170 protein-coding genes and 3 tRNA genes are annotated in these 168420 nt (G+C 68.8%); 83 read left to right on the forward strand and 90 right to left on the reverse strand.

What is annotated here, in order from left to right; translation table 11 throughout:
• Positions 1–630: 630 nt before the first annotated feature.
• A complete protein-coding gene (locus ACWGIC_RS07135) occupies positions 631–852 on the reverse strand; it encodes an RNA-binding S4 domain-containing protein (protein ID WP_452074995.1) in 222 nt (73 codons plus the stop codon).
• Positions 853–865: 13 nt separating this feature from the next.
• Positions 866–1615: a trypsin-like serine peptidase gene (locus tag ACWGIC_RS07140; RefSeq protein ID WP_452074996.1), complete on the reverse strand. Its 750-nt coding sequence runs from the start codon at positions 1613–1615 to the stop codon at positions 866–868.
• 66 nt (positions 1616–1681) lie between these two features.
• On the opposite strand from ACWGIC_RS07140, the gene ACWGIC_RS07145 reads away from it, so the two are divergent.
• Both ACWGIC_RS07145 and ACWGIC_RS07150 read left to right on the forward strand, forming a co-directional pair.
• Positions 1682–2518: an SDR family NAD(P)-dependent oxidoreductase gene (locus ACWGIC_RS07145; protein WP_452074997.1), complete on the forward strand. Its 837-nt coding sequence runs from the start codon at positions 1682–1684 to the stop codon at positions 2516–2518.
• A 121-nt stretch (positions 2519–2639) separates the two neighbouring features.
• On the forward strand, positions 2640–3296 hold the full coding sequence (locus tag ACWGIC_RS07150) for a hypothetical protein (RefSeq protein WP_452074998.1): 657 nt from the start codon (positions 2640–2642) through the stop codon (positions 3294–3296).
• Positions 3297–3340: 44 nt separating this feature from the next.
• On the opposite strand, the gene ACWGIC_RS07155 is transcribed toward ACWGIC_RS07150, so the two are convergent.
• The gene (locus ACWGIC_RS07155) at positions 3341–3997 is read right to left on the reverse strand and encodes a response regulator (RefSeq protein ID WP_452074999.1); all 657 of its coding nucleotides are present in this window, start codon (positions 3995–3997) and stop codon (positions 3341–3343) included.
• Entirely contained in the window at positions 3994–5583 is a 1590-nt protein-coding gene (locus ACWGIC_RS07160) for a sensor histidine kinase (RefSeq protein WP_452075144.1), read from the reverse strand. The genes ACWGIC_RS07155 and ACWGIC_RS07160 overlap by 4 nt, the downstream gene beginning before the upstream one ends.
• A gap of 184 nt (positions 5584–5767) precedes the next feature.
• Here ACWGIC_RS07160 and ACWGIC_RS07165 point away from each other — a divergent pair, with 184 nt between their 5' ends.
• The 4 genes from ACWGIC_RS07165 (at position 5768) to ACWGIC_RS07180 (ending at position 9411) form a co-directional block, all read left to right on the forward strand.
• Positions 5768–6571: an ABC transporter ATP-binding protein gene (locus tag ACWGIC_RS07165; protein ID WP_452075000.1), complete on the forward strand. Its 804-nt coding sequence runs from the start codon at positions 5768–5770 to the stop codon at positions 6569–6571.
• On the forward strand, positions 6561–7439 hold the full coding sequence (locus ACWGIC_RS07170) for an ABC transporter permease (protein ID WP_182893716.1): 879 nt from the start codon (positions 6561–6563) through the stop codon (positions 7437–7439). Before ACWGIC_RS07165 ends, ACWGIC_RS07170 begins: the two co-directional genes overlap by 11 nt.
• A 1-nt stretch (position 7440) precedes the next feature.
• Complete coding sequence (locus ACWGIC_RS07175; protein WP_452075001.1) at positions 7441–8496, forward strand: ABC transporter substrate-binding protein; 1056 nt, start codon at positions 7441–7443, stop codon at positions 8494–8496.
• Positions 8497–8697: 201 nt separating this feature from the next.
• Entirely contained in the window at positions 8698–9411 is a 714-nt protein-coding gene (locus tag ACWGIC_RS07180) for a G1 family glutamic endopeptidase (protein ID WP_452075002.1), read from the forward strand.
• Between the two features lie 49 nt (positions 9412–9460).
• Here ACWGIC_RS07180 and ACWGIC_RS07185 read toward each other — a convergent pair whose 3' ends face one another.
• The 3 genes from ACWGIC_RS07185 to ACWGIC_RS07195 all read right to left on the reverse strand — a co-directional run bounded on the left by ACWGIC_RS07185 (position 9461) and on the right by ACWGIC_RS07195 (position 13334).
• Positions 9461–9781 (reverse strand): antibiotic biosynthesis monooxygenase family protein, encoded by a 321-nt coding sequence (locus ACWGIC_RS07185; protein ID WP_452075003.1) that lies wholly within the window; start codon positions 9779–9781, stop codon positions 9461–9463.
• Between the two features lie 44 nt (positions 9782–9825).
• A complete protein-coding gene (locus ACWGIC_RS07190) occupies positions 9826–10386 on the reverse strand; it encodes a hypothetical protein (RefSeq protein WP_452075145.1) in 561 nt (186 codons plus the stop codon).
• A 140-nt stretch (positions 10387–10526) separates the two neighbouring features.
• The gene (locus tag ACWGIC_RS07195; protein ID WP_452075146.1) at positions 10527–13334 is read right to left on the reverse strand and encodes an ATP-binding protein; all 2808 of its coding nucleotides are present in this window, start codon (positions 13332–13334) and stop codon (positions 10527–10529) included.
• A gap of 358 nt (positions 13335–13692) precedes the next feature.
• Between ACWGIC_RS07195 and ACWGIC_RS07200 the strand changes: the two genes are divergently transcribed.
• On the forward strand, positions 13693–14790 hold the full coding sequence (locus tag ACWGIC_RS07200) for a S1 family peptidase (RefSeq protein WP_452075004.1): 1098 nt from the start codon (positions 13693–13695) through the stop codon (positions 14788–14790).
• A 125-nt stretch (positions 14791–14915) separates the two neighbouring features.
• On the opposite strand, the gene ACWGIC_RS07205 is transcribed toward ACWGIC_RS07200, so the two are convergent.
• Both ACWGIC_RS07205 and ACWGIC_RS07210 read right to left on the reverse strand, forming a co-directional pair.
• Positions 14916–15323 carry an SsgA family sporulation/cell division regulator gene (locus ACWGIC_RS07205; protein ID WP_452075005.1) on the reverse strand — a complete coding sequence of 136 codons (408 nt, stop codon included), beginning with the start codon at positions 15321–15323 and terminating at the stop codon, positions 14916–14918.
• A gap of 166 nt (positions 15324–15489) precedes the next feature.
• On the reverse strand, positions 15490–15960 hold the full coding sequence (locus tag ACWGIC_RS07210) for an Lrp/AsnC family transcriptional regulator (RefSeq protein WP_452075006.1): 471 nt from the start codon (positions 15958–15960) through the stop codon (positions 15490–15492).
• 204 nt (positions 15961–16164) lie between these two features.
• On the opposite strand from ACWGIC_RS07210, the gene ACWGIC_RS07215 reads away from it, so the two are divergent.
• Positions 16165–17163, forward strand: coding sequence for a beta-ketoacyl-ACP synthase III (locus tag ACWGIC_RS07215; RefSeq protein WP_452075007.1), 999 nt, complete (start codon positions 16165–16167; stop codon positions 17161–17163).
• Positions 17164–17195: 32 nt separating this feature from the next.
• Here the strand turns inward: ACWGIC_RS07215 and ACWGIC_RS07220 are convergent, their stop codons facing one another.
• Positions 17196–17798: an FAD-dependent monooxygenase gene (locus ACWGIC_RS07220; RefSeq protein ID WP_452075008.1), complete on the reverse strand. Its 603-nt coding sequence runs from the start codon at positions 17796–17798 to the stop codon at positions 17196–17198.
• 6 nt (positions 17799–17804) lie between these two features.
• Positions 17805–18389, reverse strand: coding sequence for an FAD-dependent oxidoreductase (locus tag ACWGIC_RS07225; protein WP_452075009.1), 585 nt, complete (start codon positions 18387–18389; stop codon positions 17805–17807).
• A 74-nt stretch (positions 18390–18463) separates the two neighbouring features.
• Here ACWGIC_RS07225 and ACWGIC_RS07230 point away from each other — a divergent pair, with 74 nt between their 5' ends.
• Complete coding sequence (locus ACWGIC_RS07230) at positions 18464–18919, forward strand: MarR family winged helix-turn-helix transcriptional regulator (RefSeq protein ID WP_452075010.1); 456 nt, start codon at positions 18464–18466, stop codon at positions 18917–18919.
• Here the strand turns inward: ACWGIC_RS07230 and ACWGIC_RS07235 are convergent.
• Positions 18916–20388, reverse strand: coding sequence for an adenylate/guanylate cyclase domain-containing protein (locus ACWGIC_RS07235; protein WP_452075147.1), 1473 nt, complete (start codon positions 20386–20388; stop codon positions 18916–18918). The genes ACWGIC_RS07230 and ACWGIC_RS07235 overlap by 4 nt on opposite strands.
• Before the next feature lie 89 nt (positions 20389–20477).
• On the opposite strand from ACWGIC_RS07235, the gene ACWGIC_RS07240 reads away from it, so the two are divergent.
• A complete protein-coding gene (locus ACWGIC_RS07240; RefSeq protein WP_452075011.1) occupies positions 20478–20966 on the forward strand; it encodes an FBP domain-containing protein in 489 nt (162 codons plus the stop codon).
• 5 nt (positions 20967–20971) lie between these two features.
• Entirely contained in the window at positions 20972–21406 is a 435-nt protein-coding gene (locus ACWGIC_RS07245; protein ID WP_452075012.1) for an AAA family ATPase, read from the forward strand.
• A 1-nt stretch (position 21407) separates the two neighbouring features.
• Here ACWGIC_RS07245 and ACWGIC_RS07250 read toward each other — a convergent pair whose 3' ends face one another.
• On the reverse strand, positions 21408–22220 hold the full coding sequence (locus ACWGIC_RS07250; RefSeq protein WP_452075013.1) for a class I SAM-dependent methyltransferase: 813 nt from the start codon (positions 22218–22220) through the stop codon (positions 21408–21410).
• 81 nt (positions 22221–22301) lie between these two features.
• Positions 22302–23000, reverse strand: a complete 699-nt coding sequence (locus ACWGIC_RS07255; RefSeq protein WP_452075014.1) for a FadR/GntR family transcriptional regulator — start codon at positions 22998–23000, stop codon at positions 22302–22304.
• Positions 23001–23084: 84 nt separating this feature from the next.
• On the opposite strand from ACWGIC_RS07255, the gene ACWGIC_RS07260 reads away from it, so the two are divergent.
• A complete protein-coding gene (locus ACWGIC_RS07260; RefSeq protein ID WP_452075015.1) occupies positions 23085–23429 on the forward strand; it encodes a VOC family protein in 345 nt (114 codons plus the stop codon).
• Between the two features lie 483 nt (positions 23430–23912).
• On the forward strand, positions 23913–24674 hold the full coding sequence (locus ACWGIC_RS07265) for a sulfite exporter TauE/SafE family protein (protein WP_452075016.1): 762 nt from the start codon (positions 23913–23915) through the stop codon (positions 24672–24674).
• Here the strand turns inward: ACWGIC_RS07265 and hisC are convergent.
• Complete coding sequence (gene hisC, locus ACWGIC_RS07270; protein WP_452075017.1) at positions 24667–25725, reverse strand: histidinol-phosphate transaminase; 1059 nt, start codon at positions 25723–25725, stop codon at positions 24667–24669. The genes ACWGIC_RS07265 and hisC overlap by 8 nt on opposite strands.
• Positions 25726–25829: 104 nt before the next feature.
• On the opposite strand from hisC, the gene ACWGIC_RS07275 reads away from it, so the two are divergent.
• The 7 genes from ACWGIC_RS07275 to ACWGIC_RS07305 all read left to right on the forward strand — a co-directional run bounded on the left by ACWGIC_RS07275 (position 25830) and on the right by ACWGIC_RS07305 (position 32062).
• Positions 25830–26462, forward strand: coding sequence for a dienelactone hydrolase family protein (locus ACWGIC_RS07275; RefSeq protein WP_452075018.1), 633 nt, complete (start codon positions 25830–25832; stop codon positions 26460–26462).
• Between the two features lie 85 nt (positions 26463–26547).
• Positions 26548–27438, forward strand: a complete 891-nt coding sequence (locus ACWGIC_RS07280) for a quinone oxidoreductase family protein (RefSeq protein ID WP_452075019.1) — start codon at positions 26548–26550, stop codon at positions 27436–27438.
• An 11-nt stretch (positions 27439–27449) separates the two neighbouring features.
• Positions 27450–28058, forward strand: a complete 609-nt coding sequence (locus tag ACWGIC_RS07285; RefSeq protein ID WP_452075020.1) for a TetR/AcrR family transcriptional regulator — start codon at positions 27450–27452, stop codon at positions 28056–28058.
• Positions 28055–30034, forward strand: coding sequence for an acetoacetate--CoA ligase (locus ACWGIC_RS07290; RefSeq protein WP_452075021.1), 1980 nt, complete (start codon positions 28055–28057; stop codon positions 30032–30034). The genes ACWGIC_RS07285 and ACWGIC_RS07290 overlap by 4 nt, the downstream gene beginning before the upstream one ends.
• Positions 30035–30080: 46 nt before the next feature.
• Positions 30081–31790: a phosphatidylglycerol lysyltransferase domain-containing protein gene (locus ACWGIC_RS07295; RefSeq protein ID WP_452075148.1), complete on the forward strand. Its 1710-nt coding sequence runs from the start codon at positions 30081–30083 to the stop codon at positions 31788–31790.
• Between the two features lie 66 nt (positions 31791–31856).
• Positions 31857–31946: transfer RNA gene (locus ACWGIC_RS07300), tRNA-Ser, on the forward strand.
• Between the two features lie 42 nt (positions 31947–31988).
• A tRNA-Arg gene (locus ACWGIC_RS07305) sits at positions 31989–32062 on the forward strand.
• Positions 32063–32268: 206 nt separating this feature from the next.
• On the opposite strand, the gene ACWGIC_RS07310 is transcribed toward ACWGIC_RS07305, so the two are convergent.
• Complete coding sequence (locus ACWGIC_RS07310; protein WP_452075022.1) at positions 32269–32673, reverse strand: PIN domain-containing protein; 405 nt, start codon at positions 32671–32673, stop codon at positions 32269–32271.
• Positions 32673–32873, reverse strand: a complete 201-nt coding sequence (locus ACWGIC_RS07315; protein WP_452075023.1) for a hypothetical protein — start codon at positions 32871–32873, stop codon at positions 32673–32675. The genes ACWGIC_RS07310 and ACWGIC_RS07315 overlap by 1 nt, the downstream gene beginning before the upstream one ends.
• Before the next feature lie 884 nt (positions 32874–33757).
• Between ACWGIC_RS07315 and ACWGIC_RS07320 the strand changes: the two genes are divergently transcribed.
• Both ACWGIC_RS07320 and ACWGIC_RS07325 read left to right on the forward strand, forming a co-directional pair.
• Positions 33758–34294: a Panacea domain-containing protein gene (locus tag ACWGIC_RS07320; protein WP_452075024.1), complete on the forward strand. Its 537-nt coding sequence runs from the start codon at positions 33758–33760 to the stop codon at positions 34292–34294.
• Positions 34291–34665 carry a type II toxin-antitoxin system death-on-curing family toxin gene (locus ACWGIC_RS07325; protein WP_452075025.1) on the forward strand — a complete coding sequence of 125 codons (375 nt, stop codon included), beginning with the start codon at positions 34291–34293 and terminating at the stop codon, positions 34663–34665. The genes ACWGIC_RS07320 and ACWGIC_RS07325 overlap by 4 nt, the downstream gene beginning before the upstream one ends.
• Positions 34666–35069: 404 nt before the next feature.
• On the opposite strand, the gene ACWGIC_RS07330 is transcribed toward ACWGIC_RS07325, so the two are convergent.
• From ACWGIC_RS07330 to ACWGIC_RS07425, 20 genes are all read right to left on the reverse strand, one after another.
• A complete protein-coding gene (locus ACWGIC_RS07330; RefSeq protein ID WP_452075026.1) occupies positions 35070–35237 on the reverse strand; it encodes a hypothetical protein in 168 nt (55 codons plus the stop codon).
• 60 nt (positions 35238–35297) lie between these two features.
• Positions 35298–36104 carry a thiopeptide-type bacteriocin biosynthesis protein gene (locus ACWGIC_RS07335; protein WP_452075027.1) on the reverse strand — a complete coding sequence of 269 codons (807 nt, stop codon included), beginning with the start codon at positions 36102–36104 and terminating at the stop codon, positions 35298–35300.
• Complete coding sequence (locus tag ACWGIC_RS07340) at positions 36097–38319, reverse strand: hypothetical protein (protein WP_452075028.1); 2223 nt, start codon at positions 38317–38319, stop codon at positions 36097–36099. Before ACWGIC_RS07340 ends, ACWGIC_RS07335 begins: the two co-directional genes overlap by 8 nt.
• A 5-nt stretch (positions 38320–38324) precedes the next feature.
• Complete coding sequence (locus tag ACWGIC_RS07345; RefSeq protein WP_452075029.1) at positions 38325–39809, reverse strand: SagB/ThcOx family dehydrogenase; 1485 nt, start codon at positions 39807–39809, stop codon at positions 38325–38327.
• Positions 39806–42130, reverse strand: coding sequence for a TOMM precursor leader peptide-binding protein (locus ACWGIC_RS07350; RefSeq protein WP_452075030.1), 2325 nt, complete (start codon positions 42128–42130; stop codon positions 39806–39808). Before ACWGIC_RS07350 ends, ACWGIC_RS07345 begins: the two co-directional genes overlap by 4 nt.
• An 11-nt stretch (positions 42131–42141) precedes the next feature.
• A complete protein-coding gene (locus ACWGIC_RS07355; RefSeq protein WP_452075031.1) occupies positions 42142–43857 on the reverse strand; it encodes an ATP-binding cassette domain-containing protein in 1716 nt (571 codons plus the stop codon).
• On the reverse strand, positions 43854–45977 hold the full coding sequence (locus ACWGIC_RS07360) for an ATP-binding cassette domain-containing protein (RefSeq protein WP_452075032.1): 2124 nt from the start codon (positions 45975–45977) through the stop codon (positions 43854–43856). The genes ACWGIC_RS07355 and ACWGIC_RS07360 overlap by 4 nt, the downstream gene beginning before the upstream one ends.
• Positions 45974–47215 (reverse strand): cytochrome P450, encoded by a 1242-nt coding sequence (locus tag ACWGIC_RS07365; RefSeq protein WP_452075033.1) that lies wholly within the window; start codon positions 47213–47215, stop codon positions 45974–45976. Before ACWGIC_RS07365 ends, ACWGIC_RS07360 begins: the two co-directional genes overlap by 4 nt.
• 121 nt (positions 47216–47336) lie before the next feature.
• Positions 47337–47480: a thiocillin family RiPP gene (locus ACWGIC_RS07370; RefSeq protein ID WP_452075034.1), complete on the reverse strand. Its 144-nt coding sequence runs from the start codon at positions 47478–47480 to the stop codon at positions 47337–47339.
• Between the two features lie 50 nt (positions 47481–47530).
• Positions 47531–47680: a hypothetical protein gene (locus tag ACWGIC_RS07375; RefSeq protein WP_452075035.1), complete on the reverse strand. Its 150-nt coding sequence runs from the start codon at positions 47678–47680 to the stop codon at positions 47531–47533.
• Between the two features lie 22 nt (positions 47681–47702).
• Entirely contained in the window at positions 47703–47852 is a 150-nt protein-coding gene (locus tag ACWGIC_RS07380; RefSeq protein WP_009085976.1) for a thiocillin family RiPP, read from the reverse strand.
• A gap of 13 nt (positions 47853–47865) precedes the next feature.
• Positions 47866–48024: a RiPP peptide gene (locus ACWGIC_RS07385; protein ID WP_143271399.1), complete on the reverse strand. Its 159-nt coding sequence runs from the start codon at positions 48022–48024 to the stop codon at positions 47866–47868.
• Positions 48025–48073: 49 nt separating this feature from the next.
• Positions 48074–48217: a thiocillin family RiPP gene (locus tag ACWGIC_RS07390; RefSeq protein ID WP_452075036.1), complete on the reverse strand. Its 144-nt coding sequence runs from the start codon at positions 48215–48217 to the stop codon at positions 48074–48076.
• A gap of 497 nt (positions 48218–48714) precedes the next feature.
• Entirely contained in the window at positions 48715–49854 is a 1140-nt protein-coding gene (locus ACWGIC_RS07395) for an amidohydrolase (RefSeq protein WP_452075037.1), read from the reverse strand.
• Complete coding sequence (locus ACWGIC_RS07400; protein WP_452075038.1) at positions 49845–50453, reverse strand: response regulator; 609 nt, start codon at positions 50451–50453, stop codon at positions 49845–49847. The genes ACWGIC_RS07395 and ACWGIC_RS07400 overlap by 10 nt, the downstream gene beginning before the upstream one ends.
• The gene (locus tag ACWGIC_RS07405; RefSeq protein WP_452075039.1) at positions 50450–51571 is read right to left on the reverse strand and encodes a sensor histidine kinase; all 1122 of its coding nucleotides are present in this window, start codon (positions 51569–51571) and stop codon (positions 50450–50452) included. The genes ACWGIC_RS07400 and ACWGIC_RS07405 overlap by 4 nt, the downstream gene beginning before the upstream one ends.
• Positions 51572–51583: 12 nt before the next feature.
• Positions 51584–52441 (reverse strand): ABC transporter permease, encoded by an 858-nt coding sequence (locus ACWGIC_RS07410; RefSeq protein ID WP_452075040.1) that lies wholly within the window; start codon positions 52439–52441, stop codon positions 51584–51586.
• A complete protein-coding gene (locus ACWGIC_RS07415) occupies positions 52441–53358 on the reverse strand; it encodes an ABC transporter ATP-binding protein (protein ID WP_452075041.1) in 918 nt (305 codons plus the stop codon). Before ACWGIC_RS07415 ends, ACWGIC_RS07410 begins: the two co-directional genes overlap by 1 nt.
• Positions 53359–53477: 119 nt before the next feature.
• On the reverse strand, positions 53478–54311 hold the full coding sequence (locus tag ACWGIC_RS07420) for a hypothetical protein (protein WP_452075042.1): 834 nt from the start codon (positions 54309–54311) through the stop codon (positions 53478–53480).
• Positions 54308–55027 carry a hypothetical protein gene (locus ACWGIC_RS07425; RefSeq protein WP_452075043.1) on the reverse strand — a complete coding sequence of 240 codons (720 nt, stop codon included), beginning with the start codon at positions 55025–55027 and terminating at the stop codon, positions 54308–54310. The genes ACWGIC_RS07420 and ACWGIC_RS07425 overlap by 4 nt, the downstream gene beginning before the upstream one ends.
• A 181-nt stretch (positions 55028–55208) precedes the next feature.
• Between ACWGIC_RS07425 and ACWGIC_RS07430 the strand changes: the two genes are divergently transcribed.
• The 4 genes from ACWGIC_RS07430 to ppk2 all read left to right on the forward strand — a co-directional run bounded on the left by ACWGIC_RS07430 (position 55209) and on the right by ppk2 (position 59041).
• Positions 55209–55814 (forward strand): RNA polymerase sigma factor, encoded by a 606-nt coding sequence (locus ACWGIC_RS07430; RefSeq protein WP_452075044.1) that lies wholly within the window; start codon positions 55209–55211, stop codon positions 55812–55814.
• A complete protein-coding gene (locus ACWGIC_RS07435) occupies positions 55814–56545 on the forward strand; it encodes a hypothetical protein (RefSeq protein WP_452075045.1) in 732 nt (243 codons plus the stop codon). The genes ACWGIC_RS07430 and ACWGIC_RS07435 overlap by 1 nt, the downstream gene beginning before the upstream one ends.
• 111 nt (positions 56546–56656) lie before the next feature.
• Positions 56657–58105, forward strand: a complete 1449-nt coding sequence (locus tag ACWGIC_RS07440; RefSeq protein ID WP_452075046.1) for a hypothetical protein — start codon at positions 56657–56659, stop codon at positions 58103–58105.
• 45 nt (positions 58106–58150) lie between these two features.
• A complete protein-coding gene (ppk2, locus tag ACWGIC_RS07445; protein ID WP_452075047.1) occupies positions 58151–59041 on the forward strand; it encodes a polyphosphate kinase 2 in 891 nt (296 codons plus the stop codon).
• A gap of 6 nt (positions 59042–59047) precedes the next feature.
• Here the strand turns inward: ppk2 and ACWGIC_RS07450 are convergent, their stop codons facing one another.
• From ACWGIC_RS07450 to ACWGIC_RS07470, 5 genes are all read right to left on the reverse strand, one after another.
• Complete coding sequence (locus ACWGIC_RS07450; protein WP_452075048.1) at positions 59048–59827, reverse strand: class II aldolase/adducin family protein; 780 nt, start codon at positions 59825–59827, stop codon at positions 59048–59050.
• Positions 59828–59885: 58 nt separating this feature from the next.
• The gene (locus ACWGIC_RS07455) at positions 59886–60422 is read right to left on the reverse strand and encodes a helix-turn-helix domain-containing protein (RefSeq protein ID WP_452075049.1); all 537 of its coding nucleotides are present in this window, start codon (positions 60420–60422) and stop codon (positions 59886–59888) included.
• An 18-nt stretch (positions 60423–60440) separates the two neighbouring features.
• Positions 60441–60806 carry a glyoxalase gene (locus ACWGIC_RS07460; protein WP_452075050.1) on the reverse strand — a complete coding sequence of 122 codons (366 nt, stop codon included), beginning with the start codon at positions 60804–60806 and terminating at the stop codon, positions 60441–60443.
• 10 nt (positions 60807–60816) lie between these two features.
• On the reverse strand, positions 60817–61707 hold the full coding sequence (locus tag ACWGIC_RS07465; protein WP_452075051.1) for a hypothetical protein: 891 nt from the start codon (positions 61705–61707) through the stop codon (positions 60817–60819).
• A gap of 72 nt (positions 61708–61779) precedes the next feature.
• Positions 61780–62817, reverse strand: a complete 1038-nt coding sequence (locus ACWGIC_RS07470; RefSeq protein WP_452075052.1) for a tetratricopeptide repeat protein — start codon at positions 62815–62817, stop codon at positions 61780–61782.
• A 241-nt stretch (positions 62818–63058) separates the two neighbouring features.
• Here ACWGIC_RS07470 and ACWGIC_RS07475 point away from each other — a divergent pair, with 241 nt between their 5' ends.
• The 3 genes from ACWGIC_RS07475 to ACWGIC_RS07485 all read left to right on the forward strand — a co-directional run bounded on the left by ACWGIC_RS07475 (position 63059) and on the right by ACWGIC_RS07485 (position 68419).
• Positions 63059–63712 (forward strand): HNH endonuclease family protein, encoded by a 654-nt coding sequence (locus ACWGIC_RS07475; RefSeq protein ID WP_452075053.1) that lies wholly within the window; start codon positions 63059–63061, stop codon positions 63710–63712.
• A 253-nt stretch (positions 63713–63965) separates the two neighbouring features.
• Positions 63966–64619 (forward strand): alpha/beta fold hydrolase, encoded by a 654-nt coding sequence (locus ACWGIC_RS07480; RefSeq protein WP_452075054.1) that lies wholly within the window; start codon positions 63966–63968, stop codon positions 64617–64619.
• A gap of 86 nt (positions 64620–64705) precedes the next feature.
• Positions 64706–68419: a S8 family peptidase gene (locus ACWGIC_RS07485; protein ID WP_452075055.1), complete on the forward strand. Its 3714-nt coding sequence runs from the start codon at positions 64706–64708 to the stop codon at positions 68417–68419.
• 28 nt (positions 68420–68447) lie between these two features.
• On the opposite strand, the gene ACWGIC_RS07490 is transcribed toward ACWGIC_RS07485, so the two are convergent.
• Complete coding sequence (locus ACWGIC_RS07490) at positions 68448–69461, reverse strand: helix-turn-helix domain-containing protein (protein WP_452075056.1); 1014 nt, start codon at positions 69459–69461, stop codon at positions 68448–68450.
• A gap of 125 nt (positions 69462–69586) precedes the next feature.
• Between ACWGIC_RS07490 and ACWGIC_RS07495 the strand changes: the two genes are divergently transcribed.
• Positions 69587–70123, forward strand: coding sequence for a hypothetical protein (locus tag ACWGIC_RS07495; protein WP_452075057.1), 537 nt, complete (start codon positions 69587–69589; stop codon positions 70121–70123).
• Here the strand turns inward: ACWGIC_RS07495 and ACWGIC_RS07500 are convergent.
• The 3 genes from ACWGIC_RS07500 to ACWGIC_RS07510 all read right to left on the reverse strand — a co-directional run bounded on the left by ACWGIC_RS07500 (position 70069) and on the right by ACWGIC_RS07510 (position 71742).
• The gene (locus tag ACWGIC_RS07500) at positions 70069–70488 is read right to left on the reverse strand and encodes an ATP-binding protein (protein WP_452075058.1); all 420 of its coding nucleotides are present in this window, start codon (positions 70486–70488) and stop codon (positions 70069–70071) included. The genes ACWGIC_RS07495 and ACWGIC_RS07500 overlap by 55 nt on opposite strands.
• A gap of 64 nt (positions 70489–70552) precedes the next feature.
• Complete coding sequence (locus ACWGIC_RS07505) at positions 70553–71329, reverse strand: SigB/SigF/SigG family RNA polymerase sigma factor (protein ID WP_452075059.1); 777 nt, start codon at positions 71327–71329, stop codon at positions 70553–70555.
• Positions 71326–71742: an ATP-binding protein gene (locus ACWGIC_RS07510; protein ID WP_182893754.1), complete on the reverse strand. Its 417-nt coding sequence runs from the start codon at positions 71740–71742 to the stop codon at positions 71326–71328. The genes ACWGIC_RS07505 and ACWGIC_RS07510 overlap by 4 nt, the downstream gene beginning before the upstream one ends.
• A gap of 151 nt (positions 71743–71893) precedes the next feature.
• Here ACWGIC_RS07510 and ACWGIC_RS07515 point away from each other — a divergent pair, with 151 nt between their 5' ends.
• The 3 genes from ACWGIC_RS07515 to ACWGIC_RS07525 all read left to right on the forward strand — a co-directional run bounded on the left by ACWGIC_RS07515 (position 71894) and on the right by ACWGIC_RS07525 (position 73617).
• A complete protein-coding gene (locus ACWGIC_RS07515) occupies positions 71894–72199 on the forward strand; it encodes a WhiB family transcriptional regulator (protein WP_116200661.1) in 306 nt (101 codons plus the stop codon).
• A 220-nt stretch (positions 72200–72419) separates the two neighbouring features.
• Positions 72420–72773 (forward strand): STAS domain-containing protein, encoded by a 354-nt coding sequence (locus ACWGIC_RS07520; protein WP_009086015.1) that lies wholly within the window; start codon positions 72420–72422, stop codon positions 72771–72773.
• A gap of 58 nt (positions 72774–72831) precedes the next feature.
• Complete coding sequence (locus ACWGIC_RS07525) at positions 72832–73617, forward strand: metal-dependent hydrolase (RefSeq protein WP_452075149.1); 786 nt, start codon at positions 72832–72834, stop codon at positions 73615–73617.
• Positions 73618–73882: 265 nt separating this feature from the next.
• On the opposite strand, the gene ACWGIC_RS07530 is transcribed toward ACWGIC_RS07525, so the two are convergent.
• Positions 73883–74647: a nuclear transport factor 2 family protein gene (locus tag ACWGIC_RS07530; protein WP_452075060.1), complete on the reverse strand. Its 765-nt coding sequence runs from the start codon at positions 74645–74647 to the stop codon at positions 73883–73885.
• A gap of 184 nt (positions 74648–74831) precedes the next feature.
• On the opposite strand from ACWGIC_RS07530, the gene ACWGIC_RS07535 reads away from it, so the two are divergent.
• On the forward strand, positions 74832–75377 hold the full coding sequence (locus ACWGIC_RS07535; protein ID WP_452075061.1) for a TetR/AcrR family transcriptional regulator: 546 nt from the start codon (positions 74832–74834) through the stop codon (positions 75375–75377).
• Here ACWGIC_RS07535 and ACWGIC_RS07540 read toward each other — a convergent pair.
• Entirely contained in the window at positions 75374–76591 is a 1218-nt protein-coding gene (locus ACWGIC_RS07540) for an MFS transporter (protein ID WP_452075062.1), read from the reverse strand. The genes ACWGIC_RS07535 and ACWGIC_RS07540 overlap by 4 nt on opposite strands.
• Before the next feature lie 119 nt (positions 76592–76710).
• Between ACWGIC_RS07540 and ACWGIC_RS07545 the strand changes: the two genes are divergently transcribed.
• The gene (locus ACWGIC_RS07545; protein ID WP_452075063.1) at positions 76711–77052 is read left to right on the forward strand and encodes a hypothetical protein; all 342 of its coding nucleotides are present in this window, start codon (positions 76711–76713) and stop codon (positions 77050–77052) included.
• A gap of 2 nt (positions 77053–77054) precedes the next feature.
• Here ACWGIC_RS07545 and ACWGIC_RS07550 read toward each other — a convergent pair whose 3' ends face one another.
• Both ACWGIC_RS07550 and ACWGIC_RS07555 read right to left on the reverse strand, forming a co-directional pair.
• On the reverse strand, positions 77055–78650 hold the full coding sequence (locus tag ACWGIC_RS07550) for an ABC transporter permease (RefSeq protein ID WP_452075064.1): 1596 nt from the start codon (positions 78648–78650) through the stop codon (positions 77055–77057).
• Positions 78647–79546: an ATP-binding cassette domain-containing protein gene (locus ACWGIC_RS07555; protein WP_452075065.1), complete on the reverse strand. Its 900-nt coding sequence runs from the start codon at positions 79544–79546 to the stop codon at positions 78647–78649. The genes ACWGIC_RS07550 and ACWGIC_RS07555 overlap by 4 nt, the downstream gene beginning before the upstream one ends.
• Positions 79547–79640: 94 nt before the next feature.
• On the opposite strand from ACWGIC_RS07555, the gene ACWGIC_RS07560 reads away from it, so the two are divergent.
• On the forward strand, positions 79641–80126 hold the full coding sequence (locus tag ACWGIC_RS07560; protein ID WP_452075066.1) for a GbsR/MarR family transcriptional regulator: 486 nt from the start codon (positions 79641–79643) through the stop codon (positions 80124–80126).
• On the opposite strand, the gene ACWGIC_RS07565 is transcribed toward ACWGIC_RS07560, so the two are convergent.
• Positions 80123–80686 (reverse strand): TetR/AcrR family transcriptional regulator, encoded by a 564-nt coding sequence (locus tag ACWGIC_RS07565; RefSeq protein ID WP_452075067.1) that lies wholly within the window; start codon positions 80684–80686, stop codon positions 80123–80125. The genes ACWGIC_RS07560 and ACWGIC_RS07565 overlap by 4 nt on opposite strands.
• Positions 80687–80774: 88 nt before the next feature.
• On the opposite strand from ACWGIC_RS07565, the gene ACWGIC_RS07570 reads away from it, so the two are divergent.
• From ACWGIC_RS07570 to ACWGIC_RS07595, 6 genes are all read left to right on the forward strand, one after another.
• On the forward strand, positions 80775–81404 hold the full coding sequence (locus ACWGIC_RS07570; RefSeq protein WP_452075068.1) for an NAD(P)-dependent oxidoreductase: 630 nt from the start codon (positions 80775–80777) through the stop codon (positions 81402–81404).
• Positions 81405–81664: 260 nt separating this feature from the next.
• On the forward strand, positions 81665–82414 hold the full coding sequence (locus ACWGIC_RS07575; protein WP_452075069.1) for an SGNH/GDSL hydrolase family protein: 750 nt from the start codon (positions 81665–81667) through the stop codon (positions 82412–82414).
• Positions 82415–82513: 99 nt separating this feature from the next.
• Complete coding sequence (locus ACWGIC_RS07580) at positions 82514–82654, forward strand: hypothetical protein (protein WP_452075070.1); 141 nt, start codon at positions 82514–82516, stop codon at positions 82652–82654.
• Between the two features lie 2108 nt (positions 82655–84762).
• Positions 84763–85368 carry an RNA polymerase sigma factor gene (locus tag ACWGIC_RS07585; protein WP_452075071.1) on the forward strand — a complete coding sequence of 202 codons (606 nt, stop codon included), beginning with the start codon at positions 84763–84765 and terminating at the stop codon, positions 85366–85368.
• On the forward strand, positions 85365–85850 hold the full coding sequence (locus ACWGIC_RS07590; protein ID WP_452075072.1) for a carboxypeptidase regulatory-like domain-containing protein: 486 nt from the start codon (positions 85365–85367) through the stop codon (positions 85848–85850). The genes ACWGIC_RS07585 and ACWGIC_RS07590 overlap by 4 nt, the downstream gene beginning before the upstream one ends.
• Before the next feature lie 53 nt (positions 85851–85903).
• Positions 85904–88492, forward strand: a complete 2589-nt coding sequence (locus ACWGIC_RS07595; RefSeq protein ID WP_452075073.1) for a CHAT domain-containing protein — start codon at positions 85904–85906, stop codon at positions 88490–88492.
• Positions 88493–88775: 283 nt separating this feature from the next.
• Here ACWGIC_RS07595 and ACWGIC_RS07600 read toward each other — a convergent pair whose 3' ends face one another.
• Both ACWGIC_RS07600 and ACWGIC_RS07605 read right to left on the reverse strand, forming a co-directional pair.
• Positions 88776–89534 carry a polysaccharide deacetylase family protein gene (locus ACWGIC_RS07600; protein WP_452075074.1) on the reverse strand — a complete coding sequence of 253 codons (759 nt, stop codon included), beginning with the start codon at positions 89532–89534 and terminating at the stop codon, positions 88776–88778.
• A gap of 84 nt (positions 89535–89618) precedes the next feature.
• Positions 89619–90062: an SRPBCC family protein gene (locus ACWGIC_RS07605; protein WP_452075075.1), complete on the reverse strand. Its 444-nt coding sequence runs from the start codon at positions 90060–90062 to the stop codon at positions 89619–89621.
• A gap of 74 nt (positions 90063–90136) precedes the next feature.
• On the opposite strand from ACWGIC_RS07605, the gene ACWGIC_RS07610 reads away from it, so the two are divergent.
• On the forward strand, positions 90137–92095 hold the full coding sequence (locus ACWGIC_RS07610; protein WP_452075076.1) for an FUSC family protein: 1959 nt from the start codon (positions 90137–90139) through the stop codon (positions 92093–92095).
• 133 nt (positions 92096–92228) lie between these two features.
• Here ACWGIC_RS07610 and ACWGIC_RS07615 read toward each other — a convergent pair whose 3' ends face one another.
• From ACWGIC_RS07615 to ACWGIC_RS07630, 4 genes are all read right to left on the reverse strand, one after another.
• Entirely contained in the window at positions 92229–92486 is a 258-nt protein-coding gene (locus ACWGIC_RS07615) for an antitoxin (RefSeq protein WP_370932474.1), read from the reverse strand.
• A 65-nt stretch (positions 92487–92551) separates the two neighbouring features.
• Complete coding sequence (locus ACWGIC_RS07620) at positions 92552–93520, reverse strand: prephenate dehydrogenase (protein ID WP_452075077.1); 969 nt, start codon at positions 93518–93520, stop codon at positions 92552–92554.
• A gap of 29 nt (positions 93521–93549) precedes the next feature.
• The gene (locus ACWGIC_RS07625) at positions 93550–95556 is read right to left on the reverse strand and encodes an oxidoreductase (protein WP_452075078.1); all 2007 of its coding nucleotides are present in this window, start codon (positions 95554–95556) and stop codon (positions 93550–93552) included.
• A complete protein-coding gene (locus tag ACWGIC_RS07630; RefSeq protein WP_452075079.1) occupies positions 95556–96101 on the reverse strand; it encodes a PadR family transcriptional regulator in 546 nt (181 codons plus the stop codon). The genes ACWGIC_RS07625 and ACWGIC_RS07630 overlap by 1 nt, the downstream gene beginning before the upstream one ends.
• Positions 96102–96210: 109 nt before the next feature.
• On the opposite strand from ACWGIC_RS07630, the gene ACWGIC_RS07635 reads away from it, so the two are divergent.
• On the forward strand, positions 96211–97143 hold the full coding sequence (locus tag ACWGIC_RS07635; RefSeq protein ID WP_452075080.1) for a patatin-like phospholipase family protein: 933 nt from the start codon (positions 96211–96213) through the stop codon (positions 97141–97143).
• Here ACWGIC_RS07635 and ACWGIC_RS07640 read toward each other — a convergent pair.
• The 3 genes from ACWGIC_RS07640 to ACWGIC_RS07650 all read right to left on the reverse strand — a co-directional run bounded on the left by ACWGIC_RS07640 (position 97107) and on the right by ACWGIC_RS07650 (position 99032).
• Positions 97107–97589 (reverse strand): hypothetical protein, encoded by a 483-nt coding sequence (locus ACWGIC_RS07640; protein WP_452075081.1) that lies wholly within the window; start codon positions 97587–97589, stop codon positions 97107–97109. The two genes, ACWGIC_RS07635 and ACWGIC_RS07640, sit on opposite strands and share 37 nt — an antisense overlap.
• Positions 97590–97660: 71 nt before the next feature.
• Positions 97661–98509: an SAM-dependent methyltransferase gene (locus ACWGIC_RS07645; protein WP_452075082.1), complete on the reverse strand. Its 849-nt coding sequence runs from the start codon at positions 98507–98509 to the stop codon at positions 97661–97663.
• Between the two features lie 49 nt (positions 98510–98558).
• Complete coding sequence (locus ACWGIC_RS07650) at positions 98559–99032, reverse strand: MarR family winged helix-turn-helix transcriptional regulator (RefSeq protein ID WP_452075083.1); 474 nt, start codon at positions 99030–99032, stop codon at positions 98559–98561.
• Positions 99033–99195: 163 nt separating this feature from the next.
• On the opposite strand from ACWGIC_RS07650, the gene ACWGIC_RS07655 reads away from it, so the two are divergent.
• On the forward strand, positions 99196–100158 hold the full coding sequence (locus ACWGIC_RS07655; protein WP_452075084.1) for an alpha/beta hydrolase: 963 nt from the start codon (positions 99196–99198) through the stop codon (positions 100156–100158).
• 191 nt (positions 100159–100349) lie between these two features.
• The gene (locus ACWGIC_RS07660; protein ID WP_452075085.1) at positions 100350–101531 is read left to right on the forward strand and encodes an alpha/beta hydrolase; all 1182 of its coding nucleotides are present in this window, start codon (positions 100350–100352) and stop codon (positions 101529–101531) included.
• 3 nt (positions 101532–101534) lie between these two features.
• On the opposite strand, the gene ACWGIC_RS07665 is transcribed toward ACWGIC_RS07660, so the two are convergent.
• Together ACWGIC_RS07665 and ACWGIC_RS07670 are read right to left on the reverse strand one after the other, a co-directional pair.
• A complete protein-coding gene (locus ACWGIC_RS07665) occupies positions 101535–102413 on the reverse strand; it encodes a hypothetical protein (RefSeq protein ID WP_452075086.1) in 879 nt (292 codons plus the stop codon).
• A 119-nt stretch (positions 102414–102532) separates the two neighbouring features.
• Positions 102533–103111 (reverse strand): TetR/AcrR family transcriptional regulator, encoded by a 579-nt coding sequence (locus ACWGIC_RS07670; RefSeq protein WP_452075087.1) that lies wholly within the window; start codon positions 103109–103111, stop codon positions 102533–102535.
• A 90-nt stretch (positions 103112–103201) separates the two neighbouring features.
• Here ACWGIC_RS07670 and ACWGIC_RS07675 point away from each other — a divergent pair, with 90 nt between their 5' ends.
• Together ACWGIC_RS07675 and ACWGIC_RS07680 are read left to right on the forward strand one after the other, a co-directional pair.
• Positions 103202–103648, forward strand: a complete 447-nt coding sequence (locus ACWGIC_RS07675; RefSeq protein WP_452075088.1) for an anthrone oxygenase family protein — start codon at positions 103202–103204, stop codon at positions 103646–103648.
• Between the two features lie 176 nt (positions 103649–103824).
• Positions 103825–104355 (forward strand): DUF4383 domain-containing protein, encoded by a 531-nt coding sequence (locus ACWGIC_RS07680; protein ID WP_452075089.1) that lies wholly within the window; start codon positions 103825–103827, stop codon positions 104353–104355.
• Positions 104356–104419: 64 nt separating this feature from the next.
• On the opposite strand, the gene pcaB is transcribed toward ACWGIC_RS07680, so the two are convergent.
• Entirely contained in the window at positions 104420–105775 is a 1356-nt protein-coding gene (gene pcaB / locus ACWGIC_RS07685; protein WP_452075090.1) for a 3-carboxy-cis,cis-muconate cycloisomerase, read from the reverse strand.
• A 230-nt stretch (positions 105776–106005) separates the two neighbouring features.
• The gene (locus tag ACWGIC_RS07690; RefSeq protein WP_452075091.1) at positions 106006–106545 is read right to left on the reverse strand and encodes a DinB family protein; all 540 of its coding nucleotides are present in this window, start codon (positions 106543–106545) and stop codon (positions 106006–106008) included.
• A gap of 330 nt (positions 106546–106875) precedes the next feature.
• Here ACWGIC_RS07690 and ACWGIC_RS07695 point away from each other — a divergent pair, with 330 nt between their 5' ends.
• Together ACWGIC_RS07695 and ACWGIC_RS07700 are read left to right on the forward strand one after the other, a co-directional pair.
• Positions 106876–107973 carry a tryptophan dimethylallyltransferase family protein gene (locus ACWGIC_RS07695; RefSeq protein ID WP_452075092.1) on the forward strand — a complete coding sequence of 366 codons (1098 nt, stop codon included), beginning with the start codon at positions 106876–106878 and terminating at the stop codon, positions 107971–107973.
• 45 nt (positions 107974–108018) lie between these two features.
• The gene (locus ACWGIC_RS07700) at positions 108019–109392 is read left to right on the forward strand and encodes a tryptophanase (RefSeq protein WP_452075093.1); all 1374 of its coding nucleotides are present in this window, start codon (positions 108019–108021) and stop codon (positions 109390–109392) included.
• 220 nt (positions 109393–109612) lie between these two features.
• Here the strand turns inward: ACWGIC_RS07700 and ACWGIC_RS07705 are convergent, their stop codons facing one another.
• The 5 genes from ACWGIC_RS07705 to ACWGIC_RS07725 all read right to left on the reverse strand — a co-directional run bounded on the left by ACWGIC_RS07705 (position 109613) and on the right by ACWGIC_RS07725 (position 116148).
• Positions 109613–110200 (reverse strand): GTP-binding protein, encoded by a 588-nt coding sequence (locus ACWGIC_RS07705; RefSeq protein WP_452075094.1) that lies wholly within the window; start codon positions 110198–110200, stop codon positions 109613–109615.
• A complete protein-coding gene (locus tag ACWGIC_RS07710) occupies positions 110181–110546 on the reverse strand; it encodes a DUF742 domain-containing protein (protein ID WP_452075095.1) in 366 nt (121 codons plus the stop codon). The genes ACWGIC_RS07705 and ACWGIC_RS07710 overlap by 20 nt, the downstream gene beginning before the upstream one ends.
• Entirely contained in the window at positions 110543–110968 is a 426-nt protein-coding gene (locus ACWGIC_RS07715; protein WP_009071597.1) for a roadblock/LC7 domain-containing protein, read from the reverse strand. Before ACWGIC_RS07715 ends, ACWGIC_RS07710 begins: the two co-directional genes overlap by 4 nt.
• Before the next feature lie 42 nt (positions 110969–111010).
• The gene (locus tag ACWGIC_RS07720; RefSeq protein WP_452075096.1) at positions 111011–113377 is read right to left on the reverse strand and encodes a nitrate- and nitrite sensing domain-containing protein; all 2367 of its coding nucleotides are present in this window, start codon (positions 113375–113377) and stop codon (positions 111011–111013) included.
• Between the two features lie 386 nt (positions 113378–113763).
• A complete protein-coding gene (locus tag ACWGIC_RS07725) occupies positions 113764–116148 on the reverse strand; it encodes a class III lanthionine synthetase LanKC N-terminal domain-containing protein (RefSeq protein WP_452075097.1) in 2385 nt (794 codons plus the stop codon).
• A 318-nt stretch (positions 116149–116466) separates the two neighbouring features.
• Between ACWGIC_RS07725 and ACWGIC_RS07730 the strand changes: the two genes are divergently transcribed.
• From ACWGIC_RS07730 to ACWGIC_RS07745, 4 genes are all read left to right on the forward strand, one after another.
• Positions 116467–116832 (forward strand): hypothetical protein, encoded by a 366-nt coding sequence (locus ACWGIC_RS07730; protein ID WP_452075098.1) that lies wholly within the window; start codon positions 116467–116469, stop codon positions 116830–116832.
• Positions 116833–116854: 22 nt separating this feature from the next.
• Positions 116855–117217, forward strand: coding sequence for a hypothetical protein (locus tag ACWGIC_RS07735; protein ID WP_452075150.1), 363 nt, complete (start codon positions 116855–116857; stop codon positions 117215–117217).
• 157 nt (positions 117218–117374) lie between these two features.
• Positions 117375–118088: a S1 family peptidase gene (locus ACWGIC_RS07740; RefSeq protein ID WP_452075099.1), complete on the forward strand. Its 714-nt coding sequence runs from the start codon at positions 117375–117377 to the stop codon at positions 118086–118088.
• Positions 118089–118171: 83 nt separating this feature from the next.
• Positions 118172–118537, forward strand: coding sequence for a DUF427 domain-containing protein (locus ACWGIC_RS07745; RefSeq protein ID WP_452075100.1), 366 nt, complete (start codon positions 118172–118174; stop codon positions 118535–118537).
• A 33-nt stretch (positions 118538–118570) separates the two neighbouring features.
• Here ACWGIC_RS07745 and ACWGIC_RS07750 read toward each other — a convergent pair whose 3' ends face one another.
• Positions 118571–119617, reverse strand: coding sequence for a LysR family transcriptional regulator (locus tag ACWGIC_RS07750; protein WP_452075101.1), 1047 nt, complete (start codon positions 119615–119617; stop codon positions 118571–118573).
• A 184-nt stretch (positions 119618–119801) separates the two neighbouring features.
• Here ACWGIC_RS07750 and ACWGIC_RS07755 point away from each other — a divergent pair, with 184 nt between their 5' ends.
• A complete protein-coding gene (locus ACWGIC_RS07755; protein WP_452075102.1) occupies positions 119802–120335 on the forward strand; it encodes a hypothetical protein in 534 nt (177 codons plus the stop codon).
• A 550-nt stretch (positions 120336–120885) separates the two neighbouring features.
• On the opposite strand, the gene ACWGIC_RS07760 is transcribed toward ACWGIC_RS07755, so the two are convergent.
• The 4 genes from ACWGIC_RS07760 to ACWGIC_RS07775 form a co-directional block, all read right to left on the reverse strand.
• The gene (locus tag ACWGIC_RS07760) at positions 120886–122157 is read right to left on the reverse strand and encodes a hypothetical protein (protein ID WP_452075103.1); all 1272 of its coding nucleotides are present in this window, start codon (positions 122155–122157) and stop codon (positions 120886–120888) included.
• A gap of 1 nt (position 122158) precedes the next feature.
• Complete coding sequence (locus ACWGIC_RS07765; RefSeq protein ID WP_452075104.1) at positions 122159–122758, reverse strand: DUF3558 domain-containing protein; 600 nt, start codon at positions 122756–122758, stop codon at positions 122159–122161.
• Positions 122755–123165 (reverse strand): hypothetical protein, encoded by a 411-nt coding sequence (locus ACWGIC_RS07770; protein WP_452075105.1) that lies wholly within the window; start codon positions 123163–123165, stop codon positions 122755–122757. Before ACWGIC_RS07770 ends, ACWGIC_RS07765 begins: the two co-directional genes overlap by 4 nt.
• Before the next feature lie 163 nt (positions 123166–123328).
• The gene (locus ACWGIC_RS07775; RefSeq protein WP_452075106.1) at positions 123329–124222 is read right to left on the reverse strand and encodes a LysR family transcriptional regulator; all 894 of its coding nucleotides are present in this window, start codon (positions 124220–124222) and stop codon (positions 123329–123331) included.
• Between the two features lie 111 nt (positions 124223–124333).
• Here ACWGIC_RS07775 and ACWGIC_RS07780 point away from each other — a divergent pair, with 111 nt between their 5' ends.
• Positions 124334–125074, forward strand: a complete 741-nt coding sequence (locus tag ACWGIC_RS07780; protein WP_452075107.1) for an SDR family oxidoreductase — start codon at positions 124334–124336, stop codon at positions 125072–125074.
• Here the strand turns inward: ACWGIC_RS07780 and ACWGIC_RS07785 are convergent.
• Positions 125065–125658 (reverse strand): TetR/AcrR family transcriptional regulator, encoded by a 594-nt coding sequence (locus tag ACWGIC_RS07785; protein ID WP_452075108.1) that lies wholly within the window; start codon positions 125656–125658, stop codon positions 125065–125067. The two genes, ACWGIC_RS07780 and ACWGIC_RS07785, sit on opposite strands and share 10 nt — an antisense overlap.
• An 81-nt stretch (positions 125659–125739) precedes the next feature.
• Here ACWGIC_RS07785 and ACWGIC_RS07790 point away from each other — a divergent pair, with 81 nt between their 5' ends.
• Entirely contained in the window at positions 125740–126486 is a 747-nt protein-coding gene (locus ACWGIC_RS07790) for an alpha/beta fold hydrolase (RefSeq protein ID WP_452075109.1), read from the forward strand.
• 6 nt (positions 126487–126492) lie between these two features.
• Here the strand turns inward: ACWGIC_RS07790 and ACWGIC_RS07795 are convergent, their stop codons facing one another.
• Complete coding sequence (locus ACWGIC_RS07795; RefSeq protein WP_452075110.1) at positions 126493–127260, reverse strand: methyltransferase; 768 nt, start codon at positions 127258–127260, stop codon at positions 126493–126495.
• Between the two features lie 117 nt (positions 127261–127377).
• Here ACWGIC_RS07795 and ACWGIC_RS07800 point away from each other — a divergent pair, with 117 nt between their 5' ends.
• The 7 genes from ACWGIC_RS07800 (at position 127378) to ACWGIC_RS07830 (ending at position 135075) form a co-directional block, all read left to right on the forward strand.
• A complete protein-coding gene (locus tag ACWGIC_RS07800) occupies positions 127378–127749 on the forward strand; it encodes a YciI family protein (RefSeq protein ID WP_452075111.1) in 372 nt (123 codons plus the stop codon).
• Complete coding sequence (locus ACWGIC_RS07805; protein ID WP_452075112.1) at positions 127746–128945, forward strand: RNA polymerase sigma factor; 1200 nt, start codon at positions 127746–127748, stop codon at positions 128943–128945. The genes ACWGIC_RS07800 and ACWGIC_RS07805 overlap by 4 nt, the downstream gene beginning before the upstream one ends.
• 90 nt (positions 128946–129035) lie before the next feature.
• The gene (locus ACWGIC_RS07810) at positions 129036–130643 is read left to right on the forward strand and encodes a fatty acyl-AMP ligase (RefSeq protein WP_452075151.1); all 1608 of its coding nucleotides are present in this window, start codon (positions 129036–129038) and stop codon (positions 130641–130643) included.
• Entirely contained in the window at positions 130636–130893 is a 258-nt protein-coding gene (locus ACWGIC_RS07815; RefSeq protein ID WP_452075113.1) for an acyl carrier protein, read from the forward strand. Before ACWGIC_RS07810 ends, ACWGIC_RS07815 begins: the two co-directional genes overlap by 8 nt.
• Before the next feature lies 1 nt (position 130894).
• Positions 130895–131227, forward strand: a complete 333-nt coding sequence (locus ACWGIC_RS07820) for a hypothetical protein (protein WP_452075114.1) — start codon at positions 130895–130897, stop codon at positions 131225–131227.
• The gene (locus tag ACWGIC_RS07825) at positions 131227–134661 is read left to right on the forward strand and encodes a WXG100 family type VII secretion target (RefSeq protein ID WP_452075115.1); all 3435 of its coding nucleotides are present in this window, start codon (positions 131227–131229) and stop codon (positions 134659–134661) included. Before ACWGIC_RS07820 ends, ACWGIC_RS07825 begins: the two co-directional genes overlap by 1 nt.
• 9 nt (positions 134662–134670) lie before the next feature.
• Positions 134671–135075, forward strand: coding sequence for a hypothetical protein (locus tag ACWGIC_RS07830; RefSeq protein ID WP_452075116.1), 405 nt, complete (start codon positions 134671–134673; stop codon positions 135073–135075).
• A gap of 42 nt (positions 135076–135117) precedes the next feature.
• On the opposite strand, the gene ACWGIC_RS07835 is transcribed toward ACWGIC_RS07830, so the two are convergent.
• Positions 135118–136107, reverse strand: a complete 990-nt coding sequence (locus tag ACWGIC_RS07835) for an NADP-dependent oxidoreductase (protein ID WP_452075117.1) — start codon at positions 136105–136107, stop codon at positions 135118–135120.
• Positions 136108–136232: 125 nt separating this feature from the next.
• Here ACWGIC_RS07835 and ACWGIC_RS07840 point away from each other — a divergent pair, with 125 nt between their 5' ends.
• On the forward strand, positions 136233–137126 hold the full coding sequence (locus ACWGIC_RS07840; RefSeq protein ID WP_452075118.1) for a LysR family transcriptional regulator: 894 nt from the start codon (positions 136233–136235) through the stop codon (positions 137124–137126).
• Between the two features lie 18 nt (positions 137127–137144).
• Here the strand turns inward: ACWGIC_RS07840 and ACWGIC_RS07845 are convergent, their stop codons facing one another.
• Genes ACWGIC_RS07845 through ACWGIC_RS07880 form a run of 8 tightly spaced genes read right to left on the reverse strand, consistent with a single transcriptional unit; the run spans position 137145 to position 144762 of the window.
• The gene (locus ACWGIC_RS07845; RefSeq protein ID WP_452075119.1) at positions 137145–137870 is read right to left on the reverse strand and encodes a zinc finger Ran-binding domain-containing protein; all 726 of its coding nucleotides are present in this window, start codon (positions 137868–137870) and stop codon (positions 137145–137147) included.
• The gene (locus tag ACWGIC_RS07850) at positions 137854–138378 is read right to left on the reverse strand and encodes a hypothetical protein (RefSeq protein ID WP_452075120.1); all 525 of its coding nucleotides are present in this window, start codon (positions 138376–138378) and stop codon (positions 137854–137856) included. The genes ACWGIC_RS07845 and ACWGIC_RS07850 overlap by 17 nt, the downstream gene beginning before the upstream one ends.
• A complete protein-coding gene (locus tag ACWGIC_RS07855) occupies positions 138375–139076 on the reverse strand; it encodes a vWA domain-containing protein (protein ID WP_452075121.1) in 702 nt (233 codons plus the stop codon). Before ACWGIC_RS07855 ends, ACWGIC_RS07850 begins: the two co-directional genes overlap by 4 nt.
• On the reverse strand, positions 139073–140017 hold the full coding sequence (locus ACWGIC_RS07860) for a protein kinase domain-containing protein (protein ID WP_452075122.1): 945 nt from the start codon (positions 140015–140017) through the stop codon (positions 139073–139075). Before ACWGIC_RS07860 ends, ACWGIC_RS07855 begins: the two co-directional genes overlap by 4 nt.
• Entirely contained in the window at positions 140014–141033 is a 1020-nt protein-coding gene (locus ACWGIC_RS07865) for a serine/threonine protein phosphatase (RefSeq protein ID WP_452075123.1), read from the reverse strand. Before ACWGIC_RS07865 ends, ACWGIC_RS07860 begins: the two co-directional genes overlap by 4 nt.
• Before the next feature lie 3 nt (positions 141034–141036).
• Positions 141037–142017, reverse strand: a complete 981-nt coding sequence (locus tag ACWGIC_RS07870; protein WP_452075124.1) for a hypothetical protein — start codon at positions 142015–142017, stop codon at positions 141037–141039.
• Positions 142014–144143 carry a hypothetical protein gene (locus ACWGIC_RS07875; RefSeq protein ID WP_452075125.1) on the reverse strand — a complete coding sequence of 710 codons (2130 nt, stop codon included), beginning with the start codon at positions 144141–144143 and terminating at the stop codon, positions 142014–142016. Before ACWGIC_RS07875 ends, ACWGIC_RS07870 begins: the two co-directional genes overlap by 4 nt.
• A gap of 37 nt (positions 144144–144180) precedes the next feature.
• Positions 144181–144762, reverse strand: a complete 582-nt coding sequence (locus ACWGIC_RS07880; protein WP_452075126.1) for a toll/interleukin-1 receptor domain-containing protein — start codon at positions 144760–144762, stop codon at positions 144181–144183.
• Between the two features lie 335 nt (positions 144763–145097).
• Between ACWGIC_RS07880 and ACWGIC_RS07885 the strand changes: the two genes are divergently transcribed.
• The 5 genes from ACWGIC_RS07885 (at position 145098) to ACWGIC_RS07905 (ending at position 151688) form a co-directional block, all read left to right on the forward strand.
• Positions 145098–146414, forward strand: coding sequence for a helix-turn-helix domain-containing protein (locus ACWGIC_RS07885; protein WP_452075127.1), 1317 nt, complete (start codon positions 145098–145100; stop codon positions 146412–146414).
• Positions 146415–146721: 307 nt separating this feature from the next.
• Positions 146722–148323 (forward strand): carboxylesterase/lipase family protein, encoded by a 1602-nt coding sequence (locus ACWGIC_RS07890; protein ID WP_452075128.1) that lies wholly within the window; start codon positions 146722–146724, stop codon positions 148321–148323.
• A 222-nt stretch (positions 148324–148545) separates the two neighbouring features.
• Complete coding sequence (locus tag ACWGIC_RS07895) at positions 148546–149850, forward strand: GGDEF domain-containing protein (protein ID WP_452075129.1); 1305 nt, start codon at positions 148546–148548, stop codon at positions 149848–149850.
• Between the two features lie 69 nt (positions 149851–149919).
• Positions 149920–150852 (forward strand): patatin-like phospholipase family protein, encoded by a 933-nt coding sequence (locus ACWGIC_RS07900; protein WP_452075130.1) that lies wholly within the window; start codon positions 149920–149922, stop codon positions 150850–150852.
• Positions 150849–151688 carry an SDR family NAD(P)-dependent oxidoreductase gene (locus ACWGIC_RS07905; protein WP_452075131.1) on the forward strand — a complete coding sequence of 280 codons (840 nt, stop codon included), beginning with the start codon at positions 150849–150851 and terminating at the stop codon, positions 151686–151688. Before ACWGIC_RS07900 ends, ACWGIC_RS07905 begins: the two co-directional genes overlap by 4 nt.
• A 101-nt stretch (positions 151689–151789) precedes the next feature.
• Here ACWGIC_RS07905 and ACWGIC_RS07910 read toward each other — a convergent pair whose 3' ends face one another.
• Complete coding sequence (locus ACWGIC_RS07910) at positions 151790–151963, reverse strand: aromatic-ring hydroxylase C-terminal domain-containing protein (protein ID WP_452075152.1); 174 nt, start codon at positions 151961–151963, stop codon at positions 151790–151792.
• On the opposite strand from ACWGIC_RS07910, the gene ACWGIC_RS07915 reads away from it, so the two are divergent.
• From ACWGIC_RS07915 to ACWGIC_RS07935, 5 genes are all read left to right on the forward strand, one after another.
• Positions 151925–152080 (forward strand): hypothetical protein, encoded by a 156-nt coding sequence (locus ACWGIC_RS07915; RefSeq protein WP_452075155.1) that lies wholly within the window; start codon positions 151925–151927, stop codon positions 152078–152080. The genes ACWGIC_RS07910 and ACWGIC_RS07915 overlap by 39 nt on opposite strands.
• 183 nt (positions 152081–152263) lie before the next feature.
• The gene (locus tag ACWGIC_RS07920) at positions 152264–152653 is read left to right on the forward strand and encodes an STAS domain-containing protein (RefSeq protein ID WP_452075132.1); all 390 of its coding nucleotides are present in this window, start codon (positions 152264–152266) and stop codon (positions 152651–152653) included.
• Between the two features lie 103 nt (positions 152654–152756).
• Positions 152757–153845 carry a helix-turn-helix transcriptional regulator gene (locus ACWGIC_RS07925; RefSeq protein WP_452075133.1) on the forward strand — a complete coding sequence of 363 codons (1089 nt, stop codon included), beginning with the start codon at positions 152757–152759 and terminating at the stop codon, positions 153843–153845.
• Positions 153846–154311: 466 nt separating this feature from the next.
• Positions 154312–154545, forward strand: coding sequence for a hypothetical protein (locus ACWGIC_RS07930; RefSeq protein ID WP_452075134.1), 234 nt, complete (start codon positions 154312–154314; stop codon positions 154543–154545).
• 123 nt (positions 154546–154668) lie between these two features.
• The gene (locus ACWGIC_RS07935) at positions 154669–155532 is read left to right on the forward strand and encodes an SAM-dependent methyltransferase (protein WP_452075135.1); all 864 of its coding nucleotides are present in this window, start codon (positions 154669–154671) and stop codon (positions 155530–155532) included.
• 231 nt (positions 155533–155763) lie between these two features.
• Here ACWGIC_RS07935 and ACWGIC_RS07940 read toward each other — a convergent pair.
• From ACWGIC_RS07940 to ACWGIC_RS07955, 4 genes are all read right to left on the reverse strand, one after another.
• Positions 155764–155839, reverse strand: a tRNA-Lys gene (locus ACWGIC_RS07940).
• Between the two features lie 165 nt (positions 155840–156004).
• Positions 156005–156514, reverse strand: coding sequence for a hypothetical protein (locus tag ACWGIC_RS07945; protein ID WP_452075136.1), 510 nt, complete (start codon positions 156512–156514; stop codon positions 156005–156007).
• 113 nt (positions 156515–156627) lie between these two features.
• Positions 156628–157035 (reverse strand): acyl-CoA thioesterase, encoded by a 408-nt coding sequence (locus ACWGIC_RS07950; RefSeq protein ID WP_452075137.1) that lies wholly within the window; start codon positions 157033–157035, stop codon positions 156628–156630.
• Positions 157029–158309, reverse strand: coding sequence for a hydroxyacid-oxoacid transhydrogenase (locus ACWGIC_RS07955; protein WP_452075138.1), 1281 nt, complete (start codon positions 158307–158309; stop codon positions 157029–157031). Before ACWGIC_RS07955 ends, ACWGIC_RS07950 begins: the two co-directional genes overlap by 7 nt.
• Positions 158310–158433: 124 nt before the next feature.
• On the opposite strand from ACWGIC_RS07955, the gene ACWGIC_RS07960 reads away from it, so the two are divergent.
• The 8 genes from ACWGIC_RS07960 to ACWGIC_RS07995 all read left to right on the forward strand — a co-directional run bounded on the left by ACWGIC_RS07960 (position 158434) and on the right by ACWGIC_RS07995 (position 168312).
• Positions 158434–160077 (forward strand): thiamine pyrophosphate-binding protein, encoded by a 1644-nt coding sequence (locus ACWGIC_RS07960; protein WP_452075139.1) that lies wholly within the window; start codon positions 158434–158436, stop codon positions 160075–160077.
• 226 nt (positions 160078–160303) lie between these two features.
• Positions 160304–160648, forward strand: a complete 345-nt coding sequence (locus tag ACWGIC_RS07965; RefSeq protein ID WP_452075140.1) for a hypothetical protein — start codon at positions 160304–160306, stop codon at positions 160646–160648.
• 211 nt (positions 160649–160859) lie between these two features.
• Entirely contained in the window at positions 160860–161063 is a 204-nt protein-coding gene (locus ACWGIC_RS07970; RefSeq protein WP_009071749.1) for a cold-shock protein, read from the forward strand.
• 190 nt (positions 161064–161253) lie between these two features.
• Positions 161254–161475 (forward strand): heavy-metal-associated domain-containing protein, encoded by a 222-nt coding sequence (locus tag ACWGIC_RS07975; RefSeq protein ID WP_452075141.1) that lies wholly within the window; start codon positions 161254–161256, stop codon positions 161473–161475.
• A 143-nt stretch (positions 161476–161618) separates the two neighbouring features.
• Complete coding sequence (locus ACWGIC_RS07980; RefSeq protein ID WP_452075142.1) at positions 161619–162674, forward strand: ATP-NAD kinase family protein; 1056 nt, start codon at positions 161619–161621, stop codon at positions 162672–162674.
• A gap of 91 nt (positions 162675–162765) precedes the next feature.
• Positions 162766–164154 (forward strand): hypothetical protein, encoded by a 1389-nt coding sequence (locus ACWGIC_RS07985; RefSeq protein ID WP_452075143.1) that lies wholly within the window; start codon positions 162766–162768, stop codon positions 164152–164154.
• 29 nt (positions 164155–164183) lie between these two features.
• The gene (locus tag ACWGIC_RS07990) at positions 164184–165119 is read left to right on the forward strand and encodes a glutamate ABC transporter substrate-binding protein (RefSeq protein WP_452075153.1); all 936 of its coding nucleotides are present in this window, start codon (positions 164184–164186) and stop codon (positions 165117–165119) included.
• 733 nt (positions 165120–165852) lie between these two features.
• Complete coding sequence (locus ACWGIC_RS07995; RefSeq protein ID WP_452075154.1) at positions 165853–168312, forward strand: tetratricopeptide repeat protein; 2460 nt, start codon at positions 165853–165855, stop codon at positions 168310–168312.
• Positions 168313–168420: the final 108 nt, after the last annotated feature.

Genomic DNA, 168420 nt, shown 5'->3' on the forward strand with positions numbered 1-168420 from the left:
AGGCGGGAAAGATGCCTTGACAAGCACCCGCCGCCCGCGTTTTTGGCTTCGTATCGGGGTGCAGGGCCGGGTCTGGGCGCCTGGATTCGGCCGGGTGTGCGGGCGGCGGTGAGCAGGGGTGCGCGGGGAGTGGGTGCCTGGGTGGGTTTGGTTCGCGGCTGCCGGTGGGGTGTGCGGGCGGCGGTGAGTGGGTGGTGCGGGGAGTGGGCACCTGGGTGAGTGGGGTGCGCGGGCTGCGGGGAGTGGGCTGCGGCGAGCGCGTGGGGCGGGTGAGCGGGGCGCGCGGGTCGCGGTGAAGTAGGTGGGGACGGGTGTCCTGGGCGAGCGAGGTGCGTGGGCGGCGGTCTAGGGGGGTGCGGGGGCCGCGGTGAAGTGGGTGGGCGCGAGTGCCCTTGGTGAGCGGGGTGCGTTGGCGTCGCGTCGGTCGGGCGGGGCAAGCGCCCCAATGTGGCATTGGGTGCATGCGACGCACCGAACGCCGCATTGGGTGCGTCGCGGCAGCAGAGCGCACGAAGGTCGTGAGGGGAGCCCTTGCACGCGGAGCGTGCCCTCCGGAGTCCAGGTCCGCGAGGGGGCACCTTGAGGGAATCAGAGTCCGTAAAAGAGCCCTGACGCACTCTGTGCCAAGGGCTACTGCGTCAGGGAGACGCGGGCTTCCTCGCCGCCGACCGCGACGACGTCGCCGTCTGCCAGCTGGCGGCCTCGGCGGGTTTCGACCTCGCCGTTCACCGTGACTTCTTCCGCGTCGATCAGGTCTTTCGCGTGCGAGCCGTTGTCCGCGAGGTCGGCCAGTTTCAGGAATTGGCCCAGCCGGATCGGTTCTCCGGTGATCGGGACGTCGCGCGTGCTCATGGGCCGCATCATGTCACGGCGTCGTTGTCGCCCGGTTGTACAGCTCGGTGATCTGGTCGTCGAAATAGCTCGAGTACGACACGTCCTCGGTGTACCCGCCCCCCTCGTAGCCGCCGATCACGCCGACCACGGTGCCCGTTTTCGTGTCCGGCGAGGGATCCGCTACCAGCGGGCTGCCGCTCGTGCCGGTCGCGAAACCGGGGCAGTTGAGCCGCATCTGGTGTTCGTCCTGCTGTTCGGTGTGGGTTTCGCAGGTGGCTACCTCGTCCACGCCGTCCGGGTAGCCGGCGACGGTCACCGGGCGTGCGAAGGGACCGTTCGTGCCCAGCTGGTTGGCTCCGGTCACGGCTTCGAGGGGTTCGGGAGAGCCTTCCTGGCGCGCGGTCGCGAAACCGACATCGAGGTTCGGATCAGACGAATCGATCCATCCCTGCGCGACCAGTTCGTCCCCGACCTGCCAGTACCCGTACGGCGCGATGCCGTCGTGGAAACCCGGGGCGAAGGTGACGTTGGCCAGGTAGCCGCCGCCTTCGCCGTCGTGGATGCAGTGCGCGGCGGTGAGCAGTTCGTCCCCGCGCGGGCTGTGCACGACGCTCGCGGTGCAGTAATGCGAGCCGTCGACGAACAACGCGCCGATGGACGCCTGGATCGGCTTCGCCGGGGTCGACGAGGCGACCGCCGGTTCCGCTGCGTGCTCTGCGCACGCCACGATGGTCCCGCTCGCACTCATTAGTGCGAACAGCCCGATCACCGTGCGCCGCATGCCACCTCCTGTACTGGTTCTCGTCACTAGTATCAGAAGAAGCGGTGAGACCAGGGTGGGGAGACGATGAAGGACTTCTCGAACAAAGTCGCAGTGATCACCGGAGCGGGCTCGGGCATCGGCCGGGCGCTGGCACTCGAACTCGCGTTGCACGGCGCGCTCCTCGAACTGTCCGATGTCGACGCCGAAGGCCTCGACGGCACCGTGCGCGAAGCCCGCGAACGCGGTGCCAAGGTGCGCGGCCATTCCCTCGATGTCGCGGACCGGGCCGCGGTGCTTGCCCACGCCGAAGACGTGGTGCGGGAGCACGGCCGGGTCAACCTTGTCGTCAACAACGCCGGGGTGGCGCTCGGTGCGACCGTCGAGGACATGACGTTCGAGGACTTCGACTGGCTGATGGGCGTCAACCTCGGCGGTGTCGTGAACGGCACGAAGGCATTCCTGCCGCACCTGATCGACTCCGGCGACGGTCACGTCGTCAATATCTCCAGCGTGTTCGGATTCGTCGGAGTGCCTACGCAGAGTGCCTACAACGCGGCGAAGTTCGCCGTTCGCGGATTCACCGAGTCCCTGCGCGAAGAAATGCTCGCGGCGCGGCATCCGGTCGGCGTCAGCTGCGTGCACCCGGGCGGGATCAAGACCAACATCGTCCGCAACGCGCGCGGCGGAGCGGGCGGCGATCAAGCCGAGGCGGCGGCCGGATTCGAGAAAATCGCCCTTACCACACCGAAGAAAGCGGCCGAGACGATCCTGCGCGGCGTGCGGCGGCGGTCCGCGCGGATCCTCATCGGACCGGACGCGTACGTGATCGACGCGATCCCGCGCGTGCTCGGTTCGGCCTACCAGCGTCCGCTCGCGGTTTTGGCGCGCCAGGGGCTCAAACGCGTCGAGCGGAACGGATAACGCGCCGCGACTGTCCGCATTCTTGATCACTCGATGGAGTTGCATTTTCGCCGAACCTGGCGAAAATGCCGCAGAATGCTGCCAGTCCACTCGTGTGTCCGCACCCCGGAGGTAGCCCTCGATGCTGCGCCTTGCCGAGCGCCGATTGGCCGCGCCCGCTGACCGCGCCTCCGGGGAACTGGTCGACCGCACCGGCATCATCGCCGCGAGCCTGCCGCGCGAGCAGCGGCCGGCAGACGAGGCGGCCCCGGAGACCAGCTGCGAATCGACCCAGCAGATCCCGGTGATCGCCGGGTGCGCGCCCGCCGAGGAACGCCCGCGCGCGGTGGCGTCGCGGCGGCGGGCCCGGGTGTGGGTCGGCGCCGGGCTGGCGGTGGTCCTGGTCGGACTCGGCTGGCTCGCCGGGGGCTTCTTCACCGGGGTGCTCCCCGGCCAGCCCGCGGACGACGCCGTCGCGCAGGCCGAACAGCACACCCCGATCGCGGAGCAGCAGATCCCGGTCCGGGCGACGATCGCGCCGCCGGTGACGCAGACCGCGCCGCCGGTCACGGTGTACGTCCCGGTGCCCTCGCGGCAAACCCCGGTGCGGCGGCACAATCCGGTCCGCTCGACCACGCCGCGCGAGACGACTGCCCCGGCGGCCACCGAACAGGCCGATCCGCGGTCGGACCTCGAGACGTCCACTCCGAGCAAAGCTCCGGCACGGGCGGGAATCGACCCGTTCCTCGACTGGAAGCCGTGGCTGGACGCGGCGCAGCGGATGGCTACCGGGCACTGACCGCGGCTCGCCGGGGCAGCCGATCCCAGCTGTCGAGCTTCGGGTCAGCCGATCCAGGCGTATTCGTGTTCGGGCCGTCCGGTCGCGCCGTAGCGAAGCCGCATTTCCACTGCTCCGGACTCTGCCAGCGCAGTCAGATAGCGCTGCGCCGTAGCGCGGGCCATGCCGAGTTCGCGGGCCACTTCGGCGGCCGAGAGCGGCGTCGGCGAACCGCGCAACCGCTCTGACACCAGACGCGCCGTCGCACTGGACTGGCCCTTGGGCGTCGCTGCGCGGTCTTGGTCGTGCAGGGCGCGGAAGGCACGGTCCACCTCGTCCTGGGACAGCGGACGTTCGGTGGCGACCAGGCTGCGATACCGGGCGTACGACGTGAGCCGTTCCGACAATTGCCGCGTGGTGAACGGTTTGATCAGGTAGTTCAGCGCGCCCGCGCGGATCGCGGCGGAAATCGACGCGGCGTCGGTGGCGGCGGACAGCACGATGGTGTCCGTTTTCAGGTCTGGCAGCACGGAAAGTCCGGGCTCGTCTGGCAGGTAGACGTCCAGCAGCACCAGGTCCGGGGCCAGTTCCCGCACGCGGGCGCGGGCTTCGGCGGCGGTGTGCGCGACCCCGGCGACGGTGAATCCCGGTACCTCCGACACAAATCCCGCGTGCACGCCGGCGACGCGGAAATCGTCGTCCACGATCAGGGTGCGGATCATGCGTCGGTCTCCTCGGGTCGTTCCAGCAGGCCGGGAAGTTTGGCGACGAACAACGCGCCGGTCGTCGCGCCGCCGGGATCGGCGAGCCAGACGTCGCCGTCACGGGCCCGGGCGGCTTGGCGGGCCAAGGCCAGCCCGAGACCGTGACCTGGACTGAGCTTTGTGGACACTCCTTCGTCGAACAGCCTGTCCCGTAAAGCGGCATCGATTCCTGGACCACTGTCTACAACAGACACGTGCAAAGTGGAGCCATCGGCCAGCAAGCCGACCTCGACCCACGCTGGGCGGCGTGGACCCATGCGAGCGGCATGCAGGGCGTTGTCCACCAGGTTGCCGATTACGGTGCCCGCGGCGATCGGATCGGTTACTGCGGCGGGGACCCAAGCGTCGTCGGCGAGTCGCAGTTCCATGCCTTTTTCCTGGGCCTGCTCGGTTTTCGCGACCAGCAAGGCTTGCAGGTACGGGTCGGTGATCCGGTCGTCGAGCGGTTCCGCGCGCGAGGCTGTGGTTTCGGTGAGGGTTTGCAGGTATTCCTCGGCTTCGGCGTGGTGGCCCAGCTGCAGCAGGCCGGACAAGGTGTGCAGACGGTTCGCGAACTCGTGCCGTTGTGCGCGCAGGCCGTCGGACAGCGAGCGGATGCCGTCGAGTTCGCGGGTGAGAGTGTCGAGGTCGGTGCGGTCGCGGAAGGTCAGCACGGTGCCGAGGGAGCGTTCATCTCTTTGCACGGAACGGGAATTGATCACCAGGACTCGGTTTCCGGCTACTGCCAGGAGGTTGTCCACTGGTCGTCCTTCGGCGACGGCTTTGTGCACTCGCGGGGAAAGGTCCAGGTTCTCCAGCGGTGCGCCGACGGGGAGTGGGGTGCCGAGGAGGCGTTCGGCTTCGTCGTTGCGGACGGTCACCCGGCGTTCCGCGTCGACGGCCAGTACGCCTTCGCCGATGCCGTGCAGGACGGCTTCGTGCTCGTAGAGAAGTTCGGTGAGTTCGTGGGGTTCCAGGCCGTGGGTTACCCGGCGGAGGCGGCGGTTGAGCAGGGCGGACGCACCCGCGCCGAGTGCCAGTGCACCGCCGCCGAAGACGAGGGTCAGGGCCAGGAGGTTGTTGAAGTCGCCGGTCAGTTCGGTGATGTCGAAACCGACGCTCACCTCCCCGACGACTCGCGAGCCTTGCCAGATCGGGGTCTTGCTGCGCACCGACACGCCTAACGTGCCCAGCTGAACGGCACTGACGACGTCCTTGCCAGCGAGAGCTTCTTCCGCCGACGTGCTTACGCGCTTGCCGATCTCGTGCGGGGTCGGGTGCGCGAGCCGGATCGCGTGATCGTCGGTGATGACCACGAACAACACGTCGGTCGCCTTGGTGACTGCTTGCACGCGTTCTTCGAGCGGTCCGCCTCGTTGCCGGGCGGCCGCGCCCGCGACGACCACCGGGTCGGAGGCCACCGATTTCGCGATCGCCAACGCGCGCTCGCCGTACTGCTCGGACAGCGTCGTGCGCAGGAGCGAGCTGACCAGTGCGACGCCGAGGCCCACGACGAGGACCACCACGCCGATCTGCAACAGCAGCACCTGACGGGTGAACCGCATCCGCGGAAAGAGCGCCCACTTCGGCATGCCAGGGAACATACCCCCAGCTCAGCGCTGTGCGCTAAACGAGCAAAACGTGGAGAACGCGCAGAGCGCACGCAGAACGTCGACAAGCTTCTCCACCGCGAAACCCGCTCTTAACCTGCCTCGAGCGAGTCCCCACCGTGACGAAGGAGTCACCTCGATGGCCCCACTCATCGAACTGATCGGCGCCACCAAAAGGTTCCCGAGCGGATCAGGTTCTGTCCACACCGCTGTCCGCGAGCTGACCATGACCGTCGAACCGGGGGAGTTCGTCGCCGTGGTCGGGCCGACCGGATGCGGCAAATCCACCACGTTGTCCCTGGTCTCCGGGTTGCAGCCGCCGTCGGCGGGGCGGGTCGTCGTGCACGGCTCCGACGTGAAGTCGATTCCGGACGGCGTCGGCTACATGTTCCAGACCGACGCGGTGATGCCGTGGCGTTCGGTGCTGGACAACGTCGCGTCCGGGCCGCGGTTCCGCGGGGCGTCCAAAGAGGACGCACGGAAGAAGGCGGCCGACTGGATCGGGCGAGTTGGCCTGGCGGGGTTCGAGAAGTACTACCCGCACCAGCTTTCCGGCGGGATGCGCAAGCGGGTCGCGCTCGCGCAGACGCTGGTCACTGAACCGAAAATCCTGCTGATGGACGAGCCGTTCTCCGCGCTCGACGTCCAGACGCGCGCGCTGATGCAGGACGAACTGCTGCGCCTGTGGTCCGGCACCGGTGCCGCGGTCATCTTCGTGACGCACGACCTCGACGAGGCGATCGCGTTGGCGGACAAGGTGGTCGTGCTGACGACCAGTCCGGCGACGGTCAAGGACGTCTTCGAGATTCCGCTGGAGCGTCCGCGCAAGGTGGAAGACCTGCGGCTCACCGAGGAATTCCGCAAGATCTACTCCGACATCTGGGAATCGCTGCGCGGCGAGGTCGACAAGGCCCGCAAGAAGGGAGCGACCGGTGTCGCTTGAGACTCAGACCGCGCCGACGCCGGTCTTCGAAACCGAACAAGACATTCTCTCCCGCGCGAAGCGCTCCGCCGGACGGCACAAGCGCAACGTCTGGCTGCTGCGCCTGGCGATTCTCGTGGCCTGGCTCGGGTTGTGGGAAATCGCCGGACGGTTCTGGATCGACCCGTTCTTCTACTCGATGCCGTCGAAGATCTGGGAACGGCTCACCGAGTGGTTCACGACCGGAACCGACTTCGGGACCATCTGGTACCAGATCCTGGTGACGGTCGAGGAGGCCGTGATCGGCTTCGTGCTCGGTGCGGTCGCTGGCGTGATCTGCGGGGTCATTCTTGGCCGCAGCGCGTATCTCGCCGAAGTGCTCGCCCCGTTTATCAAGGCCGCCAACGCAATGCCGCGTATCGTGCTCGCCGCGCTGTTTGTGATCTGGTTTGGTCTCGGGCTGTCCTCGAAGGTCGCGACGGTGTTCGTGCTCGTGTTCTTCGCGGTGTTCTTCAACGCGTTCACCGGTGCTCGCGAGGTGGATCGCAACCTGATCGACAACGCCCGCATCCTCGGTGCGACGCGGTGGCAGGTGCTGCAGTCGATCGTGCTGCCCAGCGCGACGTCGTGGATCCTTTCGTCGCTGCACGTTGCTTTCGGGTTCGCGTTGATCGGCGCGGTCGTCGGCGAGTACACCGGTGCCAAGGCTGGCATGGGCTTCCTGATCGCCAACGCACAGGGCACGTTCGACACCGCCGGGGTCTACGCCGGGATGCTGGTCATCATGGTCGTGGCGTTGTTCGCGGAATGGCTGATCGGGTCGGCGGAGCGCAAACTGCTGCGCTGGCGTCCGCAGATGTCAGCCGACGACGGACGGCGGGACATCTGACATGCGGCTCAAAAGGACACTCGCGGTCGCGGCGGCCGCGCTCGTGACCGTGGCCGGGGTGAGCGCCTGCCGGGACTCCCGGGAGATCGACCTCGGCAACGGCGGGCGGCCGCACATCAAGATCATGGTCGGCGGACTGTCCAAAGTGATCTATCTGCCGGGGCAGCTCGCGAAACAGCTGGGCGAGTACCAGAAGCAGGGGCTGGACGTCGAACTGTTCGACCAGCCGTCCGGGGCCAACGCGGAAACCTCGCTGCTGGCTGGCGAAGTGCAGGGCGTGGTCGGGTTCTACGACCACACGATCGACCTGCAGGCCAAGGACCAATGCATCACGAGCGTGGTGCAGTTCGCGAACGTGCCCGGCGAAGCGGAAATGGTCGCGACTGCCAAAGCCGGTCACATCAAGTCCGGTGCGGACTTCCGCGGAAAGAACCTCGGCGTCACTTCGCTTGGCTCGTCGACGGACTTCCTCACCAAGGCGCTCGCCAGCCGCGGCGGTGTCGGCAGCAAGGACTACACGCCGGTGAAGGTCGGCGCGGGACAGACGTTTATCTCTGCCATGCAACAAGGTTCGATCGACGCCGGCATGACGACTGACCCGACCATCGCGCAGCTGACCAACACCGGACAGGCCAAGGTGCTCTACGACATGCGCACGCCGGAGGGCACGCGCGCGGCGTTGGGCGGGCTGTATCCGGCGAGTTCGCTGTACATGAGCTGCGAAATCGTGAAGCGCTATCCGGACGTCGTGCAGAAACTCACCAACGCGTATGTGAATTCGCTGCAGTGGCTTTCCACGCACAGTGCGGAAGAGGTGGCGGATCTGATGCCGCCGTCGTTCGCGGGCGGTGACAAGGCGTTGTACGTCAAGTCGCTCAAGGACAGTCTGCCGATGTTCACCAAGGACGGCCGGATGGACCCGTCCGGCGCGCAGAACGTGCTGAAGGTGCTGGGCGCGTCTTCCAGCAACGTGAAGCCCAAAAAGGACAGGATCGATCTGTCCAAGACCTACACCACCCAGTTCGTGGACGCCGCGCACGCCCGTACGGCTCGGTAGTCCACTTCGGAAGGAGTCCGTGCCGGCCCGCCGCCTCCCTGGCGGGCGGGCACGGACTTCCGTGTACACATAGGAAAAATCCGGACATTTGGTCAAGATTTCCCGAGATGTGAAGACCCTTCGAAAGTAGCTACCAATTCCGGCATTCCCAAATCAACACTGGTACGCGCAGGCACTCCCGTGTGACCAGATTGGATGCCCATGAGTTCACGATCTTTCCCGCGTCCCCTCGGATTGCTGGCGGTCGGCGCGTTCGCGGCCGCGACCCTCGTCGCCGGCGCGGGAGCCGGGCCCGTCACGTTCGGCAGCCATTTCCACGGGAACCACTACTCCGGCGGAAACTGGGGCGGTTACGTCAGTTTCGGGAGTTTCACCACCGCGACCGCCGGCTGGACCGAACCGTCGGCGACCTGCAATTCCAGCAACGACCTGTTCGCGCCGTGGGTGGGCATCGACGGCGACGGATCGTCCTCTGTGGAGCAGACCGGCGTCGCGACCGATTGTTCCAGCGGCAGCCCGAAATACCAGGCGTGGTACGAAATGTACCCGGCCGCCCCGGTGTACTACTCGGAGAGCGAAGCGCCGGTGAAGGCGGGCGACCACATCACCGCGACCGTTACGCGCAGCAACAACAGCTACAAACTCGACCTGAAGAACGACACGCAGGGCTGGACGAAAACGACCACGCAGTCGCTGAACGCGAAGCACTCGTCGGCCGAGGCGATCATCGAATCGCCGACCGATTCGTACCCGTCGATCAGCGGCGGCGTGAAGTTCGACGGGGTGAAGTTCGACGGCAAGAATCTCGCCGACACGAGCCCGCAGGGCCTCAACGCCGACGACGGCGGCAGCGCGACGTGGGTCCCCGGCGCGATCGGTTCGGACGGTCAGAGCTTCTCGATGAACCGGCAGTAGCGGGTCGTGAGGGGAACCCTGAGGGAATCAGATTCCCTCAGGGTTCCCTTCACGGACGTTCGAAGCGGTAGGCGCGTTCGACGCGGGAGACCTGGACGTCGAATTCCGTGTACCACTCGGCGCGGCCCTGGCGGCGGGTTTCGGTGTGCTCCAGGTTGGTGCGCCACGCGGCGATGGAGTCCTCGTCCTTCCAGTACGACACGGTGATGCCGAGCCCGGACTCGTCGCGGACGGAGTTCTGGCCGAGGCAGCCGGGCTGTTTGGCGGCGAGTTCGGACATGTAGGCGGCACGTTCGGCGTAGCCGCGGTCGCCGTCGGTGCGGCGGGACGTGAAGATCACCGCGTAGTAGGGCGGTTCGGGAAGCTCCATGGCCGGAGATATACCCCGCGGACGCCGGGCGGGGCCAGTGGGTTTCAGCCTTGCAGGCCGTTGACCGCCCAGGCGAACACCATCAGCGCGAGCAGCAGCGAGATCCCGGCCTGGACCATCATGGTCATTTTCGCCCAGATCCGCAGCGGCATGACGTCGGTCGGGCTGAACGCGGTGGCGTTCGTGAACGAGGTGTAGAGGTAGTCCAGATAGCGCGGTTCCCATTCGGCCTTGGCCATCGACGGGTCGCTCATCTGCGGGAACTGCAGGTCGGGGAAGTCGGCCCGGCCCGCCGCGCGACGTGCCGGGCCGCCGCGGTCGAACTCCCAGTACCAGAGCGAGAAGACGACGATGTTGGTCCAGTAGATGACCACGCCGCTGATCAGCACCTGCACCGCGTGCCCGCGCTGCGTGCCCTGTGCGATCCCGATCACCAGCTGCACCGCGGACGCGCCGTTGAGGACGCTGACCACGGCGAGCGCGGCGAGCGCGACCATGCGCTCGACGATGTTGAACTCGCTGAGCCGACCGGGGTTCAGCAACAGCAGCGCGACGATCAGCACGGCGGTCAGCGACGGCAGCAGCCACCACGGGTGCAGGACCATCTCGTCGGGGAGCGCGAGCTGCAGGGCGAGGGTCCCGACGACGACGGCCGCCGCGGGCCAGCGGGTCTCGCCTTTGGTCGCCCGCCGCCAGGCAGGCACTCGTTCGTCAGCCACCTGCACACGGTAGGACGCGGTGCCCGTTATTGCGCGATTTCAGCAGACGGCAGCTTCCTCGCGACGTCAGTGCGGCTTCGCGCCCCGAGCTTGCGAAGCACCTTCGCCACGTGTTGCTCCACCGTGCGTGGAGACAGGAACAGGCCGTCGGCGATCTGACGGTTCGTTCGGCCCATCGCGAGCATTTCGGCGACTTCGCGCTCTCGCGGTGACAGCTCGCGACCGTAGCCTCGACGGCCGCGTTGGGACGGTGCCCAGGCGCCGTGTTCGCGAAGCACGTGATGACAGCGGCCAGCGTCACGCGTGGCGCCTAGCTGTACGTACGCAGCTGCGGCCTCGCTGAGGGCAGCTGTCGCACCGCTTTGTCCAGCTTCGAGACGACAGCGTGCCGCTCGTTCGCGCATGCCTGCGGCGAGGTACGGCATCGGCAGTTCTGCGTACGCGTCGGCGGCCGTGTCGAAAAGCGTCGCGGCGACTAGATGCTTCGCGCGGGCGTTTGTCAGGACGGCGCGGCCGGCGTGCAGGGCTGCGCCGGCGAGAGGTGCGTCGCGGTCTTCGATGCCGCGCGCGAATTCTTCGACAAAAGCGTCGGCGTCGTGCCAACGGTCTGCGTGCGTGTACGCCTCCGCGGCGGCTGGGACGAGCGAGGCTGCCCAGACCCACACGCCTTTGCGGCGTGCGGCGTCGACAGCGATATCGGCGACTTCGCAGGCTGCGGTGACGTCGCCGGTCGACAGATGCACGCCGATCAACACCGAAGCCGCGCACAACACAACGGGGATTGGGCCTTCGCCGGGACGGAGCGCCGAGGCGTCGGCCAAGTGTCTTCGGGCCGCGGCGAACTCACCGCGCACCGCGGCCAGCCCGCCCAGCACCAGCGACGTTTCCATGACGATCGCGCCCAGCGCCGGGTGCCGGACGCGGACGTCTTCGGTCGCCTCGGCCAGGCCGTCCCACTTGCCGCGGAACCACGCGAGCCGCACCTCGGTGCCTTCGATCAGCCCCTTCGGGTACAGCGCGCCGGCTTCGGAAGCTCGGCGCAGCCCCTCGGCGACCAGCTGTTCTGTTCGGTCGAGGTGGCCGGACCACGACTGCGCGTCGGCGAGGTTGCACCACAGCCGGGCCAGTTGCACGCGTTCGGCGACGCTCGGCGCGGTGTCCGGCATCGCCTGGAATTCCTCCCACGCCGAACCGTCGCCGATGTGCGAGGCGGTCGCGATCCGGTCGCCGGTGAGCGCCAGCCGCAGTTCGGGATCAGTCAGTCCGGCGTGGACTTCCCGGGCGCGGCGCATCCACTGCTCGTGCCAGGACAGCGGGGTGAGCCCGTCGAACGGCAGCGCGAGCAGGTTGATCCCGCGCGCGACCAGTTCCGGCCGATCCGACAGTTCGGCGACGGCGCGTTCCACCGCCGCGCGGCCCTGCTCCAACCGTCCGGCGACGCGGACCAGCAGCATGCCCAGCGCGAGCCGGATCGTCCCGTGCACGGCTGGCGGCAGCGGTCGGTCTTCGAGCACCTTTTCCAGCGTCAGGTGGACATCCGGCCGGAAGACGCGCAGCGAGACGTCGCTGAGTTTCTTCGCCAACCGGCCGACCGCGTCCTCGTCGGCCTTCGCGACGATCGCCTGCAGCAAGTCGATCGCGCGTGCGGTGTCGCCGTGTGCGATCGCTTCGTCGGCCGCTTCTTCCGCGTACTGCCGCCATTCCTCGACGCGTCCGGCGGCGTGTGCGTGCGCGGCGAGCAACGAAAGCGGTTGATCTGGCAGGTGCATTGCCTTGGTGTGCAACAGCTTTCGCTCAGACGCGCTGAGACCATCGTACACCGCCTTGCGAGCGAACGGATGCCGGAAGCCGTAGCGGTTGTCGTCGACTTCGTCCAACAGCCCGCCGGGCAGCACGATCGCGTCCTCGGCCAATCCGGCCAGCTTGTTCAGCACCGCCGGTTCGGCGGGAAGGCCGAGCACCGCTGCGGCTTTTGCCAGCTGCATCGCGGATTTCGGCAGCGCGGACAGCTGCTTGGACACCGATTCCTGAAGCGCGGCAGGAACTTCCAGCCGGTCCAACGCCGAATCGGTCAGTTCGGAGCCACGCAGCGCACGAAGAGTTTCCTCGGCGACAAAGGGAATTCCCGCGGTGTACTCGTGCAGCTTCGCGGCGAACTCGGCGTTGATCCGCGGCACATCCAGGAGATCGCAAGCCATCGCCGCTATCGCCGCGGAGTCCAGCGGCCCGAGCGTGACCCGCGCGCTGTGTACCTCGGGAGCCGTGCGGACACTGGCGTTTCCAGTGCAGCAGGTGGCGACGACCCCGAGTTCCGGCGGCCAGTCGACAGCGAGAAACCGCAGCAGGTCACCGGTTCCCGGGTCGGCGCGATGCAGATCGTCGATGAGCAGGACGGTCGGGCCGCAGGCGATCAGCAGTTCCCGGAACGCGCGGAACACCCGATGCCGCTCGGCGCTGGCGTCCGGCAGCGGTTCCGGCGCGGGCGGCAGAACGCCGGCCAGTTCCGGCAGAAGCGGTTGCAGCGCACCGGCGACCGGGCTCAGCGGTCCGAGCCGGTCCCCGGCGGAGCGCAACGCGTCCAGCACCGGGCCGTAGAGAAAGGGCTCGGCCAGCTGGGGGCACGCGCCGCGCAGCACCCGGATCCGGGAAAACTCCGGCCGGACGGCGAGTTCGGCGAGCAGCCGGGTTTTGCCCATTCCGGGAGCGCCCTCGACCAGCACCGCGGCGGGCCGGTGTCCGAGAACTTCAGCGACGGCGGCGAGTTCGCGGTCGCGCCCGGCGAAAGCCGCCGGACGCGGACGCACGGAAACCAACGTCGGAACGGCCGGCCACATCACGACCTCCCCAGCGAGCATCTTGTCCGTTTCGCCCGGAGCTTAAGCAGTGCGCGGGGCGGGGTAAACCGACTCTCGGCGGGACCGCGGGCACGCTCCTCACACGTCTGCCTCCGTACGGTCACCAAATGGCAGAAGAAATCCCGGCGTGCGGTCACCAAGAGTGCGAAACCTGGCGGAGTTGCCCGGTTCAGCGGAACAACCCACGGACGCCCGCTTCGGCGGCCAACGCTCGGTAGTCGCGCAAGTCCCTACTTAAGGATTGCTCCGCTACCTATTCTCGCGCCCCCTTATTGCAGTGGCTCCGACCGCCGCCGCACCCTTCGAGGCCGGGGGGAACCGAACGCGAGGGAGAAGCATGAAAGCCATCAGATTCCTCGGTGCCGCAACCGCTGCCGCGGCGGTGACGGCGATCTTCGCCGGTGTCCCGGCCGCCAGCGCCGCCCCGCTCAACCCCGACATGGTCCCGGCGATGCAGCGCGACCTCGGCCTCACCCACAGCCAGGCGCTCGCCCGGCTCGCGAAGGAGGAGGCCGCGAACAAGGTCGGCGCGGCACTGGAGAGGTCTCTCGGCGAACGCTTCAGCGGTACGAGCTTCAACGCGGCGACTGGCAAGGCCGTGGTCTCGGTGACCGACGCGGCGCTCGTCGGCCAAGTGCGCGCGGCCGGCGCGGAGGCGCAGGTCGTCCGGTACAGCGCCCGCCAGCTCGACTCGACCGTGCAGGCGCTCAACGCCCACGAGCAGGCCGCGCCGAAGTCGGTCACCGGCTGGGGTATCGACACCGCGAGCAACCGGATCAGCCTGACTGTCCTCAAGGGACAGCGCGGAGCGGCGGAGCAGTTCGTCCGGCAGTCCGGTGTGGACACCGCGGCAGTGACCGTGACGGAAACCTCTTCGGTGCCCAAGGCGCACTACAACGTGCTCGGTGGCGACGCCTATTACATCGGCAGCTCGTCCCGCTGCTCCGTCGGATTCTCGGTGAACGGCGGATTCCTGACGGCAGGCCACTGCGCGGCGCTCACCGGCGGCGGTGCGCTGTCCGGCTACAACCGGGTCGCGATGGGGCAGTTCTCCACCTACCGGTTCCCCGGCGCGGACTACGCGGCCGCGCGGGTCAACAGCAACTGGACCCCGGTCGGCCAGATCAACAACGGCACCCGCGTCGCGGGTTCCACCGAGGCCGCCGTCGGTGCTTCGGTGTGCAAGGCCGGTTCGACCACCGGCTGGACCTGCGGCACGATCCGCGCCAAGAACCAGACCGTGCGCTACCAGGAAGGCACCGTGACCGGCATGGTGCTCACCAACGCCCGGTCCGACCACGGCGACTCCGGCGGTTCGTTCATCAGCGGAAACCAGGCACAGGGCATGGTTTCCGGCGGCGACACCGTCAACAGCTACTACTACCCGGTGAACGTCGCGCTGTCGGCGACCGGCACGACGCTCGTCCGCGGCTGATCTCTTGAGGGGAGTGCCCGCACGGACACTCCCCTCAAGAGTCCACATGCGACAAAGGCGGCTCGAGTGCCTCCAGCGCACTCGAACCGCCCTTGCCGCATTCGCCGCGGGATCGGCGGGTCTTCTCACACGTTGCTGATCTCCTCGATCAGCTTTTCGATGTCGAAGTGCTCGCTCTCGGCTCCGAGCGGCACCAGCTCGTAGGAAGATTCCAGGAACGCCTCGAGGTCGGCGCGCTCCAGCTCGAACGACGCGTAGCCGTCGGGCGATTCGATTTCCAGCGTCAGCAGGGCCTCGTCCTGCGACAGGTCCGGCCGGATCCGCACGTCGCCGATCCCGGTCGGCTCGTCCAGCCCGGACACGAGCAGGTCACGGGCGAATGTCCACTCGATCCACCGGCCGCGTTCGGTCCGGAACGCCACGGTGACCGCGTACGGCTCCGACACGTGGAAGGAGAGACGGGACAGCACCGGCGTAGTGCTCTCGTTCAGCAGTACGAACTGGGTCTGGTGTACGGCGTCGGTGGTGTGCACGGCTGCTCCTGTGAATCCTCCGGTCGTTCGCGCCTCGCGAACTGGTCGGCTGGGAGATGATCGACTCGGGGCCACATGACGGCGTTCGGCCGACGTTCACGCGATCGGTTGCATCAGGACGCGAACGCGTAACGCCGGACACAGAACCCTTGTGTTTCCGGCAGTCTCAGGAAAGCGGCAGCGTAAGGCCCACTTTGACCCGGTCCATCGCCACGCTCGTGGTGAAATGCCGGACGTTGGGGTTGTCGAAGAACATGCGCCGCGCGAAATTCTCGAACGCCGCCATGTCCGGGCAGGTGACCACGAGCACGAAGTCCGCGGTGCCGGTGACGTAGTAGCACTGCTGCACGCAGTCGTCGGCCAAGACCTGGGCGCGGAAGCCGTCCAGCACCGCCAGGTTCTCGCGCTCCATCTCGACCATGACGACGAACGTCATGTCCAGCCCGAGCGCGGCCGGGGACAGCACCGCGACCTCTTTCTCGATCACTCCGGCTTCGCGCAGCCGCTTGATCCGCCGCTGCACAGCCGCGGCGGACAGGCCGACTTTGGACCCGATGACCTCGGCGATCGTGCGGGCGTCGGTCTGCAGGCAGGAGAGGATGGCGAGGTCAAGCTGGTCCAGGTCGGGAGTGCGCACACTTCAGGCTAACCGGGCGGACCGACAAAAAGCCTCGGGTTTACCACGCGGCCAAACCACTGATCGCAATACCTCCTATTGAGCGAATGTGGAAGAGGTCTCTTAGTGACGTGGAACACAACTGACCGGTCTACCCAGGGGTAGGCCATACAAGGGGAGGCAACCGGCGACGTCCGCCAACAAGCCGGTCTGGGAGGTTCCGCCATGAGTGCTGTCCGGTCGCGCCATCGTGCCGCCGTCGTCGCCGGACTCGGCGGCGCGCTGCCCGAGCACGTGGTGACGAACGACGAGATCGCGGCCCGCCTGGACACCAGCGACGAGTGGATCCGCACCCGGACCGGGATCCGGGAGCGCCGCAGGGTCGCGCCCGGCCAGTCCACTGTGGATCTCGCTGAGGAGGCGGGCCGGGCGGCGCTCGGCCCGGACGGGCGCGCGGACGCCGTCGTGCTCGCCACCTCCACCGCCGACCAGCTGTGCCCGGCCACCGCGCCGCAGGTGGCGGCCCGGCTCGGCCTCGGCACGGCGCTGGCGTTCGACGTCAACGCGGTGTGCAGCGGGTTCATCTACGCGCTCGCGACCGCCGCCGGCTTCATCGCGGGCGGAATGGCCGAGCGGGTGCTGGTGATCGGCGCGGACGTCTTCACCTCGCTGGTCGACCCGGACGACCGCACCACGGTGCCGATCTTCGGCGACGGCGGCGGGGCGGTGCTGCTGCGCGCGGGCGAGCCCGGCGAACGCGGTGCGCTGGGCCCGTTCGACCTGCACAGCGAGGGTGAACTGGCCAAACTGCTGTGGGTCGAGGCAGGCGGTGCGGCGCAGCGAGTGGCGGAGAACCCGAAGGACCGGTTCATGGTCATGCAGGGCACGGCCGTGTTCCGGCAGGCGTGCGCGCGGATGGCGGAATCCTCGCGTGCGGTGCTGGAACAGGCCGGCTGGATGGTCGGCGACGTCGACCGGTTCGTCGGGCACCAGGCGAACATCCGCATCCTGCAGGCGACCGCGAAACAGCTCGGCATGCCCGCGGACACGGTGGTGTCGAACATCGACCGGGTCGGCAACACCAGCGCGGCGTCGATCCCGCTGGCGCTCGCGGACGCGGTCGCCGACGGGACGCTGACGCCGGGACACCGGGTGCTGCTTACCGCGTTCGGGGCCGGGCTGACCTGGGGATCGACGCTGCTGACCTGGCCTGAGCTGTCGTGAGTGCTAAGCACGGTTCTAACCGGGATTAGCACTCACGAGCTGTACTCCGGCAGCGCGATCGCCTCCGAGCGCGGTTTCCCGAACCGTCCGGCGGCCTTGCCCAACCGGCGCACCAACGGCGTGCTCGCCATCCGCAGCGCGGTGTGGATCGCGGTCCGATGCGTTCGCGACCGCGGCATCGTCACCTGCGGCGCACCCGGGAAAAGCCGCTGCGCCTCCGTGACCAGCGGCCGCATCCGGTGTTCGTACCGGGCGAACGCGGCCTGCGGGTCTTCGCTCGCCATGAGTTCTCCAGCGAGGATGTACGCGCCGGTGAGCGCGAGCGTCGTGCCCATCCCGCTGATCGGCGAAGCGCAGTAAGCGGCGTCGCCGAGCAGCGCGACCCGGCCTTGGTGCCAGGTCGGCAGTTTCGCCTGGCCGACGTCCTCCAGGTACAGCGAACCGTTGTCCATTTCGGCCAGCACGCGCGGTCCTTCCCAGCCGACGTCGGCGTACGTCTTGCGCAGCACGGACACCGTGTCGTCGGGCGTGAGCCGGTCGAGTCCGCGAACGTCGGACAGGAAGAACAGCCCGGCGCGCATCGTGCCCACGTTGTCCGGGCGCAGGAACAACATCCGGCCGCGGCCGCAGAACATCGTGCGTCACCAAGCGGTGTCGGTGGACACGCGCGGGATCGCTAGGTGTGCGGTGTAGAGCCCGAGTTCATGCGGACGCACGTCGGGCATCAGCATCGCGCGGGTGCGGGAACGCAGGCCTTCGGCGACAACCACAGCGTCGAAGCGCTGGGTTCGGCCGCTCTGGAAGTCGACGTCCACGCCGGCACCGTCGTCGTGCAGCGCGCGAATCTGGTCGCCGAATCGATACGTCGTCTCGCCGGCTGATTGCTCATAGAGCAGCCTCGACAGCTGGCCGCGCAGGATTTCGATCTCGGCGGTGCCGCCGCCGGAATCGCCCTCGCCCGCGCGGAACTCGGCGACGACGCGCCCGTGTTCGTCCACGAACTGCGTGCCGATCTCGCCGGTGTGCGCGGCGCGGACCGCCTCTTCGAGCCCCATCTTGCGCAGCACCTGGCGGCCGACGCCCCGGATGTCGACGTTCTGGCCCTCCTCGCGCAGCTGGTCGAACCGCTCGACGACGGTGACGTCCCAGCCGGAACGCGCGAGCCGGGACGCGAGCGCGGGGCCGGCGATGCTGGCTCCGGAGATGAGAAGACTGCGCCGGGTCATGAGGTCTCTCCTTGCCGTGGGGTAGATACATAGATAAACTATCCATTAGTTTCTCTACTGACAAGGAAGATCGCGTGGACGAAAACGAGGCAGCGCTCGAGCCCGTGAACGAGACGACCTTCGCGGTGCGCGACGTCATCGAGGCCAGCCGCGACCTGATGGCGCGGATGGCGAAGAGCGTCGAGATGAACGCGAACGACCTCACCGCGATCGCGATCCTCAACCACCACGGACCGATGGGTCCGGTGGAATTGGGCCGCCGCCTCGGGATCAGCGGCCCGTCGGCGACCACGCTCGTGGACCGGATGGAAGCGGCCGGTTACCTGGCGCGCGTCCGCAGCGACACCGATCGGCGCCGGGTGGCGGTCACGGTCACCGATCAGGCCCGCGCGGTCGCGGCGGCGGTGTGGCGGCCGGCGATCGAGAAGCTGGATGCGGTGTCGCGCACGCTCAGCGAGTCGGAAAACGCTGTGGTGCGGGACTTTCTGGTCCGGATCGCGGACGCGATGAACGAGGGACGGGAACTCTAGGTCGTCCAGGTCCGGGTCTCGCGGTGGCGGCCGCGGAGGTGGAGTTCGCCGTGCAGCCGCCAGTGTTCCCGTTCGCCGCCGAGCGCGGCTTTCACCGTCGTTTCGCTGGCGAGTACGCGCGACGGCGCGGATTTCGCGTGTTCGGTGAGCCGTGCGGCTTCGTTCACCGCGTCGCCGATCACGGTGTACTCCAGGCGGCTCGACGCGCCGAGCTGTCCGGCGAACACCTGCCCGGTCGCGACGCCGATGCCCAGGTCGAGCTCGCCTTCCGACATCACCGCGTCGCGGATCGCGCGGGCCGCGGCGAGCGCCATGGTCGGGCCGTCGGACAGCCGGGTCGGCGCGCCGAAAACGCACAGCGCGGCGTCGCCCTGGAACTTGTTGACCAGCCCGCCCCGAGCATCCACTGCGGACACGACGGCCGCGAAAAACCGGTTCAGCTTCTCGACCAATTCTTGCGGCGGAGTGCGCGACGCGAGCGCTGTCGAGTCCACCACGTCCACGAACAGCGCGGTGACCTCGCGGACGTCGCCGGAGAGCGAAGCGCCGTATTCGAGTGCGTGCCGGGCGACGTCCGTGCCGACGTGGCGGCCGAAGAGGTCGCGCATCCGGTCCTGTTCGCGCAAACCGGCGGCGAGGTCGTTGACCGACGTCTGCAGCATCCCGATCTCGCTGGAATCGTCCACGTCGACGTGCACGTCCTTGCGTCCGCGCGCGATTCCGTCCAGTGCGATCCGCAGCCGGTGCAGCGGCGCGGCGACCGCTCGGGACAGGAGCGCGGTGCCGATCGCGCCGGTCGTCAGCCCGGTCACGGACAGCACGATCAGGCTCGCCGTCGGGTTCCCATTGCGGCCGAGGTCGGGCGGCGTGGTCACCAGCAGCACGCCGATCAGCGGCACGCCGCTGGCCAGCACCCAGGTGACGACCAGCCGCGTCAGCACGGTGACCGGCAGCGAACCGCGCGGCGGCAGCACGTCGAGCGCCATCGTCATCACCGGCCGTGCGACCCATTCCGCGGCCAGATAGGTGAGCCCGACTGTCGTCAGCCCGCCGAGCCCGATGGTGAGCGCGATGCCCGCGGCGTCGCCGATCGAGCCGAGGACGCCGGCCAGAATGCCCAGCGCGAGCGCGCCGATCAGCCAGAGCGTGCCGCTCACCACGGCCATGTCGAACGGCAGCCGGAGCGCGCGTTTCGCCTCGTCCGCGGTCGGCGGGCGGCCGATGGTGAACCACACCACGGTGCGGCGTTGCAGGTAGGCGGTCCAGAGCGTGCCGACGACCAGCGCCAGCGCGACCACCCCGGCCGCGGTGACTCCGAGCACCCAGCCGCGGTCGTCGACGTCCTCCGGCAAACCCTGCAGGAGCAGCAGCAACGCGACGACCCCGGCACCGGCGACACTCGATCCGACGCCGAGCGCGGCGAAGCCCAGACTGGTGCGCAGAACCAGCCGGAACCTCCCCGCGATCATCGTGCGCACCAGCAGATCGTATGGGGTGGCGGTGCCGGGAGCGAAAAAAGCCGTCGCCGTCGCGGTGCGGCGATGGTTAGCGTGGCCGTATGCAACCGCTCGACCCCGCCGAAATCCGCGCCTCGTTCGTCAACTGTTCCCGCGGGGAAGCCAAGTCCGTCACGCTGCCCGCGGACATCCCGTGGGAGAAGCGCGACTTCCTCGGCTGGCGCGACGTGAAGGCTCCCGGCCGGGCGTATCTCGTCGTACCGCACGGCGACGAGGTGATCGGCTTGTCGCTGCGGGCCGCGGCACCGCCGAAATCGCGGCTGCGCAGCAACATGTGCGCGTTCTGCTCCACGACGCATCCGGTCGCGGACATCGCGCTGTTCACCGCCCGGCTGGCGGGAAAGCCCGGCCGCGACGGCAACACGGTGGGTACGTATTTGTGCTCCGACCTGGCGTGCAGCGCGTATCTGCGCGGCGAACTCAAGCCCGCGGTGCCGCAGCCCAAGGAGTCGCTCTCGGAGGAGCAGCGCGTGGAGCGGATGAGCGAGAAGATCGGCCGGTTCGTGGCGCGAGTGCTGGAAACCCGGTAACCGCCGTGCGGGTGTTGGTGACCGGGATGTCCGGAGCGGGCAAAAGCAGCCTGCTCGCGGAGCTTTCCCGGCGCGGGTACCGCACGGTCGACACCGATTACGGCGGCTACACCTCCGACGGGCTTTGGCGCGAAGACCGGATCGACGCGTTGTTGTCGGAACCGGGTCCGTTGTTCGTGTCCGGCACGGTGTCGAACCAGGTGCGGTTCTATCCGCGGTTCACCCAGATCGTGCTGCTGAGCGCGCCGCGCGAGGTGTTGATCGAGCGGCTGGCGACGCGAACCGGCAATCCGTACGGGAAGCATCCGGACGAACTGGCTGAGACGTTGCGGTTTCTGGACGAGGTGGAGCCGTTGTTGCGTTCCTCGGCGACGTTCGAGGTGGTGACGACTGTGCCGGTGACCGAGGTCGCCGACGCGGTGCTGCGCCGGGTTTCCTGATTCAGAAATCCCACTCCGCGATCCGGCCCATCTTGCGGAGCACCGGCAGCAGGGCCGAAGCGCGCAACGCCAGCCGCGACGCCGTCGGGATCTTCGCCAGTGCGTCGGCGTTCGCCCAGTCGGTCGCGTCCAAACAGGACACCAGGCGGAGGCCGTAGCGCTCCAGCTCGTGCGGATCGTCGATGCCCCAGTGCAAAGTCGCGCCCGCGCGGCGGACCACCGGGTTGATCATCTGCGCTTTGATGCCGAGCGAGCTGAAGAAATCGGTCACGATCCGGCCGGACGGGAACTTGCCGACGAGCCTGCGGACCAGTTCGGTGCCGGACTCCGCGGTGAGGTACATCGTGAGCCCCTCGGCCACGATCAGCGCCTCGCGGTCGCCGGGAACCCGGTCGAGCCAGTCGAAATCGGTGACTGACGAGCCGATCATCGTGTACCCGGGCCGCTCCGGGTAAATCCGGCTGCGGACGTCCACGACCTCCGGATAGTCCACATCGAACCAAGGGACCGTCGGCGGCGGGTCGAGCCGGTACGCGCGGGTGTCCATCCCGCAGCCGAGGTGCACGACGATCGCGTTGGGATGTTCAGCCAGCCACTTGGCCGCCATTTCGTCGATGGCGCGCGCCCGGATCGCGACGGAGACAGCAGCGTTCTCGTTCACGCCGAGCTTGCGGAAGTCGTAGTCGATCTTCTTGACCGCTTCGTCGGCGGCGGTGTCGCCGAGGATCGGATCGTCCCGGCGGGCGTCGAGCGCACGGGCGTACAGCGTGCCGAGGTTGGTCGCCTTCTCCTCGGTGAAGTGCACTTTCTCCACGATCCGGCCCCCTTGACGTCAAAGTTTTCACAAACTTATGAAGACTGTAGCGCTGATCGCCGGGGGCGGCATCCTCCTCGGTCAGGAAGAGGCGTAATCGTGGGCGTAGGTTTTCGCGTCCAGCAAGTGTTTGAGGGTGATCTCGCGGGCGGCTGCCGCGTCCGAACGGCTGATGGCGTCGAGAATCGCGCGATGCTCGGCCACCGCCTTGCGGATCTGCCCAGGCAGCCGCAACGCGGCCCGGCGTTCCTCGCCGACGAGCGCGAGCACCGAACGGAGCAGGTCGGCGACGTCGTCATTGCCCGCGTTGCCCGCGATCACCCGATGGAACTCGGCGTCAGTCGCGATGACGCGCAACATGTCCCCGGCCTCCGCGGCCGCTTCCATCTCCGCGACGTTGTCCGCCAGCCGCTGCACGACGCGCGGCGTGTGCTGCCGCGCGAGCCGCTCGGCAAGGGTCGGCTCGACGGTCGCGCGCAGATCGAACAGCTTCTCCACCAGCTGCTCGTGCTCGGAAAACCAGCTGCTCAGCGGACTTTCTCCGGTGCCGTGCTCGCGGACGTAGGTGCCGGAACCGGCGCGGATCTGGACGTAACCGATCGAATCCAGGACGCGCAATGCCTGCCGCAACGACCCGCGGCTGATGCCGAGCTGCTCGCACAGCGCGCGTTCCGCGGGCAGGCGCGAGCCCGGCGGAAGCTCGCCCGAGTCGATCATCGCGCGCAGATGGTCGACCGTGGCGCTCCAGACCTGGTCGGATTCGTGGGCCACGCCGCCCATCCTGGCAGGACGACGCGCGCCGCGGGAAATTGTCGGTGGCGGGTGTCACCATCGCGGTGCAGTGGTGCGGGGAAGGGAGGGGTCGTGCCCGCGAAGTTCAAAGATCTGGCACTTGACGCTCTGGATCATCAGGCGCTGGCCGACTGGTGGTGTTCGGCGATGGGGTATGTCCGACGGAGTCCGCCGGGCGAGCATCCGCGGGAATTTCCGGTGGCGATCGTCGATCCCGGTGGCGAGGGGCCGTTGATCTGGCTGAATCCGGTGCCGGAGCGGAAGACGGTGAAGAACCGGATGCATCTCGACGTGTGGGGAGATCCGGAGGAACTGATGGCGGCTGGGGCGAGGCTGGTGGCGGAGCGGGGAGAGGATCGGGAGTGGCGGGTGATGGCGGATCCGGAGGGGAATGAGTTTTGCGTGTTCGAGCGGTGAGGTGAGTTGCGCCCGCAACTCAGCCCGCCGGTGATGAGGTGAGCGGCGCCAGCGGCCCAGTCGCAGTCCGCCTGCTGGTGGCGGGTGGAGTGGGCCCCGCGAGTCCCGCCTGCCGGTGAAGAGTCCAGCGGTACCAGCCCCGGCTCGCCTGCTGGTGCTGAGTTGAGCCGTGCCCGCGGCCCGGCCCAGTCCGCTTGCCGGTTCTGAGTTGAGCGGTGCCCTCAGCATCAGCCCGGCTCGCCTGCTGGTGCTGAGTTGAGCCGCGCCCGCGGCCCGGCCCAGTCCGCCCGCCGGTTCTGAGTTGAGCGGTGCCCTCAGCACCAACCCCGGCCCGCCCGCCGGTCCTGAGCCGAACCGCGCCCGCACCCCGCCCCATCCCACCCGCCCCATCCCACTCGCCGCTGATGCCTTCGAGTGTCTGACCGGACACATCGCGTCGCCGTGCGGCGAGGGTCCTGCTTAGGGTCAGCGGGTGAGTGCTTTATGACCTGGTGGCATGCCGTCATCATCTTCATCGCCGGGGTGTGGGCCGGGACGATCAACACCGTGGTCGGGTCCGGGACGCTCGTGACGTTCCCGGTGCTGGTCGCGCTGGGGTATCCGCCGGTGACCGCTACGACGTCGAACGCGGTCGGGCTCGCGCCGGGCACGGTCAGCGGTGCGTACGGCTACCGGCACGAGCTGGCCGGGTATTGGCCGCAGGTGGTGCGGTTCTCGGTCGCCTCGTTCTTCGGGGCCATCGGCGGCACCATTCTCCTCCTGACGCTGCCCAAGGACGCCTTCGAGAAGATCGTTCCGGTGCTCGTCGGGCTGGCGGTCGTGCTCGTGATCGTTCAGCCCAAGGTGTCGAAGTGGGTGCAGAAACGCCGCGAGGCCAACGGGCGCGAGCACCACGCCGGGCCGTTGCTGTTCGGGCTGCTCTTCGTCATCGGCATCTACGGCGGCTACTTCACCGCCGCCCAAGGCGTCATGCTGATGGCTGTCATGGGCATGTTGCTGTCCGAACCGCTGCAACGGCTCAACGGCGTCAAAAACGTGCTGTCCGCGGTCGTGAACATCGTCGCGGGCACGATTTACGCGTTCGTCGCTCCGGTGAGCTGGCCGGTGATCGGGCTGCTCGCGGTCGGGTCCACGATCGGCGGGCAGCTCGGGGCCAGGATCGGCCGCAAGCTGCCGCCCACCGTGCTTCGCGGCGTGATCGTCGTGATCGGGCTCGCCGCGGTTGTGCAGCTGATCCTCAAATAGCCTGGAATTCCTTGGCCGCGGCCAGCATCAGGTCGTTCTCCTCCGGCGTCCCGATCGTCACCCGCGCGCCTTCGCCGGGGAACGGGCGCACGATGAGCTTGCGGTCCAGCATGTGTTCGGCGAAGGCCGCGGTGGCATCGCCGAGCGGGAACCACACGAAGTTCGCCTGGGTCGGCGGGATCTCGTAACCCATCTCCAGCAACGCGTCCCGCACGCGGGTGCGCTCGGAGATGATTTCCCGGCACCGGGCGAGCAGTTCGTCCTCCGCGTCGAGCGACGCGATCGCGGCCACCTGCGCGATGCTGTTCACCGAGAACGCCACGTACACCTGCTGCAGCGCCTGCGCGATCGGCTCCGGTGCCACTGCGTACCCGACGCGCAGCCCGGCGAGTCCGTACGCCTTGGAGAACGTCCGCAGCACCGCCACATTGCTGTGCGTCCGCGTGAATTCGACGCCGTCCGGGACCTCGGGGTCGGTGACGAATTCCTTGTACGCCTCGTCCAGCACCACGAGCACGTGCGGCGGCACCGCTTCGAGGAACCGCTCGATCTCGTCCCGGTGCAGCACGGTTCCGGTCGGGTTGTTGGGGTTGCAGACGAACACCAGCTTGGTGCGGTCGGTGATCCGCGCCAGCATCGCGTCGAGGTCCAGCCCGTGCTCCGGCGTCAGCGGAACCTTCACGCCCGTCGCGAGCGCCACCTGAACCACGATCGGGTAGGCCTCGAACGACCGCCAGCCGAACAGCACCTCGTCGCCGGGTCCGCACAGCGCCTGGATCATCTGCTGGCACAGGGAAACCGAACCGCAGCCGATCGCGAGCCGCTGCGCCGGCACGTCCAGCCGCCGCGAAAGCCGCTCGCGCAAAGCCTGGGAACCGTTGTCCGGGTACCGGTTCACTCCGGTTACCGCAGCCGTGATCGCCGCCTGGACGCTCGGCAGCGGACCGCCGGGCACCTCATTGCTCGCGAGCTTGACGGCCCCTTCGATCGTCCGGCCAGGGACGTACTTCGGCAACGAATCGAGGTCAGGGCGGGGGGCGAGGGACGGCATCGTCGGAACTCCTCGGTTTTCACGGGACGACGGGGCCACCGTATCTCGCCCCGGCCGATCCGGAAAGGTTCCCAATGTTCACCCAGAGGTGATTGCATGAGGCGATGACGTCGACGACCACCGTGGATTACCAGCGTACCGACGGCAGCACCCTCCGCCTCACCTTCGCCGAACCAGAAGGCGCGCTCCGCGGCGGCCTGGTGGTTCTCCACGAGGGCGACGGGGTCACCGACGGCGTTCTGCTGCTGGTCAAAAGCCTCGCCGGCGAAGGCTGGCTCACTGTCACGCCGCACATCGAGTCCGGTGAGCAGCTCACCCAGCGCGATCTGCTCGACGCCACCGACCGCACGCTCGAATGGCTCACCGGCCGCGGGGTCGAAGCCGACCTGCGCGGCGTCGTCGGCTTCGACCTCGGCGGCACGGCGGCGCTGGTCGTCGCCTCGCATCGCAAGCTGGGCGCGGCGGTGAGCGTCGGCGGCCAGGCGGTGGCGGAACTGCCGAAGCTGCTGGAAATCGCCGGCCGCGTGACCAGCCCGTGGCTCGGCATGTACGGCGACGCCGGGGACGAGGCGGGCGAGGCCGAGGTGGAGCAGCTGCGCGAGGCCGCGGCGTCGGCGAAAGTCGCGACGAACGTCGTGCACTATCCGGGTGCGAACCACCGCTTCGACGCCGACCCCGGCGCGGCGGAAGAGGCTTGGCATCGCACCCTCGACTGGTTCAACGCGCACCTCCGCTGATCTTCGGCAGCACCCTTGACGGGGTGCCGCATGGCCGAATAACGTTCCGATCCGGAACGGAATGTTATAGCGAGAGGAACCACCCGTGAAAGCGGTGCTTGTCGAACCACAGCAGCGGCTCGTCCTCGGCGAGGCACCGGACCCGGCTCCTGGGCCGGGACAGGCCGTCGTCGAGGTCGAGGCGGCCGGCGTGGGCTACTTCGACCTCATGAATCTGCGGAACGGCGCCAAGTCAGTGCCTGGCGTCGAGGTCGTCGGCCGGGTGCCGGACGGGCGGAGAGTGCTGGCGCTCATCCTTTCCGGCGGCTACGCCGAGCAGGTCGTGGCCGACACGGATCAGCTGTACCCCGTGCCCGAAAACCTCGATCCAACCGACGTGGTCGCCCTTGGGGTGAACGCGATGGTCGCGGAGAGAGCGGTGCATCGGGGCGCGGTGGCCCCTGGCGAACGAGTGCTGGTCCGCGGCGCGAGCGGCGGGATTGGCGTGCTCGCGGTTCAGCTTGCGCACGCGCGCGGTGCGGAAGTCACGGCGGTGACCTCTTCGGCGGAGTACGGCGAACGGCTGCGAACCCTTGGTGCGGCGAAAATCATCGACCGCACCCGAGAGCGTCCCGCGGAGACCTGCGACGTCATCATCGACACCGCGGCGGGCCCGCAGGTTCGCGAGTACCTGGAACTGTTGCGTCCCAACGGTCGCTATGTCCTTTGTGGAGGAACCGCAGGAGTTCCGGAACCGGCGGCCTTCGAGCCGCTGATGCGCGATTTCCACAAATCTCCGACGTTCTTCTCGTTCAGCCTCACCTCGGTGTCGCCGGAAGAACGCCGGGAGTCGTGGGACCGCGTCCTCGAACTGGTCGCCGCCGGACAGCTCTCCGCCGTGCGCGACCACACCTTCCCGCTCAGCGAGGCCTCAGCCGCCCTCCGGCACGTGGAGCACGGGAAATCGTTCGGTAAGGTCGTGCTGCTCAACGAATAGCGGGAGAATCCATGGCGCGCCAACGGGACGAGCGCATCGACCATGCCGTGCTGGCCGCGGTGTGCGAACTGGTCCGGGAATCCGGCTATTCGGCGCTGACCATGGAGGCTATCGCCCAGCGCGCGGGCACCACCAAACCCGCCATCCGCCGCCGGTGGAAAAGCCAGAAGCATGTGGTGGTCGCGGCGCTGGCGGAAGCGCGCGTCGGGGTCGTGGAGATCGACACCGGGTGCACCTGCTGCGATCTCATCGGCCACCTCGAAGCGCTCCGGACCGGACTGGCCGACCCGGTGTTCGGGCGCGTCCTCCCGGCGCTGACCGCCGATCTGGCGGACGACCCGGAACTGCGGGAAGACTTCCTGGCCACGTTCTGGTCCCCGCGCCGGGAGGCCTGCCTCGGCACTCTGCGCAAGGCTGAGGAACGCGGCGACCTGCGTCCCGGCCAGGACGCCGAGCTGCTGATCGACCTGTTCGCCGCGCCCGTCGTGTTCCGTACGCTGTTCGGCCACCAGGAGCTGACGTCCGCCTTCGTCGAGGACGTCGTCCGCGCGCTGCTGTCCGGAGTGGGCGCGGTCGAAAAAGGACTTTGCGAGCATCGCGGGGTTAGCATCGGCGGGTGACCGAGAACCCCGCTGCTCCCGAGGTGCTCTGGCGACCCGACCCGAACCGGGTCGCTGACACGAAGATCGAGGACTTCCGCCGATGGCTGCGCGAGCAGCGCGGCGTTGACCTGGCCGATTACGACGACCTGTGGCACTACTCGGTCGAGCACGTTCCGGAGTTCTGGACGGCGGTGGCGGAGTTCTTCGGCGTGCGCTGGCACGAGCAGCCGCGGGAGGTCCTGTCCGGCGCGATGCCGGACGCGAAATGGTTCGACGGCGGCACGCTCAACTACGCCGAACACGCACTGAGCCCGGACACTGGCGGCGCGGCGAAGGCCGACGACGAACTCGCCGTGATCTTCCACCGCGAGGACGGGCTCGCCGAGCAACTCACCTACGGCGACCTCCGTGCGCACGTCGCCGCCGCGCGAGCCGCGTTGCGCGCTTTCGGCGTCGGCAAAGGAGATCGAGTCGTCGCGCTCGCGCCGAACTGTCCGCAAACGCTCATCGCTTTCCTCGCCACCGCTAGCCTCGGCGCGATCTGGTCGTCGTGTTCCCCCGACTTCGGCATCCGAGCGATCACCGACCGATTCACGCAAATCGAGCCGAAGGTGCTCGTCACGGTGAACGGATACGCTTACAACGGACGAAAATTCGACATCCGCGACACTGTTCAGCAATTGCGCGAACAGATTCCGTCGTTGGAAGCCACCGTTTTGGTGAAATACCTCGGAGACGGCACTCTCGACGGCGTCATCGACTGGAACGCGATGCTCGCCGAACACGCGGGCGGCGAGCTGGCGTACGAGCCGGTGGAGTTCGCGCATCCGTTGTGGATCCTGTATTCCTCCGGCACGACCGGGCTCCCGAAGGGCATCGTGCAGGGCCACGGCGGCATCGTCGTCGAACATCTCAAAGCGCTGGGCCTGCAGAGCGGACTCGGGCCGGGCGACCGGTTCTTCTGGTTCACCACCACCGGCTGGATGATGTGGAACTTCATCTCCTCCAGCCTCCTCGTCGGAGCCACGGTCGTGCTGTACGACGGCAGTCCGGGCTATCCGGACCTGAACGCGCTGTGGCATCTGGCCGAACAGCACCGCGTCACCTACTTCGGCACGTCCGCACCGTTCATCCAGAGCTGTCTCAAAGCGGGCCTCGTCCCGGCCGAGCGCTACGACCTGAGCGCGCTGCGCGTGGTCGGCTCGACCGGATCGCCGTTGCCCGCGGAGGGTTTCCGCTGGATCGCCGACGCGATCGGCCGGGACGTGCAGATCTGCGCGGTCTCCGGCGGCACCGATCTGTGCGCGGGGATCGTCACCGCCGCTCCGGACGTGCCGGTGTGGCTCGGCGAACTGTCCTGCCGCGCCCTCGGCGTGGCCGCGGCGGCGTTCGACGACCACGGCGAACCGGTGGTCGAGGAGGTCGGCGAGCTGGTGATCACCGAGCCGATGCCGTCGATGCCGGTCTCGTTCTGGAACGACCCGGACGGTTCGCGGCTGCGCGAGGCGTACTTCGAGATGTATCCGGGTATCTGGAGGCATGGCGACTGGGTCAAGATCACCCGCCGCGGCTCGGCGGTGGTCTACGGCCGCAGCGATTCGACGCTCAACCGCGACGGCGTCCGGATGGGTACCGCCGAGTTCTACCGGATCGCGGAAGGCTTCGCGCAGGTCGCCGACTCGCTGGTCATCGACACGTCGGCGGCGGGCAACGACGACGGCCAGCTGCTGTGTTTTCTCGTACTCACCGGCGGTGCCACGCTCGAAGAAGTGGAGCCTGACCTGCGCAAAGAGCTGCGAAACGCGTTGTCGCCGCGACACGTACCCGATCGGTTCATCGTCGTTTCCGAGATTCCCCGTACGTTGAACGGTAAGAAGTGCGAAGTACCAGTGAAGCGGATCCTCTCCGGAGTCGCGCCGGAGAGGGCGGTGAGCAGGGACGCGCTGGCCAACCCGGCCGCGCTGGCCCCCTTTGTGGAGCTCGCCGCGGACTGAACGCGCAAGCGGGGGGAAGCATGGCAAGGCCGTGCGTGTTGCACGCGTGGTGACGGGGACGCGCGCGCAGCACACTTGGCAGGCGGCCGGCGTCACGTCGGTCGTCGCGATCACCTGGGTGACCAGGCTGGCCGGATTGCTGGCCATCGTGTCCACAGTCGTACCGGTGGGCCGCGACGTGCGCGGGCACGTGGCCAAATGGCTGGAGCTGCCGAGCGAAGCGACGACCGCGGCGGCCGCTGTGGCGCTGGTCACCGGTGTGTTGCTGATCATGCTCGCGGCCGGGCTGCGGCGGCGCAAACGCCGCGCCTGGCAGCTGGCGGTCGCCTTCGCCGCGCTGTTGGCGTTGTCACACCTCGGTTTGCGGCACGTGTTCGGCGCCGGAGTGGTGTCGATGGTGCTGCTCGCCGGGCTCATCGGCACACGGCGGTATTTCATCGCCCGCCCGGACCCGACCGTCGCTCGCTGGCGTGCGCTGCGGGTGCTGTTGCAGCTGGTGCTGGCCGGGTTCGTGCTCAACTTCGCGCTGCTGTCGGTCGCGCCCGCCCGGATGCTCGACCCGCTGAGCTTCGCCGACCGGCTTTCCCAATCCGCGCTCGCGCTCACCGGCGTCAGCGGGCCGGCGGTGTTCCACGAGATGTGGTTCGAGGACCTGTCCGCCTCGATCGGGCTGCTCTTCAGCATCACCGGCGTGCTGGTGTCGGCGTACTTCCTGCTGCGCTCGGCCGAACCCGCGCCGGAGCTGTCCGACGACGAACTGGCGCGGCTGCACGAGCTGCTGAAGCAGCACGGGGAGCGGGACTCGCTGGGCTACTTCGCGCTGCGCCGCGACAAGTTCGCGGTCTTCTCCAAGACCGGCAAGGCGGCCGTCACGTTCCGCGTGATCGCCGGGGTCGCGTTGACGTCGGCCGACCCGCTCGGCGACCACGAGGCCTGGCCGGGCGCGATCGAGGAGTACCTGGACATCTGCCAGCGCAACGCCTGGGTGCCCGCCGCGATGGGCGCGTCCGAACTGGGCGCGACGGTGTGGGCGAGGTTCGGGCTGGAGGTACTGGAAATCGGCGACGAGGCGGTCGTCGACACCGAGACGTTCACGCTGGAAGGCCGGGTCATGCGCGGCGTGCGGCAGGCCGCGTCGAGGACGAAGCGGGCCGGCTACAAGGTCCTGGTGCGCCGCGCCGAGGACCTGCGGACGGGCGAGCTGTCCGAACTGGTGCACCTGGCCGCCACCTGGCGCGGCACCGAGACCGAACGCGGATTCTCGATGGCGCTGGGCCGCATGGGCGACCCCGGCTCGGTGATCGTCACCGCGGAACAGGGCGGCAGGGTCCGAGGCGTGCTGCAGTTCGTGCCGTGGGGCGAGCGGGGCCTGTCGCTGGACGTGATGCGCCGGGACCGCACTGCCGACAACGGCGTGAACGAGCTGATGATCTCGGAACTGCTGCTGTACTCCCGCGAGCACGGCATCGACCACGTGTCGCTGAACTTCGCCGCCTTCCGCGCCCTGATGGAACAAGGACAGCGCATCGGCGCGGGCCCGGTCGCGCGGCTCTCGGCGAAGGTCCTGCACTTCTTCTCGCGCTGGATCCAGATCGAGAGCCTCTACCGGTTCAACGCCAAGTTCCAGCCCCGGTGGGTCCCGCGGTACCTCGTGTACCCGGGCGTCGGGTCCCTCCCGCGCGTCGGCATCGCGACCTTCGAAGCCGAAGGCCTCGGCGGCCGTTCTCCCTGGTTACGGCGGCTGCTGCAGCGTTGAGGGGGGTGCCTTCCGGAGGGGGTGGAGGGGTGTGTAACCTATCTGAGCAGTGGTCGTTGGGACCCAGGAGGCTTCGCCTAGTCTGGTCTATGGCGCCGCACTGCTAATGCGGTTGGGGGTAACCCCCCCTCCCGGGTTCAAATCCCGGAGCCTCCGCTGGTGCCTGTTTCGGCAGGTGCTAGGTTAATAACTGAACACGCGCCCGTAGCTCAGCTGGATAGAGCATCTGACTACGGATCAGAAGGTCAGGGGTTCGAATCCCTTCGGGCGCACTGTCTGGTCGAGACAGTATAGCAAGAAACCCGCTGGTGACAGCGGGTTTCTTGCTGTCTGCCCTCATCTGCTGGCGACAGCGGCAGGTCGGCTGGTTGCCGATTTATTGCCAGTTTTCCCGAGAGTCATTGACCGGAACGCTTCCTCGGACACCACGGTCCGAGCGGTACAACTCCCTCCTCTGTCAGAGGGGGCGTTTCACTGTTTATGGTTCGAGCAGTACAAGACCTTCGTACTCAACGAAGTCCGCGAAGTCCTTCACGTTCAGTGTTGCGAGCGGGATCTCGAACGCCAGACAGCACGCGGCGATCCAGGTGTCGTTCTGCGGGCGGGGACGTCCACGCCGTTGGGCGTAAGCCGAGATCTCGCCCCACACGCGTGCGACCTTCGGCGTACCCGGGAGGACCGGGAGCGGTTGCATCCACTGTTCCAGCCGTTCCCGGCGGGGGAGTGCCCACGCACGCAGATGCATCCACTTGTTCAGCTCAGCCAGCGTCACGAACGTGATCGCCGGGCGACAGCCCACAAGCTTGGCCGCGAGCCAAGGCGGAAGATCCCGCTTGAACAAGCCCGACGCGACATCGGTGTCGAGGACAACTTCAAGTGCCACTAGGCCAGGTTAGTCTTACGCTCCGCTGTCACCCAGGCCCGGAACTCGTGCAGCTCATCGGCGGACTCGAAGATGTCCTCTCGTGCCCAGTCCTCCACAGACCTGATGGGCTGGACGTCCTTGTCCGCGAACAGCGCATCCCGCAGGGCAGGGCCATCCAGCTCCTCGTGGGCTGGCTGCTCCGCATTGCTGGTTGTCATGGCCCACCTCCCTGCACTGTGCACCACTGTCTACCAGTAGACAGCGTACCTCGACCTGGGCAAATCCTGCGAGCGTGACCTGCGTGAAGTTCTCGTGTTCAGAGTTTCCTTACTTGTTCAAGGCGGCCCCTCCGGGGCCGCTGGGCACGGTGTTTGATCCGCGGGCAAGATCGACGGGGCGTGCGGGCTGGCGCCCGGTCCCCGCCGATCGCCCGCGGAAAACCAGCCCAGCGGCCACCCGCCGGAGGAGCCGCGAGCAGTCGCGCTGAAAAGAGATGTCCTCGCCGGACGGGCAGGTCTCCAGGATGGTCGAGCCGGGCGCATCGGTTGCGTCCGTGTGTGCCTCACGCCCATCCCGACGACCTCCCAAGGGCTATCAAGCCTGTCAAGGGGGCAGTTCCGCAGTACGCTCGCCGGCAGTGGGAAGGTGCCCCCTTGACAGGCTTAATTGGGCTGAAGCCAGGTCGACGGGATGGACGAAGAGGCCCTCGCTTGTAGGTTGATACCTACCAAGTGGGTATCACTTTGCGTGACAGTATTGCCTCCTGGTGCTCTCGGGGCTACCATCCATCTCCGATTCATCGGGTGCCAGGCGCGATGGTGGTAGCCCCGAGAGCACCAGGACCTTGAGATCTATTCATTTAGGCTGGTCAGGGCGCTGGGGCCGAGTTGGCCAGCGGGTGGATGCGTTGCTTAGCGTAAGCCTTGGATGTTTCTGAGCTGCTGGTCTGGCTCGAGAGGTCGCTCCAGTGATACTTGCAACAATCAGGTGAACGTATGTAATGCGTCGCAAAGCTGAGGCGTTATGTCAGTGGAAGGTGTCACACTTGACATCGGAGCTTGGCCGCGAGGCTGGCGCTCAGAGCTAGTAGGAGGTGAGCTGCATGACGCACGTCGAGGATGTTGTCCGATACATCCAGACTCGGTTGCCCGACGCTGGAACGATGGCCCTCTGCAAGCTCGCGTACTACACCCAGGCTTGGCATCTGACGTGGGAGGGTTCCGCTCTCTATCCCGAGCAGATCGAGGCATGGAAGGATGGTCCTGTCCCTCGTGCGGCTTGGCATGCACTCAGGGCGGGGCGTGAAGGCCGTGCTGAAGCTCTAACTCCAACAGAGCGCGAAACTGTGGACGCTGTGATCAGCTTCTACGGTGAAATGACTGGTTGGCAGCTGCGCGAGCTGTCGCACAGCGAGCGGCCTTGGCTGGAAGCTCGTGGCGACTTGCCGGAAGGCGAACCGTCAACCGCTCCGGTGACGCTGGCCAGCATGCGCAGGTACTACACCGTCAAGTCGATGACTGAGAAGGTGCCGACGCGACTGCGGTCCCAGCGGATGCCCTCTGTTGAAGATGTCCTGGCGGCGGCCGAGGCGGAGGAGCCGCGCTGGAAGGGCACTCTCACCAGGCTGGCTGGTCGTTGATCTACTGCCTCCCCATCGAGGCGGTAGTCAAAATCAACCGCGAGTTTACGGACGGCGCTATCCGCGATCGTGGGGCCTTGGAAAGTGCTTTAGCGCAGCCATTGCAAGGTGGCTTCGGCGTTGAAGAGTTCTACCCCACGATCGCGGAAAAGGCGGCTGCACTGCTATGTGGCGTTGCGAAGGCGCACGGCTTCGTGGACGGCAACAAGCGAACGGGTTGGATGTGTTGCGTCACCTTCCTTCGCCTGCACAGCATCACGTTGCGTGAGGAGGCGGATGACTACGCTGATGACTTCGTCGTACGGGTAGTGGACAGCAACCTTGAGGTGCAGGAAGTCGCCATGTGGTTGCTTGATCAGATTGGCGACTAGTCGCCTTGTCGCCAGTTTATTGCCAGTTTTCAAGGCTAAATGACGACGAATCAGGCGGGATGCCGACTGACTCACTGGGTGTTTGTTCGCAGGGTAGGAGTAACGATGCCTAACAGCGGCAAACGGTGGTCGAGGTCGACCCCAGACCAGAAGGCCCGGGGTTCGAATCCCTTCGGGCACACTGTCTGGTCGAGACAGTAAAAACAGGTCAGGGCCTCGTTCCACTCGTGGAGCGAGGCCCTGACCTGGTTCTCGCGTCAGCGCCGTATCGCACTCTCTCACCGCGGAGCCGTGCCCCGGTTCAGGCGGCCTGGATCGGCGCACGCCTGCCTTCCCCAGTCCTCTTTTCCTGCCGCCAGAATGGAAATACCCGCACACGCGCTTCCTGGCGCTTTACGACCGGACTACTTGTCTTTCTTCTTCGGCAGCTGCTCAGCCGCCTTCTTCCCGGCCGGACCGAGTTTGCCCAGTACCGTGCGCACGCCGTTGACCACTGCGTCCCCGACGGGGTTCGGGTGGTCGTCGTCCGGGTCGCCGATGCTGCTCGCCGCGCCGCTGGAACCTGAGTCCATGATCTTGCTCCCTGTCTGCGTCGTTATTTCCGATTGATGAGTTTGTTGGCGAATTACTCCCTATTTCATGCTACGCAATTGCCGCACCCACAACAACCGCGCGATTTGGGCCTCCTCTCCGGGGACCGCGCCGAGCCGGTTGTTCATGAGGTGGACGTGCTGGAAAGCGGCCCGGTAGGGCGAAACGCGGCGCGCCGAATCCTGGTACTCCGCCCAGAACCGTTCGGCGTAGCGGCGCAATGGGCGTCCGACGGAATCGGTTTCGAGTTCTCGCGCCACGGTTTCGGCGAGGCGGTTCGCTTGGCGTACGGCGGCCGGATCGTCGGGGTGCGCGGTCGCGGCGGCGGGACGCCAGGCGACGGTTCGGGCGCCGCGGCCCGACCAGTACCACGCGTACTGGTGCAGGAAGCTCACCTGCTGTTCCGCGGGCAAGCCTTCGGCGAGGACCGCGGTGTGGGCCGCGGCCAGTGCGATGCGGCGGGCCGGGGTGCGGGCGGGCAGCAGTTCCAGGGCTGTTTCGCTGCCGAGGTGCGCGACGCGTTCGGCGAACTCCACGCCGTCTGGGCCGCGGAACTTCGCCAATTCCGGTTCGTACCAGCGTTTCACGACTTCCGCGCCGTGTTCGGCGAAGCGCTGGTCCAGGTCTGCCTCGATTTCGGCACCGGCTTCGGGGCGAACATTGAGCCGGACGCGCAGCTGCAGGCCCGACATGTCCATGTACTGCAGGAAAAACCACCGCCGCAGTCCTTCGCGGTGCGCGGCGACGACGGGGTGCACGACCTCCCCGAGCAGCTTCGGAACAGACCGGAGATCGGGCACGTAAACCCGCCAATAGCGCCACTGCGGATGCAACACCGCGTCAATCATGGGTCACCACCGTGAGGAATTCCGTGACGCGCCCGTCTGCCGCGCCCGCGGCGGGCAGGGCTTCGGTGAATTCGAGTTCCTCCGCACCGGCCAGGCCTTTCAGCGCCGTCCACGCCGCGAGCGGGCAGGCGAAGCTGAGCCATTGCGGTTTGCCCAGCGGCACCCCGCCCGCGGCGAGCCCGCGGACGAACAGCTGCTCGGGCAACCCGTGCTCGGCACGGAACATCCGGCCGGCGCGGAGGAAGTCGAGGTCGGGCCCGTTTCCGAGCGGCGGGAGCGCCGAGGAGGGCAGCGTCCAGCGGGCCCGTCGCAGCACGAGCCGTCCGTCGGTTACGCGGTCCCGGAAGCCTGGTCCGGGCGTCGGTGTCCACGGGCCGAGCGACAGCCAGGGGTCCGACAGCAGTTGCAGCACGCGGGGCACCCCGCGCAACAGGTGCGCGGGCACCGCGCCGAGGTAGCTCAACGCCGAGGGGCGTCCGGCCGGGTCGAGGATTTCGAGCGTGCCGGTGGCCAGGTCGTGCCGCACACGGAAACCGTCGATCGGCACGCCGCCGTAGGCGCGTTCGGCTCCCCAGGCCAGGAACGGCGTCGCGCGCACGGCGGGGCGTTGCGTGTCCGTCCAGTCGGCGTGTGCGGTCAGCTGATAGACCGCCGCGTCGGGAAAACGCCGTTCGTGCAAGGCGGTCATCGCCGTTTCGACCTGGCCGGACAGACCCGGCACGCCCGCCCAGCGCGCGACCGCGCCGAGATAACCCGGGTGGACTTGGTTGACCACCAGCTCGTCGCCCGCGACCTGCCAGAACACCGAGTGCACGGGCCGTCCGATGCTCGCGCCGGACACCTCGCGCGCCTGCGGGTCGGGCACCGCGCACCGCGGAAGCCACCACATCGGGTCCAGGTCCCGCACCGCGCGGAACGCGAACTCGGCCAGGTCGGCGCTGCCGTCACGGTAGTGGTGCACGAAAAACCGGACCAGGTCGAAGTACCCTGCCCGCGGCCGCACCATGGACCGCAACACGCCTTCGAGACGGTTCAGCTCTCCAGGAACCCAAGCGGGCGGGGCGGTTTCCGGTTCGGGGCCGTGCGCGACGGTTTCGTGCACCAGGCCCAGGCCGTCCAGCCATCCGGCGCGGGCTGGGTCGCGTTCGGCCAGCGTCGTGCGCAGGCGGGCGCGCAGGGCGAGTACGGCGTCGGCGCGCTCGCGTCCGTTTTCCGTGCTGGCAACGACCTTTTCGGCTTCGGCCAGCGCGGGCTCGCCCCACGCCGTGAAGTGCCGCGGTTCGGTCAGCTCCCATGGCGGCACCAGCAACAGGAGACCCTGCTCCAACAGCCGGCGCAGCTCGCCGGTCGAGCAGCCCAGCAAAGCGGCCAGCTCTCGCAGGCGGCGCGGGCGCGCGTCGAACGGCACCGGTCCGGGCACCGCCGTGACCTCGTCCTCGCGGAAGTACACGCCACCGCGTTTGAGGTGGACCGGCAACGCGGCCAGCCACTCCCCGCCGGTCAGCCGACTGTCCACATTGGGCATGACGATCGGGTCGTCGGCCAGCGCCGTGTAGGCGAGCCGCGCGGCGACGCGCGAAGAACTCACCAGCGTGCGCTCCGGCCCGGGATCGGCCGCCCCGGCGAAGCCGCCGGCTCCGACCGTGGTCAACGCGCCGAACGGACTGGGTTTCAGCGTGGTCCGCACCAGGTACGACACCGCGCTGCGGCTCAGCCTGCCGCCGGGTTTGCCCAGCTCCGGCCGGTCGGTGAACGCCGTGACGAACTCCGGGCTGGCCAGTGCCAGCCCGGAAAGCACGTCCGGCGTTCGCAGCGCAGCCGACACCGCGTGGTGCGCCGCCGCCAGCTCGCCGGTCAGCGCCCGAGCTGCCTTTTCCAGCAGTTCGCGCTCCCGAACCAGCGCCTGGTGCCATTCGCCGAGCTGCTCAGCGTCCGCCGGTGCCAGCACCTCGCGCGAGAGCCGGAGTCCGGCTTCGTCGGTGCGGTCGTTGAACACGCCCCGGCGCAACCGGATCAGCCCGCGCCGCTGGTCGCGTGACAGTTCGTCGCGGCCGATGGCGGCGTGCAGCAGGTCGCAGACCGGTTCGCGCAGTGCGTTTTTGCGTGCCGCGGCGGCCTCGGCCTCCTCCAGCAGGGCAAGGGTTTCCGGGGCGCGCAGGCCGTCGAGCACCGCGGCGGGAAGCCCGCAGATCCGGGAGATGAGCAGTTCGGCCACGGTCGTCACCGCCTGCGTGCGGCCAGGGCTTCGGCCTGCCAGTCCGGGTCGTTGCCCGCGCGCCAGTCGAGCGCACCGTCCCCGCTCACCGGTGCCGGCAGTTCGGCCGGGGCGCTGCCGAGGATGAACTCGCCGACCGACGACTCCCGCAGGTAGTCGAGCTTGAACGCGCGAGCCGACGCGTCGGCGTCCCCGCTGCCCAGCCCGCATCCGGCCAGGCCCATCGCGGTCGCCACCAGGTACATCGTCTGGTACAGCGCGCCGGCGTGCTTGAGGGTCACGGCGTAGGCGATCGACTGGTACTTCCACGAAAGCCGCTGGAAGCGCGACGTCATCGTCACCAGCACGTCCGGCACCGCCTGGCCGCCGGTCGACAGCGTCGCGACGGACAGCAGTTCCTCCCGCGCGGTTTCGTCGGCATTGACCAGCCGCAGCACGTGCTCGCCCGCGTCGTAGTGGTAGATGCCCGGCTCCAGCCCGGCACACCGGCGCACGGTCAGGTACAGCTCCAGTTCGTACCCCGCGCCTCCGCACGGGTACGGACGGCTCGAACCCTCGTACGGCATGCGCGCCTCCGGCCGCGGACCGTACGTGCCGCGCACCCGCGCAGTGCGGTAAAGGAATTCGCCCAGTTGCTCCGCGGTGATCGGCTGCTCGCCGTACGTCCGGATGGACTGGCGCGCCTCGATGGTCTCCTGCAGGCCAGGGTCGGCCGAGCGCACGGTGTCGAACTCGGGGCGGTACAGCTCGATCGCCGGGCCTTCCGGGGCGGGCTTCACCGCGGGCAGCGGCTCGATCTTTCCCACATAAGGGAACCGGCCGCCGAACGCCTCGTCGGTGCGCCCGATCCGGCTGCGGCTGTGGAAGTACAGGTCGTGCACGTCCCACTGGCGCAGCACGTCGTCCTGATCCACCGGGAACTCGCCGTCAGTGCCGACGTCGAGGAAACCGGCACCGGCCAATGCGGCCAGCACGGGCTGCCATTCAGTGTCCATTTCGGACACCGGCCGCGCGACGGCGAGCGCGGCGACCGCACCGGCGAGGGCGGCGTCGAGCAGCACCGCGCGGTACTTCCCGATCGGCGACTCCACCACCAGTTCGCCGCCGCGGCGGCGCAGCAGACTGAATTTGCCGAGGCGCAGCCACGCGCCGGCGATCTCGGGCAGTTCGGGACGCAACGGCGTCACGCCGGTGCGTTCCAGCACGGCCACGCGCTCGCCGCGCAGCCGGAAACCGGTGGCGAGGAACGGTTCCACCTTGGCCAGCACGGCGGCGACCGGCGAGTTCGGGTGCCCGGCGATCAGTTCCTCTTCGGTGTGCAGCCCGGCGCGGACCTGCTCGAGCGCTTCGAGCATCGGCGCGCCGACGCCCTTGAGCCGGTACCCGGCGCGGTCGGCGAGGCCGAGCAGGACCTGATCGTCCTTGTGCAGCAAGGAAATGTCGCGGCGGAAGGTGACGACGGTTTCGGCGGTGCGTTCGAGCGTGGTCATAGGAACATCGCAATCGGGTTGAGGTCGGCTTCGGACGGCTTGCGGTCGATCCAGCCCAGCTCCAGCGGCACATCGAACAGCCTGCCGGGCGCGAAACGGGGCCAGAAGTGCCGCATTCCCGGCACCAGCACCCGCACCACCGGCAGGCCGATGTCCACCCGGGTCTGGTCCAGCACCAGCATTTCCATGCCGTGTTCGGAGACGATCCGCTCGGCGCGCAGCACGTCGTCGCGGACATCGGTGCTTTCGTAGCGGGCGAAGTCGGCCTTGGTGCGAAGCGGGCCTTCGGCCGGGAGCACGTACGGCTGGTTCTCCGTGGTCGCGGTGCGCCACCAGTGCAGCTGGTCGGGGTCGTTGTAGGCGTAGGTTCCCGAACCGTCAGCCTTCATGCCGATCACCGCGGGCAGGAACTGGTTCATCTCCGACAGCGCCCGACCGATCGCCACCTCCACGTCGAAGTGGGCGCCGAGGGCGAACAGGATGTCCTGCGCAGGCTTGTCGCGGCGGACCGAAACCGCGGCCACCGACGGGATGCCGAGGTCGTTGGTCAGGTCCAGCACCCAGGTGTCGCGCTCCAGAGCGTCGTAGCGCTGCTGCCATTCGGCGAAGTACGGAACGTCGAAAGTGGACAGATCGATGGCCGGTCGGCGCAGCCGGTGGTACCACCACATCGCGACCGTGTCGCGCTCCACGAGTTCCATGAAGCCCTGCAGCACCGCGTCTTCGAGACTGGTGCCCGCGGCACAGCCGTTGGAGTTCGCGCCGGCCTGGTACCGGCTTCCCGGGCGGTGGTAAGCGAAGTAGAGCCCGGAGGTGGGGAACAGCTTGGTGCGCTGCTCGGTCAGCGACCACACCGGCGACCATTCGACCTCTGCCTGCGGGTCGAGGTCATCGGCGACCCAGTGGAAATGCGACGGGCGCGCGTTCCATTCGGCCCGGTCGCGGAACTGCGCTTCGCTGTAGAGGTGCACCGCGTTGGGGTGGATGACCTCGGCCGGGTCCAGGTCGGCGTAGCGCGCGGTGCGGCGGGCTTCGTCGCCGTGGAAGAGGCCGGAGTAGCGCTCGATGGCCTCGCCCAGCGCGGACGCCTTGGCCTGCGCGTCGCTCATTCCCTTGCCGGCGCTGCAGCTGCGCAGTCCCGCCCGCAGGTCGTTGGCGTTGGCCATCGGGATCGCGAAGTTCTGGCCCGCGGTGTAGGTGTGCAGGCCCTCGACGTCCAGCGGCACCTTCACGAGGTTGCTGATCGGGCCGGTGACCGGGCTGATCAGGTGCTCGTACCTGGCGACGAACTGCTCCGGCGGACGCGAGCGGTATCCGCCGTCGCTGCTCGCCATCCGCGGCCGCGATTCGATCCGCACGGGCGCTTCCTGGCGGCGCGCCTGCAGGTCCGGCTCACCGCACAGCGGGCATTGCGGACGGCGCTGGAAGGGGTGGTGCTCCTGGGTGAGGCTGATCGTGTCGAGCGTGATCACCTCGGCCTGCCACGGCGTGCCGTATTCCGCGGAGACCCCGCCCGGCGGCTGCGGCATCGCCGCGCGGCCCGAGGCGAACGCCCCGGTGAGCCATTTGCCCACGTGCAGCGCCGCGAGCCGGTGCGCCAGCTCCTGGGTGACCGGGGTGCCGGTCACCGAGTTGACCAGTGCCGGGCTGTCGAGCACGCCGCGCTGGCGCAGGTAGGAGGCGAGCACGTTCTTGTTGGACAGCCGCACCCGCAGGCATTCGTAGCAGCCGGTGACCTCGGGTTCGAAAACCGGGCCGACCCAGATCATGCTGCCGACCGGCTTCACCGGGAGCCACGGCACCCCGGCGTCGTGGAACTGCTTGCCCCATTCGGCGAGTTCGGGGCGCAGGTAGTCGTCGGTGAGCACGACGGTGAAGCCGCCGGGCTCGCTGGTCACGCCGGTGCCGAGCGCCCGCAACGCCTCGGTGAACCCGGCGCCGTCGACGTCGCCCGCGGTGAGCACGCGCACGTTCGCCGCGGCGAGGCGGCGCACCGCGTCGTCACCGTCCACTCCGGACGCTTCCCAGTAGCCGCCGACGCGCGGGTCGACCTCGGGGTCGACCTCGACCACGTATCCGCTGCGGCCCAGCCGGTCCAGCGCGCCGTCGATGCGCGCCGGGTCGGCCTCGGCGAGCGCGGCCTTGATGTCGTCGCGGCTCAGCTGCCCGTCGGCCAGCAGCGGTGCCAGCTGTTCGACCAGCGTGCCCGCCAGCCGCGTCTGCGTGGTCCGTTCGCTGGTCAGGTACACCGCGTCGCCGGGTACCGTCAGCACCCGAAGCGACCGATTGAACCTCGTGACCCGGTTGATGCTTTTCGTCATGGTTGTTCCCCTCAGTCGAGCCGGCGGGCGGAGCCCACCAGCCGGGCGAAAGCCTCCGAATGACCGGCCACCTCGGCGAACGTGCCGAGACTGGCGATGCGGCCGTGTTCCAGCACGGCGATCCGGTCGGCCGAGCGGATGGTGGACAGCCGGTGCGCCACCACCACCCGGGTCAGCCGCAACTCGTCCACCGCGCGGCGCACCAGCTCCTGCGCGGCGGCGTCGAGCGCGCTGGTCGCCTCGTCGAGCAGCAGCACGGACGGGCGTTTGGCCAGCGCGCGGGCCAGCAGCAGCCGTTGCACCTGGCCGCCGGACAGTCCGCTCTCGCCGTCGGTGACCTGGGTGTGCAGGCCCATCGGCAGCGCGCGGACGACGTCGGCGAGCTGTGCCGATTCCGCCGCCTGCCACGCCAGGTCCAGGTCCGTCTCGCCGGCCGCCCCGCAGATCACCTCGGCGAGGGTGCCGCGCATGATCGTGGCGTCCTGTGCGACGTAGCCGATCCGCGTGCGCAGTTCGTCGACGTCGCAACGGCGGACGTCGACGCCGTCCACCAGCACCCGGCCGCGGTCGGCGCGGTCGAGGCCGAGCAGCAGCCGCAGCAGGGTCGACTTGCCCGCGCCGGACGCGCCGACCAGCGCCACGAATTCTCCCGGCTCGATGCGGAGCGAAACGTCCCGCAGCAGGTCCCGGGTCTGTCCGGGATAGCGGAAGCTCACGCCCTCGAGCACGACCGCGCCGCGAGCGCGGGGGAGCGGGACGGCGTCCGGCGGCGTCTCCGGACGGGTCGTCAGCACCGGCGCGAGCCGGTCGTGCACCGGGCCGATCGAGAACAGGCCGACCAGCGCGCCCTGCAGCCGCGCGGCGGTGAGGTTGAGCGTCATGGCGACCATGACCACGGTCCACTGCGCGGTGAACCCGAGCCCGGCGGTCAGCGGCAGCAGCACCGCGAGCAAGGCCGGATAGCACGCCACGGCCAGCGCGCTCGCGATTTCCGAGTACCGCAGACCCTTGTCGTCCGACTGTTTTTGCGCGGTGAACGCCGCGCGCCATCGACTGACCACATAGGACTGGGCACCGAACGCCCGCACGTCGTCGATGCCGAGCATCGCCGGATACACCGCGGCCTGCACGTCGTCGACCGCGGCCAGCACGTCGGTGTCGTGCCGTTGCTGGCGCACGGAAAGCCACAGCATCGCGCCGAGCACCAGGCCGAACATCCCGGTGCCGGCGACCGCCAGCCACGGGTCGAGCAAGGCCAGCAACGCGACCGCGACGAGCGCGAACACCGCGTGCAGCGCGGCGGTCAGGCCCCCGCTGCCGAGCAGCCCGCGCAGCTGGCCAACGCCGCCGGCGAACCCCATCAGCCGGCGCAGCGGGTACTGGCGGAAGAACGCCGCGGGCAGGCTCAGCAACCGTTGCCACAGCGCGGATTCGAGCCGGTCCTGGGCCCGGTCGGTGAGGGTCAGCAGGCCGCGTTCGACCACCGCGGTGGTCAGCAGCTGCAAGGCGAGCAGCCCGACGAGCGCTCCCGCGGCGTACGGCACGGCGGCGTGGTTCGCCGCGGCGATCGCGATGGCCAGCACCATTCCCGCCAGCGGCACGACGAAGCCGAACACCGTGGCCAGCAGGCCGAGCACGGCCGTGACCGCCAGCCGGACCCGTTCGCCCGCCAGCGCGAACGACAGCAGCCCGCGTCCAGTCAATCCTTCGGGCGGAAGCGCGGTCATCCGGCCACCTCCGCGAAGTCGCGATACCCGCGGGCGTGGGCGACGAGGTCTTCGTGGGTGCCGTAAACGCGCACCTTTCCTCGATCCAGCAGCACGACGGTGTCGTCGGGGCGGACTTCGGAAAGCCGGTGCGCCACCACGATTGTCGTGGTGCCGCGCTCCCGGAGCGCCGCGTCGATCCGCCCGGCGAGAGCGGTTTCGACCGCGCTGGTCGCTTCGTCCAGCACGAGCACGCGCGGGTTGCGCGCGAGCGCACGGGCCAGCGCGAGCCGTTGCCGCTCGCCGCCGGAAAAGTTGCGGGCCTGCTGGCTTACCGTGGCTTCGTCGACGCCGCCGCGCAGCGCGATCGTTTCGGTGAGCTGGGCGTCGGCGAGCGCGGCGGCGATCGCGTCGTCCGGCAGCGCCGTGCCCAGTTCCAGGTTCTCCCGCACGGTGCCCTCGAAGAACGCGGGCCGCTGCGGCACGTATCCGAGCAGCGAAGGCCGTACCGAGGGCGGAAGGTCCGCTGCGCGCTTGCCGTCGACGAGCGCCACGCCCGACCACGGCCGCACGAGCCCGGCCAGCAGCTTCGCCAGCGTCGACTTGCCGCAGCCGCTCGGGCCGACCAACGTCAGGCGGCCGCCGGGCGGCACGTCGAGATCGAGCGACGCCAGCAGCGGTTCGGCATTGGTGTCGTAGCCGTAGCGCAGGCCGCGCACGGTGACGCGGCCCGGGCCGACGGCGACGGGTGCGTCCACATCGGACGGATCGGTCTCGGCTCCCGCCACGTCGTCGTACGCGGCGAAACTGCTGCGCAGGCCTCCGATGCGGTGCAGCCCGGTCACCAGCCCGCCCGCGTGCAGCTGCCACACTCCGGCCAGCACGGCCACGGTGATCACTTCGCCGGGCGCGACCAGCGCGGTCAGTGCGAGGCAGACGGCGTACCCGACGGCGTGCAGTGCCGTGACGCCGATTCCGAAGCCGTGTTCGCCTAGTGCGACTTTCCTTTGCGCAGCAAGCACTTTGCGCTGTGCCGACGACCAGCGCGCGAATGCCTGCCGTCCGCTGCCTTCGGCCTTCACCGTGTCGATGGCGGACAGCACGTTGAGCGAAAGCCCGTCGCGTGCCGACTGCTCGACCATGAGCGTCGACTGCCGTTCGGTACCGGACCGGCGGCCGAGGCGCAGGAACAGGGCCGTGATCAGCGTGCTGCCGAGCAAGACCGCGGCGGCCGAGGGGGCGAGCACGGCCAGCACGACGAGCAGTCCCAGCACCGCGGCGGCGTTCACCGCGACCGGAAGCACCACCGTGGTGAGCTGCTGCGCGATGGTGTCGGCGATCTGCACCCGGGCCGCGACGCCACCGGTGAAGCGGCGGTGGAAGTAGCTGCCGGGCAAGCGGAGCAGATGCCCGACGAGTTCGCTCGACCGCGTGAGCGAAGTGTGCAGGAGCGCCGCCGAAAGCAAGCGCTGCTGCGCCCAGCCGACCAGCGCGACGCCGATCGCGGTCGCGGCCAGCAGCCACTGCGCACCCGGCCCGGCGGTCGCGGTGACCAGCGATCGGGCGAGCAACGCGGCCGTGACCGTCAGCGCGGCGGTGAGCACGCCCGCCGTCACCGCGCCGACGACCGCGGGCAGCCCCGCGCCGAGCCAGCGCATCGCGCGCGGCAGCACCCGCTGCGGCGCGCCGCTTGGCGTGAAGCCGGTACCTGGCCGGAAACCCAGGTACAGCCCGGAAAACCGGGTACGGAACTCCTCCAGCGACAGCGTCAGCCTGCCCGCCGCCGGGTCGTGCAGCCGCACGCGGCCCTGCCTGCCGACTCGCTCCAGCACCGCGAAGTGCCGGTTGTCGACGAACACCACCCCGGGCGCGGCGAGTCCGCGCAAGGTGGCGACGTCGGCTTCGGCCCCGGACAGCCGGACGCGCTTGGCGCTCACGGTGAGCCCGAACTGCTGTCCGCGCCGGGCGAGCGTCGCGGCACTGATGCCGTCCCGTCCGCCGCCGCACGCCTGGGAAAGCTCCGGCCAGGTCAGGTGCTTGCCGAAGCCGGCGAGCAGGATCCCGAGGCAGGCCGCGCCGCAGTCGGACTCCTCGACCTGGCGGAACTCGGCTCCCGCGCGGGAACGGAAGCGGGTGCTCACCGCGCACCGCTTTCCGCGAGCGCCGGGGCGAAGGTCACCGGCAGCACGCGCGGGGTCGGAAAGGCCAGCGACGCCCGCCAGGGAAGTTCGGCGAGCGGACGGCTCGGCGTCGGCAGCCGGTGGTGCACCGCCTGAAGCAGCGACTGCGCGGTCATCGCGGCCAGCGCGCTGCCGAGGCAGTAGTAGGAGCCGTGGCCGAACGCGACGTTGCCGGTGATCGGCCGGTCCCACCGGAACTCCAGCGGGTCGGCGAACTTGCGCGGGTCGAGGTTGGCGGCCGCGAAAGCCAGGATGACGGTGTCGCCCGCCTTGAAGTCCAGTTTGCCGACCGACAGGTCGTGCGTCACCTGGCGCGAGCCGAACGCGACCGGCGTGCGCAGCCGGATCGCCTCGGCGAACACGCGGTCGGCGCACTGCTCGTCGGCGGCCAGCGCAGCGGCGATCTCCGGGCGTTCGGACAACACGACGAGCGTGTTGGCGAGCGCGGCGGTCACGGTGTCGAGACCGGTCATGAACAGCAGGAGCACCATGTCGACGGCTTCGTCGGCCGAGAGCTTGCCGTCCTGCTGCGCCTGGGCCAAGTGCCCGATCAGGTCGTCGGCCGGTTTCGCGCGGCGGCGAGCGAGCTGGTCCGCGACGTACTCGCGCAGCTCGGCGAACTCCGCGGCGGTGATCGGCGGACCGGCCTCGGGGTGCGCTTCGGCGAGGAAACCGGCGGCCAGCTGGTTCATCATGCCGGTGGCCCTCGCGGTGACCAGCTCGCGGTCGGCGGGAGGGATGCCCAGCAGCACGGCGGTGACCAGCGCGGGCAGCGGTGTCGCGATCTCGGCCACGAACTCGGCCTCCCCGCGACGAAGAGGCTCGGCCAGCAACTCGGCCACCACCTCGTCGATCCGGCCGCGCAGCGCGGCCAGCCTGCGGCCGGAAAACGCGCCCGTGAGCACGCTTCGTAGCCGCTGGTGCTCCTCGGCGGCGCGCACCGACATGGTGCCGCTGAAGAAGCGAACAAACTGTGGGTTATCCCGGCGGACGTCCTCCTGGAACACCGGAGCCGCCATCGGGAAGCCGGGGTGGGTGCAGAGCCGGGTCACCAGGTCATAGCCGGAAATGACCCACATCCCGTCGAACCGCACCACCGGCGCGCGTTCCGCGAGCTCCGCGAAGAAGTCCGGAGCCTCCTTGCCGAACGGCTCCTGACGTGCGAAGTGCCGCCACAGCCGCTGGACGATTTCTGCCATCCCCCAGTTCCTTTCTCGGCACGTGTTCGTCCGCACCGCGTGGTCGCCGCCGCAATAAAAAGATTCATTATTCGGCGGCGACCACGGGCGTGGCTGGAATAGCTCGGCTAAAACGCCTGGATCAGGTGGCGCAGCCGTAGGTGCCGAAGCACACCGGACAGCCGATGCTGCCCGCCGTTCCGAAACAATTGCTCGCTCCGGCCTCGGTGAGTTCCTCGATCACGAGCTCCTCGACCTGCGGGGACTGCGTGGTAACGTTCTCCATGACAACCTCCCTTCGGAAATTCGTTTCGCCGCGGATGTCGTGGGGGATTGTCAGCTCGAGCTCGCGGTGCCGACCGTGCCCGCCGAGCTCGGGCACCCCGCGGTGCCCACGCTGCCGAGGCAGAAGCTGCCCGCCTGCGCGTCCGACAGCTGCTCGATCGTCAGCTCGGTCGTAGCCGGCTCGAAAACCTCTTCGTTCATCGTGTTCTCCCTGTTCAGAGCGTCAGTGCGAGCTGACGGTGCCATAGGAGCCCGCGCTGGAGGGGCAGCCGAACGTTCCGGCCGACCCGACGCACCAGCCGGCGCCGGTGGCGTCGGACAGCTCCTCGACGGTCAATTCCTCGGTGAAGTCCTGCGACTCCTGCATGTCCATGTGCGTTGTCCTCTCAGGACCAGCTGAAGGCGGTGCCGATGCACGCCGGGCAGGTGGTGGAGCTGATGGTGCCGCCGGTGTTCGTGGTGCCGGCGCCGGCGACCTCGCCGAGCTCCTCCACCGTGATGTCCTCGGCGAACGCCTGCTCGACCTGCGTGTCGAACTCGTTCATCTCGATCTCCTCGGATGTGTTGACCAGTGTTTTTCCTGCTCGGACGCGCTCAGCCGAAGCTGGAAGCGGTGCCGACGCTCGACGGGCAGCCCGCGCTGCCGATCGAGAAGGCGGTGCCCGCCGCGGTGGTCTCGACCAGCTCCTCGACCTGCAGCTCCTCCACCGTGTCCACGGCGTTCGTGTTCTCCTGCATTTCCTTTCACCTCCTCCCGCGGTAAAAGTGAAGAGAATTCAGCTAGGGGTGCAGCCGACCGTGCCCTGAACCCAGCCGTTAAAGCTGTAGCGGTACCGGTATTGCCCGCCCTGAGTACCGAGGTACTCCCATTCCGCCAGCTCGAAGCCGACGTTTTTGAACTGTGTGCTGGGCGCACACCTCGGCGGTGCCGGAACGCTCGCTTCGGTTGCGGATACTCCGGACAAACCGGACACAACTACAAAAGCGGAAATAATGGCAGCAGTCATCTCGCAAGCCCCCCAGGCTTTTGATTCCCCAGTTTGTGCTATTCGCTTCAAACGATTCGCACAGGGCGAACTTAAACCCAATCCGGCAGGCAAGAGGAGAGTAAACCGGCGATGTCACCCATCTGGGGTAGTTAGCTGGCAGCTAATTTAGGGTTCGCTTAGGGAAGTCATGCTAAGGGTGCATGACTGACTACTCGGCGGTGACGGTACGTACTGGCTGCGCGCGGCTCAGCGTCCGGCGGCGAAGCCCGCCTTCGCCGCGAGCACCAACGCCCGCACCCCCGCCGGGAGCGCCTCGATGGACGGGGCGAAGTCCGGCGAGTGGTTGGTCCCGCGGTCGCCGGCGCCGAGCGTCCAGTAGCAAAGCGGCGCGGATCCGGCCAGGTGACCCACGTCCTCGGCCGCAGCTACCGGCGGCGTCCAGGAGACGAGGTTCGGACCGAGGGCAGCGAGGTGCGCGGCCCGCACGGCGAGCGTGAGCTGCCGGTCGTTGATCGTCGCGGGGGCCGAGCGGACCGTCTCGATCTCCGGCTCGACCGGGGCGCCGGACGCGGCGGCCTCGGCGCGGCACACGCGCTCGACGGCGGTCAGCGCGCGGCTCAGGGCCCCGTCGGTCGCCGAACGAACGCTCACCCCCAGCCGCACCCGGTCCGGGATCACGTTGGCCGCGTCGCCAGCGTGGATCGAGCCGACGGTGAGCACCACCGGTTCAGCGGGACTGGTTTCCCGAGCCACCACCGATTGCAGCCGCACCACGAGATGGGCGGCCAGCACGACCGGATCGACCGCGAGGTGCGGCGTCGCGGCGTGTCCGCCCCGTCCGTGCACGGTGATCGCCAGTTCGGCACACGGCGCGGTGATCGGCCCTGGCGAGTGCCCGATCCGCCCCACCGGCCCCGGCACGGCGTGCTGGGCCAGCACCGCGTCCGGCGTCCCGAAGATCTCGTGCACGCCGTCGGCCACCATCGCCAGCGCTCCGTCGAGAGTCTCCTCGCCCGGCTGCCCGAACACGATCAGCCTGCCCTGCCAGCTCGCCCGGTCCGCGGTCAGCTCTGCCGCGGCGCCGACTACGGCGGCGAGGTGCAGGTCGTGCCCGCACGCGTGCATCGCGGAACCGCTTGCGGCGTAAGGCAAACCAGTGCGTTCAGTCAACGGCAAAGCGTCCAGTTCGGACCGTAGCGCGACCGTGGGCCCCTCGCCGTTGTCCAGGGCCGCGACCACGCCGTGGCCCCCGATGCCTGTGTGCACGGCGAAGCCGAGGCCGGTCAGCTCCCTGGCGAGGACGGCGGCGGTGCGCTCCTCCGAGCCGGAGAGTTCGGGGTGGCGGTGCAGATCCTGGTAAAGCTCGATCAGGTCCGTCACAGCCACCCGGCCTCCTCCGCGACCCGGTAGGCCGCCACGCGGTTGTCCACCTGCAGTTTCGTCAGCGTGCTCGACAGGTAGTTGCGCACGGTGCCCTCGGCCAGCGACAGCCGCGCGCCGATCTCGGCGGGCCGCAGCCCGGCTCCCGAGAGCCGCAGCACTTCCAGCTCCCGGTCGGTCAGCGGCGTCTCGCCGACGGCCAGCGCGTCGGCGGCGATTTCGGGGTCCACGTGCCGTCCGCCGGCGCACACCTTGCGCACGGCGTCGATCAGCGCGTCCGGCGAGATGTTCTTCGTGACGAACCCGCGCACCCCCGCCCGCATCGCGCGGTGCAGATACCCGGGTTTGCCGTAACTGGTGACCACGAGCAGGGCGCACGGGATGGCTTCGGCGTGCAGCGCCTCGGCGACCTCCAGGCCGGACATGCGCGGCATGTCGATGTCGACCATCGCGCCGTCGGGACGTTCGCGCCGGATGGCTTCGAGCGCGTCGGCGCCGTTGTCCACGGCCTCGACTACTTCGATGTCGTCGGCCAGGGTGAACACCGTGCGCAGGGATTCCCGGAGCAGGGCGTGGTCCTCGGCCAGCACGATCCGCAGGGTCATGAGTTTTTCCTCGGCAGGTCAAGGGGAACGCGAGCGGTGAGCACGAACTCGCCGCCGGCTTCGGTGTGTTCGAGCGTGCCGTGCACCGCGGCGAGCCGCTCGGCGAGGCCGGTGAGACCGTGCCCGGCCCTGGCGCCCCCGGCGTGCGGCCGGTCGTTGGAGATCCGGACGGTCAGCGCCGCCGGTTCGCGCACGAACTCGACGCGGCAGTTCTCCGCGGCACTGTGGCGCAGGATGTTGGTGCCGCCCTCGCGGATCGCCGCGCCGATCGCCTCGGCCGCGGCAGCGGGCAGGTCCCCTGGCACCGGATCGGCGACCACCCGGACGCCGGCGAGGCTGAGGATCGACGACGTGCCGCGCAGTTCCTCGGCGAGGCTGGGCTGCCGGTAACCGGCGATCACCTTGCGCAGTTCGGACACCGAACCGCCGGCGAGTTCGGCGATCTGCACGAACTGGTCGCGGGCGGCTCCGGTGTCGGCGTCCAGCAGTCGCACCCCGAGTTCGGCCTTGAGCCGCACCACCGACAGGCCCCGCCCGAGCACGTCGTGCAGGTCGCGGGCGAAGCGCAGCCGCTCCTCGACCACCGCCATCCTGGCCAGTTCGTCGCGGCTGGCGTGGACTTCGGCGGCGTAGGCGGCCAGCAGCCCCATCCCGGCCAGCACCACGACGGTCACGATCGAACGGAGCATCGTCTCGGCCACCGCGAGCGGCGGCACGTCGTGCAGCAACGCGATCCCGGCCGTGCTGATCAGCACTATTAGCGGGAAAAGCCAGCGCTTGACCCCGGTGAAGCTGATCGCCGCGACCCCCGCGACCAGCGCGGGCATCGCCAGCCACGCGGGTCCGAAGGCCAGCAGCAGCGCGTAAGACAGGCTGGTGGCGATGGCCACGTCGATCAGATGCTCGCCGCGGGACTGCGAACGGCGCACCACCGACCACACGACGCGGCCGACGCCGGTCAGCAGACCGGCCCCGGCCAGCACGGCGAAGAGGACGTCCACCACCGGGGGCCGGGTGCTGAGCCAGAGGAAGAACCCTTCGCCGGTGAACGCGACGACCGTGCCGAGGATCAGCAGGGCGACGACGCGGCCCAGTGTCCCGGGGCTCCACCGGTCCACACGTCCTCCCGCCTAGCCCGTCCGTTTCGGGTCCCATTTGAAGAAGCGCTTGCCCAGGCCGAGGGAAACGCCGATCCAGGCACAGAGTAGTCCCAGCGGCATGACGCACGCCCGGAACGACTGCAGGAATCCGACTTCGGCGGGCAACTGGGCCGTCGCGGGATTCGACGCGAAGTCGCGGCCGAGGTAAGCGGTGCGCAGAATCTCGACCACCGAACTCGAGGGCAGGTACCGCACGGGAACCTGCAGGAAGTGCGGCATCTCCGACAGCGGGAAAACGATTCCGGACGCGAACATCATCAGGAACAGGAATGGCGTGACCAGCCACGTGGAGACCTCGCTGGTCGGCAGCAGCCCGGAAACGCCGATCGCCAGCAGCGCGAACGTGAACGCGCCCAGCAGCACGCCGACCAGCAGCAACAGCGGGTTCGCCGGAGCGGGGCCGCCCAGGTAAACGAGCCCGAAAACGAGCAGCACCACCACTTGCGCGACGCTGGTGACCGAGCCGCTCATGGCTTCCCCGGTCATGATCGCGGTGTCCGGAAGCGGGGTGCCGCGCAGCCTTTTGTAAATCAGTTTCCCGCGCCGGCTCGTCGCCGAGTTCACGACGTTGTAGACGATCCAGACGAGGACGAATCCCATCATCCCCGGCAGCAGGTAGACGCCGCCGTCGAGGCCGGCGATCTCGCCCTTGCCGTGCTGGCTCGCGGGCAATCCGATGCCGAGCCCGAGCGGAATAAGCACACCGGTGAGCGCGAAACCGAGATCGCGCCAGTGCACCTTTTGCGACAGCAGGAATTGCGACCAGGTGTAGCGCCACCAGCCCAGCGATCGGCGGGCGGCGAGCGGCGCGGGTGCCGTGGCAGTCATCAGCGCTCCTTCGCGGTGACAGCGAGGTCGGCCTCGTCGGCGACCCGCAGGAAAACGTCTTCGAGGGAATTGCGCCGGACCTCGAGTTCGGAGATCCGCGCGCCGGCCCGGTGGGCCCAGTCGAGCAGCCGGTGCAGGTCGGCCTGCGGGTCGGTGCTGCTCAGCGCGTAGTGGCGGCCGTCGTCGGGCACCCCGGCCAGTTCGACCGGCACCGGAGCCTCGCTGACGAACGTGATCGTCGAGCCGTGGTCGGCCCCGATCACCTCGCCGACGGAGCCGTGGCGCACGAGGCGCCCGCGGTCCATGATCGCCAGCCGGTCGGCGAGGTACTGCGCTTCCTCCATGTAGTGGGTGGTCAGCAGGATCGCCATGCCGCCCGCGACCATGTTCTCCAGCACCCGCCACGTGCGCCGCCGCGCCTGCGGGTCGAGGCCGGTCGTCGGCTCGTCGAGAAACAGCAGCTCCGGCCGTCCCAAAACGGCGAGCGCCAGGTCGAGCCGCCGCCGTTCGCCGCCGGACAGCTTCCCCACGCGCGTGTTCCCGACCTTGCCGAGGTCGACCAGGTCGATCGCCTCGTCGATCGGCATCGCGTCGGCGGTGAAGCGCCGCCAGGCCCGGATCGACTCGACGACCGTCAGATCGTCGAAGAACCCGGCCTCCTGCAACATGATCCCCACCCGCGGCGCGATCTTCTCGCGCTGCTCGGCCGGATCGACTCCGAAGACCCGCACACTTCCGGCCGTGGGCCGGCGGTACCCCTCCAGGACGTCCATTGTCGACGTCTTGCCCGCGCCGTTGGTCCCCAGCAACCCGAAAACCTCGCCGGCGCGCACCGTGAAACTCAGCTCGTGGACCGCTACGAACGACCCGTAGTCGATCCGCAGCCCGTCCACCTCCACTACCGTTTCCCTGCCCATGCCGACAGCGTCCCGCCGACCGCCCGGACCGGGACAGGAGCAGCCCTCACCGAACCGGGGTGGATTCCGCAGGCGATACCCGTGACAAACCTCATAATCGCAGGTCAGGGTATGCGGTTTTACGGCTTCTTCAGCCGATCCAGCACGGCGCGGGTCTGTGCCTGCACGATCGAGGACAGGTCGTCCATCTTCAGCGGGGCCTCGCCGGGAGCGCGGTAGACGGCGACCTGAATCTCCACCGTCACGTTGCTGTCCTCGACCCCCACGATGTAGCTGGCGCGCGGGCCCGGCTCTGTGACCGCACCGGCGCGCCAGTAATTGCGCGTGCCGAGCCCGGCGATCGTGCCTGCCGTCCAGCCCTGCGACGGGCGGGTGTTCCACTGGTCGTAAACCGGCGGCCGGTCCGCGGAGGCGAACTCGGCGCGGAGGGCGATCCCGGCCTCGTTGGTGGCGACGTCGTCGGTCTTGGAGGTGCTGGTGTAGCGGAGACTGCAGCTCAGGCCGCCGCCGTAGCCGCCGCTGGGCTGGGTTTCCCGGCGGACCGGCGGGATCGGGGTGGAGGACCACTTCGCCAGCGGTTTGGGGTCCAGCAGGTCGCAGGCGTTGGAGATCCCGCTCATCGAGTACTTGCCCGGCGGTGCGGTGGGCGAGGCTGTGGTGGACGGGGTTGTCGCGGAGGGGGCTGGGCTCGGGGTGGGCTTGGCTTCCGGGGTGGACGAGCCGCCGCTGACGGAGAGACCGATCGCGATCCCGACGCCGAGGACCACGACCAGCCCGATCGCGCCCGCCACGATCAGCCCCGTCTTGGGGCCGGGCGGTTTCGCGGGCGGCGGGTATCCCTGTCCTGCGGGCGGATGTCCCTGGCCCGGCAGCGGGTATCCCTGACCTGTCGGCGGAACCGGTTGCCCGGCAACGGGATAAGGATGCTGGCCGTCGCCAGGAGAGTCCGTCATCGAATCCCTTTCAGCCCGTTCAACGCCTTCCGCGCCTGTGCTTCGGCGATCGGCTGGACTTCGGTGCGATGCACCTGGGCGACGTCCCGGCTGCGGCTGAAGTTGAGCCGGACGCGGACCGAGACGTTCTCGTCCACCGCACAGAGGACGTAGCGCGTGTCCGCGACCAGCTCGCCGTAGACCTCGGAGTGCCAGAAGCCCTGTGTCCCGATTCCGGTGACGGGCCCGGACGCCTTGCCCTCGCCGGTTTTGGCGAGGGTGCCGCGTTTCCAGCTCTCGTAGGAGGACGGCGCGGTGCCCTCGGTGAAATCGACGTCGAGAAGGATCTCGGCGGTGTTGAGGAGATCGTCGCTGGTGTAGCGGAGCTGGCAGCTCAGACGGCCGGCGTCGTGCTCGCTCGGGCGGATTTCCTCATGCTTGGGCTGGCCCTTGGGCGTGGGCGACCATTTCTTCAGCGGGGCGGGATCGACGAGATCGCAGGCATTGCCGACGTTGTCCATCGAATAACCCGGCGCGGCGACCGGCTTCGGCGGCGGATCGGAAGACTGCCCGGCCACGACACCGACGGCGATCCCGATCCCCAGCACGACCACCAACGCGGCGACCCCGCCGATGATCCAGCCGGTCCGCCGGGGTTTCGCGGGTGGCGGCGGGTAGCCGTAACCCGCCGCGGGGAACGGGTTCGTCGGCGGCTCTTCGCGCCCGTTGTCGGTCATCCCCCGCAGCCCTTCGCCTGGCGAACCGGACGTCGCGACCTGGCTCCGCCCGACTATATCTCTCCGCTTCCACCGAGGAGAGACACTGATCACTCTGATCCCGGGCTTGATGCAACGCTGCCATGCCGAGCGGGGACAGGGGATTGTGACGACAGTTTCGGATCAGGGGCGGGGGTGGGGGATGCCGGCCGAGTACGACGCCGAGGTCCCGGACACCCCCGGTGGCGACCAGGAGCTGTGGGTGCGAGCCGCGGCGGGCGACGTCGCGGCGTTCGGGGAGTTGTTCGACCGGCACGTCAGCGCGGTGTGGAACTACGCGTACCGGTTGACCGGATCCTGGGCCACCGCTGAGGACCTGGCCTCGTTGACTTTCCTCACCGCGTGGCGTCGCCTCGGCGAGGTGACGTTGGTGAACGACAGCGCCCGGCCGTGGCTGTACACCGTGACTGCCAATCTGGCTCGCCGGGAACAGCGTCGGCTCGGAAGGTTCGCGGCCGTCCTGCCGCGGCTGCCGCGCACCACCGTCGTGCGCGATCACGCCGAGGCCGTGGCCGGTCAGGTCGACGCGGACCGACGGCTGAAGGTCGTGCTGAGTGCGGTCGCGAAGTTGCCTCGAGCCGAACGGCGGGCGGTTGAGCTTTGCCTGCTGGGCGGTCTGTCGACCGCGGAGGGGGCAGCGGTGCTCGGGATCGCCGAACCGAGCGTGCGCGCGCGGATTTCGCGGGCGCGAGCCCGGTTGCGGGAACTGCTGCGAGACATCGACGTGTTGGCGGGGGAGGGGTTCTGATGGCTGACGATCTCACTCTGCCGCCCGAACGGCCGATGCCCGATCTCCTGAAGGAATCCATGTGGAACCGGCTCGCTCCGGGACTGCGCGCACGGCGGTGCCGGAATCTGGGTTTGCCGCTGGCGGTCGCCTCGGGAGTCGGCGCGCTGGCCTTGGGCGCGACGCTGGTCTTTTCGCCGGTGCGCGACGCCGGCTTGGAATCGGCTCCGGTTCCGGCTGGCGCCGCGCCGGGCGCCGAGGACGCGGGGCAGCTCAAGTCCTGCGTCGACAGTGCCCCCTCTTTCGGAGTCACGTTGCCGGATCCGGGCAGTTGGCGCTCGACTCTCAAGATCGACCAAGACTCGGAGCGGGGCTACCTCGTCCTCCGCAACGCCACGCTCGCGGCGGTTTGCGTTCTCCGGCACGGCCGGGTGTCCGGCCTGATGGTCGCCGATTCCGGGGAGGGACCCGGTGGGCGAGAAGGCTACTCCGATCTCAGCAGCACCCGTCCGGTCTGCGGTTTCAGCAGCATCGTCAATCCCCGCGAGCCGAGTGTCGTGTTCGGGGTCGCTACCGCCGACGTGGTTGACGTGGCGATGCTCGGGCCGGGCGATTCGGTGACTCCCGCGGTGCTGAACGACGGCACTTTCGCCGTGAAATATCTCGAAGGCTCTTCACCGCAGGATGACTCTCATCGGAAATTTCGAGTGACCATGCGCGACGGAACATTCCGAGAATTTCCGGGTAAATAGCACTGGATCGGTCGTCGCACGAAGACGGCTGCTGGGGGAAACGCTGTGATGTCAACGGGTTTGACGACGCCTCGACCAGGTCGTGCACAGCTGGTTTCCACCCGAAGGCGGGTGGATTGGCTGCTGCTCGGAGTAGCTGCGGCGTCGGCGTTGGTCTTTATTTCAGCGCGCGGTCATCTGATCGACGACACCTACATCACCTTGAGCTACGCGCGCAATCTCGCGTTCCACGGGAATTGGGGTTTGCTGGCCGGAAGCACCTCGAATACGGCAACCTCGCCGTTGAACGTGCTTTTTCTGGCGGCGTTGACGTTCGTGCTGCGGGACGCGGTTCTCGCCGCGGGTTTCTTGTACGTGGCAGGTCAGGTGCTGCTGGTGCAGGCGCTGCGGAGAATGGGCGCGATCACCGGGTTGCCTCGCTGGTTCCCGGTTCTCGCGACTGCCGCGTTGACGGTGAACCCGCTGCTGGTGTCATCGATCGGCATGGAGGTCGCACTCGGCGCGGCCGGACTTGGCTGGCTGTTGGTCTTTTCGGCGGAGCGGCGGCCGTTCGCCTTCGGACTGGTGGCTGGTGCGCTGAGCCTGGTCCGGGTCGATCTGCTGCTCTTCGCGGGAGTGATTTTCCTGGCCCGGCGACGATTCTGGGTCGACGGCCTGCGCAGCGTGCAAGGCGCGGCGTTGGTCGCGGTGCCTTGGTTCGCGTTCAGCTGGGTCGTCTTGGGAGCCGCCGTTCCGGACACCCTCGTCATCAAGACCCTGCAGGGCGCGCGACAGGCTTGGGGAAAGTGGGAATTCGGCAACGGCGTCGGACTGTACTGGGAGAACATGCCGGGACAAACAGTGCTCGCGTTCTTGTGCGTCGGGTTGGCAGCGTTGGCCGGGTTGCGCTGGCTGGTGCTGGCGCTGTGCGGCGACGCGGCCTTCCGCCGGCTGCTCCCGTTCGCGGCGCTCGCCATCGCCGGAGCGGGACACGGCCTGGCGTACGTTTTCCTGAAAGTGCCGCCGTACCACTGGTATTACGGCCCGGGAATCGTCGCGGCGACGCTGTTCACCTGTGCGGTCGTGGCCGGCTCCGCCCGCCGGGCCGAGCGTGCACTGGGGCTGACCGCGGTCGGGTCCTTGTTCGCCGGCAGTGTCGTGGGCTACGCGGGTGCCGGTCTGCCGCGCGATTTCGCCCCGTTCACGTCCAATTACACATCGAGCGCGCAGTACGCCGAAATCGGCAAGGAAGTCGGCAGGCTGGCTGGTGACCGGACGGTCGCGAGCGCCGACGAGATCGGGGTGCTGGCCTACACCTGCGACTGCGCGATCATCGACGTGTTCTCCGATCGCGGCCGCATGCCCGGGGCTATCGGCGAGCTGGAGGCTCGGGCCGGACATCTGTCGCGTGGGCTGCTCCGGGTGAACTTCGCCTTCTTCGACGACACCGTGCGGCCGCGAAAGCTGGACCTCGCCTTGCGCCGGGTCCGGGGCGCGCCGCCGCCGGGCTCGCTGGGGTGCTGGACGATTTCCGCGCCGATGTCCGGGACTGCGCGGCTCTGCCTGGTTCCAGCGTCCTGAGCCTGAGACACCTGCCGTTCACCTGCCCTGCTTAAGGTCGGCCGCATGTTGCGGGACGTGCGGGAGTACATCGATCGGCTGGAGATCGACGGGCATTCGGTCGGCGAGGATCACGACGACGATCCCGTGTTGATCGACGCGTTCGGCAAGGCGGTCGACACCTGGCGGGAGAACTATCCGTACGACCAGCGGATGCCGCGCGAGGAGTACGAAGAGACCAAATACCTTCTGCAGGTCGAACTGCTCAAGCTGCAGAACTCGATCAGCGAAACCGGCAGCCGCCACGTCATTCTTTTCGAGGGGCGGGACGCCGCGGGCAAGGGCGGCACCATCAAGCGGTTCATGGAACACCTCAACCCGCGCCACGCTCGGACGGTCGCGTTGTCCAAGCCGAGCGACCGCGAAGCGCATCAGTGGTATTTCCAGCGTTACGTCCAGCATCTTCCGACTGCGGGCGAGATGGTGTTGTTCGACCGGTCCTGGTACAACCGCGCCGGGGTCGAGCAGGTGATGGGGTTTTGCTCGCCCGAACAGTACGAGCAGTTCATGCACCAGGTGCCGCTGTTCGAGGAAATGCTCGTGGAGAGCGGGATCACGGTCACGAAGTTCTGGTTTTCGGTGACGCAGGCCGAACAGCGCACCCGGTTCATCATCCGGCAGGTCGATCCGGTGCGGCAGTGGAAACTGTCCCCGATGGACCTGCAGTCGCTCGACAAATGGGACGACTACACCGCGGCCAAGGAAGCGATGTTCCTCCGCACGGACAACGATCTCGCGCCGTGGATCACGATCAAGAGCAACGACAAGAAACGCGCCCGGATCAACGCGATGCGCTATTTCCTGTCGCGGTTCGAGTACGAGGGCAAAGACGAAAAGATCGTCGGGGAACCGGATCCGCTGATCGTGAAGCGCGGGCGGGACGCGGTAGGCGACTGAAGCCGGTCAGTCCAGCACGTCGGGTTCCTGCTCGACAATCAGATCCTCCAGCAGGCGGAAGTTGTTGCGCGCCATGTTCGCGCTGCCGAATTGCCGGGCGGCGAGCGTGGCTTCTTCGGCGGTCATGACGCGAGGCGTACCGGCGGCTTCGGCGAGGAGTTGCATCTGGCAGGCGCGTTCCATCGTGATGAACCACCACGCTGCCTCGCCGACGCTGCGCCCGACGGTCAGCAATCCGTGGTGGCGAAGGATCGCGGCGCGTTTCGAGCCGAGCCGGGCGGCGATGCGGACGCCTTCGTCGCGTTCGAGGACAAGGCCTTTGTATTCGTCGAAGAGCACGTGGTTTTCGTAGAACGCACAGGATTCCTGGACGATCGGGTCCAGCAGGCGGTCCAACGCCGACCACGCGCGGCCGTGGATCGTGTGCGCGTGCGCGACGGCGACGACATCCTGGCGGGCTTCGTGGATGGTCGAGTGGATCGCGAAGGCGGCCTTGTTCGTGCGCCGCGTTCCTTCGACCACTTTTCCGTTCTCGTCAAGGAGAAGCAGGTCGCTGACCTTGATCCGGGAGAAGTGCACCGCGTACGGGTTGACCCAGAACCGGTTCGGGAATTCCGGGTCCCGCGCGGTGAGGTGCCCGGCGATGCCCTCGTCGAAGCCGTACCGGGCGAACAACCGGAAGGCGACCGCGAGCTGCCGTTTGCGGTGCGTGCGTTCCGCGGCAACGGAATCCAGGTGCTCGGGCAGGGTGTCGAGGTCGAGTTCGGCTACTGGGGCGTCGGTCATCAGCATCTCCCAAATTTGCCTGTCTGGCAAATAGGGTGCCTCGGAGGCACAATGGGAGTCAAGCGATCACGACGAGGACTTCCGCGTCCGGCGCGCCGCGCAGGGTGTGGTCGGTGCTGCCGGGGAACTGCGCGGAGTCACCGGCGGTCAGGAGGTGGGTTTCGCCGGCCAGGGTCAGTTCGAGCTGGCCGCTGACGACGTGCAGCCACTCTTCGCCGCGGTGGCGGCTCGGGCGCGGCGGGACGGATTTGTTGCGCAGCGACACCAGTGTCGCCTCAAGGCCGGACGACGGCGGGGACAGATGGGTCAGGGAAGCGCCGCGAGTGCCGTACGTGACGGCGTCCTCGCGCTTGACGATCGGCGAGCCGCGTTCCTCGGAAGCGACGAGATCGGCGACGCTGACGTCCAGCGCCCGCGCGAGAACCACCAGCGTGCCAAGACTGGGCACCCGCTGGCCGCTCTCGACCCGGGACAGATAGCCGGGCGTGAGGTCCGCGGCGGCGGCGACCTTGTCCAACGTGAGGCCGCGTTCCAGGCGAAGCTCACGCAACCGTCGCGTGATCCGCTGCTCGGCTTCTTCCGCCTCCTGGCTCATGCCCCCACTGTAAGCGGCTCAGCCTTCGAGGAACTCCAGCCGGTTGCCGACCGGATCGAAGGCGTGGAACCGCCGCCTGCCGGGGATTTCCGCCGGATCGGCCCACGTCACGGACCGTCCGGAGGCTTCGATCGCGGCGGCGACAGCGTCCACATCGACCACGAAAGCCGGGTGCGCCTTCACCGCCGGCCGGAAATCCGCCTCGACGCCGACGTGCAGTTCGCCGTCCGGGCCGCCGACTCCGGGGACCCGGAACCAGCAGCCGCCGCGTGCCGCCAGCAGGGGCGGTTTCGGCAGTTCCGCCCAGCCGAGGACGCCGGTGTAGAACGCGCGTTCGTCGTCCTCCGCGCCCGCCGGGCAGGCGACCTGCACGTGATGGATCACGTCCCGGAACCTACGCCAGCTCAGCGGGTTTTGGTTCCGGGAAGGCGTAGAACCGCACCGACAGATCACGCGCCTCGTCGGACGGGCCGGCCTGGCGGGCGGCGTAGCGGTGCACCAGCTCCAGGTACTCCGCCTCGAACTCCTTCAAGTCCTTGTAGCTCAACCGCATGCCAGCGCGGCTCCCGGCGGTCCAGCCGTCGAAGGTGTCGCGACGCTCGGCGGCCCAGGCCATCAAACGCACCTCGCGGTCGTACTTCGCGTCCAGGTAGGCGGCCAGCTTCGGCCGGTCCTCCTCGGGAAAGTCCTCTGGCTTCGCTTCGTTCGTGCTCTGCGGGACGGGGTGCCAGCGGCCGTCGCGGGCGCGGCGGGCGTAGCCGGCGTGGGTGAGGGAGAGCAGCGCGGCCGGAACGTCGACCGACGGGGCCTGCTCGCGCAGTTCGGCCGACGTGGCTGGCAAGAGCCGGAGCACCTGCTGGTAGGCCGGGTTCGTGTGCACGGCGATGTCACGCATGGTCAACGGCCGCGGTCGCGCGTTCCCGGCGAGCAGAGCGCGGGCCCGCAGCATCAGGAACACGGCGATCGGCACCTCCGCGAACAGCGCGGTGCCGAGGCTGGCCCACTGGTCGGGACCGCCCCAGTCGAGGACGACGTCGAACCAGGCGTCACAGCACAGCAGCGCCGCGGTGGCGGCCAGCATCGGCACCGAGGCGCGGCTGCGCCGCATTCCGAGCAGCACGGACGCGGCGAAACACAGCACCAGGACGATGTCGAAGCCTACCCAGGCGACCCGCCACTGACTCGTGTCGAAGTGCTCGGGCAGGGTCAGCCCGAGGTAGACGGTCCACGGCACCAGGAATACCGCGATACCGGCGAGGATGGCGAGAAGCACGCGTCGGAACACCCCATCGACGTTAGCCCGACCGCTGCCGGGGAACATCCGGGAAGATCCCGGAGTTCGACCCCGAGAACGCGTCTACTGTGGACGATCGGCGGCGAGTGCCTGCCAGTGGTCGGCTTCGGCGGTGGCTCCGCGGGCGCGCAGCATCCGGGTCAGGCTCAGCATTCCCTGCACGTCGCCGGTTTCCGCGGCGACCCGGAAGCAGCGTTCGGCTTGGGCCAGGTCGCTGCTGGCCTCGGCGAGATGCCCGAGGTTGGTGAGCGCGGGGATGCTGCCGTGTTCGGCGGCCTTGCGGTACCAGGCCGCGGCCTCGCCGTCGTCGCGACGGTTGCGGGCGAGGACGCCGAGGTTGGTCATCGCCGCCGCGTCGCCCGCCTCGGCGGCTTCGAGGTACCAGCGCTCCGCCTCTTCGAGGTCGCCCCGGCGATGCAGCAGCAGCCCGAGCCGCACCTTCGCCTCGACGTGCCCGCCCTTCGCGCCACGCCGGAACCACCGCTCGGCGTCGCCCTCCCGGTTGGCCCGTTCCGCTTCCCGGCCCAGCAGACAGGTCGCCGAGAGTTCGCCCGCCTCCGCGGCGGTGCGCCACCAGTGCGCCATCTCCTCGGGTGCGCCGAGTTCTCGCAGGACGACGCCGAGGTCCAGCATCGCCGTCGAGTCGCCGTCCTCCGCGGCGCTGCGGCACCAGCCCTCGGCGTCGGAGTACCGGCCGTCTTCGACGAGCAGGTGGCCGAGCAGTCCGGCCGCCTCCGTCGCACCGGCCTGGAACGCGGCGGCGTACCAGTGCTCAGCGTCGCCTAGGCGGCCTTGGCTTTCGCAGGTGCGGGCGTATCCGAGCATCCCGTGCGGCTCGCCGGCCTGCGCGGCTTCGTGATACCAGCGGGCGGCCTCGTCGTCGGCGCCGCGCTCGGCCAGCAGGCGGGCCAGCGCGGTCATGGCTATCCGGTCACCGCCCGAGGCGGCCCGGCGATACCACTGCTCAGCCTCTTCCGCATCGCCGCGTTCGCGCAGGTCAGCAGCGACGCGCGTCATCGCGACGACGTTGCCGCCCTCCGCCGCCTTCCGGCGCAGGTAGTCGTCGACGCGTGTGTTCCACTTCCGCAGCCGCCCGGGCATCTCGGACCCGCTCCTTTCCGGCCCCCACTGAAGACAGTCGTTCCAAGCGGCGCGGACGTGACACCTTCGCGAGCGTTATCCACCCCCGCTGATCTGCGCTTTTTCGTTGGCGGGCAACAACTGGTCCGACGTGGTCCGTGCCACGGTCTCGCCGCTGCCGAGAGTGTCTGCGCGATTACCGGCCCGATGACAGGCATACTCCGGCTCCCCGAACTCCCCGCCCGAGAGGATTCCGCGCACCATGGCCCGGCCGTTCCCCACCAAGCGCACCGTGCTGCTCGCGGTCGTGCTCCTCATCGCTGTCGCCGGGTTTTGGTACGGCCAGCGCGAAGTCGGCGACACCCAGTCCGAGGCCGCGCCGGCGTCCGCCGCGGACGCGACCAAACAGCTGTCCGAGCTGAAGATCGGGGCGCGCGGCACTATGACCGGTTATTCGCGCGACAAGTTCAAGCACTGGGACAGCCAGGGCGACAGCTGCGACACCCGCGAGACCGTCCTCAAGCGCGCGGGCAAGGACGTCAAGGCGGGCAGCGACTGCAAGCCGACGTCGGGCACGTGGCTCAGCGTGTACGACGGCCAGACCTGGACCAAGGCGACTCAGCTCGACATCGACCACATGGTCCCGCTCGGCCAGGCCTGGGTGAGCGGTGCGCGCGACTGGACGCAGGAGAAGCGCGAGCAGTTCGCGAACGACCTCACGCGCCCGCAGCTGTTCGCCGTGACGGCCAGCGTGAACCGGCAGAAGAGCGACAAGGCACCGGACGAGTGGAAGCCGCCGCTGGTGTCGTTCTGGTGCACCTACGCGACCGACTGGGTCACGGTGAAGCACTACTACGGACTGACGATCACGGACATGGAGAAGAACGCGCTGCAGGACATGCTGAAGCGCTGCTGACCGCCTCGTGAGTGTTTATGCCGGTTAGGGCGCACCGCGTTCCGGCTGCCTGCGTGCGGGCTCAAGCACCCCAATGCCACATTGGGTGCGTCGGACGCACCCAATGTGGCATTCGGTGCGTCACATGCACCCAATGCCACATTGGGGCGCACTATCGCCTCTCGACCCGAACAGCCGGAGGTTCCCGCCTCGTGAGTGGCGATGCCGGTTAGAACCGGCATAAACACTCACGAGACGTGACAAGCTGGGCGGCATGGCGACATTCGCACTGATCCACGGGGGCGGCGGCAGCGGCTGGGACTGGCATCTGGTCGCCGCCCGGCTCAAAGCGGCCGGACACGACGTCGTGGCCCCGGACCTGCCCATCGAGAACCCGAAGGCCACGTTCGCCGACTTCGCCGACACCGTCGTCGCGGCCCTCGGCGACGCCAAGGACGTTGTCGTGGTCGGCCATTCCTACGGCGGGTTCACCGCGCCGCTCGTGGCGGAGCGGGTCAACGCGCGGCTTCTCGTGTTCCTGGCCGGGATGGTGCCCGCCCCGGGCGAGGCTCCGGGAGAGTGGTGGGGCAACGTCGGCTTCGAATCGGCCGAGGGCTTGAGCACCGTCGAGCAGTTCATGGCGGACCTCCCGGCCGAGCTGGCGGAGGAGAACGAGCGCCGCGGCCGGGATCAGAACAGTGCCGAGTACAGCCTTCCGTGGCCGGGCGAGCGGATGCCGGACGTGCCAACGAAGGTGCTGCTCTTCCGCGACGACCGGTTCTTCTCCGCCGACCTGCTGCGCCGGGTCGCGCGCGAGCGGCTGGGGCTGGACGCGGACGAAATGGCGGGTTCCCATCTCGCGATGCTGAGCCGTCCGGACGAACTGGCTGACCGCCTAATGGCCTATTACTCGGCAGTGGCTGGCTAACCAGGCGTTGTCCCAGTTGCGACATGTCGCAACGGCGACACCGAGAGGTAGTGACGTGAACCCCGGCTCGCCCCGAATCTTGTGCGATGACGTGGAGATCACGAGCCATCACTCTCGGCTGCACGGGCGCACTGGTCGCGGCACTCGGCCACGCGGCGCCCGCGGCCGCCGAGCCTGCGAGCGGTTCACCGGCGCCTAGTCCCGGTGAGCGGCACACGGTCACTTTGCTCACCGGTGACGTCGTGCGAGTCGAAAGCGTCCAAGGCGGCAGGCAGATCGCGACGGTCCGGCCGGGCAAGGGGCGGGAGAACATCCGCTTCACCCAGTCCGAAGTGGACGGCAAGCTGCTGGTCATCCCGGCCGACGCCGTGTCGCTCGTGGCGGACAAACGCCTCGACAAAGCCCTGTTCAACGTCACCGACCTGATCGCGCAGGGCTATGCGGACGAGTCGAGCCCGACGGTGCCGATGATCGCGCACTACTCCAAGGGCGTCTCGATCGCTTCCGCGCCAACGCTTGCCGCCACCACACAGGGTGCCGAACTGCCCAGCGTGAACGGCCGCGCGGTGCGTGAAGACAAGAAACGCGCCAGCGAATTCTGGCAGTCCTTCACCGGTCCGCACGCGGCTTCCGGCGCGGTGGAACGGATCACGCTGGACCGCAAGGTGCACGCGTCGCTCGACCGCAGTGTCCCGCAGATCGGGGCACCGGAGGCGTGGGCGGCCGGATTCGACGGATCCGGCGTCGCCGTCGCCGTGCTCGACACCGGCTACGACCCGAACCATCCGGACCTCGCGGGCAAGGTCGCGAAGTCGGCTAACTTCTCGACCAGCCCTGATGTCGTCGACCGGTTCGGCCACGGCACGCACGTCGCGGCGACCATCGCCGGCAGCGGCGCGGCCGCGGGCGGCACGCGCAAGGGCGCTGCACCCGGCGCGAAGCTGTACGTCGGCAAGGTGCTCGGCGACGACGGCACCGCCTCGTCTTCCGAAGTCCTGCAAGGGATGGAGTGGGCCGCGACGTCCGGTGCCAAGGTGATCAACATGAGCCTCGGCGGCGACCCGACCGACGGCACGGATGATCTCAGCGTCGGCCTCAACGAACTGACTGCCCGCACTGGCGCGCTGTTCGTGGTCGCCGCGGGCAACGACGGCCAGAACGGCGCGTCGACCATCGGCTCGCCCGGCACGGCGGATTCCGCGCTGACCGTCGGCGCGGTGGACCGCAAGGACGAGCTGGCCCCGTTCTCCAGCATGGGTCCGCGCCAGGGCGACCAGGCCGTGAAGCCGGACATCACCGCGCCCGGCGTGGGAATTGTCGCCGCCCGCGCGGCCGGCACCTCGATGGGCGAAGTGGTGGACCAGTACTACACCGCGGCGTCCGGCACGTCGATGGCGACGCCGCATGTCGCTGGTGCGGCGGCGATCCTGTCACAGCGCTATCCACAATGGACCGCGCAGCAGCTTAAGGACGGTTTGGCCAGTACGTCGAAGCCCTCTGCGGGGCTCAACGCCTTCCAGCAGGGCGGCGGGCGCGTGGACGTTGCGGCAGCAGCGGTGCGTCCCGGAGTTTTCGCGACCGGCACGCTGAACCTCGGCCCGGTCACCAAGGACAGCGGCCCGGTGCGTAAGGAAATCGCTTACACCAACACGACTTCCGCGCCGGTCACCATCACCCCGAAGCTCGACCTGCGCCGTGGTGACGGTGCCACGCCGGGCGACGCGGTGAAACTGGATAAGTCCACTGTGGAGGTTCCGGCCAACGGGACCGCGACGGTGGCGATCACCGTCGACTCGGCCGCTCTGGTGCCCGGCAACTACACCGGCAGCGTTCTCGTCGGCGCGGTGCACACGACGGTCGGCCTGGTGAAGGAACCGCCAAAGCACAAGGTGACCGTCACCGGCATCGGCCGCGACGGCAAGGCTTACCCGATGGACATCCAGATCTTCGGCGACGACATGCGGTACGACATCGTCCGGGACGTCTTCAGCGACCGCCCGTTCGTCACCGAACTTCCGGAGGGCACCTACTACGCTCGCGCGATGTTCCACACCGGGGTGGCTCCGGACGAGGAACTCGCGATCGTGCTCAAACCCGAGTTCTCCCTCACCGGCGACCTGAACCTGGTGATGGACGCGCGGACCGCGGTGCCGGTGGAGATCAAGACACCGCGGCCGTCGACGCTGGAAAACATCATCAGCAGCTACGCGCACCGCGAATTCGGTTCGCGCAAGATCTCGAACTACGTCATGGAATTCCCCGGCGTCCGGCACATCTACGTGACGCCGACGGAGAAGGTCAAGAACGGATCGTTCGAATTCGGCACCCGGTGGCAGCTCACCGCGCCGATGCTGACCGCGACCACGTTGCCGTGGCTCGGTATCAAGACCGAGCTGTTCTACTACGCTTCGTCTCCGGCGATTTCCGGGTTCAAGTGGCTCGGCGTCGTACCGGTCGCCGCCGACAAGCCGGAGCAATTCGCCAAGGCGCGCGGGAAAATCGCATTGGTGACCCCCGCGAAGGAAGGCACCAATCCGGATACCGCGGCGAAACAGGCCGCCGCCGCGGGTGCCGCGATGGTGATAGTCGTCAGCATGCCCGGCGAGCACACCTACGGTCACTGGCAGCCGCGCGGCGACCGCCTGCCGATTCCCTCCACGCTGATCACGAACGAACAGGGCATGAAGCTGGCCGACCGGGCGAAACTCGGTTTCGCGAGCATGTTCTTGCAGGGCACGCCGGTGAGCCCGTACCTGTACGACATCATGCAGGTGACGCACGACCAGATCCCGCAGAAGATCGTCTACCAGGTCAGCGAGCGCAACAGCGCGACTGTCACCGCGAATTACCGGGCGACCGGCAAGGACGAGTGGCTGTCCGAACAGCGTTTCGGTTGGCGGCCATGGGAAAAGACCGCGATCAACCAGTACCAGCGGTACGCGCACACCGGAACGGCCCGCGAGGAGATCGTTTCGACGGACGAGACGATCTGGCAGCACCGGGTCAACAACAAGCTGAGCTGGGACACTTTCCAGCCGCTCGCGGTCGGCATGCTCGAACAGCCGCATACGTTCAAAGCCGGGCAGCGGGCGACGGAAAACTGGTACGCGCCCGTGGTCCGGCCGGCGATTCCGCGCGGTGCGGGACTGGAAACGTCGCGCACCGGCGACACTTTCGCCTTCCGCATCCCGGAGTTCGCCGATCCGGAAACGTCGCACTACGCGTTTTCCGAATCGGGCTGGGACGACGTGCCGGACCAGGTGAGCGCGAAACTTTACCAGGACGGCAAACTCGTCCAGGAAGGACCGGCGGCGTGGGGCAAGTTCCCCGCTTCGGCGGACCCGGCGAAGTACCGGCTCGACCTGTCGCTGACCAAGTCCACTCCGGACTGGTCGTACGGCACGCACACCGAAACGTCGTGGACCTTCGGGTCGAAGCGGCCCGCCCAAGGCAAAACGGACCTGCTTCCGTTGCTGCAGGTGGATTACGGCGTGCAGACCGACCTGACGCAGAAGGCGCGCGCCGGGCGTTCGCTGCCGGTCGAGTTCACCGTCCGCAACCAGGACGGCTTGGCCGCGCCGAAGAATCCGCAGCTGACCGTCGAAGTGTCCTATGACGACGGTCGCACGTGGACGAACGTCAAGCGGATGGACAACGTCGGCGGCGGCCGCTTCCGCGCCGTGGTCGACCATCCGCGGCTGGACCGGACCAACGGCTTCGTCTCGCTGCGCGTGCACGGATCCGACGGCGACGGGAATTCGGTGCAGCAGACGGTAATCCGGGCCTACGGGCTCTCCTGAGAAAGAGGCAGCCGGATAACCCTCGCGGTTATCCGGCTGCCGCAGGCTCGTCGAGCCAGCCCTGCCTGCTGACCTCCCACGCCAGCTGCATCCGGGTCTGCACGTTCATCCGGGACATCAGGTCGTGGATCCGCCGCTGCACGGTCCGCTGGCTCACCGCGAGCCGGGTCGCGATCGCCTTGTCGGTGACCCCCGCGACCAGCAACGACAGCAGATGCCGCTCGTCCCGGTCCGGTCCTCCGGTGCCGCCCGGCGTTCGTTCGGCGTCCTGCGGCGTCCCGTCCGCGCGCAACGGCCACGCGCGTTCCCAGTAGCTCTCGAACAACGCGATCAACGCGGCCAGCAGGCTGCTTTCGCGGATCAGCGCGGCGGTCGGTTCGCCGGAGCCGTCGAGGTTCTGCACCAGCGGGCACAACGCGATGGTGCCGTCGGCGATCGCCAGCCGCACCGGGACCACGGTGGACGACCGCGCCTCCTCGCCGTGCCGGATCCCGTGCGCGACGTTCTCGATCATGCCGGGCTGTTCCAGCATCGCCCGTTCGTAGACGACCCGGTACCGCACGCCGCGAGCGAGCGCGTCGTACTCGTCGGCGTTCTCGCCGGAGGCCATCGCGATGTGCCCGGCCCGGCAGAACCACAGCAACTCGTGCCGGGCGCCGACCTGGATGTTCGTCAGCTGCTGCCGGATCGCCGCGCTGCCGGTGATCACCTCGACCAGCTGTGTCGCGTCCCGGCGCCGCGCACCACCCCGGTACTCCTCGGCCATCCGGCTCACCGCGGCGCGCGCCCACTCCAGGGATTCCTGCCCGCGCATCAGCAACGGCCCGAACGCGACGTCCGGCGGCGAAGGCGCGTACCGCGGCTCGTCCCCGGCGACCAGGCTGACCAGACCCTTTGAGTGCAGCGAACGCAGGATCGCCGACACCTGTGCCGCGCTGAGCCCCAACTGCTCGGCCACCTGCCGCGGTCCGGCGTCGAACATCCCGACGAGGAGCCGGTAGACCCGCTCCTCGTCCCCGGTCACCCCGATTGCGTCCAGCATTCGGCGAGCGTAAGGCACCGGCAACGGGAGCGAACGAGACAAAACCGGACAGCGCCGTCCGGGGACCCGTCCCGGCGAACCGGACTACAACCGGGCCTCGGCATCCCCGATCGAGAGGCTCGACGATGACCGACGATCGCCACTCCGCGACCTCCCCCGACCCGGATGACCAGGCCTTCACCGGCGAACACCCGGCCGGTCAGCACGCGCGGCCGAACGCGGCCCGGCATCCCCTGCTGTGGCTCGGACTGGCGTGCGCGGCGGTATTCGTCACCGGAATCGTGTTCTTCCTGCTGCCGGTCACTGCCCTTTATTACCTCGACGGCAACGGAAACCCCACTGCCGTCCGGACGATCTACGGAACGCGAAGCGACCAGATGCTGGGACTACCCGCGAACAGGTTCGGCGAGGGCGACCCGCCGAACGACACCACGAGCGTCCGGATCGCCTGCGGCACCGCGCTCAGCACTCCGGAGAGCTGGCTGATCACCGAGGCGCACGGAGCCGAAGGCTGTGCGATGGCCGAACGGCCGCGCCTGATCGTGGGCTGGCTCGGCATCGGACTGGGAGTGCTCGGCGCGGCCGGGCTCGTGGTGGCGGGCAACCGTCAGCTGAGGGCGAACGCCGCCCAGACGCACTTCCCGCCATCGGCGGGGTCGTAGCCCCAGCGCCGGGACAGCGCGCGCACCAGCTGGAGGCCCCGGCTGCGCGCCGCGGACGGGGCGACCGGTTCCTTCAATTTCGGAGCGGAGGCAGAGGTGTCGAACACCCGCACCATCAGTTCGCCGTGCTCGAGCCGGAGTTCGAGCCGGTCCGGCCGGTCGCCGTGCTCGAAGGCGTTGGTGACCAGCTCAGAGGTCGCCAGCAGCACGTCGTCGCGCAGCTGGGCGGGAACGTCGAGTTCGGCGAGCGCGGCGCGGACCTGTGCCCGCGCGATGGCGGGGGCGGTGACGTCGTCCGGGAGCTCCAGGCGCACAGTGGCGGCGGCCGCCCCCGTGCTCCTGGTTGGCATCCTCGACGTCGTCATGGCTTCCGCACCTCCCGACCGCTGTGCTCGCATATGGTGTTTACCCAACTCGGGCGAAGGCGAATCAGGTGCCCTCGGTGATGTCTGTCTCGGCCAGTCCGGTACGGAGCTTTTTCAGCGTCGCGGCGAGCAGCCGCGACACCTGCATCTGGGAAACCCCGACGCGGCGCGCGATGTCCGACTGGCTCATCCCGGACCCGAAGCGCAACGCCACGATCTTGCGCTCGCGCTCGGGAAGGCTGTCCAGCATCGGCCGCAGCGCCTCGCGCAGTTCGGCCTGGCCGAGGTTCGCGTCCGGCGCGCCGAAGCGGGTGTGCGCGGAGTTCTCCAGCAGATTGTCCAGCGAGGCCCCGTAACGGCCCTGTCCCGCCCGCAGGCCCTCGTAGACGTCCTCGATCGGCACGCCGAGATGGCGAGCGATCTCACTCGGCTTCGGCGCGCGGGAAAGCCGCACGGTCAGTTCTTCCCGTGCGGCCGAGATCGTCGCGTTGAGTTCCTTGAGCCGTCTCGGCACCCGGACCGACCAGCTGTTGTCGCGGAAATGGTGGCGCAGCTCACCAGAGATCGTCGGCACCGCGAAGGCCAGGAAATCGGTGCCCTGCGCGGGGTCGTAGCGGTCCACCGCGTGGATCAGGCCGACGGTCGCGATCTGCACCAGGTCGTCCATCGCCTCGTCGCGGTTGCGGAATTTCCGGGCGAGGTTGCGCGCCAGTTCGAGATGCTCGCGCACCAGCCGGTCCCGGATCTCCTCGCGGCGGGGCGAATGCTCGGGCAGCTCGGTCAGCTCGTGGAACAGTGCTGCCACGTCGGTGGGCTTGTCGCCGCCGGCGGGGTTCGTCACGAGCTGGCCGCCTCACTCTCCCGGACCAGTTGCACCCGGGAGAGGTACCGGCCGTTGGCCGGGGTTACGGTGCGCCGCGCCGACGTCGCGAGCGCGGTCAGCAGCTGCCAGGACAGACCGGTCTCGTCGCCGTGGTCGGCGCGATCCGAGACAACCGACACAGTGACCTCGATCCGGCCCTCCAGCCAGGAGAACACGCAGGTCAGCTTGCCGTCGGCGGCCGAGGGCAGCAGCATCGAACAGGCCTCGTCCACGGCCATCCGCAGATCCTCGACCGCGTCCAGGTCGAAGTCCTGGCGCATGGCGATGTCGGCGACGATGGTGCGCAGAGTGGGCACCACGTGCGGGATAGCCGCCGTTCGCACCTCGATGAGCTGTGCGTCCTCGCGCTCGAGCGGGGCGTTCTCCTCCACGTGCTGTCCTCTCTCTGGCGTGCCACGCCAGTCTTTCGTGCCCGATCTGCCACATGCCCGGGTGATGAGCAAACCAAACCCGCGTTTGACCGCCGCGACCGGCGGGCATGTAGCCGTCGAGTGTGCTGATCCCGGGAAAGGTGGGGACGACATGGCTGACGTGAGCCGACTGCCCAACGTGGTGGCCGAGGAGTGGGAGTGGCAGCTTCAAGGCTCGTGCCGCGGAGCGGACAGCAGCCTGTTCTTCCATACCGACAATGAGCGCGGCTCCGCGCGAGAGCGCCGCGAGTCCCGTGCCAAGGCGATCTGCCAAACCTGCCCGGTGCTGGCCCAGTGCCGCAAGCACGCGATGACCGTCGAAGAGCCGTACGGAATCTGGGGCGGGCTCGGCGAGATCGAGCGCCGCGAGCTGTTCATGCGCGAACGGCGAGCGAAGCGCAAGACAGTGTCCGCCTGAGCTGACCGCCCCCAGAGACCCGCGCGCCCACCTGCGGCGCGCGGGGTGCTGTGTGTCCGCCGGTCGCCCGCGCGCCAAGGTGTAGCCGTGTGCCGACGCGGCGGCAGTCACCCACTGGGTTAGGGTTGAGTCTCCAGATGCTTGGGACCGTGACACGGTTGCCTCTTGAGACAACAGGCGCGTACCGGCGCAGGAGCAGCGCCTGACGAGGAGAAACTGCATGCCCGCAGCCGACCAGAACGCCACTCCGCCCGGATTCGGCATCACGCTGGACACCGCGGCCGCTGAGCCGAGGGTAGTGGTCACGGGTGAGCTAGATCTGCTCACCAGCCCGCAGCTGCAGGAAGCTCTTGCCGGATTGATCGCGGACAAGAATTCCCGCCGCGTGGTGGCCGACCTCACCGGGGTGACCTTCTTCGACTCTTCGGCGCTGAACGTCGTCCTGCACGCCCAGCGGCAGGCCGGGGAGCAGGACGTCGAACTCGAGGTCGTGCCGAGCCCGGCGGTCAGCCGGGTGATCGAGCTCACCGGCGTGGCCGAACACCTGAGCGTGTCGGAGGAACCCCCGGCCTGATCTCCCGATACGGTCGCGCGGACTGAAATGGCCCGCGACCTGGGGGACAACCATCATGATGGGGCGCACGCACGCCCTGACCGGCTGGTGCGCGGGGCTCGCCCTGGCACCCGCGGTCGGCGTCGGCTCGGTGCACCAGGCAGTGGTCTTCGCGGCCACCACGGCCGGGTTCGCGCTGCTGCCGGACCTGGACCACCCCAGCGCCAGCGCGACCCGCCTGTTCGGCTGGCTGACCGGCGGCCTGTCCTGGCTGCTGCGCCGGGTGTCCGCGGCTGTGTACGCCCTGACGAAGGGCCCGCGCGACGAGAAGGTGACCGGCACGCACCGGCACCTCTCGCACACCCTGCTCTTCGCTGTCGCCCTCGGCGCGGCCACGTCCGTCGGCTGTACCGCTGGCGGGGCTTGGGCCGTGCTGGGCGTGTTGTTGTTCGGATTGCTGCTCGCCGTCGCCGCGCTAGGCGACTGGCTGCTGCTGCCCTACGGCGGCGCGGTGGTCTGGTGGTACTTCACCGCGCCGGACGACCGAGTGGCCCAGCTGGCGGACATCTCCGGCTGGCTTGGGGTGGCCGTCGCGGCCGGCTGTTTCGTGCATTGCCTCGGCGATTCGCTGACCCGGTCGGGCTGCCCGTTCTTGTTCCCGCTGCCGATCGCGGGGGAGACCTGGTACGAGATCCGCCCGCCGAAACCGCTGCGGCTGCACACCGGGAAGAAGGTGGAGACGCGGCTGGTGTTCCCGGTGTTCGCGCTGGCAGGGGTGTTGCTGGTGCCGGGGGTGTGGGATTGGACGGTGGCCACGGTGGAGCATTTGTTCACTCCGGCGGCTTCGCAGACCGCGACGCAGTAGCCCGCGACGCCAGAGTCCCGCTCGGCTTTGCCCAGTTGCGCGAAACACCGGGCGACATCGACGAGGAACCGGGCACGTCGTTCGGCATCGGGGAGCGCCGAAAACCGAGCCGAGCAGTCTCTGCGCTTAAGGGGTCGTTCGCGGCGTCCGCCGCGCGAAGGGCCCGGTCGGCGGAGACCCATTCCAGGCCACTGGCCTCCAGCTGCGGCAGGGGCGGGAAGCGTTGGCGGACATGGCAATCGGGCTGGCGAAGGTCTGACGCCGCTCAGGCCGGTTTCGCGAACACCGGAGGCCCGGAGTAGTCCCGGGAGTGCACGATCCGCCCGTCCCGCACCGTCAGCACCATCGCGTACGTCGACACGTACGGCTTGCCCTCGTACTCCCCGTGCAGGTCGTACTCCGCCACCAGCACCTCCGGATCGGCGGTCTCGTGCACGACCACCCGGTCCGCCTTGGTGATCCGACGGCGCTCGCCTGCCTCGTGAAAGCGTTTGCGCAACTCCTCGCGGTCGCGCGTCACCTTCGGCACCCCGGCAGGCGCGAACGGGATTTCGATCACGACGTCCTCGGAGTACAGGTCGGCGAGATCGTCCCAGCGGTTGTCGACGGCCGCGTCGAGGAAACGCTGGAACACCTCCTTCGTCCCCATCAACGTGCTTGCCGCGCCGTGGTTCGGATAGTCGCGGTACCGCGTGATCTCGCCGTCTCGCACGGTCAGCAGCCCGGCGGACGACGGGAGCCGGTAACTGTGTCCGGTGTGCGGATTCCGCCCCTCGGCGACGAGTTCGACGGCGAATCCGTCCGCGGTTTCGGTGGTGGTGACCTCGACTTTCTCCAGGCCGATCCGGGCCGCGACGGCGCTGCCCGCGCCGAGCGTGGCCAGTACGGCGTCCCGGCCGGTCGAGCGGTGGCCGGCGAACGGGATTTCGTAGACGGCGTCCTCGGCGAGAACGTCGGCGAGCGGTGCGGCGTCGATCGCGCTCAACGCGTTCGCGACGATCTCGGCCACTTCGGACACGGTGCGGGGCATCGGAAAACCTCATTCGGGAAGACGGGCGGATAATCGGAACGGGTCACCCGCTTAAGAAGATACGGAGTTTGCACTCCGTTTGTCAACGACGGCCTGGAGATCTGAGACACGGTCAGAAGCGGCGGAGATCGTTCCAGGGAAGAATCGGACGACCGCACCACTTTGAGAGCAGAGGAGATTGCTGGTGGAGAAGCCTGCGCTCCGCGCCGACGCGCGGCGGAACCGCGCCCGCGTGCTGGCCGCCGCCGAGGCGGCCTTCGCCGTCGACGGGCTCTCTGTGCCGCTTGACGACATCGCGCGGCTGGCCGGCGTCGGCGCGGGTACGGTCTACCGGCATTTTCCCAGCAAGGAAGCGCTGTTCCAGGCGGTCGTCGTGGAGCGGCTGGAGCAGTACGGGGTCGAGGCGCAGGAGTTGATCGACTCCGACGCGCCGGGCGAAGCGTTCTACGACTACTTCACGCGCGTCATCGAGCAGGCGTCGCGTAACCGGGCGATCTGCGAAGCGCTTGGCGAGACAAGCGGTTCTGCGTACAAAGCCGAAGCGGCGGAGCGGTTTCGCGTGAACCTCACCGCGCTTCTGGAACGCGCGCAAGCCGCAGGCGCGGTACGCACGGACATCGACGGCGAAGACCTGCGCGCGCTCATCGTTGGCGCGCTAGCCGTGGAGCGGTTTACGACCGACAGTCGGCATCTCGTGCGCGTACTGCTCGACGGTCTGCGGAAGGTCTAGTCCGGAAGGTCGCGCATCGTGCGAAGCGGCGAAGCGAGCAGGATCGCCGACGACGCAAGGATTCCGATCCCGCAGACGTACAGTGTGACCCGGGTTGTCGTGAATTCGGCGATGAAGCCGCCGATCAGGCTGCCGAGCGGGGTCACTCCAAAGACAACCGTCTGCGACACCGACGACACGCGCCCAAGCAGCTCCCGCGGCGTGATGGCTTGCTGGAAACTCGTCTCGAACACGCTGAGCACGATGATTCCGAAGCTCGATCCGAAGCCGCCAGCGACCCACCAGGCGAGGCCCCACCCTGGCGTCGCGAAAGCGTTGAGCAGGAACGAAACGCTGTACACGGCGGTGCCGAGATACAACGCCCGCGCGGCACCGAAGCGAGCGCCGAGCGGGCGCGCGACGCCGCTCGCGAGCAGTGCGCCGACCAGTGAGATCGTGCCGAGCAAGCCGATCATGAACGGTTCGAGGTGCAGGTCGCGAACCGAGAACACCATCGACACCGCCATGAACATCGACTGGAACAGGCTCGAAGCGGCGCTGTGCAGGGCGATCGCCCGCAGGATCGGGTTGTGCAGCACCGTCCGCAATCCTTCGCCGATTTCGCGGCGAAGGTTCCGCTCAGCGGGCTCGGGCCGTACGTCGGGCGTGCGGATGCGGCGCAGCCACGCGGCCGACCAGAGGTAGGTCAGCGCGTCGACCGCCATCGCGCCGGCATTGCCGATGAACTGCACGATCAGCCCGCCGAGGCCAGGGCCGGCGATCGCGGCGACGGACAGGTTCGTCTGCAGCCGGGCGTTCGCCTCGGGCAGTTGGCCGCGCTCGACGAGATGCGGCAGGTACGTCGAGTGCGCGACGTTGAAGAACACGGTGAACGCGCCGGTCAGCAGCACCACGACGTACAGATGGCCCAGCGTCAGCGACCCGAACACCGAGGCGAGCGGGATCGAGCCGATGAGCAGCGCGCGGCCGAGGTCGGCGGTGATCAGCACCGGCCGGTTGCGCATCCGGTCGCACCACGCGCCCACCTGCAGGCCGATCAGCAGGTACGGCAGCGTGCTCAGCGTCCGCAGCAGCGAAACCTCGACCACGGACGCAGCGAGCGTCGTGGTGGCCAGCAGCGGGATCACCATGAAGTCGATGCGGTTGCCGACCTGGCTGAGCCCGTCGGCAAGCCAAAGCCGCCGGAAGTCCGGCGTGCGAAGAATCCCCCTCATAAGGGTAGTGTTATATAAGTTGAGTCGGTATATATCAAGTTGCACAGTCCGTAACGACGCCTATGATCAACGCGACGAGACCCTCGTAGCCGAGTGACCGTGCGGCGAGGAGGTGCCGAATGTCGGACACCGCTCCCACCTGGGGTTATGTCGTCGTGACCGGGCTGGCCGGGCTTGCTGGCGGGCTGCTCGTGGCCGCGCTGCTGGTCGCCGGTCGCACTCCGCGTCCGGCCGGAGAGTCGTCGTCCACCCCGCCGCCGGTACAGCAGGTGACGGTCACGGTGACCGGCCTCCCTCTGCCGCCGATCACCGTGACCCAGCGCCCGCAGGCGCCCCCGGCTCCGCCGCCGCGCACCACCACCGCCACGGTGTCGGTCACCCCGGCGCCGCCGAACCCGCCGGCACCCCCGCCGACGTCGCTAGGCCCGACCACCGGGTTCTTCCGCGGCGACGAACGCTGACGTCAGCCGACGTCGCGGCGGCGCCAGCCGGTCAGACCGGCCGCGAGCACGACCGCCGAGACCGCCAGCAGCACGACCAGCGGCACCGCGGTGAACACCGCGCCGGGCACCTTCGGCGGATGCTGGAACGGCGAAACGTCCAGCAGTGCCTGCGGAGCGTTGACGACCGGCCCGAACATGCTGATCAGCAACGCCAGCGCCGCCACGCCCCAAGCGGCGGTCGCCAGTTTCGGCAGCAGCCCGAAGATCAGCGCCGCCACCGCGACGATCACCCACGCCGCCGGGACCTGCACCGCGACAGCCGCGACCATGTTCCCGACCGAGCGCCCGACGTCACCGCCGCGCAGCCCGTTCGACAGTCCGAGCAGCAGGCCCCCGACGAGCACGAGCAACGCGCTGCCGAGGAAGGCGAACACCAGGTGGCTCGCGGCCCAGCGCAGCCGTCCGACGCGGGTGGCCAGCAGCGGTTCGAGGCGGATCGCGGTTTCTTCGGTGCGCATCCGCAGCGTCGCCTGCACGCCGTAGAGGGAAGCGAGCATCGCGAACAGGCTCACCATCGTCGCGAGGAAAGCGTCGACCAGTCCGTGCGATCCGCCGAGCCGTTCGAAGATCTGCCTGCTCTGCTCGGTGCCGCCGACCAGGCCGGAGATGCCCTGCGCGATCGTCCCGAACAACGCGCCGCCGACCGCGAGCCCGATCAGCCAGCCGAACAACGGACCCCGCTGCAGCCGCCAGGCCAGCGAGAACGGCGAGCGCAGCGACGGTGCGGCCTCGCTGGGGCCGAGCCGCGGCGGAAGCAGGCCGACACCGACGTCGCGACGCGGCAGCAGTGCGTAGGCCACGGCAAACAGCACGAGTGCGGTCGCGACGGGCAAAACCAGTACCCACCAACGTTCTTCGGCGAACGGCCGGATCTGCTGTGCCCAGCCGAGCGGTGACAGCCACGACAGCCAATGCGCGTCGGTGGTGGAATCACCCGCGCCACGCAACAGAAACGCGACGCCGAGCACGGCCGTGCCGATGCCGTTCGCAGTGCGCGAGTACTCACCGAGCTGCGCGGCAACCGCGGCGACGCCGGTAAAAACCAGGCCCGCGAGCGCGGTGCTGGCGCCGAGCGCGACGGAACCCGCTGCGGGAACCTTCGAAGCCAGCGTGATCGCTTGCAGCACACCGATCAGCACGCTCGCCCCGCCGGTCACCGCGAGCGCGGCGGTGAGCGGTGCGTAACGACCGACCACAGTGGACGCCAGCAGTTCGGCACGGCCGGTGTCCTCCTCCGCGCGGGTGTGCCGGGTGAGCGTGAAGACCGCCATCAAACCGGTCAGCAGCGCCAAAAATCCGCCCATTCGCCAGGCGATGAATCCGCCTGCCGTGCCGAGATTGAACGCCGGGCCGTAAAGCAGCGCGAACGACGGGTTCGCGGCGGCCGACGCGACGAGCCCGGCGCGGCTCGCGGCGGTCGGATAGAACTGGTCGTAACTGCTGATCGTGGCCACCGGAATGAGGCTGAGCAGGACGATCCAGATCGGCAGGATGATCCGGTCGCGGCGCAGCGCGAGCCGGATGAGCGGTCCGGTGCCGTTGAGCGCGCCGGTCATTTCCCTGCCTCAAGTTCGTCCGCGTAGTGGCGCAGGAACAGTTCTTCGAGCGTCGGCGGCCGGCTCTCCAGGCTGCGCACGCCGATCTCGGTCATCTGGCGCAGCGCGTCCTCGAGCGAGCGCGTCTCGACGTCGAAGCGGACGCGGTTGCCTTCGACCTTGAGGTCGTGCACGTCGGAGAGCCTGGCCAGGCCGTTCGGCGGTCCGCACAGCTCCGCGGTGATCGAGGTGCGGGTGAGATGGCGCAGTTCGGCGAGTGTGCCGGACTCGACCGTGCGCCCGTTGCGGATGATGCTCACCTTGTCGCACAAGGCTTCCACCTCGGCGAGGATGTGGCTGGACAGCAGCACGGTGCGGCCCTGCGCGCGTTCCTCCTGGATGACCTCCTGGAAAGTGGCCTCCATCAACGGGTCGAGGCCCGAGGTCGGCTCGTCGAGCAGCAGCAAGTCCACAGTGGACGCGAGCGCGGCGACGATGGCGACTTTCTGCCGGTTGCCCTTCGAGTACGTGCGGCCTTTTTTGCGCGGGTCGAGGTCGAAGCGCTCGACAAGTTCCTCGCGGCGCTTCTGGTCGAGCCCTCCGCGCAGCCTGCCGAGGAGGTCGATGACCTCGCCGCCGGACAGGTTGGGCCAGAGATTGACGTCGCCGGGCACGTAGGCGAGCCGGTGATGCAGGCTCGCCGCGTCGCGCCACGGGTCGCCGCCGAGCAGCCGGACGTCGCCGGCGTCGGCGCGCAGCAGTCCGAGCAGCACCCGGATCGTGGTGGACTTCCCGGCGCCGTTCGGACCGAGGAATCCGTGTACTTCCCCCGCGGGAACCTGAAGATCAAGGCCGTCGAGGGCCTTTACCCGGCCAAATGCCTTGTGCAGGCCGGAGATCGCGATGGCGTTTCCCATGATGCGGAAGCTACACTCTTTTCATGAAGTTGTGAAGTTAAGAAAACGTCTGGACCGAGTGATCATCCGGGCGACCGTGGGAGAGGATGGACGGATGACGACGCCTGAGACGAAGAGGGACGAGGACGCCGTCCGCCGCTACGTCGAGAGCCTCGGGCTGGTGATGTCCGAGATCGGCATGCAACGCATGTCCGCGCGGGTTTTCGCGGCACTGATGACGACGGACTCCGGCCGGCTGACCGCCGCCGAACTGGCCGAACAGCTGTCGGTGAGCCCGGCCGCGATCTCCGGCGCGGTGCGGTACCTGGACCAGGTCGGCATGGTGCGGAAGGTTCGCGAACCCGGCGAGCGCCGCGACCACTACGAGCTCTACGACGACCTCTGGTACGCGACCTTCCTCAAGCGCGACCGGTTCTTGATCATGTGGCGGGACGCGGCCACCGAAGGCATCGACGCGCTCGGCCCGGAGACTCCCGCGGGCAAGCGGCTGGCCGAGATGCGGGACTTCCTGGCGTTCATGCTGGTCGAGGTCAACAACCTGTACGAGCGCTGGCACGAGCTGCGGAAGAACCGGGACTAGCCGATCTTTCCGAGCGTCGCAACGAGCCGGTTCACCAGGTCGGGCCGCGGCGGGCGTTCCTCGAAGGATGCGAGGAACGCCTCCTGGAAACACGCGCCGAGCAGCAGCCGGGCCGTCGCCTCGACGTCGAGGTCGCTCGGTAGCCTGCCTAGCTCGACCTCGGCGGCGAAGTAGCCGGCGACGTACTGGATCGGCAGGTCGGGGCCGTTTTCGAGCGTGTCCCGGTGGGTGCGGAGCAGCTCGCGCGAGGAGAAGATCGAGACGGAGATCGGAAAACTCGCGCAGTAGAAGGCCAGCGCCGTGGTGGTCAGCTCGGCGAGATTGTCGCTGAATTCCGCCTTCCCGGGAGCTTCGGCGAGCCTCGTCGCGGTGGCGGCGAGGTCGGGCAGCTCTTCTTTCAGCACTGCCAGGAAGAGCGCGGTCTTGTCGCGGAAGTGCTTGTACAACAAGGCTTCCGAGTAGCCCGCGGCCTGCGCGATCGCCTTCGTCGTGGCGTGCGCGTACCCCTGCTCCCGCATGACCGTCGCTGCTGCGGCGACGATCTCTTCGCGGCTTCCCATGCGTGCTCCCTGAGGGTCTTCTCAGCGTGGTGAGTGTTCACTCACCCTAGCTGGTAAGTGTTTGCTCACCCCCCTTTGGAGGCCTCTCATGAAGATCACCGTCCTAGGCGCGAGCGGCCGGATCGGCGGCCTGGCGGTGCGGGAAGCGCTGGCGCGCGGATGGCACGTAACCGCCGTGGTCCGCGACCCCGCGCGGTTGACCGTCCCCGCGCACCCCCGATTGGACGTCGCGGTTCACGCTTTGACCGATCCTCATCTGGCCGACGCGGTGACCGGCCGTGACGCTGTCGTCCTGGCCGTTGGTCCCACGGACCTCAAACCGACGACGGTCAACTCGGACGGGACTCGCTCCGTGGTGTCCGCGCTGCGCGGGTCCCAGACGCGGTTCGTGGTGGTGAGCGCGTCCGGCTTGCCCGCGGAGGGAGACAGCCTGTTCTCGCGGTTGTTGCTGAAGCCGTTGCTGGGTGCGGTGCTGCGCAACGGATACGCCGACCTGCGGTTGATGGAGTCGATCCTGCACGAGGCGCCGGAGGTGCGGTGGACGATCGTGCGCCCGACGAGGCTGACGGACAAACCCGCGCGAGCCCGGGTGCGCAGCCAGGTGGGGCGGGATGTGCGGGGGAGTTTCCAGATCCCGCGGGCGAACGTGGCCCGGTACTTGCTGGACGCGGCCGAGGACGAGTCTTTGGCGGGGAAGACGGTGTCGATCTCTCAGTGATCTCGGGCTGTCTGCGGTTGCCGACACCTTGGGTGTGATGACGGGGTTTTGCCTGCGAACGCTTCGGTGGCTAGGCAGTTCTGTCGGCAGTTGCAGACGGATGCTGGGTAGCCGGATGCCTGGCTGGGCTGCGCCTGGCAGACCTCGCCGCCGACCGCTGTCCCCAAACTATCCCCAGGGTTGTCCACAACTCACATCCCCTGTGGACAACTCCCTCGGCGGACCCGGATCTGTCGTAGCCCCTCGTTACTGTCGGAGGCATGGCAGTTCTCCGTCTGTTCCTCCTCTTTCTGATGGCACCCGTGCTCGTCGCACAGGCTGTCCGGGTGCGTCGGACGACTCCTCGGCTCCCCGGCGCCGACGGGCCGATCGAGGGCTCGTTCGGCGCCGGGCGACCGCTGCGGCTCACCGTGATCGGCGAATCGACAGTGGACGGCGTCGGCGCGCTCACCCACGCCGACGCGCTCACCGGTCAGCTCGCGGTGGGACTTGCCCGCGCGTACCCGGACCGGGAGGTGCAGTGGCACGCGCTGGGCATCACCGGAGCCTCGGCGCGGGTGGTCCTCGACGAGCTGGTTCCACGCGTCCGGGCGGCTGACGTCGTGGTCGTCGTCCTCGGCGTGAACGACACCTTGGAGCTGCACTCGGCCGCGCGGTTCCGGCGGGATCTGCTGGCGATCATCGTCGAGGTGCGCCGGCAGGTGGGCGACGTCCCGGTCCTGCTCGCCGGCGTGCCGCCGCTGTCGAGTTTCCCGTCCCTGCCCCGGCCGCTCCGCGACGTGCTCGGCGCGCGGTCCGTCGCGCTCGACCGGGCGGCGCGCACGCTGACCCGGCTTCCCGGGGTCACGCACGTCCCGTTGGTGCCCGGACTGCTCCGTCCGGGGATGTTCGCTGCCGACCGTTTCCATCCCGGCCCGCTCGGTTACCGCGCCTGGGCAGAAGCGCTCTCGGAGGGGTTACCGATCGTCACTGACGGTTGGCATCCGGGGGAGGTGACGCGGCCGTCCTGACCGGCAGGTTCACAAAATTCCCAAAAACTTTGGCGCTCCGTGTATCTAGGCGCACTCTGGATGCGTCCTAAAGGGCGAACCAAGGAAAGGGAGGGCCACATGCCTGCGGATCAGAAGGACGAGCGGCAGCCGGGAACCACCGTTCCGCCCGTCAAGACCAGCCCCGCACCCGGGGCGAACCGGGGAGTGCAGCCGGACGGCAACCACGAGCCGCTCGACGACACCGGCAACGCCAAATAGCCAGACGGGCGACGCCCGGGAGCCGAGGGGGCTGCCGGACGCCGCCAGCCGGAGGGGTTCGGGGAGGAACTCCGTCCGGCGGGGCCCGCCGGGAAGCGGGCCCCATGGGGGCGGGGAGTACCGGTCGGCGCGGGCGAGCAGCTCTCGTCGGCCGGTGCGCACCCGCGCGAACGCACTGGACCGGCGACCTGGTCGGCACAAAAGGGGGCGACCAGGCCGGCGGCCGGTGCGAAGTGAGAGATGGGACGTGACAACAGGGACTGGCAACCCCGCCGGTCCGGTTCCGCTCGGCCCGGGTCTGGGGGACCCGGCGCGGCCGGACGGGTTCGGAGGGGACCCGGCCGGCCGCCGAGCCGACCGGAACGGCGGGTGCCAGGCCTAGCAGGACCGGCTCGCGGGTTGGCGCGGCTGGGCAGGTCCGGGGAGGGATCTGTTTGGCTGGCGGGCTTCGCGGACTGGTTCGGCGGAACTGTCGGGTTGGTGCGTGCCTGTCCGGCTGTGCGGGTCTCGGGGAGGGATCTGTTCGGTCGGCGGGTTTCGCGGACTGGTTCGGCAGAACTTGCCGGATTGGCTGGCGGGCTCCCGCGACTGGACAGGAATCTGGCCGGTTGGCGGGCTTCGCGGGCCGGTTCGGCGGGGCTTGCCGGGTTGGCTCGCGGGTTGGCGCGGTTGGACAGGTCCGGGGAGAGCCTGTTCGGCTGGCGGGCTTCGCGGGCCGGTTCGGCGGGATTTGCCGGGTTGGCTTGCGGGCTGGCGTGGCTGGACGGGCTCGGGGAGGGCCGGTTCGGCTAGCGGGCTTCGCGGGTGAGTCCGGCGGGCTTGGCTGCGAATTGGCGCGGTTGGGCGGGCCTGGGGAGGGCCTGTCCGGCTGGCGGGTTTGCGGCCAGGCCCAGCAGGATCGGCTTGCGAACTGGCGCGGTGGGACAGGTCCGGGGAGGGATCTGGCCAGCTGGCGGGTTCGCGGGCTGGTTCGGCGGAACTGTCGGGTTGGTGCGCGCCTCTACGGCTGTGCGGGTCTCGGGGAGGGATCTGTCCGGTCGGCGGGTTTCGCGGACTGGTTCGGCGGGATTGCCGGAGTGGCTTGCTGGCCTGTCCGGCTGCACGGGTCCGGGGAGGGGCTCGTGGGGTCGGCAGGTGCGCGGGCTGGTCCGGCGGACCGACAGGTCGGCTTGCGGTCCGGTTCGGCCGGGCGGGTTCGGGGAGGAATCCGCTCAGCCAACCCGGACCGAAGAGCTGACCTGGCTGGATCGGCTGGACGGATTCGGGGGAGGGATCCGCTCGGCCGGCGGGGTGGTGAGGGACTGGCGGGTCGGCCTTCGAGCTGAACCGGCCGGATGGATCCGGGGGAGGGATCGATCCGGCCGTGCTCGCGGCCGATCCGACGGGGCCGCGGTTCTGCGGACGGTCGCGCGGGCCGGTTCGGGGACGGAGAAATCCCGGACTGGCTGGCGGGGCGGTCCGTTCTGGACCGGGTGAATCGGCGGACAGCTTCCGGTCTGGTGCGGGACGGGCGGATTTGAGGGTGGATCCGTCCGGCCGAGCCGGGCCGGCGGGGCCGCGATGGGTCGTTGGGGGACTCATCGGGTCCGACTTAGCTGTCGGGGCACGGCTGTGCTGGAGGGGGAGCCCAGCCGGTCGTGCCCCGGCACCCCGACCGGTCCGTTGGGACCGTGCGGGTCCGAAAGGGCAAGCCGGACTGCGCGAACACCACCACCACAGTGCACCGAAACCGCGCGGCGACTGCACCGAAGACGCACCTAGCAGTACCGAAACCGCACCGCATGCCGCGCGGCGACCGCACCGAAGCAGCACCACAACAGCACCGAAGCCGCCCCGAAACCGGCTTCGCGAAAAACCAACCCGAAAAAAGTCAGAGATTGATGTATCCCAGCGCCAGTTGTTTGCTCCTCAACAAAGAGCCCACTCACCGGGCACTCACCGTGCCCCTCGACCCCATCCGCACCACCGACCCCAGTGAAAGAGCGCGCACCATCCACGATCGACCCGGTACCCGACCGGAGAGGCGACCCGCGACGAGCCCGGCCGTGCCGACACGACCGGAGGCTTGCTCGCCCAGGTCGGCCCACCTCCGGAGTGAGGCAGCTACGGTGACCGACGTGCACACCACCGAGGTAGACCCGCCCTGGGAAGGCTTGACCGGCGCCGACCTGCACGCCGCGTGCATGAAAGCGGCGCAGGGCGGGGATCGGCGCGCTATGACGAAGCTTGTCGACGAGCTGACGCCGCTCGTGTGGCATGTCGCGCGCGCCAACGGGCTGGATCGGCAAGTGGCCGAGGACGTCGTGCAGACGGTGTGGCTCGCCTTGTTCAGCCAGCTCGCGAAGCTGCGCGATCCGCGCGCGCTCGCCGCGTGGCTGATCACCACGACTCGCCGCGAGGCGACCCGTCCCTACGGCAGGCGTGCGCAGCCGGTGCCGTTGTCGGACGAGGTGGCCGCGACGCTGGAGAGCGATCATCCCGCGCCTGAGGAGGAAGCCGTCCGCGCCGACCGGGACCGTCGGGTCTGGCGCGCCTTCCTCCGGCTGCCCGCACGCTGCCAGGAGCTGCTGCGGCTGACCGTCCTCGCCGGCCGTGCGGAGTACCGCGCGGTGGCCGAGGCCATGCAGATGCCGCGCGGCAGCGTCGGGCCCACCAGGGGCCGCTGCCTCGACTCGATGCGTGATCTGCTCGCAGGAGAAGGGGGTGGCCGGTGAGCGACGACATCGGCAGGCCGGGACACGGCCACGCGATTCCGGACGATGAAGCCATTCTGGCGGACATCGGCCGGTTCCTCGACGAAATCGACCCTCCGCCGGACGATCTGGTGCACCGGGTCCAGTTCGCGCTCGAACTCGAGAACCTCGACGTCGAGGTCGCGCGCTGGGAACGGCTCGACGAACTGGCCGGCGTGCGCAGCACGGCGACCGGGACGATCACGTTCACCGTCAGCGACCTGACCGTGATGATCAACCTGACCAAAATCGGGAAGGTGCACCGGATCGACGGCTGGCTCGCGCCCGCGGGCGAGTACGACGTGGAGGTCCGGGTCGCCGATCACGGCACGTTCGCGACCGCGACCGACGAGGGCGGCCGGTTCGTGCTCGAACGCGTCCCCTGCGGAACCACGCAGATCCTCGTGCACCTCGGCGCCGGCGCGCACCGCCGCACCGTCGTCACTCCGACCGTCGTGCTCTGAGAAACCCGGACGGGCGTTATGGAGAGTGGCGGAGGTGTGCTCCCATAGAGTCCGTGTCCGCGCCCGTCCATGATCGTACGATCGCGGCGGCGTCCGATCTGTACGCGCGCGGCCGGGCCGCCGCGTCCGACCAGCGGCCAGGCATCGCGGTGCGGTTGTTCCGCAGTGCGCTCACGCGGCTGGCGCGCGTCGTCGAACCACTGCCCGAGCACCGTGAACTGCAGGTGCGGGTGCTGGTGAGCCTCGGCGCGGCCGAAGCCGAGGTCGCCTCCACCGACGCCGGTCTCGCGCATCTGGAAACCGCGCGGCAGCTGCGCGATCAGCTCCCGGAGAGCAATGCTGCCCGCGAACTGGGGTTAATGGTCACCGGCCAGCGCGCGGTGGTGCTGATGCGCGGCGGCCGGTTCAGCGAATCGCTTGCGGTGTACGACGAGGTGCTGCCCGGGATCGAGGCCGAATTCGACGACGGCCGCCGCACCCTGGTCATCATGCTCAGCAACCGGGCGCTGGTGCACATGGCGCTGAACCAGCCGAACGCCGCGCAGGCCGACCTCGAGCGCGCGCTCGGCTTCGCCCGCGAGAACGGGCACACCCGGCTCGAAGGCAAAATCCGGCAAAACCTCGGCGACCACGCGCAGCTCATCGGCGACGTCCCGCAGGCGCTGTCCAGCTACGAACAAGCCGCCCGGATCCTCGTCACCGAATCGCCAGGGTCGATCCCGCTGATCCGGCTCGACCAGGCCCGCGCGCTGCTCACCGCGGGCCTCGCCGACGAGGCGGGCAAGCACCTCGACGAAGCGCTGCCGGAGTTGCGCGCCAACGGATCCGGCCAGCACATCGCGGAAGCCGAGGTCGCGCGGGCCGCCGCCGCGTTGCTGGAGGGCGATTTCGCGCTGGCGCGAAAATCCGCGTCGGACGCGCGCCGCCGATTTCTCCGCCGCGGCAATCGAACCTGGGCCGAGATCGCCGGTCTGGCACGGTTTCGCGCGGAAGCGCAGCAGGTGCTGTCGGACCGCGAAGGACGCTCTACCTCGCGGTTGCCCGCCGAACTCGTCTCCATCGCCGAACGGCTGGCCGCGCTCGGGCTGCGCGACGAGGCGGCGGTCGCCCGGCTCTTCGCGGTGCGATTGCTGATCCGCCGCAAGGAAATCGCCGAAGCGTCGCTCGTTCTCAAACACGTGCCCGCGCCGCGCGTGACGTCGCCGATCGACCACCGGATGCTGTTCCGGTTGTGCCGGGCGGAGCTGGCCGTCGCCGAGGACCGGCCGCGCGCGGCGCTCGCACAGGCCCGCGCCGGACTGCGCGAACTCGGCACGATCCGCGACCGGATGGGCGGACTCGACCTGTTGTGCGGCACGGCCGTGCACGGCGAGGAACTGGGACGGCTGGCGATGCGGCTCGTGCTCCGGCGCGCGCGGCGGAACGCGGCCGGCGCCCGGCGGATGTTCGCGTGGCTCGAACGCACCCGGGCGCAGGTTTACCGGTACGAACCGCTGCCGGTGATCGAGGATCCGGTGCTGGCCAAGCACATCAACGAAATGCGGCACGTCCAGCGCACCATTCAGCGCGCCCGGCTGGAGGGCGAGCCGGTGAAGGCGCTGGAGCAGCGGTACACCGCGCTGCAGCGCGAGGCGAGCAGGCTCGGCTGGTACACGAGCCAGTGGGGCCGTCCGCGTCCGGTCGCGACGCCGGACGAGGTCGTCGCCGCGCTCGGGGACCGCGTGCTGGTGAGTTTGGTGCCCTACAACAATCAGCTGTACTCGGTGGTCGTCGACCGCGGCACGTTCCGGCTGCTCAAACTGGGCCCGCTGGACGACATCGTGGAGACCGCGACCCAGCTGCACGCCGACCTCGACGCGCTCGCGCCGGACCATCTGCCGCCGATGCTGGCCGAGACGGTGTCCGCGTCCGCGCGCCGCCGGGCGGAGAAGCTCGACGCGCTGATTTCCGCGTCCCTGGTCAAAACTCTCGACGATCGGGAGCTGGTGATCGTCCCGATCGGCCAGCTGTACGCGATGCCGTGGGGAGCGTTGCCGTCGCTGCGCGGGCATCCGGTGTCGATCGCTCCGTCGGCGACCGCGTGGATCACCGCGAAACGTCCGGCCGAGGACGGCCCGGTGCTGCTCGCGGGCGGCCCCGGGGTGCCGGGCGCGGTCGGCGAGGTGAGCAAGCTGCGCTCGGTGTATCCGGACGCGCGGCTGGTCGAGGGCGACGCCGCGACGAGCGCCACGGTTCTGACCGCGTTGGACGGGACCCGCTTGGCGCACCTGGTCGCGCACGGCGCGCACGAACCGGCGAACGCGTTGTTCTCGCGCGTCGAGCTGGTGGACGGCCCGCTGTTCGCGCACGAGACGACCCGGCTCGCGAACCCGCCGGAGCGGGTGGTGCTGGCCGCGTGCGAGCTGGCGATGAGCCACATCCGGCCAGGCGAGGAAGCGCTGGGTTTCGCCGGGACGCTGCTGGCGAGCGGTTCGCGGACGGTCATCGGCGCGGTGGCGAGGGTCGGCGACCGGGCGGCGGCGGACACGATGGCGGACCTGCACCGGCGGCTCGCCGAGGGGACTTCTCCCGCGCTGGCACTGGCCGAAGCGGTGGCGGTGGACCCGATGCGGCGGCCGTTCGTGTGCCTCGGGGCTGGCTGAGCGCGCCCGAAGGCGGTGGACGGCGGGCGGCGGGCGGCGGGCTCGTGAGTGTTGGTGCCGGTTAGAACCGGCGTTGCCGCTCACGACGAGGTGGGGGAGTGGTGTGGCGGCGGGTTTGGGTCGGGTCTTGTGAGTGTTGGTGCCGGTTAGAACCGGCGTTGCCGCGCACGACGAGGCGAGGGGAATGGTGGGGCGGCGGGTTTGGGCCGGGTCTCGTGAGTGCTGCCGCCGGTTAGAACCGGCACCCCCGCGCACCAGGGTCGTCGACGCGCGGCGTGCCAGCTCAGCCGAGGAAGTCGGCCAGCGGGACCGGCGTCAGACCGTCCTTTTTGGCCTGCGCGATGAAGGCTTCGTAGTCTTCCTTGAACGTCTTGCGGAAGTGCATCAGCACGATGTCGCCCGGGCGGAGGCGGTCGCCGACCTGGAACTGGACGACGCCGTCGTTGACCGAGGCGGTCCACAGGACCGTCGCGCGCATTCCGCACATCGCGGCGGCCGTCAGCGTGTTCTGGTCGTAGTTGCCGAACGGCGGGCGGAACAGGACCGGGCGCACGCCGAGCGACTTCTGGAAGTCGTCGGCGTCGTCGCAGATTTCCTTTTTCTGGAAGTCCAGCGGTTTGCCCTTGAGGTTCGGGTGGTTGACCGTGTGGTCGCCGAGCACCGCGCCGGTCGAGTCCAGGATGGCTTTGAAGTACGCCTCGTGACCCTTCACGTACCGGTTGTTCAGGAACAGCACCGGATGCCCGCCGGACTGCTGGATCAGGCTCAGCGCCGACGGGTCCTTCACCGCGCCGTCGTCCATGGTGATGAAAACGTACGGTTTGTCGGTCTTCACGCGACGGATCACGGGGGCCTTGCCGTCCTGGATCGCCGGTGCCTTCTGCTGCACGGTGCCGAACGGGTACGGCCCGGGCGGCGGACCCGGCTTCGCGGCCCCCGGCCCGGGGTTCGCCTGTTGCGGGGGTTGCTCCGATTCCGGGCTGGAGCACGCCGACAGCACGAGCAGACCGGCCAATGCCGCCGCCAGCCACCGCTTCGCCATGCTGCTTCCTTTCCCTCGGGGTCACCCGAGGGGATGACGTCTGTGCTCTGGCGGGAGTTGATCGTTGTGGCGCAACGCACCCGCTCAGGCAGCCTGATTGCCCGCTTTGGCCAACCTGGTGGCCAAAAATCCGATCACGCCGCGCAACGCTGCGAGGGCTACCGGACCCGTTCCGGGGATGCGTTCGGCGAACGAACCCGTCCACCTGAGATCCGTGCCGCCGTCGGCGTTCGGGGTGAACGCCACCTCCGCACGATAGTCGTGGACCGGGCCGGGACCGTCGAATGTGTAGACGTGCCGCCGATCCGGTACGTATTCGAGAGTCTTTTCGCGGAGCAGAACCGGCCACAATCCGACTTCCCGGACAGCCCCGACACCTCCGTCGCCGGGCACCGCCCAGCGGGACTGCCAGACGAGCGGCCGCGCCCACGTCGACCACAGCGTCCCGTCGCTTTCCAGGCGAAACAGTGCTGACGGAGGGGCGGTGCTGACCCGGTTCACCTCGAACGAGTACCTGCGACCTGGCATGAAAGCTCCCTGAACACGTTGTTGACCGTGTGACAAATCAATCCCGGAGGGCCACGGTAGGTCAAGATGGAGCGGTGAGCCGCCCCGACTTCGCCGCGCCCCACTGGCTGACGCAACTTCTGCGTTCGAAACCGGTTCCCATTCCGTGGAACATGGTCGCTCGCGCGGTGGTAGCACTGGCTACTCCGCTGGCGGTCGCGTACGCGGCGGGAGACATCGCAGTGGGCGCGCTGATCTCGACCGGCGCGTTGCCGACTGTGCTGTCCGAGGCGGCCGGTGCTTACCGCTACCGCGCGCGTCGGCTCGGCGGGGCGACGTTCGCCGCCGCGGTCGGGTACCTCCTCGGGTTGCTGACCGGCGGCATGCCTGCCTGGTCGATCCCGGCGATCGTCGTCGTGGCGGCGATTTCCGCGCTCATCAGCGCGGCGGGCAGCAACGCTTCGGTGGCCGGACTGCAGATGTTCGTCTTCTGCGTCCTCGGCACCGCGCAGCACGCGACCGGCGTACGCACCGAAGTGCTCTTCGGCTACTTCTGCGCGGGCGCTGGCTGGGGGCTGCTGGTCGCGCTCGGCACCTGGACGCTCCGCGCGACAAGTCCTGAACGCACTGCCGTCGCGCAGGTCTACATCGAACTCGCGGCGATGCTGTCGGCCGAGGACGAACCGACTTCGCGGGTTGCGCGCCATCAGCTGACCACCGCCATGAGCACGGCGTACGACCGTTTGCTGGTCGCGCGTTCCTGGCTGTCCGGTCGCGACGCGGCGTATCGACGGCTGCTGAACCGGCTGTCCGCGACGACGCCCGCGGTCGAGGCGTCGGTCGCGATGGTCAACGCCGGACAGCGCGCGCCGGACGAGGTGATCGGCTACCTGACGCGCGTGGCGGCGTCGGTGCTGGCGAGCCAGCCGCTGCCGCCCGCGCCCGAATTGCCGGACGAGAACGCCGACGCGGTGGTCAGCGCGCTTTACGCCGGGCTGGCGCGGATCGGGAAGCTCGATGACCGCAAGCGCCGCAAGAAGGTCTCGCTGGTGCGTCGCGTGCGTGAGTGGGCGAGCGGGCTCTCCGGACCGCTGACCTGGGTGGCGACGCTGCGGCTCACGCTGTGCGTCGCGGTGGCCGAAGTGGTGGCGCTGCTGGTGCCGTTCGAGCGGTCGTACTGGATCACGCTCACCGTCGGTGTGGTGCTCAAACCGGACTTCGGTTCGGTGTTCGGCCGCGCGGTGCTGCGCGGGCTGGGCACGGTCGCCGGGGTCGGGATCGGCGCGGTGGTGCTCGCGTTCGGCGCGCGCGGCTGGGTACTGGTGGCGTTGATCGCGGTGTTCGCCGGCGGGGCCGCGGTCGGGAAGGTGCGCAATTACGGGATGCTCGGCACCTTCGTGACGCCGCTGATCATCCTGCAGATGGACCTCGCCAACACCGGCAGCTGGACCGTCGTGCTGGCGCGGCTGGTCGACACCGTGATCGGCTGTGTGATCGTGCTCGTCTTCGGCTATCTGCTGTGGCCGGGTTCGCGCCGGCCGACCGTCGGCGGACGGCTCGCGGACAGTTTCGACACGGTCGCCACGTACGTCCGCACCGCGATGGTGCTGAACTCGACCAGCGAAGCGCGGCTCGCCCGGTCCCGTGCCCGGCGCGGGGCGTACCGCGCGCTCGCGGACCTGCGGACGGCGTTTCAGCAGGTGATCGTGGAGCCATCGCCGGCTGGACGACAGGCGGTGGCGTGGTGGCCGGTGATCGCGGGACTGGAGCGGGTGACCGACGCGGTGACCGAGGTCGGCGTGACGATCGGCGAGGGCGCGCCAGCTCCGTCGCCCGCGGACATCGAGTTGCTCACCGACGCGTTGGCGGAGCTGGCTTCCGCGGTCCGCGAGCAGCGGGACCCGGATTCGGTGCCGATGCCGGACAACCCGCGGCTCGCCGGGGTGGTGGACCAGCTCGGCTCGACCTTCGACGCGGTGCGCGGGCCGGACCTGGTGGAACGGTCGCCGCTGCGGCTGGTGCGCCGGTTCCTGCCGTACCACCGGCGCACCTGAGCCGCGCACTTACGCCAAGAGCGCCCCAATGTGGCATTGGGTGCGTGAGATGCACCGAATGCCACATTGGGTGCGTGGGACGCACCCAATGCCACATTGGGGCGCGACCGGGGCCCAACCTGGAGGCGGAGGGTTACTGCTGTCCGCCGGGCTGGCCGCCCTCGGGCTTCGGGCCGTCTTCGGGCTTCTCGCCGCCTTCTTCGTTCTTGCCGGTGACCTTGCCGAGCAGGTCCTTGGCTTTGTCGACGCCGCCGTCGATCTGCGAGTCGTGGCCGCTGACCTTGGACTTCGCGAATTCGGCCGCCTTCTCGAGACCCTGCTCGAGCTTGCCGCTGTTCTCGCGCAGCGCCTCGGTCGCCTTGTTCTTGAGCTCGTCGAAGTTGATGCCCATCGAATGCCTCCGCGGGGTTGGGATTGAGAGGCTTCAATCGTCACACAGCAGGCGTTTCAGGCAAGTCAAGACACTTCGCCGAGTGCGACGGCTCCGTCCAGGCCGGTGATCCGGCCGCCGCGTTCGCCGAGTGCGACGAGTCCTTCGCGGGCGTCGGCGGCGGTGAGGTCGATGCGGACGCCGGACAGAGCCGCGTCGCGGGCCGCTTCCAGCGCCAAGGCGCCTTCGTGACCTGCGTTGATGGTCGCGGCGAGGCCGCCGGTGGAGGCGAGCGAGCCGCGGGCGGCGCCAAGGCGGCCGAGTGCGTCGTCGACGATCGGGAGCAGGGCGTCGCGGTTGCCTTCGGTCATGGCGCGGACCAGGTCCGGCGAAGAACCGGCCACGCGGGTGCCGTCGCGGAACGATCCGGCGGCCAGCGACATCGCGAGCGGGCCGCCCTGTGCGCCGACCGAGGCGAGGATCGCGGCGAACAGGTGCGGCAGGTGCGAAATCCGGGCGACCGTCTCGTCGTGCGAATCGGCGGGCAGCGGTATGGCGTGCGCGCCGACGTCCAGTACGAGCCGGGCGACCTCGGCCCAGGCCGTCAGGTCGGTCTCCTCTTCGACGCCGACGACCCACGCGGCGTCGCGGAACAGCATGGTGTCGCCGGCCAGCCAGCCGGAGTGCGAGGTGCCCGCCATCGGGTGCCCGCCGACGTAGCGCGTGTACGGCGCGCGGCGGCGGACCGCGTCGAGCATCGGGCCCTTCACGCTGACCACGTCGGTGAGGATGCAGTGCGACGCGTGCTGCGCGACCTGCCGCAACAGGTTCTCCACGGCGGGCAGCGGCACCGCGATGACCACGATCGCGTCCGCGGCCGCCGCGCGTTGCAGGGCGGCTTCGGCGTCGGTGGTGACGTCGTAGCCGCCGCGGCTCGCCGCGTCAGCGTCCACTTCGGACACTGTGGTTCCCCATACGGTCCTGCCGCTCGCCGCGGCGGCCCGCAGCAGGGAACCGCCGATGAGCCCGAGCCCGATTACGCATACGTCTCGCACGGGGCCATCCTGCCAGTGCGCGCAAGCGGCTACAGGACGGCGGCCAACCGGGTGCCCTGGTCGATAGCCCGTTTGGCGTCGAGTTCCCGTGCCTCGTCAGCCCCGCCGACGACATGCACCGGCACGTCGCCGAGCGCGCCGACGAGATCCCGCACCGATTCCTGGCCAGCGCAGACCACCACGGTGTCGACCTCCAGCAGCCGCGGTTCGCCGTCGACCGTCAGGTGCAGACCGGCGTCGTCGATCCGGTCGTAGGAGACTCCGCTGATCTTTTCCACGCCCTTGGCGCGCAGGGCCGCGCGGTGCACCCAGCCGGACGTCTTGCCGAGCCCGGCCCCGATCGGCGACTTCTTGCGCTGCAGCAGGTAGACCTGCCGCGGCGACGGTTCCGGCTTCGGTTTCGCCAGTCCGCCGGGCGCGAGCGCGGGGTCGGTGACGCCCCATTCGGCCATCCAGGCGTCGCGATCCAACGCGGGCGACGAGCTGTGCGTGAGGAATTCGCTGACGTCCACGCCGATGCCGCCCGCGCCGATCACCGCGACGCGCTCGCCGACCGGTTTGCCGTGCCGCACGACGTCGACGTACGACAGCACCTTCGGATGGTCGATCCCGGGCAGCGCCGGAACCCGCGGCGTGACGCCGGTGGCCAGCACGACCTCGTCGAAACCGGTCAGGTCCGCGGCGGTCACCCGGGTGCCGAGGTGCACCTTCACGCCGGTGACCTCCAGTCGCCGGGTGTAGTACCGGATGGTCTCGGCGAATTCCTCCTTGCCCGGGATCCGCTGCGCGATCCCGAACTGGCCGCCGATTTCGTCGTCGGCCTCGAACAGTTCGACGTCGTGGCCGCGTTCGCCGAGCGCGGTCGCGGTGGCGAGCCCGGCCGGTCCGGCCCCGACGACGGCGATCCGCTTGGCCCGTCGGGTCGGCAGCAGGTTCAGGGTCGTTTCGTGCCCGGCGCGCGGGTTCACCATGCAGGACACCGGTTTCCGGCTGAACGCGTGGTCGAGGCAGGCCTGGTTGCACGCGATGCAGGTGTTGATCTCGTCGGTGCGGCCGGTTTCGGCCTTGCGGATCCAGTCCGGGTCGGCGAGCAGCGGCCGGGCCATCGAGACCAGGTCCGCGTCGCCGTCGGCGAGTGCTTGTTCGGCGACGTGCGGCAGGTTGATCCGGTTCGAGGTCACCACCGGCACCGAAACGTGCGGCTTCAGCTTGCCGGTGACCCAGGTGAACGCGCCGCGCGGCACCGACGTGACGATCGTCGGCACCCGGGCTTCGTGCCAGCCGATCCCGGTGTTGATGATCGTGGCCCCGGCCGCCTCGACGTCGCGGGCGAGCGCGACGACGTCGTCCCAGCTCTGGCCGCCTTCGACGAGGTCGAGCATGGACAGCCGGTAGATGATGATGAAGTCCGGACCCACTTTTTCCCTGGTGCGGCGGACGATCTCGACCGCGAACCGGCGGCGCTTCTCCGCGGTGCCGCCCCAGGCGTCGGTGCGCCGGTTGGTGCGCTCGGCGAGGAACTGGTTGATCAGATAACCCTCGGAACCCATGATCTCGACGCCGTCGTATCCGGCGTCGCGGGCCAGCGCGGCGCAATCGGCGAAGGCGCGAATGGTGCGGTGCACGCCGTACGCGGTGAGCGCGCGCGGACGGAAGGGGTTGATCGGGGCTTTGCGGCTCGACGCGGAAACGCTCAGCGGGTGGTAGGCGTAGCGGCCGGCGTGCAGGATCTGCAGCGCGATCTTGCCGCCCTCGGCGTGCACCGCGCCGGTGAGCAGCTGGTGGTGCTTCGCCTCGGCGGGCGTGGAGAGCTTCGAGGCCAACGGCAACAGCCAGCCGGTGCGATTCGGTGCGAACCCGCCGGTGACGATCAGGCCGACGCCGCCGCGTGCGCGTTCGGCGTAGTACTCGGCCAGCTGCGGGAACCGGGAAGCGCGGTCCTCCAGACCGGTGTGCATCGAGCCCATCAGGACGCGGTTGCGCAGCGTCGTGAAGCCGAGATCGAGCGGGGACAGCAGGTTCGGGTACTCGGTCATCAGTCGTCCTTCTCGTCGGCCCGCAACGCGGTCAGGATTTCTTCCAGCCATTCGACCTGGCCTTCTTCGACCCGGATTCCGCCGCGCAGCACGAGGTACTGATGCAGCGAGCGGCCGCGAAGCCGGTCTGGCGCGGGAAAGTCGCGTTTCTCGATCTGCCGGTACAGGTCGAGCCGTTCGGCGTGCGCGTCGCGGTGCCGGGCGATCTCGGCGGCGACCGCCTCGGCGTCGCCGAACGACGCTCCGCGCAGCTTCACCGCCAGCTCCTGCGGCCCGGCCGACGGCGACGGTTCGGCGAGCCAGCGGCGCAGTTCGGCCCGGCCGGGTTCGCTGACGGTGTAGACCTTCTTGTCCGGCCGCCCGTCCTGGGCCACCACGTCGACCGCGACCTGGCCGGCCTCCTCCATCCGCTTCAGCACGCGGTAAATCTGCTGGTGGGAGGCGCTCCAGAACAGCCCGATGGACTTCTCGAACCGGCGCGCCAGCTCGTAGCCCGAGCCGGAGCGTTCGGAAAGCGAGACGAGGATCGCGTGCTCCAGTGCCATGCCGGACAGTGTCATATGCAACTAGGTGCAGTGCAACTGAGTGCAACCTAGGTCACCCGCAGAGGGGGCAAATCGGGTCGATCGGTGCGGGGAAAAGGATCAAGATGGAGTGGTGCACCCGGTTCTCGAATTGCTCGCCGCGCGGATCGCCGAAGGAAGCGTGCCAGGGCAGCGGACGGACGGCCGCCGGCTCGCGCTCGCGGTCGAAGGCGGCAGCAGCCGCGGCACGTATTCGAGCGGAATGGTCCTCGCGCTCGAAGAACTCGGGGCCGCGAGCGCGTTCGACGACGTCTACGGCTCCTCCGCCGGTGCGCTCAACGCCGCGTGGCTGTTGTGCGGGCGCTCCAAGACCGGCGTGCGGACCTGGTGGAACCCGGCGGTCATGCGGCGGATCATCAACCCGCTGCACACCCTGCGCGGCCGGGCGGTGGTCGACCTCGAATACCTCGTGCACCAGGTGTACTCGGTGCTCGAACCGATGGATTTCCCGGCGATCCTGGCGAATCCGGCCGGTTTCCATCCGCTCGCCACCGACGCCGACTCCGGAGAGTCGACCGATCTGCACCCGTTCATCGAGGACGTGGACGGGATCAAAGCGGCGCTCGCGGCGTCCTCGTGCATGCCGGTGCTGGCCGGTCCGCCGATCGCGATGGGCGGACGGCGTTTCGTGGACGCGGGGATCGCCGAGCCGTTGCCGTTCCGCACCGCGCTGGCCCAGGGCGCGACGGACGTGCTGGTGCTGCGGACCCGTCGCGAGGACGAACATCCGGTGCCGCCGCCGCGCGTGCAGGACGTGGTCGTGCCGCGGTTTCTCCGCCGCCACGCGCCGGGCACCATCGACGCTTGGCGCACGCAGTACCACCGAGACCTGGAGGACGAACGCCAGTTGCGGGAAGATCCGCGGCTGGCGAGCGTACGGCCGCCAGCCGGTTCCCCGGATGTGGTTTTGCTGGAACGGGATCCGGCTGTGTTGCGGCGCGCGGTGGAACTGGGCGGGGACGCGGTTTACGCGGCGCTGGAAGTCCTGCGCAAGGCGTCGTGAGCGCGGCTGCGGACGGTTAGTCGTTGGGCGACAAGGGAAACCGCCAAGTACAGCAGGATTGACGCGCCGCCGAGCCCTTTCGCTTCATTGACCGCGTCGACGGCGAAGTCGAGTCCTAGGTGGACACCGAAGGAAACGAGCCACAGCACTGCGGTGAGCCAATTCCCTTGCCGCCATAGGGTTCCGTCGGAGCGCCAGATTCGCATGGTGTACCCGCGGGCTACGCCGAATCCGGCGGCGAGCACGAAACTGGCGGCCAGCAAAAGGATTGCCGCGGTGGTCGGCGTGGTTTTGGCGATGGCGACGCCGAGAGAGGCGACGCCCAGCACGCTGATGACGAGCAGGACCACCGGCGGGCGGTCGGCGCGGCGGGCTTGCAGCTGCCGCCACATCAGCCAGGCCAGGACGACCAGGCCGATCAGGATGTTGTCGAAAGTGTTCGGCACAGCGCCAACAGTGCCGGGTCAGGTCCGCCCGCACCTCCACCCGAGGGTGGAGGCCGGGTGGGAAAACCCGTTCAGGACTGCGGTTTGCGGGCCACTCCGCCGATCACCCGAGACTCCGACGGCGCCTTCGCGAACACCGTGTCGGCATCCGGATGCCACGCCGGCGCGTACACCAGGCCCGGTTCGAGCAGCGGCCAGCCGCCGAAGAACCGCTCGAACTCCTTCTTCGTGCGCAGGATTCCCGGGTTCGTGGTCGACTCGTAGTACTTGATGATGTCGACGAGCGCCTGGCGTTCGTTGTCGTCGACCGGGTTTTCGTTGGTCATCTGGGAAAGGATGAGCAACGAGCCCGGCGCGAGCTGCTTGCGGTAGAACTCGAGGATGCCGTCCGGGTCCTGCTCGTCCTTGATGAAGTGCAGCACCGCGTTGACGATCAGTGCCACCGGTTTCCGGACGTCGATCACGTCCGAATCGGCGACCCGGTCCCACAGTTCGGCGGGCTGCAGGAGGTCGGCGGCCATCGCCTGGTGCCGCTCCTCGTCCGCGGTGTCGGCGAGCAGCACCTGCGAATGCGCGAGCGCGACCGGCTCGTTGTCCAGGTACAGCACGGAAGTGTCGTGCTCCGGGCGTTCGTCGTCGGCCACCTCGTGCACGTTGCCCGCGGTGGGCAGGCCAGAGCCGATGTCGACGAACTGCCGGATGCCCTCGCGCACGCTCTGTCGCACCGCACGGCCGAGGAACTGCCTGCTGGTGCGGCAGTAATCGCCCATCAGCGGCAGCCGTTCGCGCACCTTCTCGGCGAAGACGCGGTCGATCGCGTAGTTGGTGGTGCCGCCGATGAAGTAGTCGTAGATCCGGGCCGCCGACGGCCGGTCCAAACTGGCTTCCACCGCGCGCAGTGCTTCGTCCTGTGTGCTCATCGCCGTCCTCACGCTCGCCCTCGCGCTCATGCTAACCATGGCGTCGCGTTCAGCTCGGCCGGTAGGACTCCCGGTAGGCGTTGACCGAGGCCGTCAGCTGGTCCATCGCGGCGCGCATCCGGCCGAGTTCGGCGTTGTCCAGGTTCATCGCCGCTCCGACGTGCGGCGGGATCCGTTCTGCCTTGGCGCGCAACGCGGTTCCTTCGTCGGTGAGCCGGATGCGGACCGAGCGTTCGTCGTCGGATTGGCGTTCGCGTTTGATCAGCCCGGCCTTCTCCAGTCGCTTCAGCAGCGGCGACAGCGTGCCGGAGTCGAGGTTCAGCGCGGCGCCGAGTTCCTTGACCTGCTGCTCGTCCTGCTGCCACAGCGCGAGCATCACGAGGTACTGCGGGTAGGTGAGGTCGAGCGGTTCGAGCAGCGCGCGGTAGAGCGCGGTGACTGCCCGGGAGGCTGAGTACAGGCCGAAGCACAGCTGGTCGTCCAGCAGGAGCGAGCCGGTTTCTCCGGTGTCTGGGCTGGTCATCGGTGGCCTCCCTCGGGTTTCCTTCGCCAGCTCTCCATCCTCTCTCGCTCCGCGGAGAAGGGCAACTCAAGTGCTCTATATCTCATCGTATGCCATCTAGTTGTGCACAACTAAGTTGCGAGTTATGTTTGTCCGGTCCGATCGACCCGCCACGGAGGAAGCCATGACCGCGAACCCGCAGAACCTCGTCCTCGAACCGGCCGCCCAGGCGTTCGCCGAGGCCACCGACCAGCCGCCGTACCTCTTCCAGCTCCCGCCCGCCGAGGGCCGCAAGGCGGTCGACGGCGTCCAGGACGGAGACGTCGAACTGGCCCCCGCCGACATCGAGACGCTGACTGTCCCGGGTGGACCGAACGGCGACGTCGAGGTCCGGATCGTGAAGCCGCAGGGCGTCACCGGAGAGCTGCCGGTGCTTGTCTACATCCACGGGGCGGGCTGGGTTTTCGGCGATTTCCACACCCACGAGCGGCTCGTCCGCGAACTCGCCGCCGGTACCGGCGCGGCAGTGGTTTTCCCGGAATACAGCCGTTCGCCCGAGGTTCGTTACCCCGTCGCGATCGAAGAGAACTACGCCGCGGTGAAGTGGGTCGTCCAGCACGGTGCGGAGAAGGGGCTCGACACCACGCGAATCGCGATCGCGGGCGACTCCGTCGGCGGGAACATGACTGCGGCGCTGACGCTGATGGCGAAGGAGCGCGGGGATGTGAAGTTCCTGCAGCAGGTGCTGTTCTACCCGGTCACCGACGCTTCCTTCGACACCGAGTCGTACACCAAGTTCGCCGAGGGCTACTTCCTCAGCCGCGAAGGCATGAAGTGGTTCTGGGACCAGTACACGACCGATGAGGCGCAGCGCGCCGAGATCACCGCTTCGCCGCTTCGCGCCACTGTGGAACAGCTCGCCGGACTGCCGCCGGCGCTCGTGATCACCGGCGAGGCGGACGTGCTTCGCGACGAAGGCGAGGCGTACGCCGCGAAGCTGCGTCAGGCGGGCGTGCCGGTGACTGCGGTGCGGTACCAGGGCGTGATCCACGACTTCGTGATGGTGAACGCGCTTCGTGAAACGCACGCCGCGGAAGCCGCGATCACGCAGGCGATCACGGCGCTGCGTGCCGCATTCGGCAACTAATCAGGGACGAACGGGCAATCCTGAGATTCCGCTGAGTTTGACGGGGCCATTCTGGGGTGACGGCCGTCACGTGATCACAACGAGAATGGCCCCTCAAACGTATTTAGAGCAGCGGGTCCCGCCTTCCGGGCGCGCGATCGGTCCTGGAGGTTCCCGTGCACCTGAGTGCGATCAGGTTGGATTCGCCCGTCATGCTCGCGGTGGTCGGCGTGCTCGCGCTCCTCGCAGTCGTCTCGGTGCCGTGGTTCTGGGACAAATGGCGCAAGCGCAAGCAGATCGGCCGAAGCGCCACGGTGCTTGTCGCGCTGTGCCTCGTAATCGTCACCCTCGGCCTGACCGGCAATATGATCGGCGGATTCTTCCCGACGCTCGGCTCGCTGCTCGGGACCGGCGCGTTCGCCGCCGAAGGCATCGACGTCGAGGGCGGCGACAACGGCGTCGACCTCGGCCGGGCGCGCGACCTCGGAGTCGCGCACGCGCGCGTCGGCAAGGGGACCATCGCGCACGTGACGGTGACCGGACGGCGCACCGGCCTCACCCGCGACGTGACGGTTTACCTTCCGCCGCAATACTTCCAGCATCCGTACAAGTCGATGCGGTTCCCGGCGATCACCTGGATCCCGAACTACCCGTCCGGTCCGGAGGTCACCACCGCCCCGATCGGGTACCACCTGCCCGAACAGCTTGACGCGGCGATTTCGAAGCACCTCCTGCCGCCGGTGATCGTGCTGATCCCGGATCCGACCGGAACGCCGAAAATCGGTCACGACACCGAATGTGTTGACGAGGTCAACGGAAGCCCCAACGACACCTACCTTTCCGCGGACGTCCGGGAATGGGCGATCCAGCGCCTCGGCATCAATCCGGACCGGCGGGCGTGGACGATCGCGGGCTGGTCGTCCGGCGGCTATTGCGCGCTGAACCTCGTGACGCGGCATCCGCAGTGGTACGCGCAGGCGGCGAGCGTGAGCGGCTACGAAAAGGCGCAAGTGGACGGCGAAACCGAGAATCTTTTCCGCGGCCGCAAGGACATCGAGGACGCGAACAACGTCAAGCTCAACCTCCAGCGGCACCCGGCCCCGCAGGAACTCCTCGCGATCTCCGGCGAGAAGGAACAGAACGAAAGCCGCGCGGTCGACCAGATGCGCGCCGCCGCACAGCCGCCGGTGCAGTTCACGACGTGGCGGATTCCGGACGCGGGACACAACATGAACACCTTCAAGGCGCAGCTGCCGGATGTACTGACGTGGATCGGGCAGCGGATCCCGGGGCCGTCGGCGCCCGGGCCGCGGGCCGACGTGACCGGTGGGGTGAAGCCGTGGCCGCTGCCGAGCACGGGCGCGCGGGGCGGGCTGACTGCCGTGGAGCAGTGATGCTCAGCGGATCCCGGGAAGGTGCTTCACCACCTCGGTGACCTGAGCCTCGGCGGTGTCGTAGCTGACCGAGCGGGGATTCTCGGTGAGGACGGTGACGATGTACCGGTCGTCCTTGACGAGGCCTGAGGTGTGCAGGATGCGGCCGGGGTTGCAACAGGACCAGCCTTGTTTGACGGCCCAGTGCGCGTCGCCGAGCGCGTCCGGGATGCCGAAGTACTGACGGAATCCGTCCGCGCCGTTTTCGGTCGCGTCGCGGAGTGCGCGGAGAATCGTCGCGCGGTGGCCGGCTGGTGCTTGGTCCATCAGATAGCGGTAGACGCGCGTGATGTCGGCGGCGGTGATTTCCGTGTCGCCCCAGCGTCCCGGGTCTTTGGGCGACGCGGTTTCGGCGAGGCCCATTTCGGCGGCCGCCTCCCGGACAATGCGCGTCTCCCCGCCCTCGACCCACAGCCGGCTGGCGGTGTCGTCGTCGCTGCGGGACAGCATTTCCTGCACGGTGGCCGGACTCGTCCCGCGATCGAGCGCGTCGAGGGCGATGAGGAGTTTCACGAGGGACGCCGAGGTGTAGCGGCGATGCGCGTCGACGGAGACCGGGGTCGTGCCTTTGTCGCGGTCGTAGACGACGACGCTGACGTGTCCTTGCGGGACGAGCGCGGGGAGTTCTGTGCTGAGCGCTGCGCCCTGCTGGGGTGCGGCGCTGCCGGAGCTTGGTTTGGAGCTGGGGGTGCTCTCGTCGGTCGCCGGGGAGATGACGCCGGCCGCGGACGCCGGTCCGGCCGCGGTGACCACCTGCCGGTACGGCTCGGCCTCGGTGACCAGAAACGCGATGACGGCACCGAGGACCAGTCCGGCCAAAAGGAACGTGTTCGCCCTGCGCATGCCCCGACTTCCCCGATCACCCGATCAGGGTTCGCCGGAAAGGGCGGGTTTGTGGGATGAGTCTCGGTACCGGCCAATACGCGTGACGGTCGGGAGGGCTGCGGGCAAGCAGTGGTGGATCAGACCACGACGAGACGTTCCACGAGCAGGTCGATTCGCTGTTCGGCGAACTCCCGCGGCTGCCGTCCGGCTCGGGTCAGTGTCGCGATCCCGTGCAGGGACGCCCAGAACAACTCGGTGAACAGGGCTGGTTCGACGCCGTCGCCGGCGACGGCGCCGAGGGTTTCGAGCAGGGCGGCGAAGGCGTCTTTCAGCGGTTCCGGGGTGTCTTCCTGCGCGAACGCGAGGCCGCCGTCGAGCTGGAAAATGGCGTCGTAGACCGCCGGGTGGCGCTCGGCGAAGTCGAGGTACGCGCGGGCGAGGGCGGTGACCCGGGTGCGCGGGCCGTCCACCCCGCGGGTCGCGGCTCGCACCGCCCCGGCCAGTTCGGCGGCCCCTTCAAGCGCGACGGCCCCGATGATCTCGCGCTTGCCGCGGAAATGGCTGTAGAGGACCGGCTGGCTGTACTCGATGCGCTCGGCGAGCTTGCGGGTGGTGACCGCGTCCCAGCCTTGCTGTTCGGCGAGCTCGCGGGCCGTCGCCACGATGAGGCGCTCGCGTTCCGCCTGTTCGCGCTGCTTGCGGGTGTGTACCGACATGAGCTGACTCTAGCACTGCTAGACAACCGAGCGGCAGTAGTACTAGCATCGATCTATCAGCTAGCACTGCTAGATCTTGGGAAGGTCATCATGCTCAGCGCACTCGCGGTCTGCACCATCGTGGTCGTCGGCGTGATGGTGGGGGTGGAGTTCTCCGTCGCCTTCGTCATCAACCCGATCCTCAACGGGCTCCCCGACGACAGCAATCAGCGCGGCCGCGCCCACGGGGGCCGGATGCTCGGCGCTCTCATGCCGTTCTGGTACATCGGTTCCCTTGTCCTGAGCGCGATCTGGGCGGTCGCCGCGTGGGGCGTCCCGGGCACCGGCCTTGTCGTCGCCGGGGCCGGGCTGCTGGTGGTCAGCGTGGTCATGTCGATCCTGCTGCTCGTCCCGATCAACAACCGGGGCAAGACGTGGACGCCGGAGAACCGGCCCGCGGACTGGAAGGAGCAGATGAACCGCTGGGACCGCTACCACTACGTGCGGGTCGCGGTGCTCATCGCTGCTTTCGCTTTGCTGACTGCCGCACTGGTCTGAGCGGTGGTGCCCCACTCGGACACCCTGGGGCTCAGCAGTCCCACGAACCCCGGCAGCCTGGATATTGCCCGGCGGGCGCGTTCCGGGCGGCCGGATTCGGGTTTCGGGCCGGTTTGCCCGGGGGTATTCCTTCAGGGTTGACCCACCGTCATCTCGGTACGGGAAGGACTGGAGTCATGGTTCGTGCGCATCGAGCCCGCGTTCGGGTGGAAGGGGTGCAGCCCGCGCAGGTGCTCGCCGTTCTGCTCGGAGTCCTGTTTCTCGCCTACGGCATCATCGGGCTCGTGAAATCCGGGTTCGGGGACTTCACCGGACAGGGCGTCACTTTATGGCGGTTCTCCGCCAATCCGCTCAACAATGTCGTCCACGTGGTGACCGGCGTGGTCGGTCTGCTGCTGGCCCTCGGTTCCGGTCGTGCGCGGACGTTCGGCTGGCTGCTCTTCATCGGCTACGGCGCGCTGTTCGTCTGGGGCCTGATGCTCGCCGGGACGATCTCCGTCAACCCGGTGTCCGGCCTCGGCAACCCGCTCAACCTGGCCGACGCGGACAACTGGCTGCATCTCGGCATCGCGGTACTGGGCCTGCTGACCGCGGTTCTCCCGGCACGCCACGGCGTTCTGCTTCCGGAGGACGAGGAACCGGTCGAGGTCGACCCGGCCACGCAGCCGCGTCGACCCGAACCCGGCGGGCACGGTTTGGCCCACTGAGGTTCTCAGTCAGTCCACAATGGCGGGATCGCTGCCGGATTCTCCGGCAGCGATCCCGCTGTGGTTATCCGGCAGGATCTTCCAGCGCCCGGTCCACCAACCGTCCCGCCGCGCCGAGGTACTGCGCCGGATCCAGTAGGTCGGCTAGCGCCTCGGCGTCGACGACGTCCGTGATCTCGGGTGTATTGCTCAGGATCTCCGACAGCGGACAGTTTTCCTCAACCGCGCGACTGGATGCGGTGCCGAGCAAGTCCTTCGCGCGAGCCTTGCCCAGGATCGGCGCGAGAGCTGCCGACAGCCGTTCCGAGACAATCAACCCGTTTGTCAGCGCGAGGTTCTTTTTCATCCGATCCGCGTGAATGGCCAAGCCTTGCACCAAATCCACAGATGTGTGCGTGGCACCGCCGGTCAGGCGCAGGCATTCGCGCAGCAGTTGCCACTCGGCTTGCCAGACGCCAGCCGACCGTTCGTCTTCCGCCAAGCCGGATTGCGTGACCCCGGCCGCCAGCACCGGCAATTGCAGCGCGGCGGATCGGATTAACGCTGACTGCACCGGGTTTTGCTTGTGCGGCATCGCCGAAGACCCGCCGCCGGTCGCCTCGGCCGCTTCGCCGATTTCGGTACGGGCGAGGACCTGAACGTCGACAGCGATTTTGCCCAACGCTGTGGTCACGCCAGCCAACGCGGAAGCCAATTCTGCTACCGGAGCGCGATCGGCGTGCCAGGGCAGAATCGGTGCGGACAAACCGGTTTCCTCCGCGAAGGCAGCGACTAGCCGCTCTGGATAGTCGTCGGTGCCGTCGCCGTACTGGACGTACGCGGCCAACGTTCCGGCCGCGCCGCCGAGCGACACCGGCAGCCGCAGCCCCGCGATCCGGCGGGCGGATTCCTGGACCCCCTGCCGCCAGATCGCTGCCTTCAAGCCGAAAGTCGTCGGGACGGCGTGCGCGGTGAGGGTCCGCCCGGGCATGACTGTGTCGCGGTGGGCGCGCGCCAACGCGGCGAGGGCTTGCGCGACTGCCGTCAGGTCCGCGCTGATCAGCCGGAGGGCGTTGCGCGCGACGAGCATCATCGCGGTGTCGACGATGTCCTGGCTGGTGGAACCGCGGTGCACGTAATCGGCGACGTCCGGGACCTCGGCCGAAAGGGTGCGCACCAGGCTGACCACCGGGTTTCCGGTCGCGCGCGCGTCGCGGGCCAGTTGGATGACGTCGAGTTCACCCTCAGCTAGCAGCCGTGCGGCAGTGGTGATGCGCTCGGCTGCTTCGGAGGGGACTGTGCCGAGCCGCGCCTGCGCCCGCGCGAGTGCGGCCTCCGCCTCCAGCAGGGCGGCCGCGAAGGCACGGTCACCGGTCACCGCTTCGGCCGGGGTTCCGGCGCGCACCGGGGAGAGCAGGCCGGAGTCAGGGTCTGCGATCATGCCGTCCAGGATCGCACGCCGGGCGGGGTGGGGTGGGAAGGTCGCTGGTCGCTTGGGGTGAGGCGGGATGGTTGGGGTGCGGCTGGGACGGCAGCGCACGCGGAGCCGAGCCGCCGTCAGCCATCGCAGCACCTCACCCGAAACTCACCGAAACTCCCCGCCAGAACTCCCCACCGAAGCACCCCCACCCAGCACCCCCACCCAGAACCGACAGCCCCAAGCCCGCCCCCTCACCGCCCGGTAGCCCCGTCCGTCACCTCCCGCAGCAGGTCGGCGTGGCCGTTGTGGCGGGCGTACTCCGCGATCATCGACACCAGCATCCACCGCAGCGAGAACGGCTCGCCCGTCGTCTTCGAGGCTCCCTGCGCGTCCAAGGAAGGCGCTGCGGCCAGGATTTCCCGGCTGCGGTCGCACTCCGCGCGCCACAAAGCCAGTGCCTCGTCAAAATCACCGTCCAGGCGGTCGAAGTCCTGGTTCGGATCGTCGTCCGAATAGTGCAGCAGCGGGACGTCCTCGCCGGCGAATTGGATGCGGAACCACCATCGTTCGCAGCCCGCGAGGTGCCGGACCAGTCCGTGCAGCGACATAATGGACGGCGGCACCGCGGGCGTCGACACGGCTTCCTGGCTCAAGCCGGAGCACTTCAAGGCAAGGGTTTCGCGGTGCCACTCCAAGTACGCGACGAGGGTCTCGCGTTCGTCGGCTAGGCGGGGGATCGGCGCGCGGTCGCTCTCGGCGACTTTGGCCAGATGCTGCGGAGTCTGTGTCATGAGACGAGCGTCTCACCCGCCACCGACAATTTTTCACCCCGAACGCCGCACCGGGTGCACGGGACGGCGTCCGCGTGCAGCAGTGGGCTAGGCCACACGGCGGGCCCGAGTAGCTGGCACGGCCGGTCCTGTCGATGCGGAATTCAGGTGAATTCCGGTGTCGATCAGCACACTCAGGCACGGTTCGCAGACGGTGTTGTCGCTCCGTCAGAGGTATCGTGATCGGCATTCCGGGGATTAATCTGCTTAGCGGCCCGCGAATGTCCGCTCCGCCGAACGGCGGCAGCGGAACAGGGCCGAACGTACGAATGAAACGGTGAATACAGCGCCATGGTCGGAGCGGGTGTGCCGATGGTCGAGTTGTCGATGTACAGCCACGCCGGTGGTCAACTCGACCGACTGTGCCGGGCAGTGGGATTCGACCCGGAAGAACGTCGTCACCTGGATCTTCTCCGGTTGTTGCTCGGCGACTCCGGGGAATTGACAGTCGACTCGCCGGGGCAGTTCCCGTGCAATGTGGCGGACGACACCACGCCCGTGGAATTCTCGGTCGCATTCGACGCCAATGGCGAATGTGTGGTACGGGTTCTCGGCGAGCCCGTCGGGGCTCCCGACCCTCGCGAGTTCCTTGCTCGGGTGGCCGGCGAGTACGGCCTGGTCACCGACCGGCTCGACGCCGTGGCCGACCTCTTCCTCCCGCACGAGGAACGCCAAGGACCGTTCACGCTGTGGTACTCGTTGATCTTCCGCAACGGTGCCGCGCCGAAGATCAAGGTGTACCTGAACCCGCAGATCAGCGGGCCGACCATGGCGGATTCGCTGGTCAGCGAGGGGTTCCGGCGGCTGAATCTCGACGAGGCGTTCGAGCCGGTGGTCGAGCACGCGCTGCGCCGCGGCGAGCGCGACAACTTCACCTTCTTCGCGCTCGACCTCGACGACGACCCGCTGTCCCGGGTCAAGGTGTACGTCTCGCACGACGCCGCCGAGGCCGAGGACGCGGTGCGCGCGGCGGCGCTGGTGCCCGGCGTGGACCCGATGCTGATCCGGGAATTCCTCGCCGTGCTCGGCGGCGGGAAAGGTCCGTTCGAAGGCCGCCCGCTGGTTTCCAGTTATTCATTTGTCGAGGGTATGGGCGGGACGCCCGGAAACTACAGTCTTTACCTTCCTATTCGAAGTTACGTGCCGGACGACGAAGTAGCCAGGGCTCGGGTGCACGCCATTCTCGCCCAGTATGACTTCGACCCGACACAACTGGACAAAGCGCTGGCAGCGGTTTCGAAGCGACCACTTCGCGACGGCGTCGGATTGATCGCGCACGTATCGTTGCGAATAGGGGAGTTCGGTTCCGGAATCACGGTCTATCTGTCGTCGGAGGCGTATGCGGTAGCGCCGCCGAGAAAGCGACCGGTGCTCGGCCGGATGACCTGACGCGGTAGTTTTCGGCTGTCACCCACAACTGGAGGAAATACCCTGATGCGGACCTTCCCGCCGTACCGCTCCCAAGTCGTCGCCGAAATCCCGGTCACCACCCGCGCGGAACGGGAACAGGCGCTCGCCGCGGCGGGCTACAACGCCTTCAACCTGCCCGCGAACAAGGTCAGCATCGATCTGCTCACCGACTCCGGCACCGGCGCGGTCTCCACCGCGCAGGAGGCCGCCGCGGCCGCCGCGGACCGCTCGTACGCCGGGTCGGATTCGTTCTACCGCTTCCGCGACGCGCTGCGCGAACTCACCGGATACCCGCACCTCCTGCCGGTGCACCAGGGCCGCGCGGCCGAGCGTGTGCTGTTTTCCAGCGTGCTGGCGAGCGGCCAGATCTCAGTCAGCAACACGCATTTCGACACCACCCGCGCGAACGTCGAACTGCTCGGAGCCGAGGCGATCGACCTGCCCTGCGCGGAGTTCGGCGACCTCGACAGCCTCGAACCGTTCAAGGGCAACATCGACCTCGACGCTCTCGAACGCCTGCTGAGCGGCCCGGACGGCGCTCGCGTCGGCCAGGTGCTGCTCACCATCACCAACAACGGCGGCGGCGGGCAGCCCGTCTCGATGGCGAACCTGGCCGCGGCGGCGAAGATCGCGCGGGCGCACGGCGTGCCGGTTTTCCTTGACGCCGCACGGTTCGCGGAGAACGCGTGGCTGGTCATCCAGCGCGAGGCGGGCTACGCGGACAAGACGCCGCGCGAGGTCGCGCTGGAGGCGTTCGGCCTGGTCGACGGCTGTGTCGCGAGCCTGAAGAAGGACGGCATCTCGCCGATGGGCGCGTTCATCGGCCTGACCGACCCGGAACTGGCCCAGCGCTGCGAAACCAACCTGATCGCCACCGAGGGCTTCCGCACCTACGGCGGGCTCGCGGCGCACGACCTCGACCGCGTCGCTAAGGGCTTGCAGGAAGTCGTCGACCCGCACTATCTCGCCGCCCGCGCGGGCGAAGCGGCCCGGCTCGCGAAGCAGGCCAACGAGGCCGGAGTGGACATCGTGCAGCCGCCGGGCATCCACGCGCTCTACCTCAACGCCGGCCGCCTGCTGCCGCATCTGTCCGCCTCCCGGTTCCCGGGCCACTCGCTGGCCTGCGAGCTGTACCTGGCGGGCGGAATCCGGTGCGTGGAACTGGGTTCGCTCTACCTCGGCACGCTCGACGAGCAGAACGAGCTGATCACCCCGGCCCCGTTCGAACTGGTCCGGATGGCGCTGCCAAGGCGCGTGTACAGCCAGGGCCACTACGACTACGTGGCCGAAATCCTCGGCGACATCGCGAAAAACCCGGAGCAGGTGCCGGGGTACCGGATCGTCGAAGCGCCGAAGATCCTGCGGCACTTCAATCTCCGGATGGCCCCGGTCCACTAAGGACACTAGAGACACTCAAGACACTAGAGACACTCAAGACACTAGAGACACTGAGGACAGCAGAAAGCGAACGAGGGGGCTCCCCGCGCCGGGAACCCCCTCGCTGGTCTGCACACCGGTCGCGCCCCAATGTGGCATTGGGTGCGTGTGACGCACCGAACGCCACATTGGGTGCGTGTGACGCACCCAATGCCACATTGGGGCAGTCGCGGTACCCGTCTCAGGCGGGCTGCGGAACCACCGTCATCGCGTGCTTCACCAGCCGGATCAGCGCGATCTTGCTCGAATCCCGTTGCCGCGCGTCGCACATCACGATCGGCACGCCGTCGGGCACCACGAGCGCTTCGCGGATCTCGTCGGGGGTGTAGCGCGGGGCGTTGTCGAAGCAGTTGACCGCCACGATGAACGGGATCTTCCTGCGCTCGAAGAAATCGACCGCGGCGAAGCTGGTTTCCAGCCGGCGCGTGTCGACCAGCACGACGGTGCCGATCGCCCCGCGCGCCAGGTCGTCCCACATGAACCAGAACCGTTCCTGGCCCGGGGTGCCGAACAGGTACAGCACGTGCCGCGGCGAGATGGTGATCCGGCCGAAGTCGAGCGCGACCGTGGTGGTCTTCTTGTGTTCCACGCCGGAAAGGTCGTCGACGCCGGTGCTCGCCTCGGTGAGCACCTCCTCGGTGGACAGCGGCGGGATTTCGCTGACCGAGGCGACCATGGTGGTCTTCCCGGCGCCGAACCCGCCGGCGACGATGATCTTGACCGGGGTCGGCACCGACGCCGCGGCGTCTTCAGAGCTTGATGAGGCCATCGAGAACCGCCTGGAGAGTTTCGTGGTCCGGCACCTGGGCCGGCTGACGGGACGGGGCGCGGGTGATGACGAGGCCGCGGTCGATCAGGTCCCCGCACAGCACGCGCACGACGCCGAGCGGCAGCTTCACGTACACCGCGATCTCGGCCACCGACAAGGGTCTGCGGCACAGCTGCGTGATCGCCAGGTGTTCCGGGCCGAGCCCGACCGGGTCCGATCCCTGTTGCAGGGTCATCACCTGGGTGGAGAGGTCGAGCTGGTCTTCGGACGGCGTCCGCCCGCTCGTGATCGTGTATGGCCGGACCAGCGGTCCGGCGGCCTCGTCGTACCAGCCGTCGTCGCTCATGTCGCCTCCCGCAGCAGGTTCGCGGCCTCGCGCGGCGCCGACGCCAGGTAGTCGCCGACGCGCTTGACCAGCCGGTTCATCTCGTACGCGATCATTTCGACGTCGATGTCCGCGCCGGCGAGCACGGCGAGACACGCGCCCTGCCCGGCGGCCGAGACGAAGAGGTACCCGCGCTCCATCTCGATCATGTTCTGCAGCACCGGGCCCCGGTTGAACTGCCTGCTCACCCCTTTGGCGAGGCTCTGCAGGCTCGAGGCGATGGCCGAGAGCTGGTCCGAGTCGTCCTTGCTCATCCCGGACGACTTGCCGAGCAGCAGGCCGTCGGCGGACAGCACGATGGCGTTCTGCGCGCCGACGACGCGGTTGACCACGTCGTCGAGCAGCCAGTTGAGATCAGGGGTGGAATTCCCGTACTCGTTCATGCGGACAGACCCTGACTTTCGGTGTGGTGAGGTGTTCGGTCGTTATGAGTCATTTTGCCCGCCTCGCGCCCGGCGGGTGCCCTTGTGGAACGCCATCAGCGTCCGCGCGGTGGTCTCGCCCGCGTTGGTCACGTCGGCGTCCTCGGCTCCCGGGTCGTCCTGCAGCTGGGCGACGAGGTTCTGCTGCGGCTGCCGGCGCGGGAGCCGGGGCCGGTCGTCGCCCTGCAACCCGCTGAGGTCCGGCTCCGCGGCGGCGGGCACGCGCGGCGCGGCCGGGACGTCCGGGATCTGGCCCGCGGACGGCGGATACGGCTCCGAGGTCCGCGGGACCGGCGTCGGAAGGGGACGGGCCGGATACGGCCGCGGCGTCGGCTGAGGAGCCTCCTGGACCGGTCGCTGGGCGCTTTCCTGCGCCGGCGCGCCGACCTGGGCGAGCGCCGGGGTCTCCTCCACGGGTTCGGGTGCGTTCGCGTCGGCCAGGTGGCTCGACGGGATCAGCACGGTGGCCCGGGTGCCGCCGTAGCGCGACGGGTCGAAGGTGACCGTGATGCCGAGCCGGGAAGCCAGCCGCGCGACCACGAACAGGCCGAGGCTGGAGTCCGCGCGCAGCGCCATCGCGTCGAATTCGGGAGCGTCGGCCATCATCGCGTTAGCCCACTCGCGGACGCCCTCCTTCATGCCCAGCCCCTGGTCGGACACGTCGACCACGACGCCGCGCGCGACCATCCGGCTGGTCACCTCGACCTGCGAACCGGGCGGGGAGAACGAAGTCGCGTTGTCGACCAGTTCGGCGACGAGGTGAATGGTGTCCGCGACCGCGGTGCCGACGATCGCGACGTCCGGCACCTGTTCGACCTGGACCCGCGAGTACTGCTCGGTTTCCGAAACGGCCGCGCGCAGCACCTCCATCAGCGAAACCGGTTTGCGCCAGCGCCGTCCGGGCTGCTTGCCGCCGAGGATGATCAGGTTCTCGGTGGTCCGCCGGGCGCGCGCGGCGAGGTGGTCGAGCTGGAACAGCGACGCCAGCTGAGTCGAGTTCTCCTCGCGGCTTTCCATTTCGTCCAGGATCTGCAGCTGCCGGTGCACCAGCACCTGGTTGCGGTGTGCGATGCCGAGGAACACGTTGTGCACACCGCTGCGCGCCTTCGCCTCGCTCGCCGCCGCGTTGACCGCGGTGAGCTGCGCGGTGTTGAACGCTTCGGCCACCTGGCCGATCTCGTCCCGGCCGTGGTCCAGTTTCGGCAGCTCGGCCTCGATGTCCACCGGATCGCCGTTCTTGAGCCTGCCGACGATGTTCGGCAGCCGGTTGCGCGCCAGGTCGAGCGAGTCGTTGCGCAGCCGCTCCAGCCGCGTCATCAGGGTCCGGTCGACGAGCGACCGCGACACCCGCACCGCGACGATGATCGCGGCCAGCGAAGCGAGCAGGGCCACGATGCTGCCGATGATGGCGTTGCGCAGCTGCGCGTTCCCGGAGTCGATCGCGGCGGCGGAAACCTGGTCGGCCTGTTCGATGGTCAGCTGGTTCAGACCTTGGGCGACCTGCGCGGTCAGCGCGTGCCAATCGCCCGCCGAGACCGGGACGCCGCTCTGGTCGCTGATGGTCCACGGACCGTGCTTGATCAGCGAGTCCTCGGCCGCGTTGAGCCGCTTCCACGCGTCGCTCGCGGAAAGCTGCTGGTAGTGCTGGCGCACCGCCGGTTCGAGGAACGGCGAGATCTGCGCCAGCTGCGTGCGGTAGTAGCCGACCAGCTGGGAGAACTGGACGAAGTCGTCCGGCGCGAAGGTGCCGCTGGAGAACGCCGCCGACACCAGCGACGTCTCGCGCGACATCAGGTCGCCCGCCCGGAAAAGCGAGGTCGCCGAGATCGCGCCCTGCACCGCGGTCGCGTCGGGGACGATGCGCGCCTGGGTGTCGAACAGCGTCGCCGCGGAGTCGAGGACGCCGTTGTAGTAGGCGTTGACCTGTGCGCGGTCGATGCTGCGGAAGTTGACCTGCGAGCGCAGCACCGGCAGCTGGTCGAGCTGCGCCTTCAGCGCGGTGACCTTGCTGGCGATCTCGTCCGGCGCACTGGAAATGGTGGCCGCGAAGGCGTCCTGCAGACCCTTCAGCTTGCCGTCGCTGTCCTGCTGCTGTTGCTGCAGCTGCTGCGGGCCGGAGCTGGGGCTGTCGAGGTACTGCAGGGCGAGCTGACGTTCTTGCTGCAGCGAAGACAGTGCGGTGAGCGCGGGGATCGAAACGTCACGCACCGAGCCGGCCACGAGCCGCACGTACAAGCCGTTGATGAAGAAGGCCGTCGCCAGCACCGCCCACAGCACGAGCAGGGTGATGCTCGGGATCAGGACCGTCCGGGTCAGCCTCTTCCGGATCGACTTGTCGTACGCCTTGCCGGGATCGTCCTTGTTCTCCACGATGATTCACGAACTCCTGGGTCACCCTCGGCGAGAGTGCGGACACGGCCGGGGAAGCGGACACGCCAGTGGGTGCGAGTGGTCCTCGTCACGGAAATCTCGGATACACCCTTCTTAGGCCCACCGAACGGAACAGCCCCGGTTTCTATCACGAACGAAGGCCTCGTGGTGCTGCTGAACGAGCCGCCGGAGGCCCCCGCGGCGGAGGTTACCGACGGTAGCGGCGAGTTACCCCGGCGTTTTCCGAGGCCCGCGCCCCGGCTGCGGATATTGGACCAACGGGCTGGGCTGAATGAGTGATTCAAAAAGTGGCCGGACCCTCAGTGCCGTCCCGGGGGTTGGACGGTCGGTTAATTGACATGTCGACAACCTCTGTCCACAGTGGACTAACGGTCGAGGCGCGGCGTCGGCCCGAGGAACGGGAGCAGTTCGGTGCCGTCCTGGAGCGCGGCGAGGGTGCGCAGCACTCCGGCGCCGCCGGTGGCGACGTCGGCGGACAGTCGTAGCAGGCGAGTGCCGGGGAAGGCAAGGCCGCCGCGAAACGGGACCGCGTACCACGAAAGCCGCGTCAGGTGCCGGTCGATCGCGTCCTGGACGCGCCGGTCCGGAGCGCTGCTGAAGGCCAGCCCGGCAGCGAGCCCGCAGCGGCCGTTCAACAGGCCGGGATGGAGCGCGAACTCCCCGCGGCACGCGACACGCAGCGCGGGCAGGCTGCGCGCCGCCTTCGCGTCGAACCGGTACCGCGCCAGCTGTTCGGTGACGATCAGGATCCCGGCGCTGCCGATTCCCGCCCCTCGCCGCGAACCCCGGTTGCCGTCGCGGACCGGCAGCGAGCCGTCCAGCGCCGGGACGCATTCCTCCAGATCGCGTTCGAGCGCCTGGTCGGCGAACGACAGCCAGGCCGGTTCGCCGGTGCGTTCGTAGAGGCGCAGGAACAGCAGGGCCGGGCCGGACCAGCCGTATAACAGCCCTGCCTGCGCATTGGCTCCCGGCGGTTCCGCGGTGTCCAGTGCCTCGGCGAGCCGGATGCCGATGTTCAGTGCCTGCCTGCCGAACTCGTTGTCGCCGCGGGTCGCGGCGAAATGCAGCCGGGTCAGTCCGATGCCGGCCAGCCCGCTCGCCAGATCGTGGCCGACTGTCTGGTCCACCAGCGCGCGCGAGGCGGCGAGGAGAGCGCCCGCGGCCTTCCGGTAGCCGAATTCCTCCAGTACGTAAGCGATCCCGTGGCTGCCGTCGAAGAAACCCGCCCGGCTGGGCTGTTTCCCGTCGATCGCGTCGAGCAGCCATTGCTCGTGCTCGGGGAAGCGGCCGACGCCCGCGACGTGCAGCGAGTGCAGGACGCCCGCCGCGCCGGTCCCGAAGGTCGCGCCGCCGACGCGGAACTGCTCGATGTCGCCGGGGAACAGCCGATCCGGACGATCCGGGGTCGCGCACGCGAGCAGGGCTTCGGCGATCTGCTTGCGCACCATCGACCAGTCCGGGCGGGGCTCGTCGAGTTCGGTGCGCGTGGGCTCGGCGGGCGGTGCGATGCCGTCGGCGTAGCCGGAGGGCAGCGAGAAGCGGCGTTCGGTCAGCTCCGCGGCCCAGCGGAGACGTTCCGGCACCAGGAGGTAGAGCGGAGCCAGCGGAAGGAACAGCCGCAGCCGCAGAGGGGTTTCGTCGCGGTCGAACCCGATCAGCGACACCGTGCCGGTGCTGTCGACCAGGATGTTGTGCGGGTTTTCGAGCACGACGCCGCGTTCGGCCGCTTCGGCGACGATGCGGTCGACTTGCGCCAGCACGGCCAGCGCCTGCTTGCGGTAGGCGGCCAGGTCGGTTTCGGGGCAGTCGCGGCGGGTCAGCGGGTAATGCCGGGTGAGCCAGACGTCCAGCGGCAGGCCCTGCCGGTACTCCCGCACCAGGTAGTGGCGCTGGCCGGAGAGGTACGCGTGGGTTTTCGGGATGCCGGGGATTCCGGCGAGCCGTTCGAAGAGGTCGTGCTTGCGCTCCAGCCGCGCGACCGCGTCGACGCCGTCGCCGTCCAGTCCGGTGTAGGGCCAGGCTTCCTCGACGAGCACCCGCTCGCTGCCGCGTTCGGCCAGGTAGACGGCGGTGCCGTGGGCTTGGCGGAGTACTTCGGCGACCGGATGCGGCGGCACCGGCGCGTCGGTGTACTCCGCGACGCAGTCGGGGATCCGGACCCAGCTGGGTACCAAGAAGTCCGGACCTCGCGGGGCCGGTTCGAGCGCGCTGCTTGGCCTGCGCAGCGCGGGCACGCGGGCGCCGTCGTACTCGGTCCAAAGTTCGACGAATCCGCCGTAATGCACGTGAATCGGGCATTCCCCGCAGCGGAGCGCGCCGTCGATATCCGGTCCTGGCTCGCCGGCGAGGAGTTCGGAAAGATCATCGAGGATCCGCTCGAGCGCGTTATTGTCCGGCGGATAAATAGTCGCCAGCGCGCCGGTTCCGCCGGTCGTCGGATATTCGGCATTGTGATCGAGGAAAACCGACCGGGAACGCAGGTGCCGGTGGTGCAGGCAGCGGGCCCGGCAGTACTCGCGGACGAGGTCCAGCACCCGGCCGGCGTTGCCGGGGGCGGCGGAAACCTCCACCGCCCAGCCTTGTTCCGGCAACGGGGCCCCGGCGGGCCGGAGGTAGCGCCAGTGCTCGCTCTCCTCTATTGTCCATAGTGGACTGTAGGGTGCGGTTGCCAGGTCGTCGGCGGAGATTTCCCGTCGGCGGTCGAAGAACCACGGATCGGCGAGGCAGAATGCCTCGTGCCGGACGTTCATAAAAGTGGATCCTTCCGCGTGTGCGCTTCTCCGGTGCTCCGGCGACGGAAACCATTCCCGCACAGCTTCGGCGTCGCGCCAATCCGCCATTTCAGCGTTCGGCGGACCCGGGCGGGGCGAGGATAAAACCGGTACTGGCGAACTGAGGGTGATTCCCCGTCGCCCGGTCGAGCGGGATTTCCGTGGCATTCGAGAATTGACGGAATGCCAGCGACCCGTTCCGGTGAACGTGGCCCCGGCCACGCCGTCGGACCCTCGCCCGTCCGGGGCGGCGGGCGAGGCGGGTACGTTGAGCCCGGCGGGCAAAAGGAGGAACGGGTGATCGTCGGGTTCGCGGCAGCGGTCGCTGGGTGCGCGCTGCTCGTCGCACTGTGGAGTTTCGTCCAGGCGGCGCGCAAGCGGCTGCCGGACACCCCGCTGCTCGTCGCGCTCGGCGTGATCGAGGTGCTGCTGGTCGCCCAGCTCGTGATCGGGATCGTGCTGCTCGTCGGCGGGCACCATCCGGGCAGCCTCGCGACCTACCTCGCCTACCTGATCGGCTGCCTCGTCGTCCTGCCGGTCGGCGCGGCGTGGGCGCTGGCCGAGCAGAGCCGGTCGAGCACGGTCGTGCTCGGCATCGCCTGCCTGGCCATTCCGGTGATGGTGCTGCGACTGAACGAGGTGTGGAGTGGAGCAAGCGCGTAAGACGGCTACCGGCCCCGGCCGGATCCTGGTCGCGGTGTACGCCATCTTCGCGCTCGCCGCGACGTCGCGGGCGGGCGTCCAGATCGGCACGAAGTTCCATGAAGCGCCACTGGCGTACCTGCTGTCGGCCTTCGCCGCGCTGGTCTACATCCTGGCCACGGTCGCGCTCGCCCGCGGCGGCCGGACGTGGTGGGGCATCGCGCTCGCCGCGTGCACGGTCGAACTGCTGGGCGTGCTGACCGTCGGCACCCTGAGCATTTTCGACCGGCAGGCGTTCCCGGACGCCACGGTGTGGTCGGTGTACGGGCAGGGCTACCTCTTCATCCCGCTGGTGCTTCCGGTGATCGGCCTGTACTGGCTGCGCCGGACGCGCGTCGCCAGCTGAGGAACAGTACGCGGAACTGTCCGTAGCGACGGCGGCAGCAGAAGAACAGGTGGTCCCCGGCTACTTTCGCCGGTTCTGGTTCCTGGGCGCGGCAGAAGAGGATCGAGGCCCCGTCCCCACCGGAACCGCGGCGACGAAGCCGCAGAAACGAGAGACCATGCGTTTGCGCACCTGTTTGCTCGTGCTCGCCACCGCGCTTGGCCTAGCCGGATTCGCCGGTCAGGCCGCCGCTTCCAGCGGGCCGACCTCGACCCCCGCGATCATCGGCGGCGGCTACGCCTCGAACGCCCCGTGGGCGGCGCGGCTGTTCGTGAACGGGCAGCAGAACTGCACGGCCACGATCATCGCGCCGCAGTACATCCTCACCGCGAAGCACTGCGTCGCCTCCAGCGGCACCTACACCTTCCGCATCGGCAGCCTCGACCAGAGCAGCGGCGGCACGATGGCCACCGGCGCCGCGATCACGCGCTACCCCGGCGCCGCTGACCTGGCCATCGTCCGGCTGTCCAGCTCGGTGAACGCGACGTACTCGCCGCTGGGCACGTCGACCGACGTCCGCGCCGGGCAGACCGTGCAGGTGTACGGCTGGGGCGCGACGAGCCGGTGCGGTTCGGAGATCAACTGCCAGTCGCGGTACCTGAAGGTGGCCAACGTGCGCGTCACGACGCCGTCGTGCAGCGACTACGAAGGCGGCGTCGCGGTGTGTGCTACCCGAGTCGACGGCATCACCGCGGGCGGCGACTCGGGCGGCCCGATGTTCGCGTCCGGGCACCAGGTCGGCGTCGCCTCGACCAGCGACCGGCAGAGCAGCACCGCCTACACCAACATCACGCGGTACCGCAGCTGGATCTCGCAGGTCGCCGGCGTCTGATCTCGCGGGCACCTGATTTTGTCGGTGGTCCGGCCTAGGGTTGGGGTATGCGCACCGCTTCCGTTGCGCGGAGGAGGAGAACCATGCCCGACAAGCTGATCCCTGGGCCGGACCACCCGATCACCGTTGAGCCGAACCCCGCGCGGGTGGTGGTCAAGGCAGGCGAGAAGACCATCGCCGACACCACCCGCGCGCAGGTGCTGCGAGAGGCGAACTATCCGCCGGTGCAGTACATCCCGCTAGAGGATGTCGACCTCGCGATGCTTTCGCCCACCGACCACCGGACGCACTGCCCGTACAAGGGCGACGCTTCGTACTACAGCCTCGCCGCGGTGCCGGACGGCGAGAACGCGGTGTGGGTTTACGAGGCCCCGTACGACGCGGTGGCTCCGATCAAGGGGCACGTCGCGTTCTATCCGGATCGGGTGGAGATCGAGGAGGTCGGCTGAGGGGGTTCTTCGCCAGGCCCGTCATCAGGCCAGTCAGCGGTCGACTTCGAGCCAGGACGCCTCTCCGGCTTGGTGCAGCGCGTTCCACAGCAGGTTGAGCGGATGGCTGTCCGGGTACGAGGACCGTTCGCCGCGCCGGGCGAACACGCCGACGAGCAGTTCGAGTTTCGGCTCGATGTCGTCGACGAGACCGATGGTGCGCAATCCGGAGGCGGCGTGCAGCCGGTTTTCGCCCGCCGCTTCGCCGAGCCCTTGGGTGACGAGCATGCAGCCGCGGATCAAACCCGAACGGAGCAGTTCGAATCCGTATTGCGCGGAGTCGATCTCGGCTACGATGTCGAGCCGGTTGCGGTAGTCGGAGCCGAACCAGCCGCGCATAAAGTCGTTGATCACGCCGCCGCTGGGAACGACGAGCGGCAACGTCGGCAATTGGCTGGTGGCCACGGACTCCCCGGGTTTCGGAGTGTCCATATTGGTCACGATGCCGAGTCCGCTGCGCCGCCATTCCAGCACGTCGACGGTGTCGAGCGCGTTGGTCGTGACGACGCTGCCGCAGACCAGGTCCACGTCCTTGGCCAGCAGCCGGTCGATCAGGTCTTTGGTGCGCACGTGCACCACGTTCAGCTCGATGTCGCGGGCGCGGAACTGCTCGGCCACGAGATCGCCGGCGTGGGCAAGGCTGCCGAGGGTGTAGCGGGTCGCGCCGACGGTGAGCGTTCCGCCGAGTTCGCGGCGGCATTCGTGAATGGTGTCCAGCCATTCGGTAAGAGTGCGGCGGGCTTGTTGCGCGATGGCGCGCCCGGTGTCGGTAAAAAGAACGTCCCGGCCGCGTCCCTGGCGATGCAACAATGGTTCTCCGCACAATTCGGAGAAATTGCGGTTGAGAGTGTCGAGTTGTTTTTGCACACTGGACTGGTCGCGGCCGAGCGTGCGGGCGGCGGCGAGAGCGGTTCCGGTTTCCGCGACCGTGATCAGCGTGCGCAGCTGGTCGAACGTCGTGTCGAGCAGGGCGGGTGACGAGCGCAGGAGCCTGCTGAGGACGTTGAACGACGGCGACCGGAACGGGCTGGGTGCGGACATCTGGCAGGGCTCGCCTTCTGCGTTCGCTTCTCGGACGACGAAGAGCCTATCTTGGCCTTGCTGATCTCGCGGCCAGTTAAAAAAATCTACAGATTTTATCTGCGAACCAGTGGACGGCGCAAGCAGTCGGCGGGAAACTCCGTGTCGCTTGATTCGATTGCTTGATCCGAGGAGTTCGACAGAAGTGAGTTCGTACAGTTCCACCGGCGCGCGGCGCTCCCGCACCCTGACCATTGGCGGGGGGCTGGGGCTGATCGGCGCGCTCAGCGGACTGCTGTGGGGTGCGATGGTGCTGGTGCGAGGGGAGGGTCTGATCCGCCCCGCCGTGCAGGAGTACCTGCACACCGAAGGCCGTCAATTGGCCTCCAGCGGTCTGCTGACGGTCGACGACCTGACCGGAATCGCCATGCCGTCGTTCACCAGCCGCGCGGCGATCTGGCTGGTCATCGGCCTGGTGACGCTCGTGTCGGCGGCGATGGTGCTCGCCGCGCACAACTGGGCCCGGGTGGTGCTGACGGTGTTCGCGGTCTTCGGCATCGGGCTTGGCCTGCGGGATCTGATCGACCTGAACCCGGCGTTGCTCAACGCCTTCGACGCGGTCGCGGTACTGAGCCTGCTGGCGGTGCTCGTGGTGCAGTGGCTGCCGGGGGCCAACCGGGCGGTCCGGGCACGGAAGACCGCGGTGATCGCGCGGAAGACCGCGGCGTTCGCGGTCTGAGACTGGTTGAGCTTCGGCGCTTGGGGAGGGGCGCTTTCGGGGTCCGGTTTCGGGCGGCACGTCTGAGGGGTCGTGCCGCTTGAGGAACTGGGTGCCTGAGGAGATCGTGCTCGGGGCGGTGCCGGAGGGGAGTGCTGGTGAGGGGCAGCGCTTGAGGCCGGTGACTGTTCCTGGGCAACGTTTTCGCGGAAGGGCCGTGAGGGGCGGCTTTCCGCGAGGACGTCGCTGGAGCGGTGGCGCTTTCGGAGACGGTGCTTGAGGGGTCCGTTTGAGGGGACGGATGCTTGAGGGACACGCCTCTGAGGGGGCGACCAGTTGAGGGACGGTGCGGGGAGGGCACCGTGCGAGGGGCAGCGCTTGAGGGAAGCGATGCATGAGGGGAGTGCCGTTTGAGGGGAACGGTGCTGAGGGGAGTGCCGTTCGAGGGGGAGTTCCGCCTCGCCGTCTTGACCGGCGGCGAGGCGGGACCGCGTGGCTCGCTTCTGCCTAGCGCACTCCGCTGACCGCGGCGAGTTGACCCGGCTGGCCGCTCGAAGGCCGCCGGGGCTTGCTACGCGCCGAGAGTCGGCGGCGTCGGCCGCATGCCGGTTTCCGGGTCGACGGCGGTGCCGTCGTCGGCGAAGAGGTCGACGTCGAGGACGTACTTGCGTTGATGCTCTTCGTCTTCTTCGTTCTTGCCGCGCTGGGCTCCGGTCGTTGCCGCACCGGGCAGGCCTTTTCCGCCGGGTGCACCACGTTCCGCGCTGACGCGGGAAGCCGCGCCTTCGCTCGCCCCGGCTCCGGATCGTGGCCCTGCTTCGCCGCCAAACCGACCGGAACCGCCGCCGGTTTTGCCGGGACTGTTGCCTGAGCGTCCGGAACCGCCTTCGCTGCCGGGTCGTCCGGAACCACTGCCGGGCCTGCCATCGCCGATGCGTCCGGAACCGCCGCCGAGCCGGTCTGCGATACCTCCGCTGGTGCCGTTGATCGGCGGGATGCCGAATTCGTTCACCGGGCCGGGTACCGAGGGGCTTTTCGTTCCGCCGCGCCACGGCTGGTCCGCGTTCGATCCGGAGTTCGTCGGCGGCGGGGTGTAACCGGAAGTGGTTGTGTGGTCGTTTTGCCTGCCCGGCAAGGTATTCGCGTTCGGTGAACTGGGCGAGGAAGTGCTGTGGTGCGCAGTTCCCGGACTGAACGTCGAGCCAGCCTCGCTTGGGGGTCGGTGCTGCTCCCCGGGAGCTTCCGGGCCGGGTTGTGGCTTGATCTCGGTGGCGGGGTGCTGCTGGATGGTCACGTCGCCGCCGTCGTAGGTGCCGATCTTGCCGTAGTCGACCTTCAGCTGCTGCGAGTTGCCCTGGCTTTCCGAGGTGAATTTCTCGTACGTCTCAAGGTTTTTCTGCTGCGCACTGTCGTGCTCGACGAGCTGGGAGAGGACGTCGACGTTCATCAGGCCGACTGCGGGCGTCGGGCTCGCGGTGGGGGCGGGCGGGATCGAGGTCAGCTGATTCCGCAGATTCTCGTGCAGGGCGATGCCGGTGGCGTGGGTGTTTTCGTTGGCCGCGAAGGCTTGATGCGCGTCGATCGCGGAGGCACGGACGCGGCGCAGCCGTTCGGCGACGAGGTCGGCGCCTTGGCCGGTCCAACATGATTCCAGCTTCGTCAGGGTTCCGGACAGGTCCTGGCTCATCGCCTCTTGCTCGCTGGCCAGTTCGCGCGCGGTGGCCGCGCCTTCATGCCATCCGCTGGGATCGGAGGACTGGACTTCTTTGACGATGTCCTCGATGGGCACCGTCAGCTCCTGGTGCTGGTCGAGGTACTGCTTGATCGGCTCCCAGAACTTCATGTCACCGGCCGGCTTTCCGCTTCAGCGTGGTGATGACGTTATCGGCGACTGACGCCGCGAGCGGGCAAGGGTCGACCTTGCCGCGCTTGGTCTCTCCCGGAGAAGCCTCGACCGCGAAGGAAAGCTGGTCGGTGACGCCGACGTTGACGTCGCAGGAGTTGGAATTCGGCCCGGGGCTGACGCTGTAGGCGACCGCGGGGAAGCCCTGGATGGGAGGGAGCACGTCGAAGCGTTTCATCTGCGGCCGGACGTTGGCGTAGACGTTGCTGAGGCCGTCGTTGTTCTTGGCGAAGAAGGACAAGCCGATAAAGCTGTGGGTATCCGGGCTGGTCCAATCGCAGGCGCGAGTGGGAACGCTGTCGGGCTTGCCGGTTACCGCGGAGCCGAGCTGGAAGGTGAGTTGTTCCGGGGTGAGCGCCTGGCACGGGTCGCCGGAGAGCACGTTGTCGGGCAGTGGGTTCTCGACCTTCGGCGCACCGCCGTAAGGCAGCGACGGAGCCGATGACGCGGTGCTCGGTCCCGCGGTTCCGTCCGTGGGCGTGGAGCAGGCAGCGGCGAAGGCGGCGACGCTGAGCACCGCGAGGATGGTGCGCGGGTTCATCCGAAGTTTCCTTGAGCGCCGGGGCTGTGGGCGGTGTTCTGAACGGACTTGGCCTGGCTCTGATCGCTCTCCCCGATCGCGGCCAGCGCTTTCCGGATCCGGTCGATCAGTTCGGTGACGTAGGACAATTGCAGGTCGATGTGCTTGCTTCCGTAGGAGAACGCTCCCTGTTTCCCGGTGCTGGCACCGACCATGGCGACCTGCATCGCCATGGTCGACGGGTCCTTCGACGGCGGTTTCATGGCGCACAACGCGGTGACTTTGCGCTGCATTGCCAACAGCCGGTCTTGGTACCCGCGCAGCTCTTGCAGTATTTCCTTCGCGATATCCGCGTCCAGGGAGAACCCGCCCTGGCGGGGCTGGGATTCCCACGGGTGCAAGACCGAGAACTCGACGTCCTCCCACACGCGAAGCCCTCCCCATGTTCGGTGTCACCAAATGCAGACAGCTAACAAAGTAGCTGATCACTCACTGCCTGTGTGACGTTCTCCGAAATGCGGAAAGCAGCTAGACATAAATGCTCTAGTCGCAATTTCTATGGCATTCCACGAACAGTTGTGAATGCCCAGTTCAAGCCGACAAATGCCGGACCGCCGCCCGGTGGACGTCCGGCAGCAGGGGGTTTTCGTCGCTGGCTCGGCTGGCTACCACGATCTGACAGGGGTCGATCCCGTCGATCGTCACCGTGGTCAGGTCCGGCCGGGCGCGGATGCGGCAATCGGTCAGCGGCAGGACCGCTACGGCCCGCCCCTCGGCGACCAGTTCCACTTTGTCCTCGTAGCTTTCCGCGAGGGGAGGTGCTGCGACACCGTCCGGCCGCGGTTCCGAACGCCAGAACTGCCGCCAAGTCGTTGTCGGGCCGGTACAGGGGAGTACGGGTTCCTCTGCGAGATCCCCCACTCCGACGGAATCCTTGGCGGCCAACGGATGCTCCTTCGAAACGACCAAAACCCGGGGTTCGTCGCGAAGAACAGTCACGCGCAGGTCGTCCGATGGGAACGGGAAGGGGAGACGGGACACCAGCGCGTCCACGCGGTGTTCCGGCAGCGCGACGGTGTCGTTCCAGCGCAGATGCCGGGTGCGGATCTCGGCGTCGGGATGGCGTCGGCGCAGATCGCGGACCACGGGGGTCACGATGAAGTCGTCGGTGTAGCCGAGGGTGACCGTTTGCGGGGCCGCGGCGGCTTTCGTGGTGCGGCGGGCCAGGTGGGCGGTCGCCAGCAGTTCCTGTGCGTAGGGGAGGAAGGCCTCGCCCGCCTTGGTGAGCTGGGTGCCTTGCCGCGTGCGTTTCAGCAGGCGGACTCCCAGTTGGTCCTCCAGGCGCTGGAGCTGCCTGCCCAGTGACGGCTGCGCGACGTGCAGCGCGGCAGCGGCTCGGCCGATGTTCCGGTGTTCGGCGACGGCGGTGAAGTACCGCACCAGCCGCAGGTCGAAGTCCGCGCTGGGGTCGAACGGGCTGGTCACGGACTCCAGGTTACGCGTCATGCGGGGCAGGCATGACGACCTGCGAAACGGGTCTTGGACGGTGGAGCGAAACCGTTCTTGACTGGGTTCAAGGAAAGGAGAGGGCGAGAAATGAAGTACGAGGGCAAACGGGTTGTGATTGTCGGCGGAACCAGTGGGTTCGGGTTTACCGTGGCGAAGCGGTTGACCAGTGAGGGCGGACGGGTGATCGTCACCGGGCGCAAGCGGGAGCAGCTCGACAAGGCTGCTGTTGAGCTGGGAGAACGCGCCGTCGTGGTGCGCAGCGACATCGCCTCGCTGGCGGAGCTCGACGCGTTGGCGGATCGCGTGGAAAAAGAGTTCGGAACGATTGACGCGGTATTCGTGAATGCGGGTGTGGCGAAGATGGCTCCGCTTGCCGAGGTCCGCGAAGAGGATTTCGATGAGTTGTTCGCCATCAACGCCAAGGGACCCTATTTCACGGTACAGAAGCTCGCGCCGTTGCTGAACGAGGGCGGAGCGGTGGTGCTCACGACGTCGGTGGCGAACGTCCGCGGGGTGCCGATGATGAGCGGGTATGCCGCGACAAAGGCGGCGCTGCGATCGATGGCCCGCAGTTTCGCGACTGAGCTGCTGCCGCGCAAGATCCGGGTCAACGCGGTCAGCCCGGGACCGATCGACACCGGCATCCTGGACCGGTCGCTCCCGCCGGAGGTCGCGGAGCCGGCGAAAGCTCAGATGACCGCCGACAATCCGATGTCCCGCTTCGGTGCCCCGGAGGAGGTCGCGACGGCGATGCTGTTCCTAGCCTTCGACGCCACCTACACCACTGGCGCGGAGCTACCGGTCGACGGCGGCGTGTCTCAGCTCTGAAGCGCCCGCCGCCACACCTCGGCACCGCAGCGGCACAGTTCGGTCGGCTCCACCGCGGCTGGGTCGAGCAGGCATTGCAGTGCGATGCCGCGGAGCTGTCCGACGATCGCCACGGCGAGCTGTTCCGGATCGGCGTCGGCGCGGATGGTGCCGTCGGCGACGCCGGCTGCGATCTCCTGGCGCAGGTCGTCGCGGAAGGCTTGGTCGCGTTCGCGGAAGATCGGGGCCAGTTCCGGGGCGGTCATCGATTCCGCCCACAGCACCAGGAAAGCCCGGCTCAGCACGTCCGGCTCGGACAGCTGGGCGACGTAGCCGTCGATCAGCCGCACCAGCCGGTCCAGGCCGGGTGCCAGGGTGTCCAGTCCGGGGACGAAGCCGGTTTGCGTGGTGCGGGCTAGTTGTTCCAGCAGGGCTTGTTTGCCGCCGAAATGGTGGGTGACCAGGCCGCGGCTGTAGCCGGCGCGCTCGCCGACGCGCGCCAGGGTCACGGCGCGCACGCCTTCCTCGACGACCAGCTCGGCGGCGGCTTCGAGCAGTGCGGCCGCCGCCTGGTCGCGGCGTTCCTGTTGAGTGCGGCGCGGCATGGGAAGAAACCCTACAACATACTTGCCAGCCAACAAGCAAGTATGCGTAAGGTGGGGAGCATCGAGAGGGAGGAAACCCCAATGACCGCAGTTTTCGTCCATGGCAACCCGGAGACCGCCGCGGTGTGGGACCGTCTGCTCGCTGAGCTGGGCGACCGGCCGACTGTATGCCTGTCCCCGCCCGGATTCGGCGCGCCGTGGCCTGAAGGGTTCGGCGCGACGGCCGTCGAGTATCGCGACTGGCTGATCGCCGAGCTGGAGAAGTTCCCCGAACCGGTCGACCTGGTCGGCCACGACTGGGGCGGCGCGCACGTGCTCAACGCCGTCATGGCGCGCCCGGAGCTGGTGCGCAGCTGGGCCAGTGACACAGCGGGCGCGTTCCACCCGGATTACGTCTGGCACGACCTCGCGCAGGGGTGGCAGAAACCGGGCGTCGGCGAGGAATCCGTCGCGGCGATGTTCGGTGCGCCGGTGGAAGCCCGGGCCGAACGCCTGGTCGGCGGCGGAATGCACGAGTCGGTGGCCGCCAAGGTCGCCGCGGGGATGAACGACGACATGGCCCGCGCAGTGCTGCCGCTCTACCGGTCCGCGGCACAGCCGGCGATCGCGGAGTTCGGCCGGGATCTCGGACGCGCGGCGGAGCGTCCTGGCCTCGTCGTGCTGGCGACTGAGGACCACTTCGTCGGGACGGACGAGCAACGTCGCGAGGCGGCCGCACGGGCCGGTGCGAAGGTCGCGGTGCTGGAGGGGCTCGGGCACTGGTGGATGACACAGGATCCGGTCCAGGGTGCGCGGATCCTGACGGAGTTCTGGGACTCGTCCAAATAGGACGGTTCAGGCGCGCGCGACGAGATGGAACACCCGGCTGAGCCGCCGGTACGGATCTCGTCGCGCGGCCTCCAGCTCGACCGCCGCGATCTGGTCGATCCGGCTCTCGTCGACGTCCAGGTCCATCCAGTCGGCGAACAGCCAAACTCCGTACCAGGCAAGCGGTTCTGCCCCCTGATCGGCGAGGAGCTGCGACAGCTCAGTCACCGTGTCGGCGCGCGTGTCCACGCCGAGGACGCCCCGCTCGCCGTGTGCGTCGAACGCCGTCAGCGCGTCGCTCCACCGCCGTTCCAGTGCGGGGAGGACGGCCAGCGTCTCGGCGTTGAGTGCCATCATTGAGACGATCCCGCCGGGTGCCGCGCAGGCGCACAGCGCGTCGATCATCGGCGCGGGATCGTCCACGTACATCAGCACGCCGTGGCACAGCACCGCGTCGAATTTCTGGCCCGCGGTTGCCGCGACGGCGTCCTCGCCGCGGCTGCGTACCAGTCGGACTCGCTCGCGAACGTCGGCTGGCTCGGCTGCGAGACGCTGTTCCGCCTTCGACAGCATCGCGTCGGAAGAGTCCAGCAGGACGACGTCGTAACCCAAGTGCGCCAACGGAAACGACTGATGTCCGGCCCCGCCGCCGACGTCCAGCACGGTGGCGGGCGGCGGAGGCAGGTGCGCCATGAGCTGCTGATGCAGGACGTACGTGCGAACGCGACCCTTAACCGTCGCGTACGCGCCTTCCACGAACGGACTTGCCAGCGCGGCCCAGGCGTCGGTCTCCATGTCGTTCATAGTGCTCTCAGATAGAGAGTGACGCGCGTCACATAAAGTCCGTGTCCAGAACCCGCCGCCGCCTCCGACCACTCCCCGAAAGACCCCGAAACCACGAGGAGCAAGACGATGAAGTTCCTGATCAGTCTGCACATCAACCAGTCCGTCCTCGACGCGCTGACCGACGAGGAGAAGGAAGCCCTCGGCAACGGCGTCACCGCGTTCATGGAGTCGACGAAGAAGTCCGGCGAGCTGATCGCCGCGCAGGCGCTGGCCGATCCGTCGCAGGCCGCGGTGGTGTCGGTGCGGGGCGGGCAGCTGGTCGTGACCGACGGGCCGTTCCTCGAATCCAAGGAGTTCCTCGGCGGCTACTACCTGATCGACGTCGAGAGCAAGGAGCGCGCGATCGAGCTGGCCGCGCAGGTGCCGGACGCCGCGATCGAGGGGCTCGGCGTCGAGGTGCGCCAGGTGATGTTCTCGGAAGGACAATTGGACGCGTGAGTTCTCCCTCCGTCGAGGACCTGCTGCGCGAACTCGTGCCGCAGGTCCTTGGCGTGCTGGTGCGCCGGTACGGCCAGTTCGAGGGGTGCGAGGACGCGGTGCAGGAAGCCGTCCTCGCCGCCTCTCAGCAGTGGCCGGTCGAAGGCGTGCCGAACAACCCGCGCGGCTGGCTGTCGACAGTCGCGTCCCGGCGCTACGTCGACCAGTTGCGCAGCGACCTGGCGCGCCGGGAGAGGGAGCTGGCGAACGCCGTCGAGGCTGCGCCCGAAGTGCCGGACACCGACGACACGCTGCTCCTGCTGTTCCTGTGCTGCCATCCGGCGCTGACCCCGGCGTCGCAGACCGCGTTGACCCTGCGGGCGGTCGGCGGGCTGACCACGGCGGAGATCGCCCGCGCGTTCTTGGTCCCGGAGGGCACGATGGCTGCCCGGATCAGCCGTGCGAAACAGAGCATCAAGGCGGCGGGCAGTTCGTTCCCCGGGTCGGAAGGGCCGGAGCGGCTGAATGTCGTGCTGCAGGTGCTTTACCTGATTTTCAACGAGGGCTACACCGCCTCTTCCGGCAGCGACCTGCACCGCGCGGACCTGGCGTACGAGGCGATCCGGCTGGCCAGGATGGTGCACGCGCGGCTGCCGGACGACAGCGAAGTGACCGGTCTGCTCGCGTTGATGCTGCTGACCCACGCGCGCCGGGCGGCTCGCACGACGCCGTCCGGCGACCTGGTTCCGCTGGCCGACCAGGACCGCACGACGTGGGATCGCGCGATGCTCGACGAGGGCACTGAGCTGGCGAAAGCGTCGCTGGCCGGTTCGACGCTCGGTCCGTATCAGCTGCAGGCGGCCATCGCCGCGACACACGCCGACGCGGACACCGCGGAGGAGACCAACTGGCGGCAGGTGCACGCGCTTTACCTGATCCTGGAACGGATCGCGCCCAATCCGGTGGTGACGCTGAACCGGGCCATTGCGCTCGCCGAGACCGAGGGGCCGCGGGCCGGGCTCGCCCTGCTGTCCACATTAGACGGTGAGGAGCGGATGGCGCGGCACCACCGGCTGCTGTCGGTGCGGGCGCATTTGCTGGAGAAGGCCGGGGATCTGCCTGGCGCGTACGAGAACTACCGGCAGGCGGCCAAAGCGACAGCGAGTATCGCGGAGAAACGCTATTTGGAATCCCGGGCCGCCCAGGTGCGCGAGTGAATTCTCCGCGACCGGGCTCGCGGGCCGGTCGCGAGGTCGAGTAGGTTGCGCTGCGTGTCCCGGACGTCTGAGAGCGTGCCTGACGAGGTAATGCAGGTCTCGATCGTGGACCGGCTGTTCGCCCGCGCCGACGACGAACGGCCGCTGTTCACCCACCAAGAGCACACCCGCGGCGTCGAGCACACGCTGACGTGGGCGGAGTTCGCCGCCAAAGTCCGGATCGTGGCAGGCGAATTGCGCCGGGTCGCGGAACCGGGCGAGCGCGTCGCGATTCTCGCCGGGCAGGAACTCGCTTACCCGCTGGCGTTTTTCGGCGCTCTCGCCGCCGGGATGGTCGCCGTTCCGCTGATGCTGCCGGGCAACCGCGCGCAGGCCGACCGGCTCGCCGGGGTCCTCGCCGATTCCGGCGCGCGAGTGTGGGCGACGTCGTCGGCGGTCGCGGCGAAGGTGCGCGAGTTCAGCGACCCCGGCGACCTCGTGGTGGTGGACGAACTGTCCGGACCGGGTGCCGACCCGGTGCGCGTGGACCCGGAAAGCCCGGCGTACCTGCAGTACACCTCGGGGTCGACGCGCGAACCGGCGGGCGCGGTGATCCCGCACCGGGCGATCGTCGCGGCCTGCTGGCAGGCCAGCCACGCCTACGCCTCCGACGAGCAGACGACCTGCGCGGGCTGGATCCCGTTCTTCCACGACATGGGCCTGATCCAGCTGCTGTGCCTGCCGGTTTACGCAGGCGGCCGGTCGGTGTTCATGTCCCCGGCGGAGTTCGTGCACCGGCCGCAGCGCTGGCTGCGGCAGATGTCGGACTACCCGGCCGTTTTCACCGCGGCCCCGAACTTCGCCTACGACCTGGCGGCCGACGCCGGCGCGGAGGACGACCTCGATCTTTCGGACGTCCGGGTCGCGCTCAACGGCGCCGAGCCCGTCCGGCCGCGCACGGTCGAGCGGTTCCACGAGGTGTTCGGCCCGCGCGGGTTCCGTCCGGAGGCGCATCGTCCGTCGTACGGGCTGGCCGAGGCCACGGTGTACGTCGCGAGCGCGGGCGAGGAAGGACCGCGCGGCGCGGTGCTCGACCGGGAAGCGCTGGCCCAGGGTCAGGCCGTCGAAACGCCGGACGGCCAGCCGGTGATGTCGGTGGGACGGCCGGTCGGACAGCTCGTCCGGATCGTCCACGACGGACGCGAACAGCCCGAAGGCGAGGTCGGCGAGATCTGGGTGCACGGCCAGAACGTCGCGTCCGGCTATTGGGGCCGCGGCGACGCGGACGCGTTCAGCGGCGTTCTCAATGGGCTCGACGGCTGGCTGCGCACCGGCGACCTCGGCGTTTTCCACCGCGGAGACCTCTACGTCACCGGCAGGCTCAAAGACCTGATCGTCGTCGACGGCCGCAACTTCCACCCGCAAGACCTCGAAGCCGCGGCGGGCGAGGCGCATCCGGCGATCCGCCGCGACCGGGTCGCCGCGTTCGGCGTCGCCGACGACCACGGCGAGGGTGCGATGGTCGTCGCGGAATGGGCCCGCGGCGCGGAAGCCGAGGTCAAAGACGTGACCAGGGCGGTGCTGCGCGCGGTGTCGAGCGAGCACGACCTCACGCTCCGTGCGGTACACCTGGTCCCTTCTGGCGGACTTCCGCGCACTTCCAGCGGGAAGGTCGCCCGGTCCGCCGCCAAAGCGCGTTACGGTGGCGTGCGTGGGTGATCACTGCGCCGAGGTCACGAAGGTCGTCAGCGACACCTTCCGGCTCGACCCGGCCCTCGTCGTGCCCGACGCTCCGCTGGAGGAGCTCGGCATCGACTCGAAGGGCCGGATCCGGCTTCTCGCGGCGCTGGAGATCTACTACGACGTGTCGATCGATCTGGACCAGCTCGATCGGTTCACCGACGTGGAATCCGTGGCGGACGTGCTCGCGGAGGCCCTGGCAGCTAGCCGAGCTGAGGAGAAGCACTGAAATGAGCGGTGGGGGCGGGTACACCGCGACAACCGAAGCGTTGTCGAAGGCGTCGAAGAAAATCGGCGACCTGGCGGAGAAGCTGCTGGACGACAATCCGGACCTCGAACACTCCGAGCTGACCAAGGAGAAGTTCGGCCGGGTGCACCAGGCGCACGCCGACAAGTACCTCGAGGGGACCAAACAGCTGTGGGGGGCGCTCTCCGGCTACAGCAAGGCCCTCGAAGCGTTCGGCACGAACATCAGCACCGCCGGCTCTGCCTACGGCAAGAACGAGGACAACCAGTCCGGCGCCATTAACAAGACCGGCAACGGCGTCGACGGGATTCTCTGATGGCGGACGACAAGCAGCAGCCGAAGACGTGGCCGGATGTCAAGAAGCTGCTCGACAACTCGGCGGTGCCGCCGGAGCTGAAGGACGGGCTGCTCCGGGCGTGGGTGCACGAACACCCGCATCCCGAAGGCGAAGAGGGCAAGGACGTCGCGAAGTACATCAAGTCGTACGGGCGGACGTTCATCCCCATCCCGAACGATCCGTTCGCGGCACCGGGCGGTGCACCGAAGCTCGAACAGATCTACGAAGAGGCCCGGCAGAAGGGCCAGCAGAACAGCTACAACCAGGACGAGAAGAAAAAGGAAGTCGACAAGGGCAAGGACGAGCTCGGCAAGAAGCAGCCGCCCGCTCCTGGGCAGGGCAAGGACGCCGGGGCCACCGGCACGAAGACGTCCGATGAACTCTTCGACCCCGCGGCGGCCGCGCTGCGGGTGTTCGAGACCTTCGGCGGGCTGCTCGAGAAGATCCCCGACGACTGCAAGGGGAACACGCGCAAGCTCGACCTCGACAAGGACATCCGCGGTCCGTTCGACGAGCAGCGCGGCATCAGCTTCGAGGGCTTCGTCAACGACGCCATGCATTTCAAGCACGGCTCGGAAACCGTGAAGTCGACGCTGACCGAAACCGGAACCGAACTGGGCACCCTGTTCGGGACCTGGACCGGAGCCGGAGCCGACGCGGCGTCGGACAAGTACAACGAGAGCATCCAGAAGAAGGCCGCGAAGCTGGGGGACGACCTCAGCCACGCCAGCGAAGCGACACTGCACACCACGAAGACGCTGTTCGACCTGTGCAAGGGGAAGGCCGACCAGGTCATCGCGCTGTACCGCGATCAGGTCGGCAAGGCCGACTACACGATGGCGCAGAAGGTCATCGCGGTCGCCAACGGCGAGCACGGCAGCGTCAACGACCTGGCCCAGATCGCCGGCTGGATGGACTACAACTTCGGCACCAACCTGGTCGACACCCTCAACGACCAGGGCTGCTGCGACGACGACGAGATCCAGAGCCACGGCAAGGATCTCGCCAAGCAGTGGATCATGAACCAGTTCAACCCCGACATGTGGGACACCATCTACAAGGGGTTCGAGAAGGCCTGCAAGGACGCCAAGGACCTCGTCGACAAGGCTTACGACGCCCTCGACAAGGAAATGGGCAAGATCAAGAACAAGTTCGAGGGCGCCAAGGACGGCGGGGCCGGAGGCTCTGGCGGTTCGGGCGGTCCTGGTGGCGGCGGTCCCGGCGGGGGCGGTCAGGGGCCGGGCGGCAAGGGTCCGGGCGGTAAGGGCGGCGGCCAGGGTGGTTCTGGCGGCGGTCCCGGTGGCAGCGGTCAGGGTGGCGGCTACGGCGGTGGCCAGGGCGGTCCCGGCGGTGGCCACGGCGGCGGAACCGGGGGCGGCACTGGAGGCGGGTCCGGTTCGGACACGCCGCAGGGCGACCACCCCGGTGGCAGCGGCAGCGGCGGCGGCTTCGGTGGGGGAACCGGAGGCGGCACCGGCGGCGGATCCGGTTCGGGCGGCGGGTCCGGCAGCGGTTCCGGCGGGGGCGGCGGGAAGGTTCCCGACCTCGACGTTCCGTCCGATTCCCCGGGCGGTGGCCCGCTCGGCGGGGGCTCGGGCGGTGGTCCCGGCGGCGGGACCGGCGGAGGCGGTCCGGTGGACGGTCCGCCGATCAAGACCGATTCCGGTGGCGGTTCCGGCTCCGGTGGCTCCGGCCCCGGTGGCTCTGGTCCGGGCGGTTCGGGCTCGGGCGGTTCGGGGTCCGGCGGCGGTCAGGACCAGCACCAGTCCGAGGAAGAGGCCCGGCAGAAGGCCGAGCAAGAGGCCAAGCAGAAGGCACAGGCGGAGGCCAAGCAAAAGGCCGAGGCCGCGATGGAGTCGTTGAAGAAGGACGCGCTGGGCAGCCACGGCGGCGGCAGCCTCGGCGGACCGGGCGGTTCGGGTGAACCCGGTTCGACCGGCGGCGACGGCAAGGGCCCGGACGGCAAAGTCCCGGACGACAAGATCCCCGGCGACAAGGGCGGGGGCGGCTCTCCCGGCGGCGGCGGTCCGGTGGACGGTCCGCCGATCAAGACCGACCCCGCCGACGGCGGTCCTGGCGGCGAAGACGGCAAGGGCCACGACGGCAAGCCGGGCGAGGACAAAGACCACGACGGCAAACCTGACGACGGCAAGCCCGGCGAGGACAAGAACCACGACGGCAAGCCCGACGACGGCAAGCCGGGTGAAGACAAGAACCACGACGGCAAGCCCGACGACGGCAAGCCCGGCGAGGACAAGGACCACGACGGCAAACCCGACGAAGACGGCCGGGATGTCCTGAAGGTCAAGCAGGGCGACAAGACGTTCGAGATGTCCGAGCCGGACCACGACGGCAAGATGGACATCAAGATCGGCGAGGGCTCCGGGAACGTCAAGGACTTCAAGATCGACTGGTCCGACGACAAATCCGGGCACGACGGCGGCGACGGACAGCACGGCTCCGAGGTCCACCACCCCGGGCCGGACGGCAAGATCCACCTCCGCGACGGCGACACGAAGATCACCGCCGAGCGTCCGGACGGGCCGAACGGGCCGACCGTCGTCACGGTCGACGACGGCAAGGGCAATCCGACGACGTACACCCTCGGCGAGGAAGACAAACCGCAGGGCATGCGTCCGGTCGACCACGGACCGCAGATGCCCGGCGACAGCACCGGGCGGCACCACGCGGGCGACGGTCCCGGCCAGCACGGCGACGACGGTCCCGGCAAGCACGCCGGCGACCACAAGGGACCCGAAGGTCCAGGACACGGCGGTGCCTCGCCCAGCGGCAGCCACCCCACGCCGGGCCATCCGGTGGAGGGCGGTCCAGGGCCGGAGATCTCGCACACCGGTGATCCGCTCGGCGGCCACTCCGCGCCGGTGCATGCGATGCACGGCGGTCCGGGTCCGGAGATCTCCCACACCGGTGACCCGCTCGGCGGGCACCCGGCGCACGCCGGCGAGCCGGTCGGCGGACCTCCGGCAGGCGGTCCGGCCCAGCCACTGCACCACGGCGTTCCGAGCGGAGCTCCAGGCCTGCCGATGCAAGGGCCCGGTCCGGAGATCTCCCACACCGGCGGTCCGGGGGTGCAGCACAGTGCTCCGCTGCACGGCGGGCCCATGGTCGGCGTCGACAGCACGCCGGTGTCCCACTCCGGCGGCGGGTTCTCGCAACCGGCGGGCGACCACCCCGGCGGCTCCGGTCAGCCAGGGCAGTCCGGCGGCAGCGGGATGCCCGGCATGGGTCCGATGGGCGGCGGGCAAGGCGGTGGCGGCGGAGGCGGCGACACCGAGCGGCGCGCGGCGTACCGGGTCGAGGGCGCGGTCTTCGACAACCTCGGCGAGCCGGCCAAGCGGATCACTGGTTCACTCGACGATGACGACGACGCGCCGATCATCCGGACCAGGTAGGAGGGACGCATGAGCGAAACCGCCGCGATGAAAGCCGAACTGGACTCTCTCGTCCGGGAACAGGCCGACCGCCGGGCGCTGCGCGAGCAGAAGGCCGAAGAGATCAAGGCGCAGTCCCAGGAGTACATGACGAAGCAGGTGCAGGCGGCCGAACGGTACGTCCAGCATCGGCGGGAGCTGGGCAAGCGCAAGACCAAGTCCGGCTGGAGCACGGACCGGCCGACCACCGAACCGCCCTCGGCGTTCGACTCGGACGAGTTCGGCAACGAGCCGGGTTCGGCGTCTCCGTTCGCGGTGACCCCGGCTCCGCGCGGTCCGCGGAACGAGGCTCCGCGCCGTCCGTCCCGGCGTCCGCGTCCGGTGGAAGACGACGAGGACGACGACGCCTTCCTCAACAACCGTTGGCGCGACTGAGGTGCTGACCCGGGAGGGGGCTTTCCGGCCCCCTCCCGGCGGTCAGACCCGGACCAGCATTTTCCCGGCGTTCTCCCCGCGCAGCATCCCGATGAACGCGTCCACCACGCGCGAAAACCCTTCTGCCACAGTCTCGTTCACGAGCACCTGCCCGCTGCGGAGGTGCGGGATCAGGAATTCCTCGAATTCCTCGCGCGCGTCCAGGTGATTGCGCACCAGAAACCCTTCGATCCGAAGGCTTTTCCCGACGACGTCGAACAAATTGTGCGGCGCGCTCGGCGGCGTGCGCAGGTTGTTGTACTGCGCGACCGATCCGCACCAGGCGACCCGGCCGCGTTCGCGCAGGGCATCGATCGCGGCGGCCAGGTGATCGCCGCCGACGTTGTCGAAGTACACGTCGATTCCGTCCGGCGCCGCTTTGGCGAGCAGGTCGGTGACCGGGCCGTCGTGGTAGTTGAAGGCGGCGTCGAAACCGAGGTCGCGGGTCAGCTGCTCGACCTTCGCCGCGGATCCGGCGCTGCCCACGATCCGTCCCGCGCCAAGTAGCCGGGCGATCTGCCCGGCCGCGCTTCCCACGGCACCGGCCGCCGCCGAGATGAACACGTCGTCGCCGGGGCGGACTTGCGCGATCCGGGTCAGGCCGACGTACGCAGTGAGTCCGGTTCCCCCGAGGACGCCGAGGTAGGCGCTCAGCGGAACGCCGTCCGCCGGGGTGATCGTGCGGGCGTCGGCGGGGGTGAGGACGGCGTGGGTAGCCCAGCCGTGCCGGTGGAACACCGTCGTGCCGACCGGCAGAGCGGGCTCCTTCGATTCGACCACCTCGCCGATCGTGCGGCCCTCCAAACCGGCGCCGAGTTCCCAGCCGCCCCATTCCATGAGTTCGCGCATGTACGGATCGACGGACAGGTACCGGTTTTCGACCAGCACCTGTCCGTCGGCGAGGTCCGGCAGCGGCTGGGTGACGAACTCGAAGTCGGCGGCGCTCGGCGCGCCCTCGGGGCGGCGGATTTGGCGGACGGCGGTCAGGGACACGGGATCTCCTTAGCGAACGGCTTGACCAGCAACTTAGGCACGGCGGAGCCGCCGCGGCAGACCGCCGGATCGATGGTTCACGCCAATCCATGAATCTCGCTCATGCTTCCGATTAGGCTGGCCGCATGGAAGCTGCCGACCTCACTCCGGGCGAGTTGCGCCTGCTGCTCGCCGTGGAGCGCACCGGCAGCTTCACCGCCGCTGCCGCCGAGCTGAGCCTCACCCAGTCCGCGGTCTCGCACGCCGTCCGGACCTGCGAACGCAAGGTCGGCGCCGTCCTCTTCGACCGCGGCCGAACCGGTGCCCGTCCGACCGCTGCCGGTGCCCGCGCGCTCGTGCACGCCCGGCTGATTCTGCGCCAGCTCGACGTTCTCCGCGCCGAAGCCCGGGGCGCAGCGGCCGGAACCCTCACCGGTCCGTTGCGGATCGCCGCTTTCCGCAGCGCGGCCGCGCATCTCCTGCCCCCAGCGCTGGAACGCTTGGCTGCCAAGCATTCCGGCCTGAACCCGCAGGTGCTGATCGTCCCCGAACTGGGCCGAGGCACCGCGGGCGAGGTGGCCGACGGCCGCGCGGACGTCGCCATCGCCACCCTCGGCGAGGACGAAACCCCGCCGGCCGGATTGGTCGCCGGAGAACTGTTCCGGGAGCCGTATTACCTGGTCAACCCGGGCAGCCTGGCCGATCCGCGCGGCCTGCCGCTGCTCGACTGGCCGGAGAACTGCTCCTCCTACACCCGGTCCTGGTGGGCTCGGCAGGACTGGCTGCCGTCAGCGAAAATGGAGGTCGCCGACGACGGCGTCGTCCTTTCCATGGTGGCGCAAGGGATCGGCATGGCGATCCTGCCGAAGCTCACCCTCGCCGCCATCCCGCCCGGAGTCGCCGTCACCCCGATCGCCGACCCGCCCACCCGGCGGATCGGGTACGTCGCCACCTACGCGGGCGCACAGTCCCTCGCGGTGCGCGAACTGGTGCGGGAATTGCGGGCGGTGTCCGAAGCGGTCAAGGAAAGCGCGAAATAGTCAGGCAGCGGCACGGGGTCAGTGCAGCGGGGTGAGATGCTCGTGCCCGATGACCCGCTCGCGATGCCGGACAGTCAGGTCGAGCCCGGAGATCTCGTAGCGGTAATCGCCGTTGGACGCGGTGAATCCGGTGGAAGTCCGGTCGGCCGGAAGCGAGATGTGATTGTCCGCAGTGGCCGGTTTGCCTTTGATCTGACCGTCGTAGTGATACGAGCCGTCCGAGCCGACGCAGATCGTCACGGTGTGTTTTCCGGTGTCGTACCGGGCCACCAACCCGGCCCCGGAACCGGAACCGGGCAGCCACTGCGCTGCCTCTGCCGGACACGGCGTCGCGGCCGAGGTTTGCGCGGGCTGCTTGAACTTCGAGCCGAGGTAGGCGAGGAAGCTGCTGCCGTAGATGAGCGCGAAGAGGCCGAAGGCCGCCAGCACCAGCCAGGGGACGACTCGGTGCTTCCTCCGGGGCGAGACAACCGGTCGCGGGGGGTACGACGGCGGCTTCGGCGGAGAAGGGGGTCGTGGCGGCGGCACCGGGGCCAGCGCGATCGTCGGTCGCTCCGGTTTCGTGTGCTTCGATTCCACGAACGCGACGGTCTCGTCGGCCGCGATCGTGAGCGGACGATGGTCGGGGAGAGCAAGTTCGCCGGTCGCGCTTCCTGCCTCCCGGCCGCAGACCCGGCACACCGACTGTTGCGCGTAATTGTTGGTATGGCAGGAATCGCACGACCAATCAGCCTTGTCCGGCATCGAATACCACCACCTCGTCATCGTCTCCGGAGCGGAAGGTCACCCAGTCCTGGTCGCGGGGAGCGCGACGTACCGGAAGCGGCGCGAGTACCGGGGCCGACGGAGGTCTCGGCGGTCTCGGAGGACTTGGCGGGCCGGCGTGCGGCGGGGCGCTCACCTCGTCGACCAGCCTCTGCAGGAAAACCCGGTACCGCTCCGGAAACCACATCGGAAGTTCGACCAGCGCGTCCCGGCCCCAGCGCATGGTCAAGTCCAGCCGGAGCAGTTCCTGTCCGGTCAGCCCGGGTTCGATGGAGAGCGACGCCGCCGCGCAGCTGCGGACCGGGATCCGGAACTGCGCCGGCGGCGCTCCCGGCCGGGGGCGTTCGCTGACGATCAGCAACGCCCGGTCCCGGTACAGCACGACGTCCGGCCCCTCGATCGCAGGCGGCAGCGGGCGCGGGGGAGCTTGCGACGGCGGGGGCAGCACGTGCCGCCGCCGGCCCGGCCAGCGGAAGCGGCGGCTCAAAGACTGCTCGCGATCGTGGCGATGATCTGGTCCATTTCCCATTCTTCGAGCCCTTCCCCCGCGGTGGAAGGAAAGAAGAGCGTGTTGTTCCAGTCGTCGGCGATGTCCTCCCACGGATAGGCCTCGGGCGCGAAGAGCAGCAGCCGTTTGGCCGAGTTCTCCATCTGCGCGCCGCGCTGCTGTGCGTGGCCCCACCAGGTGAAAAGCTCGTCCAGCGAACCCGGGATCGCGGACGGGTAACCGGCGGCGCCGCGTTGCCGCGGATCGCCGAGGCGATGCGCGGGCGCGTCGGTGAAAACGACGATCACGTGCCTGCGCCGGTCGAGACCGGTCTCCCATTCGGACTGCATCGCGACGGCGAGAGCTTCCAGCCCGGACTCGGGTTCGTCCCCGCCGCCGTCCGGCTCCAGCGCGCGGACAGTGCGTTCGAACTCGTCCACCTTCGCCGGCACGGAAAGGAACTCCGTCGCGGACAAGGCGTCGTCGGCGCGGTCCCCGAAATCGCGGAACGCCACGACCTTCAGCCGCAGGCTGCGGATCCGCCTGCCCTTGTCGGCCATCTCCTGCATGAGCCTGCCGGGGAAGGTCAGCGCGCTCGCCTTCACATTGTCCAGGATCGGCCGCATGCTTGCCGTGGTGTCGATGCACAACACGATGTCGACCGCGTAGCCGAGATCGGTTGCGGTTTGCTGGTTCATCGGGTTCCTTTCGCTGGCAGACGGCCGGTGAGATTGATCCGGACCCGGCTGCGCGCGGCGGACGGGCGCTGGGCGCGCAGCAGGGACAGCACGTCGTTGATCGTGGGCCGGGCCGAAGGCTTGTCCCGCATCGTTTCGGGCAGCAGCTCGGCCCACTCCGGCGGCAGCGCCGGATCGAGTTGCAAGTCCGCCCCGGCGAGCACCGCTGCGGCAGGTGACTCGAACTCGGCCGGAAAATCGGGCGGTGCGCCGGTCAGATAGGTGTGGATCAGCAGTCCCAGCGCGAAAACGTCCACCGCGGTGGTGAGCTGGGAGGCCCGGACGCCCGGGTCGCCGCGGAGGTAGCTGAGCCATTCCGGTGCGCCGTAGTAAGGGTTTCCGCCGACTTCGCCGGCGTCCGGCGGCTTGCCGGAAACGTAGGAATCGTCGAAGTCGATCAGCTTCGCGATGTGCAGATCGCTGCCCGGCGGCCGGTGGATCAGCACATTCTCCGGCCGGAGGTCGCCGTGGACGATCTTGTGTTCGTGCAGCAGCGCGACGCTTTCGCAGAGGGTGTGCAACAGGATGGCGCGATCCGGCGCGGCCAGGTCCGCGGGAGCCACGTCCACCGGGTCGATCCGGTCGGTGACCTTGTAGTAGCGCGTTCCCTCGGCGAAAAAGGCCTTCGCCAGTACGAGATTCCCGGCGTGCGGATGGTCCGCGCGCAGGATGCGCGAAAGTTTTTCGTGCCGTTGCTCGAATTTCCGGCAGGCGGCGAGGCGGCGTTTCTTGTCCTCGACCGAGCCCATCGAGTCCGGGCGCGGGCGTTTGGGTTCGAGGAATTCCTTGACGAAGAACTCCTTGCCGTCCTTGCGGGCGAACGCCCACAGGCATTTGCCGGCGTTCGCGTTCGACGGGCGGGTGACGATCTCGTAGCCCCGCACAACCGAACCGAGTTTCACGAGCCGCTCCCTTCGCGAGGAGGCAGCCGCCGTTCGTAGTGCTCGCGGTAGGCGAGCCAGGAGCGTTTTCTGGTCTCTACCAACGCTGTTCGCCCGCTGGCGGTCGCCCGGCGCATCGGTTCGGCGTGTTCTTCCCGCAGCCGGTCGAACCGGGCGCGGAAGCTCGCGCGGACGGCGGGGAAGTCCTCGAACCCGAGTGCGACGATCGCGATCGACGCGTCGTCCTGGGTGTAGGACTGGACTTTTTCCGTGAGCAGCACCGACCAGTGCATCGCGTCCTGCGCGCTCAGCAACGTCTCCCACAGCGCGTACTCGAACTCCGCCGGAGTGCCGACGTAGCCGAAGAAGCCGTCGGTCGCGGTGATGAGCAGGCACGGCAGTCCGGCGGCTCCCAGGCTGCCGTGGATCTGGAACGGGCCGCTCGCCTGCACCAGGTTCGTCATCGGCGGATCCTGAAGCAGCAGTTCCAATGCGTCGCCGGGTTCGGTGTCGTCGAGGCTGAGCTGCTGCAGTCCGCCCCGGGGTTCCGCTACGTAGCACCGGGAATCCCCCGCCCACATGACCTGCCACGTGACCTGGCCGCCGGCGAGTTCGAAGAGCAGCCCGGCGAAGGTCGTCGGAAGCTCGCGCTGGAGCTTGCCCCGGATTCTTCGCTGAGGCAGCACGCCGGTGCCCAGCCGATGGGCCAGGTGCGTCGCGAGCACGTGCGGGGCGACGCCTGCCGTCGTGTCGACGAACCACTCTTCGACCAGAGCGCGGGCCCGGCGGGACGCGAGCCAGGCTTGGGTGCGCAGCTGCCCGGACGGCGTTTGGCCCGCCGGGGCCCGGCCAGCGCCGCCGACCCCGTCGAAGACGGCGAGCAAACCGGACCTCGTCGGCCGGTGCAGGAGCACGAGCGGGTCGGCGTCCTCGCCCTTCCCCGCGATCCGTTCCGTCCACACCGCGATGGCGGCGAGTGCTTCCTCGGTGTGCTGCCACAGGCGTGCGGTGCCTCGCGCACCGGGAGGTACGTCCATGCCTCAGTTTTCGCTTTCCGACTCGGCGGGCCGCATGGAGCCCCGCAGCCGGCTGGCGCGTTTCGAAGACGGCGCTTTGTCCTCGGCGGTCTCCTTCTCCGGGGGAACGTTGCCCTCGACGACCTTGGCTTCTTCGATTTCCGGGGTGCCACGGGACTCCAGGCTGTCGCGGAGTTTCCGCCGCTTGCCGGGCACGGCCTTGCTCCGGTCGAAGAACTGGCCGAGGACCTGTTCGCGCACCTCGGAGGCGCTGAAGTTCTCCATGTCGGTGCCGGACAGCGTGCGCAGCACGTCGATCTGGGCCTTCACCTCGGCGGCGCGGTCGGCCCGTTCCCGGTCGAGGAGCGCCATCGGGTCGCCGTCGTCGATCGACATGATGTGGGCGAGCATGTCCTCGCGGGTCCCGCCCGCGATCGGGCGCATGGCGTCGAAGGACATTTTGCGCACCCGGATTTTCCGTTGCTCCGTCACGAATTCCTCGTTGTCGACCATCGAGACCGACACCGAGTAGCCGCTGAGCCGCACGGCGGGCGAATTGCGCGCCGAGTTGAGCCGGGCGGAGATCGCGCTCGACGCGGCCGCGGGTTCCAGCACGTCGAAGCGGGCCGCGGTCTCGCGCACGATCGACGTGAGCGACGGCAGCAGGCTGGCGGTCATGTCGGTGACCTTGTTCAGCGCGATGGCGACGGGGTCGGTGACCTGGCAGGCGAACTCGACCGTCACACGGAACGTGAAAGCCGGGTCGGAGCTCGACACGAGGATCGTGAAAGAGAGGCCGCGCGTGGCCACGTCGATCAGATGCATCCGGCGGTAGTTGCCGGTCCGGGGTTCCGGCACGCGTTCGCCGTGGCTGACCACGAGCGGGGTTCCGGCGGCCCGTTCCAGCACCATCGCGACGCCGAGCTCGGGCGAGCGCAGCGGGGCGCTCAAGCGCATGCGCCGGACTTCGACACAGCTGAGGATCGGGTTGTAGGTCTGGCTCATGATGCTTCTTCCTCGAGATCGAGCAGGGTGTCGTGGAACTCGGCGGCTTGCTCCGACGGGTCGTGCGGATCGCACGCCCAGCCGCGCAGGAGGTGCAGGACCCGTTCGAAGTCCGTCGTCCCGCGATCGGCGATCCCGGTCAGCACGCTGAGCACGGTGTCCGCCATCGAGCGGTCGCGGTCGGAAATGCGCACCCACGACCGCAGGGCGTCCTCGGCGAGGACCCTGGCCGCCGAGTTGGCCAGCGCCCGGCCCCAGAGTTCGGGCAGCACTTCCCGGTGCCGGTGTTCTTCGCGCATGAGCAGCGGGCGTTCGCGCAGACCGGCTTCCGGCGTGACGGCGAACGCGAACATCGTCAGCGCCTTGATCTCCGGTTCCCCGTCCTCCGAGCGCTCGGTCCACTCGAGCAGGGCCTCCAGCACCTCCTCCGCGCAGCCGGATTCGAGCAGCGCTTGGGTGCTGACGGCGACGGATTCCAGCAGGCCCCAGTCGCCGAGGCGGACGAGGCGGCGCAAGACGCGCAACGCGCGCCGGGGATTCTGGGTGCCGAGCTGCCCGCCGACCGCCAGGCCCGCGGTGATCGGCAGCCTGCGGATCTTGGGCTCGCCGACGAGGTCGGCCCACCGCTCGACATACGACCAGGCGATGCCGGCGTTGCCGGGACTCTGCGCGCCCGCGACGTTGAGCCCGTACGCGGCGCTCTGCTGCAGCAAGGGCGAGTCGGACGTGGCCCAGTGCAGGAGGTATCCGTGCACGCCGTGCTCGAAATCGGTGTTCGCGAGGATTCCCGCGGCGTGGGCTGCCCGCGCCCGCACGTCGACGTTCGTGTGGTTGGCGAGGTTTTTCAGCCAGGTCAGTATTTTCTCGCGGGCTCCGTCCAGTTCAAGCCACAGGATGCCGAGCACGGCGACGCGCAGCCGCGCCGATTTGAAGCGCAGGCTGGCCCGGCCGCGTGCCTCGTCGGAATCGAGTTCCAGCCAGCTGCGCTCGGCGACGATCTTGCGCAGGTACCGCAGCGTGAGCGTCGCCGAACTGCCGTTGCTGAGTTGCCGGTGGAGTGCGATCGCGGCGTCCGCGACGTGGAGATAGCTGGCGTTTTCGAGCACCGCGGTGGCGAAGACGAGCGCGACGTCCACGCTGCCCGGGTTCTGGCTGAGCCATTCCCGGACCTGACCGGTCGGATCGCGCAGTTTGTCGATCGCCTTGCCGACATCCTCGCGTTCGCGCACGGCGTTGACCACCGCCCGCGCGACGCGAGCCGCGAACTCCGGATTGTCGCGTTCTTCGAGCAGTTCCTCCACCCCGGCCGCGGCCAGCTGGTCGCGAAGCGTTTCGGGGTCTGCCCACGGAACTTCGCCGTCCAGTCGCTTGTGCACGATGTCCATCGGATCCGGCAGTTCGAGTTCTTCGACGACGAACTCGTCGCGTTTCGCCGTGGTGGCAAGGGATCCGGCGGCCGGGCCGGTCACGACTACGAGGTGGCTTTCCTCGTCCTGCAGGCGTTCGGCGGTCTTCGCGAGCCAATCGTCGGTGAGTTTGCCCGCGGAGAACTTGCCGTCGCCGTTGTCCGGGTCCACCACGAGGTAACCGCTGCGGGGATGGGGAATCCGCCAGCTCGGATTCCCCAGGATCGTGGTCGGGATCCGGTAGACCGCCGCGTTCTCGCCGAGCACCTCCCGCATGGTCGCCAGCGCGCGGCTGAACCGGCCGGTGCTCGCCGCGTCGGCGATGATCAGCAGATGGTTGCTGTCCAGCCGATCGACGCAGTCCTGGAAGTCGGGCGGCGGCACGAAGTACTCGATCGCGGCGAGATCCTGTTGCTGTACCCGGGCTCTGCCTGATCGCCGCGAGGTGCTCCGGCTGCCAGGACCGGCCAGGAAATCGCCGTCGGCGTGCACCTCGTGGAAGATGTTGAGGGTCGACACGCCTTCCAGCCGTCCGACGGCCTCGGAGACGATCTTGCTGAACTGGACGTTCAGCAGGTCCGAGGCCTGTCCGCGAAGATCGTGGACGGCCTGGTCCCGGTCCGAGGGCGGCGGGGTCTCTTTTTCGGCCGAGGCAGGCTCCGGGGCCGGCGGTTTCGCCGACTCCTTGGGAGCTTCCTCGGCCGGAGTCTCTTCGCTCAAGAGTCAGCTCCGGAAAAAGGGGTGGTGGGAGAGACGGTCAGCGCGGTCCGGCGTGGAAGTCGCCGCGCACGTCGACCCGCTCGTACTGGTTGACCACGCCGCCCTGGTGTGCGTGGGCGGTGAATTTCGTGCCGGTTTCCGCCGGGGAGATCCGGCGCAGACCGGGGATGAGCTGCTCCAGCTTCTTCGCGAGCCGGTCGATGTCGGGGACCGCGTTGCGGAACTGGATCCGGATGTCCTGCACGTCAGCCAGCTGGCGAAGCGGTGCGGGAAGCTCCTCGCGCGGAATCCGCGGCGTTTCCAGCAGGACCGGAATGACGCGTTTTCCCAGCTCGAACGCAGTGGTTATCTCCCGGCGGACGAAATCCTGGGGGTCGTCGAGCAGGCGGTCGCCGTCCGCGTTGGCGGCGTCCAGCCAATTTCGTCCGATCACCACCAGCAGGGCTTCGGACGCCTTGACCGCGTCGAACAGGTACTGCTCCCATTCGGAGCCGAGTTCGATCGACTTGGAAGCGAAAAAGACGGCCTCCGGACCGAACGCGCGCGACAGTTCGTGGTCGAGCAGCGCCACGCCGAACCGTTCGTCGGCCGTGCGGTAGTTGAGGAAGATCTGGTTCAACGAGCGGACCTTTCCGGTTCGGGGAGGCCGTGTGCGGCACGGCCCGTGCCGTCGGGGCGGACGGCCGCGGGGAGCAGAGAGCAATCTTTGGCATCCGAACGGCTGCTTGACAAGACCTACTTGAGGGTAGGGGAGCGTTTCCTGTTTCCGATCGAGTACGGCGCTTTTGTCCAGCTTTTGACTACCGTCGCCGGACTGGAAATAATGATCTACGAAATCGGCTTGACCAGATCGTTCTTCTGGTCGAAATCGCACTATGCTGAGCGCTCGTTTCCTGTTTCCAGATGTTGTCGGCAACGTCAACCCGGGTGGGTGAAGACTGCCGGTCGGGCAAGATGGGAATTCGACGAAGGGCGGTGCGCCAGGTGTCTTCCGTGCCGGAGACGTTCGGGTCGAGAGTGCGAGCGATGCGGACCGCCGAAGGGCTTTCGCTGAGCGAGTTCGCCCGGCGGCTCTACTACAGCAAGGGCCACGTGAGCCGGGTCGAAACCGGTGCGCAGGCCCCGTCGGCTGAGTTCGTGCGGAAATGCGACGCCTTGTTGCGCGCCGGGGGAGACCTGATCGAACTCGCCCGCGAAACCGAGCGGGCTTCCCGGCCGAGCGCGGCCGGGCCAACCGAGGAGGAAGTGTGGGTGATGACGATGATGCCCGAAGGCGGCGGTTCGTTCAGTCCGGTCGCGCGGCGGGACGTGCTGATCGGCGGGATGGCGGTGATCGCCGGGCTCAAGGTGTCCGGCACCGGTGTGGTGGCCGTGGACGCGGAGGCGCAGTTGCTTCAGCACCGGCGATTGTTCGACGCCGCGCGAGCCCTTGGGCAGTCTTCCTCGCCGGACGTCGTGCTGCCGATGGTGGTGGGCCAGGCACAGGCGTTGCGGACACTCGCCGCGCAGGTGGGCGGCCGGGAGTTGCCGAAAGTGGCCTCGCTGGCGGCACGGACGGCCGAGTACGCGGGCTGGATGGCGCAGGAGTCCGGCGACGACGCTGCCGCCGCCTGGTGGACCGCACGGGCAGTGCGCGTCTCCGGGGTCGCCGGCGACGAGTTCCTGTCGAGCTACGCATTGGTCCGGCAAGCGCTGATCGCGATGTACCAGGGAGACGGGGAGGAGACCGTCGCGCTCGCGCGACAGGCGCAGGAGCGGAAGAACGTGCCGCCCCGGGTACTCGGGCTCGCGGCGCAGCGGGAGGCGCAAGGACGTGCCCTCGCCGGAGATCCGGACGGATGCATGCGAGCGCTGGACCGGGCGCGGGCCTGGCTGCAGGACCCCGAAGGCATGCCTGCCGGACCGGTTATCGGCACGTCGCAGGTCGCTGACCCGGTCGGCGTCGCGACCGGCTGGTGCCTCTACGACCTCGGCCGCCCGGCGGAGGCGGCGGAAGTTCTCGACCGGGAACTCGCGCGGATCCCGATCGGCGCCGTACGTGCCCGCACCCGGTTCGGCCTGCGGTTGTGCCTGGCTTATGCGGCGTCCGGTGAACTGGAACAGGCGTGCCGGCTCGCGCAGCCCTTGCTGGCGCAGATCGCCCAGCTCGGCTCCGCGACGATCCGGACCGATTTGCGGAAACTGGCTGTGGTGCTGCGGAGATGGCACGCCCATCCGGACGTCCGCGCGGTGGGGCCGGAGCTGACCGCGGCCTTGAGCGCGGCGAGGTAGGCCGCTCCGTCCCGGCCGCGAACCTGGTTGGCCTGCCTGCTTTTCTCCCGCTGAGCTGCCTCCCGCGCCGGAGTTCTTCCGGCCGCGTCGATCCCTGACAAAGACCATCGTGCCCGGGAATTTGACACCTTCCGCGCGCCCGAACGGAGGTTGTGCCCCTCCTGGCGGCGGCCAGACTGGAGGCACGCGTTCTCGCGGCAATGTCCCAGAGCTGGGCATTGGTCGAACCCAAGTCGCCTGTTCGGTGCGTGGTTGCCGCTTGTCGTTCTTCGGGCCTCCCCGGCCAGGCGGGAGAACAGGAGGACGAATGAGAATCGACGGAAAGACACCCGCCGTCTTGGCGGCTGTCGTGGCGGTGGCGATGTCGGTGGCCGGGTCGGCGTCGCCGGTCGCCAAGCTGGGCACGCCAGCGTGTTCGCCGGACACCACGGTCAACACCGACGACGGTCCGGTGTGCGGTCTCGCGGGCGCGGACATCAAGTCGTGGCAAGGGATTCGTTATGCCGCGCCGCCGGTCAGGGAGCTGCGCTGGGAATCGCCGAAACGGCCCGCGCCCTGGACGGAGCCGTTCGCCGCCACCGCGGAGGGCAACGAGTGTCCGCAGCCAGCCGGTACCGGTCCGGGATCGGAGAACGAGGATTGCCTCAACCTGACCGTCCGCGTGCCGGCCAAAGCGGGTCCCGGTCCGTTTCCGGTGATGGTGCAGATCCACGGCGGCGGATTCCTGTTCTGGAAACCGCAGGACGCGAGCCGTCTCGTCACCGCGGGGCACGTCATCAGCGTGGAGGTCAATTACCGGCTCGGGATTTTCGGCTTCCTGGCACACGAATCGTTCGGTGAGCACGCCGGTGACTACGGCCTCCAGGACCAGCAAGCCGCGCTCCGCTGGGTGCAGCGCAACATCGCGAAGTTCGGCGGCGATCCGCACAACGTCACGATCTACGGTGATTCCGCTGGTGGTTCGAGCGTGTGCGCGCACACCGCTTCGCCTGGCTCGGCCGGGCTGTTCCAGCGCGGGATCAGCCAAAGCGGGGAGTACAACTCGCTGCTCGGCGTCGACACCGTATGGCAAACCCAGGACTGCAAAGCAAAACTGCCCACTGAGAAAGAAGCTCAGCTGGCCGGCGCACGATTCGCCACCGCGCTCCGGTGCAGCACCGCGGCCTGCCTGCGCCGTCTGCCTGCGCGGGACGTGCTCAACCAGGCGGGACGCGGCCGGGGGCCGGACAGCGGCACCATCGCGCCGATCGTCAACGGGACAACCCTGCCGATGTCGCCCGCCGAGGCGTTCGCCACCGGGCACGTCAATCGCGTGACGCTGATGCACGGGGTGGACCGCGACGAAACCCAGCTTCCTTCCGCCGCAACCGCCGCTGATTACGACAAATTAGTGAAGGAACAGTATGGAAAGCACGCTCTCGAGGTTCGCGCAACGTATCCGCTGAACCGGTATCCCGCGCCAGCGCCGTTCCTCGCGTTCCGCACTGCCGTCGCCGACTCCAACTCGGTCTGCCCCGCGCTGCTCAACGACGAGCGGCTGGCCCGGCGCATCCCGGTCTTCGCCTACCAAGTCGACGACACCGACGTACCGCCGCAGTTTTTCGTCGACCCCACTAAGCCAAACGGTGCCTACCACATCGCCGAATGGCAGCTGTTGTTCCCGAACGGCGTCCAGCTCACCCCTAACCAGCAAGTGCTTTCCGACCAGCTTCTGACCCAGTGGACGGGGTTCGCCCGCACTGGAAACCCCACTGTGGACGGTGCGCCGCAGTGGGATCCGTACACAAAGGACAATCCTGCGGTGATGGTGCTCAACGCCGCCGGGGACAGTCAGCTCACCACGGAGATCCCGCGGCAGCATCACTGTGATCTGTGGAATCCGTTGACTCCCTTCGTCGGGCACCGGTAAGGAGGCCGTCCACGTGATCGGGTGCGCCGAACTGTCCGGCGCACCCGATTGCTTGCGAATCGGCTCTTATCGAAAAGAAAACCTGATCACATAGTCGCGAAAGCGTTTTGTAGCAGCGTTTTCCAAACTCGGCTGACAGGGCGGATTCTGGCAGCTACCGTTGATGGTCCGTCGGGGGACATCCTGGTCAAGCAGGGTGGAGGGGCGGCAGGGGGCAGCGAGTTGAGCACGGCTGAAACGGAGATCGCGGACAGACCGGCGCGTTCCTTACGCACTGCGGCATCGCTGTCGCAGTGGAATTTGTGGACCCAGCGGCCGAGCCTGATCGCCTACTGTCTCCTAATCGAGACCGTCGCTGTCGTCGGAACCGGGGCTTCGGTCTGCACCGAGCGTTTCTCCGGCTGGGATCTCGTCGTCTTCGGTGTGCTGAGCGGATGCGGTCTGCTTCAAGCCGAACTGGGCCGCGAGGTCGAACGTTTCCGGCTCGGGTCCGGCACGCCGCACATCAACCTGACTTCGGTGTGGAGCTTCGCCGGCGTGCTCGTTCTGCCGTCGGCCCTGGTCACGGGGCTCGTCGCGATCCTCTACGTCTACCTGGCGGCCCGAAGCCCTTATCGCGTCCGCCGCGTCCCGGCGTTCCGCGTCGTGTTCAACACCGCTCTGGTCATCGTCACCTGTCAGGCCACGGCGCTCGTCCTCTCCTGGACGCCCACCCCCGACCTTGACGTCGCTGTGCACGCCGGATGGCCCGGCTTCGGCAGCCTGGCCCTCGCCACCTTCGCCTACTTCGTCATCGCCGCACTGATCACCGTTCCCGGGCTCAACGCGCCAGACGGGTCGCTCCGCGCCCTGTTCGGCGGCTGGGGCGACAACCTGCTCGAAGCCGCGACCCTCTGCCTCGGCCTGCTGACCGCACTCGCCGTGACGATGATGGCCGGACTGGCCCTGTGCGTCCTGCCGCCGCTTCTGGTCATTCACCGCGCAGTTCTCGTGAAGCAGTTGGAGATCGCCGCGACCACCGACGAGAAGACCGGCCTGTTCAACACCACCGGCTGGCACACCCTCGCCGCTCGCGAACTCGACCGGGCCCAGCGAACCGCCGGCTCCAGTTTCGGCGTGCTGATGGTGGATCTCGACCGCTTCAAACGGATCAACGACCAGCACGGGCATCTCGCGGGCGACACCGTCTTGCGCGCCGTCGCCGCCGCGATCACCGATGCGGTACGCGACTACGACTCGGTCGGCCGTTTCGGCGGTGAGGAGTTCGTGGTCCTGGTCTCCGACATCGGCCCGGCCGGAGTTCGCGTCGTCGCCGAGCGCGTCCGCGACGCCATCGCGCGGCTCTCCGTGGAGGTGTCCGCGAACGGCCTGAAGACGATCGACGGGCTCTCGGCTTCGATCGGCATCGCGACCTATCCCGAGGCCGGATCCGCCATCGACCGTCTCGTCCACGCGGCCGATCAGGCGCTCTACCAAGCGAAGAACACCGGCCGCGACAAGGTCGTCAGCAGCGCCGACCTCCGCTGACCGGATTGCCCCGCCCTTCGAAATGACATACGGTTCCGACACTGACACGCGATTCCGTAGAGGTGGCCGATGACCAAACGCGCACTGGTGCTCGGTTGCGGCGGCACACTCGGCTTCGCCTGGACAGCCGTCGCCCTCGCCGCGGTCGAGGACCAGCTGGGATGGGACGCGCGCGACGCGGACGTCCTGGTCGGCACGTCCGCGGGTGCGGAAATGGCGGCGTTTCTCGGCTCGGGCATCGGGGTCGGCGAGATCGTGGCCGCGCTCCACGGGGAACCGGCTGACGGGCGGGTCGCGCACCATCTCGCCCAGCACCCGGGCCTGCTGCCGCCGCTGCCTGCCCCTGTTTTGCCTGGTCTCGGCCTGACCGTCGCGGCGCTGCGCGGCCGGGTCGACCTGCTGGCCGGGCTGGCCGGTGTCCTTCCGAAGGGACGCGGCGACGCCGGATGGCTGCGCGCTCTCGGTGCGGTGCTGGCCAACGCCGACGGCTGGGTCGACCACCCGCGGACCTGGCTCGTCGGGGCCGACCTCCGCACGGGGGAGCGGGTCGCGTTCGGGAATTCGCAACGGACACAGCTCGGCACTGCCATAGCCGCGTCCTGGGCCATTCCAGGCTGGTTCCCTCCGGTCGCCATCGGCGGCCGCGAGTACGTCGACGGCGGCACCGTCTCGCCGACGTCCGCGGACCTCGTCCTCCCGACCGGCGTCGAGGAGGTCGTGCTCATTCCGCCGATGTCCACCTCCGGCGGCGCGCCCGGGCGCGGCCTCGCCCGCGTCGAACGCCTCGCCCGGAAGGCGATGACACGGCGCGTCGACGCCGAGGTCAAGCAGCTCCGCGCCGCCGGAATCCGGGTGCTCCGGATCGAGCCCGGCCAAGCCGAGCTGGACGTCATGGGTCCCAATTTCATGGACCTGCGCCGCCGCGCCGACGTGCTGCGCGCCTGCCGGACCCTGACCCCGGCGCGCGTGCGTGCCGCCATCGAGCAAGGAGCGACCCGATGAACTACCCCAAGATCGACCTCGACGGCGCGTCCGTCGCGATCACCGGCGGAGGAGCCGGGATCGGCCGCGCGGTCGCGGAGTTGTTCGCGCGCAAGGGGGCGCGGGTCGCGATCGGCGACCTCAACCAGGCGGCCGCCGAGGAGACCGCCGAGCTGATCGGCGGCACCGCCCACCACCTCGACGTCGCCGACCGCGACTCGTTCGCTTCCTTCGCCGCGGCGGCCGAGAAAGCCCACGGGCCGTTGCACGTGCTGGTCAACAACGCCGGCCTGATGCCGAACGGCGGCTTCCTCGAACTCTCCGACGCCACCGACCGGCTGCAGATCGACGTCAACCTCGGCGGCGTCCTCAACGGCCTGAAACTGGTGCTGCCGGGCATGGTCGAACGCGGTCTCGGCCACGTCGTCAACGTCGCCTCGCTGGCGGGCAAGTTCCCGGTCAAGGGACTGGCCGTCTACAACGCGACCAAGTTCGCCGTCGTGGGGCTGACGGCCGCGACCCGCCTGGAATTCGCGGACGCGGGCGTCAGCGTCACCGCCGTGCTCCCGTCGGCCGTCGACACCGCGCTCGCGTCGGGCTTGGACATGCGGCCGATCCCGAAGGTGCAGCCGGAAGACGTCGCCCGGGCGGTCGTCGAGTCGGTGCACAACCGCCGCGCCGAGATCGCCGTCCCCGGTTACGTCGGCCTGCTCGCCACGGCCGCCGGGATCACGCCGGAGCCGGTCCTCAACCGCATCCGGCGGCTTGTCCGAGACGACCGCGCACTGCACGCGGACCGTCCCGAACGAGCTGAGTACCGGGCGAATCTCCAAGCACAGCAGGGGTCCCGGCGGTAGTTACGCGACAAAGCGCAGCCAGCCCGGCGAGCGCCGCGTGTCAAGCCGGAGTCCCCATTCGCCAGCGAACAGCACGGTGCTTCCCGGACGCAGGGTGATGGTCATTTCCGCTCCCGGTTTTCGCCGAACCACCGACTTGCCGCCCACACAAAAGATTCCCGGGAAAAGCCGTCGTCGCCCGCCCACGCGACGATGCCGTCCGGCCGCACGAGCACTGCACCCAATCCGACGGAGCAGTGATTCTCGGCGCAGCGGCCCGGTTGCGCGGTGCCCACGACCGGACTGACCTGCAGGTCCGCGCGCTGAGCAGCCGCGCCCGGCTGACGCTCGGCGAAGAGCGCTTCGCGGAGGCGTACGAGAGCGGCTGGCAACTGCCCGCGCCGACGGGGTGACCCGAACCGACCCCCCGCGGCTGCGGCGGGTGACCGGTTCGTTTTCCGGATAGCTGAGCTGTTCGGTTACGCGGCTAGACCGTTCCAGGTGAGCCCTGCACGGTGGAGACAACCAGAGCATTCCCGGTCGCGGCGTTGGCCACCGGCAGACCTGGCCGACAACCGACAGGGAGAACTCCGCTGATGTCCGAGACAACCGAAAGGCCGCTGCGCCCCGGCGACCTGGCTATCCGGAGCGGTGCCGTGGGCTCCCTCGTACTGGTGCGGGTGCTCGGCTCGCTCGACCTGGCGTCCGCCGACGACCTCGCCGACGTGCTGGACACGCAGCTGCGGACCGGCCGCGACATCGTCCTCGACTGCACCGGCCTGGACTTCATGGCCGTCGTCGGGATGACACTGATGATCGACACCCACCGCGCCGCCCGCACCCGGCAGCAACGGCTGATCGTGGTGACCGGCGGCAACCGGGCCGTGCTGCGCCCGCTGCGCCTCACCCGGGTCGACGGCATGCTCAACCTCGTCGCCACCATCGACGACGCGTGCGCCCAGCTGGGGCCTCTGGCCGAAAGGTAGCCGTTTGGCATTCGGCTCGCGCGGGTAATCGGGTCCCTATCCCGCGGCAGGCAGACGTCTGCCGGGGTAGCTACCCGCGCGACGAAGGAGGGCCAACCGGCGCATGTCCACCCCTGCGCAGACCAGCGGACGCGTGGTGTTCGACAGCGACGACCTCGGCCGCACCGAAGAATTCCTCTGCAGTTCCTACGCCCCGATGCGCATCGGGAGCGGCAGCAGCGACGCCGGCGCCCACATCACCCGGGTCGCCTCGGACAGCGTCAGCGCCGACGAACTCGACCTTCAGTTCGACATGAGCTACGACGTCGACCCGCTCGGCCGGATCTGCCTCTGCGACATCGAAGCCGGAACCATCGAGAACCACCGGGTCGACGGGTGGGCGGAACCCGCCGCCTTCGCCCCCGGCGACCTGTTCTCCTTCGCCCCGCCCGACCGTCCGTATTCCGGCCAGATCTGCCGGGCCCGCTACAGCATCACCATGCTCGACCCAGCCGTGCTGACCCGCGTCGCCGGCACCGAACACCCGGTCCAGCTGCTCGACCACAAACCGGTGTCCGCGGCCGGTGCCCAGCACCTGCGCAACGCCATCACCTACCTGCGCGACCAGGTCCTCTCCGCGCCGGACATCGGCGAACACCCGCTGCTGGTCAGCACGGCGACCCAGCATCTGGCCGCCGCCGTGCTCACCGCCTTCCCCACGAACGCACTGACCGACCGGGCCGGCACCGACCTTGACGCCCACCCCCAAGCTCTGCGCCGCGCCATCGCGTTCATCGAAGCCAACCCCGAGCGCGACCTGACAGCCACCGACTTGGCCCAGGCGGCGGGCGTCTCCGCGCGGGCCGTGCAGCTGGCCTTCCGGCGTCACCTCGACACGACTCCGATGGCTTACCTGCGCCGAGTTCGCCTCGACCACGCGCGGGCCGAGTTGCGGGCTGCTGCTCCGGCGGACACGACGGTCACTCAGGTCGCGGCACGGTGGGGTTACACGCGGCCTAGCGCTTTCACAGCGCACTATCGCGCGGCGTATGGGGAGCTTCCTTCGCGGACTCTCCACGATGGCGCGCAGGCTGGGAGCGGGTTCCGCCCAGAACACGGTCTCCGGCTCGGTGCACGGCCAGGTGGTGCAGGCGAGGAACATTCGGTCCCTGCGGATCGCCACGACGCCGTGCGCGCTGCGGAAGCGTCGTAGTGGACCGCTGATCGTCTTGTTGTCCTCCGGAGCAGGACTGGCGGTCAGCCGGGCGGGATGCTGCCGTTGGCGGACAAGCAGCCGGTCGAGCCGTCGCTGCCAGGGCACACCGGCTCGGACCGGCATCTGCACCTGACGACCACGGTTTTCTCCTATTCCTCGTGGTGCGCCGAAAGCTGCCCGCGTAGCCCGTCGCCGCCCTCCGAGCCCATCGCGGCGCAGTCCTTTGTCACCACCGGAGAGGACGTTGCGCCCTGGGCAGCAGCACCGGCGGAGAGCAATCTTGAAGTTGCGAGAGCCGTCCGCAGGCCACACCCCCGACGAATCGGCAGCGGCCGCTCTCGCCGTCACCGGCGGCGGCGGTTCGGGATGCCTGTCCCCCTCACTCCCGCAGCCCGGCTACCGCCGCCGGCTCTCGCCCCAGTCGGCAGACGGTGCGGATCCCGCCAGCGGAGAGGAGAACGACATGGGTTTCGTTCCCCGCACACCCGGCCCCGGCCCCGATCGAGCGGCCGGATTCCCCGCCGGACTGCACGTGCGCGCACGCAGCGGCCAGTACGAAGGCAAAACCGGAACCGTCGTAGACCGCACCCCCGACCTTCGCCCCGGCTCGGTCTGGGTCGAATTCGCCCGGGGCCACGCCCGGCTCGTTCCCGGATACCGCCTCGACACCGACGAAACCCAGCTGACGCAGGACTGAAAGCCGGGCCCCTCGCTGTCGAAAACCTTCGTCCCCCGGAGTATCGTGGGCTCTGGTGTGCCGGGAAGCCTGGTCGGCGTTAGTCCACAAAGGATTCCTCTTGACCTGCCTGGGGAGCACGCCATGAGCACTGGAGCCGACCGGACCGCCTTCGGGCCGATGGTCATCGTCGCCGCCGACCAACACGAAACCCGCCCGTTGATCGACGACCCGTGGGCCCGCCGCCTCCTGCCCGCCAGCGGCCGGCTCGCCGTCGCGCTGACGAGGTACCGGCCGATCCGGCGAGCGATGACCGCCGCGACGGAAAAGAAGATCCCCGGCCTGTGGGCGAGCATGCTGTGCCGCAAACGCTACGTCGACGACGCTCTCCGCGCCGCCCTCGAAGATGGCGGAATCGAGGCCGTAGTCATCCTCGGCGCAGGATTCGACACGCGCGCCTGCCGCCTGTCCGCCCTCGCGACGATCCCGGTCTACGAGGTCGACCTGCCCGCCAACATCGACCGCAAACGCGCCGCGCTCACCAAAGCGCTCGGCCGCGTCCCCGCCAACGTGACCTTGGTGCCGGCCGACTTCGAAACCCAGAACCTCGCCGACGCCCTAGCCCAGCACGGCTATCCCGCCCGACGGACCTTCTTCGTCTGGGAAGCAGTCACCCAGTACCTCACCGAAGACGGCGTCCGCCGCACATTCGACTTCCTCGCCACCGCTCCCGCGGGCAGTCACCTGGTATTCACCTACGTCCGCAAGGACTTCCTCGACGGCGCTGCCCTCTACGGTGCCGAGGCCGCGTACGCCGAGTTCGTGAAGAAACGGCAGCTGTGGCGTTTCGGCATGGTGCCGGACCACGTCGAGGCTTTCCTTGCTGAATATGGCTGGCACGAGCGCGAGCAAGCAGGGCCTGAGGAATTCCGCAGCCGCTACCTCGAACCGGGTGGTCGCGTTATGCCGGTCTCGGAGATCGAACGCTCCGTACACGCGACGCGGTGACAGTTGGCGGGATCACGCTCTAGAAAATTGATCAAGCCAGGGCTGTAGGTTGGCGCTGCTGGAGCGGTGGTGAGCCGAGGCGTGGAAAGACGGTCGGTTGTCGACGAGTCTGGTCTTCGCCAGCACGGACTGCTCGACCCGAACAACGTCACCGAGATAGCCAGTCAGGCTCAAAACCGGCGGGGCTGGCCTTGATCGGCCGTGATCAACGAGGCGCTGACCTGGGAGTTTTGGTGGGCCGCCTGGGGCTCGAACCCAGAACCTACGGATTAAAAGTCCGCAGCTCTACCAATTGAGCTAACGGCCCGCGCCCCCAGTCTAGCGGGAGCCATCCGCCCCCTCGCTCACCGGCCCAACCCCCACCCCAGGACAGCCCACCGGACCCGCCTACAGACCCTCCCACCAGCGAGTTCGAGGTGCCCGAACCGCCGCAGCGGACGGAACACCTCGAACAAGCGGGCACCGCACCCGATCAGTCCTGCGTGATCACGCTGAAGTGCGCCGACGTGGTCAGGTCATTGCCCGGCCAGTACACCCCGATCGGCGTGCGCGAAGCATCGGACGGCAGGTGCATTTCCAGCGCCTTGACCGAGTTCGGGCCGGGTTCCGCGGTGGTCGGGATGACGACGTACGAGCTGGCGGTGTGCGTCGAGTCGATGAGCACGTCCGGCGCGCCTTCGCTGGAGTCCGAGGTGGTCGGTACGCCCAGCGGAGCATTGGCGTTGTCGTAGAAGACGGTGTTGTACGGAGCGCCGCTGAGTGTGCAGTGCGTCGTCGGGGTCGCTGCGGAGTAGTGCAGGACGTCGGCATGGTGTCCGGCCGCGTGGTCGGTGGCCGGGGTCGCGGTTACGGTGACGTCGGCGTCGGTGCAGAACGGCGTTTCGGCTGGTGAAGCGTTCGCGGAGGTTGCGGTGAGAGCGGCGGTCCCGCCCGCTGCGGCGAGAACGGCGGCGGCGGCGAGGGTGCGGCGAAGGGTGATCACGGTGGCCTCCTGGTGATTGTTTGACTGAACGTTCTTCTATCCAGGTAGACGCTCACCGAGAGCCGGAGGTGCGCCCGTGGTGCCGTTTCGCACACGGAGGCAACCTCGAGACCTCAAACAGCCAGTTCCGCCAACGACTCCCGCAGTTTTCCGGTCACCTCAACCGGCCGCCGAGATTCGCGGTCCACGAACACGTGCACGAAATGGCCTTCCGCCACCAAGGTGTCCGACGCCGTGTACATCCCGATCTCGTATCGCACGCTCGACCGCCCCAGGTGCGCGACCCGCAGTCCGATCCGCAGGGTGTCTGGGAACGAAACCGAAGCGTGGTAAGCACAATGCGATTCCACGCACAGCCCGATCACCGGCCCGGCCTCGATGTCCAGGCCACCGCGTTCGATCAGCCAGGTGTTGATGACGGTGTCCATCAGCGAGTAGTGCACGACGTTGTTCACATGGCCGTAGACGTCATTGTCCTTCCATCGCAACGGAACCGTCTGCCAATGCGGGTAGTTCACCACAGCTGCACCGAATCCCGAAGGATCCCCGCCAGGTCCTTTTCGGACGGTGTGCGCGGCGCGGTGGCCAGCAAGCGTTGCTGTTTCAGTGTTCCCTCCACCAGGGAGTCCACATCGGACTCGGTGTAGCCGACCGCGCCGATTCCGGCGGGCAGGCCGATCTCGCGCATCAGCGTGGTCAGCACGGCTGGCAGATGGTCGGCGAAGTCGCCGGACCATTCGAAGTCCGGGGCCAGCAGCCGGGCGACCCGCTGGTGCCGTTCCGGGTTCGCGGAGAAGGTGAACCGGAACGCGGCGGGCGCGGTGAGCGAGACGGCCATGCCGTGCGGCACCATCGGTTCGTCGCCGGGATAGCCGTCGGGGTGGAAATCCCGTACCTGTCCGGCGATCGGGTACGCGTTGGCGTGCGGGATGTGCACGCCGGCGTTGCCGAAGCCGAGCCCGGCGAACGTCGCGGCCAGCGCCATCGCTTCGCGCGCGGCCATGTCGTCGCCGTCGCGCACCGCAGCGGGCAGTGCCCACGACAGCAGTTCCAGCGACTTCTCCGCGAACATGTCGGCCAGCGGGTTCGCCCCGCAGTAGGGCACCCGTTCCTCCGGCCGCTTCCGGCCGAACTCGGTGTAGGGCTTGGCGGTGTAGCTCTCCGCGGCGTGGCAGAGGATGTCCATCCCGCTCGCCGCGGTAACCCCGGCGGGCTGGCTGACCGTGAGCCGCGGGTCCACGACGGCGAGTGTCGGGCGCAGCCGCAGGTGGCTGATGCCGCTCTTCACCCGCAGCGACAGCACGTCCAGCACGCACACCGTGGTGCTTTCGGACCCGGTTCCGGTCGTCGTCGGCACCGCGACCAGCGGCTTCAGCGGGTTGGCCGGCGCGCGCCCGCCGCCGACCGGCGCGTTGACGTAGTCCATCAGTTCGCCGTCGTTGCTGGTCAGCAGGTTGGCGGCCTTCGCGGTGTCGATGCTGGAGCCACCGCCGACCGCCACGAACGCGTCGTACGGGCCGGTGCCGCGCGCGAAGTCCACTGCCTTCTGGAGGCTGATGTCGGTGGGTTCGACGTGTACGCCGTCGAACGTCTCGGCCGCGATCCCGTAGCCGCGGATGCCCTCGGCGATCCGCTCCGGCCACCCCGTCGCCGCGACGACCGGGTCGGTGACGACGAGCACCCGGCGCGCGCCGAACTGGGTCAGATCGTATCCGATCTCGTCGCTTGAGCCGGTTCCGTATTTGAGCCCAGGAGCCCCATAAGTGAAAACAGTCTCATGTTCGGCGGATGTCACGACGGCGTCCTCCCAACTGGTGGGCAGCCCGATCCGGCAATTGGCACAATCCCGCGGCGAGTTGTTCAAGATCACTTGACGCCGGTTCACGGTGCCGCCCTAAGCTCTCCTCATTAGATACCAAGTGGGCACCACCGTCGCGCAAACGGCCGTACGCGTCTTGAACGAGGCCCGGGTCCGCCGGGTGTACGCGGTCGTCGGTGAGTCGTTCCTGGAATTGCTCGACGCGCTCCGCCGCGAGCGAGACGTCACGCTCGTTTCGGCCCGCCACGATTCGGGCGCCGCCTTCATGGCCGAGGCCGAGGGCAAGCTCACCGAACGCCCTGCCGTGCTCCTCGCGAGCCGCGGGCCGAGCGCCGCGGCGCTGGTCATGGGCGTGCAGACGGCGTATCAGGACGAGACGCCGATGGTGGTGCTGCTCGAAACCCCCGCGCTCGACCCGGTGCTCACCGGCGAGGTCCCCGCGTCCGATTCGACCGGGATGTTCGAAACGATCGCCAAATGGTGCGTCCGCGCGGACGATCCCGACGACGTGCCGCACCTCCTCGCCGAAGCCCTCGCCCGCTGCCGCGAAGGGCGGCCGGGCCCGGTGGTGATCGGCGTGCCCAGCGACGCGTGGGGTGTGCCGTACGACTCGGCCAAACCGGTGGCGAAGGTTCGCCCGCCCGTCACTGGAACGCTGGGCCGTTCGGCGGAAGCGGTTGCCGGTCTGGTGGACGAAGCGCGTTATCCGGTGGTCATCGTCGGCGGACGCGCGCGGTCGGCGCGGGACGAGCTGATCGCGGTGGCGGACGAGCTGGCGCTCCCGGTGTACAACGCTTTCCGCCGCCAGGACGCCTTCCCGGAGAACCACGCGCGCTACGCCGGACACCTCGGCCTGGGCATTCCGGCACGCCAGCTCGACGCGCTCGAACGAGCCGACCTTGTGCTCGCGCTCGGCACTCAGCTCGACGAAGTCACGACGCAGGGCTTCCGCTACCCGACTCCACAGCAGACGCTTGTCCTTGTCGGCACTGGTATCGACGAACAGCGTCGCCGCGGCCTGACGTTCCGTGTGGACACTGAGGTCGAGCCGTTCCTGAAGGAGCTGCGCGCGATCGCTTCGCCGCGTACGCGCAGAGCGTCGGCCGCGAACGCTGCCGTACACACCTTCATGACGCCGCCGAACACAAGCAACAACACGCGCGTACATCCCGTCGACGTCGTACGCGCGCTGCGAAAGCTCGCGCCCGAGGACACCATCGTCACAAGTGACGCTGGCAACTTCGCGCAGTTCATGCATCGCTACTGGTGCTTCACGGCTCCGCGCAGCCAGCTCGGTCCGAGCAACGCTGCGATGGGGTACGCGGTCCCTGCGGCGGTAGCGGCCAAGCTTGCTGAGCCGCGACGCGCTGTCGTCGCGATGGTCGGCGACGCGGGCACGCTCATGACAGGGCAAGAGATCGAGACCGCTGTGCGGTACCGCGCGCCAGTGATGGTGGTGGTGTTCCAGAACGGACTGCACGGCCCCCTCGCGATGCATCAGGCCCGTACGCACGGACGGTTGTCCGGGGTGACCATTCCGCTGACTGACTTCGCTTCGTGGGCGCGCGGGCTCGGCGCGGCGGGGTACACGGTGGACGATCGAGAGCGGCTCGAGCCGATCATCGCGAGCGCGCTTGTCCGGCAGCGGCCGTGTGTGATCGACGTCCGCACAGACCCGGATGTCGTGACCCCGGACGTCCGGCTGAGCACCCTTCTCGGAGCCCAGCGTCCTTCCGGGACCTGAAATCTTCCTGAGAACACAAGGAAACGCCGGGAAAGTTCAGTAGCTGGCAGGGGACTGCTCGGGTAACCTGAAGGCGTTCCCGGGGTTCGGCATCCGGACTCGGTGCGCACGGTTCGGCCGGCGTCCGGTTGGGGAAATTCCCGGGTGGACACGTTCCCCGGCCCGGTTCGCGGCCATTCGGCGCGTTTCAGGGGTGGGGACAACCGGTTTCGGCCGGATTTTGTCGGTGCCGGATGGCACCATCGCGGTCATCGCCCCGCTTGCCGCGGGGAAGGAACGAGGGGAGTTCGTCATGGCCGACGAAAAGGACGGGAAATCCCGTACCGCCGCGGCGACGGCTCGCGGCCGGGCCCGGTCCGCGCGGGCCGGTGCGCTGGTGTCCGTGGTGCGCGAGGAGCCGGAGCACGCCGCCGAGGCTGCCGAGGTGCCCGCGCAGACCCGGTCCGGAGTGGTTCCGGTGCAGTTCAGCGCCAGTGCGGAGGCGCACGACGTAGCCGTTGTCGCGCCTGACCAGGGCGCCGACTGGCGTTCGCCGTTCGGCGCGCAGCTGCGCCACGCCAGCGGGGAGTGACCCGGTCGCGGGAACTGGGGTGAGTCGGCTTGTCGGGGCCCGCTCCGCTGTGCTTTACTTTAAGTGGTCTCGATTTTTGTGTTCGTGGTAAAGCACGCTCGCAGAACTCAGCGGGCGTGGGCCTCCTCTCCGGGGAACGCATCTCGCCCGTGTCTGGGCCCAGGACGTCGGTCGGCTTCCTGTTTTGGTGTTATGTATGGAGATTGTTTAGATGACTGAGGGCACCGTGAAGTGGTTCAACTCCGAGAAGGGGTTCGGCTTCATCACTCCCGACAACGGCGGCGGCGACGTCTTCGTGCACTACAGCGAGATCCAGGGCAACGGTTTCCGTACCCTCGAGGAGAACGCTCGCGTGCAGTTCGAGATCGGCCAGGGCCAGAAGGGCCCGCAGGCCACGTCGGTCAGCCTGATCTGACCTGCGTCTATCGCTAAGTCGCCACCACTCCCGGCTCCGGGGGTGGTGGCTTCTTTCGTCTCCGCGGCTGCGGAGGACTCCCGGCCGTCTCACGATGCGGATTCCCTTGCCTGCCAAGGCTTTGTGTGCCTGACCGGCCATTGTGGATCACCCGATCGTGGCTCGCCCGTGGACTCGTAGGCTCGCGGACATGAGCGAAAACACCTATCTCGTCGCCGGGATGTCCTGCGGCCACTGCGCGCAGTCGGTCACCGAAGAACTGACCGAGGTGCCCGGGGTCGAGAACGTGACTGTCGACGTCGAAACCGGACACGTGACGGTCCGCAGCGCCGAAGCTCTCGACGAGAGCGCCGTCCGCGCGGCCGTCGAAGAAGCCGGGTACACCTACGAAGGGCTTGCTTCTCTCGTTTGAACGATGGGTAGCCACGCGCGAACCCAGGGTAGGCTCTGGCCGGCGTGGAGGCACGGCCGATGCAACGTCCGTGCAACCCTTTCCTCCGCGCGGCCGGACGCGTGTGCTGGTCCCCTGGCGGCAGCGGACTGAGGGGATGGTCGATGGGGGAAGTCGTTGCGGGAATAGTGGCGAACCCGGCGTCCGGACAGGACATCCGCAGGCTCGTCACGCAAGCGTCGGCCGTCCCGGTGGAGGAGAAGGCCAACCTGGTGCGCCGGCTGCTGTCGTCGTTCGCGGTGACCGGCGTGGACCGAACGTTGCTGTCCACCGATCTCAGCGGCATTTCCGCCTCCGTGCTGCGCGATCTCGGCCGCGATCCGCTGCCCGCGGTGGAGTTCTGTGACGAAGACACGCTCACTGGCACCGCGCAGGACACCATCAACGCGGTGCGCCGGATGGTCGACGCCGGGGCTGGCGTGATCGTGTGCCTCGGCGGCGACGGCACTGCCCGAGTCGCCGCGAAGGCGTGCGGCGAGGTGCCGCTGCTCGCGTTGCCGACTGGCACCAACAACGCGTTCCCGCAGGCCGGAGAGGCCACGGTGGCCGGGCTCGCCGCCGGGATGGTCGCGAGCGGTCAGGTCGACGCCGATCTCGTGACCCAGCGGGTCAGCATGCTTGAGGTCGTGACGAAGAACCGCCGCGAGATCGCGTTGGTGGACGTCGCGGTCTCGATGAACAAACACGTCGGCGCGAAGGCTCTCTGGGATCCCACTGCGCTCACCGAGCTGTACTGCACCTTCGCCGAGCCGGACGGCATTGGCCTGTCGAGCATCGCCGGACAACTGTGTCCGAGTTCTCGTTACAGCGCCGAAGGCGTAGCGCTTCAGCTTGGTCCGGTCGACAGTTCCGCGTACGTAGTGCAGGCCGCGATCGCGCCCGGCGTCGTGCGTCCAGTTGGAGTACGCGGTTGGGGAGTGCTGCGCCCCGGCGTACGCGTGGACCTTGCTGCAGGTGGCGGCGTTATCGCAGTAGACGGAGAACGTGAGCTGGAACTGAAAAACGGCGAAGGCGCGTACGTAGAACTGCGCGCCGACGGCCCTTGGTGCGTCGACGTACGCGCGGCAATGGCCGAAGCGGCAACCCAGGGGTTGCTGCGCAGTACCGCTACGAGTGGAACCGTCGAGAAAGGCCGAAGCCACGGCCAGTGCGCTGGCTGAGATCACGTGCAGGTGACACCTTCTGGGTGTCGTTCGCTGCGGCTTGCCCGACCGGCTACCTTCTGCGAGTGGCACACGGGGAGGATCGGGGATGAGCAGCACTGCGACGCGGCCGGAAACGACTGCTGAGCCCCCACCGGAGGAACTTCAGGGCCGCAGCGGAATCGCGGGGCTGCTGGAGCTGCCCGGCCAGGCGGTGCGCGCGGTGGTCAGATCGTCGACCACCACGCCCGGCAAGCTGTCGCTGATCGCGGTCGCGCTGGTGCTGCTGTCGCTGGTGGCGGGCCTCGTCGGCGTCTTGTCCGTGAAGGACAAGGACAACACGATCAACGGCCTGATCGACCACCGCGAACCTCTCGCGGCGGCCGCGCAGCAGGTCTTCCGCTCGCTCTCGGACGCGGACGCGACGGCGGCCAGCGCCTTTCTTTCCGTCGGCACTGAACCGCCCGCGCTGCGGAAGCGGTACGAGCAGGACATCGCGGAAGCGGGATCCGCGCTCGCCCGCGCGGCGTCCGACACCGCCGACGTCGGCGACGCCGCCCACCAGGTGGACATCCTGAACCAGAAGGTCCCGGTCTACACCGGGATCGTCGAGACCGCGCGGGCGAACAACCGGCAGGGTTTCCCGTCCGGCGCTTCGTATCTGCGCGAGGCTTCGCAGCTGATGCGCTCGACGATCCTGCCCGCCGCGGACGCGCTCTACAACGCGCACACCAAAAAGCTCTCCGACGAGCAGGACAGCAGCAGCGACGTGCCGTGGGCCGCGGTCGCGCTGGTCCTCGCGCTCCTCGCGGCACTCGTGGCCGCGCAGATCTACCTGACCCGGCGGACAAACCGGGTGCTGAACATCGGGCTGCTCGTGGCCACCGGCTGCATCGTGCTGTCGCTGCTGTGGGGCGCGGTCGCGCTCGTCGTGCAGGGCAGCCTTGTCGCGACCGGGCGCACTGACGGCACGTCGCAGGTCGACATCCTGGTGCGGGCCCGGATCTACGCGCTGCAAGCCCGCGCGGACGAAACCCTCACGCTGGTCGCGCGCGGCGACGGCGGCGCGTACGAGCAGCAGTTCATCAAGCTGGCCGAAAAGCTCGTCGGCGCGGACGGCAAGGGCGGTCTGCTCGGCGAGGCGCGCGGCCTCGCGTCCGGCACCGCGGGCGAGCAGAAGATCGAAGTGGCGGAACAAGCCGCGCGCGAATGGTCGCTGGCCCACCTTCAGGTGCGCCGCCTCGACGACGGCGGGCAGTACCAGGAGGCGGTGGACTTCGCGACGAGCGTGAGCCCGAACAGCGCCGCCGCCGCGTTCGCCCGGCTCGACACGAACCTTCAGGCCGCGATCGACGTCTGCCGTCAGGAATTCCTCGACAGCACCAGATCCGGCGACAACGCGCTCACCGCGCTCGCGGCGGGTGTCGGAGTGCTGGCGGTACTCGCCGCCGGCGGCGCGACAATCGGCGTGCGAGAGAGACTGAGGGAGTACCGGTGATCCGGTCGCGGCACTTCGTCCGGACTGCCGTGCTCGCGGTGGTCGCGGTTCTGGCCGCCGCCTGCGGGACGGCGGACCGGCCGATGGAGGCCGCGCCGGTCACCGATGCGGCCTGGCCCGCCCCGGCTGGGGTCGGCGGTCCGGACGCCGCGGCCGGAGGCGATTCCGACACCAGCTGCAACCCGCTGGCCAGCCTCGCGCCGAACGGTCTCGACCCCTCCGGGCCGAGCCTGCAGAAGATCAAGCAGCGCGGGAAGCTCATCGCGGGCGTCGACCAGACGACCTACCTCTTCGGCTTCCGGAATCCGAAGACCGGCAAGCTCGAAGGCTTCGACATCGATCTGGTCAACGAGATCGCCAAGGCGATTTTCGGCAGCTCCGAGGGGCACGTGCAGTACCGGGCGATCACGTCGTCGCAGCGGGAGAAGGTACTCAAGGAGCACCAGGTCGACGTAGTGGTCCGGACCTACAGCATCACCTGCGCCCGCCGCCAGCAGGTGCAGTTCTCGTCGGTGTACTACGTGGCCGGGCAGAAAATCCTGGTGCCGAAGTCGTCGAACGCGCAGTCGCTGACCGATCTCGCCGGCAAACGCGTGTGCGCGGCGGCGAAGTCGACCTCGCTCGCGAAAATCGCCACCGACCCGGCCAAACCGGTCGCGGTGTCGGTGCCGAACTGGTCGGATTGCCTGGTGATGCTGCAGCAGGGCCAGGTCGACGCGGTGTCCACGGACGACACGATCCTGGCCGGCATGGCCGCGCAGGATCCGACGGTGAAGGTCGCGGGCGACCCGATGACGCAGGAGAATTACGGCGTCGGGGTCCCGAAGGACGAGGAGGACCTGGTCCGCTTCGTGAACGCGGTGCTGGACAAGATCCGCGGCGACGGCACCTGGGCGAACAGTTACCAGACCTGGGTCGGCGCTCGGCTGGGACCGGCGAACCCGCCGTCCCCGCAATACCGGTGACCAGGCCGGTCTCGCCGCACGGCGGGGCGCAAGTTGTACTTTTTGAGCGGCAGGTTCGCCGCGGGGAGCTCGGGAGGTAGTTGTGTCGGAGGAGGCGCGCCGTCCTCGGCACGCAGCACCGGACGGGGACGGCGACCAGGCGAAAGCCGCGGACCAGCCGTCCGGGCGGGGCGAAGCGGCCGACGCTTCGTGGACCCCGCCGCCACCGGTGCGCTGGGACACCCCGGAACCGTCGGTGTCCGGGCGGCTGAACCCGCAAGCGGATCCCGACGCCGAGACGTTGATCAGCGCGCCGGTGCAGCGTCCGCAGGGTGCCCAAGGTGCTCCGGGCGGGCAACCTGGACAGCAGGTGCCGCGGGGCGGTCAGCCCGGACAGTCCGCTCAGCCTGGGCAGCCCGGTCAACCGGGTCAGGCGGCTCAATCAGGCCAGGCCGCTCCGTCGGGTCAGGCCGGACAGCAGCCGCGGACGCAGGGCCGTCCGGCTCCGCGCGGCGGTCAGCCGCCGATGCCGCCGCAAGGCCGCCCGCAGGGTCAGCCGCCTTCGCAAGGTCAGCCGTACCCGGCCGCCGCGCCCGGCCAGCCCGCGCCGCCGTCCCAGGGCCAGCCGTATCCGCCGCAGTCGCGCACCGGACAGCGGCCGGTTCCGCCGAACCGTCCGCAGCAGCCGCAGGGAAACCGTCCGTCCCGCCCGCCGGAGAACCGCGCCACCGGCCCGAACTCCGGCCCGATCCCGATGGGCGCTCAAGCTCAGGATCAGCGTCCGGCTGACGGAGGGGACGCCCCGACGCGTCCGCCGGGCGACCTGGCTCCGGTGATCCTGCCGCAGTCGAACCAGCCGGTCGCTCCGGTCGATCCGGCCGCGCCGATGCCGACCAGCGTGCTGGCCAGCCCGACGCCGCACACCCAGAGCATCATGCCGCCGACGCCGCGGGTTGCCCCCGCCGACGGCGGCCCGCTGCCCGACCACGGCACGGACAGCGTCCTGCCGTCCGGCGGCAGCGAGGGACACGGCACCGGCACCCACGGTTCGCAGGGCTCACAAGGCACCGGCACCGGAACCGGTTCGTTCCCCGGCACCTCCCGGCGCACCGGCTCGCGCGGCACCCGCCGGTCCCGGCGCGGACGGCTCGGCGCGGGTCTCATCGACGTCCCGCCGGTGCCGTACCGCGATCCGTCGACCGCGGTGCTGGCGAATCCGGTCGTGGCCGAGGACAAGCGGTTCTGCGGCAACTGCAGTGCGAAGGTCGGCCGCGGCAAGGACGGTCAGCCGGGCGAGCCCGAGGGCACCTGCGAGAAGTGCGGCACGCCGTTCTCGTTCATCGCGAAGCTGAAGGCGCACGAAGTCGTCGGCGGCCAGTACGAGGTGCTCGGCGCGCTCGCCTACGGCGGTCTCGGCTGGATTTACCTGGCCAAGGACCACAACGTGTCCGACCGCTGGGTCGTGCTGAAGGGCCTCATCGACACCGGCGACTCCACCGCGATGGCCGCCGCGGCGAACGAGCAGCGGTTCCTCGCCGAGGTCGAGCACCCGAACATCGTCAAGATCCACAACTTCGTTCAGCATCCGGACGCGCAGACCGGCAACACCGTCGGCTACATCGTCATGGAGTACGTCGGCGGCCAGTCGCTGCGCCAGCTCGCGCTGCAGCACCACCGGGAAAGCAACCGGCCGGAGCCGCTGCCGATCGGCCAGGTCATCGCGTACGGCCTGGAGATCCTGCCTGCGCTCGGCTATCTGCACGGCCAAGGATTGCTGTACTGCGACCTCAAGCCGGACAACGTCATCCAGACCCGCGAGCAGCTCAAGCTGATCGACCTCGGCGCGGTGCGGCGGATCGACGACTACGAAAGCCCGCTGTTCTTCACCACCGGGTACAGCGCGCCCGAGCTGGCGTCGCACGGCGCGTCGGTGTCCTCGGACCTGTACACCGTCGGCCGGACGCTGGCCGTGCTGAGCTTCGAGTTCGCCGGCTACACCCGGGAGTACAAGAACACGCTCCCCGGTCCGGACGCCGTGCCGTTGTTCGCGCTTTTCGGTTCGTACTACCGGTTCCTGAAGCGTGCCACGCACGCGGATCCGGACCGCCGGTTCATCGCCGCTGACGACATGGCCGACCAGCTCACCGGGGTGCTGCGCGAGATCATGGCGCTCGGTACCGGACAGCCGCGTCCGGCCGCGTCGACTGTGTTCGGGCCGGAGAGCCGGACGTTCGGCGTTCATCTGGTGGTGCCGGAGCAGGGCGAGCGGGTGCCGTTGCCGGACGCCGCCGAGGTTGTTGCCGGGTTGCCGATTCCGCAGGTCGACACGGACGACCCGGCGGCCGGGGTGCTCGCCACGACGACCGCGCTCGATCCGCATGAGGCGATTGAGGCTCTCGCTACGGCTCCGCGCGAGTCGATTGAGGTGCGGTTGCGGATTGTGCGGGCGCGGATCGAGCTGGGCGAGTTCGTGGAGGCGCAGCGGCAGTTGCAGGCTGCGCAGTATCTGGCGATCCGGCACGGGTTCCCGCACGACTGGCGGATTGACTGGTACCGCGGGTTGATCGAGCTGGCTGGCGGTCGGCCGCGGGTAGCGCATGTGGCGTTCGACGCGGTTTACGACGATCTGCCGGGGGAGATCGCGCCGAAGCTTGCCTTGGCGGTTAGCGCTGAGGGGGTTGGGGATTACTTCGGGGCCGCGCGGTTTTACGAGCTGGTTTGGCGGACGGACCGGACGTATGTGAGTGCGGCGTTCGGGCTTGCGCGGGTGTATTTGGCGCAGGGGGCTCGGGAGAGTGCGGTGGAGGTGCTGGAGGGGGTTCCGGCTACGTCTACGCATTATGTGGATGCGCAGGTCGCTGCGATCAAGATCAAGACTCGGGCGCAGGGGGTCGGGGCTGGGGAGCATCCGGCTGTGACCGAGGGGGATTTGGTTGACGCGTCTGGGCGGTTGCAGCGGCTGAATCTTGATGCTGAGCGGCATACGCGGCTTAGTGCGGAGGTGCTGGAGGCGGCGTACGACTGGTTGAGGGTGCCTGGTCAGGCGAAGCCGGTTAGTGCGGCGAAGGTGCTGGGGTGTGCGTTGGAGGAGCGGGACGTCCGGTTTGGGCTGGAGCGGTGTTATCGGTCTTTGGCTCGGTTGACGGATGACGCTGGGGATCGGATCGCGTTGGTGGATCGGGCGAATGCGATTCGGCCGCGGACGTTGACCTGAGGGCGGCTCGGGCTCGTCGCCTGGCGGCGACATTGCGCCTCGTTCGTGAGGGGGCACCCCGAAGCTGATTGTGATGACGGTTCGAGGGGGCTTGTCAAGGCGGGAAAG

The organism is Amycolatopsis sp. NPDC054798 (assembly GCF_053611505.1).

Excerpts from the sequence above, each read along its gene's own strand:
- ACWGIC_RS07790 (WP_452075109.1), top strand. The coding sequence starts at position 125,740 with ATGACCGCAGTTTTCGTCCATGGCAACCCGGAGACCGCCGCGGTGTGG.
- ACWGIC_RS07160 (WP_452075144.1), bottom strand. The coding sequence starts at position 5,583 with ATGCGGTTCACCCGTCAGGTGCTGCTGTTGCAGATCGGCGTGGTGGTC.
- ACWGIC_RS07645 (WP_452075082.1), bottom strand. The coding sequence starts at position 98,509 with ATGAGCACACAGGACGAAGCACTGCGCGCGGTGGAAGCCAGTTTGGAC.
- ACWGIC_RS07215 (WP_452075007.1), top strand. The coding sequence starts at position 16,165 with ATGAGTGCTGTCCGGTCGCGCCATCGTGCCGCCGTCGTCGCCGGACTC.
- ACWGIC_RS07650 (WP_452075083.1), bottom strand. The coding sequence starts at position 99,032 with ATGACCAGCCCAGACACCGGAGAAACCGGCTCGCTCCTGCTGGACGAC.
- ACWGIC_RS07660 (WP_452075085.1), top strand. The coding sequence starts at position 100,350 with ATGCTCGCGGTGGTCGGCGTGCTCGCGCTCCTCGCAGTCGTCTCGGTG.
- ACWGIC_RS07665 (WP_452075086.1), bottom strand. The coding sequence starts at position 102,413 with ATGCGCAGGGCGAACACGTTCCTTTTGGCCGGACTGGTCCTCGGTGCC.
- ACWGIC_RS07515 (WP_116200661.1), top strand. The coding sequence starts at position 71,894 with ATGGCTGACGTGAGCCGACTGCCCAACGTGGTGGCCGAGGAGTGGGAG.
- ACWGIC_RS07265 (WP_452075016.1), top strand. The coding sequence starts at position 23,913 with ATGACCTGGTGGCATGCCGTCATCATCTTCATCGCCGGGGTGTGGGCC.
- ACWGIC_RS07545 (WP_452075063.1), top strand. The coding sequence starts at position 76,711 with ATGTCGGACACCGCTCCCACCTGGGGTTATGTCGTCGTGACCGGGCTG.
- ACWGIC_RS07705 (WP_452075094.1), bottom strand. The coding sequence starts at position 110,200 with ATGGCCTCATCAAGCTCTGAAGACGCCGCGGCGTCGGTGCCGACCCCG.
- ACWGIC_RS07695 (WP_452075092.1), top strand. The coding sequence starts at position 106,876 with ATGGTCGGAGCGGGTGTGCCGATGGTCGAGTTGTCGATGTACAGCCAC.
- ACWGIC_RS07690 (WP_452075091.1), bottom strand. The coding sequence starts at position 106,545 with ATGACACAGACTCCGCAGCATCTGGCCAAAGTCGCCGAGAGCGACCGC.
- ACWGIC_RS07185 (WP_452075003.1), bottom strand. The coding sequence starts at position 9,781 with ATGGAGCTTCCCGAACCGCCCTACTACGCGGTGATCTTCACGTCCCGC.
- ACWGIC_RS07220 (WP_452075008.1), bottom strand. The coding sequence starts at position 17,798 with ATGTTCTGCGGCCGCGGCCGGATGTTGTTCCTGCGCCCGGACAACGTG.
- ACWGIC_RS07145 (WP_452074997.1), top strand. The coding sequence starts at position 1,682 with ATGAAGGACTTCTCGAACAAAGTCGCAGTGATCACCGGAGCGGGCTCG.
- ACWGIC_RS07785 (WP_452075108.1), bottom strand. The coding sequence starts at position 125,658 with ATGCCGCGCCGCACTCAACAGGAACGCCGCGACCAGGCGGCGGCCGCA.
- ACWGIC_RS07795 (WP_452075110.1), bottom strand. The coding sequence starts at position 127,260 with ATGGAGACCGACGCCTGGGCCGCGCTGGCAAGTCCGTTCGTGGAAGGC.
- ACWGIC_RS07780 (WP_452075107.1), top strand. The coding sequence starts at position 124,334 with ATGAAGTACGAGGGCAAACGGGTTGTGATTGTCGGCGGAACCAGTGGG.
- ACWGIC_RS07485 (WP_452075055.1), top strand. The coding sequence starts at position 64,706 with ATGACGTGGAGATCACGAGCCATCACTCTCGGCTGCACGGGCGCACTG.
- ACWGIC_RS07135 (WP_452074995.1), bottom strand. The coding sequence starts at position 852 with ATGAGCACGCGCGACGTCCCGATCACCGGAGAACCGATCCGGCTGGGC.
- ACWGIC_RS07370 (WP_452075034.1), bottom strand. The coding sequence starts at position 47,480 with ATGGAGAACGTTACCACGCAGTCCCCGCAGGTCGAGGAGCTCGTGATC.
- ACWGIC_RS07605 (WP_452075075.1), bottom strand. The coding sequence starts at position 90,062 with ATGCCAGGTCGCAGGTACTCGTTCGAGGTGAACCGGGTCAGCACCGCC.
- ACWGIC_RS07375 (WP_452075035.1), bottom strand. The coding sequence starts at position 47,680 with ATGAACGAAGAGGTTTTCGAGCCGGCTACGACCGAGCTGACGATCGAG.
- ppk2 (WP_452075047.1), top strand. The coding sequence starts at position 58,151 with ATGTTGCGGGACGTGCGGGAGTACATCGATCGGCTGGAGATCGACGGG.
- ACWGIC_RS07165 (WP_452075000.1), top strand. The coding sequence starts at position 5,768 with ATGGCCCCACTCATCGAACTGATCGGCGCCACCAAAAGGTTCCCGAGC.
- ACWGIC_RS07410 (WP_452075040.1), bottom strand. The coding sequence starts at position 52,441 with ATGACTGCCACGGCACCCGCGCCGCTCGCCGCCCGCCGATCGCTGGGC.
- ACWGIC_RS07615 (WP_370932474.1), bottom strand. The coding sequence starts at position 92,486 with ATGGGCATCAACTTCGACGAGCTCAAGAACAAGGCGACCGAGGCGCTG.
- ACWGIC_RS07455 (WP_452075049.1), bottom strand. The coding sequence starts at position 60,422 with ATGAGCCAGGAGGCGGAAGAAGCCGAGCAGCGGATCACGCGACGGTTG.
- ACWGIC_RS07155 (WP_452074999.1), bottom strand. The coding sequence starts at position 3,997 with ATGATCCGCACCCTGATCGTGGACGACGATTTCCGCGTCGCCGGCGTG.
- ACWGIC_RS07905 (WP_452075131.1), top strand. The coding sequence starts at position 150,849 with ATGAACTACCCCAAGATCGACCTCGACGGCGCGTCCGTCGCGATCACC.
- ACWGIC_RS07285 (WP_452075020.1), top strand. The coding sequence starts at position 27,450 with ATGGCGCGCCAACGGGACGAGCGCATCGACCATGCCGTGCTGGCCGCG.
- ACWGIC_RS07760 (WP_452075103.1), bottom strand. The coding sequence starts at position 122,157 with ATGAAGTTCTGGGAGCCGATCAAGCAGTACCTCGACCAGCACCAGGAG.
- ACWGIC_RS07970 (WP_009071749.1), top strand. The coding sequence starts at position 160,860 with ATGACTGAGGGCACCGTGAAGTGGTTCAACTCCGAGAAGGGGTTCGGC.
- ACWGIC_RS07475 (WP_452075053.1), top strand. The coding sequence starts at position 63,059 with ATGGCCCGGCCGTTCCCCACCAAGCGCACCGTGCTGCTCGCGGTCGTG.
- ACWGIC_RS07350 (WP_452075030.1), bottom strand. The coding sequence starts at position 42,130 with ATGACGAAAAGCATCAACCGGGTCACGAGGTTCAATCGGTCGCTTCGG.
- ACWGIC_RS07655 (WP_452075084.1), top strand. The coding sequence starts at position 99,196 with ATGACCGCGAACCCGCAGAACCTCGTCCTCGAACCGGCCGCCCAGGCG.
- ACWGIC_RS07890 (WP_452075128.1), top strand. The coding sequence starts at position 146,722 with ATGAGAATCGACGGAAAGACACCCGCCGTCTTGGCGGCTGTCGTGGCG.
- ACWGIC_RS07855 (WP_452075121.1), bottom strand. The coding sequence starts at position 139,076 with ATGAACCAGCAAACCGCAACCGATCTCGGCTACGCGGTCGACATCGTG.
- ACWGIC_RS07765 (WP_452075104.1), bottom strand. The coding sequence starts at position 122,758 with ATGAACCCGCGCACCATCCTCGCGGTGCTCAGCGTCGCCGCCTTCGCC.
- ACWGIC_RS07540 (WP_452075062.1), bottom strand. The coding sequence starts at position 76,591 with ATGAGGGGGATTCTTCGCACGCCGGACTTCCGGCGGCTTTGGCTTGCC.
- ACWGIC_RS07400 (WP_452075038.1), bottom strand. The coding sequence starts at position 50,453 with ATGACCCTGCGGATCGTGCTGGCCGAGGACCACGCCCTGCTCCGGGAA.
- ACWGIC_RS07670 (WP_452075087.1), bottom strand. The coding sequence starts at position 103,111 with ATGTCGGTACACACCCGCAAGCAGCGCGAACAGGCGGAACGCGAGCGC.
- ACWGIC_RS07520 (WP_009086015.1), top strand. The coding sequence starts at position 72,420 with ATGCCCGCAGCCGACCAGAACGCCACTCCGCCCGGATTCGGCATCACG.
- ACWGIC_RS07810 (WP_452075151.1), top strand. The coding sequence starts at position 129,036 with ATGCAGGTCTCGATCGTGGACCGGCTGTTCGCCCGCGCCGACGACGAA.
- ACWGIC_RS07930 (WP_452075134.1), top strand. The coding sequence starts at position 154,312 with ATGGGTTTCGTTCCCCGCACACCCGGCCCCGGCCCCGATCGAGCGGCC.
- ACWGIC_RS07530 (WP_452075060.1), bottom strand. The coding sequence starts at position 74,647 with ATGCCCCGCACCGTGTCCGAAGTGGCCGAGATCGTCGCGAACGCGTTG.
- ACWGIC_RS07315 (WP_452075023.1), bottom strand. The coding sequence starts at position 32,873 with ATGACAACCAGCAATGCGGAGCAGCCAGCCCACGAGGAGCTGGATGGC.
- ACWGIC_RS07600 (WP_452075074.1), bottom strand. The coding sequence starts at position 89,534 with ATGGCGAAGCGGTGGCTGGCGGCGGCATTGGCCGGTCTGCTCGTGCTG.
- ACWGIC_RS07435 (WP_452075045.1), top strand. The coding sequence starts at position 55,814 with ATGGCTGACGATCTCACTCTGCCGCCCGAACGGCCGATGCCCGATCTC.
- ACWGIC_RS07415 (WP_452075041.1), bottom strand. The coding sequence starts at position 53,358 with ATGGGCAGGGAAACGGTAGTGGAGGTGGACGGGCTGCGGATCGACTAC.
- ACWGIC_RS07800 (WP_452075111.1), top strand. The coding sequence starts at position 127,378 with ATGAAGTTCCTGATCAGTCTGCACATCAACCAGTCCGTCCTCGACGCG.
- ACWGIC_RS07175 (WP_452075001.1), top strand. The coding sequence starts at position 7,441 with ATGCGGCTCAAAAGGACACTCGCGGTCGCGGCGGCCGCGCTCGTGACC.
- ACWGIC_RS07480 (WP_452075054.1), top strand. The coding sequence starts at position 63,966 with ATGGCGACATTCGCACTGATCCACGGGGGCGGCGGCAGCGGCTGGGAC.
- ACWGIC_RS07240 (WP_452075011.1), top strand. The coding sequence starts at position 20,478 with ATGCAACCGCTCGACCCCGCCGAAATCCGCGCCTCGTTCGTCAACTGT.
- ACWGIC_RS07570 (WP_452075068.1), top strand. The coding sequence starts at position 80,775 with ATGAAGATCACCGTCCTAGGCGCGAGCGGCCGGATCGGCGGCCTGGCG.
- ACWGIC_RS07450 (WP_452075048.1), bottom strand. The coding sequence starts at position 59,827 with ATGACCGACGCCCCAGTAGCCGAACTCGACCTCGACACCCTGCCCGAG.
- ACWGIC_RS07320 (WP_452075024.1), top strand. The coding sequence starts at position 33,758 with ATGACGCACGTCGAGGATGTTGTCCGATACATCCAGACTCGGTTGCCC.
- ACWGIC_RS07885 (WP_452075127.1), top strand. The coding sequence starts at position 145,098 with ATGGGAATTCGACGAAGGGCGGTGCGCCAGGTGTCTTCCGTGCCGGAG.
- ACWGIC_RS07740 (WP_452075099.1), top strand. The coding sequence starts at position 117,375 with ATGCGTTTGCGCACCTGTTTGCTCGTGCTCGCCACCGCGCTTGGCCTA.
- ACWGIC_RS07845 (WP_452075119.1), bottom strand. The coding sequence starts at position 137,870 with ATGCCGGACAAGGCTGATTGGTCGTGCGATTCCTGCCATACCAACAAT.
- ACWGIC_RS07150 (WP_452074998.1), top strand. The coding sequence starts at position 2,640 with ATGCTGCGCCTTGCCGAGCGCCGATTGGCCGCGCCCGCTGACCGCGCC.
- hisC (WP_452075017.1), bottom strand. The coding sequence starts at position 25,725 with ATGCCGTCCCTCGCCCCCCGCCCTGACCTCGATTCGTTGCCGAAGTAC.
- ACWGIC_RS07830 (WP_452075116.1), top strand. The coding sequence starts at position 134,671 with ATGAGCGAAACCGCCGCGATGAAAGCCGAACTGGACTCTCTCGTCCGG.
- ACWGIC_RS07555 (WP_452075065.1), bottom strand. The coding sequence starts at position 79,546 with ATGGGAAACGCCATCGCGATCTCCGGCCTGCACAAGGCATTTGGCCGG.
- ACWGIC_RS07750 (WP_452075101.1), bottom strand. The coding sequence starts at position 119,617 with ATGTCCGCACCCAGCCCGTTCCGGTCGCCGTCGTTCAACGTCCTCAGC.
- ACWGIC_RS07980 (WP_452075142.1), top strand. The coding sequence starts at position 161,619 with ATGGGGGAAGTCGTTGCGGGAATAGTGGCGAACCCGGCGTCCGGACAG.
- ACWGIC_RS07235 (WP_452075147.1), bottom strand. The coding sequence starts at position 20,388 with ATGATCGCGGGGAGGTTCCGGCTGGTTCTGCGCACCAGTCTGGGCTTC.
- pcaB (WP_452075090.1), bottom strand. The coding sequence starts at position 105,775 with ATGATCGCAGACCCTGACTCCGGCCTGCTCTCCCCGGTGCGCGCCGGA.
- ACWGIC_RS07920 (WP_452075132.1), top strand. The coding sequence starts at position 152,264 with ATGTCCGAGACAACCGAAAGGCCGCTGCGCCCCGGCGACCTGGCTATC.
- ACWGIC_RS07550 (WP_452075064.1), bottom strand. The coding sequence starts at position 78,650 with ATGACCGGCGCGCTCAACGGCACCGGACCGCTCATCCGGCTCGCGCTG.
- ACWGIC_RS07335 (WP_452075027.1), bottom strand. The coding sequence starts at position 36,104 with ATGATTGACGCGGTGTTGCATCCGCAGTGGCGCTATTGGCGGGTTTAC.
- ACWGIC_RS07630 (WP_452075079.1), bottom strand. The coding sequence starts at position 96,101 with ATGGCACTGGAGCACGCGATCCTCGTCTCGCTTTCCGAACGCTCCGGC.
- ACWGIC_RS07430 (WP_452075044.1), top strand. The coding sequence starts at position 55,209 with ATGCCGGCCGAGTACGACGCCGAGGTCCCGGACACCCCCGGTGGCGAC.
- ACWGIC_RS07140 (WP_452074996.1), bottom strand. The coding sequence starts at position 1,615 with ATGCGGCGCACGGTGATCGGGCTGTTCGCACTAATGAGTGCGAGCGGG.
- ACWGIC_RS07870 (WP_452075124.1), bottom strand. The coding sequence starts at position 142,017 with ATGAGCCAGACCTACAACCCGATCCTCAGCTGTGTCGAAGTCCGGCGC.
- ACWGIC_RS07275 (WP_452075018.1), top strand. The coding sequence starts at position 25,830 with ATGACGTCGACGACCACCGTGGATTACCAGCGTACCGACGGCAGCACC.
- ACWGIC_RS07565 (WP_452075067.1), bottom strand. The coding sequence starts at position 80,686 with ATGGGAAGCCGCGAAGAGATCGTCGCCGCAGCAGCGACGGTCATGCGG.
- ACWGIC_RS07200 (WP_452075004.1), top strand. The coding sequence starts at position 13,693 with ATGAAAGCCATCAGATTCCTCGGTGCCGCAACCGCTGCCGCGGCGGTG.
- ACWGIC_RS07625 (WP_452075078.1), bottom strand. The coding sequence starts at position 95,556 with ATGACCGAGTACCCGAACCTGCTGTCCCCGCTCGATCTCGGCTTCACG.
- ACWGIC_RS07715 (WP_009071597.1), bottom strand. The coding sequence starts at position 110,968 with ATGAACGAGTACGGGAATTCCACCCCTGATCTCAACTGGCTGCTCGAC.
- ACWGIC_RS07900 (WP_452075130.1), top strand. The coding sequence starts at position 149,920 with ATGACCAAACGCGCACTGGTGCTCGGTTGCGGCGGCACACTCGGCTTC.
- ACWGIC_RS07865 (WP_452075123.1), bottom strand. The coding sequence starts at position 141,033 with ATGGACGTACCTCCCGGTGCGCGAGGCACCGCACGCCTGTGGCAGCAC.
- ACWGIC_RS07365 (WP_452075033.1), bottom strand. The coding sequence starts at position 47,215 with ATGGCAGAAATCGTCCAGCGGCTGTGGCGGCACTTCGCACGTCAGGAG.
- ACWGIC_RS07710 (WP_452075095.1), bottom strand. The coding sequence starts at position 110,546 with ATGAGCGACGACGGCTGGTACGACGAGGCCGCCGGACCGCTGGTCCGG.
- ACWGIC_RS07985 (WP_452075143.1), top strand. The coding sequence starts at position 162,766 with ATGAGCAGCACTGCGACGCGGCCGGAAACGACTGCTGAGCCCCCACCG.
- ACWGIC_RS07255 (WP_452075014.1), bottom strand. The coding sequence starts at position 23,000 with ATGGGCGGCGTGGCCCACGAATCCGACCAGGTCTGGAGCGCCACGGTC.
- ACWGIC_RS07225 (WP_452075009.1), bottom strand. The coding sequence starts at position 18,389 with ATGACCCGGCGCAGTCTTCTCATCTCCGGAGCCAGCATCGCCGGCCCC.
- ACWGIC_RS07580 (WP_452075070.1), top strand. The coding sequence starts at position 82,514 with ATGCCTGCGGATCAGAAGGACGAGCGGCAGCCGGGAACCACCGTTCCG.
- ACWGIC_RS07935 (WP_452075135.1), top strand. The coding sequence starts at position 154,669 with ATGAGCACTGGAGCCGACCGGACCGCCTTCGGGCCGATGGTCATCGTC.
- ACWGIC_RS07825 (WP_452075115.1), top strand. The coding sequence starts at position 131,227 with ATGGCGGACGACAAGCAGCAGCCGAAGACGTGGCCGGATGTCAAGAAG.
- ACWGIC_RS07490 (WP_452075056.1), bottom strand. The coding sequence starts at position 69,461 with ATGCTGGACGCAATCGGGGTGACCGGGGACGAGGAGCGGGTCTACCGG.
- ACWGIC_RS07495 (WP_452075057.1), top strand. The coding sequence starts at position 69,587 with ATGACCGACGATCGCCACTCCGCGACCTCCCCCGACCCGGATGACCAG.
- ACWGIC_RS07840 (WP_452075118.1), top strand. The coding sequence starts at position 136,233 with ATGGAAGCTGCCGACCTCACTCCGGGCGAGTTGCGCCTGCTGCTCGCC.
- ACWGIC_RS07500 (WP_452075058.1), bottom strand. The coding sequence starts at position 70,488 with ATGACGACGTCGAGGATGCCAACCAGGAGCACGGGGGCGGCCGCCGCC.
- ACWGIC_RS07925 (WP_452075133.1), top strand. The coding sequence starts at position 152,757 with ATGTCCACCCCTGCGCAGACCAGCGGACGCGTGGTGTTCGACAGCGAC.
- ACWGIC_RS07345 (WP_452075029.1), bottom strand. The coding sequence starts at position 39,809 with ATGACCACGCTCGAACGCACCGCCGAAACCGTCGTCACCTTCCGCCGC.
- ACWGIC_RS07995 (WP_452075154.1), top strand. The coding sequence starts at position 165,853 with ATGGGCGCTCAAGCTCAGGATCAGCGTCCGGCTGACGGAGGGGACGCC.
- ACWGIC_RS07560 (WP_452075066.1), top strand. The coding sequence starts at position 79,641 with ATGACGACGCCTGAGACGAAGAGGGACGAGGACGCCGTCCGCCGCTAC.
- ACWGIC_RS07675 (WP_452075088.1), top strand. The coding sequence starts at position 103,202 with ATGCTCAGCGCACTCGCGGTCTGCACCATCGTGGTCGTCGGCGTGATG.
- ACWGIC_RS07470 (WP_452075052.1), bottom strand. The coding sequence starts at position 62,817 with ATGCCCGGGCGGCTGCGGAAGTGGAACACACGCGTCGACGACTACCTG.
- ACWGIC_RS07975 (WP_452075141.1), top strand. The coding sequence starts at position 161,254 with ATGAGCGAAAACACCTATCTCGTCGCCGGGATGTCCTGCGGCCACTGC.
- ACWGIC_RS07745 (WP_452075100.1), top strand. The coding sequence starts at position 118,172 with ATGCCCGACAAGCTGATCCCTGGGCCGGACCACCCGATCACCGTTGAG.
- ACWGIC_RS07355 (WP_452075031.1), bottom strand. The coding sequence starts at position 43,857 with ATGACCGCGCTTCCGCCCGAAGGATTGACTGGACGCGGGCTGCTGTCG.
- ACWGIC_RS07190 (WP_452075145.1), bottom strand. The coding sequence starts at position 10,386 with ATGGTCCTGCACCCGTGGTGGCTGCTGCCGTCGCTGACCGCCGTGCTG.
- ACWGIC_RS07380 (WP_009085976.1), bottom strand. The coding sequence starts at position 47,852 with ATGGACATGCAGGAGTCGCAGGACTTCACCGAGGAATTGACCGTCGAG.
- ACWGIC_RS07725 (WP_452075097.1), bottom strand. The coding sequence starts at position 116,148 with ATGAACGTCCGGCACGAGGCATTCTGCCTCGCCGATCCGTGGTTCTTC.
- ACWGIC_RS07195 (WP_452075146.1), bottom strand. The coding sequence starts at position 13,334 with ATGTGGCCGGCCGTTCCGACGTTGGTTTCCGTGCGTCCGCGTCCGGCG.
- ACWGIC_RS07330 (WP_452075026.1), bottom strand. The coding sequence starts at position 35,237 with ATGGACTCAGGTTCCAGCGGCGCGGCGAGCAGCATCGGCGACCCGGAC.
- ACWGIC_RS07525 (WP_452075149.1), top strand. The coding sequence starts at position 72,832 with ATGGGGCGCACGCACGCCCTGACCGGCTGGTGCGCGGGGCTCGCCCTG.
- ACWGIC_RS07385 (WP_143271399.1), bottom strand. The coding sequence starts at position 48,024 with ATGAACGAGTTCGACACGCAGGTCGAGCAGGCGTTCGCCGAGGACATC.
- ACWGIC_RS07420 (WP_452075042.1), bottom strand. The coding sequence starts at position 54,311 with ATGACGGACTCTCCTGGCGACGGCCAGCATCCTTATCCCGTTGCCGGG.
- ACWGIC_RS07680 (WP_452075089.1), top strand. The coding sequence starts at position 103,825 with ATGGTTCGTGCGCATCGAGCCCGCGTTCGGGTGGAAGGGGTGCAGCCC.
- ACWGIC_RS07425 (WP_452075043.1), bottom strand. The coding sequence starts at position 55,027 with ATGACCGACAACGGGCGCGAAGAGCCGCCGACGAACCCGTTCCCCGCG.
- ACWGIC_RS07180 (WP_452075002.1), top strand. The coding sequence starts at position 8,698 with ATGAGTTCACGATCTTTCCCGCGTCCCCTCGGATTGCTGGCGGTCGGC.
- ACWGIC_RS07390 (WP_452075036.1), bottom strand. The coding sequence starts at position 48,217 with ATGCAGGAGAACACGAACGCCGTGGACACGGTGGAGGAGCTGCAGGTC.
- ACWGIC_RS07820 (WP_452075114.1), top strand. The coding sequence starts at position 130,895 with ATGAGCGGTGGGGGCGGGTACACCGCGACAACCGAAGCGTTGTCGAAG.
- ACWGIC_RS07700 (WP_452075093.1), top strand. The coding sequence starts at position 108,019 with ATGCGGACCTTCCCGCCGTACCGCTCCCAAGTCGTCGCCGAAATCCCG.
- ACWGIC_RS07575 (WP_452075069.1), top strand. The coding sequence starts at position 81,665 with ATGGCAGTTCTCCGTCTGTTCCTCCTCTTTCTGATGGCACCCGTGCTC.